The sequence below is a fragment of the Enterobacter sp. RHBSTW-00175 genome (assembly GCF_013927005.1).
Taxonomy (GTDB): Bacteria; Pseudomonadota; Gammaproteobacteria; order Enterobacterales; family Enterobacteriaceae; genus Enterobacter.
Map to the genome: position 1 here is coordinate 4,244,818 of NZ_CP055930.1, position 224,176 is coordinate 4,468,993.

A 224,176-nucleotide genomic window follows, 5' to 3' on the forward strand; every position below is an offset into this window, starting at 1 on the left:
CTGGCAACCGGTATTGATTACGGTGTGGTGTTTGGCGCTTTTGCTGGCGCGGTGTTCTACGTCGCTACGGCGGTTAATATCAGCCGTCTTAAGCTGGTGGGCTACTTCATTACCTCATTCATCTTCGGCGTTATCGGTGCACCTCTCCTTGGTTCTTACTTCTCCAAATGGACGGGGTATAGCGACAGGCCACTTGATGCTCTGGGGGCGGTAATCGTTGCGGCAGTGGCCATTAAGCTGCTGACGTTCGTTAACAGTCAGGATTTGGGTAGCCTGTTCGGAATTCTCTCTCGCTTACGTGGAGGAGGGACCAGCAATGGTAACAAGTGATCCAAGTGCAATGGTCAACGCCCTTATCTGTGCGGTGATCGTCCTTGTCCTGATGTTCTACCAGCGTGGCGGTGCGAGACATCGCCCACTGATATCGCTGATGGCTTATTTCACGGTGCTGGTATACGCCAGCGTCCCTTTCCGTTACCTGTCCGGCCTGTACCATGAATCGCACTGGTTTGTGGTGCTGGTGAACGTCCTGATCTGTGCCGCAGTTCTCTGGGCTCGGGGAAACGTAGCACGCCTTATTGATGCACTGAGGCACTAATGAACCAATCACAATTTCAAAAGGCGGCTGGTATTAGCGCCGGGCTCGCTGCGCGCTGGTTTTCGCGTATCGATGCAGCGATGAAAGAATTCGGCATCACAGCACCGCTCGATCAGGCCATGTTCATCGCACAGATGGGGCATGAGTCCGGCGGGTACACCCGGCTGGTGGAAAGCCTGAACTATGCGGCGGAAAACCTGGTCTCCAACTTCGGCAGCCACCGGATTACCAACCAGCAGGCCGCCGCACTCGGCAGAACGGCAACGCAACCGGCAAATCAGAAAGCGATAGCCAATCTGGTTTACGGCGGTGAGTGGGGCAAAAAGAACCTGGGCAACCAGATTGCGGGCGATGGCTGGAAATATCGCGGTCGCGGCCTGAAGCAAATCACCGGCCTGAGCAATTACCGCAGTTGTGGGCAGGCTCTGAAACTGGAACTTGTCACCCAGCCCGAGTTACTGGAGCGGGACGAGTACGCTGCACGCTCCGCTGCATGGTTCTATGTCTCTCATGGTTGCCTTCTTCATTCCGGCGATATTGAGCGCGTGACACTGCTTATCAATGGCGGTCTTAACGGGCTGGATAAACGCCGTGCGCTGTTTAACCTGGCAAAATCAGGGCTGGTGTGAGGTGAGCATGGGTATTGAAATGATTATCGGCATGGCTGTTGCTGTTCTTGGGTCCATCGCCGCAGCTTTCGGTTTTGGTCATGCCTCTGGAACGACTAAAACGGAAGCAAAATTCCAGAAGCAAAACACCGAAGAGAAAGCCGCTGCCACTGAAGCAGTAGCAGAACGCCGGGTAGAAGTAACGAAAGAGGCCAGCAATGTACAGCAGACTGTTAATCGTATGCCTGATGACGATGTTGATCGCGAGCTGCGGGACACGTGGAAGCGCGGCTCATAAGGGGTGAACATGAGGAAAACAATCGACTTAACCGGCGTTAAGTTCGGCAAGCTGACTGTGCAGTCCTACGCCAATAAGGATAAATCGGGCGTTTCAATGTGGTTGTGCGGTTGTGAGTGTGGAACAGAAAAAATAATCAGGTCAAACGCCTTACGCTCTGGCAGGACACAATCTTGCGGTTGCATGTCAGGTGTAAAACACGGGCATCGCAGACCGTCAGAAACTTCTCCCACTTATATCAGCTGGCTGTCAATGCAGCGGCGCTGCAATTATCCCGGCGATGCGTATTACGTAGATTATGGTGGACGCGGAATCTCAGTTTGTGAGCGTTGGGGCAATTTTGAAGCATTCCTGCAAGATATGGGCGAGCGTCCAGCAGGTCATACACTTGATCGGATTGATGTAGATAAGGCGTACTCACCAGAAAATTGCCGATGGGCGACACCCAAAGACCAGGCAAGAAACCGACGAAGTAACCATATGCTCGATACACCAGCTGGTCGAATGTGCATTACCAAAGCAGCCGAAACCTATGGTGTAAAAGTAAAGACAATCGCGCACCGATTGAGCAGGGGATGGAGTGTTGAAAAGGCGCTGCTAACTCAACCATGGCAGGGCAACAATGAATAAATATTTCATGTTTATCTCTATGCTTTCCGTGTCAGCATTGGCTACTGGCTGTGTTGGTGGTCCTCCAAAGCCCAGCTATGTATTCGTCCACGATTCCTGTGACTGGGTTAGGCCACTTTATCTCACCGATCACGACATCGACGTTATGGACCGCCAGACGAAGAAAGACATCCTGACCCATAACAAAGCGTGGCAGGCGAACTGCCAGAAAGAAACCAGAGCCTCGCAATAGCGGGGATTTTTAACAACTGAGGAATGAGCATGACAGTAGTTCTTACAGCAAAGCAGATTGAAGACCTGGCAGCCTTCGCGAAAGAAGACGGCGCACCTCAATACACTATCACTACTAGCACCATCCCGGAGTTCGAAGCTGATGATGGCGAGATTATCCCTGAATACACAGGGTTGATCGCATACTCAGATTCACTTGAGCATGGTGTGTTGCAACTCGACGACTGAGTGGCCATTACAAAGCTCATCTGCTGGTGGGCTTGATAATGGTTATCCCCTATAAGGGATAAAACACTAAATATCCCTTGAAGGGGATAAGGCATCAAATTTACCGACCAGAGGATAAACAATGTCTGAAATTACTGTTACACCTGCACAGCAGATTCGTTTAAACCTGCTGGCAACCGTGGGCTACGATACTGCCGCAGCAGAAGACGCTATTCACTTCGTTGATGATGATCAACTGAAGTATCAAATGTTCATTAACCAGTTCAGCCGGGTAACCTCTGAAAGTGGTGTGGTGGCCAGAACGGCTAAAGCCATCAAAGAGTCGGAGCAAGCGCTTTTGCTTTTTAGTGGTTCAGAAAGCTGATCAACAGTGATTTCCTGCTGGCCTCGCTAATGCGGGGCTTTTTTATGCGCATCGCACGCGCACCATGAAGAGAGTCTTTCAGTAGTGAGCCTGGGTAATGCCGTTAGGTTGCGTTTACCTCTCGGGCGGCATTGCCGTGCGGCAGGCTCACGTCTAAAAGGAAACGCACATGAGAATTACAGTTTTGGACGATGACCCCGGCAGAAGGATTAATCCACAACAAGAGCCATACACTGTCTATCTTGATGGCGTAGAGGTTAAACATGTCTTTACTGCTGATGACGAGAAAGGTGAAGTCGTCGCAGCTGTGCACGATGAACTCGGGCACATGGTAGCAGAGAACGGCGAGGTTAAGCGGCAAGTACTGTTAGGACATGTGAGGATAGAGCGATGCCAGCACTAATCCCTCGCGCCTGCCGTAAGCGCGGTTGTCCTGGTACGACTACAGATCGCTCAGGTTACTGTGAGAAGCACCGTAATGAAGGGTGGCAACAACACCAGCAGGGTAAGAGCCGCCATGAACGTGGGTATGGAAGCAAGTGGGATATCATCCGTGCACGAGTGCTGACGCGTGATAAACATATTTGCCAGAACTGCCTGCGCGGTGGGCGTGTAGTACCTGCAAAGACAGTTGACCACATTAAGGCAAAAGCACACGGCGGTACTGATGATGACTCAAACCTCGAAAGCCTCTGCTGGCCGTGTCACCGCACCAAAACAGGGCGTGAACGTATCAAATGAGACTGGTTACCATTACAGTGAAATGATTACAAATGCAACTATATGCATTCAAATGATATCAATTATCATTTAGGAGGGGGGGATCAAATCTCTGTAGCCTGCCGCCTAAAGGACCGCCGCCTCAGTCGTTTTTTTATACCCGCGAAAAATGAAATTTAACCAGGAGTGTCGCTTATGGCTGGAACGGCGGGGCGTTCCGGGCGTCGACCCAAGCCAACGGCGCGCAAGGAGCTGGCTGGCAACCCCGGAAAGCGAGCCCTGAATAAAGACGAACCGGTGTTTACCCCGATTAAGGGTGTGGCACCACCGGAGTGGTTTGAAGAGGATGATCTCCCTCTCGCAGCGATCATGTGGGAGCTGACAACAAAAGAGCTATGTGGTCAGGGGCTGCTCTGTGTTACAGACCTTGCTGTACTTGAACGCTGGTGTGTCGCTTACGAATTCTGGCGCAGGGCCGTTAAGAATATTGCCTCTGATGGACTTTCTATCTTCGGCGCTATGGGCGGGAAAATTAAAAACCCTGAACTGACAGCCAAGAAAGAACAGGAATCTGAAATGAGCTCTACCGGTTCAATGCTTGGTCTTGATCCAAGCAGTCGTCAACGCCTGATCGGGCTCGCTGGACAGAAGAAAACCTCTAACCCCTTCCTGAAGATGATTAACTCATGAGCCGGAAATCGTACCCAAACGTTAACGCCGCGAACCAGTACGCCCGCAACGTTGTGCGGAGGAAAATTCCGGCGTGTCAGTATGTCATTCATGCCTGTCAGCGTCATATTGACGACATGGCCAGGGAAAAAAGCCGAAAATTCAGATACCGCTTTGACAAGGATATGGCGGAGAAAGCTGCGAAGTTTATTCAACTCTTGCCTCATACAAAGGGTGAATGGGCATTCAAACGGATGCCGATCACCCTGGAGCCGTGGCAATTGTTCATAGTGTGTTGTGCATTTGGTTGGGTACAGAAAGGAACTAAGCTCCGCCGGTTCCGCGAGGTCTACACTGAGATTCCGCGTAAGAACGGTAAATCCGCAATTTCAGCTGGCGTGGCGCTGTTCTGCTTCACCTGTGATAACGAATTTGGGGCCGAGGTATATTCCGGTGCCACGACAGAGAAGCAGGCATGGGAAGTTTTCAGACCAGCACGCCTGATGTGCAAGCGCACACCTCTGCTGGTGGAAGCGTTCGGCATAGAAGTAAACGCCTCTAATCTTAACCGACCGGAAGATGGAGCGCGCTTTGAACCGCTGATTGGTAATCCTGGTGACGGGGCATCACCACACTGCGCCATTGTTGACGAATACCATGAACATCCTACGGATGCTTTATATACCACCATGCTGACAGGTATGGGAGCACGGCGTCAGCCCTTGATGTGGGCGATAACGACAGCGGGATATAACATTGAAGGGCCTTGTTATGACAAGCGCCGTGAAGTGATTGAAATGCTGAATGGCACAGTCCCGAATGAAGAGCTGTTTGGCGTGATTTATACAGTGGATGAGGGTGACGACTGGACGGACCCTAAGGTCCTGGAAAAGGCAAATCCGAATATGGGGGTGTCTGTCTATCGTGATTTTCTGCTCAGCCAGCAAATACGCGCTGTGAATAATGCCCGGCAGGCAGGTGTATTTAAAACGAAGCATCTGAATATCTGGGTTGCAGCCAGAGCGGCATTTTTCAACCTGGTATCCTGGCAAGGGTGCGAGGATGAAACCCTTACCCTTGAGCAATTTGAGGGGCAGCCATGTGTCCTGGCATTTGATATGGCACGAAAGCTGGATATGAACAGCATGGTGCGTTTGTTCGCCCGGGAGATAGACGGGAAAACTCACTATTACTGCGTTGCTCCTAAATTCTGGGTTCCCTATGACACTGTTTATAGTGTTGAGAAAAACGAAGACCGCCGTACCGCCGAGCGCTTTCAGAAATGGGTTGAGCTGGGAGTATTGACAGTAACGGATGGGGCAGAGGTTGATTACCGCTACATTCTTGAAGAAGCAAAGGCTGCGAACAAACTGAACCCGGTTAGCGAGTCACCTATAGATCCGTTTGGGGCGACAGGCCTTTCACATGATCTTGCTGACGAAAAGCTTAACCCAATCACGATAACCCAGAACTATACCAACATGTCCGACCCGATGAAGGAGCTTGAGGCTGCCATTGAGTCTGGCCGTTTTCATCATGATGGGAACCCTATCATGAGCTGGTGTATCAGTAATGTGGTCGGGAAATATCTGCCAGGTAACGATGATGTGGTCAGGCCCATCAAGGAGCAGAACGAAAACAAAATCGACGGCGCGGTCGCATTGATTATGGCAATTGGTCGTTCGATGCTCTTTGAGAAAGAGGACACACTCTCCGACCGCATTGAATCTCACGGCATACGCTCACTTTAATCGAGGCGATTATGATCCTTCAAATTCTCACTCCTCTGGTTGGAGTGATGGGTGCCTTTTTGCTTTCATTTGGTGCATGGATGATTTATCAGCCAGCAGGCTATATTGCTGGTGGCATGTTGTGCATCGTCTGGTCATGGCTAATGGCTAAGTTTCTTGCCTCTCCGGCGACGAACTCTACGGGAGGTGACTGATGTTTTTCCCCGGAATGTTTGCAAAAAGTAGCCAGCCAGTAACATCACCGGCAGAACTGGCTGAAGCGGTGGGAATGACTTACGACACTTATACCGGAAAGCGTGTCAGCAGCCAGAGAGCTATGCGTCTGACGGCAGTTTTTGGGTGTGTAAGGGTTCTTGCAGAATCGATGGGGATGCTGCCATGTAACCTTTTTAAATCCTCAGGCAACACAAAACAGAAAGCAACGGGAGAGCGGCTTTATAAGCTGCTCTCAATGAAGCCTAACGACTATATGACTCCGCAGGAGTTTTGGGAGCTCGTTATCGTTTGTCTTTGTCTGCGGGGAAACTTTTACGCTTACAAGGTAAAAGCTCTGGGGGAGGTAGTTGAACTACTTCCACTCGATCCGGGGTGCGTCCAACCAAAGCTAAACAGCCAGTGGCAACCAGTTTACATGGTGACTTTTCCGGATGGGTCTACAGACGTTCTTGGTCAGGATGATATCTGGCATGTAAGGACGCTGACCCTTGACGGCCTGGTCGGCCTTAATCCGGTAGCTTATGCCAGAGAGGCGATTTCTCTTGGGATGGCTACCGAAGAACACGGCGCGCGATTATTCAGTAATGGTGCGGTGACAACGGGTGTATTAAGAACCGAGCAAACTCTTAGCGATGCGGCTTATGGCCGCCTGAAAAAAGACTTTGAAGACCGCCATCTTGGATTAAGTAATGCCCACCGACCGATGATCCTTGAAATGGGGCTCGACTGGAAATCTATGGCTCTCAATGCTGAAGATAGTCAGTTCCTTGAAACAAGGAAATTCCAGCTTGAGGAGATTTGTCGCTTATTCCGCGTTCCTCTTCATCTGGTACAAAACACTGATCGCGCAACCTTCAGCAATATCGAAAACCTCGGTATTGGGTTTATCAACTATTCTCTAGTGCCTTACATGACCCGTATTGAGCAACGCATTAACGTTGGGTTGGTAAAGGAGTCAAAGCAGGGCACCTTCTACGCAAAATTCAATGCAGGCGCGCTGTTACGCGGGGATATGAAATCCCGATTCGAATCCTATGCAACCGGAATTAACTGGGGCATTTATTCGCCTAATGATTGTCGGGAACTGGAGGAACTCAACCCGAGGGCAGGGGGGGATGTTTACCTGACACCGATGAACATGACGACAAAGCCGTCTGACAGCAATAAGAGCAAAACAACCGAGGAACAACATGATGCCGATGACTAAACAGCGGCTGGATATTCCGCTGAAGCTAAAGTCTGTCAGTGACAGCGGGGAGTTTGAAGGCTATGGCTCTGTGTTTGGCGTTAAGGACAGTTACGACGATGTAGTTGTTCCCGGAGCGTTCAGTAAATCACTTCAGTCATGGCGGGAGAAAAACGCACTTCCTGCCATGCTCTGGCAGCACCAGATGGATGAACCCATCGGGGTGTATACAGAAATGAAAGAGGATGAGGTCGGATTATACGTCAAGGGGCGATTGCTGATTGATGACGATCCTCTGGCAAAGCGAGCACATGCCCATATGAAGGCCGGTTCTTTAACCGGCCTTTCTATTGGTTACATGCTGAAAGACTGGGAATACGACAGAACGAAAGAGGTTTTTCTCCTGAAGGAGATCGACCTCTGGGAAGTCAGCCCGGTGACGTTTCCATCAAACGATGAGGCGCGTATCAGCGATGTTAAAAGCGCTGTCGCCCGTGGTGAAACCCCATCACAGAAATGTATTGAACGAGTCCTGCGCGATGTTGGGCTCTCACGCACCCAGGCCAAAGCATTCATGGCCGGGGGCTATGGCTCACTATCCCAGCGTGATGCTGGTGATGTGGTGAGCGCACTGGATGCACTGAAAAACATCAAATTTTAATCAGGAGTTTAACTATGGCCGTTGAAATTAAAGACGTAGAGCAGGTCGCGCAGGATTTGCAGCAAAAATTCGATGATTTTAAAGCGAAAAATGATAAGCGCATTGACGCTATCGAATCTGAAAAAGGCAAGCTGGCCGGAGAAGTTGAAACACTTAACAGCAAGCTGACCGAGCTGGATCAGCTTAAAACCGCGCTGGAAGATGAGCTTAAACAGCTTAAACGTCCCGCTGGTGGCACTCAAAGCAAGGCCGCAAGCGAGCACAAAACCGCTTTCATCGACTTTATGCGCAAGGGTAAGGATGATGGACTTCGCGACCTGGAACGTAAAGCCTTGCAGGTAGGTGTTGATGAAGACGGCGGTTTCGCTGTTCCGGAAGAGCTTGACCGCGCCATTCTTGATCTTCTGAAAGACGAAGTGGTTATGCGCCAGGAAGCGACGACTATCACAGTCGGCGGCGCAAACTATAAAAAACTGGTTAACCTCGGTGGGTCTGCTTCAGGTTGGGTAGGCGAAACCGATCCCCGTCCTGCAACTGATGCCTCCAAACTCGGTCAGATTGAGCCTTTTATGGGGGAAATCTACGGCAACCCGCAAGCCACTCAAACGATGCTGGATGACGCATTCTTCAATGTTGAAGACTGGATCAACAGTGAACTGGCGATTGAGTTTGCAGAGCAGGAAGAGATCGCCTTCACCAGCGGTAACGGGACCAAGAAACCAAAAGGTTTTCTGGCCTATGCCTCATCACTGGATGATGATAAAACCCGCGCATTCGGCACTCTTCAGCACATTCTCTCAGGCGCTACTGCTGGTTTGACTGCTGATGCGATCATCAAGCTGGTTTACACCCTGCGAAAAGTACATCGTAACGGCGCTAAGTTCATGATGAACAATAGCAGTCTGTTCGCTGCTCGAATCCTGAAAGATTCTGAAGGCAACTATCTGTGGCGTCCTGGTCTTGAGCTTGGTCAGCCTTCGACTCTGGCTGGGTATGGTGTGGCTGAGAACGAACAAATGCCTGACATTGCGGCCGATGCTAAAGCAATTGCATTCGGTAACTTCAAACGTGGTTACACCATTGTTGATCGTATTGGCACACGCATTCTCCGTGACCCGTACACCAATAAGCCATTTGTCGGCTTTTACACTACCAAGCGCACTGGTGGGATGCTGGCTGATTCCCAGGCGATTAAATTGCTCCAGATTGGTGCCGGAGCTTAATTCATCACGGGGGCGACAGCCCCCATTTTTACAGGATTAAGTTATGTTAATACTTAAAAAGAATGTGAAGTGGTCCCCTGATGGCTGTCGCGTGGAAGTTGTTGCTGCTGGTTCTTATCAGGATGGTGAGTTGCCAGATCGCTTTTTAGTTATTGCGGAAGAGCTGGGGGCCATTGATACAGTTGAAGGTGGTGAAAAAAAACCTGATGCTGATCAGCAGCCAGAGCAGCCAGAGCAGCCAGAGCAGCCAGCTCCACAGAAATCAAAAAAATAACCCGCTGTCAGCGGGTTTTTTGTATGGAGCAAAGCATGTTTCCAACTGTTCCCGAACTCAGGCTTCAGTGTCGAATTGATAGCGATGATTCGACTGAAGATCAGATGCTATCCCTTTACCTCAAAGCCTCAGTGAAGCATTCCGAAATCATTGTTAATCGCCGCCTCTATGAGAATGAAGTGCCCGCAGAAGACCCTGATGGTTTGCTGGTATCTGATGATATCAAGTTGGCTTTAATGCTTCTGGTTTCGCATTGGTATGAAAACCGTGAGCCAGTAAATATCGGGAATATCACAACCACATTGCCATTCGGGATTGAGGCAATTCTCAAGCCATACCGGATAAGGCCTGGTACGTAGGAGGGGATATGCAGGCTGGAAGACTACGGCATCTCATTACCATCCAGAACTTCACGACAACGCGGGATTCTTCCGGGCAACCGGTAGAGGAATGGGTGGACGGAGCGAACACCCGAGCTGAAGTTAAAGGCATCAGTGGGCGTGAGCTGGTGGCCGCTGGTGCTGAAACAGCTGAGGCAACAGTACGGGTATGGATGCGGTATCGGCATGATGTTTCGGCAGCCTCCCGAATTAAGGTTACGACAGGGCCATTTAAAGGGAACACCCTGAATGTTGTTGGTCCCCCAATACCGGATGCAAAAGGGGTTCTGCTTGAGGTTCTCTGCAAGCTGGGGGTGGAGAAGTGATTGACATTAATCTCGATTTTTCAGGATTGAATGATATTGCCAGGGATTTAGAACTGCTAAGTAAGGCTGAAAACAACAAAGTTCTGCGTGATGCGACACGTGCCGGGGCAGAAGTGCTCAAGGAAGAAGTGATCGCTCGTGCACCTGAGCGAACAGGGAAGCTTAAGAAAAACGTTGTGGTGGTCACTCAGCGTAGCCGAAAGCGGGGAGAGATTTCCTCAGGGGTTCATATTCGTGGTGTTAATCTTCGAACCGGTAACATTGACAATACGATGAAGGCCAGTAATGCGCGTAACGCATTCTACTGGCGCTTCGTTGAGCTCGGCACTGCAAATATGCCAGCACATCCCTTTGTTCGTCCCGCTTATGACACCAGGGAAGAAGAAGTTGCCCAGGTGGCTCTGGCCAGAATGAACCAGGCTATTGATGAGGCATTGAGCAAATGACGGAAGACGATATCTACCTACAGCTGGCATCTCTGGCTGGTGGACAGGTTTATCCTTATGTCGCGCCGCTCGGCGAAGACGGCAAACCGTCCATCTCACCGCCCTGGATTATCTTTTCCATCGTTTCTGACGTTTCCACTGATGTGCTGTGCGGACAGGCAGAGAGCAGGGTTTCCGTCCAGGTCGATGTGTATTCCGCAACCATAACAGAATCGCGAGCTCTGAGAGATTTGGCGCTAACTTCGCTTAAGCCGCTAAATCCTACAGAGGTGGTAAAAATACCCGGATACGAGCCAGATTATCGGCTCTATCGTTCCAGCCTGGATTTTAAAGTTACCCCCTGATACATCATTCACTCAATGAACCCGCCAACTGGCGGGTTTTCTTTTTCCAGGAGACAACTATGTCTGCACTTTATGAAAAATCTCAGCTGACGAAAATCCTTATTTCGTCACTACCAACAACCAGAGAGGCAATGGATTCTGCCACCTACCTTGATCTGAGTTGCACCCTCAAAGAAGCTCAGTTTACAGGTGGACAGAAACAGGATATTGACACCACCACACTGTGTTCTACTGAGCAGGAGAACACCAACGGCCTCCCAGCGCCTTCAGAGATTTCTCTGTCTGGTAACTTCTTCCTGAATGCCGCGCAGAACGCATTGCGTGATGCTTATGACAACGACACCACTTACGGCTTCCAGATCATCTTCCCGTCAGGTAATGGTTTTAAGTTCCTGGCCGAAGTTCGCCAGCATACCTGGTCATCTGGTACCAATGGTGTTGTGGCAGCTACATTCTCACTGCGCCTTAAAGGCAAGCCTGTCCCGATTGACTCTGTACTCAAACTGACCACTGATCTTCCTTCCTAACTGTCTGTAGCGGTGGGGGCTGCGATCAGCATGGCTGTAGTAGCTGCCGGTGGTAAGCCTCCGTATGCCTACACCTGGAAGAAGGCAGGTAGCACCGTCAGCGGGCAGACATCCGATACCTTTAATAAAGCCACCGCAGTTTCAGGTGATGCAGGTGATTACACCTGTGTGGTTACGGATTCTTCTTCTCCGGTCAAAACGGTTAACTCAGCTGCCTGCACCCTTACTATCAGTTAATGGAGATGCCGGGTTGTCCCGGCATGGATAAGCGATGTCGCAAACTTTAAAACAATTAGCCATGGCGAAAATGGCTGGCTTTCGCCATAAGACGGTCGTCGTCCCTGAGTGGGAAGGCGTCAAAGTTGTCTTGCGTGAGCCATCCGGTGAAGCCTGGCTTCGCTGGCAGGAAGTGGTGAAAGCAGGCGCGGAAGATGAAAATGTGTCGGTGTCTGAGAAGGCACACCGTAATCTTTGCGCTGATGTTGTTCTGTTCATTGATGTTCTGTGTGATACCGATAAACACCCGGTATTCAGTGCTGAAGAAGAAGAACAGGTGCGTGAAATTTACGGCCCCATCCACTCCCGTTTACTGAAGCAGGCTCTTGACCTGATCAGCAACGCAGAAGAAGCGCGGGAAAAGTCGCAACCCCCGGCGTAAAGTTTCTGATGTCGCTTGCGCTCCGAATGGGGCGCACGCTTTCAGAACTACGGCAGAGCATGACTGCAAGCGAGCTTCTGATGTGGATTGAGTTCGACAGGCAAAGTCCCGTTGGCGATATTCGCGGAGATATTCAGGCTGCGCAGATTGTCTCTGCAATTTACGGTTCACAGGGGGCCAAAGTTCAGCTTGACGATGCGATCCTACGCTGGGGGGATGGCGAGCAGTCAGCACCGAAGGACCCATTTGCTGCTCTTGAGGCTGCACTTACTGTAGCGACTCAGTGACTTTTTACCCAGATAATATTAGGATTATCAAGCTAATAATTCTGGGGTGCAAAAATGGAAATTATACTAGTTTCAATTGTTATAGGCTTAATTCCAGCCTTAATTGCTCAAAGTAAAGGTAGATCCTTCTTCGCCTGGTGGGTTTACGGAGCCCTTCTTTTTATTATCGCCTTTGTTCACTCTCTGGTAATAAAAAAGGATGTTGCGGCAGAGGAAAAAGAGTTAATTGAAAATGACAGCATGAAGAAGTGCCCGTTTTGTGCAGAGTTAATCAAAACTGAAGCTATTAAATGTAAACACTGTGGTAGTGATTTAGCAGTCGACTCGCCTCCGATTAAGACTGATGAAGAATACCTCGAAGAGGCCAGGCAAAAGGTCTGGAAACAATAAAAATAAAACCGCTTCGGCGGTTTTTTTACGTCTGGAGTTAGGCTAAATGGCAACTTTACGTGAGTTAATAATTAAAATTTCCGCTAACTCGCAATCATTCCAGACGGAAATTTCGCGCGCCTCACGTATGGGGCAGGACTATTACCGCACCATGCAAAATGGTGGCCGACAAGCGGCCGCCGCCGCCCGTGAGAGCGAAAGGGCTCTATCCGATTTGACTGATGGATTTGCATCAGTAGGGAGAGCAGCAGCCGCTGCTACGGCTGCCTTTGCGACAGGTAAACTTGTTCAGATTGCCGATGAGTGGAATTCAGTAAACGCTCGTCTAAAGCAGGCCTCATCTTCTGCTGATGATTTTGCTGCCTCTCAGCGGCAGTTAATGGAAATAAGCCAAAGAACCGGTACTGCGTTTTCAGATAACGCAAACCTTTTTTCGCGTGCAGCTGCTTCAATGCGTGAATACGGTTATAGCTCAGGCGAAGTTCTGAAAATTACCGAAGCTGTTTCTACTGGCCTCAAACTTTCGGGGGCTAACACTCAGGAAGCGAGTTCTGTTATTACTCAATTCAGCCAGGCCTTGGCGCAGGGCGTTCTTCGCGGTGAAGAATTTAACGCAGTAAACGAAGCGGGTGATCGTGTAATCCGTGCGCTTGCTGCTGGAATGGGTGTCGCTCGAAAAGACCTGAAGAGCATGGCAGATCAAGGGCAGCTTACGATTGATAAGGTTGTACCTGCACTGATGAGTCAGTTGGGTTCCTTGCAGGGCGAGTTTGCCAGTATGCCGCAAACAGTTTCCGGTTCCCTGCAAAAAGTCACCAACTCATTCATGGCCTGGGTTGGAGGTGTCAACCAGGCTACTGGTGCTACCGATGCGCTGTCTGGCGGTTTAAATAGTGTTGCCCAGACGCTTGACTCATTTACCTCATCAGCAGTAAGCGGCGCACTGAGTGACGTTGCTGACAATATGTCTACGATAACAACAGTTGCCGGGTCGCTTGTTGGTGTTGGACTGGCTCGATATCTCAGCGGCGTGGTGACAAGTGCCACGAGTGCAACAGGTGCGCTAATTTCAGCTGCGAAATCAGAGGTTGCGCTTGCTGTCGCACAGGACAAAGCTGCTCAGTCTGCTGTTGCCGCTTCAAGGGCTGAAGTTTATCGGGCTCAGCAAGCTGTTCAGAGATCACGAAGCGCAGATGTTCAGGCTGCCCAGCAAGAGAAAATTGCGGCAGCAGAAGCAAAAGTTACAGCAGCTCAAGCCAGGCTAACTACTGCTCTTGCAACTGGCACCGCTACGGAAAAAGTCAGGGCCAGAACTGCGCTTGAGCGTGCACAGGCAGGGCTGGTGGCTGCAAAAAATGCCGATGCCCAAGCTATTGCTGAAAGAAGACTGGCTTCTGCGGAGGCAGCCAGAGACAGAAATCTGGCAAATCGAGTTTCCACTCAGAACAACCTCAACAGTGTAACATCCGTTGGTACTCGCCTTATGAGCGGCGCACTTGGCCTCATCGGCGGAGTTCCTGGCTTGGTAATGTTAGGGGCTGGTGCCTGGTATGCGATGTATCAAAACCAGGAGCAGGCCCGTCGATCCGCCCAGGAATACGCCAGCACAATAGATGAAGTCAGCAAAAAGTCGAAGGCGATGACTCTGCCTGAAGCTTCAGACAATGCAGAGAAAACTCGCACTGCATTGAATGAACAGAACCGGCTTATAGATGAACAAAAGAGCAAGATTGAAGGCCTGAAAGAACAGATAGCTGGTTATCAGTCAGTGATCAGTAATCCCGGCCCAACGACCAGCGGTGGTTTCATGATTAATCACCTGACATCGTTGGACACCGTTACGCGTGGTCTGGCTACAGCTACAGAGCAGTTATCTGTTGAGCAAGAAAGGCTTGCTCAGATGCAGGGAAAATCCGCGTCTATTCAGCAAGTTCTTGAAGGTCTTGAACATCGGCGGGTGACACTCATTCGAGAGGAGGCCGCTAACCAAAACAGGGCTTACCAATCTCTCCTGTTGATGAATGGGCAGCATGATGAATTAAACCGCCTGCTGGGGCTGGGCAATCAACTCCTTATGGCTCGTCAGGGCCTGGTTAACGTTCCGCTCAGACTTCCTCAGGCTGATCTCGATAAAAAGCAAACCGATGCTCTTGAAAAGAGCCGCCGTGACCTGGAGTTATCACGTCTTAAAGGAGAGGCTAAAGAGCGTTTACGGTTGAGTTATGCCGCCGACGATCTGGGACTAACCAGTGACCCACAATTCCAGACTGGCCGTCAGGAGTTGATTAATAACGGTCTGGCTGAATGGCGAAATAACGAGGCCAATAAGCCTCAGAAAAAAGGGCCAAAGACGGAAGGCGAGAAGACGGAAGATGTCTATAAGCGTCTGATCAAACAACAGAAGGAGCAGATTGCCCTGCAAGGGCAGAATACTGAGCTGGCAAAGGTAAAATATCAGGTAAGCCAGGGTGAGCTTTCTACGCTGAGTCAGGCCCAGAAAGCCGAAGTTATGCGAAATGCTGCTCTCATCGATCAGGTAAAACTTCGCGAGCAGCTGCGCAACTACGAAGCCAACCTTGCTGACAGCAATGCCAGCGCCCGCGCAGCTAATGAGGCTCAACTTCTTGGGTATGGGCAGGGGACTCGGTTCCGCGAAAGACTTCAGGAGCAGTTCAACTTGCGTAAGGAGTTTGAGCAGAAGAATACCGATCTTCTCCGGCAGCGGCAGGCTGGTGAAATTGATGAGGCATTCTATCAGCAGGGGCTGGCGCTTAATAAGCGCTATCTCGAAGAGCGCCTTCGCGACCAGGAAGGATATTACGCTGCTTCTGATGCTCAGCGCGATGACTGGATGACGGGCTTGTCTGAAGGTTATGCAAACTGGGTGGATGAAGCGACAGATTACTCCGCCATGGCAGCTGACGGTATGAAGCAGGCAATGGGTGGCGCTGTCACCACGATCACCGACATGCTCAATGGCAACGTTGACAGCTGGAAGGACTGGGGTGTCAGCGTACTGAAGATCATCCAGAATGTTCTGGTCAATATGGCTGTTGCTAACGGCGTCAGTTCAATTGGTTCTCTCTTCAGCTTTGGCGCATCTTCCGCCGCTGCCGCCAGTAGCGGTACTGCAATTCAGAACGCTGGCGCGAACTTCACCTTTAACGCGAAGGGTAATGTTTACGACTCTCCATCCCTGAGCGCATACAGCAATGGCGTGTTTCAGACCCCTCAGCTTTTTGCTTTTGCCAAAGGAGCGGGTGTGTTTGCAGAGGCTGGACCTGAAGCCATTATGCCGCTTACCCGTGCTGCTGATGGTTCGCTTGGCGTTCGGGCTGTTGGCACTCCTCAGGTCTCTGGTGGTGTGCCTTCAGTTAACTTCGGCGATATCAATATTCAGGGTGGGTCACCACAGGCGGCCAGTCAGGGAACAGCCGGTGCCGCTGGCAGGCAACTGAAGGATGCCATCACTGGCGTTATTAACGAGCAGGCCAGTATGCCTGGCTCACCATTGTGGCGTTTGATTAAGGGAGTTTAACCATGACAGTTGAAACCTTCACCTGGTGTCCGAAGGTTGCCTCTCAGGTTGATACCAGTTTTCGGACCAGAAAGGCGCAATTTGGAGATGGTTATGCGCAGGTGGCTGGTGATGGTATCAACCCGGTGACACCACAATGGAGCGTCAGTTTTACCGGTGATGAAGCATACATTCAGGCTATCAAAAACTTCCTGAACAGACATGCGGGGTATAAGTCATTTATCTGGAAACCGCCACTTGAGTCATCAGGACTCTGGCGCGCGGAGTCCTTCCAGATATCTACCCTCGGTAATAAGAAATACACCCTCAGTAGCACATTCATACAGGCATACCATCCATGAGTATTTCATCCGATGTCCAGAAACTGGAGCCGGGTAAGCGCGTCCGCCTTATCGAGGTGGACGGATCAGCTTTCGGTGCCGGTATTCTTCGTTTCCATAACGAGACGATCCCCCATACAGAGGCGGAAATTATCGCCTCCGGTGGCGATGAGTCGAAACTGGAACCGAAGTCAGTGTGGTGGCAAGGGCAGGAATATGGCGCGTGGCCATACGAACTTACCGGAATATCTGTCAGCAGTGACGGGCAAAGCTCTCGGCCAGCGCTTGCCGTGGCAAACATCAGCGGCACGATTGGGGCATTGTGCAGGCGCTTTCAGGGGATGGCTAAAGCAAAGGTGATCATCCATGACACCTTCGCTCATTACCTTGACGCCAGAAACTTTCCTGATGGTAACCCGACCGCCAATCCAAACGAGGAGCGCAAACAGGTTTACTACATCGACCGAAAATCAGGTTCTGATGATGAAACAGTGGAGTTTGAGCTTTCCAGTCCTGCTGATCTACGCGGGCAGTTAATTCCTACCCGGCAGATTCAGCCTATGTGCACGTGGTGTATGCGTGGCTGGTACAAAACCGGTAACGGCTGCACTTATGCGGGACAAAACGGCTGGTTCGATAAAGACGGTAACCGGGTGGATGATCCTTCACAGGATGTCTGCTCTGGCCTGATGTCTACTGGTTGCAAGCCACGCTTCGGTGAGAATGAGCAGCTGGATTATGGTGGCTTCCCCGGCGCTTCACTTCTGAGAGGATAACCATGCGCGAGAAAACAGTCAGCGCCATACTGGCGCACGCGGCCTCATCGTGTCCAGACGAATGCTGTGGCGTTGTCATTCAGAAAGGACGAGTAGAGAAATATATCCCTTGCAGAAATCAGGCTGAATCCCCGACTGAGCAGTTCGAACTGTCTCCTGAAGATTATGCGGCGGCTGAAGAGCAGGGCACTGTAGTTGCTATCGTGCATAGCCATCCTGGTGATGGTGCGACAACCCAGCCAAGCGAACTCGACATGCTGATGTGTGATGCTACTGAATTGCCCTGGGTAATTGCATCCTGGCCGGAAGGGGATATTCGTACTGTCATGCCTCGTGGTGATCGGCCGTTAACTGGTCGCCAGTTTGTGCTAGGTCACGCCGACTGCTGGTCTCTCATCATGGATTATTTCCGCACTGAGCACGGTATTAAGTTACCGAATTACAGCGTGGATCGTCACTGGTGGGAGCAGGGAGAAAACCTCTACATGGACAACTGGTATGAGTGTGGGTTCAGGGAGTTCAACGGTACTGCCCAGCCAGGTGACATGGTAATCATGCAGGTACAGTCCGCAGTCCCAAACCACGCGGGTATTTTGCTTGAGGGTAATGTACTCCTTCACCACATGTATGGCCAGCTAAGCCAGCGCATTCCATACGGGGGCTACTATCGTGACCGTACCATCAGAATTCTGCGTTATAAGGATTTGATGTAATGGAAAGAAAAACCGTCATTAAACTCAGTGGTTCAATGGCTCAGCGATTTGGCAGGACCCACCGCCGCGCGTTAACGTCTGCCAGTGAGGTATTCAGGGCGCTATCTAATACCATTGATGGATTTGATGCCTACCTGCGCGAGACCAGAGCGAAGGGGTTGGATTTTGTCATCTTCCGAAACCAAATAAACATAGGAAAGGAAGAGTTTGATCTTCTTGGTCCTGGCGATGAACTTCGCATTATCCCTGTCATACGCGGTAGTAAGAGGGCTGGCCTCTTTCAAATTATTACTGCCGCCGCAATTGCGGCCTTTACCTGGTGGAACCCAGTAGGATGGGCAGCAGGTACACAAATGGCGCTATATGCCGCAGCTGGTTCTATGGCTGTTGGCGGTGTGGTGCAAATGCTTTCCCCTCAGGTTGCTGGTCTGCGGATGCGACAGGACCCAGATAACAAACCTTCCTATGCGTTTGGTGGACCCGTTAATACAACAGCGTCCGGCAACCCCGTTCCTTTATTGTATGGTCAGCGGGAAATAGGGGGGGCGATTATCTCTGCCGGAATCTATGCGGAAGATCAGCAATAAAACACCAACGACAAGCCACCTCCTTGAAGTGAACCCCATATATTGGACACGTTCTTAACTGGCGGCTGACATGGCCTGGGTTCGGTATTGTACCGGACTCAGGCCGTTTAGTTTTAGCTTGATTCGTTCGTTGTTGTAGTAGTGGATATACTCTTCCACCGTTTTTCGTAGATGGTCTGTATTTTCAAACTCTTCGTGGTACCAACATTCTGTTTTCAGCAGACCAAAAAAATTTTCTATCACTGCATTGTCCAGACAGTTCCCTTTGCGCGACATGCTTTGTTCTATGCCTTTAGCTTTAAGTTTCTCCTGATACCGTGCCATCTGATACTGCCAACCCTGATCAGAGTGCAGTACCGGTCTGTCACCCGGTTTCAGCCTCTTGACGGCTTTGCTGAGCATGTTTTCGACCAGATTCATTCCCGGATGCGTCGTCATATTCCAGGCTATTATCTCGCTGTTATACAGATCAAGCACTGGTGACAGATACAGCTTTGTCCCTTTTACGTTGAACTCTGTCACATCCGTGACCCATTTCTGGTTTGGACTGCTGGCCTTAAAATCACGTGCAAGGGTATTTGGCGCTACTTTACCGTAGGTGCCTTTGTATGACTGATACTTTTTGCTTCTCAGGCATGAGGCCAGCCCCATCTTGCGCATCAGTTTCCGTACTGTTTTATGATTAATGCCATAGCCTTCATTACGCAACGCCAGGGTAATGCGCCGGTAACCATATCGTCCTTTATGATAGTGGAACAGTGCGGCTATTCTTTGCTGTTCGCCCTCATAGCGCTCTCCACGGCTATCTGCTTTGACATGCCAGTAGTACGTGCTGCGAGGTAATCCTGCTATATGAAGCAGCATTCTCAGGTTATGGTTTCGCCTCAATTCGGTAATTATTTTTGCTTTGTCTTCTGCTTTTCCCGAATCAAGGCCTGAAGCTTTTTTAGGTAGGCATTCTCAACACGCAGGTATTCAAGTTCTTCCTCAGCGTTCTGGAACGCTGGACGGGGATTATTAAGTTCTTTATCTGAAGTTTCGTTCTTCCCTGACTTCATCTGGCGTCCTCTGGGTTTATCCTGTAGGGCAATGATACCGCCAGTACGGTAAAGACGCTCCCATTTGCTGACAGTACAAGCGGCTGCAATACGAAACTCCGCCGCAGCTTTCCGGGATGATTTGTTGTGTTGCTGCATCCAGAGCACGACAGACTCTTTAAACTCGGCAGAGTAAGCCCTGGTAGGAATGGTAAAACTGTCCATCCCATTCACTTTCCAGTGCTCAGTCCAGCGTCTGACCGCTCCGTGATCAACGCCGAACAACCGCGCTGTTTTCTTTGCACCATCACTGCTGAACAGATAGTGGAGTACGACTTGCTGCTTGAATTCAGGTGAGTATTTTTTTCTGCCCATTGAAACGCAAAACCCCTAATCGTTGGATGTCCAACTTTCGGGGTTCACTTCATCCTGGTGGCTTTTTTTTTGGATGCGCTATGACAACGACGATCATCAAAGGGCGCGGTAAAGGTGGCAGCAACAAAACCCGAACGCCTGTTGAGGCACCGGACAGCATTCAGTCCATTGCCAGAGCAAAGGTACTTATTGCTCTTGGTGAGGGGGAGTTCGCAGGTGGGCTTGATGGAAAAAACATTTACCTCGGCGACTCATCATCGTACACACCTATTCAGAATGCAGACGGAAGTTACAACTTCAACAATGTAAAATATGAGTTCCGTTCCGGTACTCAGGATCAGGACTACATTCAGGGATTCCCAGGCGTTGAAAATGAACTTCAGGTTTCATATGAACTGAAACAGGCGGTTCCTTATGTAAGGGCCGTCTCCAACACCCAACTCTCTGCGCTGCGTATTCGCCTTGGATGGCCGACTCTTTTATTCCAGAAAAACAATGGAGATAAAGTCGGTACCCGAGTTGAATATGCTATCGATCTTTCAGTAGATGGCGGACCCTATGAAACCGTAATCAACGGTGCTGTGGATGACAAAACCACAACACTTTATGAGCGCAGTCATCGTGTAAACCTTCCGAAAGCTACGACAGGCTGGCAATTGCGGGTTCGAAGAATCACTCCTGATTCGACGAGCGTAAATGTTGTGGACATTATGCGCGTTGTGGCTGTTACTGAAATTATTGATGCCAAACTACGCTACGTTAACACGGCCCTGCTGTACGTTGAATTTGACGCAAAACAGTTCCCTAATGGCATTCCTCAGGTTGTATGCAATCCGAAAGGTCGAATCATCCGTGTACCTGATACCTATGATCCTGAGACACGGACTTACTCTGGTACCTGGGAGGGCGTATTTAAATGGGCATGGACGGATAACCCTGCCTGGATTTATTACGACATCATCCTGAACGAGCGTTTCGGGCTTGGTCAAAGAATTGACGCGACACAGATAGATAAATGGGAGCTTTATCGTATCGCTCAGTATTGCGATCAGCCAGTGCCTGACGGGAAGGGTGGCAGCGGGACGGAGCCTCGTTTTCGTTGTAACGTTTATATCCAGGACCGCAATGACGCCTGGACCGTACTTCGTGATCTGGCGGGTATTTTTCACGGTATGACTTACTGGGGCGATAACAAAATGTATGTTCTCGCCGACATGCCCCGTGATGTGTGGCACATCTATAACCACGCCAGTGTAGTTGAGGGTAAATTTACCTTTGCAGACCCGAGTGAAACCACCAGAAATACTGCCGCGTTAGTGAACTGGTCAGACCCGGCGAACCATTATAAGGATACTCCTGAGCCTGTTTACGATAACGATCTGGCCATGCGCTTCGATTATCGTCAGCTTGAAATGACCGCTATCGGCTGCACCAGACAGTCAGAGGCAAACCGGCGCGGGCGCTGGGCGCTTCTTACTAATGGCATCGGCGAGGTGGTGACCTTCAGCACGGGCATGGATGTGCCCCCTGTCGGAGAGGTGATCGGCGTGGCTGCCAACGAGCTGGCCGGAAGAACCATCGGTGGCAGGGTGAGCGCGGTGAACGGTCGCAACATAACACTTGATCGCGCTGCTGATGTGAAAGCTGGTAACCGGCTTTTTTTGAACCTGCCATCAGGCATAGCTCAGGCCAGAACCGTTCAGGCCGTTAACGGAAACATCGTAACTGTTACCACATCCTACAGCGAAACGCCGGAGACTGAATGTAACTGGGGTGTGGATTCTGATGATCTGTTTATAGCGCTTTTCCGTGTTACGGGAACTCGGGACAACAATGACGGCACTTTCGAAGTCACCGGGACGACTTACAACCCTGACATCTATTCTGCCGTTGATACCGGTGCAAGGCTGGACGAGCGTCCGATCAGTGTTATTCCTCCAGGGGTTCAGGCCCCTCCAGACAATATCGTCGTGGACAGTTACTCTACGGTTAACCAGAACATTGCGATCACCACTATGCGTGTTGCCTGGGATGCCGTTCAGGGTGCAGTTGCGTACGAGGCCGAATGGCGACGAGACAGTGGAAACTGGGTTAGCGTGCCGCGTACGTCATCACTCGGTTTCGAAGTGCAGGGGATCTACTCTGGTCGCTACCTGGTTCGGGTGAGAGCAGTAAACTCCAGTGATGTTTCATCCGTATGGGCGTCATCTGCTGAAGTAACTCTTACGGGTAAAGTTGGTAATCCACCTAAACCGGTTGGGTTTACTGCTTCTGAAAACGTTGTGTTTGGTATCGAGCTGAACTGGGGTTTCCCGGCGAACACCGAGGACACGCTGAAGACGGAAATTCAGTACAGCCTGACCGGTACCGAGGACGATGCCATACTGCTGACTGATGTACCTTACCCGCAGCGCAAATATCAGCAGATGGGCCTTAAAGCTGGGCAGGTTTTCTGGTACCGCGCGCAGCTGGTGGACCGAACCGGCAACGAATCCGGGTACACCGAATTTGTACGTGGCCAGGCCAGCGTTGATGTATCGGATATCACAGATGCAATTCTGGAGGACATTAAAACCTCAGAAGTCTTCAAGGACCTGATCGAGGATGCCGTGGCCAGCAGTGACAAAGTGGCTGAACTGACTGATGCGATTAAGGAGAACGCGGAGGGTCTGGCGGCAGCGGTTGGTTCGAACAAGCAGACTGCGGAAGCTATTATCGGCAACGCGCTGGCCATCGCTGATGTCGTTGTCCGTCAGACGGCGCAGCAGGGGGCCAATACTGCAACCTTTGAGCAACTCCGGGAAGTGATTGCCACGGAAACGGAAGCACGCGTTACTGACGTCACCCGGCTGGAGGCGGAGACAGCAGACAATGCCGCCGGCATTACTGAGGTCAGGCAGGCGCTGTCCGATGAAACGCAGGCCAGGGCCACCGCAGTTGACCAGCTCACTGCCGCCACCCAGGTGATTTCTGACAAGGCTGATGCTGCCGGGCAGGCCAGTTCACAGAACAGTGCTGACATCACCAGTTTGCAGCAGGTTGTAACGGACACAACTTCATCTATGGCATCCCGCCTGGATGAGCTGGGGGCCAGGACCGATACAGCAAACGGCGGCATCCAGAACAACGCGATTGCGCTTATCACCAGCACCCTTGCTCAGGTGAATCAGCGAATGACCCTGAGCGTGCAGTACGGTGACAACAAAGCCGGTATTGAGCGTGTCGATAATGTCATGGCTGATGCCAGTAAAGCCGTTGCCGAATCGCTCAAAACGCTGGACTCCAGCGCAGGTGGGAACACGGCGAACGTGACGGATTTTGCCAAAACCATGGCGGACTTCTCTCAGGCATCAGCCACGCAGATCAACTCGCTTAAGGTCACGGTAAACGGCCAAAGTGCTGCTATTGTCCAGAATGCGCAGGTGTCGGCTGATATCAATAACAACCTGAATGCGATGTACAGCATCAAGGTTGCTGTTGATGCTAATGGCAACCAGTATGCGGCAGGAATGGGGATTGGTGTTCAGAATACGCCAGCGGGAATGCAGTCGCAGGTTCTCTTCCTGGCTGACCGCTTTGCTGTGATGACTCAGGCGGGAGGGACCGTGACTCTGCCGTTTGTTATCCAGGGTGGACAGGCTTTCTTTAACGATGCGTTTTTCCGCAACGCTAGTATTGAGTTCGGGAAAATCACTGATTCACTGAAGTCGGATAATTTCGTTAGCGGTTCGGCTGGCACTGGCTGGAATCTGCCGAAAAGTGGCAACGCTGAGCTGAATAACGTCACGATCCGGGGAACGGTATACGCCACTAACGGCAGCTTTAAAGGTACAGTAGAGGCGACCACTTTTGTTGGTGATATTGCAAACGTGGGGATTGGCAGTGACGTCAGTGTTTCTGGCGGTGGGGTTGCGAAACGAACGATTACGTTTACGGATTCCTCATCATCAGCACTCAGTAAATCAGTACTGCTTGAGGCACTGATTTATATTGCTTCAGTGACTGGCACCACGACAGCCTCCATTACTCTCAATATCAACGGTAACACGCGCGATTTGGGCACAATTAATGTACCAGCCGGGAATAATGGGCTCTGGATGACCGTAAGACATGCAGTCAGGGGGATTACCTCAACCACTGTAACCGGAACCATAACGGTTGTCGGCACCGGTACGTCCGGCAAAGGCATTCTATCCCCGACATTAACCGTTACACGCGGTACCGGCTCTTTTGCCTGACCTTCCTGATATTCAACCTGATTTATAACCCGCTTCGGCGGGTTTTTTATTGCGTGGAGAAAATATGATTTACACAACAGGCACAATTGCTGTCAGTGGCAATACGCTTACCGGAACAGGTACGAACTTTACTGCTGCTGGCTCACTCATCCGCAACGGCTGTACTGTCATCGCGCTGACCAGCCCCGCCCAGGTATTCCAGATCACTGCTATCGGCGGGGCAACAAGTCTCACCGTGACTCCTGCGGCAAGCCCTGCAATCCCTGCCGGAACGAAGTATTCGATTTTGCTGAGCGACAGCCTGAGTGTGGATGGCCTGGCGCAGGACATTGCTGAAACCTTCACGATGTACCAGCGGTACATGAGCGGCTTCGCTGATGTGATGAACGGTACTACAGACGTCACCATCACGATTAACGGTGTGGCCGTCACGGTACCGGGTCAGAAATCGCTGGCGAAGAAAGGGGCAAACAGCGACATCACCAGCCTTTCCGGGCTGACTACAGCGCTCAGCATTGACCAGGGCGGTACTGGTGCGAAAACTGCCGCAGATGCGCGTACAAAGCTTGGTTTAGGAAGTACTGACACGCCGACCTTTTCTTCCATCGAATTGTCGGCCGCATCTCCATTCCTCGATTTTCATTACGGTTCTACCACTAATGACTACTCTGCGCGATTGTGGGCCTCAGGAACCACAAGCCTGGAATTGAAAGGCGGCACAGGCGGCGGAACAGGCATACTTCAGGTTGAAGGCGGTTATCAGTGTCGTTCCGGGACAAAAGGCAGTTACAGCGCAAGCGCGTTTAACTTGCTCTGGACCAGTGGGGCTATGCGTCTTTATGTCGACACCAGTGACGTTGGCGCCATCACCGTTACTTCATCGGACCGGGAGCTGAAAGAGAATATCGTCTATCAGACCGACCGGGAAAAGGCAGCGGATGAAGTGAGCAGATGGCAGGTTGCTCTCTTCGATATGAAAGCCAGGGGCGTTCTCGATAAGAAACCGGGTCAGCTCGGCTTCATCGCTAACGACATGAAGGAGGTCTCCCCAGAGGTTGTTAAAGGTACTGGCCTGCCAGCAGGGGTTGACCTAGAAAACGATGATCTCTCAGGCATGTACTATCTTGACCCAATGGCAGCTATCGCAAAACTAACTCTGACTATCCAGCATATGCAGGGGGAGCTGGCAGAACTGAAAGAACTTCTTAATACGCAAAAATCATAAAAGTGCTCACCAGGCAGTCATATCATCAACTGGCTGCCCGGTGGTACGAGTAACGACTAAACATCAAGCCACATATCAGCTTCTTCGAACATCTCCTGCACGACCCTGCTGATCTGCTCTTTCTCATGTTTGCTGGCATCAGTATTGATTGCCGGCAGCGTCATCATCGGTTTAACGCGAACTTCTGCATCCGGGAAAACGCGGCCAATCCTCTTTGTTAACTCATCCAGAATGATGTTCTTTGCACCTGGCAGGCCTTCGAAATTGCGTTTGTCATAAACGAGTTCTACGAACATAACCTTTCCTTAGAATGTGAAAATAACCTTGGCTTGATCTGTGACCTCAAAAATACTACTGTATATACATACAGTCAATAACTGAATGAGAGTGCAACTCATGCCACGTAAATATGAGATACGGGCCGCATTCATTGAGGCCATACAGCTAAATCCCAAGGGTTACCGCTATCTCAGAACAGACAGTTTCATCGCGAAGTTGCGCGAAAAGAATTGGCACTTTACCCAGACCGATGCAAACCAGTGGATTGAGAGTTATCAGCCAGACTTCGCTGATAAGACTACTGACGAAAGTGAAAACCGTTACTGGATCTTACGCAACATGGGGAGGGTCTTCTGATGGGGTTTGTTTCGCCAGCTACTGACTATGTTGAAGAACGACTGACTATCGATTCTGTGTGTGGCATTGACGGCAACTGCCGGGTGATCGAAACATCATGTGGATGGGCTGTCATTAACGTAGCCATCAGAGCTAACAATGGTGACACATTGCTGGTGTCTATGGATGGCAGGAATCAGTTTGTAAAACGGCATGGCGCTGCGCTGATAACTGAAGAGGGTGAAGCGATAGAAGGTGATGCGCTGGATGATGTAACGGTGCACGGCGTTCTGACGCACACGCTGAACAGGGTGAGCAGTGATCACTTACCTGTCATTTGACTGGGAGCTGGCTATAAAAATCCTTCCCCAAAATAAAATGCAACACCATGAAAAAACAGAAGAAAAAACCATGCCATAAAATGAAAAAATCAGCCAGAAAATAGCAATTAACTGGCTGATTTATAAGGGTTAACTTGCTGTTGTTGAGCTTTGTTTGTGGAACAGCTCCCTGAACACCGGGTAGATATCATCCTGATCGCGGATGTGCTGCATGGCAAAATTATCAAACATCGACTGTAAGTGTTCATATTCACGCCACAGCGTCTGGTGGGCGCGACGGGTAATTTCGATATAGCTGTAGTACCGCACTACAGGCAGAATTTTCTTCGCCAGAATTTCATGACACAGCGGTGAGTCATCTGCCCAGTTATCGCCATCGGACGCCTGCGCCGCATAAATGTTCCACTGCGCCGGGTCATAGCGTTCTTTCACGACTTCATCCATCAGTTTCAGGGCGCTTGATACAATTGTGCCCCCGGTTTCCTGCGAGTAGAAGAACTCGTGCTCATCCACCTCTTTTGCCTGCGTATGGTGGCGAATATAAACCACTTCCACGTTCTTATAGGTTCTGCTCAGGAACAGATAGAGCAGGATATAAAAACGTTTAGCCATGTCCTTCGTGGCTTGATCCATTGAACCTGAAACGTCCATCAGACAGAACATCACCGCCTGGCTGGACGGCTCGGGGCGCTTCTCATAGTTCTTGTAACGCAGGTCAAAGGTGTCGATAAACGGCACCCGGTCGATCTTCGCACGTAACTCAGCAATCTCTTTACGCAGGCGTTCCTCTTCCAGAAGTTGCGCGGGCTCTGTGTTCTCAACCACTTTCAGGCTGGTTTCCAGTTCGCGCAGTTCACGACGTTTCCCTGCAGTCATCGCCGTACGCCGCGCCAGTGAGTTCTGCAATGAACGCACGACGCTGATATTGGCAGGCACACCGTTGGCGGTGTATCCCGCACGATGGGTTTTATACTCGTTCAATTGACGGTGCTGGTTCTTTTTCAGGTTCGGCAACGCCAAATCTTCAAAGAGCAGATCGAGATACTCATCTTTCGAAATCTGGAAAACAAATTCATCCTGTCCTTCACCGTCCTGGCTGGCCTGTCCCTGACCGCTTCCCGAACCACCACCACCTTGTGGGCGTTCGATTCTGTCGTTCTGAACGAAGTGGTCATTACCTGGATGGACACGATGGCGCAGGCCGCCGCGTCCCTGATGGAACATCGGTTCGCTAATGTCATCCGTCGGGATAGAAACGGATTCACCGCTATCGACGTCAGTCACCGAACGCTTGTTGATGGCTTCGGAGATCGACTGTTTAATTTGCGCTTTATAACGGCGCAAGAACCGCTGGCGATTCACCGTGCTCTTGTTTTTGCCGTTAAGACGCCGGTCAATAAACCAGGTCATATACCCCCCGTACTGCATTTGCCAACTTGCAGTGTCCTGAAATGCCGGACATTTTTTGTAGGCCCGGTAGGCGCAGGCGCCACCGGGCACTTGTGTTAAGACGATTTGCGTACGCGCAGATACCATTCACACAGCAGGCGAACCTGTTTGCGGGTATAGCCTTTCTCCATCATACGGTCGACAAAGTCGTCGTGTTTTTTCTGCTCATCGGTTGAGGTTTTGGCGTTAAACGAAATGACCGGCAACAGCTCTTCGGTATTAGAGAACATTTTCTTCTCGATAACCGTGCGCAGTTTTTCATAGCTGGTCCAGTTCGGATTCCGCCCGCTGTTGTGCGCTCTTGCACGCAGCACGAAGTTGACTATCTCATTACGGAAATCTTTCGGGTTGCTGATCCCCGCCGGCTTCTCGATTTTTTCCAGTTCAGCATTCAGGGATTCACGGTCAAACAGCTGGCCGGTATCCGGGTCGCGATACTCCTGATCCTGGATCCAGAAGTCAGCATAGGTCACATATCGGTCGAAAATGTTCTGACCGTATTCCGAGTAAGATTCCAGATAAGCCGTCTGGATCTCTTTGCCAATGAACTCGGCGTATTTCGGGATCAGATAGCCTTTAAGGAACTCAAGGTAACGTTCGGCTTGCTCTTGCGGGAACTGTTCACGTTCAATCTGCTGTTCCAGCACATAGAACAGATGAACCGGGTTCGCTGCCACTTCAGCATGGTCGAAGTTAAACACGCGGGAGAGGATCTTAAACGCGAAACGCGTGGACAGACCGTTCATCCCTTCGTCGACCCCGGCGTAGTCCCGGTATTCCTGGTACGACTTCGCTTTTGGGTCGGTGTCTTTCAGGCTTTCGCCATCATAGACACGCATTTTCGAGTAAATGCTGGAGTTTTCCGGTTCTTTCAGGCGCGACAGGATAGAGAAGCGCGACAGCGTTTCCAGCGTACCCGGGGCGCAAGGTGCATGAACCAGCTCACTGTGGTTGAGCAGTTTTTCGTAAATTTTGATCTCTTCAGAGATCCGCAGGCAATAAGGCACTTTGACGATGTACACACGGTCAAGGAACGCCTCATTGTTTTTGTTATTACGGAAAGTGACCCATTCGGATTCGTTCGAGTGAGCCAGGATAATCCCGTTGAACGGCAGGGCGGAGATACCTTCTGTCCCGTTGTAGTTCCCTTCCTGAGTTGCGGTCAGCAGCGGATGCAGCACTTTGATCGGTGCTTTAAACATCTCGACGAATTCCATAATCCCCTGGTTCGAACGGCACAGCGCACCAGAATAGCCATAGGCATCCGGGTCGTTTTGCGCGTGATGTTCCAGCTTACGGATATCGACTTTACCCACCAGAGCTGAAATATCCTGGTTATTCTCATCGCCCGGTTCCGTTTTGGCGATGGCAATCTGTTCCAGAATGGACGGCCATACTTTGACGACGCGGAATTTGGTGATATCCCCACCAAACTCATGCAGACGTTTTGCGGCCCACGGCGACATGATGGTGCCGAGATAGCGGTGTGGGATGCCAAACTCTTTATCCAGAATCTGCGCATCTTCCTGCGGGTTGAACAGGCACAGCGGATGGTCGTTAACCGGGCTGCGTTCACCGTTGGCGCTCAGCACATAAATAGGTACGCGTTGCATCAGCGCTTTAAGACGTTCGGCAAGCGATGATTTACCGCCACCCACAGGGCCTAATAAATAGAGGATCTGTTTCTTCTCTTCCAGACCCTGAGCCGCATGTTTCAGATAGGAGACGATTTGTTCAATGGCATCTTCCATACCATAGAACTCTTCAAACGCCGGGTATCGGGCGACAACCCGATTCGAAAATAGACGGGAAAGCCGTGGCTCCAGTGCAGTATCAACCATGTTTGGCTCACCAATAGCCATCAATAGCCGTTCTGCCGCATTGGCATAGGCACTGCGATCTTGCCGACAGATGGTAAGAAACTCCTGCAGTGTGAACTCTTCGTCCTTGGCAGCTTCATAGCGCTGGCGATAGTGATCGAATATATTCATGGCATGCCGTCCTTTCGTTTTTTAGCACATGATAAGAGCCGTTCGTATGAGTAGTGGAGGCTCCCGGAAGAGAATTTCTCGCACCGTAATGCCAGAGCAGCAACCTGTGTGCCAGGTCGGTCGCCAGGGATCACAGGGCGCTCAGGAATTTCTCCTCTTAAATTAAAGCGTAGATGGCATTTGCAAAACTTGCATGTTGGGAAAATCTAATTTCAATGACATATCAATAACTCATCCAAAAATTTCCGCCTTTGTTCTAAGGCATTTTTGCGCTTTTCATCTTGTCGTCACATAAATGAAAGCGGGAGGTCATTTGAAAAATGGAAAATACTGGGTTTATCAAACTCATTAGCAGGCAAAAAACTTTGGGTTGTAGGGGAAGGGCGGTTACACTTCACCCGCTGATTATTTGACTACAGGAAAGAATGGATTGTGACCAAACTCAAACTTCTGGCATTAGGCGTACTTGCCGCCACTTCAGTTAGCGCCGCACAGGCAGAGGATCAGTGGACTGTTGGCGCTGGCGTAGGCGTGATTAACAGCCCATACAAACAGTATGACCGCGAGATTTATCCGGTTCCGGTTGTGACCTATGAAGGCGATAACTTCTGGTTCCGCGGCCTGGGCGGCGGCTACTATTTGTGGAACGATAATGCCGACAAACTCTCTGTCATGGCGTACTACGATCCGAAGCACTTCAAACCAGGCGATAGCGATAACAACCAACTGCGCCGCCTCGACAAACGTAAAAGCTCCATGATGGCCGGGCTTTCTTACGTGCATAACACCCAGTATGGTTTCCTGCGTACAGCGCTGGCAGGCGATACGCTGGATAATAGCAACGGCTTTATCTGGGATCTGGCCTGGCTGTACCGCTATACCAACGGTGGGCTGACCCTGACGCCAGGTATCGGCGTGCAATACAGCAGTGAGAACTACAACGACTACTATTATGGCGTGTCCAAAAACGAGTCTCGTCGTAGCGGCCTGAAAACCTACGGTGCTGATGACGGCTGGGATCCGTACCTGGAACTCACCGCAAGCTATAACTTCCTCGGCGACTGGAGCGTATTCGGCACTGGCCGCTATGTGCGCCTGAGCGATGAAGTTAAAGATAGCCCAATGGTCGACAAATCCTGGTCCGGTATTTTCTCAGTCGGTGTGAGCTACAAATTCTGATTGTGCATTTTCACAGTGCAATCTATGCATCATAACGGGGCGCTTGCGCCCCGTTTGCTTTACGGTGGTGCAGATAACAGGAGAGTGATATGAGCGCAAAAACGGTGACATTTTCCGGTGCACGTACCCTTCCGGCAATCGGGCAGGGCACCTGGTATATGGGCGAAAAGGCAAGCCTGCGTAAAACCGAAGCGGATGCGCTGCGAGCGGGCATCGACCTTGGACTCACGTTGATTGATACCGCAGAGATGTATGCTGAAGGCGGGGCTGAAGAGGTTGTCGGCGAAGCAATCAAAGGCCTGCGCGATAACGTGTATCTGGTGTCTAAAGTCTATCCGTGGAATGCCGGAGGGCAGAAGGGGATGGCGGCATGTGAAGCCAGCCTGCAACGACTTGGCACCGATCACATCGACCTGTATCTGCTGCACTGGCGAGGCGGATTTAGCCTGGAAGACACGATTGAACTGATGGAGAAACTCCAGCGGCAGGGAAAGATAGGCCGCTGGGGCGTGTCGAATCTGGATTATGACGACATGCAGGAGTTGTGGCGCGAAGAGGGCGGCACTGCCTGCGCCACTAATCAGGTGCTGTATCACCTTGCTTCACGCGGAATTGAATATGATTTACTGCCCTGGTGTCAGCAACAGGCAATGCCGGTGATGGCTTACTGCCCGTTAGCCCAGGCCGGACGCTTACGCAGCGGGTTAATGAATCATCCGGTGGTTAATGAGATTGCCCGCGACCATCACGCCACCGTCGCACAAATTCTGCTGGCATGGGTGATTAGCCATCAGGGCGTGATTGCGATACCGAAAGCGGCATCAGCGGAGCATGTAAAAGAAAATGCAGAGGCGTTAGACATTACGCTTACCGCGCAGGATCTGCTCAAACTGGAGCGTGCATTCCCGGCACCCGCTCATAAAATGCCATTAGATGTGGTTTAACGGTGTGGGGTTTCCTCTCCCCCCAATGGGGAGAGAGGCTGCTCGAGACCATTAGCCTTTAACAATGCTAATGGTCTGCGCCAGACGAGAAGGCTTCTCGGCACTGGCTTTTTGCAGAGGTGAAACGCAGGCGGTTTCGACACACACAAAGGTTTTATAGCCGTCATCCGGCACGTCACCCATGCTCACAGAGAGCGCAGGGCCCGGGTTCCAGCCCACAACGTTGCTGTTGTGGTGATGAATAACCTCAATCCGGCGATTGAGGTTTGCATCGTGGATCACGCTGCACGCTTCCGGGTGCAGATAAACACGGTCTGTACGATCCGGGAATGTCTGTACGCCATCGCTCAGTTTCCCTTCTCTCGCGTTGTCGACTTTGTCGATAAAGGTATCGCCAAGTCCGCTGACTTTTACTGCGCTGATGTCACCCACGTTGAAATAGGTGTGCAGGGCAGAAGATGTTTCGAACTCACCGTGGGCTTCCAGCTCAATTTCACAGGTTTTACCCAGTTTGAAGCGCGCATACAGCGTGAAGTCGTGTGGCCAGAGTTTGCGGGTGTCATCGTTGCTGTGCAGCTCAAAGGTCAATACCGCACCGTTGTCATCTACATTGTGCGCTTTCAGCGTCCACTGTTGATTACGGGCAAAACCGTGAGCAGGCAGGCCTTGTTCAGCGGCAGGGCCAAACCACGGCCAGCAGATCGGTACGCCACCACGGATCGCAGCGCCTTTTTTAAACGAGGTAATATCGCTCAGCCACAGACCTTCTGCTTCACCTTCTGGTTTCCAGGAGAGCAGATGAGCACCGTTGAGTGCAACTGACGCTTTAACGCGTGGGTGATCAACAACGATAATATCGGCATCATCGATTTTGCGGTGGGAGAGCACAGGGGTAAGTTGTTCGACTACCGGAAGTGCAAAAATTTTATTAATCATTACGCAATCCTCTGTCTTTAAAGCAATAAAAAAGGCGACCGAAGTCGCCTTTTTGGATCAGTTTCTCATCTCAACTTATTTGGAGATGTGAGCGATCAGGTCCAGTACTTTGTTAGAGTAGCCGGTTTCGTTGTCGTACCAGGATACCAGTTTAACGAAGTTGTCGTTCAGTGCGATACCAGCTTTAGCATCGAACACAGAGGTGCAGATTTCGCCGTTGAAATCGGTAGAAACAACGTCGTCTTCGGTGTAACCCAGAACGCCTTTCATTGCGCCTTCGGAAGCAGCTTTGATTGCTTTCTTAATTTCTTCATAAGAAGCAGCTTTTTCCAGACGAACGGTCAGGTCAACTACGGAAACGTTAGGAGTTGGAACGCGGAACGCCATACCAGTCAGTTTACCGTTCAGCTCTGGCAGTACAACGCCTACAGCTTTAGCAGCACCGGTAGAAGATGGGATGATGTTCTGAGCTGCGCCACGGCCGCCGCGCCAGTCTTTGTGAGACGGGCCATCAACGGTTTTCTGAGTAGCGGTAGTTGCGTGAACGGTGGTCATCAGGCCTTCAACGATACCGAAGTTGTCGTTGATAACTTTAGCCAGTGGAGCCAGACAGTTGGTGGTGCAGGATGCGTTAGAAACGATGTCCTGGCCAGCATATTTTTCGAAGTTAGCACCACGTACGAACATTGGGGTGTTGTCTTTGGATGGACCAGTCAGAACAACTTTTTTCGCACCAGCGGTGATGTGTTTACGCGCGGTTTCGTCGGTCAGGAAGATACCGGTAGCTTCAGCTACAACGTCAACACCGATTTCGTTCCATTTCAGGTTAGCTGGGTCTTTCTCAGCAGTAACGCGGATGGTTTTGCCGTTAACAACCAGGTGGCCGTCTTTCACTTCAACGGTGCCGTCGAAACGACCGTGAGTTGAGTCGTACTTCAGCATGTACGCCATGTATTCAGCGTCCAGGAGATCGTTGATACCAACGATTTCGATGTCAGAACGTTTCTGAGCAGCACGGAAAACAATACGGCCGATACGGCCAAAACCGTTGATACCTACTTTGATAGTCATATATTCCACCAGCTATTTGTTAGTGAATAAAAGGTTGCGTGTAAAATTACAAAAACCTTACGCAGCGTCAAGCGGAATCGTGTCAATCATTGCGACAAATCAATCCTGTGACTAACGTTTGTGCGACTGACTCGCCTCACTTTCCCTTTGAGCTAGCAACCACATGGGGGCTGCGCCCGGAATTTTAAAGGCCTGCCTGTATAAAAATGTGAAATTGATCACATTTGGCCGACCACCTTTTTGCGACACATAAGTTTAGAACAAAAGTGCACGCGTGGGTGTTAATGTTTTGTTAGAATCCGGGGTAAAGATGCCTGTTTCTACAGCGAGATGTAAGCATATGTCGAATCAACGTAACCCTGATGAACTGAAAAATAACCTGACAGAAATGCAGTTTTACGTGACCCAGAATCACGGGACTGAGCCCCCATTTACCGGGCGCTTGCTGCACAATAAGCGAGACGGTGTCTATCACTGCCTGGTGTGCGATGCGCCACTGTTCAACTCCCAGACTAAATACGATTCTGGCTGTGGTTGGCCGAGCTTTTACGAGCCGGTCAGCGATGACGCGATCCGCTATATTGATGACTCATCACATGGGATGCAACGTATTGAAATTCGTTGCGGCAAATGTGATGCCCACCTGGGGCATGTTTTCCCGGACGGCCCTCAGCCAACGGGCGAACGCTTCTGCGTCAATTCAGCGTCATTAAGCTTCACTGATGACGAAAATGGCGACCAGACTAAAGGCTGAAAAAACGATTCAGCAAATTATTCCTTTGAAAGGGAGACATCATGAATATTGATGACATGATAAGTGGCATGACACCGGAAGTTTATCAGCGTCTGGTGACGGCGGTTGAACTGGGAAAATGGCCTGATGGTGTAGCCCTTACCCCGGATCAAAAAGAGAACAGTTTGCAGCTGGTGATGTTGTGGCAGGCACGTAACAACACTGACGCCCAGCACATGACCATCGACACCCAGGGTCAGATGGTGATGAAGAGCAAGCGCGAGCTAAAAGAAGATTTTGGCATCACGCCAAAACCGATTGCGACCTTGAAAATGCAATAACGGTGCGGGTTGATGCCCTCACCCAACCCTCTCCCTGTGGGTTGAGGAATCCCCACAAAAATACGAGCACGGACGGCTCCCTCTCCTTTTTGGGGAGAGGGCTGGGGTGAGGGGGAACATACGGCTGTGGTGGTCATTCCGTTCACTTTACGTTCCTTGCTACTTGTCACCACAATACCGGTGAACGTGCCAGGGTAGCTCACCGCCGCTACCCTGGCGACCCGGGCTCCCGGCAAGAAAATCGTCGCTTCGCGATGCCCTCAGCGTTTGCTCCAGGCTAATCGGGGACGGGCGGATGAAACGTCCTTGTAAAGCCGCCCTCGCCGCGCATCCATGCGCGTCGCCCCGGCCTTCCGTAAACGCTTCGGCGATTTTCAGCCGGACCATGACACCGCTGTAAGTCCCTTAATTCAATGGCGTAATATCATCGCTGAATTAAAGACAAAAATTACTGGGGAACCCTCAGCCCTGTGGGAGAGGGCTTGATGTCTTACTACTTATGTGGGATCCCCAGCGACTCCGCCAGTTGTTTTGCTAGCAGGTTTTCGTCATCTGCGCCGTATTCCCAGAACATCGCCCCGGCAAGCCCTTTTTCCTTGATGTAGTCCGCTTTGATGGCAACTGAACGCGGGTTCTCGTAAGAGATGGCAAACAGCGCTTTGCCGTCGGCAGAATTCACTGAAAGCCACGGCACTTTTGCCTGATCGTCCCAATGTTCGGTAAAGCGTTTCTGCGGGTCGTTCAGCAGTTTTTTCACGATGTCGTTGTACTTCACGTAGGTATCTTTGGTCAGGTCGTAACCCAGTGACTTGAACAAACCTATCTCCTGAGGCCCGAAGTAGGGCTGCGTTACCGGATTTTTTTGCGCATCCGGTTTCGTCCAGTCAATGCCTGGCTCAACCGCACGTTTCGGTACGCGCCCGTAGAAACCAATCCCGAGGTTCATCTGTTTGGGTTTTAACCCTGCCGCAAGATAGTTGTTCACCACGAAATCCACGCTGTATTTATCGGCGGCGGCAACGGTTGGCCAGGCGCTGGAGTCATACAGGTTGGCGTTGAAGTACTGCGTGCCGTACGCCATGTCGTAGGTCATCAGGTTGATGTAATCGAGCAGCGGGGCAATGGCTTTCACATCCACCCAGCTTTTCGGACTTTCCGCATTAGCACCTACCGCAATGGTGACCAGCTTTTTCTGCCCGAAGGCCGCGCGCATCTCTTTTAGCAGCGCGGTGAAATTATCCCGGTCAGCGGGCGTGCTTGCGACCAGTCCCCACGCGCCGTTCACCGGATACTCCCAGTCGAGATCGATCCCGTCCAGGCCGTATTTATCAACAATCTCCTGTGCGGAGCGGATAAACACGGCGCGAGTCTCTTTGGTGGCCGCCGCGCCAGAAAAACCGCGCGCCCCCCAGCCACCGACGGAAAGCAACACTTTCAGATTGGGGTTCTGTTTACGCAGGACAGGGATTAGCGCCAGATCAGAGGCCACTTTTGGCGATAACCAGATTTGATGAAGTTTTGCCGGATCTCTGAGTGCAGCGTTGGTTTCATCTTTCTCATCGTTATAGACCAGGCCAAACGAGTAGTTCAGGTGTGTTATCTGACGGACGTCGAGTTTATTGATATCCCCGCCCGGGCCGGCGGTAACATCGCCACCTCCGTTAAAGTAGCCCACGGACATCAGGGTATTGGCGGAGGCAACTGACGCGCAAAGCAAGGGTAATGCTGCCAGCAATGGCAAACGTTTCATATAAGTTCCTCTTTGACCTAATAAAAATATCCCCGTCATACTTCAAGCTGCAGGTGCGTTGGCTGCACTCGTTCACCCCAGTCACTTACTTATGTAAGCTCCTGGGCTTCACTCCTTTGCCGCCTTCCTGCAACTCGAATTATTTAGGGGATAACCACGCCACGGAAAGGCGTGGCGAAAAAACAACCTGAAGAGAATAGCATTGCCGCTGCGCTGAGGATGCGAGGGAGTTCACTTTATGGGAGATCGGAGAAGGGGTTGCCGGGTGGCGGCTTCGCCTTACCCGGCTAAAAAGGCTTACGCCTGCGTCTCGAGCCAGTCTTCCAGCGTATACAACGTTGCACCGGCGGTGGACATCTCCATAAACGCCAGCGCGCTGTCATGCTGCTGGATATTCACGCCGCGACACCCGTCGGTGATCACGTTGACGGTGTAGCCCAGGTCCAGCGCATCCAGTACGGTAAATTTCACGCAATAATCCGTCGCCAGCCCCAGCACAATCAGTTCGGCGATATCGTGATGGCGCAACCACTCATCCAGCGCCGTTTTCTGACGATGACCGTTATCAAAAAACGCGCTGTAGCTGTCGATGGCCGGGTTTTCCCCTTTGTGGAAAACGGCATCAATGGCTTTCTGATTCAGTAACGGATGCAGTTCCGCGCCTTCAGTCTGCTGAGCGCAGTGATCGGGCCAGAAGGTTTGCGCCAGCCCGTCGAGTTGGCCCTGGCTGTAGGGCGCAACGTTATGCTGGCTGGCGAAGCTACCGTGGTTGGCTGGATGCCAGTCCTGGCTTGCCACAACGGCGTCACCACGCGTTTTACACCAGGCGATCAGCGAATTAGCCACATCAATGGTGCTATCGCCTTCCGCCACGGCCAGCGCGCCGCCCGCACAGAAATCATTTTGTAGATCAACCAGTAACAGAGCACGTTGGGCCATACTCACTCCTTATTCGTCTGGTGTCAGTTCACCGCGCAGGTTTTGCGTCATCGCGGTACGAATGGCCTGAACATCCAGATCCTGACTCAGTAAATAGTGAAGTTTAGTCAGCGTGGCCTCGACGGTCATGTCGGCACCGCTGATAACACCGGCATGAGCCAGGGCGTTACCGGTGGCATAACCACCCATATTCACCTTACCGGACATGCACTGGGTCAGGTTAACCACCACAATCCCACGTTCGCTCGCTTCCTGTAACTCTTTCAGGAACTCGCCGTTCTGTGGGGCATTGCCTACACCGTAGGAGCGCAGGATCAACGCTTTAACGGGCTGGCGCAGGAAGTTACGTACTACATCCGCAGAAATCCCTGGATAAATGGTGACCACGCCAATTGGCTGCGGGGTGATTGGGTGAACAACCAGTTCACCCGCCGTATGCGGTGCAGGCGGGGTTCCCAGGCGACGAATATGGATGCCTGCTTCCAGCAGTGGTTGCAGGTTTGGCGAAGCAAAAGCATCAAAGCCATCCGCGTGGGCTTTGGTCGTACGGTTGCCACGGTACAGACGGTTGTTGAAGAACAGCGACACTTCATTGATCGGGTAATTAGCCGCCACGTACAGAGAGTTAAGCAGGTTGATTTGCCCGTCAGAGCGCAGTTCCGCGAGCGGGATCTGCGAGCCGGTCACGATAACCGGTTTACTCAGGTTTTCCAGCATGAAGGAGAGCGCCGATGCGGTAAACGCCATGGTGTCGGTGCCATGCAGGATCACAAAGCCATCGTATTCGTCGTAATGCGCTTTGATATCGTCTGCAATATGCTGCCAGTCTTCCGGCGTCATATCGGAGGAGTCCATCAGCGGCTCATACTCGTGGATCGTGAAGTCAGGCATTTCAGGGCGATGGAATTCTGGCATTAATGCCAGCTGACGTTGCAGGTGGCCGGACACAGGGATATAGCCATTTTCAGAGCGCTGCATCCCGATGGTACCGCCAGTGTAGGCTACATAAATTGATTTCTTCTGCATGATAGTGAGTTCTTTTGCTTCAAAGAAAAATCCCCTCTTCACGAGAAGAGGGGACAGGTTTTAACGGACGTTAGCGCAGGTCAGGCAAAATGCGTAACGGCTTTGTGGATCGTTAAAGGCGGCAAGCTTATCGCCCTCGGCTTTCATCGCTTTAGCTGCGGTGGCGACGGGCGCAGGTAAGTATGCCTGAATGGCTTCTGGCAGCATGGCGCGCACGGAGCCAGACATACTATTCATCACCAAATCGAGGAACGATGGCTCGTCCTGGTAATACTCAACATGCCATTGCTTGAGTTTTGCCAGTTCAGCTGCTTTCGCGACGGCGTCATCAAAATCACCCAGGCTGTCCACCAGACCGTTGTTTTTGGCATCTTGGCCGGTCCAGACGTGGCCCTGAGCAATCTGGTCAATCTGCTCTGGCGTCTTCTTACGCGAGTCGGCAACCAGAGTGATAAAGCGCTTATAACCGCTTTCGATGCTGAGCTGCATCATATCTGACACTTCCGGCGGCAGGGATTTGGTCACGGACACATCCGCCAGCGGTGATGTTGATACCCCATCGGTATGAACACCCAGATAATCAAGGCTGTTCTCCACCGTGTTGATGACCCCGAAAATACCAATTGAGCCCGTCAACGTGCTTGGGTTGGCAACGATGTAGTTAGCCGGCGTTGAGATCCAGTAACCACCGGAGGCCGCCATACCGCCCATCGAGACAACCACAGGTTTGCCCGCAGCACGTGCGGCAACCAGTTCAGCGCGGATCACTTCAGAGGCGCTGACGCTGCCGCCAGGGCTGTTGACGCGCAGAACAATGGCTTTCACTTTCGGATCAAGACGCGCATCACGGATCTGCGAAGCCGTGGTATCACCGCCCACATTCCCTGGCGTTTCCTGACCGTCCATGATTGCACCGTTAGCAAAGACCACCGCCACGCTATCACCGTTTTCACTCGGTTTTTTCGTCGTGTAGTCATACATGCTAATAGCGCTGTAGTTTTTGTCCTCTTTGCTCCAGCCGAACTGTTTGGTCAGGGCTTTTTCGATCTCTGCACTGCTACCCAGCGAATCAACCAGTTTGTTCTCAAGGGCATATTTGGCGGTGTCGCCGTCAACCTTGCGCAGGCCGTCGAGCATCCCCTGAGCGCCAGGGAAGACCTGTTCAGCGGTAATCTGGCGGTTGGCCGCGATCGTGCCCAGATAGTTTTGCCACAGCTCGCCAATCCAGCGGCTGTCAGCTTCCCGGGCAGCCGGGGACATATCGTCGCGGATAAATGGCTCAACGGCGGATTTATACGTGCCCACGCGGAAGACATGGGTGGTGACTTTCAGCTTGTCGAGCAGCGACTTGTAGTACAACCCATTGGTTGCAAAGCCGTGCAAATCCACCGTGCCCTGCGGCGAAAGCCAGATTTTATTGGCAAAGCTCGCCAGATAGTACTGGCCCTGGGAATAGCTGTCGCCTACGGCAATAACAGGTTTTCCGCTGTCGCGGAATTCGCGCAGGGCTTTACCAATGTATTGCATAGAAGGCTGGTCGCCACCGGCAAAATCTTTCAGATCAAGCACGATCCCGGTGATGTTGCGATCGTCTTTTGCCTGGCGGATGGTTTCAACGATATCAAACAGGGAGTTTTCCTGTAGGCGATCGGATGTCGCGCCGAACAGCTGGCGGCCAATCACGCCCAGACGATTGCTGGTGGAGGGTTTATCGACGACGACCCCGGTGATATCCAGCAACAATGCCCCGCGCGTGGAATGCTGCGCCTGGCTTGTACTGCTTATGTGCATCCAGATGCCTGCGCAAACCAGGATCAGGAAGATGAAGAACACATTCATCACCAGTTCGCGGACAAAGTTGAGCAGTCGCCACGTCCATTTAAAGAAACCGGCAAAGATTCGCCAAAGGGTTCGCATGTATACTCCCTAACCAGAAAATGACTGTATCCGTCGCCAGTGGACGGCAATGTGGGGTTATCGTAATGACCCGACCGCCACTTGTCAGCAGGAATCGCCCATCACGCTGTAACAAAATCTGCCGCCGTGTTAATTTTGTTAGGAAAATTCAAGACAGGAGTTAACCAATGGACGCACTTGAACTGCTTGTTAACCGTCGTAGTGCTTCGCGCCTGGCCGAACCGGCGCCAGCGGGCGAGCAGCTGGAAAACATTCTGCGTGCCGGGATGCGCGCACCAGATCATGGCACATTACAGCCATGGCACTTCTTTATTATTGAAGGCGAAGGCCGCGATCGCTTCAGCGCGTTGCTGGAGCAGGGTGCGGTAGCCGCGGGTCTGGACGAGAAGGGTATCGAGAAAGCCCGTACCGGCCCGTTCCGTGCGCCGATGATCATCGCGGTGGTCGCAAAATGTCAGGCTGAGCATAAAGTGCCGGTCTGGGAACAGGAAATGTCTGCGGGCTGTGCCGTAATGGCGATGCAAATGGCCGCTGTCGCACAGGGCTTTAACGGCATCTGGCGTACTGGCGCACTCACCGAAAGCCCGGTCGTTCGCGAAGGTTTGTCCTGTGGCGAGCACGACAAAATTGTTGGCTTCCTCTATCTCGGCACCCCACAGCTTAAAGCATCCAGCACGATAAATGTGCCGGACACTACGCCATTCGTCAGCCGTTTCTGATAACGCGCGCTAAACTGTCTGGATTCTGAGCATCTGCCGCAGAATTCAGACAGTCATACTTACCTCTTTATGGAATGAGCGCTACCATAGCGCGATTGCAATGACAGGAGATGTCCATGAGCGAGCAAACCATTCGTTTAACGCAATACAGCCACGGAGCCGGTTGCGGTTGTAAAATTTCCCCAAAAGTGCTGGAAACCATCCTGCACAGTGAACAGGCGAAGTTTGTCGACCCGAACCTGCTTGTCGGTAATGAAACGCGTGACGATGCAGCGGTTTATGACTTAGGTAACGGCACCAGCATTATCAGCACCACCGACTTCTTTATGCCGATTGTCGACAATCCGTTCGACTTCGGACGCATTGCGGCCACCAATGCCATCAGCGATATTTTTGCGATGGGGGGTAAGCCGATTATGGCGATTGCCATTCTGGGCTGGCCAATTAACACCCTGGCCCCGGAAATCGCCCGAGAAGTGATTGAAGGCGGTCGCTTTGCCTGTCAGCAAGCGGGAATTGCGCTGGCTGGTGGTCACTCTATCGATGCCCCGGAGCCTATTTTCGGCCTGGCCGTAACGGGCGTGGTACCAACCGAGCGCGTTAAACGCAACAGTACGGCGCAGGCAGGCTGCAAACTGTTCCTCACCAAGCCGCTGGGCATTGGCGTGCTCACCACCGCCGAGAAAAAATCCCTGCTTAAACCTGAACACGTTGGTCTGGCAACGGAAGTGATGTGCCAGATGAACCTCGCCGGTGCGGCGTTTACCAATATCGATGGTGTGAAGGCGATGACCGACGTTACCGGATTTGGTCTGCTTGGCCATCTGAGCGAAGTGTGCCAGGGCGCGGGCGTGCAGGCGAAGGTCTGGTATCAGGACGTGCCGAAGCTACCGGGCGTGGAAGACTACATTGCCCAGGGCGCGGTGCCAGGCGGCACTCAGCGTAACTTTGCCAGCTATGGGCATCTGATGGGCGACATGCCAGAAGCGTGGCGCGATCTGCTGTGCGATCCACAAACCTCTGGCGGCCTGCTGCTGGCGGTAACGCCGGATGCAGAAGCAGAAGTACAGGCAACGGCCGCGGAGTTTGGTATCACTCTGACGGCCATCGGCGAACTGGTGGACGCCCGCGGTGGCCGCCCGATGATCGAGATCCGTTAATTCGATGCGGTTGTTTATTGCCGAAAAGCCGAGCCTGGCCCGTGCCATCGCCGATGTGTTGCCTAAGCCGCACCGCAAGGGCGATGGTTTTATCGAGTGCGGTAACGGGCAGGTGGTCACCTGGTGTATTGGTCACCTGCTCGAGCAGGCGCAGCCGGATGTCTACGACAGCCGCTACGCCCGCTGGAATCTGAACGACCTGCCTATCGTGCCGGAAAAATGGCGTCTGCAACCACGTCCGTCCGTCACCAAACAGCTCAATGTCATTAAGCGCTTCCTGCATGAGGCCTCTGAAGTTATCCACGCGGGTGACCCGGACAGAGAAGGGCAACTGCTGGTGGACGAGGTGCTGGATTACCTGGAGCTGGCTCCGGCAAAGCGTCAGCAGGTGCAGCGCTGCCTGATTAACGACCTCAACCCGCAGGCCGTGGAGCGCGCGATTTCGCGTCTGCGCGCCAACAGTGAGTTTATCCCGCTGTGCGTTTCCGCACTGGCGCGCGCCCGTGCCGACTGGCTGTACGGGATCAACATGACCCGCGCCTATACCATTCTGGGGCGTAACGCCGGGTATCAGGGCGTGCTTTCGGTCGGACGCGTGCAGACCCCTGTGCTGGGGCTGGTGGTGCGTCGCGATGAAGAGATCGAAAACTTTGTCGCCAAAGACTTCTTTGAGGTCAAAGCGCACATCGTGACGCCAAAAGAGGAACGTTTTACGGCAATCTGGCAGCCAAGCGATGCCTGTGAGTCGTATCAGGATGAAGAAGGCCGCCTTTTGCATCGCCCGCTGGCGGAGCACGTGGTCAACCGCATTACCGGGCAGCCCGCTATCGTCACCAGCTATAACGATAAACGGGAATCAGAACCTGCGCCGCTGCCGTTCTCGCTTTCGGCGTTGCAGATTGAAGCCGCTAAACGCTTTGGTCTGAGCGCGCAAAACGTGCTCGATATCTGCCAGAAGCTTTACGAAACCCATAAGCTGATCACTTATCCGCGTTCGGATAGCCGCTATCTGCCGGAAGAACATTATGCCGGGCGCCATTCGGTGATGAACGCGATCGGAGTCCACGCGCCGGATCTGTTACCGCAGCCCGCCGTCAACCCGGACACGCGTAACCGCTGCTGGGACGATAAAAAGGTGGATGCTCACCACGCCATCATCCCCACGGCACGCACCAGCAATGTGAACCTGACGGAAAACGAATCTAAGGTATACAACCTGATTGCCCGTCAGTATCTGATGCAGTTCTGCCCGGATGCGGTGTTCCGCAAATGCGTCATCGAGCTGGAGATTGCCAAAGGCAAGTTCGTCGCCAAAGCCCGTTTCCTGGCGGAAGCGGGCTGGCGCACACTGCTTGGCAATAAAGAGCGCGATGAAGAGAACGACGGCACGCCGCTGCCGGTTGTGGCTAAAGATGACGAACTGCTGTGTGAAAAGGGCGAGGTGATTGAACGTCAGACTCAGCCGCCACGCCATTTCACCGATGCAACGCTACTGTCAGCCATGACGGGGATCGCCCGGTTTGTGCAGGATAAAGACCTGAAGAAGATCCTCCGCGCAACCGACGGACTGGGTACGGAAGCGACCCGCGCAGGGATCATCGAACTGCTGTTTAAGCGTGGTTTCCTGGAGAAGAAAGGGCGTTATATCCATTCGACGGAACCTGGACGGGCGCTGATCCACTCGCTGCCTGAGCTTGCAGCAAGGCCGGACATGACGGCGCACTGGGAATCCATCCTGACGCAAATCAGCGAGAAGCAGTGTCGTTACCAGGACTTTATGCAGCCGCTGGTGGGGACGCTTTATCAGCTGATAGATCAGGCGCGCAGTACGCCGGTGAAGACGTTCAGAGGAATGGTTGCACCGGGCGGCGGTGCGAAGAAGCCGTTCAAAAAGAAAAAGAGCGCAGCCTGATACCTCCGGTTTTCTCCCTCTCCCACCGGGTGTACGGTCCGGGGACATGGTAGACAGGTGTTCGGGGACATGGTGAACACTTTTTAACATCCTTTACCCATGGTGATCGACTTTTTCTTCAGGTCGATCACCCCCACTTTCGTGCTGTACCACCACACCTCGTAGCTGCCGTCTTCCTGCATCTCCTTCAGCCCGACCCGTTCTCCCCTGAACGCCTTGCCTGCGCTCAGACTTACCCCTTTCACGCTCAGCTTTCCGCTGATATCCACTTTCCTGACCATCACGCCCTCGTCGTATTCCGGGGGCGTGGTGTTGCCGCTGTACTGCCGCTCTGACGGCTTATACCGCGACCCCGGTACCGCCATATCCAGCGCCTCATGCGGGCGTTCAAGGTTATAGACTGTCCGCCAGTGGTCGAAGGCGCGCTGCAGTTCGCCCCCGCTCGCGAACCACTTCCCCTGCAGCACTTCTGCCTTCAGGCTCCGGTGAAAACGCTCCAGCTTACCCTGCGTCTGCGGATGATACGGCCGGGAGTGCCCCACCCGGATACCCAGACGCATCAGCCACAGCTCCAGCGCCGTCCAGGTGCCGGTGGTGTCTCCCCACGGAGAACCGTTGTCCATCGTCATCCGGTCCGGCAGGCCGTAGCGCTCAAACACGCTGACCAGCTGCTGCTGCACGGTCTCGCGCCGTTCATCGGTACAGTGCGCCAGGCACAGGGAAAATCGGGAGTGGTCGTCCAGCAGGGTGAGCGGATGGCAGCGGCCGCCTCCAAAGGGAAAGTGGCCCTTAAAATCCATCTGCCAGAGGCGGTTCGGCGCGTCATGTTCGAACCGTCCCGTGGCGGGAATGCCCGGTGAAGTGCCCGGCAGCAGACCGTGACGGGCCATGAGGTTATGGACGGTGCTGAAGGCGGGCATGGTGTGCCCCTGGTCTTCCAGCCAGCGCTTTATCTTGCGTGCGCCCCAGCGTTCATGGCGGTCATGCGCCATACGCAGCAGGGCAGTGATGTCGTCAGATGAGCGGTTCGGGGAATGGTGCGGTATGCGCGGGCGGTCCTGAAGGCCGGAGGCCCCTTCCTCCGCCCAGCGGCGAAGCCACTTATAGCCAGTGGCAGGTGAAATGCCGAAGCGACGGCAGAGGGAACGGATGTTCGCCCCGTCCTGCGAGGCGAACAAAACAAACTCGGTACGTAATGACATGGTATCTCTCGCATCCCAGGACATAAGCGACTCCATAAACGGGTTCTTATGCCTTAGTTGTAAGTGTCTACCATGTCCCCGAACAAGTGTTCACTATGTCCCCGGACCGTACACCGGGAGAGGGCCGGGGTGAGGGCACCCGGCCGCACGATTAATACCTTAGATCACACCTTGCCCAATCATCGCATCCGCCACCTTCACGAACCCGGCGATATTCGCGCCACGCACGTAGTTGGTTTGTGATGCTTCGCCACCAAACTCCACGCAGGAGTGGTGAATATCCAGCATGATGTGGTGCAGACGTGCATCCACTTTTTCCGCTTTCCAGCCCAGACGCGCGGCGTTTTGAGCCATCTCCAGCCCCGAGGTTGCCACCCCGCCTGCATTCGCGGCTTTGCCTGGTGCAAACAGCACGCCTGCTTCCAGGAACAGGTCGGTTGCGGCGATAGTGGTGGGCATGTTCGCCCCCTCGGCAACGGCTTTCACACCGTTGGCGATAAGGGTGCGCGCGGCGTCTACGTCCAGTTCATTCTGGGTCGCACACGGCAGCGCGATATCCACCGGCACAGCCCAGGGTTGCTTGCCTTCGAGGTAGGTCAGGCCAAACTCGCGGGCATAATCCGCTACGCGACCGTCGCGGCTGGCTTTGATTTCGCAAAGACGCGCCAGTTTTTCAGCCGTAAAGCCTGCTTCGTCGACGACGGTCCCGCTGGAATCTGAGGCAGTCACAACCCGTGCGCCAAACTGCATCGCTTTTTCGATAGCGTACTGCGCCACGTTACCGGAGCCCGACACCGCGACACGCATCCCTTCAAAGCCCAGACCATGGCGTTTCAGCATGGCTTCGGTGAAATAGACCAGACCGTAACCTGTGGCCTCCGGGCGGATCAGGCTGCCGCCGAAGGAGAGGCCTTTACCGGTAAACACGCAGGCGCTGTTATTGGAGAGTTTTTTCATCATCCCGGCCATAAAGCCCACTTCACGGCCACCCACGCCGATATCACCTGCCGGGACATCGGTGTCCGGGCCCAGATGACGATACAGCTCAGTGATTAATGCCTGGCAAAAACGCATCACTTCACCTTCGCTTTTGCCTTTAGGATCGAAATCGCTGCCGCCTTTTCCGCCACCCATAGGCAGCGTGGTCAGGGCGTTTTTGAAGGTCTGCTCGAAGCCGAGGAATTTCAGAATGGATAAGTTAACGGACGGGTGGAAACGCATCCCGCCCTTAAACGGACCAATTGCCGAGTTAAACTGCACGCGCCACGCGCGGTTAACCTGCACCTGATTGCGATCGTCAACCCAGGTCACGCGGAACTGAATCACGCGCTCCGGCTCGACCAGGCGCTCAAGCAGTGACATCTGGCGATAGCGCGGGTTTTCTTCAAGGAATGGCCACAGGGTAGTCATGACTTCACGAACGGCCTGAGCAAACTCGCTCTGGTGCGGATCGCGCTGTTGAACGTGGGCAAGAAAAGTTTCCAGAGAGCGTGTCTGATCCATAGATATAAGAACCTCTTATTTTAATTTATGTGTGTTGCGTAGACGTTTTATGACGTTTTTTTGACTATATCACCCGCACCGCTTTGTGAGGCAAGCAGAAATTTCCCCCTGAAGGGAAATTCATCATTGTGCCGTGGTCATAACAAAAAACGATGACGAGAGAAATTAAAGGTTCTGCCGGGTTTACCGTTATAGTCATTATCAGGAGACAACAGGAAGAGACTTCTATGAACCGTTATGTGATGACCGCTTTGTTTGCCCTTTTATCTGCCGGCGCGCAGGCCGACCGAATTCGCCCGGATGTGCAGGTGAATGTCCCGCCGGAGGTTTTCAGCTCCAGCGGTCAAAGTTCGCAGCCCTGCAACCAGTGTTGTATCTATCAGGATCAGAACTATTCAGAAGGGGCCGTGGTGAAGGCCGACGGCGTGCTGTTGCAGTGTCAGCGTGATGAACGGGTCGTCAGCACAAATCCGCTGGTCTGGCGTCGCGTAAAAGGATAAAGGCGTTAAGCAGCGGGATATCCGCAGGCGCCAGGGCATAGGTTAACGCCTCCTGCGGCGTACACCACACCAGCGCGCTGTGGTAATGCGCCGTCAGCTCGCCGCTGAACGAAGGGACATGCCAGGCATGAAGGTGGATAAGCCGCCCGGAGACTTCCCGCTGGTGGCTTGCCACATAGCGTGCAGGCTCGGCATTAATGCCTAACTCTTCGCGTAATTCGCGGACAAGCGCCTCAGACTGCGTTTCTCCGGCTTCCACTTTCCCGCCGGCAAATTCCCACATACCGGGCTGATCGGCATGGGGTGGGCGTTGCGCCAGCAAAATTTTGCCCTCTTTTTCAAGAATGGCTGCGACTACATCGATGGTTTTCAGCATGGTCGTCAATAATTGATAACGAAAAACGACATATTATCGTGCCCTTTCAAAGAGTCCAGCCATCAGGAGAGTCAGGTGAAAGAGACACCCGCCTGGGTAGCCCCCTTAAAAAACCTTCCCGTCAGTTTAAAACCGATCGCAGCGATGCAGAAAAAACACTACGGCGCGGTGCTGAATCCCACCCGCTGGTGGGGACGAATGCCGCGCCTGTTCTGGCTGGTGGCCCTGTTTGTGGGGTTCCTGGAACGTCGTGATGCGCGCCTGAACCCTGTGCTGCGCTCCCTGCTGATGACGCGAGTCTCTCAGATTTGCCACTGTGATTTCTGCATTGATGCCAATAGCCTACGTCTGGCCGAGCGCTGCGGGGCGATGGATAAAGTACAGGCGGTGAGCCATTGGCACGATGCCGACATGTTCAGTGAAGAGGAGCGCGTGGCGCTGGCCTATGCCGAAGCAGTCACTGCCACGCCGCCGCAGGTGGATGAGGCCATAAAAATGCAGCTCAAACGCCATTACACCGATGAGGCGATCGCCGAGATGACAGCGTTGATTGCGTTTCAGAACTTATCCGCGCGTTTTAATGCCGCGCTGGATATCCCGGCGCAGGGGCTTTGCGCTACGTTCAAAGGGAAACCTGATGCTTGACCGACACCTGCATCCGCGCGTGAAACCGGCGCTGAACCAGCTTGCGGCGGTGCTCGACAGGTCGTTTATCTCCCCGGACGGGTTAACGCTGGCGGGGTTTGCCATTGGGGTGCTGGCGCTGCCTTTTCTGGCGCTGAACAGCTATCTGGCGGCGCTGGTCGCGATTGCGCTCAATCGCCTGCTGGACGGGCTTGACGGTGCGCTGGCACGACGTCGCGGGTTGAGTGACGCAGGCGGGTTTCTGGATATTGCACTCGATTTTCTTTTCTACGCGCTAGTGCCGTTTGGCTTTGCGCTGGCGGCACCTGCGGAAAATGCGCTGGCTGCGGCCTGGCTGTTGTTTGCTTTTATGGGGACGGGCAGCAGTTTTCTGGCGTTTGCGGCGCTTGCAGCAAAACACAATATTGATAACCCCGGCTATGCGCACAAGTCGTTTTACTACATTGGTGGCTTAACGGAAGGGACGGAGACTATCGCGCTGTTCGTGCTTTGCTGTCTGTTTCCGGCGCACTTTTCACTCTTCGCCTGGGTATTTGGCGCGTTGTGCTGGCTTACCACCACAACGCGCATCTGGAGCGGTTATGTAACGTTAAAATCGCTCACCCGTTAGCGCGAACTTTCCGGCCCGCGCTCCCCGGTGGAAACCGGGTTTTGCGGATGGCTGCTCCATTCGTACCAGCCGCCATCGTAAACGGAGACGTTTTTCCAGCCCATCGCCCGCGCGTACATAAAGGCCTCTGACGCGCGCCAGCCGGTACCGCAATAGAATGCAACATGCTGTTCTGGCTGGATATTCCACGTTTTCCACATGGCGGTAATATCATCGGCACTGCGCATGGTGCCGTCCGGGTTATGGAAGTCTTCCATGTGTGTTGCATCGCTACCGGCATGGCCCCAGCGCGCACCGGCGATTTCACCTTTTGGCTTAATATAACTGTAACCGCTGGTGATGCCGGTGAACTCAGGCCAGGAACGGATACTGACCAGCGAAGCATCCTGACGATGCAACATTCCGCGGGCTTGTAACATATCAACCATCAACTGCGGCTGGCCGGGTAGCGGTGCACCAAAGTCGGGGGTGGGTTTCACGTCGGCTGGCGTACCCCGTTCAACAGGCAGACCGGCATCTGACCAGGTTTTCCAGCCGCCATCCAGAATGCGCACATCTTTCACCCCCGCGTAGAGCATGATCTGCGCGACGCGGGCGGCAGCATAGACGCCACGACCATAGAGGATCACCGTGGTGTCGTGGCGGATCCCGTGTTTGGCCAGCATCGCTTTGAGTTTATCATCAGAAACTTTATTCCACAGCGGCTCGCTTTCAATCTCATTGGTATCAAGGTAGCCGGCACCTGGAATATGACTCAGCAGGTAATATTTCGGTGCTCCCCAGCCCGCTTCAAGCACTTTCCAGTCTCCCGCCGGGGCGGCAACAACCGGTTTTTTCTGCTGCAACTGATGTAACCACTGCGGATAAACCAACTGCTCAAAATGCGGTAAACGTTGCAGGCGGTCAGCGGTTTGCAGCGCATCGCTTAACAGTGAGATACGGCTATATCCGGCTTTATTCAGGCGTGCTTTTATTGCCAGGTTATCGGCATCGCTGCCGTACAGTGCAATAGCCGTTTCAGACGTGAGCTGGTGCTGTTTCGCCCAGCTTGCAAGCTGCTCGTCACTCATTGCGCTGAGCCAGGAGGCAGAGAGGTTGAGCGCCGCAGGTTCATGCCCGGATGTGCCGGTCAGGGTTTGCGGCCAGCCGTTGTAGAAGGCACTGGCGCGCGTATCAATCACCGCGCCATGCTGTTGCTGGATCTGTTCCAGTGTAAGGGAATGGGGCATCTCAGCCGCCAGAGAGGACATTGAAGCGAGGCCGCAAAGCAGGGCCAGCGCAGTCAGTTGAGAAACACGTTTCATCGAAAAGCCTGACGTCAGTAAAAGAGGGGCTCATTGTTATCTCACCTGAAACAGAAAACCTTGCGTTAGCACAGGGCCGGGGCGTTTATTGCCAGCGAGAGAGCTGGATAACATCACCCCCGGGCGGAATATCCTCTTCATCATGGGTGACCAGCACCACCGGAATATTGCGCGCACGAACGGCAGCGAAAACCCATGCCCGAAACGATGCGCGTAACGTTTTATCAAGACGGCTGAAGGGTTCGTCAAGCAGCAGGGCCTGCGGTTGTGCAAGCAAAGCGCGCAGCAGGCTCACCCTGGCACGTTCCCCGCCAGAAAGCGTTGCAGGATCGCTGGTGTAATGTCCGGCAAGCCCCGCGGAGTGCAGCGCATGTTGTACGTCGTCCTTGCGCTGTTGCCCGGTAATATGCGCAGGCAGGGCCAGCATCAGGTTTTGCCCCACGCTAAAACTGTCAAACAGCAGGGCGTCCTGAAATAAAATTCCCAGCCCGCGCTTTTCGACCGGGAGTGTGTCGCAGCGTTTTTCGTCGAGCCACAGCTCGCCCTGAGCCTTAAAATCCGGGGATAGTGCGCCAATCATCCACGAAAAAAGCGTGGATTTTCCGCTGCCGGATGGCCCCATCAGCGTCACGATTTCTCCGCGCGGCACACTGAAGTTAACCTCGTGAAAGAGTGGCTCTATGGTGAGATGGTTCACGCTCAGCATTAACGTAGTCCTTGTCGGTAGCGGCCCGCAAGCCGGGATAAGAGCGCGGCAATACCAAATATCGTGCCTGTCAGCAAAAGCAGGCCAAGCGCGCGGTTAGCGAGAAGTGATGGGCTGCCTCCGCTGCTGAGTGCCACAGCTTCAGTCGTGAGTGTGGCAAAGCGTCCGGCACCCACCCAAAGGGTGGGCATGTACTGCGCCATGCTGACGGAAAACCCCGTCGCGATGGCAAGCAGCGCCGGGCGAACCAGCAGCGGGCATTTGGCTAACCAGAAGATTTTAGCGCGTGACCAGCCCAGCGTCCTGGCAATCAGTATCAGTCGCGGGTCAATCCTGCGCCAGGCGGGCTGAAGCACCAGCAACATCCAGGGGGTCACCCACAGTAAATGACTCCACAGCACTGCGGCATATTGCCCGTCGATCCCGAGTTGCAGTGCAACAAGGTATTGCCCAAACACCAGCGGTAATGCCGGAAGTGCCAGGGGAAGCCAGACCCAAAAGGCCCCACGTTGCGGCCCCCATTCCAGCCAGAACAGGAGAATGATCAGCGCCAGCAGGCTGGATACCATACCCAATGAGAAACTGGTGGCGTAAGGGGCAATGGCGGTATCACTGCCCCTGGCGAGTAAAACGAGCACCAGCGCGCAAAATAGCCCGCAGCCGGGCACTAACCAGCCGAGCGTTTTTACCGGCAAAGCGTGATGGCTGCTATGACGAACACCGCTTACATCCGGCAGCGTTCGCCGCCACATTTTCCAGAGGCACAGCCCCGCCGTGGCCAGGATCGCCAGCAGCGGCAGTAACAGCAGACATAATAACGTCCCTTTGATTTGCTGTTCAGCGTCACCCTGATTCAGCCACTGCCAGGCCAGCACTGCAAGCGTCGGAGGATTTCCAGGCCCGAGAACGATGGCCACATCAACAACCGATAGCGACCAGGCCAGCACGGCAAGCATCACGGCTCCCAGCGCGGGAGCAATGGCCGGAAGAACCAGCCAGCACAGTCGCTGAATACGCCCGTAGCCAAAGCTCTGTAATACCACGTTTTGTTGTGCCAGTTGTTTTTCTGGCAACACGGCGTAAATGGCCCACAGGACGAACGCACTCTCCTTGATGGCGAGCGTCAGTCCCAATCCGATACCCGCGCTGTCCTGCTGCGGCGATAAAAAGGTAACGTACTGATAAAACAGGCCACCTTCTGCAAAAACAAGTAAGGCGCTGGTGGCGAAGGCAACGTGAGGAATGGCCAGCATCCACGGCAGCCGCGTGCTTAGCTGTTGCCAGCGCTTGCCGGGCCAGAGTGCGGTAACCAGACCCAGGGCGATAAACAGTGAGCCTGCCGTGGCTATCAGGGTCGATACCAGGGTGGCGATAAATGCCTGGGGCAACTGAGGGTCATTCAGCAGGGATTGCCAGCTGGCAACAGAAAACGCTGGCGTTATCAGCACAACGCCAGCCGGGATCAGCGGCACATAAATGACCGCCATTGTCAGCCAGACACAGCCGCTCAGCGCGTACCGTAGCGGCGCAGCCATTCCTGCTCCAGCGCATTAACCCAGGCAGCGTGCGGCTCTGCAAGCATATTCGGTAGCCCGTCAGTGGTGTGGGCGTTCAGTTGCGCAGCATCCGCAGGCGGTAATTTCCGGGCATCCAGTACGCTCGGGTCGCCCCAGATGGCGGGATCGGCTTTACGCGCCTGCGCGGCGGGGGAAAGCAGGAAGTTCGCCACCACTTTCGCGCCCGCACTGGCTGCGGAGTTTGCCGGAATCGCAACAAAATGGACGTTGCCAATCATCCCATGCTCAAAGCCAAAGCTGTAGCTGTCGGCAGGCAGCTCACCGCTGGCCACTTTTTGCCGGGCATGGGCGGGGTTAAACGTCAGCGACAGATTCAGGTTGCCGCTGGCCAGCAGCGCATCCATGCGTGCCGGTGAGGGCGGAAAATCTTTTCCCTCACGCCACAGCAGTGGGTGCAGTGTATCGAGATAGTCCCACAGCGGAGCGGTTACTGCTGCAAAGGTGCGGTTATCCGGCGCGGTTTTTAACGCATCGGGTTGGGTGGTGAGCGTCAGCAGAAGCTGTTCAAGAAAGGCGGTGCCGGTAAAATCGGGCGGGCGCGGATAGGTGACTTTGCCAGGATGGTTTTTTGCATATTCCAGCAACGCCTGAGGATCGCGCAGCGGTGCCGGGGTGCTTGCATGACGGGCGATAAAGGTCAGCTGTGCGCCACCCCAGGGGGATTCCGCGCCGTCTGTGGCAATGGAGAAATCTTCCGTCACCGGCTTGCGGGTATCAACGAATCGCCACGCAGGGAGCGTTTGCGCCCACTGGGTTTGCAGTAAACCGGCCTCTTTTAAGGTGCGGAAATTTTCACCGTTCACCCACAGAAGATCGACCGACCCGTTGGTTTTCCGTCCGGCAGCGTGTTCGGTCTGGATACGTTTAACCGCATCGGCCGCATCTGCCAGGTGGACGATTTTCAGGGTGATGGCGTAGTGCGATTTCATCTCGCCGCTGACCCAGTCGAGGTAGCGGTTTACCGCCGGGTCGCCGCCCCAGGCATTAAACCAGACAGTTTGTCCTCTGGCCTGGTGTTGGGTGTCTTGCCAGCTATCCGCGGCAAAGGATGAGCTTGCCAGCAGCAGGCCTGTCAGAAACGCGCAAAAACGCACACGGCGCATAATGCCTCCCTGTTTAATGCAAAGAGTGAAAGTAGCGGGAAAATAGCCAGCGAGTGACCAACGGTAATAACCCCAGTAGTGTAAAGGCGATTACCATTCCCGGCGACAGAATATCGCGCAGGGAGGTCAGTTTTCCCAGCTCGCGTCCGGCATTAAGAAAAATAGCCGTTGCGGGCAGCATGGCAAGCTGGCTTACCCACCAGTAACGCCACACGCCAAGACTGGTCAACCCGGCGAGCAAGTTGACCAGGAAAAAGGGGAATAGCGGCATCAGGCGAAGCGCAAAAAGGTAATAAGCGCCATCGCGGTTCATACCGGCGTTAACGGTGTTCATTTGCTGGGCGAAGCGCTGCTGCACCCAGTCACGAAGCAGGTAACGGCTCACGAGCATCGCCAGTGTTGCGCCAAGTGTGGATGCAAACGAAACCAGCACAATCCCTTGCCATAAGCTGAACAGCGCGCCACCCAGTAACGTCAGAATGGCCGCCCCGGGAATAGACAGAGCAGACACCACCACGTACACCGCGAAATAGAGTGCTGCGCTTTGCGCCGGGGAGTGCGCAACCGTTGCCTGCAACGCCTGGTGATGGGTTCGGACCGAATCGAGGGAAAGCACTCCCGGCGGCAGAAAGGAAAATGCCAAAACAAAGGCGCCCAGAAGGGCGCACAGGAAGATGATTTTTCTAATTTTCACATGCAGTTACAGTTTGAATTTAGCCCACACCGGCGCGTGGTCAGACGGTTTGTCCATACTGCGGATGTCATAATCGATACCGGTTTCAATGCAGCGCTCGGCCAGCGGAGGGCTTGCCAGCAGCAGGTCTATACGCAGACCACGGTTGTCATCGAAACCTTTCGAGCGGTAGTCAAACCACGAGAAGCGATCCTGCGTTTCCGGGTTAGCTGCACGGAAGGTATCCACCAGGCCCCAATCCATCAGGCGCTGCATCCACTCGCGCTCTTCCGGCAGGAAAGAACATTTGCCGGCGCGTAGCCAGCGTTTACGGCTGTCTTCACCGATGCCGATATCCAGATCCGTTGGGCTGATGTTCACATCGCCCATAATCAGCACCGGGTTTGTTTTGTTTAACTCGGTGTTCAGATAGTCCTGTAAGTCCTGATAAAATTTCGCTTTTGCCGGGAACTTGGTTGGGTGGTCACGGCTTTCTCCCTGCGGGAAATAACCATTGATCACTGTGATGTTTCCCTGCGGCGAAGGGATCTCCGCCATGATAATCCGGCGCTGGGCTTCTTCATCATCACCCGGGAAGCCGCGACGCACGGATACCGGCGTTTCTTTGGTCAGCAGCGCGACGCCATAGTGGCCTTTTTGCCCGTGATAGAAGACGTTGTAACCCAGTTTTGCTACCTCTTCGAGAGGGAACATATCGTCGTGAACTTTTGTCTCCTGTAGGCCAATCACATCCGGTTGATGTTGCTCAACGATGGCTTCCAGTTGGTGAGGGCGGGCACGCAGGCCGTTGATATTAAAAGAGACAAATTTCATAGTCGCTGCCAATGCAAGGTGAATAGTGCATGGATGGTAGCAGAATTTGGCGCATCTGTTACCGGGTATGACCAATAACTGCGACAGATAATGCCAACGGTGCAAAATTTGCACCATTCCAACGCGGCACGCCCTCAAACGGTGCGTAAATGGCCAATAAATTTCGCTGGCGATCACAATTCCAGAATTATATTTGGCCTGTGAATAGTCTTTCATGTTTTCGTTCGGCAAACCGCCGCGTATCGTAAAAATATTCACTTTTTATGCAATAACAGTGAATAACTCCATATCGTAACTTATTGATATTCTGTTCTCTCACCCCTTTTATGCATTTTTATCGCTGGCTGGCACGAAGTCTGCAATCTACATTCACAGTGCAAACACTCAATTATTTAACATTTAAACAACCTTTTATTTACCGGATGAGGTCGCTATGTCTCTGTCAATTACGCGTGAAAATTTCGATGAATGGATGATGCCGGTTTACGCTCCGGCGGCTTTTATTCCGGTTCGTGGGGAAGGCTCGCGCCTGTGGGATCAGCAGGGCAAAGAGTATATCGACTTTGCGGGTGGGATTGCGGTAAACGCGCTGGGCCATGCGCACCCGGCGCTGCGTCAGGCGTTGAACGATCAGGCTGCGAAGTTCTGGCACACCGGTAACGGCTATACCAACGAGCCTGCGCTGCGTCTGGCGAAAAAACTGATTGATGCCACTTTTGCCGAAAAAGTCTTTTTCTGTAACTCCGGGGCAGAAGCCAACGAAGCGGCGCTGAAGCTGGCACGTAAATATGCCCACGATAAATTTGGTGCGCATAAGAGTGGTATTGTTGCCTTTAAGAACGCCTTCCATGGCCGTACGCTCTTCACAGTGAGCGCAGGCGGTCAGCCGTTGTATTCGCAAGACTTTGCGCCACTGCCACCGGATATCCGCCACGCCGTTTACAACGATCTGCAATCGGCCGCAGAGCTGATTGACGATACCACCTGCGCGGTGATTGTTGAACCTATGCAGGGCGAAGGCGGCGTGCTTCCGGCGCAAAAAGCGTTCCTGCAAGGTTTGCGTGAACTGTGCGACCGCCACAACGCGCTGCTGATTTTCGATGAAGTGCAGACCGGGGTTGGCCGTACCGGTGAACTGTATGCTTATATGCACTACGGTGTGACGCCGGATGTACTCTCTACCGCTAAAGCGCTGGGCGGCGGTTTCCCGGTCGGGGCGATGCTGACCACCAATAAATGTGCGAGCGTGATGACGGTCGGCACCCACGGAACCACCTACGGCGGTAACCCGCTGGCTTCTGCTGTGGCCGGCCAGGTACTGGATATCATCAATACGCCAGAAGTGCTTAATGGCGTGAAGCAGCGTCATAACTGGTTTGTTGAGCGTCTGAACGCCATCAACAGCAAGACGGGATTGTTTAAAGAGATCCGCGGTCTGGGGCTGTTAATTGGCTGCGAACTCACGCCTGAATTTGCCGGAAAAGCTAAACTTATTTCACAGGAAGCCGCAAAAATGGGCGTGATGGTGCTGATTGCCGGTGCCAATGTGGTGCGGTTTGCCCCTGCGCTTATCGTTAGCGATGAAGAGGTTAAAACCGGTTTAGACCGTTTTGCGCTGGCCTGTGAACACGTGAAATCCGGGGTGTCATCATGATGGTCATCCGTCCCGTTGAGCGCGGCGACCTTGCCGGGCTCATGCTGCTTGCCGGAAAGACGGGAGGCGGGCTGACCTCGCTTCCTGCTGATGAAAAAACGCTGTCGGCGCGCATTGAGCGCGCCCTGCATACCTGGCAGGGGACGTTGCCAAAAAGCGAACAGGGCTATGTGTTCGTGCTGGAAGATACTGAAACGGGAACCGTTGCCGGGATTTGTGCCATTGAGGTGGCGGTTGGGCTAAACGACCCGTGGTACAACTACCGCGTTGGCACGATGGTTCATGCATCGAAAGAGCTGAACGTTTATAACGCGCTGCCAACGCTTTTTCTCTGCAATGACCACACCGGGGCAAGCGAACTCTGCACATTGTTCCTGGATCCGGCCTGGCGCAAAGAGGGCAACGGGTATCTGCTCTCGAAGTCGCGCTTTATGTTTATGGCCGCTTTTCGCGATCGTTTTAATGAAAAAGTGGTTGCCGAGATGCGTGGTGTTATCGATGACAAAGGGTATTCCCCATTCTGGGAAAGCCTGGGCGAGCGCTTTTTCTCGATGGCGTTCAGCCGTGCGGATTATCTGTGCGGCACCGGGCAGAAAGCCTTTATTGCCGAACTGATGCCAAAACATCCTATCTATACCCATTTCTTAAGCCCCGAAGCGCAGGCGGTGATTGGCCAGGTGCATCCGCAAACTGCGCCTGCCCGCGCGGTGCTTGAGAAAGAGGGTTTCCGCTACCGTAACTATGTGGACATCTTCGACGGTGGGCCAACGCTTGAGTGCGATATCGACCGGGTTCGCGCAATCCGCAAAAGCCGCCTGGTAGAAGTGTCTGAAGGCCAGCCCGCTCCGGGTGAGTGGCCTGCCTGCCTGGTTGCCAACGAGCACTATGACAATTTCCGCGCCATGCTGGTACATACCAACCCGAAATGTGAACGTCTGGTGCTGACGCCTGCGCAGCTGGATGCCCTGAAATGTAATGCTGGCGACACGGTTCGCCTGGTGAGACTCTGCCCTGAGGAGAAAACAGCATGAGTTTATGGATTAATGGTGACTGGGTAACGGGCGAAGGCGAACAACGCATTAAAACCAACCCGGTGGGCAAAGAGGTGCTGTGGCAGGGGAACGATGCCAGTGCCGCGCAGGTGGAACAGGCCTGTAGAGCGGCAAGACGCTCGTTCCCGGCCTGGGCCAAACAGCCCTTTACCATGCGCCAGGCGGTGGTTGAGAAATTTGCCGCACTGCTCGACGCCAACAAAGCTGAGCTGACGCGCATTATTGCGTCAGAAACCAGTAAACCTCGCTGGGAAGCAGCCACTGAAGTCACAGCGATGATCAATAAAATCGCTATTTCAGTGAAGGCTTACCATACCCGTACCGGTGAGCAACAGACAGAGATGCCGGATGGTGCGGCCACCCTGCGCCACCGTCCACACGGCGTGCTGGCGGTGTTTGGGCCGTACAACTTCCCGGGTCATCTGCCGAATGGACACATCGTGCCTGCGCTGCTGGCGGGCAATAGCGTGATTTTTAAACCCAGCGAGTTAACGCCGCTGAGCGGTGAAGCCGTGGTCAAACTCTGGGAGCAGGCTGGCCTGCCGCCAGGGGTGCTGAACCTGGTGCAGGGCGGACGTGAAACCGGCCAGGCGCTGAGTTCGCTTAGCGATATCGACGGCTTGCTGTTTACCGGCAGCGCCGGAACCGGGTATCAGCTGCATCGCCAGCTGGCGGGGCAGCCGGAAAAAATTCTTGCGCTGGAGATGGGCGGCAATAACCCGTTGATTGTTGAAGATCCTGATGATATCGATGCTGCAGTGCATCTCACCATTCAGTCCGCCTTTATTACCGCCGGGCAGCGCTGCACCTGTGCGCGTCGCTTGCTGGTAAAACGTGGCGCGCAAGGTGATGCGTTCCTGAAACGTCTGGTTGAAGTCACTGCGCGTCTGGTGCCCGCAAAATGGGATGCCGATCCGCAGCCGTTTATCGGCGGGTTGATCTCTGAACACGCGGCGCTGAACGTGCTGAAAGCCTGGCAGGATCATGTGGCGCGTGGGGCGAAAACGCTGCTGGAGCCCAGGCAGGTGCAGGCGGGGACTTCGTTGTTAACGCCGGGCATTATTGAGATGAGCGGCGCGAGCAACGTACCGGATGAAGAGGTCTTTGGCCCGCTGCTGTGCGTCTGGCGTTACGATGACTTTGACAGCGCCATTGTGATGGCGAATAACACCCGTTATGGCCTGTCGAGCGGGCTTATTTCGCCGCAGCGTGAAAAATTCGACCAGCTGCTGCTGGAAGCGCGAGCCGGGATTGTTAACTGGAACAAACCGCTTACCGGTGCGGCAAGCACCGCGCCGTTTGGTGGCGTGGGGGCGTCGGGGAACCACCGTGCGAGCGCGTGGTATGCCGCAGATTATTGCGCATGGCCGATGGCTAGCCTCGAAACGCCAGCGCTGACGCTGCCGGAAACATTGAACCCGGGTCTGGATTTTACGCAGGGGAATGGCCATGAAAGCGCGTGAAGTGAACTTTGACGGACTTGTGGGGCTTACGCACCACTACGCCGGACTGTCGTTTGGTAATGAGGCCTCTACAAAGCACCGTTATCAGATGTCTAATCCGAAGCTGGCGGCGAAGCAGGGGCTTCTGAAAATGAAAGTGCTGGCGGATGCCGGGTTTCCGCAGGCGGTTATTCCGCCGCAGGAACGCCCGAATGTGCCGGTTTTACGCCAACTGGGGTTCAGCGGCAGTGATGAGCAGGTTGTCGAGAAAGCCGGAACTCAGGCACCTTATCTGCTCTCCGCCGCCAGTTCCGCGTCTTCGATGTGGGTGGCGAATGCCGCAACCGTCGCGCCTTCAGCGGATACGCTGGATGGTAAAGTGCATCTCACCGTTGCAAACCTGAATAACAAATTCCATCGCGCCACTGAAGCGGAAACCACCGAGCGTGTCCTGCGCGCCATTTTCAGCCATGATGCGCATTTTAGTGTGCATCCGGCGCTGCCGCAGGTGGCGATGTTTGGCGATGAAGGTGCCGCTAACCACAATCGTCTGGGTGGGGATTACGGGGAACCGGGTCTGCAACTCTTTATTTACGGGCGTGACGAGGGCGGCAGTACGGCGCCATCCCGCTATCCGGCGCGTCAGACGCTGGCGGCAAGCCAGGCGGTAGCTCGTCTGAACCAGGTTAACCCGCAGCAGGTGATTTTTGCCCAGCAAAACCCGCACGTTATCGATCAGGGCGTGTTCCATAACGACGTGATTGCCGTCTCTAACCGCCAGGTGTTGTTCTGCCATGAACAGGCATTTGCGCATCAGGACAAACTTCTGGCCACGCTGCATGAACGCGTGCCAGGCTTTATGCCGGTGCAGGTGCCAACAGACGCGGTAAGCGTGCAGGATGCAGTAGAAACCTACCTCTTTAATAGCCAGCTTTTGAGCCGGGATGACGGCAGTATGGTGCTGGTACTGCCGCAAGAATCGCGCAATCACGCTGGCGTGTGGCGCTATCTGAGCGAACTGGTGAAGGCGGATAACCCCATCGATGAATTGCGGGTGTTTGACTTGCGCGAAAGCATGGCAAATGGCGGTGGGCCAGCATGTCTGCGCCTGCGCGTGGTGTTAACCCAGCAGGAGATGCAGGCGGTTAATCCCGCGGTGATGATGAATGAAAATCTGTTTAACACGCTGAATAACTGGGTGGATCGCTACTACCGCGACAGGTTAACCCAGGCCGATCTGGTCGACCCGCAACTGTTGCGCGAAGGACGTGAGGCGCTGGATGACCTCACCACCATTCTGCAACTGGGCTCTGTTTACCCGTTCCAGCGTTAAAGGAGCAGTTATGGAGAATTTACTGGCGCTGACGCTGGCGGATGAAACACCCGAGCAGCAAGAAGGTGACGGCCCCTCGTTCCGCTGGCGGTGGCTGGGGCGGGGCGTTCTTGAACTGACGCCACGGGAGACAAGCGAGCGGTCATTGGTGCTCTCTTGCGGTATTCATGGCAACGAAACCGCGCCGGTTGAGATTGTCGATTTGCTGTTACACGCGCTGTATGGCGGTGATATCGCCCTGCATTGTCGGCTGCTGGTGGTATTAGGAAACCCGCTGGCGCTGGCGCAAAACAAACGTTATGTCGTCAGCGACATTAACCGGATGTTTGGTGGCCGCTGGTCGCATTTCCCGCAAAGTGATGAAACCGACCGCGCGCAGTGGCTGGAAAATGTGGTGACAGACTTTTTCGCCACTGGCGGGGAAAACCGCTGGCATCTCGATTTGCATACGGCGATCCGCGCCTCATACCATGTGCGATTTGGCGTTTTACCGCAGCGTAATCAGCCGTGGGATGAGGAATTCCTGGCCTGGCTGGGCGATGCGGGCCTTGAGGCACTGGTGTTCCATCAGTCGCCTGGCGGGACCTTTACCCACTTCACCTGCGATAAATTTGGCGCGCTGGCCTGCACGCTGGAGCTGGGCAAGGCGCTGCCGTTCGGGCAGAACGATCTCTCGCGTTTTGCCCCTACGCATCTGGCGCTGCGGGCGTTGCTGGGTGGCACTTCGCCAGAACATTGCCAGGAACATGTTGAGCGCTATCGGGTGGTACAGCAGATCACGCGGCGCAGCGATGCGTTCCAGTTGCACATGGCCGCGCATACGCTGAACTTCACGCCGTTTCGTCAGGGGGTTTTACTGGCAGAGGATGGTGATGAACGTTATGAAGTGCATGAAACAACAGAGTATGTGCTGTTTCCAAACCCTTCTGTGGCATTTGGCCTGCGAGCAGGGCTGATGCTGGAAAAAATGCGTTAATACTGTTGTGGCCCTCAGCAGCAGGCTGTGGGCCGCAGTCCCGAATAGTTATTTTCACTGACACTGACAAACTTATTTTCTTAGCTATTATTGCGGAATGCTGTTTTTTGCAGATTATTCCTGGTTATTTGCTTTTAAAATAATCATCGATTCTATATACTCCTTCATAATCTCTTTAAAATCACCATGTTGTATATTTTTGTTTCAACTCTCCACGTTTTATCCTTAATTTCTCCACATTTGGCGATAATTTGTTTTTTACACTTTCATTGTTTTACCGTTGCTCTGACTTATTGACGATAAACCCCGTAAAGTTAATCTCGTCAACACGGCATAGCGCCGAAGAATAACTGAAAGTAAGGAAATAAATTATGCGTAAGTTAACTGCACTGTTTGTTGCTTCTACCCTGGCTCTGGGCGCTACCAGCATGGCGTTCGCCGCAGATACCGCGACCACCACGACTGCCGCGCCAACTGAAGGCAAAATGATGATGCATCATAAAGGCAAGCCGGGGATGCACCACGACATGATGATGTTCAATGATCTGAACCTGACCGATGCACAGAAACTGCAGGTTCGCGACATCATGAAAAGCCAGCGTGATCAGATGAAACGTCCGCCGCTGGAAGAACGCCGCGCGATGCATGACATCATCGCCAGCGACAGCTTCGATAAAGCGAAAGCCGAAGCGCAGATCGACAAAATGGCTGAACAGCACAAAGCAGGAATGCTGGCTCGCATGGAAACCCAGAACAAGATCTACAACATTCTGACCCCGGAACAGAAAAAACAATTTAATGCCAATTTTGAGAAGCGTCTGACAGAACGCCCGGCGCCGGAAGGTAAAATGCCTGCACCAACCGAATAATCGGTTCAACATCTTAAGACCGCCGGGATCCTGTCCACAAAAGCGCAAACGCTGTGGACAGGACCGGCGGTTTTTTCTTTTACACCCTCTTGTCTGCCGCCAGAAGCGCGGTATCCTCCTGTAGTCGCTCCAGAGAATGTTCAGCAGAGTCATGGCGTTTTTTTCTTTCCGCCCGACTAAGGCCTGCGCGTTCTGCTGCCGATAATACGTCTGTGAGTTCCCAACGATAACAACCAAGAATGCAGTGATAGCGATATTGCTGCCCTGGCACATGTTGTGCCTTTCAGGAGTGGTGATGGAGTTCTTTGATATCCGTAAAATGCCGGTCAGTCTCTGGCGCAATGGTGCCGGCGAGACACGTGAAATTTGCTGTTTTCCTCCCGCGACGCGCGATTTTTCCTGGCGCGCCAGTATTGCGACTATCGCCAGCAACGGCGAATTCTCTTCTTTCCCGGGGGTCGACCGGGTTATTACCCTGCTGGAAGGGGGAGAAGTGACGCTGGATGCCGGTCAGGCATTTTGCCATACCCTGAAGCACCACCAGCCCTTTAGCTTCACAGGCGATCTGCCGGTGAAGGCTCTGCTCAGTGATGGCCAGATGTCGATGGACTTCAACGTCATGACCCGTCGCGATCGCTGTAAAGCGAAAGTACGCGTGGCCGACCGTACCTTCACCACGTTTGCTTCACGCGGCGGTGTGGCGTTTGTGCTCAGCGGCGCATGGCAGCTTGGCGATAAACTGCTGACGGCGGATCAGGGTGCCAGCTGGGATGACGGGACGCATACCCTGCGTCTGCTTGAATCCGAAGGCACGCTGCTGTTTGGTGAGATCATCTGGCTGGCAGGTCATTGAGTGAAATAACCTCATACTCGCCGGTGAATAATGGCTTACAGAGAATTTTGTAGCCATCGTGATCGAATCCGGCGGGTATGCGCAGTAATGCTGTCGCATCGTCTACGCTGTCGACCGTCCCCAACCATAGCCAGTTGCGGATGATGTGATATTGCGTCATTTCATCCCCGGTTTCTTTTAGCGCAATGGCGCCTTTCCACGGCCAGCAGGTAATGCTGATGGCCGCAAGCCCGGCAAGCAAACGTGCCTGGTGATCCGCAATACTCTCTTTTCCACAGCAGGCTCCGGCACAGCGCTTTAGCGCGGAGCGAAAACAGGCGCGACCTCTGGTTGTGGCTTCAAGCCCCAACAGGCTGTAACAGAGCTGGAGTTCGTCAGCCAGCGTCTGCAATGTTTGCTGCGCGGCACGTTTACTGGCAAACAGGCCATACAGGTTGGGCGTATGAGCGAAATCGACTTCACGCGCGTAAACCACCTGCGGCTTGCCGTTGAGTATCTGTAAAGAGCAGAGCTGGCGATTGCGGCGCAGGCGTTTATTAAAAAGCGGTTGTTGTTCTTTAATCAGGCGTGCCTCAAGCAACAGCGCACCCAGCTCGCCAGCCGTCCGGATAAAGGTGACTCGCCGGGACTGGCGAAGCATTGCCGCCTCATCCGGCGTGCGGAAATGGGACATAACCCGGCTGCGAATATTGACGCTTTTGCCGATATACAGCGGCAGAGTGTCGCTTTCGCCGTGAAAGAGATACACGCCCGGCTGTTTCGGTAATGCTTCAAGCCAGGGGCGAAGATGTTCGGGATATTCATATATAGCCGCCGCTTCAAACTCAAGACGCGGGGCAGATTGACGCCTGCTCACATAGCACTCCGGATACTGTTTATGCATACAGTCTAGCAGGTGTGGGGTGGTTAAAAAAGAGGCTGTGGCGCAGGGGGAATTGCCGGGAGGCACTTTGCTTACCCGACCTATATAGTAGGACCGTGCAAGCGAAGCGCCACCGGGAAAAGGAGACTATCTCTTCCAGAAATTGTCGAACACCGTGATCGGCGTGTGACGCTTGTGCTCGGTTTTCAGGTACCAGCCTTCGATAATCTTCGCGGTACCTGCATCCAGCGTTTTACCTTCCAGGTAATCATCAATATTTTCATAGGTCACACCCAGCGCAGCTTCATCCGGCAGGGAAGGGCGATCGTCTTCCAGGTCGGCCGTAGGTGCTTTCTTATATAAATGTTCCGGGCAACCCAGAGCGGCAAGTAACTGCTTACCCTGACGCTTGTTGAGACGGAAGATAGGGTTAATGTCGGTACCACCGTCACCATATTTGGTGAAGAAGCCGGTAACGGCCTCTGCTGCATGGTCAGTCCCTACCACGACTCCTTTGGTCATACCTGCAATGCTGTATTGTGCTTTCATACGCTCGCGCGCTTTCTCGTTACCACGGACAAAATCGCTCAGCTCAATGCCTGCCTCGCGCAGCGCCTGTTCACTCGCCAGCACTGACCCTTTGATGTTCACGGTAAGCACACGATCGGGCTGAATGAAGGTAATGGCGTCCTGACAATCCTGTTCATCGGTCTGCACACCATACGGAAGGCGCACAGCAATAAATTGCAGCGCAATATCTCCGGTCTCTTCCCGCAGTTCTGAAATGGCCTGTTGGCACAGTTTGCCGGTCAGCGTGGAATCCTGACCTCCACTGATGCCCAGTACTAGTGACTTCAGGAAAGGGTTTGTTTTTAAATAGGATTTTAAAAAATCGACGCTACGGCGGATCTCTTCGTGTGCATCGACCGCTGGCTTGACGCCAAGCGCCTGAATAATCTCTTGTTGCAGAGCCATTACGCCCTCCATATGCAGAACTAAACAGAATGTATGATCCGTTAAAATTAACCCTTTGGGCGTAAAACGACAAGGATCACAGTTTTGAGTGCGGCAATTTACGGCGATTTAGCAGGTTATCTTTGTTTTAGATGAATTATCCGAAATTCGTCTGGCGTAAATCACAAAGTTGAACAATAGTACTTTTTATTCCATGCTTAGATAACACGCTGATATACAAGAGGACGGAATATGAACAAGAATGTAGCAGGAATTCTAAGTGCAGCGGCGGTTCTGACTATGCTGGCAGGGTGTACGGCTTACGATCGCACCAAAGATCAGTTCACACAGCCCGTAGTTAAAGATGTCAAAAAAGGTATGACGCGTTCGCAGGTGGCAGCGATTGCCGGTACACCTTCTTCTGAAATTACCATGATTCATGCAAAAGGGACCTGCCAGACCTATATCCTGGGTCAACGTGATGGTAAGGCTGAAACCTACTTTGTTGCTCTGGATGACACGGGACACGTGATCAATTCCGGTTATCAGACCTGTGCCGAATACGATACCGATCCGCAGGCAACTAAGGCGCAGTAACCCTGCTTGCCTGAGTATGTAAAAAAACCGGCCAGATGGCCGGTTTTTTTATGTATTGGAAAATCTTATTTCTTTGCGCGAATTATTTGCCCGAAATGTGAAGGTAGTCAACAAGCCAGGTCAATGAGAGACAATTTGTGTCTGTTCAGAATTATCCCCTCTCTGTACCATTGCGTATACTCACTCCAACGACAAACAATGGTAAGCGAACCATCCGTCAGCCGGGATAGCGAGTCGAGTGAGAGTGCGACGTCGGGTGGTTAAAAAGAGGGAAGTTACTATGGAAAAGAAACATATCTACCTGTTTTGCTCTGCAGGCATGTCAACCTCACTGCTGGTTTCCAAGATGCGTGCGCAGGCTGAAAAATATGAAGTCCCTGTGGTGATTGAAGCGTTTCCTGAAACGCTGGCGGGTGAAAAGGGTCAGAGTGCCGATGTTGTGCTCTTAGGGCCGCAAATCGCTTACATGTTGCCAGAAATTCAACGTCTGTTACCGAATAAACCGGTCGAAGTTATCGACTCGGGGCTGTACGGCAAGATCGATGGTTTAGGTGTATTGAAAGCTGCTGTTGCAGCAATTAAAAAAGCTGCTAATTAATTTTTTATTTTTCCCGTCAAAGAGTTATTTCACACACAATACGCCGTAACATGAGTTACGGCATTTAAGGGTATTTTCCTATGAGTAAAGTCATCGCTTCACTTGAAAAGGTACTCCTTCCTTTTGCTGTTAAAATAGGAAAGCAGCCTCACGTTAATGCCATCAAAAACGGTTTTATTAAATTAATGCCGTTGACGCTGGCCGGGGCAATGTTCGTTTTAATTAACAACGTTTTTCTGAGCTTTGGTGAAGGTTCCTTCTTTTATTCATTAGGAATTCGGTTAGACGCTTCTACAATTGAAACCCTTAATGGTTTTAAAGCCATCGGCGGCAACGTATACAACGGTACGTTGGGTATTATGTCGCTGATGGCGCCATTCTTTATCGGGATGGCGCTTGCAGAAGAGCGTAAAGTGGATCCGCTGGCAGCGGGCTTATTATCCGTTGCTGCCTTTATGACCGTTACCCCTTACAGCGTGGGTGAAGCGTATGCTGTAGGCGCTAACTGGTTAGGTGGTGCAAACATTATTTCCGGTATTGTGATCGGTCTGGTGGTTGCCGAGATGTTCACCTTTATTGTCCGCCGCAACTGGGTTATTCGCTTGCCGGACAGTGTTCCTGAATCTGTTTCTCGTTCATTTTCCGCGTTGATTCCAGGCTTCATTATTCTCTCCATCATGGGGATTATTGCCTGGGCGCTTTCTCACTGGGGTACAAACTTCCACCAGATAATCATGGACTCTATCTCTACGCCACTGGCGTCGATGGGTGGCGTGGTTGGTTGGGCGTACGTGATTTTCACCTCTCTGCTGTGGTTCTTCGGCGTGCATGGTTCACTGGCACTGGCAGCGCTGGACAGCGGCATCATGACCCCGTGGGCACTGGAAAACGTTGCGCTTTACCAGCAGTACGGTTCCGTTGATGCGGCACTGGCAGCCGGTAAAACCTTCCATGTGTGGGCGAAGCCGATGCTTGACTCCTATATCTTCCTGGGTGGTACAGGGGCAACGCTGGGTCTTATCATCGCGGTCTTTATTGTCTCTCGTCGCGCTGACTACCGTCAGGTTGCGAAACTGGCGCTGCCATCTGGCATCTTCCAGATTAACGAGCCGATTCTGTTTGGTCTGCCAATCATCATGAACCCGGTAATGTTCATTCCGTTCATTCTGATTCAGCCGCTGCTGGCCGCCATTACCCTGACGGCGTATTACCTGGGTATTATCCCGCCAATCACCAACATTGCACCGTGGACAATGCCGGCAGGTCTGGGCGCGTTCTTCAACACCAACGGTAGCATCGCGGCCTTCCTGCTGGCGATATTCAACCTCGGGATTGCAACACTGCTTTATATGCCGTTCGTGGCGATTGCGAACAAAGCCGCAACCATCATCGATGAAGAAGAGAGCGAAGAAGATATTGCCCTCTCACTGAAATTCTAAGTTTGACCGGCGCGGGGCAACCCGCGCCAGCGAAAAGGAGCTAAAAGATGTTAGATTTGGATAGTATCGTTGCTGAAGAAACCGAAGAAAACGACCTGGAAGAAGTGGTGATGGGCCTTATCATCAATTCAGGACAAGCACGCAGCCTGGCTTATGCCGCACTCAAGCAGGCTAAGCAGGGTGATTTCGCCGCAGCGAAAACCATGATGGATCAGTCCCGTACCGCACTGAATGAAGCGCATCTGGTACAGACGAAGCTCATCGAAGGCGACCAGGGCGAAGGGAAAATGAAAGTGAGTCTGGTGCTGGTTCATGCACAGGATCACCTGATGACTTCGATGCTGGCGCGCGAGCTGGTGGCGGAGTTAATCGAGCTTCACGAAAAAATGCACTAAGTCAGATTGAGTAGCAGGAGGTCAGCACGATGGAAATTAAAACCGCACTTGAGCAGCAACTGTTTAATGGCAAGAATTTTCACGTGGTTATTTACAACAAGACGGAGAGCGCCAGTGGCCTGCACCAGCATGACTACTACGAGTTCACGATTGTTCTGACCGGACGTTACTACCAGGAGATCAACGGTAAGCGTGTTCTGCTGGAACGTGGTGATTTTGTCTTCCTGCCGATGGGCTCCTACCACCAGAGCTTTTACGAATTTGGCGCGACGCGTATTCTCAATGTCGGCGTCAGCAAACGCTTCTTTGAGAAACACTATCTGCCGCTGGTGCCGTTCTGCTTTGTGGCGTCACAGGTGTATCGCGTTAAAAACGAGTTTATGACCTGGATAGAAACGGTCATTGCTTCACTTAACTTCCGCGACAATGAGTTCGACGAGTTTATTGAAACGGTAACCTTCTACGTGATGAACCGCCTGCGTCACCATCGTGAAGAGCAGCAGGTGATTGACGATATCCCACAGTGGTTACGTGGCACCGTCGAGCTTATGCACGATAAAGGCCAGTTCAGCGACAACGCGCTGGAGAATATGGTGACCCTGTCAGGTAAATCTCAGGAATATTTAACCCGGGCAACGCAGCGTTACTATCGCAAGACGCCGGTGCAAATTATTAATGAGATCCGCATCAACTTTGCAAAAAAACAACTGGAAATTACCAACTACTCTGTAACCGATATTGCGTATGAGTCCGGCTACAGTAGTCCCAGCCTGTTTATTAAAACATTTAAAAAATTCACCTCATTCACGCCAAACAGTTACCGGAAAAACTTAACGGTAATTAATTGACTATCGGCGGTATTATCCGCCAGAAATATTGACGTAATTGCTTGCCCAAAATAGCGGGACGAGAGCGCTATACTTTGCAGGCGGTTAACCTGATACGTTAAGGGAGATATTATGCAACAGAAATTAAAAGTCGTAACCATTGGCGGCGGCAGCAGTTATACCCCGGAATTACTCGAAGGTTTTCTGAAGCGTTATCATGAGTTGCCGGTCAGCGAATTATGGCTGGTGGACGTTGAAGAAGGGCAAGAGAAGCTGAATATTATTTTCGAACTGTGCAAGCGTATGGTCGAAAAAGCGGGCGTACCGTTAACCGTGCATAAAACACTGGATCGCCGTCTGGCGCTGAAAGATGCCGACTTCGTGACAACTCAGCTGCGAGTAGGCCAGTTGAAAGCACGTGAACTGGACGAGCGCATCCCGCTGAGCCACGGTTATCTGGGCCAGGAAACCAACGGCGCGGGTGGTCTGTTTAAAGGTCTGCGTACCATTCCGGTTATTTTCGACATCATCAAAGATGTGGAAGAAATTTGCCCGAATGCGTGGGTAATTAACTTTACCAACCCGGCTGGCATGGTGACCGAAGCCGTCTATCGTCATACCGGTTTTAAACGCTTTATCGGTGTGTGTAACATTCCGATCGGCATGAAAATGTTTATCAGCGACGTGCTGGAACTGAGCGACAGCGACGACCTCTCCATCGATCTGTTCGGCCTGAACCACATGGTCTTTATCAAAGATGTGATTGTTAACGGTAAATCGCGCTTTGCTGCACTGCTGGACGGCGTGGCTTCGGGTCGCCTGACCGCGGCATCAGTTAAAAATATCTTCGATCTGCCGTTCAGCGAAGGGCTGATCCGCTCCCTGAACCTGCTGCCATGTTCGTATCTGCTTTACTACTTCAAGCAGAAAGAGATGCTGGCCATCGAAATGGGCGAGTACTATAAAGGCGGCGCGCGTGCGCAGGTAGTGCAGAAAGTTGAAAAACAACTGTTTGATTTGTACAAAGATCCAAACCTGAACGTGAAACCAAAAGAGCTGGAACAGCGCGGCGGGGCGTACTATTCAGACGCAGCCTGTGAAGTGATCAACGCTATCTACAACGACAAGCAGGCAGAGCACTACGTCAACGTGCCGCACCATGGACACATCGACAACATTCCGGCTGACTGGGCAGTTGAGATGACTTGCATCCTGGGTCGCGATGGCGCGAAACCACATCCGCGTATCACTCACTTTGATGACAAAGTCATGGGGCTCATCCACACAATCAAAGGGTTTGAAGTGGCTGCAAGCAACGCGGCGCTGAGCGGCGAGCTGAATGATGTGCTTCTGGCGCTGAACCTGAGCCCGCTGGTGCATTCCGATCGTGACGCAGAACAGCTGGCGAGCGAGATGATCCTGGCGCATGAAAAATGGCTGCCAAACTTTGCTGCAACGGTTGAGAAACTGAAGTTCAACCACCGTTAAGAGGGAGAGCGATGGAAAACCTGCTGATCGTAAACGCCGACGATTTTGGCCTGTCGAAAGGGCAGAACTACGGCATCATTGAAGCCTGTCGCCGGGGTGTGGTGACCTCGACCACTGCGCTTGTCAACGGCGAGGCGGTTGACCATGCGGCATCCCTGAGCCGTGAAGTCCCGGAGCTGGGGGTGGGGATGCACTTTGTCCTCACACTCGGGATGCCGATTTCACCGATGCCAGGGCTGACACGCGATGGACAGTTGGGTAAATGGATCTGGGAAATGGCCGAGCAGAATACGTTGCCACTTGAGGAAATTACCCGTGAGCTGGATTGTCAGTTCAACCGGTTTGTCGATCTCTTCGGTTGTGAGCCGACGCATATTGATAGCCATCATCACGTGCATATGATCCCGGCGATATTCCCGATTGTTGCTGATTTTGCACGCCGTAAAGGGGTGGCGATGCGTGTGGATCGTGAAGTACAGGCGCTGCACGGGCTGTTGTTATCGTCTGCGGCAACGACCGAAGGTTTCAGTAGCGCATTTTACGGTGATGAGATAAGCGAAGCACTGTTTCTGAGCGTGCTGGATGATTCCGCTGCTCGCGGTGAACGATCGCTGGAGGTGATGGCGCACCCGGCGTTTGTCGACAACACCGTGCGCAAAAGCGCCTACTGCTGGCCACGCCTGGCGGAGCTGGATGTGTTGACATCGGCATCACTGAAATATGCGATTGCCGAGCGCGGGTATCGTCTGGGGACGTTCAAGGATCTGTAAGCAGTGCCGGGTACGAGGTAAAAGCAAAACGGTAACAGGCGTTACCGTTTTTTTTGTTTTCTCTTTCTCCCGTGGGGAGATTGGGTGAGGGCATCAGGTCGTACGGTTTTTAGGTCGATACGAGCAAAAGAAAGGACATACAGCATGGAAGGCGCGACGCGTGGGGGAAGGATCGGCTATCATAGAATTTTCCTGTTTCCAGAATTTGCTTTAGTGAACCAGTCTCTTATGAAACCTCTTCGTCAACAAAACCGCCAGGTTATTAGCTATGTGCCCCGCGTTGAACCCGCTCCGCCTGACCATGCTCTGAAAGTGGATGGTTTTCGCGATGTCTGGCAGCTACGGGGAAAATACGTGGCCTTTGTGCTGATAGGCGAACACTTCCGTCGTTCCCCTGTGTTTACGGTGCCGGAATCGGCGCAGCGCTGGGCGGTACAGACCCGCCAGGATGAAGATGTTGAAGAATAACAACTATAAAAAAACCGCCATCATGAAGTGAACCCCATATATTGGACACGTTCTTAACTGGCGGCTGACATGGCCTGGGTTCGGTATTGTACCGGACTCAGGCCGTTTAGTTTTAGCTTGATTCGTTCGTTGTTGTAGTAGTGGATATACTCTTCCACCGTTTTTCGTAGATGGTCTGTATTTTCAAACTCTTCGTGGTACCAACATTCTGTTTTCAGCAGACCAAAAAAATTTTCTATCACTGCATTGTCCAGACAGTTCCCTTTGCGCGACATGCTTTGTTCTATGCCTTTAGCTTTAAGTTTCTCCTGATACCGTGCCATCTGATACTGCCAACCCTGATCAGAGTGCAGTACCGGTCTGTCACCCGGTTTCAGCCTCTTGACGGCTTTGCTGAGCATGTTTTCGACCAGATTCATTCCCGGATGCGTCGTCATATTCCAGGCTATTATCTCGCTGTTATACAGATCAAGCACTGGTGACAGATACAGCTTTGTCCCTTTTACGTTGAACTCTGTCACATCCGTGACCCATTTCTGGTTTGGACTGCTGGCCTTAAAATCACGTGCAAGGGTATTTGGCGCTACTTTACCGTAGGTGCCTTTGTATGACTGATACTTTTTGCTTCTCAGGCATGAGGCCAGCCCCATCTTGCGCATCAGTTTCCGTACTGTTTTATGATTAATGCCATAGCCTTCATTACGCAACGCCAGGGTAATGCGCCGGTAACCATATCGTCCTTTATGATAGTGGAACAGTGCGGCTATTCTTTGCTGTTCGCCCTCATAGCGCTCTCCACGGCTATCTGCTTTGACATGCCAGTAGTACGTGCTGCGAGGTAATCCTGCTATATGAAGCAGCATTCTCAGGTTATGGTTTCGCCTCAATTCGGTAATTATTTTTGCTTTGTCTTCTGCTTTTCCCGAATCAAGGCCTGAAGCTTTTTTAGGTAGGCATTCTCAACACGCAGGTATTCAAGTTCTTCCTCAGCGTTCTGGAACGCTGGACGGGGATTATTAAGTTCTTTATCTGAAGTTTCGTTCTTCCCTGACTTCATCTGGCGTCCTCTGGGTTTATCCTGTAGGGCAATGATACCGCCAGTACGGTAAAGACGCTCCCATTTGCTGACAGTACAAGCGGCTGCAATACGAAACTCCGCCGCAGCTTTCCGGGATGATTTGTTGTGTTGCTGCATCCAGAGCACGACAGACTCTTTAAACTCGGCAGAGTAAGCCCTGGTAGGAATGGTAAAACTGTCCATCCCATTCACTTTCCAGTGCTCAGTCCAGCGTCTGACCGCTCCGTGATCAACGCCGAACAACCGCGCTGTTTTCTTTGCACCATCACTGCTGAACAGATAGTGGAGTACGACTTGCTGCTTGAATTCAGGTGAGTATTTTTTTCTGCCCATTGAAACGCAAAACCCCTAATCGTTGGATGTCCAACTTTCGGGGTTCACTTCAATCAGGCGGTTTTTTTAATTCACCAGTGATTAACGGTGCGCCAGTTCGACGTCGTCTTCACTTTCCAGAACAGCTTTGTCAGTCTGTTTTAACCACTGGCTTGTCAGTGTACCCGCGGTCATGGAGCCGCTCACGTTCAGTGCGGTACGGCCCATATCAATCAGCGGCTCTACGGAAATCAGCAGCGCAACCAGAGTGACCGGCAGACCCAGCGCAGGCAATACGATCAGCGCTGCAAAGGTCGCACCGCCGCCCACACCAGCAACACCTGCGGAGCTCACGGTGACAATGCCCACAAGCGTTGCAATCCACACCGGGTCGAGCGGGTTAATACCCACAGTAGGAGCAACCATCACTGCCAGCATTGCCGGGTAAAGACCCGCACAACCATTCTGACCGATGGTAGCGCCAAAGGAAGCAGAGAAGCTGGCGATAGATTCAGGCACACCCAGACGACGGGTTTGCGCTTCAACGTTCAGCGGAATGGATGCTGCGCTGGAACGGCTGGTGAAGGCAAATGTCAGTACCGGCCACACTTTGCGGAAGTATTTCAGCGGGCTAACGCCGTTCACACCCAGCAGGATGCCATGCACCACGAACATGATGCCCAGACCCAGGTAAGAGGCAACCACAAAGCTACCCAGCTTAATGATGTCCTGCAAGTTAGATCCTGCGACGACTTTGGTCATCAGGGCCAGTACGCCGTATGGTGTTAACTGCATCACCAGACGCACCAGCTTCATTACCCAGCTTTGCAGGGTATCGATAGCCGTCAGAACGCGTTCACCTTTCGGAGCATCGTCTTTCAGCAGTTTCAGTGCTGCCACACCCAGGAAGGCTGCGAAGATAACCACACTGATAATGGAGGTTGGGTTCGCACCGGTCAGGTCAGCAAACGGGTTCTTCGGAATGAAGGAGAGCACCATTTGCGGAACGGTCAGGTCGGCGACTTTGCCCACGTAGTTAGACTGAATGGCAGCCAGACGCGCGGTTTCAGCAGAGCCTTGCACCAGACCTTCTGCGGTCAGACCAAACAGGTTGGTCACCAGAACACCCACCAGTGCGGCAATCAGCGTGGTGAACAGCAGCGTGCCGATGGTCAGAAAACTGATTTTACCTAACTGAGTGGCGTTATGCAGACGTGCAACGGCACTCAGAATAGAAGCAAACACCAGCGGCATAACGATCATCTGTAGCAGCTGTACGTAGCCGTTACCCACGATGTTGAACCACTGAATAGAATCTTTCAGTACCGGATTATCTGAGCCGTAAATAGCCTGTAATGCCAGACCAAACACGACACCCATACCCAGACCGATCAGTACTTTCTTTGCCAGGCTCCACTGTTTGTGGCGCGCCTGAGCCAGAAGCAATAGCAAAATAGCGAACACAACCACGTTCGCGATGAGTGGAAAGTTCATCCCCGTTCTCCTGATTTATTATGTGGTCGGTATTCCCGAACCTGTTGGCGCAAGGTTAGCAGAAGTGTGATGTAGCGCTTATATCCAAATGGAATGGGTTATGACAAATGCGTTGAATTTGCGGGTTTAATGTTCAATTTGATTATTAATAAATCGATTGAACTGAAATTGCAGCGAATTGATCATCTGAGAAGACCAGCGAACTGCACCATTTTCGGGCAAGGTTTGCGGCATCCACACGGCATAGGCAAAAAGCGCCATGCATAAAAAGCGCTCCAGCTGATTACCTTTCTGCGGGGCAAGAATCGGCAGGCGGAACCGCCAGCGGCACGGCCACAGCAGCGGTACACCCGCAGGGGTCAGCATATCGGCGAGAATATGGCTCAGATAGCCGAGTACCATGCCCTGAATAGCATCTGCGGGCACAATCCAGCTTTCAGGAACCTTTAAATAGAAGAGGGTCAACAGACCAAATACGGCCAGCAGGCTGTGAGTGAACCCCCGGTGACCAAACGCCCGGGCGATGGGTTTGGAAACCCACTTCAACCGCTGCCCAAGAAATGACTTAGGGTGATCGATATCGGGTAGCAGGCAGGTCAGCACCGCTGAAGGCACAATATGCCACCAGTCACCCTGGGCCAGCACGGGCGTTAGCTCAGCGTTTTTGGCAAACACTGCACAAGCAATAGAAAAAAGCAGGTGGCCTTCCGCCGTCATGATAAAACCCAGGAAACTGTCAATTCATACAGTATAGGGTTTTTATACAGTGGACGGAAGAGGTGACGGTGTAACTCTTTGTCACAAACTGCGCTAGCGTGCGAGCCAACCGCCATCAACGGCTAAGGTGTGACCATTAATGTAGTCTGATGCCGGTGACGCCAGGAATACTACCGGGCCTTGCAGATCCTCGGGTAACCCCCATCGCCCCGCAGGAATACGGTCAAGGATCGCCTGGCTGCGTTGCTCATCATCACGTAACTGCTGTGTATTGTTGGTTGCCATGTAGCCCGGCGCAATCGCATTGACGTTAATCCCCTGAGCCGCCCACTCATTTGCCAGAAGGCGGGTGATACCAAGGACGCCACTTTTCGAGGCCGTATAAGAGGGAACGCGGATACCGCCCTGGAACGAGAGCATAGAGGCAATGTTGATGATTTTACCGCCCTGGCCCTGGACAATAAACTGCCGGGCGACTGCCTGAGAAAGGAAAAAGACAGATTTCAGATTCAGGTCAACGACCTCGTCCCAGTCTTTTTCACTGAAGGAAAGTGCGTCTTCACGGCGGATGGTGCCTGCATTATTCACCAGAATATCGACGTGCCCCATCTCTGCAACCGCTTTAGTGACGACGTCATGAATACTTTCCTGCTGGCCGAGGTCGGCCCTAATCGCCAGAAAACGTCTGCCGAGGGCGGTGACCCGGGCGGCCGTTTCTTCAGGGATTTTCCGGTTTACCCCCACGATATCACACCCGGCCTGAGCCAGCGCAACGGCCATTCCTTGTCCAAGCCCGGTATCACACCCGGTGACGATGGCCACTTTTCCAGAAAGAGTGAAGGTATCCTGTATCATATGCGCCTCAGAAGTAGGGTTATTGTCGTTCTGACCCAAGAATAGGAGGCAATAAGCAGAAAAGCAAATAAAATGAAACGATGTTTTATTTTTGTGATTTGCAGATTCAGGCAGCGAGTGCTGCCTGAGAGAATGGGTTATTCACCGCGCAGGTGTTGCACTGTAAGGTCGTTCAGCGAGGCAAGTTTAACGTCAGCAAGCGCAAAGCGCGGATCGTGCCGGCCTTCTTCGGCAGGGACGACAATTGAGCGCATCCGCGCAGACTTCGATGCCACCATGCCGTTAACGGAATCTTCCAGCGCAACACAGCTGAGAGGATCAAGCCCAAGCTTCGTGGCGCAGTCCATGTAGACCTGTGGATGCGGCTTGCTGTAGGGGAGCTTTTCTGCCGATGCCAGTGCATCAAAGCTGTCACGCAGCTCGAACATCGTCAGCACTTTTTCCAGCATATGCAGCGGTGAAGCAGAAGCCAGCCCAACCTTAAGGCCTTGCGCTTTGCACAGGGCGATTGCGTCACGCACGCCGGGTAACAACGGGCGGTTCTCTTCAACCAGGGCAATCGCGCGATTGATAATGCGCGCAGTCACTTCGTCGCGGTCGGGCCCAATCCACGGCTGGTGGGCGTACCAAAGTTCAACCACCATGTCGATACGTAACCCGAGCGTATCGGGAAGTTCGTTACGGCGACGAATGTCCACGCCAAGGCTGGCCATGACATCCAGTTCTGCACGATCCCACAGCGGCTCGGAATCAATAAGTAATCCATCCATGTCAAAAATAGCGGCAAGAATTTGGCGCGGTGTCGACATCACAACTTCTCCTTAATTCAGGGTGTACGACAGACGATAAGTGCTAAGTGCAGTCTGCAATTTAGCATATTGCCTTTAAAGAGCGGGCGAAAATGATGGGCAGCAGGTAGACTTAGGCACAAATAACGCGTCTTTTGGAAGGGGAACTGATGACGTATCAACAAGCTGGACGCATTGCTGTCTTAAAACGTATTGCCGGGTGGGTGATCTTTATTCCGGCCGTGATTTCCACGCTGATTTCTGTGCTTAAGTTTATGTACGATCACAGCGAAAAACAGCCGGGTATCAATGCGGTAATGCTTGATTTTGCGCATGTTATGATTGAGATGATGCGCTTTAATACGCCTTTTTTAAACTTCTTCTGGTTCAACTCGCCAACACCCGATTTTCATCAGAAGCTCAATGTCGGATTCTGGATAATCTATGCCCTGATCTTTGTGGCGATGGCGCTCCAGGCATCGGGTGCCAGAATGAGCCGTCAGACACGCTTTTTGCGTGAAGGTGTGGAAGACCAGCTGATTCTGGAGCAGGCGAAAGGGACAGAAGGAATGAGCCGCGAGCAAATTGAGTCCCGCATTGTGGTCCCGCGTCACACCATTTTCCTGCAAATTTTCCCGCTCTACATCCTGCCGGTGATAATTATCGTGGCCGGATATTTCTTCTTCTCGTTACTCGGTTTTTTATAAGAATTAACGGGTGGCATCTGGCCCACCCGTTCCTGTCTTATGCCGCCAGTACGCGCTCCAGCGCACGCTGGGCATTCACGAGGTGCTCGCCGCCAAACAAAATCGCACGGTTAATCAGGGTGTAAAGCTGGTAAACCGGCTGGCGCTGTAGGAAGTCTGCCGGGAGTGGCGAAACTGACTGATACCCGTCGTAGATTTGCGCAGGCTGTTCAGGATGGAGAGGCAGCATGGCAAGGTCGCACTCTCGGTCGCCCCAGTAGCAGGCCGGGTCGAAAATAAATGGCCCATCTGGACCCAGCGCGCAGTTTCCTGACCATAAATCGCCATGCAGCAGCGAAGGTTGCGGCTGATGCGAAGCAAGACGTTGCTGAACATGTTCAACAATGGCGTCGATATTGCCAAATTCCAGCCCTTTTTCCGCAGCCAACTCAAGCTGCCAGCCGATACGTTGTTCGGCAAAGAAGGTTGACCAGCGGCGTTGCCAGGTATTGGGTTGCGGAGTGGTGGAGAGATCGTTATCAAAATCTAGCCCAAACTGGGGCTGGTCGCTCCACTGGTGCAGACGCGCCAGCTGCTGCCCAAGAATAAAGGCATTATGGGCATCTAACGGACGGGCAGGGAGATAATCCATGACCAGAAAGCTGTAGTCACGATCGCTGCCTAACGCCCAGACCTGAGGGACTGTTACGGTCTTGCTGCGAGATAATAGCTCTAACTGGTCGGCTTCGGCAGTGAAGATAGGGAGAAGCTCCCGTTCATCACACTTCACGAAGAAATCACGTCCTGCGTAGCGTAAATGCCATGCGGCGTGGATCTCTCCGCCTGGCAGTTCGTTACGCAGTTCAATTTCACCTTCACCCAGTTGCTCACTTAAAAGATGACTGATAGCCTGCCACATGATGTCTCTCCCATGTTGTCTGCCAGATCATAAAGTTAGCGCAAAACCGCTGTAAAAAAATACGAACTAACGCACACCTGAGCTGTTTGGATCCATGCAGGGCACTTATTGTTCTTTTTTTTGCCAGTTTTCCCAGGTGTCTACGTCAATTTCGGCTGTTTTGTGGGTGGCACTTTCAATCAGGCTGTTTGCCAGCGAGCTTACCTCATCGATGGTTAACGCGCTTATCAGCCCAAACGTCAGCGTGCCGAGCTCATGAATATTGCCTTCTTCATCCGTCAGCGTGAGTAAAAAGTTTGCGCGAGTGAAGGCATTATTGATTTCATTGAGTTCGGTCAGTGATGCATCATGAAAACTAACGGTTATGACGTAGCGAGTGATGTCCCCACTGCTCATATTTCACCTCATTGTTATCATGAAAGTTTTCTTAGCATAGTCGATAGTACGCGTTTGGCGAATTCGGAGCGCATTTCCCCTCCATAAAGAAGGGGTAAATGCCTTAACTTCTGGAGAGGTAATCCACAATTTTTTGCGTATCGGTAAGGGAACACAACCGCGTACCATGGTTGATGGTTGCCGCGCTACCCGCCGCCACACCGTAACGTGTCATCTCAAGTAGCGAGGCCCCTTGAGCGAGTTTGAGCACCATTGCTCCCACCATGCTGTCGCCAGCACCCACGGTGCTCTGGCTTTTCATTGGCGGCGGGACGACCTGCACAAAACTGGAACCATCAACGGCTAATGCTCCTTGTGGGCCAAGAGACACGACCACGCGTAGGGCTTTGCCGCTGCGAACCAGTTCTAGCGCTGCGGTACGAACATCGTCAGGCTGGGTGAGCTCGCGATTGACCAGCGCACTTAACTCTTTCTGGTTGGGTTTGACCAGCTCAAGTTGCCCTGGCGCTAAAGCGGCCTGAAGCGCCTCACCCGAGCTATCAACAATACAGCGGATCCCCCGCAACTGCGCTGCCCGAATCAGTTGCGTCAGTCTTTCCGCTTTGACGCCAGGCGGCAGACTGCCGCTAATGACCAGCAATGCGCCACTCTCAATAGCCAGGACTTTTTCCTCGAGTTGGCGAAACTCATCTTCGCTGAGCTTCGCGCCAGGCATAACAAAACGGTACTGTTCGTCGCTGGACGTCACGTGAACGTGCAGGTTCTGTCGCGTCCAGTCCTGGGCATTAACGGTTGAAACCGCGACCTTTTCGTCTGCCAGCAGTGCGACCAGATGCTCCCCGGTAGCGCCGCCCGCGGGGAATATTGCCGTTGCCTTTCCGCCGAGGTGCGTAATGGCCCGCGCCACGTTGATCCCGCCACCGCCTGGTTCAAACACAGGGGCGCTACAGCGCAGTTTACCTTCCGGGTAAATCTGCGGCGTCAGGGTGGCGGAGTCGAGGGAAGGGGAGAGCGTCAGTGTATAAATAGAAACCATCATTACCTCCTTTTAGTATGGGTATCAGTAATCCTGGCACCAATTCACCAGAAGGCAAAGTAATTAACATCATGATTTTCAATATGAATAATGAGAAAAGTAACCAAATTGTTTTATAAAATAAAACTTGTTTTGGGATCGTTCTTATTCAAAAAATGAAATAAGAAAACGTTGCTATGTTATTTGAGCCTTTTTATAATTTATTACCTTTCTCTGGACGCCTTGTCATTGATCCTCAAGAAAGTTTCCGGGACCGAGATGGTCTCTTTTTTTGTTGTACGGACTCCTTAATAAAATGAAGCTTTTGAAGACAGTACCCGCTGCACTGATGCTGGCGGGTGGCGTGTTTGCGTCAATGAATGCGACCGCCGATGATACCGTTTTTACTGTCATGGACGATCCCACCACGGCGCAAAAGCCCTTTGAAGGTAACCTGAACGCCGGATATTTGGCGCAATCCGGTAACACGAAAAGTTCTTCGCTGACGGCGGACAGCACGCTGACCTGGTACGGCAGCAACACGGCCTGGTCCTTGTGGGGTAACGCCAGCAACACCTCCGCTAACGACGAACGCTCTTCCGAAAAATACGCAGTAGGTGGACGTAGCCGTTACAATATGACCGATTTCGACTACCTGTTTGGCCAGGCAAGCTGGTTAACCGACCGTTACAACGGCTATCGCCAGCGTGATATATTCACCGCAGGTTATGGTCGCCAGTTCCTGAACGGGCCTGTTCACAGCTTCCGTTTTGAATTCGGTCCAGGCGTACGTTATGACGAGTACACTGACGGCGATACCAAAACCCAACCGTTAGGCTACGCGTCTGGTACTTATGCCTGGCAGATGACCGACAACACCAAATTTACTCAGGGTGTTTCTGTATTCGGTGCCGATGATACAACGCTAAACTCCGAAACGGCGCTGAATGTCGCAATCAATGAACACTTTGGTTTAAAAGTGGCTTACAACGTGACCTGGAACTCTTCGCCTCCAGATACTGCACCGGATCATACCGACCGCAGAACCACGATTTCTCTGGGCTACAAAATGTAATTTCCACGGGCCGAAATATTATCGGCCCGTTTTTTTATTTTTGCGAACTGTGCTATTTTATATTGAACAGTGTTTTAAAATATTTATTCGGCTGATATCTCCATAATTTCTCCATAATGACTCCCTTCGTATTACATTCATTTTATTTGACACGAATTGATAAATAAATCGACTAGGCAAAAGTGTGATCCAGATCTACACTAATAAGACAGGCAAAATTCCGCCTTAAGTCGTTTTGAATTAATTCAGTAAGAGAACAATGATTATGAAAAAAATCAAAACTGCCGCAGCAGCAATGGTGCTTTCTGCACTTTCCTTTGGCGTATTCGCTGCTGATGAAGTTACTCCACCTGCCAGTAACACCAATACCCAGGTCGGCATTGCTAAAGCTTCTGACGTTGAGGCTGGCTCTAACATTGCCCCAGGCTCACAATCTACTGGTCAATCAATGAATGACGCTTTTGATGTGCATAAACTGGTTGCAGGTGAGTGGTCCTGATACGTTCCTTGTCGCGTTGTTATTGAAAGTAAACCAATAAATCAACCCGTCAAAAACCGGATTGTGTTGTACCGGTTTTTTTACGGTTCAGAATGATGTAAAGATAATTAAAATTTATTCATTACCTGTATTTCGTATTCGCAAAAAAACCTTCACCGAAATGTATTATTCGGTAAAGGCATTTCGCTTATCTAATTCCATGACGATCGTTTTAGCCCCAGATCATTGCCGCCCAGCGCAACAGTAACATCGCACCGCAGATAGCAATTAACACCAGCACCATTTTCCAGTGTTTCACGGCAAATCGTTTTGTTGGCATAACCTAATCCTTGTCTGTTGATAATGCCAGTGTACCAAAGAGAGCGGTGAAATGCGCATTATCCAGGGGATGAGGTTATGCCGCATCATACTGGTACGGTTCAGAACCAGTGGAATCTTTCGGCGAGAATCAACAATAAACCGGTGGCTGAAAGTATATTCAATATAACTACGGTTCTACTGGATACGTTCATGTTGTGCCCCTTAAGGTTTAAGGACCTGTTCAAGAATAGCTCAGCACGACTGTAATGCGAGCGCCAGGAAGCGACCCCGTGCAAACTCATGCGAAAGTACCAGGTACTTCTGTCTGCCACAGAGGGTGCATTCTCCCTTTTGTTAGTGTTAACATTGCAAGGCCTGCCGTAAATCCGCATTTGTCTGATTTCGTCAGGTGCATGATGACGAACCAATTTGACGATTGTTGGTCAGATGGTTTCGTAATCTACTGTTAAATAACGATTATTTTCTTTGTATATGCTCTTATGTGTGGGGCATCACTGCAAATAAGGATATAAAATGCCTGTAATTACTCTTCCTGATGGCAGCCAACGCCAATACGACCACGCTGTAAGCCCAATGGATGTGGCCCTGGACATCGGTCCTGGACTCGCGAAAGCGACCATTGCTGGCCGTGTAAATGGTGAGCTGGTTGATGCGTCTGATCTGATTGAACACGATGCGAAACTGTCAATCATCACTGCGAAAGACGAAGAAGGTCTGGAGATCATTCGTCACTCCTGTGCGCACCTGTTAGGTCATGCGATCAAGCAACTTTGGCCAAACACCAAAATGGCGATTGGCCCGGTTATCGACAACGGCTTCTACTATGACGTTGACCTTGACCACACCCTGACCCAGGAAGATATCGACGCGCTCGAAAAACGTATGCACGAGCTCGCTGAATCCAACTATGACGTCATTAAGAAGAAAGTCAGCTGGCACGAAGCGCGTGAAACCTTCGTGAAACGCGGCGAGAACTATAAAGTCTCTATTCTTGATGAAAACATCTCTCATGATGACAAGCCTGGCTTGTACCATCACGAAGAATACATCGACATGTGCCGTGGGCCGCACGTGCCGAACATGCGTTTCTGTCATCACTTCAAACTGATGAAGACAGCAGGCGCTTACTGGCGTGGCGACAGCAACAACAAGATGTTGCAGCGCATCTATGGTACCGCATGGGCAGATAAAAAAGCCCTGAGCGCCTACCTGCAACGCCTGGAAGAAGCCGCAAAACGCGACCACCGTAAAATCGGTAAGCAGCTTGACCTGTATCACATGCAGGAAGAAGCGCCGGGTATGGTGTTCTGGCATAACGATGGCTGGACTATTTTCCGTGAACTGGAAACTTTCGTGCGTTCCAAGCTGAAAGAATACCAGTACCAGGAAGTGAAAGGCCCGTTCATGATGGACCGTGTGCTGTGGGAAAAAACCGGCCACTGGGACAACTACAAAGATGCGATGTTCACCACCTCGTCTGAGAACCGTGAATACTGCATTAAGCCAATGAACTGTCCGGGTCACGTTCAGATCTTTAACCAGGGTCTGAAATCCTACCGCGATCTGCCGCTGCGTATGGCGGAATTCGGTAGCTGCCACCGTAACGAGCCATCAGGTGCGCTGCACGGTCTGATGCGTGTTCGTGGTTTTACTCAGGATGATGCGCATATCTTCTGTACGGAAGATCAGGTACGTGACGAAGTTAACGCCTGTATTCGTATGGTCTACGATATGTATAGCACCTTTGGCTTCGAGAAAATCGTCGTCAAACTCTCTACGCGTCCGGAAAAACGTATCGGTAGCGATGAGACATGGGATCGTGCAGAAGCGGACCTGGCCGTGGCGCTGGAAGAGAACGGTATTCCGTTCGAATATCAGCTTGGCGAAGGTGCCTTCTACGGCCCGAAAATTGAATTTACCCTGTATGACTGCCTCGATCGCGCATGGCAGTGCGGTACTGTACAGCTGGACTTCTCCCTGCCGCAGCGTTTAAGCGCCTCTTATGTTGGCGAAGACAACGAGCGTCAGGTACCGGTCATGATTCACCGTGCAATCCTCGGTTCTCTGGAGCGCTTCATCGGCATCCTTACCGAAGAGTTTGCTGGCTTCTTCCCAACCTGGCTTGCGCCAGTGCAGGTCGTAGTGATGAATATTACCGATTCTCAGGCTGATTACGTTAAAGAATTGACGCAGAAACTACAAAATGCGGGCATTCGCGTAAAAGCAGACTTGAGAAATGAGAAGATTGGCTTTAAAATCCGCGAGCACACTTTACGTCGTGTCCCGTATATGTTGGTCTGTGGTGATAAAGAGGTGGAAGCAGGCAAAGTTGCCGTTCGCACCCGCCGTGGTAAAGACCTGGGGAGCCTGGACGTAAGTGAAGTGATTGAGAAGCTGCAACAAGAGATTCGCAGCCGCAGTCTTCAACAACTGGAGGAATAAGGTATTAAAGGCGGAAAACGAGTTCAAACGGCACGTCCGAATCGTATCAATGGCGAGATTCGCGCCCAGGAAGTTCGCTTAACAGATCTGGAAGGTGAGCCACTGGGGATTGTGAGTCTGAGAGAAGCGATCGAAAAAGCTGAAGAAGCTGGAGTAGATTTAGTTGAAATCAGCCCTAACGCCGAACCGCCAGTTTGTCGTATTATGGACTACGGCAAGTTCCTTTATGAAAAGAGTAAGTCTTCTAAGGAACAGAAGAAAAAGCAAAAAGTTATCCAGGTTAAGGAAATTAAATTCCGTCCTGGTACCGACGATGGCGATTATCAGGTAAAACTCCGCAGCCTGATTCGCTTTCTGGAAGATGGCGATAAGGCCAAAATCACACTGCGTTTCCGCGGTCGTGAGATGGCCCACCAACAGATTGGTATGGAAGTGCTTAACCGCGTCCGTGACGATCTGAGTGAACTGGCAGTAGTCGAATCCTTCCCTACGAAGATCGAAGGCCGCCAGATGATCATGGTGCTCGCTCCTAAGAAGAAACAGTAAGGCCTTCAAGCAGCAAAATCTGTGGAGCCTTCGGGCCTCATAGGTTTTGCTCGCCTATGTTTCGTTTATTTAACAATGCGAAGTGGAAGTTATTAAGATGCCAAAAATTAAGACCGTACGCGGTGCTGCTAAGCGCTTCAAAAAAACCGGTGGTGGTGGATTTAAGCGTAAGCACGCAAACCTGCGTCATATTCTGACCAAAAAATCTACTAAACGTAAACGTCACCTGCGTCCAAAAGGCCTCGTGTCTAAAGGCGATCTGGGTCTGGTTATCGCGTGCCTGCCGTACGCATAAGCCGTTAACGTTTAATTTTTTTTACTAAGAATATAGATACAGGAGAGCTCACATGGCTCGCGTAAAACGTGGTGTAATTGCTCGTGCACGTCACAAAAAAATTCTGAAACAAGCTAAAGGCTACTACGGTGCGCGTTCACGCGTATACCGCGTTGCCTTCCAGGCTGTTATCAAGGCTGGTCAGTACGCTTACCGTGACCGTCGTCAACGTAAGCGTCAGTTCCGTCAACTGTGGATTGCGCGTATCAACGCAGCAGCACGTCAGAACGGTATTTCTTACAGCAAATTCATCAACGGCCTGAAAAAAGCCTCTGTTGAAATCGACCGTAAGATCCTGGCTGACATCGCAGTATTCGACAAAGTAGCGTTCACCGCTCTGGTCGAAAAAGCGAAAGCAGCACTGGCGTAAGCCAGTTGAGAGAGGGGGCTTTGCTCCCTCTTTTGTTTTAACCTTATCAGAACATTGACTTTTACCCGTCCAGGCTTTTCAATAAGGTCTTAACGGCTCTAAACCTATAAGGTAACGCAAGCATGAATGCTGCTATTTTCCGCTTCTTCTTTTACTTTAGCACCTGATATCAGGAGGCTAGCGCGTGAAAGATGAAACGAAAAACAGCGCCGAATAAGCCTCCTGATGGAGGCTTTTTTTGTGTCTAAATTCGAGAGATTAAGTCCACCAAATCGGTGTCTGCACCGACATAATGAGGAAAACCATGTCACATCTCGCAGAGCTGGTTGCCAGTGCAACGGCCGCCATTAACCAGGCCTCAGATGTTGCCGCGTTAGACAACGTCCGCGTCGAATATCTGGGTAAGAAAGGGCACCTGACCCTTCAAATGACTACCCTGCGTGAATTGCCAGCAGAAGAGCGTCCGGCAGCGGGTGCGGTGATTAACGAAGCTAAAGAGCAGGTACAGCAGGCACTGAATGCGCGTAAATCCGCGCTGGAAAATGCGGCACTGAACGCGCGTCTGGCTGAAGAAACCATCGATGTTTCACTGCCTGGTCGTCGTATTGAGAACGGCGGTCTGCACCCGGTTACCCGTACCATTGACCGTATTGAAAGTTTCTTCGGTGAGCTCGGCTTTACCGTGGCGACTGGCCCGGAAATCGAAGATGACTATCACAACTTCGATGCGCTGAACATTCCTGGCCATCATCCGGCACGCGCTGACCACGACACTTTCTGGTTCGATGCTACGCGTCTGTTGCGTACCCAGACTTCAGGCGTTCAGATCCGCACCATGAAAGATCAAGAGCCGCCAATTCGCATCATCGCGCCAGGCCGTGTTTATCGTAACGATTACGACCAGACGCACACCCCAATGTTCCACCAGATGGAAGGCCTGATCGTTGATAAAAACATCAGCTTTACCAACCTGAAAGGGACGCTGCACGACTTCCTGAATAACTTCTTTGAAGAAGATTTGCAGGTACGTTTCCGTCCGTCCTACTTCCCGTTCACCGAACCTTCTGCGGAAGTTGACGTGATGGGTAAAAACGGCAAATGGCTGGAAGTGCTGGGCTGCGGTATGGTGCACCCAAATGTTCTGCGTAATGTCGGCATTGATCCTGAAGTCTACTCTGGCTTTGCCTTCGGTATGGGCATGGAGCGTCTGACCATGCTGCGCTATGGCGTAACCGATTTGCGCGCATTTTTCGAAAACGATCTGCGTTTCCTCAAACAGTTTAAATAAGGGCAGGACAGAATAATGAAATTCAGTGAACTGTGGTTACGCGAATGGGTGAACACCTCTCTCGATAGCGAAGCGCTTTCCAACCAAATCACCATGGCAGGCCTGGAAGTTGACGGCGTTGAGCCAGTGTCAGGTGCCTTTAACGGTGTGGTTGTAGGGGAAGTGGTCGAATGTGGTCAGCATCCTAATGCAGACAAACTGCGCGTAACAAAAGTGAACGTGGGCGGCGAACGCCTGCTGGATATCGTCTGTGGCGCGCCAAACTGCCGTCAGGGGCTGAAGGTTGCTGTGGCAACTGTTGGTGCGGTACTGCCAGGTGATTTCAAAATCAAAGCCGCAAAACTGCGCGGTGAGCCGTCAGAAGGGATGCTGTGTTCTTTCTCTGAGCTGGGTATTTCCGACGATCACAACGGCATTATTGAGCTGCCGCTGGATGCGCCAATCGGTACTGATATTCGCGAATACCTGAAACTCGATGACAACACCATCGAAATCAGCGTGACTCCGAACCGTGCAGATTGCCTGGGTATTATCGGCGTAGCGCGCGATGTTGCTGTGCTGAACCAGACCGAACTGAATGCGCCAGAAATTGCCCCGGTTGCTGCCACCATCACCGACACTCTGCCGATTCAGGTTGAAGCCGCCGATGCGTGCCCGCGTTATCTGGGTCGTGTCGTGAAAGGCATTAATGTTAAAGCGCCAACCCCACTGTGGATGAAAGAGAAGCTGCGTCGTTGCGGCATTCGCTCCATTGATGCGGTTGTAGACGTAACTAACTACGTTCTGCTGGAGCTGGGCCAGCCAATGCACGCGTTCGATAAAGATCGTATCGAAGGCGGTATCGTTGTGCGTATGGCGAAAGAGGGCGAAACTCTGGTTCTGCTGGACGGCAGCGAAGCAAAACTGAACGCTGACACCCTGGTGATTGCGGATCATGGTAAAGCGCTGGCGATGGGCGGCATCTTCGGTGGCGAACATTCCGGTGTGAATGACGAAACGCAGAACGTGCTGCTGGAATGCGCCTTCTTCAGCCCGCTGTCTATCACGGGCCGTGCACGTCGCCATGGCCTGCATACCGACGCCTCTCACCGTTATGAGCGTGGTGTTGATCCGGCACTGCAATACAAGGCAATGGAGCGTGCAACGCGCCTGTTGATCGATATCTGTGGCGGCGATGCTGGCCCGGTTATTGATGTCACAAACGAAGCCACTCTGCCGAAACGCGCAACCATCACCCTGCGCCGCAGCAAGCTGGATCGTCTGATTGGCCACCATGTGGAAGATGCGCAGGTTAGCGAGATTCTTAAACGTCTGGGCTGCGACGTCACCGAAGGTCAGGACGAGTGGAAGGCTGTTGCGCCATCATGGCGTTTCGATATGGAAATCGAAGAAGACCTGGTGGAAGAAGTGGCGCGTGTTTACGGCTACAACAACATCCCAGACGCGCCGGTACAGGCTGGTCTGGTGATGGGCTCTCACCGTGAAGCCGACCTGTCCCTGAAGCGTGTGAAAACCATGCTCAACGACAAAGGTTACCAGGAAGTGATCACCTATAGCTTCGTTGATCCGAAGGTACAGCAGTGGATCCACCCGGCTCAGGAAGCGCTCATCCTGCCAAGCCCAATTTCAAGCGAAATGTCAGCGATGCGTCTGTCCTTGTGGACGGGTCTGCTCGGGACTATCGTTTATAACCAGAATCGTCAGCAAAACCGCGTGCGCATTTTCGAGAGTGGATTGCGCTTTGTACCAGATAATCAGGCAAATTTAGGCATCCGTCAGGATCTCATGCTGGCTGGCGCCATTAGCGGCAACCGCTATGAAGAACACTGGGACCTGGCAAAAGGGACGGTTGATTTCTACGATATGAAGGGCGATCTGGAAGCGATTCTCGATCTGACCGGTAAATTATCTGAAATTGAATTCCGTGCGGAATCCATCCCGGCCCTGCATCCAGGCCAGAGTGCTGCCATTTATTTAGATGGCAAACGCGTTGGTTTCATTGGTGTTGTTCACCCTGAGCTGGAGCGCAAACTGGATCTGAATGGCCGTACCATCGTGTTCGAGCTGGAGTGGAACCCGGTTGCAGACCGCGTCATTCCTCAGGCGCAGGATGTTTCACGCTTCCCGGCGAACCGCCGTGATATCGCGGTTGTGGTCGCTGAAAACGTTCCCGCAGCAGATATTTTGGTCGAATGTAAGAAAGTTGGCGTAAATCAGGTAGTTGGCGTAAACTTATTTGACGTGTACCGCGGCAAGGGCGTAGCAGAAGGTTTCAAGAGCCTCGCTATCAGCCTTATCCTTCAGGATACCAGCCGTACACTCGAAGAAGAGGAGATTGCCGCTACCGTCGCCAAATGTGTAGAGGCATTAAAAGAGCGATTCCAGGCCTCATTGAGGGATTGAACCTATGGCGCTTACAAAAGCTGAAATGTCAGAATATCTGTTTGATAAGCTTGGGCTTAGCAAACGGGATGCCAAAGAGTTGGTAGAGTTGTTTTTCGAAGAGATCCGTCGCGCTCTGGAAAACGGCGAGCAGGTAAAACTCTCCGGTTTTGGCAATTTTGATTTGCGAGACAAAAACCAACGTCCGGGCCGCAACCCGAAGACGGGGGAAGATATTCCCATTACAGCCCGCCGCGTGGTGACCTTCAGACCCGGCCAGAAGTTAAAAAGCCGTGTCGAAAACGCAACGCCCAAAGCAGAGTAATATGAACTAACTAAAAAGGCCGCATTCGCGGCCTTTTTTCTTTGCTCTCCTGTAAACCCACCGTAAAATCAATTACATCTCATCCTGATAAAATCATGTCTATGCCTGACTTCGCTCATCGCCAGCGCCAATACGACCTGCGCCGCTTGCTTGTTCTTGTGCTGCTGCTCCTTGTTGCCGCAGCCGTCAGCCTGTGCGCGGGCGACCGGTGGCTGGGGCCGGAAAGCTGGTTTGGCGCAGACGGGCAGCTATTTGTCTGGCAAATCCGTCTGCCGCGTACCCTGGCGGTGATCCTCGTTGGTGCGGCGCTGGCGCTCTGTGGCACCATGATGCAGGCTCTGTTTGAAAACCCGCTGGCGGAGCCGGGACTGCTGGGGGTATCGAATGGGGCCGGTGTTGGGCTGATTGCGGCGGTTATGCTGGGGGGCGGCGAGCTTTCTGCCTGGAGCGTTAGCCTGAGCGCCATTATCGGTGCGCTAATCATTACCGTGATACTCCTGCGCTTCGCAAGACGTCATCTATCGACCAGCCGTCTGTTGCTGGCAGGGGTTGCGCTGGGGATCATTTGCAGCGCGCTGATGACCTGGGCGGTCTACTTTTCCACCTCATTTGATTTACGCCAGCTAATGTACTGGATGATGGGCGGGTTTGGCGGTGTTGACTGGCGTCAGGGATGGCTGATGGTATTGCTTATCCCGGTGATAACCTGGGCGTGCTGCCAGGCGCAACCACTGAACATCCTTGCACTGGGCGAAACCTCTGCCCGTCAGCTCGGCATGTCGATGAACTTATGGCGCAATGTGCTGGTCATTGCCATTGGCTGGATGGTAGGGGTGAGTGTGGCGCTGGCCGGCGCGATTGGTTTTATTGGCCTTGTCATCCCGCACATGCTACGACTTTGTGGAGTCACGGACCATCGCACGTTACTCCCAAGCGCGGCCATAGCCGGTGCGGCGACGCTGCTGGTAGCTGACATTATCGCCAGGCTTGCACTGACTGCCGCTGAATTGCCAATTGGTGTGGTAACCGCCACGCTAGGCGCGCCAGTATTTATCTGGCTACTATTAAAGGCTGGTCGCTGAACTCATTGAAATATTTGAATATTATCCCGAATTGCAATGTGTCAGGGGCACTGTGGGGGCATTTCACTAAATTTTCTCGTTTAACATGCCTATTTGGTCATCGTTCATCTTTACGATCCATTTTGAATATACGGTGTAAACCATACGCGCATTTTTATGCCCCAACTGACTTGCAATGAACGATGGGTTTGCTCCAGCCGATAGTAACCAGCAGGCATAAGTATGGCGGGTGTGATAGGGGGTTCTATACCTTACTCCTGATTTTCGCATAGCCCCTGGCCATGTCTGGTTAATCGTGCTCTGAGAATAATGTCTGCTCAATTTCCCTTCTTCATAGTTGGGAACGAAGCAGAATCTAAGGCTTTGCTTTTCAACCTTTCCGCGCTCTCGGTGGTAGAAGTCGATTTCAGTGGGCAACTTGTCGCCTGTAAGCTCGTATTGCCTTGTTAACGCCTCCAGCGCCGGCTTAAGCAATTTCACCGTCCTGATCCCCGCCTTCGTTTTAGGTGGTCCAAATTTCTTCGTGAGAGTCATGGTACGCTTAACATGAACTTCACCAGTCGATAAATCGACATCCTCCCAGGCTAAACCTGTCAACTCGCCATGGCGTAAACCGGAATAAACGGCAAACGTCCAGAGGTTCAAATGCTGACCTTCCCAGTGCTTTGATAATTCCTGAAATTCTTCTTTCAGCAATGGATCCGGATCCAGTTCAGATGTCTTCAGACTTTTGATGTTCTCGAAAGGCTTGTGCTGGATGTAGTTGCTCTGTTGCGCGAAGCTGAGCATCCGGCATAGCTGCCCCATAAATGCGTTAACAGTTCTGACTGTACGTTGCCCATCAGCCCTTGCCTTAAATTCCCCCTCAAGCAATTTTTTTCGGTACAACAACATATCGTTCAGCTGTATATCCTCAAGAGAAGTATCCTCTCCGATAATCTTCGTGAAGAGGGTACTGACCGACCGGGTAATCATCATTGTTGCCGGACTAATCTCCACCTCTTTCACTGCGTGATATGCATCGCACAGCTCTTGAAAGGTTAAGACACTCTTGCTGGGCGTCGAAAACTTCTTAAGTGCTTTGCTCTCAGGAAAGCGTTCTTCGTATTTGAATGTTCCCAGCTGAATTTCGGCGCAGATTAATGCCCTAAGATTTCCTGCTTTCTTGATATTGGAGTTATTTACAGTCCAACCCTGCAAAACTTCCCGGCAGCGAATATTCTTGAACTTGAACGAAATCCTCAATTTACCGTTGTGTATTTCAACGCCGGTAGGAAAGCCTGCCATTACGCATCCTTAATGAAATGGTTTATTTTGGGGTAGTTATACCAGGCAAGGCCTTTTTCAGACTCGGTTCTGCCATCGGCTGTGACGTATTTAAAGTGAATGCCGTTAACCCAGGACTTGAGCCTGTAGCTCTTTATTTGCCCACTGGAGAGACCGGTTCTTTCGATGAGCTTGGCCTCAACAATCCACTCTTCATTAAAAATTACCTGTGCCATCGTTCACCTCAGGTAACCGACATCAGTATAAAGATGCCGGTTAATGACATTTGAAATATCGATATCAGGAAACCTGTCCTGGCAGGGATCTGAGTCGGCGCATTCCGGTCATTGCAGTGGCCACGTAGCTGGCTTTGCGGTTTACCACCTCCACCCAGACCTTCACGCCTTCCACCCTCACCGTATAAGTCTCTTTCATCTTGCTGCGCCCGTAGTCGCCGTAACGTTCCGCATGGGCTGCCAGCGCGATGTCACACGCCTGACGAGCGAGAGGGGACTGCTGATTGCCACGGTTAATCAGTCGCATGGCCATCTCCTTCGATACGCTTAAACTTGATCACCCAGACCCAAGGATTTCTATCCCATTCACCAAAGCCGTAAATGGAATCCCAGAGCGTAGCGAAAGCCCCTCTGGCGCTTAGCTGGTGCTGCGTCCAGCCCGGTTGGTAGTGTTTCCAAAACCCTTCCCGTAGTTGGACAACCCCCTCTGATCGCGCTTCTTCGTCGCTGATACTTTTTAACCGCTCGACCCGAACGCAGGTAATCTCCAACGTGATACGGCTGGCCCAGCGCGGCATATGGATGCTGGGTGTCCAGCGGACTTCATCAGCCGGCGGCACGTTCTCGTAATGTGGTGGTACATGCTCCGGATAGTTAGCCCGGTAAAGCAGCAATTCCGATGCGCTGGCACCAGCTTCTGCCCACGTTTCCCTTACCCAGATATGTTCGCCTGGCTTACCAAACGGACTATTCCAGTGGTTCCCAGCCGCCAATTCCCCGGCAAGCTCGTTACCTGCTAATTCACAGCCCATATTCTTGTCGATTAAGGGGAACTTAACTGGCCGCCGTGTCTCCGTCTTCCGGCCGTCGAGAATGGCTCGAACCATTTCGCTGTTGAAAATCATTCCGCGTTCGATAATTTTCGTCATATCGTTACCGGGAGGGCGAACCCTCCCGCCTCCCTTAGGCCACATATTCCGGTTTCATATCTGCCATGGTGATGCTGAACTGATCGTGCAGTTCGTCGCCCAGGTGACGCTTTGAAGATGCAAGCACGCGCTCGGCTTCCGCGAACCGTTCTGCTGCATTCGGCTCGTCTGGTTGGGGCAGGGAGTTAATCGCCGCCTCAACCTTGTTGCGTGCATCCACCAGGTAATATCGCTTAACGGCTTTGTTTTTCAGCTCGGTGAACAGGGCGGAACCCAGTGTTGCTTTGGTACTCTCGATGTCGGCACGCACCGCTTTGGCGTTATCTACATCCTGGGCACCCTCAATGCGATCCCGGAATTCTTCGGCCAGGCCATCGATATTTGCTGCCGACTCCTGCACGCTGTGAGTGGTTGTTACGGCGTCACCTTTCATATCAGCCAGGCTCACGCGTTGGGCTGGTGCTGGGTTAATTTCCTTCTCTGTGCGCTGCTCAACTTCATCTGGGGTATACACCCCCAGAACTACTGCCGGGCAGTACAGGCGCGCCCAGTACTTCAGGGCCAGGTACGCGATTTGCTGCTTCGGATTCGATACCCACAGTGGGGAGTTGCGAGTAATCACGCTGGAAAGGAATACCGGCTCGCCCCAGGTAATTTCACTTTCGCCGCGAATGACTGCGCCTACGCGAACCGACAGGCCCTGTTCATCAGCACTGGTCCAGCCGCGCACAATCTCTTTCTTGTCGTACGTACCGCCGCCTTTCGCTGGCTTCTTAACGATCTCCTCACGGCTGGTGGCACATTTCGACCAGTCGCCTTCGTACTCATAATGGAAGCGGCCTACGATGGCGTTGGAGCTGGAGATCACCGCGTTTACCAGCTGCGCTTCGTAGCCCAGCACGCCGTTGACCAGGTGCGTTTTTTGCGCCACCGCGTACGGGTTCATCCCCCACTGCATTGCCTGCATGATGATGGCCATGCAGTCGGCAGGGTTGCCGCGAAGATGTTCAGGAACTGTAACTGCTGCCTGGGCCATCAATCCGGCAACGGCTTGTAGCTGTGTTAACGCCTGCACATTGAAGATGGCATTGCTGGCAGAGATAGTGTTCGGAGCCTGCTGCTCCGCAGTTACGATATTCATGTTTTCCATCGTCATTCCCCTTATGCCTGAGTACGCAGCGCTTCTAGGCGGCGCAGGTCGAAGTCGTTCAGTTCGTCGGTGTAATCGGCGGTGATAGGCGCTGGCCATTCGCCAGTGTCGAATCCGGTAGCGATGGCGCGCATGGATTTGCGATACTCGAGCATTCCCAGCTCCAGCAGCTCAGCTGATGCCTCGATGATGGCGATCCAGTGGTAGTTCTCGTCTTTGTTGACGAAAATCCAGAAGAACTGATCCAGCGCTGCGGTTTCGCAGTACATGGCCGCGCTCAGGTGGTAATCGCGTTCAATGATTTCCCGGTGAAGCTTGGCGCGCAGGCTTTCCTGTTTAACGTTCCACATGCTGATGGTTTTCAGGTCAGCGCCAATGCGCACACCGTCCAGGTCGATTTCGAGGTCAGGGCGCACACGCACTTCAAGCCCGGTCTCTTCGTCAAAGCCGAAATAACTAACCTCAACAGCACGGCTAGGATGCTGGAGCAACATCCCGGCAGTCGGGTGCGCCAGAAGGGCCGACTGAATAGCCTGGGCGGTCGCGAGCTGCTGGCGCGTAACCAGAATCTTTTCGCCCGGGTTCTCGCGCCACGCATCCAGCAGTTCGTCAGCGAATACAGCATCCGGGTTAACAGACTTCACCGCCTGGATCATGTCGGCTTTGGTACCGGAGACTTTCAGCGGTACCGGTTTCTGTGCTTCCTGCGCTACCAGGTCGGGATTGATGATTGCCAGCTGCTCGAGCAGCGCGTCACGGCTACCGCTCGTTTTCACCTGCGGCGGCAGGGTGGCGTTGTATTCTTTGATGCAAGCCTTCATCGCGGCAGCAGTCTGCTTCTGGTCTGCCTCGATACGCTGGAACTCAGCTGGCAGCGTCATGTAGCTCTGAGCTGTTTCTTCCAGCGATGCACCGAGCGGCACCTGCGGCGGCAGGGTGGCGTTGTATTCTTCTAGCAGCGCTTTGATGTCGTCGGCGGACAGAAGCGCCGGAAGACTGGCGTTATGGGTGTCGATGAACTCCCTCAGGGTTGCAGCGGTGGTGAATGCACCTTCAGGGATAACCGGCTCTACGCTGAACTCCTCGTCGAGGTTTTCCGGCTGGAGCGCCAGACCATGCACCAGGTTGCCCATATCCAGCACTTTGGATCCTTCACGCGGGATCGTCTTCTCCACATGCCGCGCGTTGAAGTACATCAGGCTCACCCGGGCGTCTTTCACCTGCGTGCTGCTGATGCCGTTGGCGGCGTGATAGACGTTATTTGGCAGACCCTCATAACGGCCAGGCTCGAAGTACGCTGGGTATTCGGGTACTGGTTCGTTCAGCTTTACTTCTGGCTCGTTTTGTACCGGTTCTGGCGCATTCAGTTTTACAGAATCGCTGTTTTGGCTGACAGAATCCGTTTTCTGGTTAACATCCACCTGTTCCTGGTTAGCGAGACTTGGCGCCGCTGCGGCCAGAATATCTGCCGGCGCTACGGTAACTGTTTGCGGAGTAGCTGCATCAGCGCTTTCGCCTGTTGGTATCGCATCAATAACTTCGACTTTCTCTGACTGAGCCGTTTCCATCTGCACATCGCTGGTGGTCTCCTCTCGTTCTGGTGAACGGTCATCATTTTTTGATTGGTTTTCGTTCATCAGGCCATCAATGGAGAACATGCCGCCACCGAGATTTTCAACCTGCGGTTGGTTGGCTGCACCCTGGGTGCTGACGTCATCGGCTACTTCCGTTTTTTCGGAAGCGATTTGTTGGTTAATTTCATTTTCCCAACTGACTTCTGGTGCGTGCCGTGCCGCGACAAGAGTCTCTTCTGTCGGATTTTCATGGTTACTTTCTGTAAGGTTCGAATTTATGTATCCGCTGAGACGTGCGGCATTGAGGTAATACGAAGGATGAGCATTCCGGATGAGCGCGAAGATAGCGGCGCGTGAATAGTCCAGAATGCCGGGGACGTTACGTAGGGCCGCAGACCACTCTTTAAACGGACTATCTTTAGCGGATACGATGTCTTTCGCAAGACGATACGGGGCTCCGGGAATATCGTAGATATTAAAATCACCTGAAAGGGTAGCCAGGGCTATTTCCAAATCCAGAGCGTCGAGATCATGTTTCAGTTCTGGGTTGCGATCTGTCTTATTTCCGCCGCCTGCATTGGTACCGGAATCAGTGCGCTGAACATTGCTAATGCGATTGCCGGCAGCCCACTCGCGAACCAGGATGCCGCGATCGATGTGCTCTGTGTTAAACCAGATCCGGATGAACCGCATGACAAGAGACAGCTCAGTCCGTTTCCCTTCAACCGGGAAGACGGTTTTCAGAGCGGCTACAACCCGTGAGATGTCTATCTCAGAAGCATTCTTGAAGAATTCCACGTTCTCAGCAGCCAGCAGCAGGTTCTGCACATAGCTGTTATCAACATCCAGCTCGAGTTCCTGGATGGTTTTCTTCTGTTCTGCATCGATGTGATATGCATATTCATCAGAAATAAACTGGGCAAGAATGCGCTGGCGCAGGGGGAGGGTTGCCACGGTAACAAGCACAGGCGTGATTGTGGATGGGGCGCTTTCACCCTTAACAACAACTTCTGGCTCTTTATCAAAAAGCCATTTGTGAGTGGTGAGGGTTCTGTGTTCAGGCGCGCTGGCCCATTCGGTCATAAACTCTTCGAATGAACTGACGGTATAAACCTGGTCACGCTGGAACACTTGTTTAATTGCACTCACAAGGTTCCACTCAACATGGGCGGAAAGCTCCTTGATATCAGGAACGTTAGATGCTGCCAGTAACAGATTCTGCAAGTACTGGTTGCTATCATCGCTTTCCATCTGTCCGATCTGGATATGCTGCTCTTCGCTGATTTCCTTTTCTTCAGTGTCATTAATCAGGTGCGCGATGAGGCGTTGCGGGAGACGCAGGCGCGATACCGGGCGGAGTAATGCCGGTTTTTCTTCCACGATGGTGCCGTCTTTACCAGTCACAACATCAGAATTGGCGGTTTCATCATGCTGCGCGTCATCCGCCAGCAGTTTAATTTTCCAGGTACGCTGGTCTTCGTCCAGCTCGTAGCGTTTGCACCATGAATAATCAACGGTGCTTTCATCAGGAAGGTCGTTATATACCGGGAAATCGGTACGAATCGGCTTCTGATAGTCCTTGCCACGGCCAGTTTCAATGCCGCCATCTTCCAGCTCTACATCGAGCTGTAAGTTCGCGCGGGCTTCAGATTTAGCAGTGAACCAGATTACGGCATCATCTTTGCCGGATTTCTGCGTGGCTTTGACTACATAGAAAAATTCCATGTGAGATCCTCTTTTTTGGATGTAAGATCCCCGGGCCAGAGATAGCGCCCATTGGGTGAACTTTGGTTTTTTAAGTAGTTTTCCGGTGTAACTTTGGTCGGGAGCACCGGACGTACGGGCCGCCTTGCGCGGCTTTTACGTTAGCTTTCGTGGGCCATCTGGTCGTACGAAGCACAACGTTCAGAGCAGTATTCTTTTTCTTTGCGCGCCAGCTGTGAGCCGTTGCGATAGAGAAGGGTACTGTTGACTACTTCCTCCGGTTCAACCGGTTTGCCGCAGTACCCGCATTTCGTCGAGTTACACATCTGGATTCCCCTTTTGCGCCAGCAGGTAGCACAAGCGGCGAAGAATCACCTCAAAGAAGTTCAATTTAACGGCCTGCTGCCGTCCTGGTTTGCGTGCGAAATCAATCATTCTCACCCTCGTTTGCCTTATCGCCGGCCAGCGGAACGTTTACACCTGATGCGCGTTATTCTCTCCACCTCATCCCGGTCTTCGTATGCGCCGGGCCGCTACTTCGTGGGCTCCATGCCTGGGTGGTTCGTGGTGCGTCTTGGTGATAATGATTAAACACAATGTTTAAACCGGTGTCAACATTATGAGTATATTTTATTAAACAAAAAGTTTATTCCTGGGTTTATGGGAGGGCGTTACATGATAGGAGACAAAAAAATCCCGACGCAAAGGTCGGGATTGGGGAGTTCGTGGTAGGAATTGGGCGCGGAGCTGGTGGTAAGGATATAAAAAACCCGGCGCAGTGGCCGGGTCTAAATTACAAGTAATTTTTAAAGGCTTTATAGATGCCTGTGCCAATTGCAATAATTGCAGGTACGCCCAACAAAATTGCAAGCTTCGCTTCAGTGATTTTTCTATCAATGGCATCTGAAGAAGGCTTCTTATCAAGAGAATCCTTGATTGATGAGAGCTTTTCAAGCACCACGGCCATGTTTTTGTCTAAGGAGTTAACAGTTGTGTCAATTTTAGAGACAGTAGTTTTTATCTCAGTTACATCTTTTTTGATGTGGGCAACTTCAATTTCAAGAATCGATATTCTTTTTTCCATGTCGTCACCTCCATCTTCAGTTGATGTTTGAATGATCTTAGTATCATCCATTCCAACTGATGTGACAATCCGTTTTTGTTTATCCGAAGCGGCAAAACTGCAAGCCCCCATCAGTAATGTTGCCTGACTTGAAGCTACCGCTGAAAACTCTAAACCTACAGTAGACCCACTCTGATCTGAGTAAGCAATCAGTAATTTCCCTTCGTTAACAGCAGATTGAGCCACATCCATAATAGGCTATTCCTCAAACATACTTTTCAACGATTCGTAAAAATCATGAGCTTTTTGTTTGCTTAATGTAATAGATACAACCTTGGTCCTCTGCATACCCTTTACAACAATCTCTCCGGCTTCTGTGCCGATTACTGGACTGCTATTCAAAAAAACAAAGTTGAACACATCAAATCCGTTGTTTTGGGTACCGATCGTAACAACACCATCAGCATTGGTTTCAATGAAGTTCTTTGATTCAATAACATCATGTAAATGTGGAAGCTCGAGCGTAAGATCTTTGGACATTACAATCTCCAGATGGATAACTTAGTGAAATTTAATTTGCTGATATTTAATGTTTTTTTAAAGTAAAAACTACGGAAAACCTAATGCTAGATCAGAACCTAAACCACTCTTCGGTCTCATCCGTCTAAACAATTTTTCCATCTCATTCAGACGAAGCTCGAAGTACCGGCAGCGGTGATAAAACTCAAAAAACTTACTTTTCCGCTTCACAACAAAACCATCGTAGTAACCACTACGAATGCTATCAACAGCACTGCCATAACTACGATCGCAAAAGTTGTTGTGTCCTTAAAGTAAGTCTTTTCCTGCCCATTCACAGGACCAATGAGCACGATCCAGATGAAAAGGAAGGTGAAGCAAAGAACGGCGATAGAAATTAAAAACAGGCCAGTTTTCAATCGTGTCCCTCGTCGTTTGCACCAGATGCCTACTACTCAGCGTCGCCCTTGATTCGTCTACTCATGTATTTTTCATACAACTCATCCAGTTCCTTCAGGCGAAGTGCGAAGATGCGGAGCATGTTTTGCTGCTCTTCTTCCGGCAGTTGGCGATAAAGCTCCAGCAGGCGCTGTTCGTCAGTTTTAAGTCCACCTACCTCATCTACTTCTTGCCCTAAAAGCCAGGCAAGACTAACTCCAAGCGCATCCGCCAGCTTAATCGCAGAGCTTTTACCTATCGTCCCGCGCACGAACCAGTTGTTTACAGACTGGGAACTGACACCGCAAATACGCGCCATGTCAGCTTTAGAAATACCTTTTTGCTCAATGATTTCATTGAGTCTGCGCACTTGAGGGTGATCTGTCTGATGAGTTTTCTCTTTCATAACAAGATTCTAAACCAAATGTTTATTTGCTCAACGCTCAAAAAGTTGACATTAATATAAACATAATGTTTAACTTCTATCACATCACCATTGGAGCTCAGATATGAATGCATTAGACAAAGCCATTGCCACCGCGGGCAGTGCGACAAAATTGGCTGAACTTTTATCGACTAGTGCCATGAATGTTAGTCACTGGAGAAATCGGAATGCGGGTCAGGTTCCTCAGGCTCGAGTACTTCCGATTTTTCATGTCACTGGTGTAACTCCCCATGAGCTGCGTCCTGATCTCTACCCAAATCCCAGCGATGGTTTACCAAAACAGGAGCCTTAACCATGCAAACACTTTCTTTTTATCAGAGTAACAGAGCACCCACAGAACGCCTGATATTCAACTGTCACCAGGAAGCTAATGCAAAACAATCCGTCGATCACCGCGCAATCTGTTCGGCTGTTCGCGCATGGGCGGCTGCAGAAGGGCGTTTGGTTGCTGCTCTGCAAATCCTGGAGTCGGCTGAAGAGTTGCATCTTAAAGGTGTCGACCTTACCGGCCAACCTGAAGTCTGGAACGTGAAGCTGTTTCGCTGGCTGGACAACAAAGAGGACTCAGCTGTTTACCGGGAGAACGTAAAGCAGCTGGAGCCGGCAATCATGGCTGCATTGCCTTTGGCGTACCGGGATCGACTGATTAAGCATGACGATATCACTGTCCGCATTGCTCGATCGGTGAAAGAGGATGCAGAAGCCCTTCAGGCTGTTGTTCTGAATGCGCCGAAGCAGGTGCGACTGAAGGAAATCAGCGAAAAAATCGTTGCCAGTTTCTACCTGGACGGGCCGGACTCTGTGGCGCCGTTAATGGCCATGGTTACAACGATGCTGGGGGCAATGTGAAGGCCTCAGGAAAGGCGAAAGCCGCGGTGCTCGAACACCAACGGCTTTCAGGTGCAAAAACGGAGTGTAATTGCGGAGCTAAGTATGTCAAACACAGCTGAAATTATCAATTTCCCCCACAGAACCGAACAACCGGGAGGTCGTATGGCCGACCTGTCGAACGGGTATACCAAGGTCGCTAACGAGATCCAACAGCTCAAGCCTCGTCTGAGAATGTCAGGCCGGGAGTGGCAGTGTTTTGAGGCGGTGATCTGGCTTACCTACGGCTGGAACAAGAAGCAGGATCGCGTGACGAACACGGTGATTGCCGAGCTTACAGGGCTGAGTGATTCGCATGTTTCTGATGCGCTCAAATCGCTCGCAGAACGTAAAATCATCTTCAGTCAAAAGCAGGGCGTAATGAAAACGGTCGGTATAAATACTGATCTTTTTGCCTGGATTTTAGACAAACCGAAAACGGGAAAAGTCTTCCCGAAATCGGGAAAAGTGTTACCGAAAACGGGAAAAACCTTCCCGGAAACGGTAGACACCCAAGACTATAACAAGAACAATATTAAAAGATCCTCGTCTCGGAATTCTGACGAATCCCGAACCCAGAAAACTGAAAAGTTTCTCTCACGCCATCCAGAAGCTGCCGCCGGGATATACACCCCGGCAGGTAAATCATGGGGCTCCGCTGACGACCTCAAGGCCGCACGCTGGATTTACGACAGGCTTCTCACCGTCAACGCATCTCTATCCGAACCCAACTGGGCTGAATGGGCAAATACCATCAGGCTGATGCGTGTCCAGGACAAGCGCACGCACTACGAAATTTGTGACCTGTTCCAGTGGGCTAACCGGGACGAGTTCTGGAAAGACAACATCCTGAGCCCTTCAAGTTTGCGCAAGCAGTGGGATCAGCTCACCACCAAACGGCTGCGCGCAACCGGAGCGGTAAAACCTTCCCGGGGCGGTATCGACCTGCATAACACCGACTGGATTGACGGGGTGCTGGAATGAAAAATCTTGCAGAGAGCATTCGCAGTTTTGACCGGGAACAGGCACACCGTGTAGCGCACAACCTGCCTGAGCAGTACACCGAGCGTGAGCAAACTGAACAGGTAGCCAAGATTATCAACGGGCTATTCGTACAGCTGGCGGCTGCGTTTCCGGCAAGCCTGGTTAATCGCAGCCAAGAAGACGTGAACGAGATTCGCCGTCAGTGGGTGCTGGCCTTCAAAGAAAACGGGATCACCAATCTGGAGCAGGTTGAAGCCGGTATGCGCATGGTACGCCGTCAGGAGCGACCATTCCTGCCTTCGCCAGGCCAGTTCATCAAGTGGTGCAGGGAAGGGGGCTGCGTGCTGGGGATCACCGTCGCTGATGTGATGGCCGAATACTGGAAGTGGCGCAAGCTTGTGTTTCGGTACCCGAGCAGTGAGCAGTATCCCTGGCCGAAGCCGGTTTTTTACCACATTTGCCTCGAGCTGCGTCGCCGCGGAACTGATGGCCAACTGAGCCACAAAGAGCTTGAGCGTGAAGCCAGTGACATTCTCGATATGTGGGAAAAGCGCGTTATATCCGGCAAGCCAGTTCCCCCAATCCGCCGCGCTATTGCGGCACCGTCAAAAGCGAGTGGCCCCACACCAGCAGAGATGCTGATGGCTAAATATAAACAACGCAAAGACTCTGGTCTGATTTAACAGGAGAACTCATGGAAACCGTAATTCAAGTACTGGCGCAAATGGGCCGGGCAACTTATCGCGAAGTGGCTGAGCGTCTGGATATTGAGCCTGTTGAAGCGCTGAACATGTTGCGTGAACAGCGTGAACAGGGGTTGTGTGATTTTGCTGATGGCGGCTGGTTCCTTGGGTCCGTAACGGATGCGAAGCGTGTAGCTTTCGTTCCTCCGGCAAATCGTGCTCTGCATGGTGAAGCGCGAGAGCCTGTTGACCCGGCTGTGATTCGTAGCCTCCTGGCGAAGAATGGTGCCATGAATACGGCTTCACTGGCAAAAGCAGTGAACCGCAACGGGCGCGGCATGACCTCAGCAATGCGCGCGCTGGAGCGCCAAGGCATGGTGGTGAAGAACGGGCAGGGCAAGGGCGTTACCTGGTCGCTACCGATGGCGCCAACGGAAACCGCTGAAGAACCAGCAGCGTCAGCTACACCAGCAGTAACCGCAGCACCAGAATTGGCCGAACCAGTTCAGCCGAAGGACATCGCGAAGATTGTCAGTGAGATCCCGTCTTTCACTGAAAGGCGCGTAACCGCCCAGGTTGTGCCGACTGTCCGTGTTATCTCCCGCGAAATCCGCCGCGCTAAGAGCAAGCTGGCTAACCTGGAGAGATTGCGCGATGCCGTGCGCGTAGTTGGCCGTCATAAACATCTCATGCAACAGCTGGTAAATGCGGAGGTCGAGAATGGCAAGGCCTAAGACCAACCAGGAACGCAGCTTGCTCATCGCCTGGATTATCGAGATGGTGAAAAAACATGGCCGCGCAACAACCAAAGATATCGCGGAAATGTTTGGCCTACATCGCTCCACTGCCGAGAAGTACATCCGGGTAGCCATCAAACAGGGTGAACTTATCCGGCATGGCCGTTGCGGCATTTTCCGCGACCAGCGCGCAGTTATCGACTTTGACATGGAGCGTTTCACGCACCGGGGAGCAGCAGAATGACCGATTCACTGAACAACAAAGAGCTGATCGCAGTAGGGCATGAGTTCGCGCGCACGCTGAGCAGCGACACGCCAATCATCGACATGGCGATGATGTTCACGCGCCTGGCTGAACGGCTGGACTGCACCACTGCGGCGCTTCGCTATGGAGAAGTACGCGTGAAAGATAATTACTGAGAGATTCGAGAATAAAATTGCTTGGGAAAGCGATAAGGAAACCCGGCCCTTAGGCCGGATTAAAAGATACATTTACAGAGAGAAACGATCACGCTTCAGGTTGTTGTCCATCAGGTTGTTGAACTGGTAGGGCTCCAGCTGTCGCTTTATCTCGTTTAGGTCTTGTTCCGCTTTTCTTGCCAGATCTTGGCTTTCCTGGATCTGGCTTTCCAACATTCTGTTGAGTATCTCCATCTCCGGTTGCAGATTCTTTGGCATCAGTATCTTCCTCGTTTTCATCTGGGTCATGGGTGAAATCTACTACTTTCGGCTTCCCGTAAGTGGCTATATCACCATCATGAATTTTATCGCAAAATAAAGCATAGAGCGCTTCGGTTAAACCGCTTGGACTCTGTACACATTTGAAAAGTTCCTTTGCTTCCTTACGGTCTATCACAAAACCATGTGATGGATATGAAGCAATCAATTTGCCCAAAGCACCTTCTTTGAGAATATTGGACTTGGCCGTTAGCCGTTGACCATAGGTGAAGGCAATGCTCATTGCTCTCTGGTGCTCACCTAGTTTAATTGGATCAATTTGAGCTGCCATAGGAGAAACGAGAGCTTCAGTAAGTCTAGTCGCTATATCAGCAGACATCTTAGTACTTATCTGATTTTCGTATCTTATCTTAACTAGATGGGAGTTAAACGCTGAAATAGAGCGATCTTTTAACGCATCTAGAGCTGTCATGATGGCTAAACCAGAGCTCATCTCACCTATTTCATCATTTTTTTTCAGTTGTATATCTAATGGACCTAACTCGCCCATGTCCCCGATAACCAACTTATCAGCAGCAATAGCAATCAATGTTCCTGCGCTTTTACATGGGCCTACTACTAACAAAGTAACTTTGTCATAGTTGTGTTGTAAGGCCCTGCCGATACGATATCCAGCATTTGGATCCCCACCATAAGTAGCAACGCAAAAGATAACATCTTTTCTTAGGCCGTGTTGAGCTTTTCGTTCCTTTATAGCATTAGTGAGATCTTGGTAACCATCCCGATGAATGTCACCTGTATAAATATAAACGTCATGATTTTCCATTGCTTTTCCTTACGGATTCTCAGGGGGAGCCTGGGAAAACACCCTTGATATAGTTGGCATTAAAGAATGATATCGGAATTGTCCCTAAAAACTTAAATATTTTCAGGCTGGATTTCCTAACCTGGACACAGATCACCAGCATGGAGCTAGTAGTTATAGCTAAACGAGTCCCACACAATGATAGATTTCACACGGTAATTCATTGAAAAACAGATAGATATAAATTTCACTGGGGTTTTTGGGTAATTTATTTACCCATAACTAAATTAAACTCATAGTAATGGTTAATCATTTTAACCAAAATGGTTGAATTTGTTTGTGGTTCTGGTATCTTTACATCATAGAAGCGAAGCAACCCGCAGGTAACAACCTGTCATCCACAAGACTGAGGAATCAACTATGGCACTCACTGAATTCGGTAAGGCCGTCAGAAAAGCGAGGATAGATACTGACAGCACATTGTTAACTATGTCCCAAGAGCTGGAAACCACTCCTGCTTTTTTGAGTGGCTTAGAAACAGGAAGCAAAAAGATCCCCCAAAAGTGGGTCAAAAAAATTGACTCTTACTTTAGCTCTAAAGGCGTTCATTTAGAAAAGCTTGAAGAATTGGCCGCTGTTGCTAATGAAACTGTTCCAATCGATGGCCTTTCTCAGCAGCAACAAATGCTTGTCGCTGGTTTTGCGAAGTCGCAATTTACACCTGAACAGCTGAAGAGTTTTGCTGAGTTATTACAGAAAATTAACAACAAAGAGGTGTGATTATGTATCAAATGAGAGGTAACCGAGTTTCACCTATGCAAGAAGAAGAAATAGCTTTTAAAGCAATTAACTTCTGCAATGCATTCGGTATGTCATCGTCAAAACGCAAACGAAAACGATACGATGTTTTGTTCGAAAAATTATCTAGTTATGGGATCACTCTGAATGTCATGGATGACAAAGAGTGGGAATCGTTAACTTACGATCTCACCATCGGTCACTGTGACCCAGCATCTCTTACCATCACAATACCAAACAAGATTTATGTAAATGCCTGCTTGGGCGAAGAACATGCCTTAGCAGTAATTTTCCATGAACTAGGCCATCTTCTTCTTGGACATAAGCCCGTTCTGCACTTTTCTAATTCGAATCCTATACGCTCAGAAGATGCTGAATGGCAGGCTGATACTTTCGCCGAGATCGTTCTCGAAACAATTGGAGTTCGGACAAGCCAGATGTCTTTGGATTTTTATATGTGAAAAGCCCTGCGCTAACAGGGCTTTAAGGGCGGAAAGTGCGCTAACACATTCCGTAGTGTATGGAGACAATCCAATAACTACTTTCATTCTTGACGGACGAAGTGTAGTTGTTCTCCTGGCCTATTGCAATCTGTATGGATTTACAGATCTGCAGGGGACTGCTGAATTATGGCAATGGGAACCTGTAGCAAGTGTGGTAAAACATGCGAAATCATCTTTCGTTACTCAGTTTGTATCGATGGTGTAATTCGTCATGCAAGAAAAGGACATCCTTTTCCAATTCCACTTTGCTCATGCTCTACCAAAAGCGCTGCTTAAATAGCAGTGTATGCAAAACCCGCTCCGGCGGGTTTTTTTTATCCGGTGTTTAGTATATTCCAGACTGGTAAATCATTGTTCGTGATAATCGCGGAGAGAAATAAACTGGCCACTGTGGTGATGCAGTACCACCGCCGTTCGCCGAGGCGTTAGTGAGAGCAAACCTACCTGAAATGTGTTCGATGAAAGAGAATGCGGCTTGATATAATAACCATTCAACATGTGGAGGTTCTATGATTATCAGATTGACGGCGCAAGACATTAACAGTGGTACGAGCAGTTCTCGTACTCCCCAGGGACATGTTGTTTATGTTAACTCTGAACATATTATTTGGTTTCATAAAGAGGGGAAAGCTACCGTCGTTCATTTATCAGATGGTATTTCGATGACAGTTAAGGAAGACGAAAAAGATATTTTACTTACCCTTACCAAGCTCTAGCTCTCCTCGTAATATGAATATCATTCATACAGGCCGCTTACCCAGCGGCTTTTTACTTCCCACCATGATCGTTAGTGTCAGTAGCAGAAAATAATCTATGTCGATATCGACACCTTTGCCGCTTTACTGACGAACGCTTACTGAACAGGTATTTACAGTCGACACTTCTGACGGGGGTGGCTGTTAAAAGTAACGATCATTTTTTACGCGTAAGTAACTGAAATATTTATTTAAATCAATCAGATGAATGCTATTGCAGAAAGATACCTTTCATGTCCATACTTAACCAAAATGCACGATTACTGTTTATCCATACAGTAATTTGATGTATGGTTTAAACGCTACAGTAAAAAAATGAATTTTTCTTCCGGCTAACCTATTAGGAAAATTGCGGCATTTGTTATTTTTGTTGTGCCGAGGGGACTTCTCCCCACCGGAAGAGTGTATTTGTGGATAGCAAAGAAGGGGTATGTTTGTGAACGAAAGTCAGGAACAAGAAGACTGGTACGATATTATTCGACGCTCGGACGGAAGGCTTATGGGATCTATGCCTCTTGAGCGCCGATACCTCGTTTACTGTCAAAACGGAATGGTGTCATGCCGCCCGTTAATGGAGGATGAAGGTATTTTTAATTTGTCTTCTGGAACCAGATCTCTTCGTCGCCTTGGCTACCGTATAACGCAACCCTCTGATATCATGATTTCAACGGACTGAACACCCGTTAACCTGATGCGCCACGGAGAACACCATGGCGCAGTTACAACTCATCAAGCAATCATCAGGAATCCTGATCCCCGCTACGCCGGAGACCAGCGAATTTTTACAATCAAAAATCAAGCTCGGCGCTGTGCTGGTGGCCGACTTCAAACAGGTCCGTAACCCGGCATTTCATCGCCGTTTCTTCGCACTGCTGAATCTCGGTTTCGAATACTGGGAACCAACCGGCGGCGCTATCTCATCCAATGAACGAAAGCTGGTTACCGGCTACGCCAAATTCCTCGCTTCATACGGCGGGAACGAGGGAGCACTGCTGGACGCCGCTGAGCAATACCTCGACCGCATCGCCGACAAACGCACAGGTAGCATCAGCGCCTGTAAGTCCTTCGACGCATATCGCGCCTGGGTAACTATCGAATCCGGCTACTACGACGCCATACAGCTACCTGATGGCACTCTTCGCAAACATCCCCGCAGTATTGCCTTCGCCAATATGGACGAAACCGAGTTCCAGCAACTCTACAAAGCGGCACTTGATGTCCTTTGGCGCTGGATATTGTCCAGGGCATTCAGGGACCAGCGAGAAGCAGAGAACGCAGCCGCGCAACTGATGAGCTTTGTGGGGTGATGGTGATGAAAGAAACTTGGTTCCAGTACCCAGAGTGCACCACACAGCAAGCTGAAGAGCTCATGGCTAAATATCGGTCGCGTGGGATTGCTGTTGAGCGCAGTCTTAACGCCGATTTTGTTACATGGACGGTCAGCGCCAGGCTGCCGGAAGGTAAAAATCCGCCGCGCGCCAGCCGCCAGTGGCAAAGCCGGATGTGGGGGTGAGCATGGCTAACTTACGCAAAGCTGCTCGCGGACGTGAGTGCCAGGTCCGCATCCCGGGAGTTTGCAACGGTAACCCGGAGACATCGGTGCTGGCGCATATCCGCATTGTTGGCCTCTGTGGTACCGGAATTAAACCCCCAGACCTGATCTCCGCTATCGCTTGCAGTAGCTGTCACGATGAAATTGATCGCCGCACTCAGTTGGTCGATGCGGGGTATGCGAAAGAGTGCGCGCTGGAAGGCATGGCACGAACACAGGTTATCTGGCTGAAAGAGGGGCTCGTGAAAGTATGAAGATTTACGATATCACGCCCGTCAGCAAACCTCGCATGACTCAGCGCGACCGATGGGCTAAACGTCCGGCAACCGCAGCATATTGGGCTTTCAAAGATGAAGTACGCCTGCTTGGGATCAGCCTGCCGGAATCCGGCTATCACGTCACTTTTGTTATTCCCATGCCAAAGAGCTGGAGCCAGAAGAAGCGCGCGCAACTGAACGGCCAGGCTCATCAGAAGAAACCGGACAAAGACAACCTGGAAAAGGCGTTACTCGATGCCATCTTCGACGACGACAGCCGCGTATGGGATGGCCGGGTAACAAAAGTCTGGGGTGAAAAAGGGCAGATCATCATCGGGGAATGCGCGAAGTGAACAGAGAACATATTGAGCGTTACCAGGCAGAAAGCGTTAAGCGTGCAAATATGCCGCCGATTGCAAAACACGGGCAGAACAAGCAGACCAAACAGCCAGAGAGGGCAGCAGCATGAATCTTGAAAATACTCTTCGATATCACTTCGCCAAATCAACTCTGATTAGCGATTCCCCTCGCGCCACTGCATCAGATTCGCTGACCGGAACAGATATCATGGCTGCCATGGGCATGACACAGGAGCGAGCTGCAATGGGATATAGCGCGTTCCTCGGAAAAATGGGCATTAGCCAGAATGACCGGGAGAGGGCGATCGAGCTTCTGGCTGAATATGCCCTGACCAAATGCGATGAGGTGGCTGCGCTCCGCAAATTAGACCCCGCTGTTAAACCGCTGGTGATGCACCAGCTGGCTGCATTCGCTTTTGAGGATTACTCGCGCAGCGCGGCCAGCACGAGAAAGTGTGATTGCTGCGATGGTGAGGGGTTCATTGAAGCTGATGTGTTCACAATGAAATCTCACTACACCATGAGACTCCCGCAGTGGGCAAAAGACCTTAAGCAGTCACCAGGTGATTTCGAGGTTAAACGCCAGGTGAAAGAGGTGGTGAGGGTGTTGTGCACGGCCTGCAAAGGAAAGAAGGTTGTCAGTTGCGCCTGCAATGACTGCCACGGGCGCGGGAAAGCGGTGAATCAGGAGCTCACTGAAAAGCAGGGTGTACCGGTTCTGTCCGATTGCAAGCGCTGCGGTGGTCGCGGGTATGAACGCATTCCATCAACAGAAGCCTATGCAGCTGTTTGCCAGATAACAGATGCGATAAGTGTTGCCACCTGGGAGAAGTCTGTTAAGCGCTTCTACGATCAGTTGATCACGAAATTCGATATTGAAGAGGCATGGGCTGAATCACAACTTAATGCGATAACGCGATAGCGCATGAATTAATTGAGCGATATTTTATCGTGAGCTATTTACATATCCGGAATCTGTGTTAATTTCTCTCTAACGATGGGTTACTGCCTTCGTTTCAAGCCCTGCGGATAACACCGCGGGGCTTTTGCGTTTCTGGAGGATAAGAAAATGCCAAGTCATTAGGCGGATAGACCGCACCTACAAGCAGCAGTCATGATGCTGCCCCGAGTCTCCGAGTAGAGAGCCAGCTTTGCATCTGGTGAGGGTTAATAAGAAAAGAAGCACCGGTGTCGCCGCGTAAGAGCCAATTACGCACTGGTTAGAGCCAACGGGGAGCAGAGACGAACCGGGGTGATGAACTCAAGGGCATGAGCGTGGCCACTCCGGGAAGTGGCAAAGAATTCTAGAGGCTCGCATGTGCGGGCCTTTTCTATTTCAGGCTCCGTGAAACCTTCACTTCGTGCTGTCGTTAAATCAACCCGAGAGCCTGATCCCTTTAGAGCCCACAGCACCCGCACATAGCGAGGTGAGAGACGATGAAAATGCATAACGATCCCCACTCCTGGACGGAGTTTATCGAACTGCTCCACAGCTGGTGGCGCGGTGAAACGCCGATGGGTGCCGTATTGCTATCGGTAGTCATGGCTGCCATGAGGATCGCCTACGGCGGTGGCGGCTGGAAAAAAATGATTCTGGAGGGCTCAATTTGCGGCGCGCTAACTCTTACAGCTGTATCAGCTCTTGATTACTTTAACCTTCCGCAATCTCTGTCAATTGCTATCGGAGGAGCGCTGGGCTTTGTTGGTGTTGAACAGGTTAAAGCTGTAGCTGGCAGGGTGTTTAGTTCTCGATTCGGAGGTGGCGATGCAAACCAGTGATAAAGGCATTGCGCTGATCAAAGAGTTCGAAGGTTGCAAACTCACCGCCTACCAGGACAGTGTAGGCGTCTAGACGATCGGCTATGGCTGGACTCAGCCTGTAGATGGGAAACAAATCCGCGCCGGAATGACCATGAAGCAGGAGACGGCAGAGCGCCTGCTGAAGACCGGCCTGGTAAGCTATGAAAGTGATGTTTCTCGCCTGGTTAAAGCCGGGCTGACTCAGGAGCAATTCGATGCCCTGGTGTCGTTCACGTATAACCTCGGCTCTCGCTCATTGTCGACTTCGACACTGTTGCGGAAACTCAACGCCGGTGATTACGCTGGTGCTGCTGAAGAGTTCCTGCGCTGGAATAAAGCTGGTGGCAAAGTCCTGAATGGGCTGACGCGGCGGCGTGAGGCGGAGCGTGCTCTGTTCCTGTCGTGATTACCCTTGCTGATATCAAAGCTGCATGGCGTTCAATAGCGCTGTTGGTTGTGATTATCGTCGTTGCCGTGCTGTGTGTCCTGCTGGCAAATAGCCGAACCGATGTAGCTACGTTGAAGAGTGATAATGACGTTCTGCGAAATGATAACACTTTGCAGGGGACGGTTATCGCAACACAGGCTCTTAACTTTAACCGTTTTAACCAGGTAGCCGAAAACGCCAGCCGCAACAATTCACTGATTGATGCCAGCACCGATAACACCGTTATCGAATACCGGGAGATTCTCCGCCGTGAAAAAACCTGTGATCTGCCTGTTCCTGCTGATGTTGCTGGTGGGTTGCTCGCATACGCGCACCGTTTACGTGCCAGCGCAATGTACCCCGATACCGGCAACACTGACACAGCCAATGATAGTGCCACTTCCCCCGGCTCAATAACCTACTGTCAGGCTGCTCTCTGGATTAAGCCGCTGCTGGCCGTGATTGAAAAGGGCAACAATAACCTGGCTGGCATACGGCAGATTGAAAAAGAGCGCCAGTGAGCTTTAAAAAAGCGTGGCAGGCGAACTGCCAGAAAGAAACCAGAGCCTCGCAATAGCGGGGCTTTTTGCTAACCGAGGAATCCAAATGACTGTACGTGCAAAATTTCAATGTAACAGCATCAATAAATCGCCAGATAATTCTTCTGCTGTCGTCAACCTGATGGCGATAACGACCGGCAGTACGGAGAACGAAGCCTGGTCGAAGTATACCCCCAGCGGTCAACTGCAGATGGTCATCTCTAACCCAGCAGCTTTCGAACAGTTCGAGCAGGGCAAAGAATACTTCATCGATATTCAGCCGGCGCAGTAACCATTACAAAGCTCATCTGCTGGTGGGCTTGATAATGGTTATCCCCTATAGCTGATAAGACATTCAATATACCAACAAAGACATTGGGTGGCGGCAACCAACAGAGGTCGAAAAGTAGCAATTTGATGTCAGAAATGTTGTAAAGTTAAAATGAACGAAACCTATAAATGCTGCATAAACCTAAGAAAAGAGCTAAAAGCTTATGTTTATCTCAAGTGAAGACCTCAACGGCTACTTTATGATTTTTAGCCTGATATCAGCGATAGTCTTCTTAAGCCTAACGCTAATTTCATATGGGCTTCAGATGAAAAAGCTGATGATCCTATTCCTTGTGTTTTTACTGATTTCAAGCGCAGCTGCTGTAGTGCAGTTTTAAATCATTTACCCACGTCAAAAGGATAGGTTCGGTGGTATCAGTTCTTAATGCCTCACCATTGACAACTTTTTTTCTTGGTCTATCACCGATTCTCTGTCTGATCCTTCTTGCTTAGTCGTTCTACATGTATAGGCTGGGTTACAGGAGGCTGGCTGACCTGCTCCCCGTTGATTAGTACACCCCGATGTTAGTAATGTCTTCATAAGCCACATGAGGACATCCCCATGAAGAAGCGTTTTTCCGACGAACAGATCATCAGTATTCTCCGCGAAGCCGAAGCTGGGGTACCCGCCCGTGAACTCTGCCGCAAGCATGCCATTTCCGATGCCACGTTTTACACCTGGCGTAAGAAGTATGGCGGTATGGAGGTGCCTGAAGTTAAGCGCCTGAAGTCGCTTGAGGAAGAGAACGCCAGACTCAAGAAGCTGCTTGCCGAAGCCATGCTGGATAAAGAGGCGCTTCAGGTGGCTCTTGGGCGAAAGTACTGACGACAGACCAGAAGCGGGAAGCCGTGATGTTGATGTGTGATGCGACCGGTCTGTCGCAACGTCGTGCCTGCAGGCTTACAGGTTTATCCCTGTCGACCTGCCGCTATGAGGCTCACCGTCCGGCTGCTGATGCGCATTTATCAGGGCGCATCACTGAGCTGGCACTGGAGCGCAGGCGTTTTGGCTACCGTCGTATTTGGCAGTTGCTGCGCCGTGAAGGGCTTCATGTTAATCATAAGCGCGTGTACCGGCTTTATCACCTCAGTGGCCTGGGCGTAAAACGCAGAAGACGTCGTAAAGGGCTGGCAACAGAACGTCTGCCGCTGCTCCGTCCGGCGGCGCCCAATCTGACCTGGTCGATGGATTTCGTCATGGACGCACTTTCCACCGGTCGCAGGATCAAGTGTCTTACCTGCGTCGATGATTTCACAAAGGAATGCCTGACGGTCACTGTTGCCTTTGGGATTTCAGGCGTTCAGGTCACGCGTATTCTGGACAGCATTGCACTGTTTCGAGGCTATCCGGCGACGATAAGAACTGACCAGGGGCCGGAGTTCACTTGCCGTGCACTGGATCAATGGGCCTTTGAGCATGGTGTTGAGTTGCGCTTAATCCAGCCGGGCAAGCCAACGCAGAACGGATTTATTGAGAGCTTTAACGGACGATTTCGCGATGAATGTTTGAATGAGCACTGGTTCAGCGATATCGTTCATGCCAGGAAAATTATTAATGACTGGCGGCAGGATTATAACGAATGCCGCCCGCACTCCACGCTGAATTATCAGACACCGTCTGAATTTGCAGCGGGCTGGAGAAAGGGTCATTCTGAGAATGAAGATTCCGACGTTACTAACTGAGCGTTGTATCTAATCGTGGGGGCAGGTCATGGCTACTGCATTCATGATTTTAACTGTATTGATAGGGATACCAGCCTTGATATTAACGTATGTATTGTCGAGGTAGCAGATTGTTGGCCTTACAACAGGCATTCATGCAGTACCTTTGCGAATGACATACAAGCTGATTTGCGAATCGGTAAGGGAGTCAAACAACGCGAACCGATTTTTAAGTCATAATTAAAACTCCCCAATTCATGAGGAGTTGCTTATGCTTGAGGGACGGTCAGAAACATTACATTGCGGATCAATGTGTTTTGCGGTCTATGGCCCAGATGAAGTTATCAGCAACTTCGTCGATTACCTTAAAACCTCTGCTGGTGGCTTACTCGATATACGTGTTATAGCTGGTCGAGACGAGAAGGGTAGGATAAAAGTGGCTATTACAGGAAACACTGTAGAGCCGCAATCCATTGAGGCTTTCATGCATCAGTTCATTGATAGCTACAACAGCTGATAGAAAATCAGACCGCCTTCGTGAAGTGAACCCCGAAAGTTGGACATCCAACGATTAGGGGTTTTGCGTTTCAATGGGCAGAAAAAAATACTCACCTGAATTCAAGCAGCAAGTCGTACTCCACTATCTGTTCAGCAGTGATGGTGCAAAGAAAACAGCGCGGTTGTTCGGCGTTGATCACGGAGCGGTCAGACGCTGGACTGAGCACTGGAAAGTGAATGGGATGGACAGTTTTACCATTCCTACCAGGGCTTACTCTGCCGAGTTTAAAGAGTCTGTCGTGCTCTGGATGCAGCAACACAACAAATCATCCCGGAAAGCTGCGGCGGAGTTTCGTATTGCAGCCGCTTGTACTGTCAGCAAATGGGAGCGTCTTTACCGTACTGGCGGTATCATTGCCCTACAGGATAAACCCAGAGGACGCCAGATGAAGTCAGGGAAGAACGAAACTTCAGATAAAGAACTTAATAATCCCCGTCCAGCGTTCCAGAACGCTGAGGAAGAACTTGAATACCTGCGTGTTGAGAATGCCTACCTAAAAAAGCTTCAGGCCTTGATTCGGGAAAAGCAGAAGACAAAGCAAAAATAATTACCGAATTGAGGCGAAACCATAACCTGAGAATGCTGCTTCATATAGCAGGATTACCTCGCAGCACGTACTACTGGCATGTCAAAGCAGATAGCCGTGGAGAGCGCTATGAGGGCGAACAGCAAAGAATAGCCGCACTGTTCCACTATCATAAAGGACGATATGGTTACCGGCGCATTACCCTGGCGTTGCGTAATGAAGGCTATGGCATTAATCATAAAACAGTACGGAAACTGATGCGCAAGATGGGGCTGGCCTCATGCCTGAGAAGCAAAAAGTATCAGTCATACAAAGGCACCTACGGTAAAGTAGCGCCAAATACCCTTGCACGTGATTTTAAGGCCAGCAGTCCAAACCAGAAATGGGTCACGGATGTGACAGAGTTCAACGTAAAAGGGACAAAGCTGTATCTGTCACCAGTGCTTGATCTGTATAACAGCGAGATAATAGCCTGGAATATGACGACGCATCCGGGAATGAATCTGGTCGAAAACATGCTCAGCAAAGCCGTCAAGAGGCTGAAACCGGGTGACAGACCGGTACTGCACTCTGATCAGGGTTGGCAGTATCAGATGGCACGGTATCAGGAGAAACTTAAAGCTAAAGGCATAGAACAAAGCATGTCGCGCAAAGGGAACTGTCTGGACAATGCAGTGATAGAAAATTTTTTTGGTCTGCTGAAAACAGAATGTTGGTACCACGAAGAGTTTGAAAATACAGACCATCTACGAAAAACGGTGGAAGAGTATATCCACTACTACAACAACGAACGAATCAAGCTAAAACTAAACGGCCTGAGTCCGGTACAATACCGAACCCAGGCCATGTCAGCCGCCAGTTAAGAACGTGTCCAATATATGGGGTTCACTTCATTCGGGCGGTTTTTTGTTGGTATCACTTTGCTGTACTGCAGACCTTTTTGAAGAAAGGTTGTGCACTCCAAATGATGGTGCCAGCAAGTGCGATACCAATGAACCATGGAATAAGAGAGCCATTAAAAAAATGATCTCCGATATCTCGCCCTGTCCATAAACAGGTAAAAACGGTTGCTGCGGAGTACCATCCGCGAATGAAATTTGGCTTACTGAACATGTGTATCATCCTTAACTTTTTTATTTTAATGACAATGTCGCTTTAGCATGAACAAAAAGCAATTGCCATCACAATGGGCAGACCCATCGTAATGGCGGTATGGTTACACTCTTTTCCCGTCAACCGTAACACTGGCATCAGCTGAGCTGTTAGGGATGTAAATTCTGACTTTGGAGCCGCTTTCGGTAATCACCTCAATCGTCACAGATGTTGGCGGCGCGCCAGTATCGTCGCCTGTGAAAGCGGTAACGATCTCTTCTGAGGTTCTGTCTTCAATGATTGGCATAAGCGCGCCGTTAACCAATCCAGCGTAGATCTTCACGTTGCCCATAGGCATCTCCCAAAGGTATTTAAATGGCACTCACCGACAAACAAGATATGTTCTGTCGCGAGTACCTCATCGATTTAAACGCCACTCAGGCAGCGATTCGTGTGGGGTACAGCGCTAAAACTGCTAATCGTACCGCTACAAAATTGCTGTCAAAAGCTGTCATTCAAAACAGGATTGCTGAACTCAAAGCCAAGCGCAACGAGGATGTGGGCATTGATGCCGATTATGTGCTCCGGCGCTTGGTTGAAATCGACCAGATGGACGTTCTGGACATCCTCAATGACGACGGCAGCCTTAAAGCAATCAGCCTCTGGCCCAAGTCCTGGCGAACGACGCTCACCGGGCTGGATATCAGCACCACAATTCAGAACTTCGACGAGGAGACGGCGGAGACCATCCTCAAAAAGATTAAATGGCCTGACAAGGTGAAGAACCTTGAGTTGCTCGGTAAGCACGTTCGCGTACAAGCCTTCAAAGAGCAGGTTGAGCAGAAAGTCGTAGCGACCCACAACGTCATGCTGGTACCGACCAGCGACAACGTGGATAGCTGGGAAGCGGCAGCACAGAAGCAGCAGAGCGAGGTTCTTGGTGGATGAATTACAAAGCCGTCTGGAAACCCTTGCCGGGATCGCAATCGCTCTCCCTGAGCTGCCCATGTAACGAAATCCTCTACGAGGGAACGCGCGGCCCGGGTAAAACCGCCGCGCAGCTGGCGCGCTTCCGTCGTTTGGTCGGTCTGGGCTATGGCTCGTTCTGGCGTGGTGTCATCTTCGATACCGAGTATAAGAACCTCACTGACATCATCACCCAGTCAAAGCGTATGTACCGCCTGTTTAACGACGGGGCGCGCTATCTGGCATCGGCCAGTGAATTGCGTTGGGTGTGGCCTACTGGCGAGGAGCTGCTGTTCCGATTCGGGAAAGAAGAGGGTGATTACTGGGACTATCACGGGCAGGAGTTCCCGTTTATCGGGTTCAACGAACTGACAAAGCAGCAGTCTGCTGAGTTCTACGAAATGATGTTCTCCTGCCGGCGATCGTCGTTCCGGCCAGAGAACTACCCACTTGATAATGGTTTGTTGCTTAAGCCGATCCCCCTCGAAACGTTCAGTACAACGAATCCATTCGGCATCGGGCATTCCTGGGTGAAAAAACGCTTTATCGAACCAGCACCACGCGGAACCATCATCCGCGAAACGCAGAAAGTGTTTAACCCGCAGACTGAACGCGAAGAAGATGTGACGCTGACGCGCGTTGCGATTCACGGCTCATTCAAAGAAAACCCGTACCTCGATCCACAGTACATCGCGACCCTGATGGCTATCAAAGACCCTAACCGGCGCAAAGCGTGGGTGGAGGGTTCCTGGGATGTCACCAGCGGAGGGCGCTTTGACCATCTATGGAATGCATCGCTGCACGTCATTAAGCCGTTCCGCATACCGGATAGCTGGACCGTTGACCGCTCCCATGACTGGGGCGAGTCGAAGCCGTTCTCTAACCTCTGGTGGGCGCGCGCGGATGGCACCGCCGCAGAGCTGCCAGACGGTCGCCAGTTCTGCCCGCCCGCCGGGTCACTGATCCTGATTGGCGAGTGGTACGGCTGCCCTCCTGACGAGCTGAATAAAGGACTCAATATGTCCTCGACGAACGTTGCCAAGGGAGTTGCGTGGGTTGATAAGCGGTTGGTGGGGGAGGAACTGGCTGAACCTGAAGAGATAAAGCTCAACGGGATCACGCAGGGGCAATTGAATATCATGCCCGGCATCTGCAAGAAAATTGTTCCTGGCCCTGCTGACGGTGCGATCTATAACACCGGCGATGATGAGTTATCTATTGCGCAGAAAATGGAATCACAGGGTGTTAAATGGGTTCCATCGAATAAAAAACCGGGATCACGTGTGAACGGCGCGGCACTGTTTGCGGACATGCTGGAGGCTGTCATTGAAGGCAAGACGCTGGAATCGGGCGTGCCTGAGAAACCAGCCTTCTACGTGTTCGATTATTGCCGGGGCTGGATAAGCCGCGTGCCAGTTCTCGTTCGAGACAGCAAAAATCCTGATGACGTAGACACCCAGCAGGAAGATCACGACTGGGATGGTACGCGTTACGCCGTGCTGCACTCACCGCCGAAGAAAGTCGGCAAAGTCACTAAACTACGGATGTAAAACCATGCCTGATATTTCAACACCCAATCTGGACTATGGGAACATGGTACAGGCGTGGGACATCAACGACGCCCTGATGGGTGGCACGCTGTATATGCGCCAGCTTGGTGAGGCTTATATGCCGCGCTGGCCAAAAGAAGACAAAGATGACTATAAAAAGCGTCTCGACGTGGCCACGCTATTGCCGGCCTACGAAGAGACGATTAACCAAAATGTTGGGCGTGTTTTTGCTGAGCCTATCCAGCTTGGTGAGAACGTGCCGGATGCGCTGCGAGAATTTGCAAAGGATGTGGATCTGGAAGGGACGCGCCTTGATGTCTGGGCGCAGGCCTTCTTCAGCCTGGCGATGCAGTATGGCCTTTCTCATGCGCTGGTGGATTTTCCGCGTGTAGACGCCGAACAGGTGAAGACCAAGGCAGATGAAAAAGCCACCGGCGCGCGACCCTACGTAACCATGCTCAATCCCCGCCAGGTGATTGGCTGGAAGTCGAAGATGGTCGGCGGTAAGGTTCAGCTCACAGCACTGCGCATCAAAGAGGTTGTGGTTGAAGATGGTGACGACTTCGGGCAGAAGAAAGTCGAGCAGATCCGCTATCTGACTCCAGGGAAAGTTGAGATTTACCGCAAGTCTACTGGCGCTGAGGGCTCGGCAACCTGGGCACTGCATGAGGCATGGGAAACTTCCCGCAAGGACATCACGCTGGTCACGCTTTACACCAAGCGCACCGGTTTTATGTGCGGCTCTCCGCCGCTGCTCAACATGGCGTTGCTTAACATCAAGCACTGGCAGAGCCAGAGTGAGCAGGACAACATCCTCCACGTCTCCAGGGTGCCAATACTGACAGTTTTCGGTCTCGAAGAGGGGCAGGAGCTGACGATCGGATCATCATCAGCAGCTTCATTCACCGATCGGCAGAAGCAGGGGCTCGAATACGTCGAGCACACAGGTTCCTCCATTGGCGCTGGCAAAGAGTCGCTGGCTGAGTTGGTAGAGCAAATGCGCCAGGCTGGCGCGAAGTTGCTACGCACCGATAACACCTCGACCAAGTCAGTAGACCAGACCTCAGAAGAGAAGATGCAGGAGCAGTCGCCGCTCTACACCATGGCAACGAGCCTGGAAGACGCGATCGACAACATCCTGCAAATCATGGCTGAGTACATAGGCGAGAAGGAAGGCGGCAACGTAGACGTTCGCACCGAACTGGACGTTGAGTCGAAAGAATTCAATCCTCCAGCGGCGATGGCCATTCAGTCGCTGCGCCAGGGCGGCGACCTTCGCCGCATCGATGCCATCAAGGCCCTGCAAAAACTCAATCTGATTGATGCTGATGCGGATCCGGAGAAGGTTCTGGATGAGTTGCTGGCCGAGTCTGCGTCGTTGACTGAACCACCGCCGGGGGTGTGATATGGCCCGAACGGTCAATGACCGCCTACAGGACGAGACGATAGCGCACGGACTGTATGTGAACCGCTACGGTACTGGCGTCGCCCGGCGCATGGTTGCGCTGCTCAGCAAGCTTGATTCCGACCTGGCCGCCAAGTTGATGGTGTTGCTGGATGGTAAGCGTGCGGACACCTATAGTGCCCGCCGCTTGGCATCGCTGTTGGCTGGTGTGCGGGACCTCAACCAGCAGGCCTACGAACCGGTTAATGCCGCGCTTGCCCGCGAGCTGACGCGTTACGTTGAGTATGAAGCCGGGTATCAGATGGACCTGTTCAGCAGCGTAATCCCTCAGCAAATACTGAAACATGTCCCGCTTCAGAGCATCGCGCCAGAGCAGGTTTATGCCAGCGCTGTAGCGCAGCCGTTCCAGGGACGTTTGCTGAAAGAGTGGGGGAAGAAACTCGAATCGGATCGGCTGGACAAGATTACCAATGCCGTTCGCTCCGGGTTCCTCCAGGGCGAAACGGTAGAGCAAATTGTTAAACGTGTCGCCGGCACGCCGCAGCGCAACCGTGAAGATGGGGTGATCAACACTGCCCGTCGTGACCTGGCGGTGGTATCGCGTACCGCGGTGAACCACATGGCCGCCACAGCACGCCAGGAGTTCGCCCAGGTCAACAGCGATATCGTGAAGGCAAAACAGTGGTCCTCAACACTCGACACGCATACCAGCCAGTGGTGCATTATCCGCGACCGCAAACTCTACACGCTCGACGGCAAGCCGCTGGGGCATGTAGTTCCTTATCTGCGCGGACCTGGCAAAATCCACTTCTGCTGTCGTTCCGGCGAAATCCTGATCACGAAATCGTGGGAAGAGTTGCAGATATCCTCTGGCGAACTGAGCAGCGCCACACGCGCTTCTATGGACGGGCAGGTACCAGCGCATACCAGCTATGCCGAATGGCTTACCCGACAGCCGTACGCGCGACAGGAACAGGTGCTGGGCGTTACCCGCGCGATGATGCTACGTGATGGCAAAATCACTGTGCCGGAGATGTTCAACGATGCCGGGGAGTTTCTTACCCTGGATGAACTGCGCCGCGTGGATGCGTCGGCGTTTGGTTAATAAATAAGCGATATGGGAATTCCCATATCGGTCAGATCACAGGCTGCCTCCGGGCAGCTTTTTTTATGCCTGCCGCTGAGCGGATGCGACGCGGTGACCGGGTCGGATGACCCACCATCAATGGCCGGAAGGCTGGAGCAAAACAATGAAACTCAAACTCGATGCTAACGGCAATGTGGTCGTTGAAAACGGTATGCCTGTGTACGTCCATGATGACGGCAAAGAAATCCCGTTCGATGCGGTTGCGGCGATGACAAAAATCACTTCCCTGAACGGTGAGGCTAAAACACACCGCGAGGCGAAGGAATCGGCGGAAGCCAGTCTCGCAAAATTCGCTGGCATCACCGACCCGACCAAGGCGCTCGAGGCCCTGGAGATGATGACCAAAATCGACCAGAAAAAACTGATCGACGCTGGCGCCGTTGACCAGGTGAAGGCCGAGATCACCAAGGTTTTCCAGCAGCAGCTGGACGAAGCGAACGGAAAAAACCAGGCGCTGGAAACCCAGCTCTACGACGAGATGATTGGCGGCCGCTTCGGTGGCTCTAAATTCATTACCGAAAAGATGGCGATCCCGGCTGAGTTTGTGCGTTCCCACTTCGGCCAGAACTTCAAAATCGAAGACGGCAAGGTCGTGGCCTACGACGGGCAGGGCAACAAAGTGTTCTCCCGTACCAAGCCCGGTGAACTGGCTGGTTTCGATGAAGCGCTGGAATCTCTGGTCGAGTTGCATCCGCAGAAAGACTACATCCTCAAAGCGTCCGGCAACAGCGGTGGCGGTTCCCACCAGTCGCAGCATCAGGCCGGGCAAAAAACCATGAAACGCGGTGCGTTTGATTCCCTGGATAACGCTGGCAAGCAAGCAGCGCTGAAAGATGGCGTCAGCATCGTCGATTAAATCGAAAGGAGCCATAAATGGCAGGCAATACCCTAACTGGTCTGATCCCGACCATCTATACCGCACTGGACGTAGTGTCTCGTGAGCAAACTGGCTTCATCCCTGCTGTAGCGCGAGACGCTAAGGCAGATGCAGCTGCGAAAGACCAGACCGTGCGTGCACCAGTCGCCCCTGCGGCCACCACTGAAGATATTGTCCCGGGGCCGTCAGCGCCTAATACCGGTGACCAGAATATCGGCGGTGTGGATGTCAAAATCACCAAGTCCAAAATGGCCCCGGTCAAATGGAACGGTGAAGAGCAACTGGCGCTGGGCCCAGCTGGTACCTACAATACCATCCTGGCCGATCAGTTCAAACAGGCTTTCCGCGCGCTGGCGAACGAAGTGGATGCTGACCTTGCTGCATTGTTCCTCAACTCATCCCGTGCGGTTGGCGTGCCTAAGGATACCCCGTTCAGCATCAAAGACGATCTGACCGATGCTGCGCTGGCGCGTCAAATCCTGACTGATAACGGCGCGCCAACCACAGACATGCGTATGGTGCTGGGCGGTGAAGCGATGGCCTCCATTCGTGGCAAACAATCTGTGCTGTTCAAAGCGAACGAAGCGGGCACCGACCAGCTGCTGCGTGAAGGCGTCATCGGACGCATCATGGGCTTCAATCTCCACGAATCCTTCAACATTAAGCGTACCGCGAAAAGCACTGCGGCTGGCTACAAGGTCAACGGTGCGAAAAAAGAGGGAGATATCATCGTTGCCATCTCGGCGGGCACCGGCGGCATTGCTGCGGGCACTGCGGTGAAGTTCGACGGTGACGACAATCAGTACATGGTTGTAGCGGCTACATCTTCCACTATCACCATTAGTGCGCCTGGCCTCCGGCAGGATTTGGCTGACCAGGCTGCTGTCACCGTGCTGAGCGAATTCGTGCCGAACATGGCGTTTGACCGTGGCGCATTCCTGCTGGCCAGCCGTACCCCGGCAATGCCTGAAGGTGGCGATACTGCTGATGATGTCATGAACGTGACCGACCCGGTATCTGGCATCACCTTCCAGGTGGCGCTGTACCGTCAGTACCGTCAGGTGCGTTACGAAGTTGGTCTGGCATGGGGTGTGGCTGCTGTGGCGCCACGTCATTCCGCCATCATCATGGGTTAACCACAGGGGCTTCGGCCCCTTTGTTTTTCAGGAGGCCCAATGGCCGGATTAACTAAAGAGCAGCGCGCGCAGCGTGAGGCTGAAAAGAATGCAGCGCAGAACGGTGCTGAACAAACTCCTGCTAATCAGGAACAGCAGAGTATCGAGCTGGTGGTCATGGTGCGTGAGATCCCGGAGTTCCCCGGCGGCCCGCTGAGCGCGGAAGTTCACCCTGACGAAGTTGATAACTGGCTGGCGCTGGACTGGCGCCTGGAGGAGTAACCATGCTGGTTGCCTATCCCCATTCGCCAGACTTCAACACCTACGCCAGCGTTGTTGACCTGCGAGCGTTTGCGGCAGGACGCGGGTATACCGTTCCTGCCGATGATGGTGAGTGCGGACAGATGCTGATGCAGGCGATGGATTATCTGGAGGGTAAGTCATGGCGCGGGCAGCGCAGCGATGCTTCACAGCCGCTGTCCTGGCCTCGCTCTGGCGTTCGCTTCGATGGCGTTGACCTGCCGGATGACGCCATCCCGCAGCGCCTGGTTGATGCGCAGTGCCGCCTGGCCATCGAATCGCAGGAGATTGACCTGACGCCTTCGGTTGCTGGTGGAGGGGCGGTGACGATGGAGCGCGTCGAGGGTGCGGTAACCGTCCAGTACGAGCCCGGCACCAACAAAGCCTCACCATCATTCCCCTGGTTCTATTCATCGATGCGCGGGCTGGTGGTGGGCGGCAATCAGATCCGCATCGAAAGGGGTTGATATGGCAATTAACTACCTCCGTATGCGTGCGACTGCGACGCGACTGCTGACCGAGAACGGAAGGACCTACCCGCTGACCCGCGGCGGCAGCACTACTCGCGATCAGTTCGGTAAGGAAGTTACCACACCGGTGACCACTGCGACGGTCACCGGCGTTATCACCGAATACTCATCCCGAGAAATTGATGGTTCGCTGATCGCCACTGGCGATAAGAAGCTGGCAGCCACATTCGAAACGGAAGTGCGTATCGATGACCGCATTGAAATTGACGGCAAAAAATGGCGCGTGGTGCAGCCGAACCCGGTTAAGCCTGCTGACGTGCTTATCTCGTACAACATCCAGTTGAGGGCGTGATAATGGCCAGCACTGCAAATCAGCCCTTTTTGGCTGCCATTCAGTTGTTCATGGATAGCTCAAAAGAGGAGATGGATGAGGTGGTACGGAGGACAGGCATTAAAATCCTTGGTCGCCTTATTGAAATGTCTCCGGTTGGCCAACCAGAAACATGGGAGGTGAATCAGACGGCATCTGCCTACAACACCGCCGTTCGTGAGCACAATGCAGCTCTGCGCGATGACCCGGCCAACCTGACCAAATCAGGGCGGCTTAAGCGCGGTCTGCGTGTCAACGACTCGATGGATATCAAAAAGCCTGAGGGGTATGTCGGCGGGCGCTTCAAAAACAACTGGTATGTCGGTTTTGATAACAAACCTACAGAATCGAACGATACTCCTGATGCATCCGGTCAAGGATCTAACTCTCGCGGGCTGGCAGTGCTCGAGGTTTTCCGGGTTGGGCAGGTAAGCACGATTTATTTCACCAACAATTTGCCATATGCGCTGGCGCTGGAGAATGGGCATTCGAACCAGGCACCAGGGGGAATGGTTGGCCTGACAGCGATTGATGCTGCCCAGTATTTCCGTGAGGCAATGAGCGAGGTTCGCAATGGCCAGTGATCAGTCAATGCGAATAGCTGAGTTGCTGGAGGGGCGTATTGCTGTTATCTGCACTTCGCTCGGTCTGCCAGTGGCCTGGCCGAACATCACGTTCACTCCTCCCGATAATGCGCCTTACGGGCGTGTTTATGTTTTACCGGCGCAAACCGTAGGACAGGATCTTGAAGGCCAATTGCGCACGTACCACGGCATTCTCCAGCTGAACATCATTGCGCCAGCAGGTAGCGGGGTGACGCAGGCCAGAGGGCTGGCAAAGTCTGTCGCTGATGCTTTTCCCGAAGGACTGCCGCTGGTGGATGGGGACCTGACCGTCTACATCAACGGGCCGCCTCAGGTCCGTCAGCCAATACAGGATCGTCCTACCTCCGCACCCAACGGTAGTAGTGGCTCCATCACCTATACCACCCCCATCAGTATGCAGTATCGCGCTGATTACTGACCCGCTGCATGGCGGGTTTTTTTATTCCCTAAATTCAGGAGAATGCAATGGCATTCGCAATCCCTAACGGGTCACGTGTGAACGTGGCCAAGGCCTATCAGGCCGCAATTACCTTCACTGCTGCATCCAATGCGACGGAATGCGAGCTGACCGTTGCATCCGCTGCTGGCATCCTGGCTGGCGATGTTGTCCAGGTGAGTTCTGGCTGGCTTAAGCTCGACAATATGGTATTGCGCGTTAAGTCCGTTACCGGCACTAAAATCGTGCTGGAAGCGTTCGATACCACCGACACCACGAAATTTCCTGCGGGTACCGGAGCAGGCACGCTACGTAAAATCGATTCGTGGATCACCATGCCTCAGGTCATGACTTTGTCTACCGAAGGCGGCGACCAGCAGACCATCAGCGTGCAGTTCCTGGAAGATGATAAGGCTCGAACCATCCCGACGTTTAAAAACGCCGTAGTTCAGGTCTACACCTTCGCACATGACCCACTTTTGGCTATCTACAAACGACTCATTGAACTGGATGAGTCGAGCGATTCAACCGCAATCTGGTTCCACAACCAGCGCGGCAAGGCTGACCGTTACTATTCTGCGAAAGTATCGTTCCAGAAGGTTCCAAAGACCGAAATCAACACCGTGGAAAGCAACGAAGCGCGCATGAACTTTGAATCGGATATGCAGATTTACCCGATCGCTGACGCCTCTGCGGTGCCGCTGGCGTTCCTGACAGACCTGTCCCCAACCAAATCTGTTGCCACTGGTGCAGCTTTGGATCTGGCGGTGGTAATGCAGGGCGGTTCCGCGCCCTACACCTACGTCTGGAAGAAAGCGGGTACAGCCATTCCGGGCAAAACGGCCTCGACGTTCAACATCCCATCTGCGGAATCCGGCGATGCTGGCTCTTACACCTGTGAGGTCAGCGACGCCGCAGGCAAGACCATCACGTCTGCTGCGTGCGCCGTTACGGTGAGCTAACCAACGAAGCCCGGTTCGCCGGGTTAAAAATACGCCCAGAACAGTTCCCTTTTAAATGTGTATTCCCTCGCACGGGAGCAACATCAATCGTGTTTACGTTGGGTGTTGGATGAGCTAGCCCAAAGTAAACCCCTAAAATTTTGGCTAAAGATAATTACTCATCCTGTCGATAACAAATGAAATTTTTAAGTAAAAACTAAAGTCGATTGATGCATGGGGAGATGTTTATGAACTTTTTTATTTTTGTTCTGGCTATTATTGTTGCGGTTTTCGTGTATAGAAAATCCAAAAGCAGATCATTGGCAAAAGGTCGAAGCAAGGTAAGAGCAGCTGTAACTGCATTTGCATTATCATTTTTTTCTTTCATCATTCTTATCTCGTTTGGAAGCAAGGAACAGTCTTCAGATCAAGAGAAAACAGTCTCTACTCTTAGGGATTCAGGCGGAGAAAAAGTTGATTTTGACCTTGCGGACAATTTTCAGAAGTCAGTCTTTGATGAAATTAAGGCCATGCCAAACGGCACCAGTGATTCTAAGGAAGCATTTGATAGAGATAGAGCTTTATCCATCTTCAAGGACTATGGTGTTCGCATGAAGGACTTTGACTCAAGTGTCAAAGATATTTGCAGTGTTGGTTATAATAAATGGCAGTCCTTCTATAAGTATGAAACAAGTACATGGTTACCATTAAACTCTGAAAATTACATTGTTCAGGCTGAAACTGAGCGAAGGGAAGCCTTTAACAAAAAAAATATGGAAATGCTAAAGATTGAAACGAAAAAAATGATGGATTGTTTCTACGAGGAGTCGCAGAAATTACCTCAACACATTACTCGTTCAAAACGTAGCGAATGAGATATTGAGAGGTCCTTTAATTATGTTGAATGAGTAATAAATAATTACTCAAATAATTCCATGCCTCAGTTGTGCGAGGTTTTCAGGAATTTAAAATTTAATGTTTGACTCACCTTAATAACCCGCTACGGCGGGTTTTTCTGTTTTCTAAGGAACCGAAATGTCCAAATTCTCTCTGATCCCTAATCCTACCTTTTCCGTTACCGCCAGCATCCCACGCGCCGGCGCTGAAGACGGCAAACTGACCTTCACTTTCCGCCATAAAACGCTGGAGGAACTGCGTGCTATGGACGAGAAACTGCACAAAGCAGCCGAAGGGAAAAAAGCCCCTACTGAGCCACAGGCCGACTACCTTATGGAAATTGTTGAAGGTTGGGCGCTCCCTGACGAATTCACCCGCGATAACGTGATCACATTGCTGAAGAACTACCCGCGGGCCTTTGACAGCATCGGCCTGGCCTACACCAAAGAGCTGATGGGTATCCGCGAAAAAAACTGAGGCAGGTCGCCGCAGCGATGTATACGCCAGGACCGACGCTCGCGGAGCTGAGCGCTTTTGGTTTGACGCCTGAAGATGTTGAGGAAGAGGTGGGGATCCTGCCATCGACATGGAAAGTATTCACCATCTTCTCCACGCTGGCGACCCAATGGCGCGTAGGTGCGAGCGGTGCGACCGGTCTTGATTACAACGTTCTCCCCTGGGTGTTTCAGTTGCATGGGGTTGAGGATGCGGCGGCCTGCATGGCTGATCTTCAGATTATGGAAAGTGAGGCTCTCAAGGTAATGCATAAGGAGACGAGCAAATGACAGACCAGATCGCCTCGATTACTTTGAAGGCTGATGTTGCTGACCTGAAAACAGCCAGCAACGAACTGGATAAACTCGGTGAAGCGGCGGCCGGCGCCGTCGAGAAAGCGGATGACCTTAACAGTGTATTCCGGGCTGGTGCAGAGTCAGCAAAACAGGGTAGTGCAGGTATCAAAGAGCAACAGGTCGCGCTGAAAGGCCTGCTGGAGAATATCGACCCGGTAAACAAGGCACTGAACCGGCTGGATGAGCAACAGGCAGCGCTGCGTAACTTCCAGAACAAAGGCTTTCTGGATACTGAGGATTTTCAGCATTACAACAAAATCCTCGATGATACACGCTTAAAACTGACGGACACCGGGGAAGCCGCAGTGAAGGCTCAGGCAGAACTGGCAGCTACCCAGGCAGCAGAAAAACAATCCGCCGTACTGAAGAATCTGCTGGGCTCCATCGATCCGACCATTCGCGCATTCTCTTCGCTTGATGAACAACATGCGCAGCTGGTGGCACATTTCGAAGCTGGGCGTATTAACAGCACTCAGTTCGAACACTTTAACAACATCCTCAACCAGACGCGTGAGCGGCTCTCTGGCGTGGCTGACGTGCTGCCGGATGCGCTATCACGGCAGGAGTTGGCCGCACGCCGTGCTGGTATCTCAGTGGGTCAGTACAGCGCTGCATTGCGAACACTTCCGGCTCAGTTCACGGATATCGCCACGCAGTTGGCTGGTGGTCAGTCGCCTTTTCTGATCCTGCTCCAGCAGGGTGGGCAGATTAAAGACCAATTCGGATCAGTTAAAGGTGCGTTAACTGGCGTAGGTTCATACGTCATGGGATTGGCAAGTCCATTCACCATTTCGGCGGCTGCTGTAGCACTGCTGACTTATGCTATCTACCAGAACCGAAAAGAAATTGATGAAGCCTCAAAGCTTACTACCTCATCTCTAGGTGCCAGTGGTGATGCTGCTGAGCGGCTCGCTCTTAACATGGTCGCCATATCTGACAAAACAGGTAAGACGATTGATGAAGTTAGCAAGATGTTCATTACCACCAATGATGGTGCCAGTGAATCAATTCAAAAACTGATTGATGTTGGCTATAGCTATGACGAGGCGAGAAAAGAGGTTGAGAAATACAAAAGCACGGGAAATTTCACCGCACTGAATGCCGAGATTGACGCACATCGACGAGAGATTCTTAAGATCGGTGACGCATGGTCAGACGCCGCTATAAAAGAGAAGAACAAGTATACCGGCTCAAACCTCGGTAAGCAGAACGTCGCGCTTGGCGGTGGTATTGATTATGGGCTGAAATTCATCGAGCAGGGTATTGACCTGCAAAAAACGATGAACCAACTGACAATTGACGGCAACAAAGCAGTTGCAGAGTCTGTCGACTGGATCAATAAAGCGTGGGAATCAACCGATCGCGTTGCAGGAGCAGAGGCAAGGCTTAAAGAAGCTCGAGAGCAGTCGCGAAAAATTGCCTTCTCTGGAGATAAAGAAGCAATTGCAAATGCGCAGCAGCTCATCGCATTGCGCCAGCGTGAGGTTGAGGAAGCAAAAAAACAACGGGACAAAAAAGACTCGCCAAAAGCGACTGCTGTTAAAGTTGACGCAGGTGATCGTACCATCGAGAACTATCAGACGCAGTCCAGGGCGCTGACTCAAACCCTCGAAACACTTCGCCAAACGGGTGAAGCGCAGGTCAGAAGTACTGAACTCAGCAAACAGCAATCACGGTTCGCTGAGTTGGAGGAGGCCTCCAAGACCCGCGCACTGACCGCTCAGGAGAAATCCCTGCTATCAAGCCGGGAAGCGATCCTCAACGCAGCTAAAGTGGTGGATCAGAAGAACAAGGAAGTCGAAGCCCAGAAGAAAATTAACGGGCTGGCTCAGCAGGCGAATAAGTACGTCACGCAGATGTCTGAAAAAACGGATGCTCTGCTAGATAGCGCCGGGCTGAGCGGCCGCCAAACCCAGCGAATGATGGAAGAGGCTCAACTCCGCCAGGGATGGCTGAATGGTGGCGGCAAGCTTGAAGATGCAGGCTATACGAAAGAGCTGGCAGCGCTTAGGAATTATTATGCTGAAGAAGACAAGCTGCGCGGCGACTGGAAGGCTGGCGCAGTAAGCGGCTGGAATGAATATCTGGACGCCGCCACGAACACCTATGACGCTGTTAAGAATGTAGCCAGTTCTACGCTAACCGGATTATCGGACATGCTTACCGAGCTTATGACAACCGGCACCGCTTCGGTTAAAGAGTTCGGCAAGTCCATGCTCAAGATGATCCTTGAGGTGACAAATCGACTTCTGGTGGCCTATGCAGTGCAAGCTGCGATGGGTTGGATAAGTGGGGGAAGTAGCGGTGGCAGTACTCCTGGTGGGGCATATGCTAACGCTGCTGCTGGCGTAACGTTCAATGCCAAAGGCGGCGTGTATGAGTCATCCGGGTTAAGTAAGTATGTGAATGGCGTCTACGATTCTCCTCAATACTTCACGTTCCAGGGGGCGTCGAAGTTTGCCAAAGGTGGCGTCTTTGCTGAGGCAGGTGCAGAGGCAATCATGCCACTGACGCGGGATTCCGCTGGGCGACTGGGTGTTCGTGCTCAGGGCGGTGGCGGTATGGCCCCAGTTATTAATACCACCGTTAATGTCGATGCTGGTGGTTCGGTAACAACCCAAACATCCAGTTCTGGTGATGCCATGGGGCGCGCACTTGCTGATGAAATGCAATCCGCTGCGTTGCAAGTGATACAAAAACATATCAAACCAGGCGGGATAATCTATAACTTCACAAAAGGTAGATAGTTTTTGCGTCAGTCCTTAGTTATTATTTCTAAAAACATAATGATTAAGGGGATTTAAATGAAAAAAGTGTTACTTGCTTGTTGTTTAACTTTATTGCTCTCTGGGTGTGACAAACCAAAAGTTGATGCATCAACAGATGAGACGATGAAAACATCTCTTCAGAAGGTAAAAGAATCTCTTCCAGAGGAGAAAAGACAGGAGTTTAGTGAAGCCACTTCAACCATAGTGATGAATAGCATTGACATGAAAGCTATGATGGCTGGCGCTTTTTCTGGCAACGGAGATACTATTGCCACACAGCAAGCTGAGAAAGCAAAGGCGGCATTAAATGGGAAGACAGGCGAAGAGATAATCAGCGAGGCAAAGGTAATTTTAGCTGAGAGAGCACAAAAAGAGCAGCAACAAGCTTTGCAAGAGATCGCTGAACTTAAAGATAAGAATGCTAAATCTCAGCAGGCAAAAGAAGCTTTAAAAAACTTTGTTGTTAATAAATCACGCTTTTATTTCCAGAAGCAGGAATTTGGCAACCCCCGCCCTGTGATTGAACTGAGCGTTGAAAACAAAACTGGCACTCCAATATCTAGAGCATATTTCAAAGGTACTATTGCCTCTCCCGGTCGCTCTATCCCTTGGCTAGTTGACACTTTCAACTATGCCATCCCTGGAGGGCTTGAACCGGGTGAAAAAGCTGATTGGCCTTTACTTCCTAACATGTTCTCAGATTGGGGCAAAGTCGAAGCCCCTGATGATGCTATTTTCACGGTTGAGGTGGTTAAATTGGATGGTCCTGACGGAAAGACCTTGTTTGACGCAGAAGGTTTTAGCGAAGACGACCAAAAGCGGTTAGATATGCTTGTTACCAAATACGCCACAAAATAGACCCGACAGACGAAAGTTAAGCCCCGCTCAAGTCTTCAATAATAGCCCACTTAGGTGGGCTATCTGGTGATACAAATTTGTATCATGAACTCAGTTTTTTTTATTGTCATCAGAGTCTTTGCGAAGGCCAGGATAATCAGCTTTTGTAATAACTTGCTGATAAACACCATGTAACGTCGTCTGGCTCTGAATGAGATCCACCTCAGCGTAAACAGCAGTAGCCAAAACAAATCCATCACCTTTGTTAATTACTAGGTCACCATAGTTTTTATTCAAAGCCTTAAGTGTCACCTGAAAGAGATCGGTGTAGTACTGCTTAAAGGTCATTTCCTCTTCATAACCATATAAAACAAAGCTGCCCTGTTGTGGTTCAACGCCAGGATCGAAAGTAACAATACATCCAGGAGGGAAACTGAATCCTCCGGATCCTCTCATTGACTCGCCAACAATTTTAAGGGCGAAAGCACTATCGCTCACAGCCACACCACATGGGTGAAATGCGGTCGCAGATTTTAACACTTCATCAAGTCTGTCAGCGAACGGTCCCATTGTTAAAAGCGGGATCTGGCGAACAGAAGTGTACGGGATGAAATTTCTCAGATTGGGTTCCTGTCCATCACCGGAAGCCAGCCAGCCTGGAGTAGTTCCAAGTGCTGATGCAAGCCTCAATAAAACAGGGTCGCGCGGCTTAGAATCACCACCTTCGTATGCGGCAATCTGACGCTGCACGATGCCTACTTGCTTAGCAAGTTCTGTCTGAGTTAGGCCCAGAGATTTTCTCAGCGTGGAGACCCGCTCATGAAACAGGGAGTCAAAGTTCACAATTTCACCATTAAAGAGATGTTGACATATGAATAATTCATATTAGTATCTCTACAAGTTCATATGAGTTTTTATGTAGAGAGAACTAGAGGAGTTCATAATGTCTGAAAACATTTCCACTATCAAGCCGCGCCAGGTCCGTTTTGTTGAGAAAGTGGATTCTCATATTCGTGAGTCCGCCAAGCGTTGTCACCGCTCCATTCAGGCAGAGATTGCATATCGCATGGAGTTGCTGATTAAGCTTGAGGAGAAGGGCGATGTTGTCATCCAGTAAAAACAGCGAAGCCCAGAAGTGCGCTAACACCCTGGGCCTCTTATCGAACAAATCCGGCAAAGGAAATATCGACATGAATATTGTAGCAAAATCAGATCTGAACTTCCAAGGTAAAGCAATTGTTCCAGTTGCTGGTATGAGCGGCATTTGGCTTACCTCTGCTGAAATCGCGGCAGCCCTGCAATATAAGAGCGCTAAGTCGGTAACGAACCTGTTCAACCAGAACGCAGACGAGTTTACTGGTGGTATGACTAAGGTCATTGAATCAGTGACCTCAGGAAATTACCGCAAAAAGGTACGCGTTTTCTCTCTTCGCGGCGCGCACTTAATCGCGATGTTTGCCCGCACCCCGGTTGCTAAAGAATTCCGTAAGTGGGTGTTGGATATTTTGGATAGAGGGATTGAAGCGACAAGTGTTGAAAATCTTCCTACTGAATTTCATCAACGGGTAATGCTTTACTTTGATAGCAAAGGTGGAGTTATCGGTACGCAACCACTAACAGAAGATCAGGTTGTTATGTCTTTTGATGGGTTTGTAAATTTGTTCAGAGGAAAAGGGTGGTTGGTTGCTCCGAAGGAGGAAGTTGCAAAAGGATTGATAGGAGCAATACAAAGTTTGCCATAGTGCAAAAAGAAAAACCGTCAGTTGGAGCTGACGGTTCACTGAAGTCTAACTACGTATAGGAGCGTATATGACTGGTTTAAATTTAGCAGCAAAAAGATCTAATGTCACCGAGAAAACCATTGACAGTCAGTATTTGTTGGAAATGGTGAATGCCGCACGAAAACAGTGCGGTGAGCCGATCGTCCGAAATAATAAGTTTATTGAGAAAGTTGTTGATGAGCTTGATGGGGAGACCTACACAAAAAGTGTAGGTCGTAAAAATGGTCAGGACATTGAAGTCATTACAATGTCCATCAAGCAGGCACTCCGAGTGGCCGCCCGCGAGTCCAAAGCAGTTCGCCGCTCCCTGGTTGATAAGCTGGAAGATATGCAAGTGCATCCGGAGATATCGAAAAACCAGTCAGGTATCACCGAATATAGACTGGCAAAAGCTGACCAACTGAAAGCTCAGGCCCTGGAAAAGAATATCGCCAGCGCCCGTGAGATTATGTCTCTGCTGCCGCGCCTCGACCCAATGGCGCAGCATACGCTTACGGCATCGCTAATAAACCCGTTGATCGGCTATGACGCTATACCGCTACCAGTCATTGAGGAGCATTACCGTACAGCTGGCGAGGTTGGCGAAATGCTTGGTGTGTCTGCTCAGAAGATCGGGCGCGTGGCGAATGCTAACAACTTGAAAACGACTGCACACGGCAAATTCTTCTTGGATAAGTCTGCGCACTCCAGCAAGCAGGTCGAGGCGTTTCGCTATAATGCAGAAGGTGTTAAGGCACTGCGTCACCTGATACACGGTGCTGATGTTGCATAGGTTTGAAACATCTTCACTGTAGGCCCCCTTTTTATGAACGGTATTGATAAGTTAATATGTTTAACAGTCAATGAATGGTCATACAGATGCTCAAATGTAGGGAGTTTAGGGTTTAATGGATAAATGTGAAAAATGTGGTTGGCAGCTATCATTTAGCGGTGTGGTGAATTGCCTTTGTGACAAAGATAACTGTTTTGGGCAACGCTGTGGCGCTAATGAGTTACATCGTCGTTATAAATGTAGCAACCCAGATTGTGATAATGAAGGAACTCCTAGTGAGACCCTAAGTTATATGAAACGACATTGTGAATAGACAATGTTTATAAACCCAGCTCCGGCTGGGTTTTTTTATGGAGCAAATATGGCAGTTGAAACATACAACTGGCGCTCGCAACTCGGTGCAGGCGCGATTGAATATAGTCAGACCGTAAGATCAGCGCAGTTCGGTGATGGGTATGAGCAAGTAGCCGAGAACGGTATTAACTCCACCGCTATTCAGGTGCCGATGAAGCACACCGGTGCAGAGATGGAAGTAAACGCCGTGCGAGACTTCCTGTTGGCCCATACAGTTAAGGCTTTCATCATTACACCTCCAGGGGAAGAGAAGGGGCTTTATCGCGTCGTTGCTGATTCTGTACGTAAAAACCAGATAAGCAGCCGGTTCGCGGAATTAACCTTCACTATCAAACGGGCTTATGGAGTCTACGCATAATGGCATTTGTCGATCAGGCGGCGATGCTGGCACCGGGTGGCAGAGTCCGCCTGGTTGAAGTAGACGCCTCAGAGTTCAGTGGCGGTATTCACCGCTTTCATTATTCACCTTTTCCTCATACGCCGGCTGAGATAGATGCTGCGAATGGTGACGAAAATAAGCTCGGACCCAAGCCAGTCGTATTCGCTGGAAATGTCTATGATTTCTGGCCTTTTCAGATAGCAGGCCTCGAGCTATCAACAGACCAGGCAGCTGAGCCAACACTCAGCGTTTCCAACCTCGACGGGCATATCACTGCATTGTGCCTTCAGTTCAAAGATATGGTGAATGCGAAGGTGAGTATTATTGACACCTACGTTGTTTACCTCGATGCAGTGAACTTTCCTGGAAGCACAAACCCGACAGCTGATTCGACAATGTTCACTCTTCAGACCTTCTGGCTTGATACCAAAACCTCTGAAGATGATGAAGTTGTTGCGTGGTCACTTAGCAGCCCGGCAGACCTGCAAAACCTGGTAATCCCCACCCGCCAAATAACGTCACTTTGTGAATGGGCGCTGCGCGGGCAATACCGAAGCGGCGACGGCTGCACCTACAACGGCACAGCTTATTTCGATGCTAAGGGAAATGCGGTCGCTGACCCGGCGCTGGATGTATGCGGGGGCTGTCTAAGTGATTGCCGTAAACGTTTTGGCAGCGGTCTGGCAGAGCCCACCGCAGCAATTCTCGATTTTGGCGGCTTCCCGGCTACCGTTCTTTTCTCCCGATAACCGGACATCTGAATGAACAAAACCATTATGGCGGCGATTCGCGCGCACGCGCTGGAAGAAGCTCCGCGCGAGTGCTGCGGCTTCGTTATCCAGTCTGGCCGTCGACAGCGCTACATCCCCATACCGAATACCCACGAAAATCCGACAGAGCACTTCCGTATCGATGGTGAGCACTGGGCGAATGCAGAGGATGAAGGAACCATTATCCGCGTTATCCATTCTCATCCTGGCGATGGTGCGCGGCCTATCCCGTCAGACCTCGATCGTCAGCAGTGCAATAACTCGGGAGTGGTCTGGGGCATCTACGCGCCGGACTGTGACGAGTACGCTGAGATAACGCCTGATTCCATCCCGCTTATTGGTCGCTCGTTCATTCTGGGCTCTCACGACTGCTGGGGGCTGATTATGGACTGGCACGCCACCCAGGGCGTGATGCTCAACGATTTCCGCGTCGATTATCCATGGTGGGAAAGCCAGTACCCGGACAACCTTTATTTCGATAATTGGGAGAGGGAAGGGTTCATCGAATGCGACCCGATGCCCGGCTGTATGGTCATCATGCAAGTTGAATCTGCCAAGTGGAATCACGCGGGAATTATCACCGAGCAGGGTGAGTTGCTCCATCACCTGTACGGCCAGCCATCCTGCACCACACCCTACGCACGCGGTTACTTCAAAGACCGGACGATGATCTGCGTTCGCCACAAAGACCTGCCAAAGGAGATAAAACTATGGCGCGTTTAACAACAATACGCCTCTATGGCGCTCTGGGGGCCCGGTTCGGGCGCGTACATAAAATGGCGGTACAAACATCAGCCGAGGCGGTAAAAGCTCTGTGCATCAATCTGGACGGGCTTGAAGACTATCTGATGAATGCCAAGAAAAACGGCATGACCTTCGCCGTGTTCCGTGGGAAACGCAACGTAGGCGTGCAGGATTTCCAGGACCTGGCAGGCGACAGTGATATCCGCATTGCGCCAGTGATGGAAGGGGCGAAGAAGGCTGGCATGTTCCAGACTATCCTCGGCGCTGTGATGGTGGTTGCAGGTATCGCCACGGGCATACTCGCTGGCTGGACCGGTATCGGGGCAACGTTTGCCGCAGGACTGATTATGTCCGGTGGCTCAATGATGGCTGGTGGCATTTACCAGATGCTTTCCCCGCAACCCAAAGGACTACAGGGGCGAGACGATCCTGACAATAAACCCTCTTATGCCTTCGGTGGCTCGGTGAATACCCTTGCAATGGGTAACCCGGTCGCGCTTCTTTATGGCGAGCGTGAGATTGGCGGGGCGATTATCAGTGCAGGTATTGTTGCTGAGGATATCTGATCCATTCCGCTGATTTACTCTCGGATGGATGTTAGGATTATTCTCTTCTTTTACTGATGGATATAGGGACATGAAGAATCTATTGGTTGTATTGGCATTAATAGGCCTCAGTGGCTGCGCTACGAAACCTGTATCAAATGAACAGGCAAAAGACGCACCCGCAAAACAAATCATCAATTCGGATCTCTTAACTAAAAAAGATGGTACTGGTGAAGTAATTATTAAGCGGGACTCTGGATTTATGGGGAGCGCTTGTATGAGCCGGGTTTACGTAGATGGCAAGGAAGTTGCTGATCTTGATACCGCGCAAAAGGTTACGGTTTATCCGTCCACTGGAGAGCATATTTTTAGTGCCTGGCCAAAAGGCATCTGCGGTGGTGGTATGAGTGAGCAGTCAGGGAAAGTTACTGGCGAAAAAACTCTGATGTACCGGATTGGGTACGGGACGAACGGTGACTTCGGCATTTATCCAACGGCATTTTAACCACCAGAGACTAACAACAACCCGCTTCGGCGGGTTTTTTTATGGATGCAATATGGCAACGATTACAGGTGCAAAGGGTGGCAGCCAGAAACAGCATACGCCCGTGGAGCAACCCGATTCGGCACAGTCCATGGCTCGCTGCCGCATACTGTTGGCCCTGGGAGAAGGTGAGTTTGCTGGCGGGCTGGACGCGTCGAGCATCTTCCTCGATGGCACGCCGTTAGGCAATGCTGACGGTTCAATGAACTTTGAAAACGTATCCTGGGATTTTCGGCCTGGCACACAGACCCAGACGCCAATCCCGGGCTTTCCTGCGGTAGAAAACGAAACCAGTATTGGGGTATCGCTGACGAAGGCAACTCCGTGGATCCGGGCGCTAAGCAATACCCAAATTGACGCTGTACTTGTGCGTGTAGGCATTACCGGATTGCAGTTGCAGGAGAATGACGGCGACATTGTTGGTACCTCCGTCACGTATCATATCGATGTTGCGGTGGATGGGGGCGCTTACTCTACGGTCATGACTAAAACCGTTACGGAGAAGCTCAGTTCTCTCTATGAGCTGACCCACCGCATTAACTTACCAAAAGCCAGTTCCGGTTGGCAGATACGTGTAGTGCGTGACACCGACGACAGCACCAGCCAGATGTTGCAGAACAAAACGCAGGTGCAGGCAATTACGGAGGTGATCGACGCTCGTCTGCGTTATCCACACACGGCTCTGCTGTACATATCGTTCAACGCGAAGTCATTCAACAACATCCCGAAGATTTCCTGTAAGCCGAAGGGGCGTATTATCCGTATCCCTTCGAATTACGATCCAATAGCGCGAACCTATGGCGGCACGTGGGACGGGACGTTTAAGTGGGGCTGGACGAACAACCCGGCATGGATTTGGTTCGATGTTCTGACAGAACCGCGTTTCGGCCTTGGTCGCCGCGTGACGCCTGAAATGCTCGATAAGTGGGAACTCTATCGCATCGCCCAGCGCTGCGACCAGAAGGTGCCCGACGGGAAAGGCGGAAGCGGTACCGAGCCGCGCTTTATGTTTGACGTTTACATCCAGTCGCAGGCTGATGCCTGGCAGGTGATTAAAGATATTGCTGCGGGCTTTAACGGAATGACCTTCTGGGGCAACAACATGTTCAACGTTGTCTCTGATATGCCAGCGGATACCTCTAAGCTACAGATCCTCACCCGCGCGTCGGTGGTTGGAAAACCGGTGTACTCGAGCGGGAGTGAAAAATATCGCTTCTCCAGCGCCTTGATTAACTTCAGCGACCCGGACAACCACTATCAGGACCGCACCACGGCAGTAATGTTCCCGGACCTGGTTAAGCAGTTCAAGTTTAAGCAGACGCAGATCACTGCGATTGGCTGCACACGTGAAAGCGAGGCACAACGGCGCGGCGGGTGGGCTGTATACTCCAACTCCCTGGATCGCATTATCACGCTTCAGACCGGGCTTGATGGCTTTTTGTATGTACCGGGTACGGTGTTTGCGTTCGCCGATGAACGTCTGTCCGGGCGGGTATACGGCGGGCGCATTACCGGCCACAACGCAGGGCTTAAGGCTGTTACCACCGATCGGGGTACCAGTGCTATCGCGGGTGATACGTTGATGATCCGCACACAGGGCGGTACCGTTGAGAGTCGGGTAATCCAGGCCGTAAACGGCACACAACTGGTGGTGGCCACGCCGTTCGCGGCTGAGCCGTTACCGAACGCCGTATTCGTTATTGATGCTGGCCAGCTTCGCCTCCAGTACTTCCGGGTAACGAACCTGAAATTCGATGATGAGGAAAACACCTTCACTATCACCGGCGCTGAATATAATGCGTCAAAATATGACGCCGTTGATAACAATGCGCGTCTGGATACACCGCCGATTAGCCTGATCCCGACCGGGCTTGTGAATCAGCCGACTAACATCGCGGTGTCGAGCTATGATTCGGTTCGACAAGGGCAGCGCGTGGCCACGCTAACCGCTATCTGGGATGCGCCACTGGATAAAAATGGCAAGCCTCAGGCAGATGTTATTGCCTACCGGGTGCAGTGGAAGCGCGGAGATAACGAATGGGTTAACGTGCCGGAGACTGGCCTGCGCAATATCGAAGTGCCCGGCATCTTTGAGGGTGATTACCTTGTCAGAGTCAGGGCAATTAACTCTGGCGGGGCCTCAAGTCTATGGGCAACTTCAGCTCTCACGCATCTGAAAGGACGCACTGGTGATGTGCCTAAGCCGGTTGGTCTTTCTGCAACGGATGATGTCGTTTTCGGCATCAACGTAACCTGGGGATTCCCTGCTGATTCCGGTGATACGCTTAATACAGAACTGCAATACAGCCTGACCTCTGACGGTGCGAGTCCGATGCTTCTGGCTGATGTTCCGTATCCTCAGAAACTCTATCAGCAGATGGGGCTGAAGGCGGGTCAGGAGTTCTGGTACCGGGCACGGCTTGTTGACCGTATCGGTAATCAGAGTGAATGGACAGACTTTGTTCGTGGGCAGGCAAGCATCGATGTTTCCGATATCACTGATGCAATCCTGGAGGACATCAAAAGTTCCGAAGTCTTCAAGGACCTGATCGAGGATGCAGTGGCCAGCAGTGACAAACTGGCTGAACTGTCTGATGCGATTAAGGAGAACGCGGATGGTCTGGCAGCTGCGGTAGGCTCGAATAAGCAGACTGCGGAAGCCATTATCGGCAATGCCCTGGCCATCGCTGATGTCGTTGTCCGCCAGACGGCGCAGCAGGGAGCCAACACTGCCACCTTCGAGCAGCTCCGGGAAGTGATTGCCACGGAAACGGAAGCGCGCGTTACTGACGTCACCCGGCTGGAGGCGGAGACAGCAGACAACGCGGCCGGCATTACGGAGGTCAGGCAGGCGCTGTCCGATGAAACGCAGGCCCGGGCCACCGCGGTAGACCAGCTCACGGCCACCACCCAGGTGATTTCTGACAAGGCTGATGCTGCGGGGCAGGCCAGCTCGCAGAACAGCGCTGATATCACCAGTTTGCAGCAGGTTGTAACTGACGCCACTTCATCTATGGCATCCCGTCTGGATGAGCTGGGAGCCAGGACCGATACGGCAAATGGTGGCATCCAGAACAACGCGATAGCGCTTATCACCAGTACCCTTGCTCAGGTGAATCAGCGAATGACCCAGAGCGTGCAGTACGGTGACAACAAAGCCAGTATTGAACGCGTTGATAATGTCATGGCGGATGCCAGTAAGGCCGTTGCCGAATCGCTGAAAACGCTGGACTCAAGTGCTGGCGGGAACACTGCGAACGTGACGGATTTTGCCAAAACCATGGCGGACTTCTCTCAGGCATCAGCCACGCAGATCAACTCGCTTAAGGTCACGGTAAACGGCCAAAGTGCTGCTATTGTCCAGAACGCGCAGGTGTCGGCAGATATCAATAACAACCTGAATGCGATGTACAGTATCAAGGTCGCTGTTGATTCTAATGGTAACCAGTACGCGGCAGGGATGGGGATTGGTGTTCAGAATACGCCAGCGGGTATGCAGTCGCAGGTTCTCTTCCTTGCTGACCGCTTCGCGGTGATGACTCAAGCCGGTGGGGACGTGACTCTGCCGTTTGTTATCCAGAACGGACAAACCATCATCCGGGACACCGTAATTGGTGACGGGACGATCGGTAACGCCAAAATCGGCAGCTATATTCAGTCTTCAACCTGGGACGGAACGGGAAATGTTGGCTGGCATATCAATAAGTCTGGGTTTGCGACATTCAATAATGTCACGATCCGGGGAACTGTTTATGCATCTGCCGGGGAATTTACCGGGAAAATAACAGCAACCAGCGGCACGTTTAAAGGGACTGTTCAGGCTGAATCATTCATCGGTGATGTGGCTGTGGGTCAGACATTTGGTGATATGGAAGGGGATAGCATCACCAGAAACATGACATACACAGATTCAGGGGACCCGTCAGGGCAAAAACATGTGACTGTAACGGCACTGGTCAAGGTGCAGATTTCTGCTAATGAGGCGAGTGCTGGTGTAACACAGACGTTTGCAACTGCCACGATAACTATTGGTGGAAGCTCCAGGGTGATCACCATTAACACCCCTGCAAACACAGACAGGACTAGGCCAACGTATGTGACGGTTATGCACAGCGCCAGGGTTACAGGGAAAGTGGTGAATTGCTCGATTAAGATGCAAAGCGCCAATACTACCAACCATGCTGATGTGGGCATCTATTCGCCAACTATGCAGGTGTCCCGAGGTTCTGGCTCATTCACGCAGTCGTAATTACAACCCGCTTCGGCGGGTTTTTTTATTCCAGGAGAAAATATGATTTACACAACAGGCACAATTGCGATCAGCGGCAATACACTTACCGGAACGGGTACAGCCTTTAATGCCGCGGGCTCGCTTATCCGCAACGGATGCACAGTTATCGCGCTGACCAGTCCTGCCCAGGTATTCCAGATTACCGCTATCGGCGGGGCAACCAGTCTCACCGTGACACCTGCGGCAAGCCCTGCCATCCCTGCGGGGACGAAGTATTCGATTTTGCTTAGCGACAGCCTGAGTGTGGATGGCCTGGCGCAGGATATTGCTGAAACGTTCACGATGTACCAGCGTTACATGAGCGGTTTCGCTGATGTAATGAACGGTACTACAGACGTCACCATCACGATTAACGGCGTAGCTGTCACGGTACCGGGTCAGAAATCACTGGCGAAGAAAGGGGCAAACAGCGACATCACCAGCCTTTCCGGGCTGACTACCGCGCTCAGCGTTGGCCAGGGTGGTACTGGTGCGAAAACCGCCGCAGATGCCCGCACAAACCTTGGTTTAGGAAGTGCTGCAACTGCTGATGTCCAGACAAGTGCATCAGACAGCACGACCGGAAGGGTTATGTTGAATGGTGCATTCGGGTTGGGAGGTGATAGCCTTGCTTATCCCATTGATGACACAGCAAGTCATTCAAGACCAAGTGGACTCTATAACATTGTTAGTGGCTACATGCCGCAGATCGGCCTCACCGCAGATTTTACCTATCTCATTATTCAGCGAGGGCTTCGGGCAACAAGGATATTGCAGTCTTATATCAACCGAAGAACGTTCTTCAGTTACAGCAACGGAGCATCCTGGACCTACCATGAAGCGTATACAACGGGTAATACCACAAAGGCCAGTGACGGCACGCTCAAGGCCGCATCACCAGTCGCGCGTATCGTGAAGTCGCAGGAAGAAAATCAGCGTGATGATGTAGCCGAAGACGGCTTCTCCTGGTGTGGTTGCGCCACGGCGAACGAGGAGGCTGAAGGAGTTCACGTAAGCCGCCTCGATGTCGGCGTTTATGTGCTGGCAGGCTCTACCGGTCTGGCATCCTCTGGCTGGCAACTTCTGCCGCCGATGGATCCGGGCGGAATGGGTGAGCTCGGTATTGTAGAGGCTGAGCAAGGCGATAACGGGGAGCTGACAATCCGCCTGTTCAAGCGCAAATATATCTTAAGCGACGATGGGGAAATGGTGAAAACGAAGGGGGCTCCAATCGACGTGCCGCTGAACAGCTGGATCGATGTGCGTCTTGATATGCCTGAAGACAGCATCTGGAAAATGAAAGTGAATGCTGCCGCGCAGGATGCATCCGGGGATTAAAGACTCAAATGCCAGGCAGAGCGATCTGCCTGGTGAGCAATTTTAGGGTTTCTGTGTATTAAGCAGTTCTTTCAACTCTGCCAGCTCACCCTGCATATGCTGGATAGTCAGGGTCAGTTTTGCGATAGCTGCCATTGGGTCAAGGTAGTACATGCCAGAGAGATCATCACTTTCGAGGTCAATCCCGGCAGGCAGGCCCGTACCTTTCACAACCTCGGGGGAGATCTCCTTCATGTCGTTAGCGATGAAGCCGAGCTGCCCCGGTTTCTTATCGAGAACGCCCCTGGCTTTCATATCGAAGAGAGCAACCTGCCATCTGCTCACTTCATCTGCTGCCTTTTCCCGGTCGGTCTGATAGACGATATTCTCTTTCAGCTCCCGGTCCGATGAAGTAACGGTGATCGCACCAACGTCACTGGTGTCGACATAAAGACGCATAGCCCCACTGGTCCAGAGCATGTTAAACGCGCTCGCACTGTAACTGCCTTTTGTCCCGGAACGACACTGATAACCGCCTTCAACCTGAAGTATGCCCGTTCCGCCACCTGTGCCGCCTTTCAGTTCCAGGCTTGTGGTTCCTGATGCCCATAGTCGTGCGGAATAATCATTACTGGTAGAGCCGTAATGAAAATCGAGGAATGGCGATGCGGCCGATAATTCGATGGAAGAGAAGGTCGGCGAATCAGTACTTCCTAAACCAACGTTTTTGATAATGCCTTTTGAAGTTGCATCCGATAACGTCACCGGGATTGTTTGAATAAAAAGGTGACTGGAAACATGCAAATAGGATATGTCAGGGTGTCAACAAATGACCAGAACACGGATCTTCAGCGACAGGCGCTTGAACGCACAGGATGTGAACAGATTTTCGAAGAAAAAATGAGTGGAACAGTGGCGAACAGACCAGCACTGAGAAAGCTCCTCAAAGCTCTTAATGAGGGGGACACGCTGGTGGTCTGGAAACTCGACCGTCTCGGCCGCAGTATGCGCAATCTGGTATTGCTCGTGGATGAACTGCGCCTGCGTGGGATCCACTTCAAGAGCCTCACAGACAGCATTGATACCTCAAGCCCGATGGGGCGTTTCATTTTTCATATTATGTCAGCTCTCGCAGAAATGGAGAGGGAGCTGATAGTGGAACGCACCCGGGCAGGTTTGGCGGCTGCGAGGGAAAAAGGGCGGGTCGGCGGTAGACGTCCGAAGTTAACAGCTGAGCAATGGGCTCAGGCCGGGAGGCTCATCGCAAATGGTACAGACAGAAAGCAGGTTGCGATCATCTACGATGTTGCAGTGTGCACGCTGTATAAAAAATTCCCAGTAGGTACATCACTTCTAAATGAGTTCGGTTAAGAATGTATTTGGGGGCAAATTTGGGGGCAAAATTTGGTTCAGGGGCATGGAAAGGGGCAGGGTAATTTCCGTTATTCTCTAATATTCTCCGATAGAGAATGAGCTAATCCATTGGATTACATGTAAAATTATGATTAACAAAAGATAACTTGAGATGAGCTCTTATCTGGCTACTATTAAAAGCCGGACGTTAAATCTACCCAACCACGGGATAAACTGAGGGGATGCTATGCAGTACGATATTCTGAATACCGAAGTGACCACCATTGACGGCGAAAAGACAACGCTTGAGGGCTACAAGGGCAAAGTTTTGCTGCTGGTGAATGTGGCCTCTAAATGTGGCCTGACGCCGCAGTACGAGCAGCTTGAAGCGCTGCAAAAAAACTGGGAGAACGAAGGCTTTACCGTGCTTGGGTTCCCTTGCAATCAGTTCTTGGGGCAGGAGCCGGGCAGCGAAGAAGAGATCAAAACATTTTGCAGTACCACCTATGGTGTGACCTTCCCGCTGTTCAGCAAGATTGATGTCAATGGCGAGCACCGTCATCCTCTGTATGAAAAACTGGTTTCTGCTGCACCGACCGCAGTTGCCCCGCAGGGCAGTGGTTTCTACGAGCGTATGGCCAGTAAAGGACGTGCGCCGCTCTACCCGGACGATATCCTGTGGAACTTTGAAAAATTCCTGATAGGCCGTGATGGAGAGGTTGTACAGCGTTTCTCACCGGATATGACGCCGGAAGACGCCGTAGTGACTGACGCGATTAAAAAGGCGCTGGCTCACTAATGACCTTGCTGATGCAGCTTACGGATGTGGCTGAAAAAGGACGTCTTGAGCCGATGAGCGCTGCAATCAATGCAGGAGAGATCCTGCATCTTGTGGGGCCGAATGGCGCAGGAAAGAGCACGCTGCTGGCGCGCATCGCGGGGCTGACCAGCGGACAAGGCGAGATAACCCTGCTGGGGCACTCTCTTGCCGAATGGTCACCTGTGTCACTGGCGCACCGGCGGGGTTATTTAGTGCAACAGCAGGTCCCGCCGTTTGCGATGCCGGTCTGGCACTATCTTACGCTGCATCTGCATGATAAAAGCCACACAGCGCTTCTCGAAGAGGTGGCGGCGGCATTGGGCTTAGAGGACAAACTGTCGCGAAATGCCAGCCAGCTTTCTGGCGGCGAGTGGCAACGTGTGCGTCTGGCGGCCGTTATTCTTCAAATCCATCCGGCAGGCAATCCTCATGGATGTTTGCTGTTGCTGGACGAGCCAATGAGCGGCCTGGATGTCGCTCAACAGGCTGCGCTCGACAACATCCTGAGCTCACTTTCCCGTGCGGGTATCGCTGTGATCATGAGCAGCCACGACCTGAACCATACGCTACGCCATGCCCACCGTGTATGGCTGCTGGCTCGGGGGAAAATGATTGCCAGCGGCGCGCGGGATAGCGTACTGACGCCTCCTCATCTGGCCAGCGCCTATAACATGCATTTTCGCAGACTGGATATCGAAGGACATAAGATGCTGATTTCCACGACTCAGGAGTAACCGTTTCTTGCGCGGTTGCACAATTGCACGCTAAATTACGAAAAGAACAATAAAAGCAGAGGATTCGTCTGAAATGCGATTCTGGTTTCTCCTTGCAGCGGCGTTATTTCTTGCGGGATGCAGTAGCCATCGAGCACCGCCACCAAATGCGCGATTGTCTGATTCCATTACGGTCATTGCCAGCCTTAACGATCAGCTGAGCAACTGGCGCGGTACGCCGTATCGTTACGGTGGGATGAGCCGTGGTGGTGTGGATTGCTCGGGTTTTGTGCTCATGACGTTTCGCGATAAGTTTGATTTACAGCTGCCACGTGAAACGCGTAAACAGGCTGAAATCGGCACTGAAATTGATAAGGACGATTTACTGCCTGGCGACCTCGTATTTTTCAAAACAGGCTCGGGTGAAAGCGGCCTTCATGTTGGCATTTATGATACGGATAACCAGTTCATTCATGCCTCAACCAGTCGCGGGGTGATGCGTTCATCTCTCGATAATGTTTACTGGCGCAAAAATTTCTGGCAAGCCAGGCGTATTTAGCAACGTTGAACATGTCAGTTTCCTGGCGCGCACTGGCTAAAAAAACGCGCCTGAGTTTCAGATATATGTTGATTAAAGTTAAATTCATGCCGAATTAATTATGTCTGTATGTGTCTGTTTTATCTAAAACTGGCTATTAACGAGTAACCAGGATAAGATTATTTTAGATTCAGGGATAAATCTGAAAATTAATACGGAACTAATGAAATTAATCTTATTAAAATCAATACAGTGGAATTGTGTCAGCAATTGCTCCAGGATGTCCTCTATCATCTTTAAAGCGGGGCGAGCGCAATGATTATCACGTTAGATAATGCTTACCAGTCTGATTTTTTACTTTGCCCTGCACGTAATAGTGCCGGGGAACTTAAAGCTTTAGAAATTATGGTTAACTTTGTTGGCGTGGATACAAACGTACGAATCCCCACTGAACTTGTTATCCCACATCTTTCACCTACGGAAGAGCTCGCGCTGTTTCAGGAAAAACTGCAACTGCTCGCGACATGCAAACTGTTCTTTATTCAGCATCAACTTATTGCATGGATTAATATTACACCTGCAATTGTTGAGTTTTTATTAACAAATGAAAACGCTGTTTCAATAATCGAACGTTTCCCATTTCTGGAGTTTACCGTTAATGAGAATTATCCGGGTTTAAATAACGGGAAGGACGATCTGGAGATGGCAAGGATGGCGATCCGTTATCCGCTGGCGCTGGCCAATTTTGGTGCCGGGGCCGCTTCGCTGAAGCCTGTTTATGACGGTTTGTTTAAACGTGTGATCATCGACAGAAGCTTTATTCAACAGCGTGTAACCGAGTTGTCATTTGAGCCATTTATGCGTGCGATCCTCTGGCAAATAACACCACACTGCAAGTCGGTGATTGTGGCAGGTATCGATGACCACGGAACATTGCAGCGCGTGATGCCATTTGAGTTCGGCGCAATGCTGGGCGCACTCTGGCCTGCAGTCACGGCGGAACAAGTCACCCAGCTTGTTCAGTGATAACCCTTGTTTTCGCCCGTGTTTAAGTCCAGGTAAACCCTCTACACTAAAAGCAGGAGGACTTATGACCCTGTCTTTTACTGCACACTGGCATGACGAGTTGCCCGGCTTTTATACCGCGCTCAATCCAACCCCATTACAAAATGCCCGATTGATCTGGCATAACGACCTGCTTGCCGATACGTTGGGCGTTCCGGCTGCGTTATTCCAGCCTTCCGAAAGTGCTGGCGTCTGGGGCGGCGAAACGCTGCTCCCAGGCATGAAACCCCTGGCCCAGGTTTACAGCGGACACCAGTTTGGCGTCTGGGCGGGTCAGTTGGGTGATGGCAGAGGCATTTTGCTGGGTGAACAACAACTTCCCGACGGACAATCATTCGACTGGCATCTGAAAGGTGCGGGTCTTACCCCGTATTCCCGGATGGGCGATGGCCGCGCGGTGCTGCGCTCAACCATTCGCGAGTGTCTGGCGTCGGAAGCGATGCACGCGTTGGGGATCCCCACCACACGGGCATTATCAATCGTGACTAGCGACACGCCTGTCGCGCGAGAAACGATGGAGCAGGGGGCGATGCTGATGCGCGTTGCGCAAAGCCACCTGCGTTTTGGCCATTTCGAACATTTCTATTATCGTCGTGAGCCGGACAAGGTCCGCCAGCTTGCTGATTACGCCATTCGCCGCCACTGGCCCGCATTGCAGGACGAGGAGGATAAATACCGCCTCTGGTTCTGTGATGTGGTGGCGCGCACCGCGTCGATGATCGCCCGCTGGCAAAGCGTGGGGTTTGCGCATGGCGTGATGAATACCGATAACATGTCCATCCTGGGGCTGACCTTTGACTATGGCCCGTACGGCTTCCTTGATGATTATCAGCCGGGTTATATCTGTAACCACTCCGATTACCAGGGGCGATACAGCTTCGACAACCAGCCGGCGGTAGGGCTGTGGAATTTGCAGCGCCTTGCGCAATCCTTATCACCGTTTATCGATGTTGATGCCCTCAACGATGCGCTCGATACCTATCAGGAGGTTCTGCTGCGCGAATACGGGGTATTAATGCGCGGGAAACTGGGGCTGGTAACACAAGAGAAGGGCGACAACGACATCCTGAACGGGCTTTTCTCGCTGATGGCGCATGAGGGCAGTGATTACACCCGTACCTTCCGGATGCTGGGCCAGACGGAGCAGCACAGCAGCGCTTCTGTGCTGCGCGATGAGTTCATCGACCGCCTGGCCTTTGATGACTGGTACCGGCAGTATCGTGAGCGTTTGCAGCGCGATAATGTGGATGATGCAACCCGTCAGGCGCAAATGAATGCGGCTAACCCGGCGATGGTCTTGCGCAACTGGCTGGCGCAGCGGGCGATTGAACAGGCAGAGCAGGGCGAATACGCGGAGCTGCATCGGTTGCACTCGGCGTTGCGTACACCTTTTGCCGACAGGGATGATGATTATGTCAGCCGCCCACCTGACTGGGGCAAGCGGCTGGAAGTCAGTTGCTCAAGCTAAGGGGCGAGAAAAACCTGCGGTGCGTGGTGAGCCGGATGCTTGCCGACGTGAACCTGCGCGCCATACCAGCGCGCCAGCGTGTCGGCCTGCAAGACCAGTTCCGGCGTGCCGTGGGAAACTATCTGCCCGTTATGTAATAACACGACCCGATCCGCCCACAGCGCGGCGAGATTCAGGTCGTGCAGAACAACACAAACGTGTAATTTTCCCCGGCCGGTTAAGGTTTTCAACAGACGCAGCAGGTGCTGCTGGTGGTAAAGATCCAGCGCCGAGGTTGGCTCATCCAGAAACAGCCAGCCGCCTGGCTCGTCGTCACACCACAACTGCGCCAGCGCGCGGGCAAGCTGCACGCGCTGCTGTTCTCCCCCTGACAACGCTGCGAACTGCCGCCCGGTGAGCGGTAAACAACCCGTTATCTGCATCACCTCACGCACCAGCGCTGCTTCAGGATGACGTGTCCAGGGCGCGCGCCCCATTCCCACTACGGCTTCTACAGGCCAGTCAAAGCCAAGCTGTGTCTGCTGTCGCATCACTGCCCGGCGACGCGATAATGTTTCCGGGTGCCATGCGTGAAGGGGTTTTCCGGCCAGTAAGCATTGCCCGCTTGTAGGTTTGAGATAACCCGTGAGCAGGCGCAATAACGTCGATTTCCCTGCACCGTTAGGGCCAATCAGCGCCACCAGCTCACCCCGGGGTAACGAAAGGGATACGTCATTAATCAGGGTGCGGTGAGGCACGCTGAAGGTGAGATTTTCAGCGCTAAAACAATCAGCCATGCTGGCCTCCCCGACGGAAAATAAGCCACAGGAACCAGGGCGCGCCAAGAATGCTGGTCAGTAGCCCAACCGGCATTTCCGCCGGAGCAACCAGGGTTCGCGCAACCGTATCGGCAATCAACAGTAAAAATGCCCCTGCCAGCACGGAACCGGGGATCACCGCCCGGTGATCGGCGCCGAGCCACATTCGAATCAGATGCGGCACCACCAGCCCGACAAAGCCGATAACGCCACTGATGGCAACGGCCGCAGCCACCAGCAACGCGCTGCACAGCAGTAAAACGCGCTGAACGACCTTCACATCGACCCCGAGATAATGCGCCTCTTCTTCACCCAGTTGCAGCAGATTGAGCGCAGTCGCAAGGCGCCAGATAATCCATACCGTGGGTACCATCAGCGAGGTCACGGCCAGAAGCGTTGACCACTGGGCCTGCCCAAGGCTGCCCATTCCCCACAACGACAGCTGGCGAAGCTGGGCATCGTTACTGATCCAGGAAAGTACCCCCACCGCCGCGCCGCACAGCGCGTTGATGGCAATGCCCACCAGCAGCAGCCGCGACAGTGAGCTTTCCCGCTGCTGACTGAGCAGGAAAATCACCACGGTTGCCGCCAGCGCACCGAGAAATGCCGCGAGCATGGGCGCGTATAACATCACCAGGGCCGGCAGTGAAAGCGGGATAACCACCCACAGCGCAACGGCCAGCGCAGCACCACTGCTGATCCCAAGCAGGCCCGGGTCAGCAAGTGGATTGCGAAAAAGCCCCTGCATCACACAGCCCGCCAGCGCCAGCGAACCACCAATCACCAGTGCCAGCAGCACGCGGGGCAGACGGATGGTAAGCCAGATCTGACGAAGCGCGTCATCGCTGTTATTCCACAGCAGGCTTACCGGCAGACGCAACGCGCCAAAACCGGTTGCCAGAAGCGTCATCACCAGCAGCGCCATGGCCAGCATACACAGTGCGAGTGTGATACGCCGGGTCATCAGGGCAGTAGCTCTGCTTTAGTGCGCAACTGCTGAATGGCCTGTGGCGTGCGCACGCTGAAGCCCAGCAGCGCCATATCATCAATAGCCAGCACCTGCTTGTTACGCCCTGCCGGTGTTTGCGCCAGACCTGGCAGCTTCCACAGATTCTCTTCACCGCCGAGCGCTTTCACGCCGTCTTGCGAAATAACAACCAGATCGGGCTGGCTTGCGATAACCCCTTCCTGAGAGAGTGGCTGATAGCGGGTGAAGCCCTGCATGGCATTCTGCAACCCTGCGGCGCGAATGGCGGCATCGGCCCCGGTCTGTTGTCCTGCCGCCATTGCGGTCATGCCGCCATGGTTGAGGATAAACAGCACACGCGTGTTAAGCGGTGTCGTGGGCAGTGCCGCTAACGCCTGACGCAGCTTGCCGCGCAGGATCTCGCCCTGCGCCTGCTGGTGAGTGGCTTGCGCAATCACCCGGACTTTTTCATCAATCACGCTCAGGTCATTGCTGCCGGGTACGGTGACGACTTTCACATGGCTTTGTTCGACCTGCTCTAAGGCAAGAGAAGGCTGTGCCTGCGCGCTTGCCAGCACCAGCGTCGGGCGCATGGATAAAATCCCTTCGGCATTAAGCTGGCGCAAATACCCCACATCCGGCAGGTCGTTTGCCGCCTGCGGCCACTGGCTGGTGCTGTCGCGTGCGACCAGCGACGATTGCGCACCCAGCGCATAGACAATCTCCGTGACATCGCCGCCGAGCGTGACCACTCTCTCAGGCGTGGCGGCAAACGCTACCAGCGGTAAGGCGCTGAGCAGGGCGAACCATTTTTTCATGCGGCCAGTCCTTTTGGTGTCAGGGCATCAATCTGGCTGCGCCACTGGCTTTGTTCAGGTTCACCTTCGGTACGCTGACCATACAGCTGTGCGATTTGTGTACCGTCGGCGGCAAACAGCTCCAGGCTGGTCACATGGCCGTCAGCGGTGGGTTTGCGGGTCACCCAGGTTTCGGCGATGGTCTCTTCCAGCAGATGCAGGGTAAAGGCTGGATTAAAGATGTTCAGCCAGCCTTTCATCGGCACCCATTTTTCCACTACGCCGGTGAAGATCTGCACGCAGCCGCGGTTGCCGACAAATACCATAATTTCGTTGCCGTCCTGGTGAGCAGTATCCAGTAGTTGCGCCAGCGCGCGGTTATCGACCTTGCACGCCAGATCGTCACCCACCAGGCGGAAGGCCTGCTGGCGGGACAGATTATGGCGTTTCAGCAGGGTAAAGAACTGATGGACGTCGGTCATGGCGCGCCACTCTTTGTCCACGAGAGCACCGTCGGCGTTTTCAGCATGAACAGGCAGTTCAGCGGCTTTCAGTGCCAGAGGTGGGTTATCGGCAAAGATAAAGCGTGTGAGCACATCCCCCCATGCAGAGACGTCAGTATTATCAGTGGTGTACACCTTCAGCAGCGCGTCGCCCTGATGGTCGAAGAACTGGATGCTCTGACGTTCACCACGGGCAGTGGTTTCGCTGATATGGAACACGCTCGCCCACTGGTTCAGGAACAGACGTAAATCCAGCGCACGCGGATTCAGCACCAGCCCGGCGTGGCCGTTGAGGTGCTGGTTGGTGAAGGCGCCAACCTGCTCGTGAACGGCATATTCGTTGCGGCAGATGCACTTGGTTTCACCCACGGTTTCCAGTGCGCCTAAGATCTCACGAATTTCTCCGTGTAGCTGCCATGCATCATGTCCCACGCGTGCAAAGGTCAGCTCGGCTTCACTGATATTCATCAGGCCTGCGATGTCACGCGCGTACTTACCCGGGTTTTCTTTTTTTAGCTCAAGCCAGCGTGTGTAGTGATTCATTGTCTCTTCCTTTCTTAATATTTGCCCCGGCGAGCCGGGGCGAGGGGATTACCACTGATAACTCACGAAAATCTTACCGTTACGGCCATCCTGCGGGATACCCTGCGGCGACCAGTACTCTTTATCAAAGGCGTTACCCAGCACCAGCGTGGTGGTTACCCCTTTCAGCTGCTCCTGGCCCTTATAGCTCACGTAGAAATCGTTGACCGCGTAGCCGGGTTGTTCGCTGTAGCTGCTGCTGATATGCGTTGAACGATCGGCAAATGTGCCGATCCAGCCCACAGAGAATCCGCTTTGCGCCACCGGGATGTCCAGCTTGCTGGTGACGGTATCCGGGTTGATGCTGGAGATGTATTCGCCGGTGTCGGTGTCTTTACCGCGTGTACGGTTATAAGCCATATCCAGGCTGAACAGGTCAGCGGAGTATTTCGCCATCACGTCCCAGCCCCAGATTTTGGCGTTTGGCACGTTATAGGACATGGTCGTCGCGGCAGCAAAATCGACGGTGGTTGAGATGTAGTCTTTGGCTTTGGTGTCGAAGTAGCTGGCTTTGAATTCCAGCGCATCGCTCGCCAGCATCAGGTTGTCAAAGCGCAGGCCAAATCCGTACTCCTGGGTTTCGTTGGTTTCCGGGCGCAGGTTCGGGTTTGGCACCCAGTAGTTAGTGTAGAAACTGCCGATGGAGAAGTGCTTCGCATCGTTGTACATCTCACCCATTGTCGGGGCACGGAATGCCTGGGCGTAAGAACCGAACAGCATCAGCCAGTCTGCTGGGCTTACTGTTAACCCCGCGCGGGATGACCACTGGTCGGCATCCACATCGTCATAACCATCACTGCTGCCGCGATAGTTGTCATAACGCGTTCCGCCGAGGATCGTCACAGGCAGGTCACGCAGGGTGATTTCGTCCTGTAGCCAGCCGGAGCTGAAGTCAATTTTTGCGTCCGGGAAACCGGTGGCTACGCCACCCGGGTTCTGCTCCTGGCGGTAGTATTCGCCGCCGTAGGTGAGCAGGTGCGATGCGAAAGTATCAGAGAACAGACGAGTGCGGTTTTCAACCTTCCCGCCTTTGGTGGTCTGCTTGCGAAATTCGCCCGAGCCACCAACGTTCTGAGCATTAATGCGCGCTTCCGACCAGTAGACTTTTGCATCGGCATTGAGCCAGTCGTTGCCTTCCGGGGCAATATTGTAGCCGAGCTGGGCATCCCGCTGGATGGTGGAACGGTCAGTCATTGGGTTGCTGGAATCGCTGGCTTCAGAAGTTTGCGGATTTTTTGGCTCCTGCGCCGCATTGTTGTAGTAGCGCAGCGAGCCGCTCAGTGTCTGGGCGGTGTCGATTTTCCAGCTGCCTTTCGCCAGCATATTGCTGATGGATTCATCGTTTGGTGCGGTCGTGCCGTCGCTCTGGCGAATATCCCCGCGATCGCGGCTTGACCAGGCGACTAAGCCGTCCAGGGTATCGGTGCGGCCATAGGCGCTCGCCCCCATCCCGATACTGTGATCGCCTGTCGCCCCTGTCCCGAATACGCGATAACCGCTGTTTTTGCCCTGCTCCAGCAGGTCTTTGGCATCGGCGGTGTCATAGGAAATCACGCCACCCAGCGCACCACTGCCGTACAGCAGGGCAGACGGGCCGCGAACCACTTCAATGCGCTTAATCAACGCCGGATCCAGGAAAGTGCTGTTGAGGTGACCGGTGTCGGTGCCCTGGCGTACACCATCAACCAGCACTAACACACCGCGACGATCGTAACCGCGCAGGTTGACATCCTGGCCGTTAGTACGTCCGGTGCCGTCGAGCGTCAGCCCCGGGACTTTGCGCAGCAGGTCTGCGGCGGAGCTGGCGGTTTGATTTTCCGGGGCGGTAGCGTCAATCACGCTCACCATCATCGGGGCTTCAAAGGCACTGCGGGCATTACCGGTCGCGGTAACGGTAATATCATCTGCGGCAGCAAACGCGGCACCCGGCAGGGTGCTGACAATGGCCAGCGCCAGAAGTGATGGACGCAAAGACGCGGAATGCAGGTGTGGCATAGCAACTCTCCATTAAGAATCGAAAGCGCTGGCTGCCTGGGGATCACCTGGGTGGCTGGCGTATTTTTTTGAGTAATTTATTTAGTCAGGATCAGTTTTCCGGCATGGGTCTGGCGCAGCAGGTAGTGCTGGCCGTCATGCTCGATAATGACCCGCCCCTCATCACCCAGCAGACTTTTGCTGTCAATACGGCGGTCGTCAGGAGAGGGGGAAGGCGCTGTGTGTGTTTTTACAGGCGTAGCCGGGGTGTTATCCATACGTGACATAATGTTTACAAATAATAATCAATGTAACAATGATAATCATTATCAACAAAGTCAAAATTCACAGCAAGCCTTTTTGTGAAAAATTTGTGACGGGATCAAATTTGAGGGGAGAAGGGGGCGGTCTGGTGTCCTCACTCCGGCCCTCTCCCTGTGGGAGAGGGGGAAGGGCTATAACATCAAAAACGTGAGTCCACCGCAGCCGCCAGTTTCTCCAGCAGTAGCTCGCTGTCTTCCCAGCTCAGACACGGGTCGGTAATCGACTGGCCGTAAACGATCGGCTGGCCAGCCACCACTTTCTGCGTCCCTTCTTTCAGGAAGCTTTCAGCCATGATCCCGGCCACGGCCGTTGAGCCACTGCGGATCTGCTGACAAACCTCATCGCACACGTCCAGCTGGCGGCGATGCTGTTTCTGGCAATTGCCGTGGCTGAAGTCCACCACCAGGTGTTCTGGCAGATCAAACTCGGCCAGCGTTTCACAGGCGGCAGCGATATCTTCTGCGTGGTAATTCGGTTTTTTGCCACCGCGCATAATGATATGGCCGTACGGATTACCGCTGGTCTGGTAAATGGTCATATGGCCGTTTTTATCCGGCGAGAGGAACATATGGCTGGCGCGGGCCGCGCGGATTGCATCAACCGCGATGCGGGTATTGCCGTCGGTGCCGTTTTTAAACCCAACCGGGCAGGAGAGGGCAGACGCCATTTCGCGGTGGATTTGGCTTTCAGTGGTCCGCGCGCCGATCGCGCCCCAGCTGATAAGGTCGGCAATAAATTGCCCGGTCACCATATCGAGGAATTCGGTCGCGGTAGGGACACCCAGTTCATTGACCTGCAACAGCAGCTTACGCGCCAGCTCAATACCGTGATTCACGCGATAACTGCCGTTCAGGTCAGGGTCTGAAATCAGCCCTTTCCAGCCGACAACGGTGCGTGGTTTTTCAAAGTAGGTACGCATCACGATTTCCAGGCGATGCTGGTGCTTATCACGTAGAACCTGAAGTCGTTTGGCATAATCCATCGCGGCATCCAGGTCGTGAATGGAGCAAGGGCCGATGATCACCAGAAGACGGCGGTCTTCACCATTCAGGATTTTTTCAATACGACGGCGGGAGGCCGTGACATGTTCCGCAACGCCTGCGGAAACAGGGTGTCGCACCGCCAGCTCAGCCGGGGTAATCAGGCTATCAATACGCGCAGTGCGGAGTTCGTCGGTTTTATTCATGGAATATCTCAGAAAATTTTTGCTTCATCGGCAGACTACCGGGAAGTGATGGGCATCACCTTAAACCAATCCCTGCTGATTTCAAGTTCGGGGCGAAGCCGCCCCGATGATGTGCAGAATGATACCTTAATCTGGATTAATGTACTAGCATATTAGTACATGCGACGACTCAGTCCCATGATATCGAGGATTTTGGTAGCGATTTCTTCTACCGAATAGTTGGTGCTGTTAAGCCACGGGATCTGGTTTTTCCGGTACAGCGCTTCAACTTCTGAGACTTCCATACGGCACTGGCGCATTGAGGCGTAGCGGCTGTTCTCGCGGCGTTCCTCACGGATAGCGGCCAGGCGTTCCGGGTTTATTGTCAGGCCAAACAGCTTATGTTGCAGTGGCTTAAGCGCAGCGGGTAAAACCAGGTTATCCATATCGTCGGCAATAAAGGGGTAGTTTGCCGCACGGATCCCAAACTGCATGGCCAGGTACAGGCTGGTCGGGGTTTTACCGCAGCGTGATACGCCAAGCAGGATCACCTGCGCCTGATCGAGATTACGCAGGGAGATGCCGTCATCGTGAGCCAGGGTGTAATCAATGGCCGCGATACGGGCATCGTACTTGATCAGGTTTCCAGGGTTAAGGCCGTGGGTGCGGTGGGCAATCGGCGTGGGATCAAGCTTCAGTTCACCCTGCAGCGGGGCTACCAGGGCCTGCACGATGTCCTGACAAAACCCTTCACTTTGCAGAATGATCTGACGAATTTCCGGGATCACAATGGAATAGAAGACCAGCGGACGCACGCCCGATTGCTGGTAGATGGCGTCAATCTGGTCTTTCACGGCTTTTGCGCGACTTTCATTTTCCACAAACGGCAGCGTGATGCTGTTGATGGAAACCGGGAACTGCGACATGACCGCATGTCCCAGCACTTCGGCGGTAATCGCCGTACCATCAGAAATATAAAAAACGTGGCGATCGACAGCATTATCCATTTTTCTCACCCTGAATATCGGACCTAATTGACTGAAAGCATAAATTAAAAAAGTAAAATACAACAGAGAGGGAATCGTCTTAATTATAAATGAAACGGTATTTTTAATTTTAATGAAAAGTGGATTTCATTTTTTGAAAAACCGATATAAACCGAACATTTTTGTGGGAATCCATTGGAATCATTGAGTTAGAGGTTGATGGGAAAGTATCCGAAAAAATAAAAAATAAAGTTGCTTACACGATTCACCGTTTTTTTCACGACAACAAATATGCGAGGATAAATACGCATTAAGGTGTTTCTTAATCCCGTTCAAATATCACAAAAGGATTGTTTCGATGTCCAACAATGGCTCGTCACCGCTGGTGCTTTGGTATAACCAACTCGGCATGAATGATGTAGACAGAGTTGGGGGCAAAAATGCCTCCCTTGGTGAAATGATTACTAACCTGTCCGGTATGGGTGTCTCCGTACCGAATGGGTTTGCCACTACCGCCGAAGCGTTTGACCTGTTTCTTGATCAAAGCGGTGTAAACCAGCGCATTTACGAACTGCTGGATAAAACGGATATCGATGATGTTGCTGAGCTTGCGAAAGCCGGCGCACAGATCCGCCAGTGGGTCATCGACACACCTTTCCAGCCGGAACTGGAAAAAGCGATTCACGACGCGTACGACCAGCTTTCCTCTGACGATGCGCAGGCCTCGTTTGCGGTACGCTCTTCTGCCACTGCAGAAGATATGCCGGATGCCTCCTTCGCCGGTCAGCAGGAAACCTTCCTCAACGTGCAGGGCTACGATGCCGTGCTGGTGGCGGTGAAGCACGTGTTTGCTTCCCTGTTCAACGACCGCGCCATTTCGTATCGCGTGCATCAGGGCTATGACCACCGTGGCGTGGCGCTCTCGGCAGGCATTCAGCGCATGGTGCGCTCTGATGTCGGCTCATCCGGCGTGATGTTCTCCATTGATACCGAATCCGGCTTCGACCAGGTGGTATTTATCACCTCTGCGTGGGGTCTGGGTGAAATGGTGGTGCAGGGTGCGGTTAACCCCGACGAATTCTACGTGCACAAACCAACGCTTGCGGCAAACCGTCCGTCTATCGTGCGCCGGACCATGGGGTCGAAAAAGATCCGCATGATTTACGCCCCGACTCAGGAGCACGGCAAGCAGGTTAAAATTGAAGACGTGCCGCAGGAACAGCGCGACCGCTTCTCTCTGACCGATGCCGAAGTGCAGGAACTGGCGAAGCAGGCAGTGCAGATTGAGAAACACTATGGCCGTCCGATGGATATCGAGTGGGCCAAAGACGGCAACACCGGCAAGCTATTTATCGTGCAGGCGCGACCGGAAACCGTCCGCTCTCGTGGTCAGGTGATGGAGCGCTATACGCTTCATGCGCAGGGCAAAGTGATTGCTGAAGGTCGTGCCATCGGTCACCGTATTGGTGCAGGCCCGGTGAAAGTTATCCAGGATATCAGCGAGATGAACCGCATTCAGCCGGGTGATGTCCTCGTCACCGACATGACCGACCCGGACTGGGAACCGATCATGAAGAAGGCTGCGGCGATTGTTACCAACCGTGGTGGCCGTACCTGCCATGCGGCGATCATCGCCCGTGAACTGGGTATCCCGGCGGTTGTTGGCTGTGGTGATGCGACCGAACGCATGAAGGATGGCGAGAACGTGACCGTCTCCTGTTCGGAAGGCGATACCGGTTATGTCTATGCCGAGCTGCTGGACTTCAGCGTGAAAAGCTCCAGCGTGGATACCATGCCGGATCTGCCGCTGAAGATCATGATGAACGTGGGTAACCCGGACAGGGCGTTTGACTTCGCCTGCCTGCCAAACGAAGGTGTTGGCCTGGCGCGTCTGGAATTCATCATCAACCGTATGATTGGCGTGCACCCGCGTGCACTGCTGGAGTTCGACGATCAGGACGCGAAACTGCAAAACGAAATTCGCGAAATGATGAAAGGCTACGACTCGCCGAAAGAGTTCTACGTTGGCCGCCTGACCGAAGGGATCGCGACGCTGGGGGCTGCGTTCTATCCGAAACGCGTCATCGTGCGTTTGTCTGACTTCAAATCTAACGAATACGCCAACCTGGTGGGCGGCGAGCGTTATGAGCCAGAAGAAGAGAACCCGATGCTGGGCTTCCGTGGTGCCGGACGTTATGTGTCTGACAGCTTCCGTGACTGCTTCGCGCTGGAGTGCGATGCGGTGAAACGCGTGCGCAACGATATGGGGCTGACCAACGTTGAGATCATGATTCCGTTCGTGCGTACCGTGGCGCAGGCCAAAGCGGTGGTGGAAGAGCTGGCGCGTCAGGGTCTGAAGCGTGGTGAAAACGGACTGAAGCTCATCATGATGTGCGAAATTCCGTCCAACGCCCTGCTGGCTGAGCAGTTCCTGGAGTACTTCGACGGTTTCTCTATCGGTTCAAACGATATGACGCAGCTGACTCTGGGTCTTGACCGCGATTCTGGCGTGGTTTCCGAGCTGTTCGATGAGCGTAATGACGCGGTAAAAGCGCTGCTGTCAATGTCCATCAAGGCGGCGAAGAAACAGGGCAAATACGTCGGGATTTGTGGTCAGGGTCCATCCGACCATGAAGACTTTGCTGCCTGGCTGATGGAAGAGGGGATCGACAGTCTTTCCCTGAACCCGGACACTGTGGTGCAAACCTGGCTGAGCCTGGCCGAACTGAAAAAGTAATGCCGTAATCCCTGTATGCTGAAAGGTGAGGATATTAATCCTCACCTTTTTTATTTCCCCGCTGACATGCTCCCCGTCACAAATAAAGCAAAAAACCAAATATCATAATTTGTCTGTTAATTTAGACAATTGTTAGCGCGCAAAGCGTTGCTAATACTTGAGCCTTAACTGCGCATTACCCTACATGGTGCGCAACTGGTTGAAATACGTTTTAACCTGATAAAAGGCCCATAAAAATGAACATCTCTCCTGTCTTACGTACGAAAGATAAAATAGGTTATGGTTTAGGTGATATGGCCAGCGCACTGGTCTGGCAAACCGCAACATTATTTCTTGCCTATTTTTATACGGATGTATTTGGTTTGCCGGCAGCAATAATGGGAACCATGTTTTTAGTGGTGCGCGTGGTTGATGCCTTTGTCGATCCCTGTATTGGCGCGCTGGTGGATCGCACGCAAACCCGTCATGGCCGCTTTCGCCCGTGGCTGTTGTGGTTTGCCATTCCTTTTGGCGTGAGTTGCCTGATTACGTTCTATGTTCCCGATGTAGGGGCCACGGCGAAAATCATTTATGCCTGCGTGACTTACACCATCCTGAGTCTTATCTATTCGGCCATTAATGTGCCCTATTGCGCGATGCCCGGAGCGCTAACCCTTGACCCGCGTGAACGCCATTCGCTGCAATCCTGGCGGTTTGGTTTGTCCTTTATCGGCGGTCTGATTGTCACGGTTATTGCCCTGCCGCTGGTGGCAAAACTGGGTGATGGCAATGTGCAGAAAGGCTATTTCTACGCCATGAGTTTAATGGGGTTATTAGGCATCATTTTATTTTTCTGCTGTTTTATGATGACCCGCGAGCGTTATTCTCCCCGCAGCGATACTTCCGGTTCGATGCTTACCGATTTAAAACGCCTGGCGGGAAATAGCCAGTGGCGGATAGTGTTTGTGTTTAATATTTTATTGCTGACCGCAGTGGTTACGCGCGGCTCGGCAACCCTGTATTACGTTAACTATGTATTGTTGCGCCCGGAACTGGTTTTCGCCTTTATTGTTTCCGGTATGGTGGCCTCTCTCAGTGGGGCATTATTGTCTGAACGGTTATTGGGTAAATTCGACCGGGTTCGGGCTTATCAGTGGACGATTATCACCTTCGTTGTATTCGGCGCACTTATTTTCTTCCTGCCGCCGTCACAGGTCTGGCTGATATTCGGCCTGAACATTATCTTCAGCTTTATTCAAAACCTGACCACGCCGCTGCAATGGACCATGTTCTCTGATGTGGTGGACTACGAAGAGCATCGTAGTGGCCGTCGACTGGATGGGCTGGTGTTTTCCACCGCGCTGTTTGCCATCAAATTTGGCCTGGCACTGGGTGGCGCTGTGGTGGGCTGGGTGCTGGGCATGGTGGACTATGTGCCGGGCCAGGCCATACAGGCTCCGCATGTGCTGAGCACCATCAACGCACTCTTTACCCTGATCCCCTGCGCGTTGTTCATTGGTATGGTCGCGCTGCTCACCGTTTACAAACTCAATAGCCGACTGGTTGACACTATTGCCCGCGAACTTGCCAGCAAGCGCCAGGCGCGCCCGGACGCGGAAGCACTCAACCCGGCACTTCATCATGTAATCAAGGAGTAAAATATGACTGCAATCTATAAGGATGCGGGGCGTCCCGTGCAGGAACGCGTGGCGGATTTACTGGCCCGTATGACGCCAGAAGAAAAATTTGCCCAGATGCACGCGTACTGGCTGATCCTCGACGAACACGGCAACCATCGCGAGCGGACGGATTTGAGTGATGAGTTTGCGGGCGTCAGCGAGCAGGCAGCGCTGGGCGAGAGGCTGAAGCTGGGTGTCGGGCAGATAACCCGGCCATTGGGTACGCATATTGTTGACGCCAGAACGGGCGTGCGGGCGGCAAACCGCTTGCAGCGAATGATGATGGAAGAGACGCGGCTTGGCATTCCGGCGCTGTTCCACGAGGAGTGCCTGGTCGGCTTGCTCTGTAAGGACGCCACTTTGTTCCCCTCATCGCTGAACTATGGTTCAAGCTGGGACCCGGCGCTCGTCAGGCGTGCCGCAGAGCACATTGGTGCCGAGGCCCGCTCAGTCGGCTGTCAGCAGGGGCTGGCACCGGTACTGGATGTCTCGCGCGATGTCCGCTGGGGGCGTACCGAAGAGACGTTTGGTGAAGACCCGTGGTTAGTAGGCGTGATGGCCAGCGCCTATGTGGAGGGATTACAGGGCGAAAAACGCGACCTGCTGGCCACCCTGAAACACTATGTTGGCCACTCGTTCAGCGAAGGAGCGCGTAACCATGCGCCTGTGCATCTGGGATTCAGCGAGCTGAATGATACCTTCCTGCTGCCATTCGAAATGGCGGTAAAGCTCGCTCACGCAGGGTCGGTGATGCCCGCTTATCACGATATCGACAACCAGCCAGGCCACAGCGACAGCTTCCTGCTGACAACGGTGCTGCGTGAGCAGTGGGGTTTTGACGGCATTATCGTTGCCGATTACGGTGGCGTGAGCCTTCTGCATCAGCACCACGGTATTTCGCATGATGCGGCTGAATCGGCAGCGCTGGCGTTTAATGCCGGGCTGGACGTTGAGCTACCAAAAGATGACTGCGCGCGCCATCTGGCACAGGCGGTTGAATGTGGGCTTATCACCATGGCGAAAGTGGATGAAATCGTAGGCCGCGTACTGACCGAGAAATTCCGTCTTGGGCTGTTTGAAAAACCTTATGCCGATGAAAATGCCATTGATCTGCAAAATGACGCCACCCGGCAGGTTGCGCGCGAGGTAGCGACCCGTTCGCTAACCTTGCTTGAGAATAACGGCATTCTGCCGCTCAGCGGAAAACCGCGTGTGGCGGTGGTGGGGCCAACGGCGGACGATCCGCTGGCATTGCTGAGCGGTTATAGCTTCCCGGTGCACTTAATCATCAGCGATATGGTGGAAGAAACCTCGCAGGTGACGACACCGCGCGCGGCGCTTGAGCACTACCTGGGGGCATCGCAGGTCCGTTATGCCAAAGGCTGTCACATCATCGAAAAACGCATGGCGGGCGCGCCAGTCTTCCCGGGCGACAGCGGCGGGAAACCGATGCAGCAATCCCCGGTTTCACACAGTACCGCCCTTATTCCCGAGGCCGTGCGCGCGGCACAAGAGAGTGATGTGGTGGTGGCCTGTGTCGGGGATCTTGCCGGATTGTTCCAGAGCGGTACCGTCGGGGAAGGTTCCGACACGGACTCCCTGAACCTGCCTGGGGTGCAACAGCAATTGCTGGAAGCGCTTGTCGCAACAGGTAAACCGGTAGTGGTGGTGATGACCGGGGGCCGGCCGTACAACCTGCAAGGCCTGGAGGACAAGGTCGCGGCATTTATGCTGGCCTGGGCACCCGGACAGGAAGGCGGCTGGGCGATTGCCGATGTGCTGACCGGCCGTGCAGAGCCGCAGGGCAGGCTGGTGGTCAGCGTGCCGAAAAGCGCGGGGGCAATGCCGTATTACTACAACCACAAACTCAAAAGCGGCGGCACGCCATTTGCGTTTCACTTTGGCTCGCGTTATCCCTTCGGATTTGGTCTGGGCTGGAGCGAATTTGGCTTAAGCAACCCGATGCTGGCATCAAATAAGATTGATATTACAGGGGAAGTGACCCTGAGTATTGATGTGACCAACAGCAGCGAACGCAGCGGCAGCGAAGTGGTGCAGATTTACGTACGCGATAAAGTGGCAAGCCAGGTGCGCCCGTTGCAGGAGCTGAAAGCCTTCCAGCGGGTGACGCTCTCACCCGGAGAGACAACCCGGCTGATCTTCACGTTGCCGGTCGATATGTTCAACTTCACCCGCCGCGATGGTAAGCGAATTGTCGAGCCGGGCGAGTTTGAGCTACAGATCGGCACGTCATCGGCAGATATTCGCGAGGTGGTCACGGTGAATGTCACGGGTGAGACGCGGGTGTTGCCTGCCGACTGGCGGATGCTAAGTCATTGTGAGGCGAAGAACGTCTGAGAAGGATAAAAAAAAGCCCATCGTGGGAGATGGGCAAAGACTACACACAGCAATTCGTTGTTTCACTCAGGGGATTTCCATGCTTATAAATCAAGGTGTTGATTTATAACCGTGAGCTAATAGTAGGCATTGAGGTTTTTTGCGTCGATCAGATTCGTCTCAATAGTTAAAGAGACGTAAAGATTTTTTGAGGTGAATGACAGAGTTACAGGCGATGTAGCCGGTCTGACCAGTGAAATGATTAATGATGTTTAAGTATTACGAGGAAATCAGGCCGGGTAAGCGCAGCGCCACCCGGCGATACCGTTATTACCTGTTTTTGTCTTCCCGCTCTTCCAGTTCGCTGAGGATCTCGTCGGGGTCGGTGCCTGGTGGTGGTACTTCATGCACCCAGGCAGAGAACAGTCGCCAGGTGACAGCCAGCAGCACCGGGCCAATAAACAGACCAATCATGCCGAATGCAATCAACCCGCCGATAACGCCAGACAGGATCAGAATCAGCGGCAGATCCGCACCCATACGAATAAGTATTGGGCGAATGACGTTATCCATCGTACCGACCACGCAACTCCAGACCAGCAGAACGGTACCCCAGGTGGTATCCCCGGTCCAGTAGAGCCAGACAATGCAGGGGATCAACACCAGCAATGGCCCCAGTTGCGCAAGGCAGGTCATTATCATGATGACGGTAAAGATAGTGGCGTATGGCACACCAGAAATCGCAAGACCGATACCACCCAGAACGGCCTGAACCAGCGCCGTCACCACCACACCCAGCGCAACGGCACGTACGGCCTGAGCCGCCAGCAGGATAGCTGCATCACCACGTTTACCGGCCAGACGGGTGGCAAAATGTCGCACACCCAGTGCAACCTGCTCACCACGCCAGTACAGCAGGGCGCTAAAGGCCAGCATCAGCGTACAGTGCATCATAAAGCGACCAATGTGCGCGGCCTGGCCGACAAACCAGGTCGTCGTGGTGCCAATATAGGGGCGTACTTTCGCCATCAATGCGCTGCCGCCCATCTCCAGCAGGCCGTGCCAGCCGCTGTAGAGTTTTGAACCCACCACCGGAATACTGTTCAGCCAGGCAAGGTCCGGCAGCGTCATGTCGCCAGTGCTGATGGCGCGAATAACCGGGCCGCTGGTATCAACCAGGCTATTGACCAGTAAGGCAATGGGAATAATAAACAGCAGGAACAACAGTAAGGTCATGACCAGTACGGCAAGCGCACGGCGGCCAAACAGCAGTTTCTGTAAACGCAACAGTAATGGCCAGGTGGCGACGACTACTGTACTGGCCCAGGCGAAGCCGAGCACAAAAGGCTGAACAATCCACAGACACGCAATAATCATGATTGCCAGAAACAGCACTGACAGCAGAATTTGCGCAACATCCCTCGGCTGACGAAGATTGACCATAAATGAAACTTTCCTTTGATAACACCAGCCAGGCTGGCGAGAACATGAAACCGCGTCACTCTAATCATTAGTGATTTCAGCGATTTTTGACAGGCAGATTCTGCATGTAATTCTGCTGAGCGTATAAGAAAAAAATGTGATAAAACTTTCCAGACACAACGCAAACGATTTCACACCTCTAATTAGGGTCGACCGTAATGATCCCACAGATTTCTCAGGCACCTGGCGTCGTTCAGCTGGTGCTTAATTTTTTGCAGGCACTGGAGCAACAGGGTTTTACAGGTGATACCGCCACAAATTATGCCGACAGGCTAACAATGGCGACCGATAACAGTATCTACCAGCTTCTTCCCGATGCAGTCGTCTTTCCCCGCTCGACGGCAGATGTGGCATTAATTTCCCGTCTGGCGGCGCAGGAGCGCTTTACTTCCCTGGTGTTCACCCCGCGTGGCGGCGGCACCGGCACAAACGGCCAGGCGCTTAATCAGGGCATCATCATTGATATGTCCCGCTATATGAACCGCATTATTGAAATCAACCCTGAAGAGGGCTGGGTGCGTGTTGAAGCGGGTGTTATCAAAGATCAGCTCAATCAGTATTTAAAACCCTATGGCTACTTTTTCGCACCGGAGCTGTCTACCAGTAACCGTGCGACCATTGGCGGGATGATCAACACTGATGCGTCCGGACAGGGGTCGCTGGTGTATGGCAAAACCTCCGATCATGTGATGGGCGTCCGCGCGGTACTGCTGGGTGGCGACATCCTTGATACTCAGCCAATGCCCGTTGCGCTGGCCGAAACGCTGGGCAAAGATAACACCGCCAGCGGGCGAATTTATCGCACCGTACTGGAACGCTGTCGCGACAACCGTCAGTTGATCCTCGATAAATTCCCCAAACTGAACCGCTTCCTGACGGGCTACGATCTGCGTCATGTGTTTAACGATGACCTGACCCAGTTCGATTTGACCCGCATTCTGACCGGTTCGGAAGGCACGCTGGCATTTATTACCGAGGCGCGTCTGGATATCACCCGGCTGCCGAAGGTCCGCCGTCTGGTCAATGTGAAATACAACTCTTTCGATTCTGCGCTGCGCAATGCGCCGTTTATGGTTGACGCGCGGGCGCTGTCGGTTGAAACCGTCGACTCAAAAGTGCTTAACCTGGCGCGGGAAGACATTGTCTGGCACTCCGTGAGCGAACTGATCACCGACGTGCCGGATAAAGAGATGCTTGGCCTGAACATCGTTGAATTTGCTGGCGATGACGCCGAATTGATTGAAAGCCAGGTGTCGACGCTCTGTCAGCGCCTGGACGAGCTTATCGCCAGAGGTGAGGGCGGGGTCATTGGCTGGCAGCTGTGTAACGACCTTTCCGGTATCGAGCGTATCTATGCGATGCGTAAAAAAGCGGTGGGGTTACTGGGCAATGCCAAAGGCGCCGCTAAACCTATCCCGTTTGCGGAAGACACCTGCGTACCGCCGGAGCATCTGGCTGATTATATTGTTGAGTTCCGCGCATTGCTGGATAGCCACGGGCTGAGCTACGGCATGTTTGGCCACGTAGACGCCGGGGTACTGCACGTGCGACCGGCTCTGGATATGTGCGACCCGCAGCAGGAGATCCTGATGAAACAGATCTCCGATGATGTCGTTGCGTTAACGGCAAAATATGGCGGTCTGCTGTGGGGCGAACACGGCAAAGGCTTCCGCGCCGAATACAGCCCGGCGTTTTTCGGTGAGCAACTGTTCGGGGAACTGCGCAAAGTCAAAGCGGCGTTTGACCCCGATAACCGCCTTAACCCGGGCAAGATTTGCCCGCCAGAAGGTGTGGATGCGCCGATGCTGCGCGTGGATGCGGTAAAACGCGGCACTTATGACCGGCAAATTCCTATCGCCGTACGCTCATCCTGGCGCGGTGCAATGGAGTGTAACGGTAACGGTCTGTGCTTTAACTTCGACGCGAAAAGCCCGATGTGTCCGTCGATGAAAATCACCAGTAACCGTATTCATTCGCCAAAAGGGCGTGCAACACTGGTGCGCGAATGGCTGCGTCTGCTGGCCGATCGCGGTGTCGATCCGCTGAAGCTGGAAAGTGAGCTACCGGAAAAAGCGGCCAGCCTGCGCACGCTTATCGAACGCACGCGGAACAGCTTGCACGCCCGGAAAGGCGAATATGATTTCTCTCATGAAGTCAAAGAAGCCATGTCCGGTTGCCTGGCCTGTAAGGCCTGTTCGACCCAGTGCCCGATTAAAATCGACGTCCCGGAATTCCGTTCGCGTTTCCTGCAACTTTACCACACGCGCTATCTGCGCCCGGTGCGCGATCACCTGGTCGCCACGGTGGAAAGCTATGCACCACTGATGGCGCGAGCGCCCAAGACGTTCAACTTCTTTATCAATCAACCGCTGGTACGTAAGCTCTCCGAAAAACATATCGGCATGGTGGATCTGCCGTTGCTGTCGACGCCATCGTTACAGCGTCAGCTGGTGGGGCATCGTTCTGCAAACATGACCCTGGAGCAGCTTGAAGCGCTAAGCGCAGAGCAAAAAGCCAACGTGGTACTGGTGGTGCAGGACCCGTTCACCAGCTACTACGATGCGCAGGTCGTGGCAGATTTTGTCCGTCTGGCTGAAAAAATCGGTTATCAGCCGGTGGTGCTGCCATTCTCGCCAAACGGTAAGGCGCAGCACATTAAAGGCTTCCTGAACCGCTTTGCGAAAACCGCACAGAAAACGTCGGACTTCCTTAACCGTGTTGCGACGCTGGGGATCCCGATGGTCGGCGTCGATCCGGCGCTGGTGCTCTGTTATCGCGATGAGTACAAGCAGACGCTTGGCGAAAAACGCGGGGATTTCCACGTTATGCTGGTGCATGAATGGCTGCCTGCGGCGTTGCAAAAAACAGCGACCAAAGAGGTCAGCGGCGAGTCATGGTATCTGTTTGGACACTGTACCGAGGTGACGGCATTGCCGGGGGCACCTGGACAATGGGCCTCTATTTTCGCCCGCTTCGGTGCGAAGCTCGAGAGCGTCAGCGTTGGGTGTTGCGGCATGGCGGGAACCTACGGGCATGAAGTAAAAAATCATGAAAACTCACTTGGGATCTACGAGTTGTCATGGCATCAGGCCATGCAGCGTTTACCGCGCAACCGTTGCCTGGCGACGGGTTACTCCTGTCGCAGCCAGGTGAAACGCGTTGAAGGTAACGGTGTACGCCATCCATTGCAGGCTTTACTGGAGATTATGGGATGATCTGGAAACGAGCAGTGACGCTTCAGGCGCTCAATGCTATGGGTGAAGGGAATATGGTGGGCTTGCTGGATATCCAGTTTACCCGCATGGGTGAAGATTCGCTGGAAGCGACCATGCCTGTCGATAGCCGCACGCATCAGCCGTTTGGCCTGCTTCACGGTGGTGCCTCGGTGGTGCTGGCTGAAACGCTTGGCTCAGTCGCAGGCTATTTGTGTACCGAAGGGGAACACAAAGTGGTGGGGCTGGAAGTGAACGCCAACCATATTCGCTCTGTTCGCAGTGGACGCGTGCGCGGTGTCTGCCGTGCATTGCACGCAGGCAGCCGTCATCAGGTGTGGCAGATTGATATTTTGGACGAGCAGGAACGGCTGTGCTGCTCATCGCGTCTGACGACGGCGGTGGTGTAACGCATGTAAACATCCAGGATGTTTTGCCTTTGGTCAAAATCTGCGCAGTAAAACGTGTTATACTGCTCAGGTTTTGTACACAAGCGAGGACATCATGGATACCGAATTGAACCCAACCCAACTGGCAGTTGAATATTTACGTCGCGATAAGAGCAACCTGTCTCCGGCGCAGTACCTGAAAAAGCTGAAACAGCTTGAGCTGGAATTTGCAGATTTGCTGGCGCTCTCTTCCAGCGAGCTGAAAGAAGAGATCTATTTTGCCTGGCGGTTGGGCGTTCATGTCCATTAATTGCTGAAAAAGGGCCGCGCTTGCGGCCTTTTTTGTCTCTGGCATTCAGTACTTCGCCGGGAGTTTGTTAATTTTAATGAGCCTGCCTTCTTCCATCTCTACATACCCACCCGCTTTCAGGTCGGCCAGAATACGCATCACACCACTGCGGGAAAGCTGGGTTTTATCACGAATGTAGCGTTCAGCGGTAATACCCCTGCGATATGATTCTTCTTCACTCATTAACAGCATCAGCTGCTGGCGGATCATCTCATACGCCGTCGGGGCACCGTTAGGCATAATGGTATGATAGAGCCGGTTGTACATAAACATCAGATGGTTTGATACCAGCCCCCATAGCCCCTTTTCCTGAATGATGACGTTGAGCTGCGCCGTAGGCAGCGTACCAATCTTGCAGGGTGTGACCGTTTTTAGGTAGTCGTCAAAAAAGATGTCATTGAGGTTGGCCACGCCAAAAAAGGCCGGGCTCTTTGCCGTCGACAGCATCAGATTGTCGCTTCGCCGATAAATGGCAACGGTCCCTTCCAGAATCAAATAACTCATTCCCTGACCATTAACCACCAGAGCCAGCATCTCTCCACGACCTGCGCTACGAAGGGCAGAATAAGGTTGTAATTGAGTAATGAGCTCTTGTGCATAGGGAGAACCGCGATGCAGCTTTTCTGTGGCGGACATAATCTGAACCCGAAAGAATCCTCTTTCTGATTATAGCGATACTCCACTTCACCGACAGTCGCGGGGTCAGTATTTTCGTGGCAAATGATGGATATCAAGCAGGACACCGCGCGCCATGGTGATGTACTTCCCGGTGCGCAGTTCCGCCAGTATGCGCATGATCCCGCTGCGCGACAGCCACGTTCGGCTTTGTATATACCCTGCCGCCGTCATGTTCAGCCGTATTGCTTCAGGCTCCTGCATCAGCTCAAGCAGTTGAAAACGGATAATGTCATAGGCGGACATCTGCGAGATCCGCGAGCAGTGTTCGTAAACGCGGGACGCGGTATAGATCAGCAGATGCGAAAAGGGCTCCCATAAATTGCGTTGCGCAACCACACTGTTGAAGCATGCCAGCGAAATACCCGCTATCTCGGCGGTTTCCAGTGCCCTGACGTACAAGTGCTCTGAGGAGAATTGACTGCTCACGCCGAGCACAAACGGTGAGGATTCGGAATTGAGCACAATGCCATCTCCCCGACGGTGCAGCGCCACACTCCCCTGGAGTAGCAAAAAGCACTGACGAATATCGTTATTATAATATTGGATGACTTCGCCTCGCGACATTATGCGTCTTTCTGCAAAAGGGAGGAGGTTATCGATTATTTTCTCGATGTGTTTATAGGGTTTGGCGGTAAGCACGGGTGTTTTTTCAATATCGAGAATGGGGGACATTCGGGTGTTCATAAGATACCTCACTGACGGATGCGATCGTTTTTTGATCGGCATAGAGAATTATCTTAAAAAACAGCATGTCATGGAATATATAAGGCAGGTCTAAAAGTAGACCGCTGCAATTGATGTTCCTAATACTATGAATTTTAAGGTTGAACATTATGGGTCTAAAAGTAGACCGAAAATAAATCGACGTAAGATATTTCAAAAATAAAATTGTTTTAATTTTGTTAAACAGAAGTCTACAGCTAGACCGCAAAAAAGATTGTGTGCCGAAAAAGAGTTGTATAAATTTTATTCGTCAACAGGCATGACCCAACATGTTTAATCAGCGCTTTGAAGCGGTGTTATTTAATGGGCGCCTGAAAAATATAAAAGGCAAGAGATGATGGGTGAATATCCACGACTCTCTTTATCTGGATTTTAGTAATAAATAAAGTGATGCAGGAACAAGTTATGAAAAATAAGATGATGATAGCAATACTGGCAGTCAGTACCGCGTTGGCAACAACCCACGCTTTTTCCGCCGCGGGCACCGTTAATTTTAACGGAAATATTCTGGATTCTGCTTGCGACGTCGATGTGGCTTCTCAGAATCAGGTCGTGGTATTAGGGGATTATTATAAGACCGAGTTCTTAGCGACCGGAGCAAGAACCGCAGCAACGCAATTTAATATCGTGTTGAAAAACTGCCCGGTGACAGTCACGAACGCGAAGGTTCGTTTTGATGGTACCCCAGATACAACCAATGCCAGCCTGCTGGCGATTGATTCGTCTGCGGCAGGTGCCGCGACCGGTGTGGCGATCAACCTGATGAGCGCGGATAAGGCGGACTTGCCGCTCCATGGCAGCAACAGCTATAGCTATCCGCTTATCAGCACCGCGGATAATACGCTGAGTTTTTATGCACAGTATATTTCCACCGCCGCAACGGTTACCGCGGGTCCGGCGAACGCTGTAGCTAACTTCTCAGTGGTTTACAACTAATATTTTGCAGCAATCTGTAAGGGGCCAGCCCGGCCCCTTTGTAGTATGAGGTTTATCATGCGTTTTATCACCACAGCAGGACTCGCCCTGGCGCTGTCAGCACTGACGCTGGCCACGGCTAATGCCGGCGTTATTATTGGCGGTACCCGGCTCATATTTGAAGGGACTAAAAAAGAAGCGTCAATAAACATAAGTAATCCTGACGCGACGCCTTATTTAATTCAGTCATGGATAGAGATGCAGGAAGGGCATGCAGGTAAAGCGCCGTTTATTATTACACCGCCATTATATCGCCTTGATGGAGGGCAAAAAAATATTGAGCGTATTGTGATGACGGGCGCACTGCCTCAAGAGCGGGAAAGTCTGTTTTGGCTGAATGTCAAAGCGATCCCTTCGGCGTCAATGCAGACGAACGCTCTGCAAATTGCAGTGAAAACGCGGATCAAACTGATATACCGGCCGGAAGGCCTGCGGGCGTCAACACCAGAGGAACAAGCGAATAAATTAACCTGGCAACGAACCGGGAATGAAATTCAGGTCAACAACCCCACACAATATGTCATCAATTTTAATGAAATTACGCTGGGGGGTAAGAAACTGGATGAGGTGACCTATGTTTTACCCGGCTCCTCAACCCGGTTTGTATTACCGAACGAGGCCAGAGGGCATTCGCTCACGTTTAACATTATTAACGACTATGGCAGTCCCGGCGTATTACATCAAACCACGTTGTGATCTTTTTACATCCGGCATGCCTGCATTAACCCGGTAATTCGCAATGACAGAAAATAACAGGCTGAGACCCGCCCCTCTGGCGATAGTTATCGCTTTAGCGTTCGGTGAAGTGCCGCCGGCGCTTTACGCCAGTGTGGCATTTAACACAGAGCTGATTGAACTGGATAATCCCGGAATGGGTAAGGCCGATCTCTCCGCCTTTGAATCTGGAGCTCAGGCGCCGGGGATCTACCATGTTGATATTGTTGTTGACGACCAGTTTGTAGAGACGGCTGATATTCACTTTACTGCGGGTAAAACCGACAGCGGCAATGACGCCCTGCAGCCTTGTCTGAATATGGCGCAATTAAAAAGGTGGGGCGTTAAAACGGCGTTATTTCCGGCGCTCGATGCGGAGAACCGCGATTGCGTGAATCTCCTGGCGATTCCTCAGGCCACTGCGGATTTCCAGTTTGCCGCCCAGCGTCTGGTGTTAACTGTTCCTCAGGCCGCCATCGATCTTCCGGCGAGAGGCTATGTGCCGCCAGAGATGTGGGACGAGGGGATAACGGCCGCAATGCTCAATTACAGCCTGAGTGGGGCGAACAGCCGGGCGAGAACGGGCGCGGGGGGCAGCAGCGATAGCCAGTATGCGAACCTGCGTCCAGGGATCAATATTGGGCCGTGGCGTTTACGCAACTACACCACCTGGTCACGGGATACGTCCGGGAAGGATCGCTGGGACACGGTTTATAGCTATCTGCAGCGTGCCGTTATTCCGCTGAAAGCGCAGCTTACCGTCGGGGACAGCTCCGCCCCGGCTGATGTCTTTGACAGCGTGCCTTTTCGCGGTGCACAGCTGGCGTCGGACGATGACATGCTCCCGGACTCCATGAAGGGCTATGCGCCCGTGGTCCGCGGGATTGCGCGTACCCACGCCCAGGTCGTGATACGCCAGAATGGCTATCAGATCTACCAGAGCTATGTGGCACCGGGCGCGTTTGAAATTACGGATATGTATCCCACTGGCGGCGCGGGTGATTTAGACGTGACCATTAAAGAGGCAGATGGAAGCGAGCAGCATTTCACGTTGCCTTACGCTTCGGTACCGGTTTTACAGCGTGAAGGACGACTGAAATATGCCCTCTCCGGCGGACAGTATCGCGCTTATAACAGCAGCGTGGAGAAAACCCCATTCGGGCAAATCACCGCTATCTATGGTCTGCAGCATGGCATCACCCTCTATGGCGGTGGGCAGGGCTCCAGCAAGTACCAGTCGCTTGCGGTCGGGGCAGGTAAAAACATGGGGGAGTTCGGGGCGCTCTCCGCCGATGTCACTCAGGGCTGGTCATCACCGGCCCACACGGCGAAAACGCATGGGCAGTCTTTGCGCGCGCGCTACAGCAAGAACGTACTCAATACCGGCACCCAATTTTCGATTGCGGGATACCGCTATTCAACCCGGGGCTATTACGGCCTCCAGGACGTGCTGGACTCGTACGGCGACAGTAGCGCGCTTCAGGACCGACGGCGGCACCGCGTGGAGCTGACCATGAGCCAGACGCTAGGCGATGAGCGGGGGGCACTAACGCTCAGCGCCGCACGGGAAGAGTACTGGAACTCCGACAGAACGATGGCGTCATGGAGTGTCGGTTACAACAACGACTGGCACAGCATCAGCTATGGCGTGACCTGGACCTACAGTAAAAATGGCAGCACGGCGTCATCAGCGAGCGGCAGCGCAAAATCCTACGATCGCGACCAGCTTCTTGCATTCACCGTCAGCGTACCGCTGGATAAATTCCTGCCGCAGACGTGGGCCAACTATGGCCTGAACGCCAGTAAGAATAATGGCACGACACACAGTATCGGCATCAACGGGGTCGCGCTCGAAAACAGCGCGCTGAACTGGAATATTCAGCAGGGTTACGGCACGGATGGCGTCGGGTATACCGGCACGATGAACGGCGACTATAAAGGGACGTATGGCGAGGTCACGGCGGGATATGGCTACGACAAAAATAGCGAACGCCTGAATTACGGTTTGCAGGGAGGGATCCTCGCCCATGCTGACGGTATAACGCTGTCTCAACCGCTGGGGGAAACCAATGCGTTGATCAAAGCCTCTGGTGCCTACGGGGTGAATATCCGCAATCAGTCCGGCGTGCGGACCGATTACCGGGGCTTTACGGTGGCGAATAACCTCGCCGTATACCGAAAAAACGATCTCGCCCTCGATCCGGAAAATATGCCTGATGACGTGGAGCTGCAGATCAACACGCGTTCGGTAACCCCTACACGCGGGGCGGTGGTGAAAGCCGATTATCACGCCAAAGTGGGACGTCGGGCGCTGATGACCTTAACGGACGATAACCATGTCGTCCCGTTTGGGGCGGTGGTCACCCTTGCAGATGAGGATAACAGCAGTTTTATTGTCGGCGATCGCGGTCAGGTTTATTTAACGGGCCTGCGCGAGCAGGGCACCGTTCTGGCGACATGGGGGAATCAATCTCACCAGCAGTGTCGGGCGGATTTTAGCCTGCCGGAAAGAACCCAATACGGTGGCATTACTGACATGAGCGTCAGATGCCGCCAGGAAAAGTAATATGAAACGGTTTACTACGCTTTTACTGCTTTGCTGTCTTTTCGGATGGCATAGCGCCAGGGCAGGGACTTGCAACACTATGACTCCCCAGCTCTCGACGCTGTCGGTCGGGACGATTAACGTTCAGCGCGATGCGCCGGTCGGGACGGTGATTTTTTCCGGTGCGGGAGCGTATACCGGATCTTATCTTAGCGGGTGTAGCAATCCGCTCATGCTGGGTTTTAGCATGCGATATAACAATGCCACGCTGAGCAATTACGGAAATCATGTGTACAACACCAATGTCAGCGGCATCGGTATCCGACTGTCATCAAATGCCTATTTTGAGAATCCGAGCAATACCTTCTCTTACAATGCGCAAACCTCTTTCGTGGAGTGGTACGGCGGCTGGGTCGAGCTGGTGGTGACCGGCCCGGTATCGTCCGGGGCCTTAACGCCTGGGGCCATAGGCGTGGTGACGCTGCAGGGCAGCGACGGAGTTTACCGCGACGGGCTGACCGTGCAGCTTACCGGCGGAACCATTAATGCGCTGGCCTGTTCGATTACCACACCGCAGCTGACCTTCCCGATAGGGGATATTTCGGCTTCAGCGTTTGGCTCCGTGGTGGGCACCACGCCAACGGTCGCGCAGAATACGCAAAACCTGGGAGTAAACTGCAGTCCTGGAACCAATATTATGGTTTCCCTGAGCGGAATACAGAATCCGGACGGTGCGAATACCAGCGTGATGGCATTAACAGGGCAGGGAAATCCCGGCACGGCAAAAGGTATTGGTGTGCAGCTTCTTTATAACGGCACGCCGCTGGCATTGAATAGCCGCCTTTTATTAAAACAATCTTCCGGCGGGCAGGAGACGCTTCCGTTAACGGCTCGTTACTACCAGACCTTAACGTCCGTTGAGTCCGGCTCCGCAAATGCGTCGGCCACGCTAAATTTGACGTACCAGTAAGGATGGCATGATGAAATTAACACGCAGGTGCGCGCTTATTTTGCTTTTATGCTGCGGGCGGGTTTTCTCTGCTGACAGCGTTAACCTCGGCGTAACGGGAAATATCGTTGCCTCTCCCTGTATATTCAATGGGGGTAATGCAAACCTGGATGTTCATCTTGGCAATATTCAGGCTACCAATATGGTTACGCCCGGATCGTCATCCGATCCGGTGGACTTTAACCTGCTTTTTACCCAGTGCCCGGCGGGGACCCGCAGCGTCACGGTCTCCTTCACCGGCAATCCCGATCCGGCTGCCGGTGCGGATTACTACCGGAACAGCGGTTCGGCGACCCACGTGGCGATAGCCATGCGCGAGGCCGCAACGGGTACGCTGAAGGGAACAGGCTCCAGCATCACGCAAAATATTGCGGCCGACCGAACGGCGACGATCGCCATGCAGGCTTCGGTAACATCTGTCACCGGCGGCGCGACGCCGGGAAGTATAAGTGCCGTCGTTGTGATGACGATGCAATACAACTAAGATTCGGTACACGCTATGCTGAATATCCTGATTCAAGAGACAGACCAGTTTTTTCACCGTGGGCTGCAGTGTTTTTTTGTAGATTTCTTTACGCGTAATTTTAAGCAGCCGATCCATTTCGACGTCGAGCTTAGCCGTGATAACGTCAGCGCTGCCGATATTATCGTTCTCCCTTTCTGTATGGGGGAGACGCACATCTGTTATCCCGAATTGCAGGCGCGCCAAAAAGGTATCGTGATTGGGGTCGTGGATGACGCGCGTCGTTTTTCGGCATCACCCTCATGTTTTCAGGATATTACTTTTATTTCCCGCAGCGCGTCGCTTGATCGGATAAGCGAGGTGCTATTTCTCGCCTGGTACCGCACGCAAATACCCGGTTACCGCTGGAGGAAAAAAGAGTGCGCTGACTGTCAGCATAAAACATTCTCCCCGCAGCAAATGCGAATGATGGTGAATTTTTACCGGGGGTTGTCGGTGATGCAGATTGCCCGTTCGCTAAAAATGAGCAATAAAACCGTGTTTACGCATAAATATATGATGATGCAGAAATTTAACCTGCGAAGCGATGTTGAGCTGATTGCCCTGATTCGCAAAGTGATGGAGAGGAAGACATAGAACAGCATACGCGTCATGGTACTTATATGCTTTATATAATGACCCCTTTCTTTAAACTCGCCAAAATGCGCATTATCCCACTGCGGGAAAGGTGCGTTTTATCGCGAATATAACGCTCAGCGGTGATGTTCTCTCGCAATACGGGGGCTTCGCTAATTAGCTCATTAAGCTGGGCGCTTCAGTCCTGCGGTGCGGAGGTGTGGATTGACGATCTTTTACCGGAGTATATTCCTTATTTCCAGTGGTTTATGTGGCCAGAAGAGCGATATTCATTGCATTATATGTCGGTGGCAGATGATTAGAATACTTATCAAAGATAACGATTTGTTCTTTATGAATGGGATGGAATTTCTTTTCAAGGAGCTCTTCGAACACCGCTTTAATGAAACCGTAAAATACGTTAGCGAATATACGCCTGAGAATATCGCCCTTTCGGACGTTATTGTTCTCTCATTGTGTAAGGGGGAGCGTTATACCTGCTTCCCGGAGCTGCGGGCACGCACCAAAGGCATTATCATTGGGCTGGTAAATGAAGAAGACACACCCGAAATGTCACCCTCGTGTTTCTCAGATATTGTATACATCACGAGGAGCAGTTCACTCGACAGCATGACGAATAAAATCATTACGGTCTGGAATAAATGGCTAACGTCGAAAACGTTCGTGGCGGACACCTACTGCCTTTGGTGCAAGCATCGCCAAATGTCTGAATACCAGTTCCGTTTACTGGAGCATTTTCATAAAGGCAAAACAATCAATGAAATTGCCAGCGATCTGGGCGTCAGCAGTAAAACAATCTTTGCCCATAAATACCTGGTTATGCATAAATTTAACCTTCGTACAGATAGCGATTTAAAGGGGTTTCTCAACATGCTGGCGAAAAAAGTAAGCATAACGATGAATTTCAGGAAGAGAATAGTGCGTTGAAGATTGCCGGGTCAGGCATAAATACCACCCGGCAATGTTGTTAAATATTCACCGCATCTAGTAACCGCGTTTTCATGGTCTGATAGGCCGACGCCGCATAATCCTCCGCCCAGCGCTGGTCCTCAATGGCCTCAATCTGTACCGCGCAATATTTCGTTTCCGGCGTTTTGGATATTGGGTCGAGGTTATCCTGCGTCAGTTCGTTACAGGCGCCAATCCACCATTGATACGTCATGTAAACCGCACCGGTATTGATGCGCTCACTGATGCTGGCACGGGTAATCACTTTCCCCCTGCGCGAGCGCACCCAAACCAGTTGGCCGTCGCGGATGCCCAGCGTGTCGGCATCTGCCGGGTTTAACTGCACGCGACCAGGCTCGTCGGCCAGGCTTTGCAGTGCGGCACAGTTACCGGTCATTGAGCGACAGGAGTAGTGGCCAACTTCCCTTACCGTGCAGAGCACCAGAGGATATTCCGCATCAGGAATTTCGGCCGGTTGACGCCACGCGGTCGCAAAAAGCTGCCCCTTGCCGGTTGGTGTGTCGAACTGATTGTCTTTATACAGATAAGGCGTGCCGGGATGTTCCAGGGTTGGACACGGCCACTGGACATGACCCATCTCGCCCATTTTTTCGTACGTCACGCCATAGAACAGTGGGCACAGCTCGCGCATCTCATCCCAGATCTGCTGGTCAGACGTATAGTGCATCGGGAAGCCCATTTCGGTGGCAAGCAGGCTGATGATTTCCCAGTCGCGCTTCACGTTGCCGCGGGCTTCAATGGCTTTGCCGAATCGCTGGAAGCCACGGTCAGCGCAGGTAAATACGCCGCCGTGCTCGCCCCAGGAGGTCGCCGGAAGCAGCACGTCAGCCACTTCGGCGGTTTTGGTCATGAAAATGTCCTGTACCACCACAAAATCTAGCGCCTCAAACCCCTGACGCACCAGACCAAGATCGGCCTCCGTCTGGAGTGGATCTTCCCCCATGATGTAATAGGCCTTGATCTTGCCTTCCAGCGCAAGGTGCGGAACTTCCGTTATGCGTGTCCCCACGCGGTCATCCATCTGGTTGACATCGATGTGCCAGGCATCGGCAAATTTTTGCCGGACCGCAGTATCGGTGACATCCTGATAACCCGGGAACATGTTAGGCAGCACACCCATATCGCACGCACCCTGAACATTGTTCTGCCCGCGCACCGGGCCGACGCCGACCGCCGGGCGCCCCAGATTACCGGTCAGCAGGGCGAGGCTGGAAAGCCCTTTAACCACATCGACGGCCTGCCCAAACTGGGTGACGCCCATCCCCCACATAACGGTGGCAGACGGTGCTGCCGCGAAAGTACGCATTGCCTGGCGAACGTCGCTGGCGGCAATGCCGGTCAGATGTTCGACATTCTCTGGAGCGTAATCTTTTACCGCCTCGCGGTAGGCATCCAGCCCTTCGGTAAAACGCGCAACATAGTTTTTGTCGTACAACTCCTCTTCCAGAAGTACATAGCCGAAGGCGTTTACCAGCGCCATATTACTGCCGTTTTTCAGCTGTAGATGCTGATCGGCAATGCGCGCGGTTTCGATACGGCGCGGATCGCAGACAATAATTTTCGCGCCATTTTCACGCGCTTTAAGCACGCGTCTTGCCACAATCGGATGCGAGTCGGCGCAGTTATAGCCAAAGACCAGCAGGCATTTTGAGTTTTCAATATCGTTGATGGAGTTGCTCATGGCGCCATTGCCAAGCGTCTCCTGTAGGCCTGCAACGGAAGGGCCGTGGCAGACGCGCGCGCAGCAGTCTACGTTGTTGGTGTTAAGCACCGCCCGGGCAAATTTTTGCATCACGTAGTTCGTCTCATTGCCTGTCCCGCGAGAGGAACCGGTAGTCATGATCGACCGTGGGCCGAACTGTTCTTTAATGCTTTTCAGTTTGTTGGCGGTGTAGCGAATGGCTTCTTCCCAGGTAACGGGGGTGAACGCTTCTCCTTTATGGTAGCGGATCATCGGTTGCGTTAAGCGAGGAGTCAGCAGACGGGTGTCGTTAAGGAAATCCCAGCCGTAAAAGCCTTTCAGACACAGCGTGCCCTGGTTTGTTACGCCATCGGCGGCTTCGGCACGGATAATGCGGTTATTTTCAACGACAAGGTTTAATTTGCAGCCTGCACCACAGTAAGGGCAGACGCTTGCGATTTTTTTCATCAATAACAGACCTGTTAATAAATGAAGAGATGTTTAACTGGTTAGCCCAGTCCCGTTAGCGTGATTAGCAGGATCCGTGCCAAATCTGAAAAGGTTGTCATACGGGCATTTATTTCGATGTCGGGTCTGTCGTCGGCAGTGAATTCGTCAAATCTGACGATGATTCGTCAGCTAAATTCCAGGAGCTATTGGGTAAAAATCATTTCGGATATGATGAATAATCTGATGTGCAGAAAGGGTTCTGACCGGATAAGGCGTAAGGAAAACACGATGAAAACCTGGCTGTTCTATATGAATGATATTGCTGTCAATGTTTATGAGAAAAAGACACTCACCGCCGAACGCGCAAAAAGTCTTAAGGCCGAAGGATTTCATAGATTGCCGTTTGATACCGAGGCAAAGGATGAATCAGACGCGGTGGATAGGATGTTGCAGCATTTCCGGGAGAATACCGAGGCTCTGGCGGAGTACACCAAAGATATGACTATCCCGGCGATTATATTTAGCCTGCTTTGATTACAGGAGACGGAGCACCCCTCCGTCTATGGCGAAATGAGCGTGAACAATATCAACTGGGCTTTCTTTGGTCATGCGCAATAGTCCCCCCGGATATTCATAAAGATGCATTGCATCAGAGCCCCAGTCATATCGCGATCTAATTATTCAGAACAGCATTTTTAATCCCACAGCACTTTAATGGTTAACGTGATAATTCCGCTCTTACTTACTTAAAGGAACTAAGAATGAGTTGGAATAAAGAAGCCGCAGTTTCGTATCTCCGTTCACACGCTCTGGGGCGATCTCATAGTGAATGTGCTAAGTTTACCCGCCTGGCCATCCTGGCTGGAGGTGTTAAGGTACCGAACACAGATTATGCAAAAGATTATGGGGCGGAATTATTACGTGCTGGATTCAGTGAACTGCCGCCCGGTTCAACTTTAATTTCTGGCGATGTGGCTGTGATACAGCCTTATCCCGGCGGAAATGGCATAGGTCATATGACCATGTATGATGGCATGCAGTGGATTTCAGACTTTGTTCAAAAAAGCATGTATCCGGGGCCTGGGTACAGAAAAATGCAACCACCCATTAAAATTTACAGGATGCGTTGATGAAAAGGATATTTTTATCATTCGTTATTTTGCTGGTGGGATGCACTTCAGCTGCCAATCAAGATCAGGGCGCAAAAGACGCTACTGAATCATTTTATAAATCCTATCTTTCCGTATTCGGCAGCGATGAAACCAGGCTTTACCCTGCCGACGAACTACGTAAATATGTTTCTGCTGATACTATTGCTCGCATTGATGCCATTCAGGAAATCTCTGAACAGGAGTTAATAGAGTCTGACTATTTTACGTATACCCAGGATTACTCTCGTGAATGGGTAGCTGCGTTACGAGTAGAAAACGCAAGGCCATTTTTAAACGGTGAAGTGGTCCAGGTCATTGAGGGGGCGGGTGACGGGAGAAGCATACACCTTGAAGTTTTTCTTCGTCGTGAAAATGATGCATGGAAAATCTACCGCGTTCGTGACGTAACGAACAATCACGAGCACCCAATTTTCAATACCGGAGCTATTGCCCGGGAAAAGGCCGCAGCGGAAAGTGGGCTTTAAAAAGCGAACAATAACAAGCCTCGGTATCTGCCGAGGCTTGTTTATGGACAGAATAAAATGCCTCACCAACAAACTATCCTGTATTTTCTGTCGCGGCATGCCGGAATGACCGACCTGATGCTGCTTTCTGCTGTAGCTGTGGTCGCGCGAGCCTCCTACACCGGGCCGCCATGGTGGCAGGAACTGGAAGGAACTACGTGGGGGTAAATTGGGGAGCGATAAATTGTCCGATATTGTCCGCATCCCCAAAATCTTAAGTTGCTGATTTTAATGTAATCGACTGATTTAGTAGAAATTAAAAAATCTATCCTATAAATAGGTATTTTCGATACATATTTCTTCATTCCCACCTGTACGTCTATTTAGAATGTTAAATGCATTATTTATCAATGTATTGAACAATTAAATCCATCCCTCCGGCCTGTCGCAACAGGGTCTATGCTTAATAAAAGTAGCCAAAAAGGGCGATTTAGCGGAAAGCCCCTGCTGTCAGGGGGTTGAAGTGATAATCGTTATCACTAACATGATGTTATGCCCTGGTGGCTCAATACATGAGGTGGACCTATGGAATTGCATTCAGAAACCTTCAATCCTGCCGACTTTGCCTGGCGTGGTTTAACGCTAACGCCAGCGGCTGCGGCACATATTCACGAGCTGGTGGCTAAACAAACCGGGATCCTCGGCGTGCGCTTAGGCGTTAAGCAGACCGGTTGTGCAGGCTTCGGCTACGTGCTGGATACCGTCACGGAACCCGCAAAAGACGACCTGGTATTTGAAACCGATGGCGCGAAACTGTATGTCGCGCTACAGGCCATGCCCTTTATTGACGGAACTGAAGTCGACTACGTTCGCGAAGGGTTAAACCAGCTCTTTAAATTTCATAACCCGAAAGCCCAGAACGAATGCGGCTGCGGCGAAAGCTTTGGCGTATAGGCGGTACTATGTCTCGTAATACTGAAGCAACTGATGATGTCAACACCTGGAGCGGCGGGCACCTCAACTATAAAGAGGGGTTCTTCACCCACCTGCAAACAGATGAACTGGCAAAAGGCATCAATGAAGATGTCATCCGCGCGATTTCGGCCAAGCGTAATGAGCCGGAGTGGATGCTTGAGTTCCGTCTGAATGCTTTCCGTGCCTGGCTTGAAATGGAAGAGCCACACTGGCTAAAAGCGCACTATGACAAGCTGAACTATCAGGATTACAGCTACTACTCCGCGCCATCCTGCGGCAGTTGTGATGATACCTGCGCCTCGCAGCCGGGAGCCGTACAGCAAACCGGTGCCGAGAACAGCTTCCTGAGCAAAGAAGTCGAAGAGGCATTTAATCAGCTGGGCGTGCCGGTGCGGGAAGGTAAAGAGGTGGCGGTTGATGCCATTTTTGACTCCGTTTCAGTTGCCACCACCTACCGTGAAAAGCTGGCCGGGCAGGGCATTATTTTCTGCTCGTTTGGCGAAGCCATCCACGAACACCCCGATCTGGTGAAGAAGTACCTGGGGACGGTTGTACCGGGTAACGATAACTTTTTTGCCGCGCTCAACGCTGCGGTAGCGTCCGATGGTACCTTTATTTACGTGCCAAAAGGCGTGCGCTGCCCGATGGAGCTGTCGACCTATTTCCGCATCAACGCCGAAAAAACCGGCCAGTTCGAACGCACGATCCTGATTGCCGATGAGGGAAGCTACGTCAGCTACATCGAAGGCTGTTCTGCTCCGGTTCGTGACAGCTATCAGCTGCACGCGGCAGTGGTGGAAGTCATCATCCACAAAGACGCCGAAGTGAAATACTCCACCGTGCAAAACTGGTTCCCGGGCGATGGTAACACCGGCGGCATCCTGAACTTCGTCACCAAGCGCGCGCTGTGCGAAGGCGAAAACAGCAAAATGTCCTGGACCCAGTCGGAAACCGGCTCTGCGATCACCTGGAAGTACCCAAGCTGCATTCTGCGTGGGGATAACTCCATCGGTGAGTTTTATTCTGTGGCGCTCACCAGCGGACGCCAGCAGGCGGATACCGGCACCAAGATGATCCACATTGGTAAAAACACCAAATCAACGATTATCTCGAAAGGGATCTCCGCCGGGCACAGCCAGAACAGCTATCGCGGGCTGGTGAAAATCATGCCTACGGCCACCAACGCCCGTAACTTTACCCAGTGTGACTCAATGCTGATTGGCCCGGATAGCGGCGCACATACCTTCCCGTACGTGGAATGCCGTAACAACAGCGCCCAGCTGGAGCATGAAGCGACCACATCGCGTATTGGTGAAGATCAGCTCTTCTACTGCCTGCAACGCGGGATCAGTGAAGAAGATGCGATATCAATGATTGTTAACGGCTTCTGTAAGGATGTGTTCTCTGAACTGCCGCTGGAATTTGCCGTTGAAGCCCAAAAACTCCTCGCCATTAGTCTTGAACACAGCGTCGGTTAAGGAAAGCACATGTTAAGCATTAAAGATTTACAGGTAAGCGTTGAAGACAAAGAGATCCTGCGTGGCCTCAATTTTGACGTCAAACCGGGAGAAGTTCACGCCATCATGGGGCCAAACGGCTCCGGGAAAAGTACGCTTTCAGCGACGCTGGCAGGACGTGAAGATTACGAAGTCACCCGTGGTTCTGTCGAGTTTAACGGCAAAGATTTGCTCGAGATGTCACCGGAAGACCGCGCGGGAGAGGGCATCTTTATGGCCTTCCAGTACCCGGTAGAAATCCCTGGCGTCAGTAACCAGTTCTTCCTGCAAACGGCGCTCAATGCGGTGCGTAAATACCGTGGGCTGGAGGCGCTCGACCGATTTGACTTCCAGGATCTGATGGAAGAAAAAATCAAGCTGCTGAAAATGCCGGAAGATCTCCTGACCCGCTCTGTGAACGTCGGCTTCTCCGGCGGTGAGAAAAAGCGTAACGATATTCTGCAAATGGCGGTGCTGGAGCCGGAACTGTGCATTCTCGATGAAACCGATTCTGGTCTGGATATCGATGCCCTGAAGATTGTGGCTGACGGCGTAAACTCCCTGCGCGACGGTAAACGTTCGTTCATTATCGTCACGCACTACCAGCGAATTCTTGACTACATCAAACCGGATTACGTCCATGTGCTCTGGCAAGGGCGCATTGTGAAATCCGGCGATTTTACGCTGGTCAAACAACTGGAGGAGCAGGGCTATGGCTGGCTTACCGAACAGCAGTAACGCGCTACAGCAGTGGCATCGCCTGTTTGAAGCGCAGGGCGACTCGCGCTCTGAACATGCCCAACAGCACCTTCAACAGATGCTGCGCCTGGGATTGCCGACGCGTAAGCATGAAAACTGGAAATACACCCCGCTCGACGGATTGCTGAACGGCCAGTTCGTGACCCGTCTGGCGGATGTCAGCAAGGCTCAGTGCGATCTGCTGGCGCTGAGCGTGGCGGCAGTGCGTCTGGTATTTGTTGACGGGCGCTTCCACCCGGAACTGAGTGACGATACACAGAACAGCGGCTTTGAGATAACCGTGAATAACGACCGCCAGCCGCTCGCGGTGCCGGTACAGCCGGAGGTGTTCCTGCACCTTACCGAAAGCCTGGCGCAGAGTGTCACGCAGATCCGCGTAAAACGTAACCAGCGCCCGGCGAAGCCGTTGCTGTTGATGCATATCACTCAGGGGCTGCCGGGCGAAGAGATCAACACTGCGCATTATCGCCACCATCTTGAACTGGCCGAAGGGGCGGAGGCGACGATCATCGAACACTACGTTAGCCTGAATGACGCGCCGCACTTTACCGGCGCACGCCTGACGATGAACGTGGCGGCAAATGCGCAACTTCACCATATCAAGCTGGCGTTTGAAAACCCGGCCAGCCACCACTTTGCCCATAACGATATTCTGCTGGGAGCCGATGCGGCGGCATATAGCCACGGCTTCCTGTTGGGCGGCGCAGTACTGCGCCACAACACCAGCACGCAGCTGAATGGTGAAAACACTACGCTTCGCATTAATAGTCTGGCGATGCCGGTTAAATCGGAAGTGTGCGATACCCGCACCTGGCTTGAGCACAACAAAGGCTACTGCAACAGCCGCCAGCTGCATAAAACCATCGTCAGCGATAAAGGCCGCGCGGTATTTAACGGCTTGATTAACGTGGCGCAACACGCCATCAAAACTGACGGGCAGATGACCAACAACAACCTGCTGTTAGGGCGCCTGGCGGAAGTGGATACCAAACCGCAGCTTGAGATCTACGCCGACGATGTGAAGTGCAGCCACGGCGCCACGGTTGGCCGTATTGACGATGAACAGATGTTCTATCTGCGCTCGCGTGGGATCGACAAACAGGCGGCGCAGAAGATGATTATTTACGCGTTTGCGGCAGAACTGACGGAAGCGCTGCGTGATAACGCGTTAAAACAGCAGGTGCTGGAGCGTATTGGTCAGCGTCTGCCTGGAGGCGAAGCATGAGTTTTCCCGTAGAGAAAGTACGGGCGGATTTTCCGGTTCTGACCCGTGAAGTGAACGGTCTGCCGCTGGCCTATCTCGACAGTGCTGCCAGCGCTCAGAAACCGAATCAGGTGATTGACGCTGAAGCGGAGTTCTACCGCCACGGCTATGCCGCCGTGCATCGCGGTATTCATACGCTCAGCGCTGAGGCAACGCAGAGCATGGAAAACGTGCGCACCCAGGTGGCGGCGTTCCTCAATGCGCGCTCGCCGGAAGAGCTGGTATTTGTGCGCGGCACCACCGAAGGGATAAACCTGGTGGCGAACAGCTGGGGCAGCGCACAGGTCCACGCCGGGGATAACATCATCATTACCCAGATGGAACATCACGCGAATATCGTTCCCTGGCAGATGCTCTGCGAGCGCACAGGCGCACAGCTGCGCGTGATCCCGTTGAACAAGGATGGCACCCTACAGCTGGCGCAACTCGACGTGTTGCTTGATGAACGCACCCGGCTGGTGGCTGTCACGCAAGTATCTAACGTCCTGGGGACCGAAAACCCGGTGGCGGAGATTATCGAAAAAGCGCATCAGGTAGGTGCGAAAGTGCTGGTTGATGGCGCGCAGGCCGTGATGCACCACGCCATTGACGTGCAGGCGCTGGATTGCGATTTCTACGTTTTTTCCGGGCATAAGCTCTACGGGCCAACCGGCATCGGCGTGCTGTATGTCAAAGACGCGATTTTGCAGGCTATGCCACCCTGGGAAGGGGGCGGGTCAATGATTGCCACCGTCAGTCTGACGGAAGGTACCACTTACACACGTGCGCCGTGGCGCTTTGAGGCGGGCACGCCTAATACGGGCGGGATTATCGGCCTTGGGGCGGCGATTGCGTATATCTCCTCGATTGGTCTTGATGCCATTCAGGAGTACGAACAGGTGCTGATGCACTACGCCTTACAGGAGCTTTCCAGTGTACCGGATCTGGTCTTATACGGCCCGGCCGACAGGAAAGGGGTGATTGCCTTTAATCTGGGTAAACACCATGCCTACGATGTGGGCAGTTTCCTGGATAATTACGGCGTGGCCGTGCGTACCGGGCATCATTGTGCCATGCCGCTGATGGCATTTTACCAGGTGCCGGCGATGTGCCGGGCATCGCTGATGATGTATAACACAATGGAAGAGGTCGACAGACTGGTGGCGGGACTTAAACGTATCCACCAGCTGCTTGGATAACGGAGAGGCAAGAGATGGCCGATTTGCCGGACAGAGATAAACTGCTGCGTAACTTTGGGCGTTGTGCAAACTGGGAAGAGAAATATCTCTATATTATCGAGCTGGGGCAGCGTTTGCCCCCACTCGGTGAGGAAGAGCATAACCCACAAAACAGTATTCAGGGCTGCCAGAGCCAGGTGTGGATCGTCATGCGCCAGAACGATGCTGGCGTAATTGAATTGCAGGGCGACAGCGATGCGGCCATTGTGAAGGGGCTTATCGCGGTGGTGTTTATTCTTTATCACCAGATGTCAGCACAGGATATTGTCACTTTTGACGTGCGCCCGTGGTTTGAAAAAATGGCGCTGACACAACACCTCACCCCGTCCCGTTCTCAGGGACTCGAAGCGATGATTCGCGCAATTCGCTCCAAAGCGTCAATCATTAGCTAGACTTAACAGACAGCATTCATTCTGTTTCGCGAGGTGGTTCCCGCCTCGCTGGTTTTTCAGCTTTCTGGCTTTCTGCCAGTGAATAAGGAATCTCAGCATGAAGCGCGCGTCTATTATTACTCTATTACTCCTCGGTTCGCTCGGTGCGCTTAATTCGGCCTGGGCGGTTGATTATCCATTGCCGCCTGTCGGCAGTAGACTTATTGGTCAAAATCAAACCTACACCATTCAGGAAGGGGACAATAAACTTCAGGCCATTGCCCGACGATTTAATACGGCTGCACAGTTGATCCTCGAAACCAATAATACGATAGCCCCGGTTAATCCTGCGCCGGGAACCGTAATTACGATCCCCTCACAGATGCTACTGCCAGACACGCCGCGCGAAGGCATTGTCGTGAACCTGGCTGAGCTACGGCTTTACTACTTCCCTCCAGGTGAAAACATTGTTCAGGTTTTCCCGCTGGGCATTGGGCAACTGGGTCTGGAAACCCCGGTTACCACTACGCGCGTGAGTCAGAAAATCCCTAATCCAACCTGGACACCTACACCCGGCATCAGAGCGCGCTCACTGGCGCAGGGTATTAAACTGCCCCCGGTAGTCCCCGCAGGGCCAAATAACCCGTTAGGACGCTTTGCACTGCGTTTAGGTGTGGGGCATGGGGAATATCTCATTCACGGGACCAGTGCGCCCGACAGTGTAGGGTTGCGGGTCAGTTCCGGGTGTATGCGCATGAACGCGCCGGATATTAAGGCGTTGTTTGAACAGGCGCGCGTCGGTACGCGTGTGCAGATCATCAACGAGCCGGTGAAATACTCCGTTGAACCTGATGGCAGACGTTACGTCGAAGTCCACCGTCCTCTGGCGCAGCAAGAAGGGGAGAACCCACAGACAACGCCAATTAACCACTCAACAGACTTTGCCTCTTTTGTCACTCAGTCCGGGAGTGATAAAGGGCTCATCAACAAAGCGTTATCGCGCCGCGCGGGGATACCTGTGGTGGTGTCAGCTGGCAATGGTCCGTCAGCGAATAATGCGGTGTTATCGGTACAGAACAGCCGGGTGTCTGCGGCGGTATCAGAAGGCGAGGGTGAGAAGGTTACGCAGTAGGAATGTGAAGGCAAAAAAAATGGCGCACAATGTGCGCCATTTTATTAACAGGTACTATTACTTACGGTATTTAGTAGCCTGGTTATCCAGACGCTGGTTAGCGCGAGCTGCGTCGTCTTTAGCAGCCTGAACGTCGGAACGCATTGCGTTCACGTCGTTGCTCAGCTGGTCAACTTTAGCGTTCAGAGTCTGAACGTCAGAAGACAGCTGATCGATTTTAGCGTTGCTGGAGCAACCAGCCAGCAGAGTAGAACCCAGGATTACCGCGCCCAGTACCAGTTTAGTACGATTCATTATTAATACCCTCTAGATTGAGTTAATCTCCATGTAGCGTTACAAGTATTACACAAAGTTTTTTAGGTTGAGAATATTTTTTTGATGGGAATACGCCTATTTTTGATCGTTCGCTCAAAGAAGCAACGAATTCGGCATTTTTGTCGAAAAAGCTATGTTAAAAAAGGCATTTTTCATCGGATTCATCTTAGATAATTCGCTATTAAATAGAAAAACCCGATTTGCTTTTTGAATAAATCTGGCTAATGCCTGGAATAAAAAAAGCGCCCCGAAGGGCGCTTTTATCAAAAATTAATTCGTTCGAGAATTATTACAGTACGTGAACAGATGCAGTGTTGGTTGTACCAGCTGGTACCAGAGCACCAGAAACCATCACCACAACGTCGCCTTTCTGTGCCAGGCCGCGTTCAACGAGTTGCAGCGCCACTTCTTTACCCAGACGGTAGAAATCGTCTGTAGACGCGATCTCTTTCACCAGGTGAGGAACAACACCTTTGCTCAGTACCAGCTGACGAGCAGTGGTTTCGTTGGTGGTCAGGGCCAGAATGGTGGCATCCGGGAAGTATTTACGGATAGCACGGGCAGATTTACCGCCCTGGGTCGCAACCACAATCAGTGGTGCTTCCAGTTTCTCAGCAGTTTCTACCGCACCACGGCACACTGCTTCAGTGATGCGCAGTTTACGGCTGTCGTTGTTGTAATCCAGACGGCTGGTCATCACGCGGTCGGTACGTTCACAGATGGTGGCCATGATGCTCACGGCTTCCAGCGGATATTTACCTTTAGCGGATTCGCCAGACAGCATTACTGCGTCAGTACCGTCCAGGATGGCGTTCGCCACGTCGCCTGCTTCAGCGCGGGTTGGGCGTGGGTTTTTGATCATGGAGTCCAGCATCTGCGTTGCAGTGATAACCACTTTACGCGCGCGAACACACTTCTCGATCATCATCTTCTGCGCGAAGATAACTTCTTCAACCGGGATCTCAACACCCAGGTCACCACGAGCAACCATGATACCGTCAGACGCTTCGAGAATTTCGTCGAAGTTGTTCAGACCTTCCTGGTTTTCGATTTTGGAGATGATCTGGATCTTCTCGCCGCCGTGCGCTTTCAGGTGCTCACGGATTTCAACCACGTCGGAACGTTTACGGATAAAGGACGCTGCAACGAAATCAACGCCTTGTTCGCAACCGAAGATCAGGTCTTGCTTGTCTTTTTCAGCCAGTGCTGGCAGCGCGATGGAAACGCCTGGCAGGTTAACGCCTTTGTTTTCACCCAGGTCGCCGTTGTTCAGCACTTTACAGATAACCTTGTTACCTTCGATAGCGGTAACTTCCATACCGATCAGACCATCGTCCACCAGAACGGTGTTACCGACGGACAGATCGCTGGTGAAGCCTTCATAGGTCACAGCAACGATTTCGTTGTTGCCGACAACAGACTTGTCAGTGGTGAAGGTGAAGGTCTGGCCAGCTTTCAGAGAGACGTCGTTACCGCCTTCCAGTTTGATGGTACGGATTTCAGGACCTTTGGTATCGAGCAGGATAGCGGCTTTTTTACCGGTCTTGCTCATCACGTTGCGCAAGTTCTGGATACGCTGACCGTGTTCAGCATAGTCACCGTGGGAGAAGTTCAGACGCATAACGTTCATGCCGGCGTCCAGCATTTTGGTCAGCATCTCTTCAGATTCGGTTTTCGGGCCGATGGTGCAAACAATTTTCGTCTTTTTCATGACAGTCTTAGTCTTTAAGTTGGGAAGGATATGGAAATCTCGCTCCGGGGGCGCACCGCCGCGGAGCCAAACCTGTGTTGCAAAAGAGTATATGACACGCACTAAGGATAGGAGACATCAAATGAGCGTGCAGAAGAAAGTGTGCCTGAGTGTCAGCCCAACGGAGGAGAGGAAAAGTTGTACGTTGTTTTTTGTATTCCAAGCGCTGAAACCATTCACCAGGGATTAGGCGCGCATTATACGCTGATTTTCTGATAAAAGGAAAATGAAAACAGCGTTTCAAAAATAATCTGTGCAGATTCACATAAGATTGTTATCAAGGCGTTAAAGCATAATGACAACTTATGGCGGCAGGCTCGTCACCCGCCGCATTTAGCTCAAATTTTTAGCGCCTGATCCAGGTCGGCAATCAAATCCTGCACATCTTCAATACCCACAGAAAGACGGATCAGCTGCGGCACAATGCCGTTTGCCCGTCGTTGCTCGGGCGGAATAGAGGCATGGGTCATGCTGTAAGGCTGGCTGACCAGGCTTTCAACGCCGCCCAGGCTTTCCGCCAGGGTAAACAGTTTCAGCTTGCGGATGATCTCCGTCGCCCGTTGCGCATCTCCTTTTACCACCACCGAAATCATGCCACCGGGCAGGGCCATCTGCCGGCGCGCGAGCTGATACTGCGGATGGGACTCAAGCCAAGGGAACCACACTTTTTCCACCTGCGGGTGGTGCTCCAGCCATTGCGCAATCGCCAGGGCGTTGGCACTGTGCTTTTCCACGCGCAGTGAAAGGGTACGAATTCCTCGCAGCGTGAGGAAACTGCTGAACGGATCGAGTACACCGCCCACCGCATTTTGCAGATAGCCCAGTTTATCGGCCAGTTCCGGGTTGTCGCCCACAACGGCTACCCCGGCAACCACATCCGAATGGCCGTTCAGGTATTTGGTTGCGGAGTGCACCACGATATCAAACCCCGACTCCAGCGGGCGGTGGATCACCGGCGAAGCAAACGTGTTGTCGGCTACGCTGATAAGGTGATGGCGACGGGCGATATCCGCAATGGCGGCCAGATCGGCCAGCTTCAGCAAGGGATTCGTCGGCGTTTCGACCCACACCATACGCGTGTCGGGCCGGATTGCGGCTTCCAGCGCCACCACGTCGCCCGGCTTAACCCAGCTGACCTGCAACCCGGTGCTGCGTTTGCGCACATTTTCAAACAGGCGGTACGTCCCGCCATAGACATCATCAATAGCAACGATGTGACTGTCTTTATCCAGCAATTCCAGCACCGTGGCGATAGCCGCCAGACCGGATGCGAAGGCGTAACCGCGGGTGCCGCTTTCCAGCGTGGCAATGGCGGTTTCAAGGGCGTGACGGGTTGGATTGCCACTGCGGGAATATTCGTAGCCGGTATGTTCACCCGGTGACGGTTGCGCAAACGTCGAAGTAGCGTAAATCGGTGGCATCACTGCACCGTGCTGGTCGTTAAATTCACCGCTGTGAACGCTGAGGGTGGCTAAATTTGTCATTGTCTCTTCCTTTATTTTTGCAGACGGTTGCGCCAGGCGGTGAGAACGTCGCTGCGCGTAATCAGACCCAGAAAGCGATCGTTATCATTAATGACCGCCACCAGCCCACGATCGAAAATCGTGTTCAGTGCGCTTTCCGGGGCGCGTTTATCCAGAAACTCCACCTGACGCGTCATGGCATCGGTGACGGGGAGGGCGAAACGGTCGCCGTCACCGCCGATGTGGCGCAGCAGATCCCACTCATCGATGATGCCGACGACCTTGCCGTCATCCAGCACCGGGAGTTGTGAGATGTCGTACAGACGCATTCGTGCCAGCACGGTGGAGAGCGTGTCATCCGGCGCGGCGGTCACCGTGGCGCCTTCATCATGGCGCAGGGCGATGTAGTCAGAGAGATCGCCTGCCTGCGGGCGAGAGATAAGCCCCTGCTGGCGCATCCAGTCGTCGTTGAACATCTTCGACAGATACTTATTCCCGCTGTCGCAGGCGAACGTCACCACGCGTTTGGGGGTTGTTTGCGCCTGGCAATATTTCAGCGCCGCCGCCAGCAGAGTCCCGCTGGAAGAGCCCGCCAGAATGCCTTCTGTTTTCAGCAGCTCGCGGGCGGTAGCGAAAGCTTCGCGGTCAGTAATACGCCAGGCGCGATTAACGCCTTCGATATGGGCCAGCGGGGGAATAAAGTCTTCCCCAATTCCCTCGACCAGCCACGAGCCTGCATCATGATAACGCCCGGTTTCGACCTGATCGGCCAGAACTGAGCCAGCGGGATCGGCGAGTACAAATTCGGTATGGGGAGAATGTTCAGCAAACCACGCCTGAAGGCCGCCCAGCGTGCCGCCGGAGCCCACGCCAACTACAATGGCGTCGATATCGCCATCAAGTTGTTCATACAGCTCCGGGGCCGTGGTGGTGCGGTGAGCCAGCGGGTTGGCGTCATTATTAAACTGATCGATGTAAAACGCGCCGGGAAGTTCGTTCGCCAGGCGCTGCGCGTAATCCTGATAATAAGCCGGATGGCCTTTATTAACGTCTGAACGCGTCAGCACCACCTGTGCGCCCAACGCCCGCAGGTGGAAAATCTTCTCGCGGCTCATTTTGTCGGGAACCACGAGGATCAGCGAGTAGCCTTTTTGTGCGGCAATTAACGCAAGGCCAAGCCCGGTATTGCCAGCGGTGGCCTCAATAATCGTCCCGCCGGGCTGTAGCAGGCCGTTGCGCTCTGCTTCGTTAATCATCGATAACGCAACGCGATCTTTGATAGAGCCACCCGGGTTCTGGTTTTCCAGCTTCAGAAACAAGGCGCAAGGACCGGTATTGAGCTTGTGCAACTGAATAAGCGGAGTACGGCCTATCAGTTCAGTGACAGAGTGATAAATCGCCATGGTTTTTTCCTGTATGAAGGTCATGGCGAGATGATAGTGCGGCGAAAATTTACCGATAAAGAACGTTTAACTGCCTTTTAGAACGAAAAGTAATATTAATGACTATTTCGGCAGTATAGCTAGCAAGACGTAAAGTGGTCTGGAAGTGAGGATGGCTATACCGGCATAAAATGCTGTAAAAATGAGCAAATTATCTCTCTCAGGGCCGTGATATATGCATCTGGCAGATAATCATTGCTGAAATTGAGCTATTTGCTTCCCGCCCAGTAAATCCGCCTTTTATTTCTTTTGGTTATAACAAATTCTTTTTTGGTCATTTAAAAGCGGATAATCGCTGATTACTATCATTTGGACATCCATACTGCTAAACCGCTATATGCGTAACGGATAACGAAGAAGAATGATAGTTCTCAGGAATATTTCGAAGATTTTTGACAACGGGAAGGTGGCGCTCACTGCCGTTGATAACGTCAATTTGACGGTTGAACAGGGACAGATTTACGGAATCATTGGTTACAGCGGCGCAGGCAAAAGTACCCTGATCCGCCTGCTGAACGGCCTGGAAAAACCCAGCACCGGCAGCGTGACCATCAACGGGCAGGATATCTCGGCTGCAAAAGGTGAGGCGCTGCGCCAGGCTCGCCTGAAAATCAGTATGGTTTTCCAGCACTTCAACCTGCTGTGGTCGCGCACGGTGAACGAGAACATCGCCTTCTCAATGCAAATTGCGGGCGTGCCAAAAGCCAACATCAAAGCGCGAGTGGCTGAACTGGTAGAGCTGGTGGGGCTGAAAGGTCGTGAGAATGCCTATCCGTCACAGCTGAGCGGCGGGCAAAAACAGCGTGTAGGTATTGCGCGTGCGCTGGCAAACAACCCTGACGTATTGCTGTGCGACGAGGCAACGTCTGCACTCGACCCGCAGACCACCGATCAGATCCTCGATCTGCTGCTGGACATTAATCGCCGATTCAAACTGACCATCGTGTTGATCACCCACGAAATGCATGTGGTGCGCAAAATCTGTGACCGTGTGGCGGTGATGGAAAACGGCAACGTGGTGGAAGAAGGGGACGTGTTGAGTGTCTTTACCCATCCGCAGCAACCGATCACCCAACAGTTTGTGCGCCAGGTGAGCCAGTATGCGGAAGAAGAGACATTTAATACCGAGCTGGCAAGCGATCTGGAAGGGACGGTGATCCGACTGACGTTCACCGGGCACAGCACGCACAAGCCGGTGGTCGGTGAGCTGACGTTACGCTACGGCCTGCCGTTTAACATTCTGCACGGGAAAATGACGCAAACCGCCCACGGTGTTTTTGGCCAGTTATGGGTACACGTGGTGGCATCTGACGAACAACTGAACAATATCCTCGCCGACCTGAAGCAAAGCGATATTGAAGGCGAGGTAATTAAACATGGCTGAAAATCTGCACCCCCATCTGAAATGGGACCAGCTCTGGGCGGCAACGCAGGAAACGTTGTACATGACTGCGCTTTCGGGTGTTGCGACCTTTGTGCTGGGCATTGTGCTTGGCCTGGCGTTGTTCCTGACCGCACGCGGCGGGCTATTCCAGAACCGGACGGTCTACAGCGTGATTTCGATTGTGGTGAACGTGTTCCGCTCAATCCCGTTCATCATACTGATTGTTTTGTTGATCCCGTTCACCAAGACCATCGTCGGCACCATTCTTGGCGCGAACGCCGCGCTACCCGCCCTGATTGTGGGCGCGGCACCGTTTTACGCGCGTCTGGTAGAGATTGCCTTGCGTGAAGTGGACAAAGGGGTCATTGAGGCCACGCGCTCGATGGGCGCACGGCTGAGCACGTTAGTTTTTCGGGTTTTACTGCCGGAATCATCACCTGCACTGGTATCAGGTATTACGGTGACGCTGATTGCGCTGGTGAGTTACAGCGCAATGGCAGGGGTGATTGGCGCCGGTGGTTTGGGAAATCTGGCTTATCTGGAAGGATTCCAGCGCAACCACGGTGACGTCACGCTGGTGGCAACGGTGACCATTTTGATCATCGTTTTCATTATCCAGTTCTGCGGCGACATCCTTACATCACTTTTAGACAAACGCTAATAACAACACACAGGAACCATCATCATGAAAAAAACACTGACTCTGATCGCCGCAGCAACCCTGAGTGCCCTGAGCTTCGCCTCGTGGGCTGATACCCTGACCGTGGGCGCGTCCAACACCCCGCATGCCGAAATTCTGGAGCAGGCGAAGCCGATTCTGGCAAAGCAAGGTATCGACCTGGAGATTAAACCGTTCCAGGATTACATCCTGCCAAATACGGCGCTGGCAGGGCACGACATTGATGCGAACTACTTCCAGCACATTCCTTATCTGAACAGCGTGCTCAAAGATCATGCGGGCGACAAGGATTACGATTTTGTCAGCGCAGGTGCTATCCATATCGAGCCAATCGGTATTTACTCCAAAAAATACAAGTCCCTGAAAGATCTGCCGGAAGGTGGCAAAATCATCATGCGTGATGCAGTGTCTGAAGAAGGCCGTATTCTCTCCATCTTCGAAAAAGAGGGGGTGATTAAGCTCAAGCCAGGTATCGACAAAGTGACGGCACGCATCAGCGATATCGTTGAGAACCCGAAAAAACTGCAATTCACACCTAACGTAGAAGCGTCTCTGTTACCGCAGATGTACAACAACGACGAAGGTGCTGCGGTGGTTATCAACGCGAACTACGCCATTGACGCGGGTCTGGACCCGGTTCACGATCCAATCGCGGTAGAGAGCGGTGAAAATAACCCGTATGCCAATATCATTACGGTACACCGTGGTGACGAGAAGAAGAAAGATATCGTGGCGCTGGTGAACGTGCTGCATTCCAAAGAAATTCAGGACTGGATCCGCACCAAATACAAAGGCGCGGTTATTCCGGTAAACAACTAATTATTTGATTTCACAGATGAAGCCCGGCGAGTTTCTCGCCGGGCTTCTTTTTTGTATCCCGCCGACGAATCATTTAAGCTGAGCCTTTAGAGCAATGGAGTGAGAGCAATGGGCAATGTGACCAAAGACGACGCGCTTTATCAGGAAATGTGCCGGGTGGTAGGGAAGGTCGTGCTTGAGATGCGTGATTTAGGACAAGAGCCGAAACATATTGTTATTGCCGGGGTGCTGCGTACCGCGCTGGCGAACCAGCGCGTCAAGCGTAGCGAGTTGACCACTCAGGCAATGGAAACGGTGGTTAAAGCGCTGGCCGGGTAACGCGCCAGCGTTTTGCGAGCAGCTCAAGGGAGCAGCAGAGCAGGTAATAAACCACACCCGTAAAGATAAAAATGGCGGCCGGGTAAATCTGCACCCGGTTGTTCACTTGCCCCGCCACGGTGGTCAGTTCAGGCACGTTCACAATAAAGGCCAGGGACGTGTCTTTCAGCAGGCTGATAAAAATACCCAGCAGTGACGGCAGAATATTGCGTAAAACCTGCGGCAATAAAATCCGCCACAGCGTCTGCCCCGTGCTAAATCCCTGCGTCAGTGCCGCTTCATACTGCCCGGCGGGCAATGCGCTCAGCCCCGACAGCACCGAATGCATCACTGCCGCCGCGCTAAACCACGCCAGCGCCAGGGTGACGGTCATTGCGCCGGGTAAATCCGCACCGGTTATCAGCGGCAAGAGATACCACATCCAGAAAATAACAAAGATAAGCGGGATACCGCGGATAAGCTCTGCCCACAAAAAGAGCGTGTTGCGTACCACCCCCGGAAAACGCCAGGCGAGACACGCCAGCCCGATGCCACCCGGCAGCGCGAGTGCGGCGGCACCCAGCGCCATCAGCAGTGTCAGAAGCACTCCGCCGGGTTCACCAGCCGCCAGACGGCCCCACAGTAAATAATCCAGGTTATCAGTAATAACACTCAGCCCGGTAATCATGCGTTCTCACTCCCTGTGCTGGTGGTCGCAGCCCGCTGGCGGCGGGTGCGTTTTTTCATCGACGGGCCGGTTCTCGCGAGCAGCAACCCAATGGCGACCCCGGTCACCAGATAGAGCACGGTTCCCACGCTAAACGCCTCCAGCGCATGTGCGTTGTAACTCTCGATTTGCCGCACCTGGTACGTTAGCTCGGCGAAGCCAATCCCGCTGGCAAGCGATGACAGCTTCATCAGATTGAGATACTGCCCAACGATGGGCTGCCAGGCGTTAGCAAGCCCCTGCGGCAGGAGGATGTAACGAAAAAGCCGCCAGGTTGAGAATCCCTGAGCCAGCGCGGCTTCCCGCTGCCCGTCAGGGACGGAGCGTAACCCGGACTCCACCTCTTCAATCAAAAAGGCCGAGGTGAAAACCCCCAGTCCCCAGGCTGAACACAGGAATTCCGGCGTGAACCACCAGACGTTGCCGGGCAAAATCGACCAGCTGTGATCGGCATTTACCAGATCGCGAAACGCCTGCGGCAGCCCGTTCCAGGCGGCGAAATACCAGAACAGCAGTTGCACCAGCAAGGGCGTATTACGAAACAGAGAAACCCAACTGCTGACGATGGCATGTCCGGTGCGCCCACCGGAAAGACGTAGCAGCAGAAAAAGGAGTGCCAGAAGGCTTGCCAGGATCACACCGGCGAGCGTGACCCACAGTGTGGTAAGAAAACCGGAGACGATCCATTGCAGGGGTTGCCCGGTCAGCACCCCGTGCCAGTCGAGCGCAGGCATTACAGATGCTCCTGATGCAGCGGGTTAAGCACTTTTTGCAGGAAACGCTGCGCGCGCGGATGTGCCGGCTTAGTAAAGAACTGCTCCGGTGGCGCAGTTTCCAGAATTTGCCCCCCATCGATAAAGACAATCCGGTCGGCAATTTCACGGGCGAACTGCATTTCATGCGTTACTACAATCATGGTGATCCCGCTGTGGGCCAGCGCTTTCATCACAAAAAGCACCTCGCCAATCATCTCCGGATCCAACGCGGAGGTGGGTTCATCGAAGAGGATGATTTGGGGTGATGAGGCCAGTGCGCGCGCAATCGCTACGCGCTGTTGCTGGCCGCCGGAAAGCTCAGCAGGGAAGTGGTGCGCTTTTTCCAGCATCCCGACGTTGTTCAGCAACTCCAGGGCACGTTCTTCGGCGGGCTGCGGTTTCCAGCCATGAACATGCTCCAGCGCCAGGGTGATGTTCTGGCTGGCAGTAAGATGGGCGTAAAGATTGAATTGCTGGAAAACGAAGCCAACGCGGCTGCGCAGCTTACGCAGCGCCGCCCCTGTGAGGTGTCCGGTAGGTTTGTTATCAATAAGGATCTCACCGCCGTTCAGGGATTCAAGCTGGTTGATAAGACGGATAAGGGTGGATTTACCGGAACCGGAAGGGCCAAGTATGGCAACCACTTCACCAGGGGTAATGCTGAGGTCAATGCCTTTTAACACGTGGTGGTCGCCGTAGCTTTTTACCACGTCACGAAACTCAACGCTGGCCTGTTCCAGATGTGAAAAATCCGCGGCACTGGCCGCGGAGCGTGAAAATAAACCTGAGAGCATATTACTGAGCTTCTATTTTAAAGGCGCGAGGCTGTGGGGATTGGGTTTGTGGGCCAAACCATACATCATAAATGTTGGCGGCCTGGCCATTTTTCTCCAGAGCGACCAGCTCATCGTTAACCACTTTCAGCAGCGCGGTTTCCCCTTTTTTCACCCCGACGCCAATCTCTTCTTTGCTTATCAAATCAGGCAGGATTTTGAAATTTGCTTTATCCGGTGCCTGTGCCAGCAGCCCGGCCAGAATGGTGCTGTCCTGGGTGATCGCCTGGACGTTGCCATTACGCAGCGCCGTCAGTGCCAGCGGGATATCGTCATAAGAGAGCACGCGAGACTGCGGGAAACGCTGGTGTAATGTCTGCTCGCCGGTGGTGCCTTTCACCGCCCCAATACGCGCCCGGCTGTATTCGTCCAGCTTGTCGGCGGATTTTGCCGGTACAAGGAACTGCTGCCCGGTCACGAAATAGGGGGTCGAGAAATCAACAACCTGCGCGCGCTCTGGTGTGATGGTGATATCGGCCACGATCAGATCCGCTTTACCGGACTGCAGCAGCGGGATGCGGTTCGCCGGGTTAGTGGCAACCAGCTCGAGCTTTACGCCGAGCGTTTTTGCCAGGGCTTTGGCGAAATCAACGTCGTAGCCCACAATTTCATGGGTTTTAGCATCAATAGAGCCAAACGGCGGGTTGGCATCGAAGGTGGCCACTTTCACCACGCCTGCGGCCTTGATATCGGCCAGTTGATCGGCCAGAGCCTGTGTAGAAAGAATGCCGCCTGCCGCCAGTAAACCCAGAGCCAGTGCCAATTTTGTGTAAGCTGCCATAGTGTTATCTCATCGTTTTGTTTTGTCCTTCCACGCTCCCATAAGTGAACCCTATCGCCAAATAAGAAATCGTGCTTTGTAATTAACGAAAAAGCATTAGTGAACAAGGTGTTATCGTCAGGTAAATGAAAGGGCTCTATTTGCACTTACTGCACATCAACAGTCGATATTGATATTTCACTTGCGCGGGAAAGGGGTGTTTAACTTAAGGCAGGTTCAGCAACGAGGGGTAAAGACAATGAAAAAGTGGATAAGCACGTTACGGCGGTTTTTTGCGGGTTCATCAGCAAGTGCGGAGAACAGCGCGCAACGTGTTCTTGAGTCGATACTGCCTGTTGCCAGCCTGTATGGCGTGGATATCGCGAACATAGACCCGGAGTGGTTCCATGATCAAACGTCACGCTGAATTGCGCCTAAAGCGCGAAATGTACTGGAATGAGCTGTGCGAAGGGTGCTGAGGAAAAGAGGACGTTAACCCCCCCGGTTATTGGGTAACGGTACTGTTTTTTTGTTCTAATAAGGGTTAGCTGGTAATGTCGACTGTCTGAATGACGACACCCGTTACCACGATGAGTAATACTATCCTGATTAAACGCAGGATCGCGAGTTTTCGACGCTCTATTCCTCGAACGGTGCCGTGCTGACGCAAAACGAATCGGTGCTGCCGCTCCTCAGTGGCGATGAAGATATCACCGCGCCGCGTAAAAAATTCCCACATATTCTGGCACTTGAAAAGACAACCGATCGTGCGCCGGGCGGCCATCTTGATGAAGCGTGCGCTCAGCAGGCGATTGATAGCCTGAAGCTGTAACGGCTGACCCGCACGGGGTGTTGCATCCGGTGCGGGTCAATTGCGTAATTAGATTTTGCAGGCGTCGCCGCAGTCATCGTCAGCCACAATAGCCTGAGCCTTTTTATCTGCGTCATCCAGACGTTCAGCGTTGCGCTCTTCGGCTTCATCCAGTCCGTTAAACACCAGATTGTCGAGATCAATTTCCATCATTTACCTGCTTTGTTCAGTTTTTGCGGTCAGCACAGTATAGGGCAAAAACAGGGGGGGATGTATCCCACGGGCGGCAGAACAGCCCGAAGTGCAAAATGCCGGGTGGCGACAGGCGATGTGGTCGGGCCAACAATATAATTCTTGTATGATGTTAAGCGGGGTAGTTAAACTTTACGAACGTGATCACTGTCACGCCTAAACTAAAACAGATAAAGAGACATTGCTATGCAACATATCATTGAAGGTTTCCTGAGCTTTCAAAAAGAAGTTTTCCCGCAACGTAAAGAACTCTTCCGCAGTTTAGCGTCCAGCCAGAATCCCAAAGCGCTGTTCATTTCCTGCTCCGATAGTCGTCTGGTACCAGAGCTGGTGACTCAACAAGAACCTGGACAGCTCTTTGTCATTCGAAATGCTGGTAATATCGTTCCGCCGTTCGGGCCTGAACCAGGCGGTGTGTCTGCGACGATCGAATACGCGGTAGTAGCGCTGGGTGTGACCGATATTGTTATCTGTGGCCACTCCAACTGTGGCGCAATGAAAGCGATTGCCGACAACGCAAACCTGGATCCTATGCCAGCGGTATCCCACTGGTTGCGTTATTCCGATGCAGCAAAAGCGGTTGTGGAAAACAAAACCTGGACCGATGGCACGGAAAAAGTGAATGCGATGGTGCAGGAAAACGTGTTCGCGCAGCTGAGCAACATCAAAACGCATCCATCTGTGGCGGTCGGTCTGCGCAATAACTCTATTCGCCTGCATGGCTGGGTTTACGATATCGAAAGCGGTGATATTCGCGCTCTGGATAAAGAGACTAAAACCTTCGTGTCCCTGTCTGATAACCCGGAAGTGTTCTTCGAATAATCCGGCTAATCAGGGCAGGGACGCCCTGTTAATTCTCCGCAAAAAACACTTTTCTGCGTGGCCGGGACGCGGGTTTCTCTGCCGCTTTTGCCATCGCTTTTCCTCTCTCTGCGCATTCCGCCAGCCCCTGAACAAAAGGCTGATCGTGCATGAGCCAGGGGATTGCGCCAAAGGCTACCCGTCCGCACTGCGATTCGGGCGCCTGCAACGTATAGTCCTCTCCTACGTCCGGTATTTCATCTCCTGTAGTCAGAAGCTGCTTACGAAGTGTCGGGAAGGGCAGGTCTTTGGTTTTAAGTGGTTTTTGTCCGCGCGCATCGATAAATACATCGAATTGCCAGGTGTCGTCCTGGGTCGTGATAACCGTATGGTCATTGCCGATATTCAGTTCGTACTCATTCCCAAGTGTCAGAACGCTAATGATCCCCGCCTCTCGCAGTGCCAGTAACCGGCGAATGGACTGCGGCGGGATGGCGGCATAGTTATCAATAAATACCCGCGCCAGCCCCATTTTAAAACGCTCACTGTCTTTCTCGTTAAGGTGAGGGACAATTTCCCCCACCACGTCGTGTAACCGCAGGACGGTATAGCGCCAGGCGACGGTGCGTTTTTCATGTTTGTTCCGCACCACCTCCTGTAAGTTGTCTTCTGCCCATAAGAACGGATCGTGCTTTTTGCGATCGGCAAACCAGGCATCAAGGAGTGTGTCGGCATTCAGCCTGTGAAGCGCAATTGCGTCGCACCACTGCGGGTCGGCATTCCTGAGCTCTTTCACCATGAGAGCAAATATCCGGTCGAGCAGTCCGTTAGCGCCTTTTTTGATTTCAGCCTCTGCGACTGCGGGGGTCAATATGGCGAGCGGTTCATACGGGATCGGGCAATAAAAATCGGCCTCCGGCAGGATCCCGGTGCGCGACATTAATGTAATTTTCAGCCCCTGACTTTTTTCCGCCAGCCTGAACTGGTCGTCGACAAACGTTCCGTGCTGCATAACCACCGCCATGGCGGCATCCAGTCCGCTCAGGGAGGTGCCCATAATGCCGACGCGGCAGGGACGGATTTTCGCGTCCATCAGCCCGGACCATGGGCTTGGGAAGTAGGCGCGGGTGGCTTCATCATCGTCGGGCCAGACGTGGCCGGTGGCAACGATGGCAAGGTCCACGCTCTCCCTGAAGGGTTTATCGTTTACCGAAAGGGCGACTCCGTCTGCGTGGGCATCGATATCGGTCACACAGGTTGATTCGTATACCTGCACCTCAAAACCACGCTTTCTGGCCTCTGCGACAATGGCTAAAAATCGATCGCGGAAATACTCGCCCAGTAAAATACGCGGTAAAAACTGGCGGTCATGCAGTGAAGTTTTATCAACGCCATACCGGGCGAGATGGGTCTGACTCTGTGTCTTAAGCCAGTCGAGATAGGTGATGAAGATGGGGGGGATTTCAATACTCGCAATGTTCGCCAGCATCAGGCGCGAATTATCCTCAACGCTGTATGGCATCCCAACTCCGGCTTCCTTTTCCTGCTCAAAGACGGAGATCGAGAGGGGTGTTTTGTTATTCAGCAGAGCAAAAAAGGTATATATCCCGGTGGGACCCGAACCGATAATGGCGATTTTCTTCATCGACGGTATTCCTGCGTTTTTTCATGAGAAAAGCGTAGCAGGTGAAGAATTAATAAATCAGGAAATTGGGATTATTCAGAATACTAAGAGAGGATTTGCACCATTTCAGGACTGAAATGGTGCGTCCGAGTGGACTCGAACCACCGACCCCCACCATGTCAAGGTGGTGCTCTAACCAACTGAGCTACGGACGCAGAATGGTGCGTTCAATTGGACTCGAACCAACGACCCCCACCATGTCAAGGTGGTGCTCTAACCAACTGAGCTATGAACGCAACGTGTTGTCGGCGACAACGGGGACGAATATTAGCGGCACTGCCCGGATGAGGCAAGAGGGAAAATGCAATTTTCTCTCAGATTTCACGCAATTGCTTTATTCCCGCGCAAAATGAAGAGAAAGTAGCCGCTTGCCAGCGGCTACTGTGCATTTAACGTGCTGCACGTTGCAAAATGACGGCCGAAGACTGACGTTGCAGGAAGCGCATACGCAGCATCATCAGGATAGCCGCTGACGTTAAGCCGATGATAAAGCCCATCCAGAATCCGGCAGGCCCCATACGGTCAACCACCAGGTCGGTCAGCGCCAGGATATAGCCAGTAGGCAGCCCAAGAACCCAATACGCTGTAAAGGTAATAAAGAAGATAGAACGCGTATCTTTATACCCACGCAGGATCCCGCTGCCGATAACCTGAATCGAATCTGAAATCTGGTATACCGCCGCCAGCAGCATCAGGTGCGATGCCAGGAGAACCACTTCCGGGTTGTCGTTATAGAGCAGGGCAATCTGCTCACGCAGTGTGACGGTAAACAGTGCGGTACACACTGCCATACAAACGCCCACGCCTAACCCGGTACGCGCCGCCGTTTGCGCATCAATGGTTGAACCTTGCCCCAGACGGAAACCGACACGAATGGTGACCGCCGCAGCCAGTGACAACGGCATGACGAACATTAGCGAACTAAAGTTCAGCGCTATCTGGTGCCCGGCCACATTTATGATGCCCAGCGGAGACACCAGCAGCGCAACCACCGCGAACAGCGTCACTTCAAAGAACAGCGCCAGCGCAATCGGCAGACCGAGCTGCACAAGACGGGTCAGGATAGCCATATCAGGCTTACTGAAAGGCTCATCGTTACGGATATCACGCATTGAGCGCGCGCGTTTGACATAGGTCATCATGCTAAAGAACATGACCCAGAACACCGCCGCAGTCGCCACACCACAACCGACGCCACCCAGTTCAGGCATCCCGAAGTGCCCGTAAATAAAGATGTAGTTCACCGGAATATTCACCAGCAGGCCGATGAAACCCATCACCATGCCGGGCTTGGTTTTTGCCAGCCCTTCGCACTGGTTACGCGCCACCTGGAAGAAGAGATATCCCGGCGTGCCCCACAGTAATGCGCGCAGATAGCCCACGGCCTTATCCGCGAGGGCAGGGTCGATATTATGCATGGATCGGATAATGTGGCCTGCGTTCCAGAGCACGGCCATAATCAGCACAGAAACTGAACCCGCCAGCCAGAATCCCTGACGCACCTGGTGTGCGATACGCTCGCGACGCCCGGAGCCGTTCAACTGCGCGATAATCGGGGTCAGGGCCAGCAACAGACCATGGCCAAAGAGAATGGCCGGCAGCCAGATAGAGGTTCCGATTGCAACGGCGGCCATATCGGTGGCGCTATAGCCACCTGCCATCACCGTATCCACAAATCCCATTGCGGTTTGGGCAACCTGCGCGATGATCACTGGTATAGCCAGTGCCAACAACTGACGCGCTTCATTCATGTACTTCTGCACGTGAACACCTTTGTATTGTAGTTATTTGAGAGACTAAAAAAGCCGCCGTTACTGGCAGCAAGAAGAAAATGCAGGGGGATGGCAGCTATTGTAGCGGGCTTTAACTAATTATCTAGTGAAAAAATAGCCAGAAAATGCGCTCCACTGGCAACCTGTTTTTCCAACTGTTATTGTGGTGGGATTAAACGGTGTCAGTACCGTCCGAAGAAACAGGAGTTGTAAGCATGTTTACTGGTATTGTTCAGGGCACGGCTAAACTGGTGTCCATTGATGAGAAACCCAATTTCCGCACCCATGTTGTCGAGCTGCCAGAATATATGCTCGATGGCCTGGAAACCGGGGCGTCGGTTGCGCATAACGGCTGCTGCCTGACGGTCACTGAAATAAACGGCAACCACATCAGCTTTGATTTAATGAAAGAAACGCTGCGCATCACTAATCTGGGTGAACTGGTGGTTGGCGATAGCGTCAACGTCGAGCGTGCGGCGAAGTTCAGCGATGAGATCGGCGGGCATTTGATGTCTGGCCATATCATGACGACAGCTGAAGTTGCGAAAATCCTGACCTCTGAAAATAACCGCCAAATCTGGTTTAAAGTGCAGGATACGACATTAATGAAATACATCCTGTACAAAGGATATATTGGCATTGATGGTATTAGCCTGACGGTAGGCGAAGTGACGCCAACGCGTTTTTGCGTGCATTTAATTCCTGAAACATTACAGCGCACCACGCTGGGCGCTAAAAAACTGGGGCATCGCGTGAATATTGAAATAGATCCGCAAACGCAGGCGGTTGTGGATACCGTTGAGCGCGTGCTGGCGGCAAAAGAAGCCGCAGTAATAAAATCAGAAGAAGAATAAAAAATAACCCCGGCTATCCGTAATGCTTGTCAGTTAAGCTCGGTGCAGGGTTCCGTTCACCTTAATACCCGCAGAAAATAATTCGTTCAGAACACGTGAACGGGATAAGGGGGCCACCGCGGCCCCCTTATCAATCCCCGCGGCCCGCAAAGAAATCGGTGCTTCGCACTGCGCTCACCTCCCGACCGTTTGCCTGCGGTCGGCTCGACTCGACATCCTGTCTCATTTCGCCTCTGGCCGCCATCCCTGGCGTCCAGCCCTTGTCATCCGGCCTCCGGTTCGCCGATTTCTGCGGGACTCAACATCCGTGCCACTTTCAGGCCGCAGAGAAGGTTGAGGGAGCGTGAGTCCGGCTGAAAATCGCCGAAGCGGCGATTTTCTTTGCCGGGAGCCGGGATTGCTAAGGGGGCGGCGACCCCCTTAGCACGTTCACCACAGCGGATTAGGCAGGTAGCAGGAGAGTCTGAGTGAACGGAACGATGCCACTAAAATAACAGAGTGGCTTAATATCGCTTAACTGACTGGTATAACCCCGGCTATCCGGGGTTATTTTTTAGCGGGCGACCCGCAAACCATGTTCAACACCATGACTGAAAACCACCTGCCATAGCTGTATATCACGCGCCCTGAATGCACCCGCGCAGGCGTTCAGGTAATATATGAACATCCGTTTGAATCGTTCGGAATAGTTGTCGGCAATCTCTGGCCAGGCATCGAGAAAACGCGACTGCCATGCCATCAACGTGGTGTCGTAATCTGCGCCAAAGTTATGCCAGTCCTCCACAATAAAGTGGGGTTCGCTGGCGTTCGCTATCTGGCGAACCGACGGTAAACAGCCATTCGGAAAGATGTATTTATTGATCCATGGATCAACACTATGGTCGGTCTTTTTCGAACCAATGGTGTGAAGCAGGAAGATGCCATCCGGTTTCAGATTACGGTCTGCTACCGAAAAATAGGTTCTGTAGTTTTTAGGCCCAACGTGCTCGAACATCCCGACAGAGACAATGCGGTCGAACTGATCGTGTAGCTCGCGGTAATCCTGGAGCAGAATATTGACGTCCAGGTCGTGACACCGCTCCTGCGCCATTTTCTGCTGTTCTGCAGAGATGGTCACACCTACCACGCTGACACCGTAGTTTTTCGCCATATAGTATGCAAGACCACCCCAGCCGCAGCCGATATCCAGCACGCGCATCCCCGGCTGTAACTGCAATTTCTCGCAGATCAGACGCAGTTTCGCCTGCTGGGCCTCTTCAAGCGTCGAGGCCTCTTTCCAGTAGGCACAAGAGTATTGCATGTAGGGATCAAGCATCCGGCTAAAGAGGTCATTACCCAGATCGTAATGCTCTTTACCCACGATCCATGCCCGTTTTTTGCTTTGCAGGTTGAACAAGCGGGCAGCAGCGACACGCAGGGTATCCTTCACATTACGGGGAAGCTGACTCTCCAGCCCGGCGCGTAAAACGCTTGAGAAAAAGATATCCAGCCGCTCGCATTCCCACCAGCCATCCATATAACTTTCACCCAGTCCTAACGATCCCTCCTGCAATACACGCTTGAAAAAATCGGGATGTTTGATTTGGGGATCGGATGGGGAAGGCCCGTTGATAGTGATGCCTGCACGACCCAATAGTTCAGTGACGATCCGGGACCAGTTGTCGTCCGGAACGCTGACTTCTTCTATACACGATGAACTCATAGCTTCTCCATCACCTTGCTGTGATCAGAACCTTCAAACAGCGTAGACGCTTTTTTTGGTTTGTGAGAAATCTCACGGTATTACGCCCCGTGAGGCTAGTATCCGACGTAGAACAGAGGAAGGGAGATAACCCTTGCCGAAAGGCCTTCCATGGTAAAACGGGAGCACTCCGGCTCCCGTTAACACTTAATATTTATCGTATTTAATCGAACCAAATTTAGTATAGGCCTCAAAATTTGGTGATTCAATAGAAAATTCTTAGCAACCTAATCACTGAAATGTAACATAATTGCTGGTGCGATTATGCGTGCGATGTTTCAGCCTGGGCTGCCGTATTATCCTCACGGTGTGCCGATGACTGCATCTGATAGCCGATGCCAGCAAGTGCAACGGTAACCAGCATCACGCTGGTGGTGGTGAGCAGTGGTGTTGCAATCAGTGCCGATACCACCAGGCTTGCCAGGAAGCACAGCCCCAGTTGCAGTGTGTTCTGCAAGGCTGCCGCACGGCCCGTTGCCTGTGGGAACGGCCGTAAAGCCTGCGCCACCACAATCGGGTAAATGGCACCGTTAGCAATTGCCATCACACAGAATGGAATCAGGATTTCCGCCAGACCAGCACCCGGAATAAAGCCGACGGCCCAGGTACCAATAACGCTTAAAGCGTACAGCGCCAGCAGCCAGGGTAACATCTGCTGCCCCTGCCATTTTTGCAGCGCCGCACGGCAACCGTAACCGCCCACCAGGAAGGCGATAGTCTGTGGAACATAGCTCAGGCCGATGGCCGCCGGGCTGTACCCCATATCGTGCAGAATAAAGGGTGAGCCGGTCAGCCATGCAAAGAAGCTGGCTGAACAGGCGGCGTAGATAAGCACGTTGCCGCGGTACGCTTTGGTGCGCAGCAAAGAGGTAAAGGTAATTGGCTTCGCTTCCGGATGTGTCTCTTTTTTATGCGCAGGTTTCAGGGCGAATGCGGGCAGCATCAGCACCAGAGTGATGGCAAACAGGGTGGCGAAAATCGCCTGCCAGTCGAAATGCGCCAGGATCCAACTGCCCAGCAGTGGTGCAAGCGCGGGAGAGAGGCCTACCAGCGGCATAATAGTGGCAAAAATTCGATTGGTCCGTGAAGCCGGATAGTAATCCGTCACCAGCGCCTGCCAGGTGACCGCTGCGGCACAAACGCCGACGGCCTGAACAAAACGCAGCACCAGTAACCAGGTCGCATCGCGTACCCACAACATCCCAAGACAGCCTACGGCAAAAATTGCCAGACCCAGTAACAGCACTGGTTTACGACCAAAACGGTCGGAGAGCGGCCCCCACAGCAGTTGTGCAAAGGCAAAACCGGCGAGGAACAAACTCAGGCTGGCGCTAATGGCCGCGGCAGGCGTTTGCAAATCTTCCTGCATTGCAGCGAATGCGGGTAAGTACATATCGGTAGCTAAAAAGCCCAGCACGCTTAAGCCGCCGAGCCAGACTAGAAAACCTTTCCTGGGTTGCATTGTTTTATTCTCCTTAAGGAGGCAGGGTACGTTGGCGCAGAGTGTAGGGAGTGCAAAGCGGCTTGTGAAACGCTAATATTTGGCGGGTGCATTCAAATTTTTTGCAGGCAGAAAATGTGGTCAGATTATTCTCTTGAAGTTGTGGATGCTGTCGCCCGTAACGGCAGCTTCAGCGGAGCCGCGCAGGAACTACACCGCGTCCCCTCGGCCATTAGCTACACGGTGCGTCAGCTTGAGGAGTGGCTGGCCGTTCCGCTGTTTGAACGCCGCCATCGCGACGTGGAGTTAACGCCTGCCGGGGCGTGGTTTTTGAAAGAAGGGCGTTCTGTTATCAAAAAAATGCAGATCACTCGTGAACAGTGTCAGCAGATTGCTAATGGCTGGCGAGGTCATCTTTCTATTGCGGTGGATAACATCGTAAAACCCGAACGTACCCGGCAGATGATTGTCGATTTTTATCGCCACTTCTCCGATGTCGAGCTGCGGGTATCGCAGGAAGTCTTTAACGGTGTCTGGGATGCGCTGGCAGATGGCAGGGCAGAGATGGCGATCGGCGCAACACAGGCCATACCCGTTGGGGGACGTTACGCATTTCGCGATATGGGAATGTTAAGCTGGAAATGCGTGGTGGCAAGCGATCACCCGCTGGCGGCAATGGCAGGGCCGTTAAGCGATGATACCCTGCGTAACTGGCCATCGCTGGTACTGGAAGATACGTCACGCTCGTTACCCAAGCGTGTGACCTGGCTTCTGGATAACCAGCGACGGGTGATTGCGCCCGACTGGGAATCCTCCGCGACCTGCCTTTCTGCCGGGTTGTGTGTGGCAATGGTGCCGGTCCATTTTGCCAGACCACGAATCGATGCCGGGGAGTGGGTTGCCCTTGAGCTTGAAAACCCATTCCCGGACGCGGCCTGTTGTCTGACCTGGCAGCAAAGTGACGTATCGCCCGCGATGGCCTGGCTGCTGGATTACCTGGGGGACAGTGAAACGCTGAACAGGGAGTGGTTACGGGAGCCAGATTAACTGGCTCCGTACACGATTAACGGCGGTAGTCGCGGAAAGGACCGTCCGCCACGGAGCGACGTTCGATAAGACGCGGGTGGACTTCAATTGACTGCGACTCTTCACGTTTGTTAACGATCCTGTCCATCAGCATGTTGAAGGCTGTTTCACCCAGAGAATCTTTCGGTTGATGAATAGTGGTCAGCGCCGGGGTGAAGAAACGCGCGTTGCGCACGTTGTCATACCCGATCACAGAAATATCCTGCGGTACGCGCAGACCCAGCTCATCGGCAGCACAAAGCGCACCCATCGCCATAATATCGCCACCGCAGAAGACAGCAGTCGGACGATGCGGCTGGGAGACTATTTGCTGCATTGCGCGGTAACCGGATTCAGGCTCAAAGTCACCCTGAACAATCCAGTTTTCTGGAACGGTGATCAGTGCTTCTTCCATGGCTTTCATAAATCCGGCCAGGCGGCCTGCACCGGTGTTGCGCTCCAGTGGACCTGGAATCACGCCAATCTCGCGGTGACCCCGTTCTACCAGATAACGACCGGCCATGTAACCGCCTTCAAAGGCGTTATCGATTACTGAGTCAGTAAAATCGGCGTGCGCTTCACCCCAGTCCATCACCACCATTGGGATGTGACGGTACTCTTCCAGCATGGAGAGCACAGAATCCGGGTATTCGGAACACATGACCAGCAGGCCATCCACGCGTTTTTGCGCCATCATTGACAGATAAGCGCGCTGTTTCTCATGGTTGTTCCATGCGTTACCCAGGATCAGGGTATAGCCTTTCTGGAAGCAGTTTTTCTCGACCGCCTCGATTATCTCTGCGAAATATGCAGCTTCGCTGCTGGTGGCCAGCAAACCAATGGATTTGGTGTGATTAACTTTAAGGCTACGTGCGACCGCGCTTGGCGAATAGTGCAGTTCTTTGATCGCCGCCCAGACGGCATTACGCGTCTCTTCCGCTACAAAACGGGTTTTGTTAATTACATGTGATACGGTTGTAGTGGAAACGTTTGCGCGTTTTGCCACGTCTTTAATTGTTGCCATTAAATGTCACTCCAGACCATATCCTAAGCTCCTGAAAAACTTGAAGGTAAACGTTTGCCTTCTCTCACCCTTATCACGCAATCTGGAATTGCGACACGCCGGGAAAACGACACAGGACGTCAGGAGGGGGTCAATGGCCGGTACGCTAATAAATTTAGCGTGGAATTTTGTCCTATCTTGATGAAAAGGGGAAGAGCAAAAGTGGATATCAGTTTAAATCCAAGAAGATTTTTGACGTAAACTGTGTAAAAATGAGCAAGCTCACTTTTCGTAAGGTGATTAAAAGGAGAAAAATTGATGAGTACCGATCTTAAGTTTTCGCTGACGACCACCGTTATCGTGCTGGCACTGATTGTTGCAGCTGGTCTGACGGCTGTATTGCACTGATTTACGCGGGGGGAGAGTTCTCTCCCTCCACATTCCTCGCTGATTGTTACTTCTCCGGCAATAATCTTTTGCCAAATTGTTAACTTCTCATTTTTTGTGATTGGTGTCATGCTTTTTGCTTCTTTGTTCTGTGTCGCGGTACGACACGGCATCCGGAGTTGACTCATGAAAATCAATTATCCTCTGCTGGCCCTGGCGATTGGCGCTTTTGGGATTGGCACCACCGAATTTTCCCCGATGGGGTTATTGCCTGTTATCGCCCGGGGTGTAGACGTCTCTATCCCGGCGGCCGGTATGCTGATTAGCGCCTACGCGATTGGCGTGATGGTAGGGGCACCGTTAATGACGTTGCTGCTTTCACACCGTGCGCGCCGTAATGCGCTGATTTTCCTGATGGCTATTTTTACCCTGGGGAATGTGCTTTCCGCGCTTTCACCGGATTACACCACGCTGATGTTGTCACGTATCCTGACCAGCCTTAACCACGGTGCCTTCTTCGGACTGGGCTCGGTGGTTGCAGCAAGCGTTGTACCTAAACATAAGCAGGCCAGCGCCGTGGCAACCATGTTTATGGGTCTGACCATTGCCAACATCGGCGGTGTACCTGCGGCCACGTGGCTGGGTGAAGCGATCGGCTGGCGTATGTCGTTCCTGGCAACCGCTGCACTGGGCGTGATTGCTATGGTCGCACTGTTCTTCTCGTTGCCAAAAGGCAGCGCAGGCGAACGCCCTGATGTACGCAAAGAGCTGTCCGTGCTGGTTCGTCCTCAGGTATTGTCTGCACTGCTGACCACCGTGCTGGGGGCTGGGGCGATGTTCACGCTCTATACCTATATTTCGCCCGTGCTGCACGACATTACTCATGCCACGCCGGTCTTTATTACCGCGATGCTGGTGCTGATTGGCGTAGGGTTCTCTATCGGTAACTACCTGGGCGGTAAGCTGGCAGACCGTTCCGTGAGTGGCACGCTGAAAGGCTTCTTAACGCTGCTGATTGTCATCATGGTGGCCATTCCGTGGCTGGCGCGTAACGAAATTGGCGCAGCCATTGCGATGGTGGTATGGGGTGCGGCGACCTTTGCCGTGGTTCCGCCGTTGCAGATGCGGGTAATGCGTGTGGCGCATGAAGCGCCAGGACTCTCTTCATCCGTGAATATTGGTGCGTTTAACCTGGGTAATGCACTGGGCGCTGCGGCCGGCGGTGCGGTGATTTCGGGTGGCCTGGGGTACAGCTTTGTGCCGGTAATGGGGGCGATTATTGCGGCTCTGGGGTTACTGCTGGTACTGATGTCGGGTCGTAAACAGCCAGAAACGGCCTGCGCGGCTGAATAATCATAACGCAGAAGGGCGAACCCTTCTGCGTGTCTCTTACGCTGCGAGGTTCTTCGCAACAAATTCCCAGTTAACCAGCGCCCAGAAATGCTCCAGGTAGTTCGGGCGTGCGTTACGGTAATCGATGTAGTAAGCATGTTCCCACACATCGACGGTCATCAGCGGGGTTGCGCTGGTGGTCAGCGGTGTACCCGCGTTGGATGTTGATACGATAGCCAGTTTGCCATCGGCTTCTTTCACAAGCCAGGTCCAGCCAGATCCAAAGTTTTTAATTGCTGCGTCAGTGAATTTCGCTTTGAAATCAGCAAAGCTGCCGAACGAGGTATTGATGGCTGCGGCCAGTTCACTGGTGGGTTCTCCGCCTGCATTAGGTGCCAGGCAGTGCCAGTAAAACGTGTGGTTCCAGACCTGAGCGGCGTTGTTAAACACGCCACCTTCTGAGCTACGCACGATCTCTTCCAGCGTTTTGCCTTCAAAGTCAGTGCCTTTGATCAGGTTGTTCAGGTTGGTGACATACGTCTGGTGATGTTTGCCGTAGTGATATTCCAGGGTTTCCACGGAAATGTGTGGAGCCAGGGCGTCTTTTGCATACGGTAGTGCAGGTAATTCGAACGACATTGCTTCTCTCCTTATTATTTTTTACGTTGCCAATAACCATAAAGACAACAGGGATAGAGTAGCAAATTGAAAGGGTATGCAAAAGAGGAACTTACCCCGCCGCAGACGCGGCAGGGCAAGGATTAACGGATGGTTTTCGGGGTCATCACACGGCGTGCACCAACGTAGTGGCGTACCCAGTAATCTTCGCTCAGAGAGGTGATTTGAATGTCCTGGCCGCTACGTGGCGACTGGATGAATTTCCCGTTGCCAACGTAAACACCCACGTGGTCGGCCATGCCGCGACCCTGAGTGCGGAAGAAGACCAGATCGCCGCTTTCCAGTTCACCACGATCGACCGGTGAAGCATCGCGCAGGTGATACATTTCGTTCGCAGTACGCGGAATACGGAATTTCACCAGATCTTTGTAGGCGTAGTACACCAGACCGCTGCAATCGAAACCGGTACGGGGTGAGGTTCCGCCCCAGCGATAAGGCTTGCCAATTTGTCCCATCAGCTTGTTCATCGCGGTTTTTTGCGCTTTCTGGACGCGTACCTTATGGACTTCCGCTACTTTCGTGACTTTGACGCACTTCGCTTTGTGACCTTTGCGGGCAGTGCATTTTTCGGTAACGAGATTAGCGGCAGTTTGCTGGGCTTTGCGCGAAGTGGTGTGAGTGGTTTTAGCTTTGCTGGAGGCAGTACGTTTAGTCTGTGTGGTGGTTTTTTTCTTTTCGTTCTTACTGGTGGTTTTTTTCTTACGTTCTGTGACTTTAGCCAGGTGCGTTTTTTGTACAGCAGAATGCCGCGCCTGCTGGGAGGCGTTAGCCACTGGCGTGAAAGAGAGTGTTGTAAACAATAAAGCACAGAGCGTGATCGAGATTTTATTTATCCGCGCCACTGGCCAGTCCCCTGGTAAATGCAGGTCATCAATCATGCCTGCGTGTGATTTTCAAAACCTGTCGATTCTAATCTATAAAAACCCGAGAAGTTAATAGCATTTTTCAATCTAAAATTGTGTTTCGTTAGCAAGTGCAAAAAAAAACATCAATCTGTAGCACTATTGCTTACTCCTTAAGCAAAACCTTATCTGCAGTAGGGTTAAGCTACATTTGGAATGCAACTTATGCCGGTAACGTTTAAAATATATAGACGTGAAAAAAATGTTATTTTCCGATGCCGCTCTGAACCGCTACAATGTCAGACGAATGCCGTAACAGAAGTTAAAGGAAGCAAGACATGAGCACCACTATTGAAAAAATCCAGCACCAGATTGCTGAAAACCCAATTCTCCTGTACATGAAAGGTTCTCCGAAACTGCCAAGCTGCGGTTTCTCCGCACAAGCAGTTCAGGCGCTGTCTGCCTGTGGTGAGCGCTTTGCTTACGTTGATATCCTGCAAAACCCGGACATTCGCGCTGAGCTGCCAAAATACGCTAACTGGCCGACCTTCCCGCAGCTGTGGGTTGATGGCGAGCTGGTTGGCGGTTGTGACATCCTGATCGAAATGTATCAGCGTGGCGAACTGCAACAGCTGATCAAAGAAACCGCTGCTAAGTACAAAACTGAAGAACCAGACGCAGAGTAAGTTATCTGCGAAAATAAAAAAGCGACCTGTCGAGGTCGCTTTTTTTTTGTCGGGTGGCGCTGCGCTTACCCGACCTACGATTGAATATCTGCCTCATCGCCCATCGGTAGCGGCCAGCCGCCAAGACGTTTCCAGCGGTTCACAATTTCACAGAACAGTTCAGCCGTGCGTTCGGTGTCATATAACGCGGAATGTGCCTGAGTCCCGTCAAACGCAATTCCTGCCGTGATACAGGCTTTGGATAATACCGTTTGCCCCAGCGCCAGGCCGCTCAGTGCAGCGGTGTCGAAGGTAACAAACGGGTGGAAAGGGTTGCGCTTGAGCGAAGCGCGTTCGGCAGCCGCCATCATAAAGCTGTGATCGAAGGTGGCGTTATGCGCCACCATGATCGCGCGGCTGCAATCATTGTCCTTCATGCCTTTGCGCACCATTTTGAAAATGGCGTGCAGTGCATCGTATTCGCTTACGGCGCCACGCAGCGGATTATTTGGATCAATGCCGTTAAAGGCCAGCGCTTCTGGCTGTAAGTTGGCGCCCTCAAACGGGTCAACATGGAAATGCAGCGTGGTGTCCGGTGAAATCCAGCCCTGTTCATCCATCTTCAGCGTGATGGCGGCAATTTCAAGCAGCGCATCGGTTTTAGCGTTAAATCCGGCTGTTTCTACATCAATGACAACGGGATAAAAACCACGAAAACGGTCGCACAGACCGGTAAATTGAGCATTATCGGACATCAGGGTCTCTTACATGGGGAAAAAAGCAGTGCGCATTATGGCAAATTTTAAGAGGGGATGCAGTAAAACTACGGGCGCATATTGCGCCCTACGGGATCAGTTGCCCAGACCGCGACCAGCGTCTTTGGCTTCAATCAGCTCGATTTTGTAACCATCTGGATCTTCAACAAAAGCAATGACCGTGGTGCCGCCTTTGACCGGGCCCGCTTCACGGGTCACGTTACCGCCGTTGCTGCGGATGCGTTCACAGGCTTCAGCGGCATTTTCCACTTCCAGCGCGATATGGCCATATGCCGTGCCCAGCTCGTAGTTGTCTACGCCCCAGTTGTAGGTCAGCTCGATAACCGCTTCATCCGATTCCGGGCCGTAGCCAACGAACGCCAGTGAATATTTGTACTCCGGATTTTCGCTGGTGCGCAGCAGTGTCATTCCCAGGACGTTAGTGTAGAAATCGACAGAACGTTGCAGGTCGCCAACGCGCAGCATGGTGTGAAGTAGGCGCATAATTTCCTCATTAACTAATGGATTGGATTATGTTTTTGAACAGAAACGATGTTTTAGTATAGCGGCGAAATGTCGCCGCTATCAATGCACAAGGAGGAATTACAGGGAAGGGTAGTCGGTGTAACCTTCAGCGCCGCCGCCGTAGAAGCTTTCCGGGCGCTGCGGGTTCAGCGCGGTTTTACGTTCCAGACGGGCAACCAGATCCGGGTTAGCGATGTAATCGCGACCGAATGCGACCGCATCGATCAGCCCTTTGTTGATCAGGTCTTCTGCTTTCTCTGGTGTATATGCACCGGCACCGATAATCACGCCGTGGAAACGATCGCGCACTTTCTGACGGAAAGCCTCGGTGTATGGCTGACCGCCCGCCCAGTCTGGTTCAGACATATGCAGGTAAGCAATGCCGCGTTTTGCCAGCTCTTCAATCAGGTACAGGGCATCTGCTTCTTCATTCGCACCGTTATCAACGTTCTGGAAAGAACCAATCGGAGAGACACGGATACCGATACGGTCTGCGCTCCACTCCTTGCAAACGGCATCAACCACTTCCAGAACCAGACGCGCGCGGTTTTCAACGCTGCCGCCGTACTGGTCAGTACGATGGTTAGAGGACGGTGACAGGAACTGATGCAACAGGTAGCCGTGAGCTGAGTGCAGCTCAACCAGGTCGAAACCGGCATCACGCGCATTCGCAACGGCCTGACGGAAATCATTCACGATACCCGGGATCTCTTCCAGCTCCAGCGCACGCGGCATAGAGGTATCTACGCGGATCGCATGGCCGTTTTCATCGCGCAGCGAGGTACGGGTGTTGGCACTCAGCGCTGACGCGGATACAGGAGCCTGGCCGCCAGGCTGGATGCTGTTGTGAGAGATACGACCGGTATGCCACAGCTGTACGGCGATGCGGCCATCTTCAGCATGAACACCGGCGGTGATTTTTTTCCATGCCGCAATTTGTTCCGGGCTGTGCAGGCCAGGTGCGCCAGCATAACCTTTTGCCTGGGCAGAAATCTGCGTAGCCTCAGAGATGATTAGCCCTGAACTTGCGCGCTGACGGTAATATTCACCCATCAGTGGGGTTGGGATATCCCCCGGTTCAATGCTACGAAGACGGGTGAGAGGGGCCATAAATACGCGGTTTGGCGCGGTGACGGCACCCACTTTCAGTGGGGTAAATAATTTTTGAGCTGACATAGAGACTCCTGAGTAGACCAGTCGACTAGTAATTGAGTAAATAAAAACGCCTGCTAAACGCCAGGCGCTGTAATACTGATTTTCACATGCGCCAGTGCGCTTTCCAGCGGCACGGCACTGCGAGAAATTTTGGCTTGCAGGTTTGCACCTAACCAGAGTGCATAGAGTACCTGCGCCTGGGTCAGCGGCTCACCCGGGAAGGCCAGCGTCTTTTCATTGCGGCCTTTCTCAAGCGCCTGGGCCAGCAGGGCGATAACGCCGCTGGCACCTTTGTCCATTGCGGTACGCATATCTTCGGAAAGATCGCATACCTCAGCAGAGAGTTTTACCGTCAGGCATCCGCTGATAATGCCCTGCTGACAGAACTGGGTCAGCGTTTCCTGATAGTAGTTAAGAACACGATCCCGGTAGTTACCTTCGCCACTGGCAAAGTGGGTAGCAAGGCGCTGATGGTAACTGGCATAGTGCCGTTCCAGCATCGCCACGCCAAAGGCTTCTTTTGAGCGAAAGTAGTGGTAGAACGACCCTTTCGGCACCTCAGCGGTTTTTAACAGTTCGCTAAGCCCCATACCGGTAAACCCGCGATGCATACAAAGACGCTCGCCTGTAGCCAGTAAGTGTTCGCGCGTATCGTGTTCAGTATTTCTGCTCATGTCGGCACTCTAATAGACCAATCGGTCTATTGCAAGCAGGATTATTGACGACATGTGTTCAGGATATCCAGTTGTTGCTGATAAACCTTTGATTTTACGTTCATCATCCCAAGAACCGTTGAGAATAAATTATCCTGTGAAACCGCATCTTTTGCCGCATGGTCGCGCAGGCATTGCTCGTTAACGCCGTAGTTCTTTGCGTAGTCAGGAGAGAGCCAGAACATAAACGGAATATGCGTTTGCTGTTCAGGCGCCAGCATGTACGGCGTGCCGTGCAGGTAGATACCGCTTTCGCCCAGCGATTCACCGTGATCCGACAGGTAAATCAACGCCGTGTTCATGCTGCCCTGGCGGGCTTTCAGGGTATCGATAGTCTTGCTCACGATGCTATCGGTATAAAGGATTGTGTTGTCATAGGTGTTAATCAGCGCCTGATGATCGCAATCCTGAATCTCATTCGTATCGCAGGTTGGTGTGAATTTGCGGAAGTTATCCGGGTAGCGGCGATAGTACGCCGGGCCGTGACTGCCCATCAGGTGAATGACCAGAACTGTGTCCTGCTTCAGGCCGTCCAGCACGTTATCAAGGCGGTAGAAATTGACGTCATCAATACAGGATTTGTCTTTGCAGAACTGGTCCAGCTTCCACTGGGTCATGTCCGTATGCGGGATACGGTCACAAGCGCCTTTGCATCCGCCATCGTTATCACGCCATAGCAGGTTGATACCTGCATGTCCCAGCACGTCGAGCAACCCTTCCTGGTGGCGGGCGAGGTCAGCGTCGTATTTCTTACGTGTCATTCCAGAGAACATGCAAGGAACAGAGACCGCGGTTTCTGTCCCACAGGAGGATGCCTGAGGGAAGTTGATGATGTCTTGTTTTTTCAGTTCAGGGTTGGTTTCACGGTCGTAGCCGTTAAGCGAGTAGTTCGCTGCACGGGACGCTTCACCGACCAACAACACCAGCACCGTTTTTTTCTGCTGCCCGGCAATCACCGGGCCTTTGTGGGCGTCTTCGCCAATACGCACCAGGGTCTGATCGCCTGCAAACCAGCGGGTTTTGCTGTATTTCATGATCGCGCTGACGTAGTTAGCAGGGGTCACCATTTTGACGATGCTTTTGTTGTTACGGAACAGCGATGCGTAATCTTTATAGAAAACCGATGCGACCAGAATGATCACCAGCAGTGCGCCGAGCATTGCGGCAATACGCGTCAGCATCGCGTACCACCATTTACCGGTGCGTATACGCGTCAGGGCTAATACCACGGAAGGAATAAGACCGGCAACGACAATCCAGATGATCATCTGTGGTGTCACGAGGGCGGTCGCTTCCTGGGAGTTGGTTTCGAACACGTTAACAATCATGTTCTGATCGATAACCGCGCCGTAGGTATACATAAAATAGGTTGCTGCGGCGCATCCCATGGTTAACAGGATCAGCAGCGGCTTGCGGATAAAGGGAATATTGAGAATGCTAAAAACAATGACCCAGCCGCAAAACAGCACCAGCGGGACTGAGGCCGCAAAGAGCACATCATGCAACTGCGCAGGGGCGATGATGGCCCAGCTGCGCTGTATGAACAGGGCATTCAGCGCGGTAAAAAAGAGGGCACAACCCAGAGTAAATTTAATGTCGTTACATTGTAACTTTTTAAGAAACCACATCATTATCAAACCATTCTTTATAGTGATGTGGCGAGTATAGGGAGAGAAGATTAGTGAAACCTTAATGCCATATTTCTGTGGTAAAGCCCTTGCATGAGCGGCATTTAACGTCTTCACTGTAGGTGATAATCGTTTTCTGGAGGTGTGTGTGGCAGAGCAACTGGAGTTTTTCCCCATCCAGAGCCCGTGCCGGGGAATTTGTCAGGTAGATGATCGCGGATATTGCCGTGGGTGTATGCGTACCCGCGACGAGCGTTTTAACTGGCAAAATTTTAGCGATACGCAAAAACAGGACATCCTGCGCCTGTGTCGGCAGCGTTTGCTGCGCAAAATACGCGCAAACAAAGCGGGTGAAACCGAAGAACCCCAGCAACCTTCACTTTTTTAGCAGCGTAATTGCGTATACTCATGACATTACTTCCTTGAGGAAATTGTTATGGTTCAGCGTATTACACTTACCCCCCAGGGCCCGGAGTTTTCCCGTTTTGTGATGGGTTACTGGCGGCTGATGGACTGGAATATGTCCCCCCTTCAGCTCGCGAGCTTCATTGAAGAGCATCTCGATTTAGGCATTACTACCGTCGATCATGCGGACATCTATGGCGGCTACCTGTGTGAAGCCGCATTCGGTGAGGCACTTAAGCTGGTTCCGGCGCTTCGTTCTCGTATGGAGATTGTCACCAAATGCGGCATCGCCACTACCGCTAAACCGGAGCACGCGCTTGGCCACTACATCACCGACCGCGACCACATTGTAAAAAGCGCAGAGCAATCACTGGTTAATCTGGCGACAGACCATATCGATTTGCTGCTGATTCATCGCCCGGATCCGTTGATGGATGCAGACGAAGTGGCTGAGGCTTTCCTGAATCTTCACCAGAGCGGCAAAGTCCGTCATTTCGGCGTATCGAACTTTACCCCTGAGCAGTTCGCCTTACTTCAGTCGCGCCTGCCATTTACGCTGGCCACTAATCAGGTTGAGATTTCACCTGTTCACCAGCCGCTGCTGCTGGACGGTACGCTCGATCAGCTGCAACAGCTGCGCATTCGTCCGATGGCGTGGTCGTGCCTGGGGGGCGGGCGTCTGTTCAATGACGATGCCTTCCAGCCATTGCGTGATGAGCTGACCACTATTGCACAAGAGCTGAATGCGGAAAGCATTGAGCAGGTAGTGTACGCGTGGATCATGCGTCTGCCGTCAAAACCGCTGCCGATTATCGGTTCCGGTAAAATTGAACGTGTGCGTGCGGCAATTGCCGCTGAAGCGCTGGAAATGACGCGACAGCAGTGGTTCCGCATCCGTAAAGCGGCACTGGGTTACGACGTCCCGTAATCCGCCGCAACGTGACCTCCCGGTGAACATGCAGCCTCTGGTATAGACTTAAGGGGCAAAAAGAAACCCAGGAGGTCACATGAAGCGTTTTGCTCTGGCACTCGTGACACTGGCGGTATGCGCAGGGGCGCAGGCTGCCAGTGACGAAGTAGAAATGAACCTCGTTTCCCCACTTGGCGTAGGCCAGTCCATCGGAACAGTAAAAATTACTGAAACCGACAAAGGACTGGAGTTTGCTCCTCATCTCCACTCACTTCCACCCGGCGAGCATGGTTTTCATGTTCATACCAACGGTAGTTGTCAGCCAGCCCTGAAAGAGGGGAAAGCCTCGGCGGCTGAAGCCGCAGGTGGCCACCTTGATCCAGAACACTACGGTAAGCATGAGGGGCCGAACGGTATGGGGCATCTGGGTGACCTGCCCGTGCTGGTGGTGAATAAAGACGGCAACGCCACGACGCCGGTTATTGCGCCGCGGCTGAAAAAACTGGATGAAATCAAAGGCAGGGCGCTAATGATCCATGCAGGCGGCGATAACATGTCCGACAAGCCTAAACCTCTGGGCGGTGGCGGTGCACGTTATGCCTGCGGCGTTATCTGATCGCCTATCGTACCTGGTGGTGGGGCCTGCTCTAGCTGTGACAACGAACAGTGCAGTCGCCAGATTATCGAGGCCAAATCGCGCGCAGCCAGGAGATGGTGGCGCGCGAGGGTGTCGCAAATACGCTGGAGCTCAACGAGAGTGGCTTCCAGCGGACGTTGCTGAACACCGCGTTCACTCATCACATCGCGCAGTAACGCGATACAGATATCCCGAACCTGCGCCAGAGGGTCTGAACGGGTTTCCCAGGCACGCAGTTGCCACACCACATGTGAGCAGTTAAGCAATACCACGCCCCAGCGCAGCAGCCAGCGGCGCGCGAGAACATCCTGACTGTTATTCAACTGACTCACGTGATGATACACAAGGGATTCATACTCGCTTTCGCGCAGATGGGGCTTACGGCTGAGCTGATCGACAAATCCCCGGCGAAGCTCGCGGATATGACGCCGACTTTTGCGCGCATCAGAACCCGGGCGGAGAACCGCAAACGCCAGCCAGGTTAATGCCACACCAAGGATTTTTGCCAGGTTGTCGTTGAGGAAGTTAGCAAAATCATAAACGGGTGGGTTGGTGACCGCGATAAACGATCCCATGAAGACGATAAGCTGCCCCCAGAGCCCGGCGAGTTTTGGCATTTGTAGCTTCAGTAGCTGCATGGTAGTGAGCAAAGGGAAGAGAAACAGCAGAAACTGCCAAAGATCCGTGATTTGCACCATCAGGCCAAACATCACCACAAAACTGAACAGTGACAGCAGTATCAGCGTACGCAGTAACAGCGTCAGCGAGTTAAAGGGTGAGGGGGAAACAGAGTAAAGCACGCTGCTAATGGCGGCGAGGGTTAACGCGGCGGAGGTGCTGTCCCACTGGGTTGTAATGCCCCATGTCCCTACCAGAGTCAGCGCGCAGAACGTACGAAAACCGCTCCAGAGTGCCTCCATGTTGTCAGTATGCCGCGCCAGTGCAGGGCTTTGCGGAACAGAGAACTCCGTAATGGGCGTGGCATTTTCTACCGCGCGGATCCAGCGGCTGCTCAACAGGTAAAGCCGACAAAAATAGCGCAGCCGTTGCCAGAAGGCGCGATGGCGATAGTCATATTCATCCACCGGAGCCAGCGGCGCAATAATGCGCGCTACGCTATAGGAGTCTGCCGTTGGTCGCGCAAGCTCAACCAGCAGAGCTTCAATAATGTCGCGGGTGTTTTCCGGCGGATTGGGCCAGTTAAGCAACATTCGGCGCAGGCTGGAAATTGCACTTGTCATGCGCAGTTGCTGATGCAGCAGATAGTTAAGCAACGCGTTCTGCCTGCGGAAACGGTAGTGGCTCCAGAACGCCTGGATACGCAGTAAATTCATGGTCAGGATCTGGCCGATGACTTTTTCGTGCGCAAGGCGAATTTC

242 protein-coding genes, 2 tRNA genes, 1 other RNA gene, 4 pseudogenes and 1 other annotated feature (2 of these 250 running past the window's edge) are annotated in these 224,176 nt (G+C 52.5%); of the genes and pseudogenes, 163 read left to right on the plus strand and 86 right to left on the minus strand.

What is annotated here, in order from left to right:
* From HV107_RS20385 to HV107_RS20525, 29 genes and pseudogenes are all read left to right on the plus strand, one after another.
* Window positions 1-330, plus strand: the 3' portion of a protein-coding gene (locus HV107_RS20385) for a phage holin family protein (RefSeq protein ID WP_182060584.1). Its footprint begins 66 nt before the window's first position; only the last 330 of its 396 coding nucleotides appear in the window; its start codon lies beyond the left edge, outside the window; it ends in the stop codon at window positions 328-330.
* Window positions 317-598 (plus strand): phage holin family protein, encoded by a 282-nt coding sequence (locus HV107_RS20390; protein WP_182060585.1) that lies wholly within the window; start codon window positions 317-319, stop codon window positions 596-598. The genes HV107_RS20385 and HV107_RS20390 overlap by 14 nt, the downstream gene beginning before the upstream one ends.
* A complete protein-coding gene (locus HV107_RS20395) occupies window positions 598-1,227 on the plus strand; it encodes a glycoside hydrolase family 19 protein (protein WP_182060586.1) in 630 nt (209 codons plus the stop codon). The genes HV107_RS20390 and HV107_RS20395 overlap by 1 nt, the downstream gene beginning before the upstream one ends.
* Before the next feature lie 7 nt (window positions 1,228-1,234).
* On the plus strand, window positions 1,235-1,504 hold the full coding sequence (locus HV107_RS20400; RefSeq protein ID WP_182060587.1) for a hypothetical protein: 270 nt from the start codon (window positions 1,235-1,237) through the stop codon (window positions 1,502-1,504).
* Between the two features lie 9 nt (window positions 1,505-1,513).
* Window positions 1,514-2,134, plus strand: a complete 621-nt coding sequence (locus tag HV107_RS20405; RefSeq protein WP_182060588.1) for a hypothetical protein — start codon at window positions 1,514-1,516, stop codon at window positions 2,132-2,134.
* Between the two features lie 261 nt (window positions 2,135-2,395).
* Entirely contained in the window at window positions 2,396-2,593 is a 198-nt protein-coding gene (locus tag HV107_RS20410; RefSeq protein WP_182060589.1) for a hypothetical protein, read from the plus strand.
* 121 nt (window positions 2,594-2,714) lie between these two features.
* Window positions 2,715-2,957 carry a DUF2560 family protein gene (locus tag HV107_RS20415; protein ID WP_182060590.1) on the plus strand — a complete coding sequence of 81 codons (243 nt, stop codon included), beginning with the start codon at window positions 2,715-2,717 and terminating at the stop codon, window positions 2,955-2,957.
* A 169-nt stretch (window positions 2,958-3,126) separates the two neighbouring features.
* Window positions 3,127-3,360 (plus strand): hypothetical protein, encoded by a 234-nt coding sequence (locus tag HV107_RS20420; RefSeq protein WP_182060591.1) that lies wholly within the window; start codon window positions 3,127-3,129, stop codon window positions 3,358-3,360.
* Window positions 3,348-3,698, plus strand: a complete 351-nt coding sequence (locus tag HV107_RS20425; protein ID WP_075204638.1) for an HNH endonuclease — start codon at window positions 3,348-3,350, stop codon at window positions 3,696-3,698. The genes HV107_RS20420 and HV107_RS20425 overlap by 13 nt, the downstream gene beginning before the upstream one ends.
* A 174-nt stretch (window positions 3,699-3,872) precedes the next feature.
* Window positions 3,873-4,367, plus strand: a complete 495-nt coding sequence (locus HV107_RS20430; protein WP_014071184.1) for a phage terminase small subunit P27 family — start codon at window positions 3,873-3,875, stop codon at window positions 4,365-4,367.
* Complete coding sequence (locus tag HV107_RS20435; RefSeq protein ID WP_130104467.1) at window positions 4,364-6,097, plus strand: terminase large subunit; 1,734 nt, start codon at window positions 4,364-4,366, stop codon at window positions 6,095-6,097. Before HV107_RS20430 ends, HV107_RS20435 begins: the two co-directional genes overlap by 4 nt.
* An 11-nt stretch (window positions 6,098-6,108) precedes the next feature.
* Entirely contained in the window at window positions 6,109-6,291 is a 183-nt protein-coding gene (locus HV107_RS20440; protein WP_049005021.1) for a hypothetical protein, read from the plus strand.
* Window positions 6,291-7,520, plus strand: a complete 1,230-nt coding sequence (locus HV107_RS20445) for a phage portal protein (protein ID WP_182060592.1) — start codon at window positions 6,291-6,293, stop codon at window positions 7,518-7,520. Before HV107_RS20440 ends, HV107_RS20445 begins: the two co-directional genes overlap by 1 nt.
* A complete protein-coding gene (locus tag HV107_RS20450; RefSeq protein ID WP_182063559.1) occupies window positions 7,507-8,160 on the plus strand; it encodes an HK97 family phage prohead protease in 654 nt (217 codons plus the stop codon). Before HV107_RS20445 ends, HV107_RS20450 begins: the two co-directional genes overlap by 14 nt.
* A 14-nt stretch (window positions 8,161-8,174) precedes the next feature.
* Window positions 8,175-9,383, plus strand: coding sequence for a phage major capsid protein (locus HV107_RS20455; RefSeq protein WP_182060593.1), 1,209 nt, complete (start codon window positions 8,175-8,177; stop codon window positions 9,381-9,383).
* A 43-nt stretch (window positions 9,384-9,426) separates the two neighbouring features.
* On the plus strand, window positions 9,427-9,657 hold the full coding sequence (locus HV107_RS20460; protein ID WP_182060594.1) for a hypothetical protein: 231 nt from the start codon (window positions 9,427-9,429) through the stop codon (window positions 9,655-9,657).
* A 35-nt stretch (window positions 9,658-9,692) separates the two neighbouring features.
* On the plus strand, window positions 9,693-10,016 hold the full coding sequence (locus HV107_RS20465) for a head-tail connector protein (protein WP_182060595.1): 324 nt from the start codon (window positions 9,693-9,695) through the stop codon (window positions 10,014-10,016).
* 8 nt (window positions 10,017-10,024) lie between these two features.
* A complete protein-coding gene (locus HV107_RS20470; protein WP_049005121.1) occupies window positions 10,025-10,363 on the plus strand; it encodes a phage head closure protein in 339 nt (112 codons plus the stop codon).
* Window positions 10,360-10,809 (plus strand): HK97-gp10 family putative phage morphogenesis protein, encoded by a 450-nt coding sequence (locus HV107_RS20475; RefSeq protein ID WP_182060596.1) that lies wholly within the window; start codon window positions 10,360-10,362, stop codon window positions 10,807-10,809. Before HV107_RS20470 ends, HV107_RS20475 begins: the two co-directional genes overlap by 4 nt.
* Window positions 10,806-11,153: a DUF3168 domain-containing protein gene (locus tag HV107_RS20480; RefSeq protein WP_182060597.1), complete on the plus strand. Its 348-nt coding sequence runs from the start codon at window positions 10,806-10,808 to the stop codon at window positions 11,151-11,153. Before HV107_RS20475 ends, HV107_RS20480 begins: the two co-directional genes overlap by 4 nt.
* A gap of 59 nt (window positions 11,154-11,212) precedes the next feature.
* Window positions 11,213-11,917 (plus strand): annotated as a pseudogene (locus HV107_RS20485) (immunoglobulin domain-containing protein).
* 34 nt (window positions 11,918-11,951) lie between these two features.
* Window positions 11,952-12,338, plus strand: a complete 387-nt coding sequence (locus HV107_RS20490; protein ID WP_108090958.1) for a phage tail assembly chaperone — start codon at window positions 11,952-11,954, stop codon at window positions 12,336-12,338.
* 8 nt (window positions 12,339-12,346) lie between these two features.
* The gene (locus tag HV107_RS20495) at window positions 12,347-12,625 is read left to right on the plus strand and encodes a DUF4035 domain-containing protein (protein WP_049005126.1); all 279 of its coding nucleotides are present in this window, start codon (window positions 12,347-12,349) and stop codon (window positions 12,623-12,625) included.
* Between the two features lie 54 nt (window positions 12,626-12,679).
* Window positions 12,680-13,015 carry a zinc ribbon domain-containing protein gene (locus HV107_RS20500; protein WP_182060598.1) on the plus strand — a complete coding sequence of 112 codons (336 nt, stop codon included), beginning with the start codon at window positions 12,680-12,682 and terminating at the stop codon, window positions 13,013-13,015.
* A 46-nt stretch (window positions 13,016-13,061) separates the two neighbouring features.
* A complete protein-coding gene (locus HV107_RS20505; RefSeq protein WP_182060599.1) occupies window positions 13,062-16,553 on the plus strand; it encodes a phage tail tape measure protein in 3,492 nt (1,163 codons plus the stop codon).
* Window positions 16,554-16,555: 2 nt separating this feature from the next.
* Window positions 16,556-16,894, plus strand: a complete 339-nt coding sequence (locus tag HV107_RS20510) for a phage tail protein (RefSeq protein ID WP_182060600.1) — start codon at window positions 16,556-16,558, stop codon at window positions 16,892-16,894.
* Entirely contained in the window at window positions 16,891-17,649 is a 759-nt protein-coding gene (locus HV107_RS20515) for a phage minor tail protein L (RefSeq protein WP_049110961.1), read from the plus strand. Before HV107_RS20510 ends, HV107_RS20515 begins: the two co-directional genes overlap by 4 nt.
* Before the next feature lie 2 nt (window positions 17,650-17,651).
* Window positions 17,652-18,362 carry a C40 family peptidase gene (locus tag HV107_RS20520; protein ID WP_182060601.1) on the plus strand — a complete coding sequence of 237 codons (711 nt, stop codon included), beginning with the start codon at window positions 17,652-17,654 and terminating at the stop codon, window positions 18,360-18,362.
* Complete coding sequence (locus HV107_RS20525) at window positions 18,362-18,949, plus strand: tail assembly protein (RefSeq protein ID WP_182060602.1); 588 nt, start codon at window positions 18,362-18,364, stop codon at window positions 18,947-18,949. The genes HV107_RS20520 and HV107_RS20525 overlap by 1 nt, the downstream gene beginning before the upstream one ends.
* Before the next feature lie 54 nt (window positions 18,950-19,003).
* On the opposite strand, the gene HV107_RS20530 is transcribed toward HV107_RS20525, so the two are convergent.
* Window positions 19,004-20,361 (minus strand): IS3 family transposase gene (locus HV107_RS20530; RefSeq protein WP_105318584.1). Its coding sequence is split into 2 segments (ribosomal slippage): window positions 19,004-19,899 and window positions 19,899-20,361, totalling 1,359 coding nucleotides; the frame shifts between segments, so codons are not numbered across the junction.
* Window positions 20,362-20,441: 80 nt separating this feature from the next.
* On the opposite strand from HV107_RS20530, the gene HV107_RS20535 reads away from it, so the two are divergent.
* The gene (locus tag HV107_RS20535; RefSeq protein WP_259349647.1) at window positions 20,442-24,599 is read left to right on the plus strand and encodes a DUF1983 domain-containing protein; all 4,158 of its coding nucleotides are present in this window, start codon (window positions 20,442-20,444) and stop codon (window positions 24,597-24,599) included.
* A 64-nt stretch (window positions 24,600-24,663) separates the two neighbouring features.
* A complete protein-coding gene (locus HV107_RS20540) occupies window positions 24,664-25,824 on the plus strand; it encodes a tail fiber domain-containing protein (protein WP_182060603.1) in 1,161 nt (386 codons plus the stop codon).
* 56 nt (window positions 25,825-25,880) lie between these two features.
* Here the strand turns inward: HV107_RS20540 and HV107_RS20545 are convergent, their stop codons facing one another.
* A complete protein-coding gene (locus HV107_RS20545; protein ID WP_182060604.1) occupies window positions 25,881-26,120 on the minus strand; it encodes a DinI family protein in 240 nt (79 codons plus the stop codon).
* Window positions 26,121-26,220: 100 nt separating this feature from the next.
* On the opposite strand from HV107_RS20545, the gene HV107_RS27385 reads away from it, so the two are divergent.
* Complete coding sequence (locus tag HV107_RS27385; protein WP_182060605.1) at window positions 26,221-26,460, plus strand: hypothetical protein; 240 nt, start codon at window positions 26,221-26,223, stop codon at window positions 26,458-26,460.
* On the plus strand, window positions 26,460-26,780 hold the full coding sequence (locus tag HV107_RS20555) for a hypothetical protein (RefSeq protein ID WP_182060606.1): 321 nt from the start codon (window positions 26,460-26,462) through the stop codon (window positions 26,778-26,780). Before HV107_RS27385 ends, HV107_RS20555 begins: the two co-directional genes overlap by 1 nt.
* 129 nt (window positions 26,781-26,909) lie before the next feature.
* On the opposite strand, the gene HV107_RS20560 is transcribed toward HV107_RS20555, so the two are convergent.
* A complete protein-coding gene (locus HV107_RS20560; protein WP_182060607.1) occupies window positions 26,910-28,190 on the minus strand; it encodes a YeaH/YhbH family protein in 1,281 nt (426 codons plus the stop codon).
* A 95-nt stretch (window positions 28,191-28,285) separates the two neighbouring features.
* Entirely contained in the window at window positions 28,286-30,220 is a 1,935-nt protein-coding gene (gene yeaG, locus HV107_RS20565) for a protein kinase YeaG (protein ID WP_182060608.1), read from the minus strand.
* A gap of 432 nt (window positions 30,221-30,652) precedes the next feature.
* Here yeaG and HV107_RS20570 point away from each other — a divergent pair, with 432 nt between their 5' ends.
* Together HV107_RS20570 and HV107_RS20575 are read left to right on the plus strand one after the other, a co-directional pair.
* The gene (locus HV107_RS20570) at window positions 30,653-31,399 is read left to right on the plus strand and encodes a MipA/OmpV family protein (RefSeq protein WP_182060609.1); all 747 of its coding nucleotides are present in this window, start codon (window positions 30,653-30,655) and stop codon (window positions 31,397-31,399) included.
* An 89-nt stretch (window positions 31,400-31,488) separates the two neighbouring features.
* Window positions 31,489-32,343: an aldo/keto reductase gene (locus HV107_RS20575; protein WP_182060610.1), complete on the plus strand. Its 855-nt coding sequence runs from the start codon at window positions 31,489-31,491 to the stop codon at window positions 32,341-32,343.
* Between the two features lie 51 nt (window positions 32,344-32,394).
* On the opposite strand, the gene HV107_RS20580 is transcribed toward HV107_RS20575, so the two are convergent.
* Together HV107_RS20580 and gapA are read right to left on the minus strand one after the other, a co-directional pair.
* Entirely contained in the window at window positions 32,395-33,279 is an 885-nt protein-coding gene (locus tag HV107_RS20580) for a D-hexose-6-phosphate mutarotase (protein WP_182060611.1), read from the minus strand.
* A gap of 75 nt (window positions 33,280-33,354) precedes the next feature.
* Window positions 33,355-34,350 carry a glyceraldehyde-3-phosphate dehydrogenase gene (gene gapA, locus HV107_RS20585; protein WP_182060612.1) on the minus strand — a complete coding sequence of 332 codons (996 nt, stop codon included), beginning with the start codon at window positions 34,348-34,350 and terminating at the stop codon, window positions 33,355-33,357.
* Between the two features lie 340 nt (window positions 34,351-34,690).
* Here gapA and msrB point away from each other — a divergent pair, with 340 nt between their 5' ends.
* On the plus strand, window positions 34,691-35,104 hold the full coding sequence (gene msrB / locus HV107_RS20590) for a peptide-methionine (R)-S-oxide reductase MsrB (RefSeq protein WP_182060613.1): 414 nt from the start codon (window positions 34,691-34,693) through the stop codon (window positions 35,102-35,104).
* Between the two features lie 41 nt (window positions 35,105-35,145).
* Window positions 35,146-35,424, plus strand: a complete 279-nt coding sequence (locus HV107_RS20595; protein ID WP_014069852.1) for a YeaC family protein — start codon at window positions 35,146-35,148, stop codon at window positions 35,422-35,424.
* A gap of 159 nt (window positions 35,425-35,583) precedes the next feature.
* Here the strand turns inward: HV107_RS20595 and HV107_RS20600 are convergent, their stop codons facing one another.
* The 5 genes from HV107_RS20600 to sppA form a co-directional block, all read right to left on the minus strand.
* The gene (locus HV107_RS20600; protein WP_182060614.1) at window positions 35,584-35,811 is read right to left on the minus strand and encodes a hypothetical protein; all 228 of its coding nucleotides are present in this window, start codon (window positions 35,809-35,811) and stop codon (window positions 35,584-35,586) included.
* 106 nt (window positions 35,812-35,917) lie between these two features.
* On the minus strand, window positions 35,918-37,174 hold the full coding sequence (locus tag HV107_RS20605) for a glycoside hydrolase family 18 protein (RefSeq protein WP_182060615.1): 1,257 nt from the start codon (window positions 37,172-37,174) through the stop codon (window positions 35,918-35,920).
* 297 nt (window positions 37,175-37,471) lie between these two features.
* Window positions 37,472-38,113 carry a bifunctional nicotinamidase/pyrazinamidase gene (gene pncA, locus HV107_RS20610; protein ID WP_182060616.1) on the minus strand — a complete coding sequence of 214 codons (642 nt, stop codon included), beginning with the start codon at window positions 38,111-38,113 and terminating at the stop codon, window positions 37,472-37,474.
* 9 nt (window positions 38,114-38,122) lie between these two features.
* Window positions 38,123-39,139 (minus strand): asparaginase, encoded by a 1,017-nt coding sequence (ansA, locus tag HV107_RS20615; protein ID WP_182060617.1) that lies wholly within the window; start codon window positions 39,137-39,139, stop codon window positions 38,123-38,125.
* A gap of 60 nt (window positions 39,140-39,199) precedes the next feature.
* Window positions 39,200-41,056: a signal peptide peptidase SppA gene (sppA, locus tag HV107_RS20620; RefSeq protein WP_182060618.1), complete on the minus strand. Its 1,857-nt coding sequence runs from the start codon at window positions 41,054-41,056 to the stop codon at window positions 39,200-39,202.
* Between the two features lie 167 nt (window positions 41,057-41,223).
* On the opposite strand from sppA, the gene HV107_RS20625 reads away from it, so the two are divergent.
* The 3 genes from HV107_RS20625 (at window position 41,224) to HV107_RS20635 (ending at window position 44,847) form a co-directional block, all read left to right on the plus strand.
* Complete coding sequence (locus tag HV107_RS20625) at window positions 41,224-41,775, plus strand: NAD(P)H nitroreductase (RefSeq protein ID WP_182060619.1); 552 nt, start codon at window positions 41,224-41,226, stop codon at window positions 41,773-41,775.
* 116 nt (window positions 41,776-41,891) lie between these two features.
* On the plus strand, window positions 41,892-42,935 hold the full coding sequence (gene selD / locus HV107_RS20630; RefSeq protein WP_182060620.1) for a selenide, water dikinase SelD: 1,044 nt from the start codon (window positions 41,892-41,894) through the stop codon (window positions 42,933-42,935).
* A gap of 4 nt (window positions 42,936-42,939) precedes the next feature.
* Entirely contained in the window at window positions 42,940-44,847 is a 1,908-nt protein-coding gene (locus HV107_RS20635; RefSeq protein WP_182060621.1) for a DNA topoisomerase III, read from the plus strand.
* 83 nt (window positions 44,848-44,930) lie between these two features.
* Here HV107_RS20635 and HV107_RS20640 read toward each other — a convergent pair whose 3' ends face one another.
* Both HV107_RS20640 and gdhA read right to left on the minus strand, forming a co-directional pair.
* A complete protein-coding gene (locus HV107_RS20640) occupies window positions 44,931-46,085 on the minus strand; it encodes an IS481 family transposase (RefSeq protein WP_182059485.1) in 1,155 nt (384 codons plus the stop codon).
* Between the two features lie 123 nt (window positions 46,086-46,208).
* Window positions 46,209-47,552 (minus strand): NADP-specific glutamate dehydrogenase, encoded by a 1,344-nt coding sequence (gene gdhA / locus HV107_RS20645; RefSeq protein WP_182060622.1) that lies wholly within the window; start codon window positions 47,550-47,552, stop codon window positions 46,209-46,211.
* A 242-nt stretch (window positions 47,553-47,794) separates the two neighbouring features.
* On the opposite strand from gdhA, the gene HV107_RS20650 reads away from it, so the two are divergent.
* Window positions 47,795-48,052, plus strand: coding sequence for a YnjH family protein (locus HV107_RS20650; protein ID WP_373371577.1), 258 nt, complete (start codon window positions 47,795-47,797; stop codon window positions 48,050-48,052).
* On the opposite strand, the gene HV107_RS20655 is transcribed toward HV107_RS20650, so the two are convergent.
* Complete coding sequence (locus HV107_RS20655) at window positions 48,012-48,428, minus strand: pyrimidine (deoxy)nucleoside triphosphate diphosphatase (protein WP_310649362.1); 417 nt, start codon at window positions 48,426-48,428, stop codon at window positions 48,012-48,014. The genes HV107_RS20650 and HV107_RS20655 overlap by 41 nt on opposite strands.
* A gap of 75 nt (window positions 48,429-48,503) precedes the next feature.
* Here HV107_RS20655 and HV107_RS20660 point away from each other — a divergent pair, with 75 nt between their 5' ends.
* Together HV107_RS20660 and HV107_RS20665 are read left to right on the plus strand one after the other, a co-directional pair.
* Window positions 48,504-49,073: a carboxymuconolactone decarboxylase family protein gene (locus HV107_RS20660; protein ID WP_182060623.1), complete on the plus strand. Its 570-nt coding sequence runs from the start codon at window positions 48,504-48,506 to the stop codon at window positions 49,071-49,073.
* Window positions 49,066-49,683 carry a CDP-alcohol phosphatidyltransferase family protein gene (locus HV107_RS20665; protein WP_182060624.1) on the plus strand — a complete coding sequence of 206 codons (618 nt, stop codon included), beginning with the start codon at window positions 49,066-49,068 and terminating at the stop codon, window positions 49,681-49,683. Before HV107_RS20660 ends, HV107_RS20665 begins: the two co-directional genes overlap by 8 nt.
* On the opposite strand, the gene HV107_RS20670 is transcribed toward HV107_RS20665, so the two are convergent.
* The 6 genes from HV107_RS20670 to xthA form a co-directional block, all read right to left on the minus strand.
* A complete protein-coding gene (locus tag HV107_RS20670) occupies window positions 49,680-50,987 on the minus strand; it encodes a sulfurtransferase (protein WP_182060625.1) in 1,308 nt (435 codons plus the stop codon). The two genes, HV107_RS20665 and HV107_RS20670, sit on opposite strands and share 4 nt — an antisense overlap.
* Window positions 50,988-51,072: 85 nt before the next feature.
* Window positions 51,073-51,693 carry an ATP-binding cassette domain-containing protein gene (locus tag HV107_RS20675; RefSeq protein WP_182060626.1) on the minus strand — a complete coding sequence of 207 codons (621 nt, stop codon included), beginning with the start codon at window positions 51,691-51,693 and terminating at the stop codon, window positions 51,073-51,075.
* Window positions 51,693-53,228 carry a thiamine ABC transporter permease gene (locus tag HV107_RS20680; protein WP_182060627.1) on the minus strand — a complete coding sequence of 512 codons (1,536 nt, stop codon included), beginning with the start codon at window positions 53,226-53,228 and terminating at the stop codon, window positions 51,693-51,695. The genes HV107_RS20675 and HV107_RS20680 overlap by 1 nt, the downstream gene beginning before the upstream one ends.
* Window positions 53,201-54,364 carry an ABC transporter substrate-binding protein gene (locus HV107_RS20685; protein ID WP_182063562.1) on the minus strand — a complete coding sequence of 388 codons (1,164 nt, stop codon included), beginning with the start codon at window positions 54,362-54,364 and terminating at the stop codon, window positions 53,201-53,203. Before HV107_RS20685 ends, HV107_RS20680 begins: the two co-directional genes overlap by 28 nt.
* Window positions 54,365-54,386: 22 nt before the next feature.
* Window positions 54,387-55,067 (minus strand): TVP38/TMEM64 family protein, encoded by a 681-nt coding sequence (locus HV107_RS20690; protein ID WP_182060628.1) that lies wholly within the window; start codon window positions 55,065-55,067, stop codon window positions 54,387-54,389.
* A gap of 6 nt (window positions 55,068-55,073) precedes the next feature.
* Complete coding sequence (xthA, locus tag HV107_RS20695; RefSeq protein WP_182060629.1) at window positions 55,074-55,880, minus strand: exodeoxyribonuclease III; 807 nt, start codon at window positions 55,878-55,880, stop codon at window positions 55,074-55,076.
* A 433-nt stretch (window positions 55,881-56,313) separates the two neighbouring features.
* Between xthA and HV107_RS20700 the strand changes: the two genes are divergently transcribed.
* The 7 genes from HV107_RS20700 (at window position 56,314) to ves (ending at window position 64,059) form a co-directional block, all read left to right on the plus strand.
* Window positions 56,314-57,534, plus strand: a complete 1,221-nt coding sequence (locus HV107_RS20700) for an aspartate aminotransferase family protein (protein ID WP_182060630.1) — start codon at window positions 56,314-56,316, stop codon at window positions 57,532-57,534.
* Entirely contained in the window at window positions 57,531-58,565 is a 1,035-nt protein-coding gene (gene astA / locus HV107_RS20705; protein WP_182060631.1) for an arginine N-succinyltransferase, read from the plus strand. The genes HV107_RS20700 and astA overlap by 4 nt, the downstream gene beginning before the upstream one ends.
* The gene (gene astD, locus HV107_RS20710) at window positions 58,562-60,049 is read left to right on the plus strand and encodes a succinylglutamate-semialdehyde dehydrogenase (protein WP_182060632.1); all 1,488 of its coding nucleotides are present in this window, start codon (window positions 58,562-58,564) and stop codon (window positions 60,047-60,049) included. The genes astA and astD overlap by 4 nt, the downstream gene beginning before the upstream one ends.
* On the plus strand, window positions 60,036-61,361 hold the full coding sequence (gene astB / locus HV107_RS20715; RefSeq protein ID WP_182060633.1) for an N-succinylarginine dihydrolase: 1,326 nt from the start codon (window positions 60,036-60,038) through the stop codon (window positions 61,359-61,361). The genes astD and astB overlap by 14 nt, the downstream gene beginning before the upstream one ends.
* Window positions 61,362-61,371: 10 nt before the next feature.
* Window positions 61,372-62,337: a succinylglutamate desuccinylase gene (astE, locus tag HV107_RS20720; protein ID WP_182060634.1), complete on the plus strand. Its 966-nt coding sequence runs from the start codon at window positions 61,372-61,374 to the stop codon at window positions 62,335-62,337.
* 371 nt (window positions 62,338-62,708) lie between these two features.
* Complete coding sequence (spy, locus tag HV107_RS20725) at window positions 62,709-63,206, plus strand: ATP-independent periplasmic protein-refolding chaperone Spy (RefSeq protein WP_182060635.1); 498 nt, start codon at window positions 62,709-62,711, stop codon at window positions 63,204-63,206.
* 295 nt (window positions 63,207-63,501) lie between these two features.
* Window positions 63,502-64,059, plus strand: coding sequence for an environmental stress-induced protein Ves (gene ves / locus HV107_RS20730; RefSeq protein WP_014069878.1), 558 nt, complete (start codon window positions 63,502-63,504; stop codon window positions 64,057-64,059).
* Here the strand turns inward: ves and cho are convergent.
* Both cho and nadE read right to left on the minus strand, forming a co-directional pair.
* Entirely contained in the window at window positions 64,037-64,915 is an 879-nt protein-coding gene (cho, locus tag HV107_RS20735) for an excinuclease Cho (RefSeq protein ID WP_220458415.1), read from the minus strand. The two genes, ves and cho, sit on opposite strands and share 23 nt — an antisense overlap.
* Window positions 64,916-65,068: 153 nt before the next feature.
* Window positions 65,069-65,896, minus strand: a complete 828-nt coding sequence (gene nadE / locus HV107_RS20740; protein WP_182060637.1) for an ammonia-dependent NAD(+) synthetase — start codon at window positions 65,894-65,896, stop codon at window positions 65,069-65,071.
* Between the two features lie 231 nt (window positions 65,897-66,127).
* On the opposite strand from nadE, the gene osmE reads away from it, so the two are divergent.
* The 8 genes from osmE to cedA all read left to right on the plus strand — a co-directional run bounded on the left by osmE (window position 66,128) and on the right by cedA (window position 72,457).
* The gene (gene osmE / locus HV107_RS20745) at window positions 66,128-66,472 is read left to right on the plus strand and encodes an osmotically-inducible lipoprotein OsmE (protein WP_182060638.1); all 345 of its coding nucleotides are present in this window, start codon (window positions 66,128-66,130) and stop codon (window positions 66,470-66,472) included.
* A 256-nt stretch (window positions 66,473-66,728) separates the two neighbouring features.
* Window positions 66,729-67,070, plus strand: coding sequence for a PTS N,N'-diacetylchitobiose transporter subunit IIB (gene chbB / locus HV107_RS20750; RefSeq protein WP_259349714.1), 342 nt, complete (start codon window positions 66,729-66,731; stop codon window positions 67,068-67,070).
* Window positions 67,071-67,150: 80 nt separating this feature from the next.
* On the plus strand, window positions 67,151-68,509 hold the full coding sequence (gene chbC / locus HV107_RS20755) for a PTS N,N'-diacetylchitobiose transporter subunit IIC (protein WP_014069883.1): 1,359 nt from the start codon (window positions 67,151-67,153) through the stop codon (window positions 68,507-68,509).
* A 47-nt stretch (window positions 68,510-68,556) separates the two neighbouring features.
* Window positions 68,557-68,904, plus strand: coding sequence for a PTS N,N'-diacetylchitobiose transporter subunit IIA (gene chbA / locus HV107_RS20760; RefSeq protein ID WP_014069884.1), 348 nt, complete (start codon window positions 68,557-68,559; stop codon window positions 68,902-68,904).
* A gap of 29 nt (window positions 68,905-68,933) precedes the next feature.
* Window positions 68,934-69,752 carry a transcriptional regulator ChbR gene (gene chbR / locus HV107_RS20765; RefSeq protein ID WP_182060639.1) on the plus strand — a complete coding sequence of 273 codons (819 nt, stop codon included), beginning with the start codon at window positions 68,934-68,936 and terminating at the stop codon, window positions 69,750-69,752.
* Between the two features lie 111 nt (window positions 69,753-69,863).
* A complete protein-coding gene (locus HV107_RS20770) occupies window positions 69,864-71,219 on the plus strand; it encodes a 6-phospho-beta-glucosidase (protein ID WP_182060640.1) in 1,356 nt (451 codons plus the stop codon).
* A gap of 11 nt (window positions 71,220-71,230) precedes the next feature.
* Entirely contained in the window at window positions 71,231-71,989 is a 759-nt protein-coding gene (gene chbG, locus HV107_RS20775) for a chitin disaccharide deacetylase (protein WP_182060641.1), read from the plus strand.
* 213 nt (window positions 71,990-72,202) lie between these two features.
* Window positions 72,203-72,457: a cell division activator CedA gene (gene cedA, locus HV107_RS20780; RefSeq protein ID WP_220458416.1), complete on the plus strand. Its 255-nt coding sequence runs from the start codon at window positions 72,203-72,205 to the stop codon at window positions 72,455-72,457.
* 53 nt (window positions 72,458-72,510) lie between these two features.
* On the opposite strand, the gene HV107_RS20785 is transcribed toward cedA, so the two are convergent.
* The 5 genes from HV107_RS20785 to hxpB all read right to left on the minus strand — a co-directional run bounded on the left by HV107_RS20785 (window position 72,511) and on the right by hxpB (window position 77,722).
* A protein-coding gene (locus tag HV107_RS20785; RefSeq protein ID WP_105318584.1) for an IS3 family transposase occupies window positions 72,511-73,868 on the minus strand; the annotation gives its coding sequence in 2 pieces (ribosomal slippage) (window positions 72,511-73,406 and window positions 73,406-73,868; 1,359 coding nt in all).
* 81 nt (window positions 73,869-73,949) lie between these two features.
* The gene (locus HV107_RS20790; RefSeq protein ID WP_182060643.1) at window positions 73,950-75,341 is read right to left on the minus strand and encodes an L-cystine transporter; all 1,392 of its coding nucleotides are present in this window, start codon (window positions 75,339-75,341) and stop codon (window positions 73,950-73,952) included.
* A 126-nt stretch (window positions 75,342-75,467) separates the two neighbouring features.
* Window positions 75,468-76,058 (minus strand): metal-dependent hydrolase, encoded by a 591-nt coding sequence (locus tag HV107_RS20795; RefSeq protein ID WP_182060644.1) that lies wholly within the window; start codon window positions 76,056-76,058, stop codon window positions 75,468-75,470.
* A gap of 93 nt (window positions 76,059-76,151) precedes the next feature.
* Complete coding sequence (kduD, locus tag HV107_RS20800; RefSeq protein WP_182060645.1) at window positions 76,152-76,913, minus strand: 2-dehydro-3-deoxy-D-gluconate 5-dehydrogenase KduD; 762 nt, start codon at window positions 76,911-76,913, stop codon at window positions 76,152-76,154.
* A gap of 137 nt (window positions 76,914-77,050) precedes the next feature.
* Window positions 77,051-77,722, minus strand: coding sequence for a hexitol phosphatase HxpB (gene hxpB / locus HV107_RS20805; protein ID WP_182060646.1), 672 nt, complete (start codon window positions 77,720-77,722; stop codon window positions 77,051-77,053).
* A 149-nt stretch (window positions 77,723-77,871) separates the two neighbouring features.
* Between hxpB and HV107_RS20810 the strand changes: the two genes are divergently transcribed.
* Window positions 77,872-78,408: a YniB family protein gene (locus HV107_RS20810; RefSeq protein ID WP_182060647.1), complete on the plus strand. Its 537-nt coding sequence runs from the start codon at window positions 77,872-77,874 to the stop codon at window positions 78,406-78,408.
* A gap of 37 nt (window positions 78,409-78,445) precedes the next feature.
* On the opposite strand, the gene HV107_RS20815 is transcribed toward HV107_RS20810, so the two are convergent.
* The 3 genes from HV107_RS20815 to pfkB all read right to left on the minus strand — a co-directional run bounded on the left by HV107_RS20815 (window position 78,446) and on the right by pfkB (window position 80,738).
* Window positions 78,446-79,306, minus strand: coding sequence for a fructosamine kinase family protein (locus HV107_RS20815; protein WP_182060648.1), 861 nt, complete (start codon window positions 79,304-79,306; stop codon window positions 78,446-78,448).
* Between the two features lie 105 nt (window positions 79,307-79,411).
* A complete protein-coding gene (ghoS, locus tag HV107_RS20820; protein ID WP_182060649.1) occupies window positions 79,412-79,702 on the minus strand; it encodes a type V toxin-antitoxin system endoribonuclease antitoxin GhoS in 291 nt (96 codons plus the stop codon).
* Window positions 79,703-79,805: 103 nt separating this feature from the next.
* Window positions 79,806-80,738 carry a 6-phosphofructokinase II gene (gene pfkB / locus HV107_RS20825; protein ID WP_182063563.1) on the minus strand — a complete coding sequence of 311 codons (933 nt, stop codon included), beginning with the start codon at window positions 80,736-80,738 and terminating at the stop codon, window positions 79,806-79,808.
* 295 nt (window positions 80,739-81,033) lie between these two features.
* On the opposite strand from pfkB, the gene HV107_RS20830 reads away from it, so the two are divergent.
* Entirely contained in the window at window positions 81,034-81,792 is a 759-nt protein-coding gene (locus HV107_RS20830; protein WP_182060650.1) for a YdiY family protein, read from the plus strand.
* A gap of 265 nt (window positions 81,793-82,057) precedes the next feature.
* Complete coding sequence (locus HV107_RS20835) at window positions 82,058-82,291, plus strand: hypothetical protein (RefSeq protein ID WP_166716884.1); 234 nt, start codon at window positions 82,058-82,060, stop codon at window positions 82,289-82,291.
* Window positions 82,292-82,502: 211 nt separating this feature from the next.
* Here the strand turns inward: HV107_RS20835 and yniD are convergent, their stop codons facing one another.
* Both yniD and yncL read right to left on the minus strand, forming a co-directional pair.
* Window positions 82,503-82,610: a small membrane protein YniD gene (gene yniD, locus HV107_RS20840; protein WP_008500658.1), complete on the minus strand. Its 108-nt coding sequence runs from the start codon at window positions 82,608-82,610 to the stop codon at window positions 82,503-82,505.
* Window positions 82,611-82,710: 100 nt separating this feature from the next.
* Entirely contained in the window at window positions 82,711-82,983 is a 273-nt protein-coding gene (yncL, locus tag HV107_RS27485; RefSeq protein ID WP_310649363.1) for a stress response membrane protein YncL, read from the minus strand.
* A gap of 142 nt (window positions 82,984-83,125) precedes the next feature.
* Here yncL and thrS point away from each other — a divergent pair, with 142 nt between their 5' ends.
* From thrS to btuC, 9 genes are all read left to right on the plus strand, one after another.
* On the plus strand, window positions 83,126-85,054 hold the full coding sequence (gene thrS, locus HV107_RS20850; RefSeq protein WP_182060651.1) for a threonine--tRNA ligase: 1,929 nt from the start codon (window positions 83,126-83,128) through the stop codon (window positions 85,052-85,054).
* Window positions 85,055-85,057: 3 nt separating this feature from the next.
* The gene (gene infC / locus HV107_RS20855; RefSeq protein WP_014069901.1) at window positions 85,058-85,600 is read left to right on the plus strand and encodes a translation initiation factor IF-3; all 543 of its coding nucleotides are present in this window, start codon (window positions 85,058-85,060) and stop codon (window positions 85,598-85,600) included.
* 97 nt (window positions 85,601-85,697) lie between these two features.
* Window positions 85,698-85,895 carry a 50S ribosomal protein L35 gene (rpmI, locus tag HV107_RS20860; RefSeq protein WP_003030583.1) on the plus strand — a complete coding sequence of 66 codons (198 nt, stop codon included), beginning with the start codon at window positions 85,698-85,700 and terminating at the stop codon, window positions 85,893-85,895.
* Window positions 85,896-85,947: 52 nt separating this feature from the next.
* Window positions 85,948-86,304: a 50S ribosomal protein L20 gene (gene rplT, locus HV107_RS20865; RefSeq protein ID WP_000124850.1), complete on the plus strand. Its 357-nt coding sequence runs from the start codon at window positions 85,948-85,950 to the stop codon at window positions 86,302-86,304.
* A gap of 117 nt (window positions 86,305-86,421) precedes the next feature.
* Window positions 86,422-86,546: a sequence feature (Phe leader region), on the plus strand.
* Window positions 86,427-86,471 (plus strand): pheST operon leader peptide PheM, encoded by a 45-nt coding sequence (pheM, locus tag HV107_RS20870; RefSeq protein WP_001386830.1) that lies wholly within the window; start codon window positions 86,427-86,429, stop codon window positions 86,469-86,471. It overlaps the preceding feature by 45 nt.
* 62 nt (window positions 86,547-86,608) lie before the next feature.
* On the plus strand, window positions 86,609-87,592 hold the full coding sequence (pheS, locus tag HV107_RS20875) for a phenylalanine--tRNA ligase subunit alpha (protein WP_014069902.1): 984 nt from the start codon (window positions 86,609-86,611) through the stop codon (window positions 87,590-87,592).
* Between the two features lie 15 nt (window positions 87,593-87,607).
* Window positions 87,608-89,995 (plus strand): phenylalanine--tRNA ligase subunit beta, encoded by a 2,388-nt coding sequence (gene pheT / locus HV107_RS20880; protein WP_182060652.1) that lies wholly within the window; start codon window positions 87,608-87,610, stop codon window positions 89,993-89,995.
* A gap of 4 nt (window positions 89,996-89,999) precedes the next feature.
* The gene (gene ihfA / locus HV107_RS20885; protein WP_003857805.1) at window positions 90,000-90,299 is read left to right on the plus strand and encodes an integration host factor subunit alpha; all 300 of its coding nucleotides are present in this window, start codon (window positions 90,000-90,002) and stop codon (window positions 90,297-90,299) included.
* A gap of 101 nt (window positions 90,300-90,400) precedes the next feature.
* Complete coding sequence (gene btuC, locus HV107_RS20890) at window positions 90,401-91,381, plus strand: vitamin B12 ABC transporter permease BtuC (RefSeq protein WP_182063564.1); 981 nt, start codon at window positions 90,401-90,403, stop codon at window positions 91,379-91,381.
* A gap of 66 nt (window positions 91,382-91,447) precedes the next feature.
* Here the strand turns inward: btuC and HV107_RS20895 are convergent, their stop codons facing one another.
* From HV107_RS20895 to HV107_RS20940, 11 genes and pseudogenes are all read right to left on the minus strand, one after another.
* Entirely contained in the window at window positions 91,448-92,668 is a 1,221-nt protein-coding gene (locus HV107_RS20895) for a site-specific integrase (protein WP_182060653.1), read from the minus strand.
* On the minus strand, window positions 92,668-92,883 hold the full coding sequence (gene xisR, locus HV107_RS20900) for an excisionase family protein (protein WP_182060654.1): 216 nt from the start codon (window positions 92,881-92,883) through the stop codon (window positions 92,668-92,670). The genes HV107_RS20895 and xisR overlap by 1 nt, the downstream gene beginning before the upstream one ends.
* A gap of 64 nt (window positions 92,884-92,947) precedes the next feature.
* The gene (locus HV107_RS20905) at window positions 92,948-93,190 is read right to left on the minus strand and encodes a DUF4060 family protein (protein WP_182060655.1); all 243 of its coding nucleotides are present in this window, start codon (window positions 93,188-93,190) and stop codon (window positions 92,948-92,950) included.
* The gene (locus tag HV107_RS20910; protein ID WP_182060656.1) at window positions 93,177-93,812 is read right to left on the minus strand and encodes a hypothetical protein; all 636 of its coding nucleotides are present in this window, start codon (window positions 93,810-93,812) and stop codon (window positions 93,177-93,179) included. Before HV107_RS20910 ends, HV107_RS20905 begins: the two co-directional genes overlap by 14 nt.
* Before the next feature lie 34 nt (window positions 93,813-93,846).
* A complete protein-coding gene (locus HV107_RS20915) occupies window positions 93,847-94,962 on the minus strand; it encodes a RecT family recombinase (RefSeq protein ID WP_182060657.1) in 1,116 nt (371 codons plus the stop codon).
* 11 nt (window positions 94,963-94,973) lie between these two features.
* The gene (locus tag HV107_RS20920) at window positions 94,974-98,261 is read right to left on the minus strand and encodes a RecE family exodeoxyribonuclease (protein ID WP_182060658.1); all 3,288 of its coding nucleotides are present in this window, start codon (window positions 98,259-98,261) and stop codon (window positions 94,974-94,976) included.
* Between the two features lie 140 nt (window positions 98,262-98,401).
* Window positions 98,402-98,566 (minus strand): YdaE family protein, encoded by a 165-nt coding sequence (locus tag HV107_RS27390; protein WP_259349648.1) that lies wholly within the window; start codon window positions 98,564-98,566, stop codon window positions 98,402-98,404.
* Window positions 98,559-98,714, minus strand: a pseudogene (locus tag HV107_RS27395) (hypothetical protein); the annotation flags it as partial. The pseudogene HV107_RS27395 and the gene HV107_RS27390, both read right to left, overlap by 8 nt.
* Window positions 98,715-99,033: 319 nt before the next feature.
* Window positions 99,034-99,555 (minus strand): hypothetical protein, encoded by a 522-nt coding sequence (locus HV107_RS20930; RefSeq protein ID WP_259349649.1) that lies wholly within the window; start codon window positions 99,553-99,555, stop codon window positions 99,034-99,036.
* Between the two features lie 6 nt (window positions 99,556-99,561).
* Window positions 99,562-99,843: a hypothetical protein gene (locus tag HV107_RS20935; RefSeq protein ID WP_182060659.1), complete on the minus strand. Its 282-nt coding sequence runs from the start codon at window positions 99,841-99,843 to the stop codon at window positions 99,562-99,564.
* Between the two features lie 430 nt (window positions 99,844-100,273).
* Entirely contained in the window at window positions 100,274-100,666 is a 393-nt protein-coding gene (locus tag HV107_RS20940; protein ID WP_182060660.1) for a helix-turn-helix domain-containing protein, read from the minus strand.
* A gap of 103 nt (window positions 100,667-100,769) precedes the next feature.
* Between HV107_RS20940 and HV107_RS20945 the strand changes: the two genes are divergently transcribed.
* The 7 genes from HV107_RS20945 to HV107_RS20975 all read left to right on the plus strand — a co-directional run bounded on the left by HV107_RS20945 (window position 100,770) and on the right by HV107_RS20975 (window position 104,396).
* A complete protein-coding gene (locus HV107_RS20945) occupies window positions 100,770-100,997 on the plus strand; it encodes a YdaS family helix-turn-helix protein (RefSeq protein ID WP_182060661.1) in 228 nt (75 codons plus the stop codon).
* Between the two features lie 2 nt (window positions 100,998-100,999).
* Entirely contained in the window at window positions 101,000-101,554 is a 555-nt protein-coding gene (locus HV107_RS20950) for a toxin YdaT family protein (RefSeq protein WP_182060662.1), read from the plus strand.
* An 84-nt stretch (window positions 101,555-101,638) separates the two neighbouring features.
* Window positions 101,639-102,556, plus strand: a complete 918-nt coding sequence (locus HV107_RS20955; protein ID WP_182060663.1) for a replication protein — start codon at window positions 101,639-101,641, stop codon at window positions 102,554-102,556.
* Window positions 102,553-103,239, plus strand: a complete 687-nt coding sequence (locus HV107_RS20960; protein ID WP_182060664.1) for a replication protein P — start codon at window positions 102,553-102,555, stop codon at window positions 103,237-103,239. Before HV107_RS20955 ends, HV107_RS20960 begins: the two co-directional genes overlap by 4 nt.
* A gap of 11 nt (window positions 103,240-103,250) precedes the next feature.
* On the plus strand, window positions 103,251-103,973 hold the full coding sequence (locus tag HV107_RS20965) for a DUF1627 domain-containing protein (RefSeq protein ID WP_182060665.1): 723 nt from the start codon (window positions 103,251-103,253) through the stop codon (window positions 103,971-103,973).
* Window positions 103,960-104,220 carry a DUF977 family protein gene (locus HV107_RS20970; RefSeq protein ID WP_182060666.1) on the plus strand — a complete coding sequence of 87 codons (261 nt, stop codon included), beginning with the start codon at window positions 103,960-103,962 and terminating at the stop codon, window positions 104,218-104,220. The genes HV107_RS20965 and HV107_RS20970 overlap by 14 nt, the downstream gene beginning before the upstream one ends.
* Window positions 104,217-104,396, plus strand: a complete 180-nt coding sequence (locus HV107_RS20975; RefSeq protein WP_182060667.1) for a hypothetical protein — start codon at window positions 104,217-104,219, stop codon at window positions 104,394-104,396. Before HV107_RS20970 ends, HV107_RS20975 begins: the two co-directional genes overlap by 4 nt.
* An 88-nt stretch (window positions 104,397-104,484) precedes the next feature.
* Here HV107_RS20975 and HV107_RS20980 read toward each other — a convergent pair whose 3' ends face one another.
* The gene (locus tag HV107_RS20980; protein WP_182060668.1) at window positions 104,485-105,480 is read right to left on the minus strand and encodes an SDH family Clp fold serine proteinase; all 996 of its coding nucleotides are present in this window, start codon (window positions 105,478-105,480) and stop codon (window positions 104,485-104,487) included.
* A 399-nt stretch (window positions 105,481-105,879) separates the two neighbouring features.
* Between HV107_RS20980 and HV107_RS20985 the strand changes: the two genes are divergently transcribed.
* The 14 genes and pseudogenes from HV107_RS20985 to HV107_RS21055 all read left to right on the plus strand — a co-directional run bounded on the left by HV107_RS20985 (window position 105,880) and on the right by HV107_RS21055 (window position 116,389).
* On the plus strand, window positions 105,880-106,239 hold the full coding sequence (locus HV107_RS20985; RefSeq protein WP_182060669.1) for a helix-turn-helix transcriptional regulator: 360 nt from the start codon (window positions 105,880-105,882) through the stop codon (window positions 106,237-106,239).
* Window positions 106,240-106,241: 2 nt separating this feature from the next.
* Complete coding sequence (locus HV107_RS20990; protein WP_182060670.1) at window positions 106,242-106,718, plus strand: ImmA/IrrE family metallo-endopeptidase; 477 nt, start codon at window positions 106,242-106,244, stop codon at window positions 106,716-106,718.
* Between the two features lie 551 nt (window positions 106,719-107,269).
* Entirely contained in the window at window positions 107,270-107,476 is a 207-nt protein-coding gene (locus HV107_RS20995; protein ID WP_182060671.1) for a hypothetical protein, read from the plus strand.
* Between the two features lie 749 nt (window positions 107,477-108,225).
* Window positions 108,226-108,822, plus strand: coding sequence for a DUF1367 family protein (locus HV107_RS21000; protein ID WP_182060672.1), 597 nt, complete (start codon window positions 108,226-108,228; stop codon window positions 108,820-108,822).
* Between the two features lie 62 nt (window positions 108,823-108,884).
* Window positions 108,885-109,028, plus strand: a complete 144-nt coding sequence (locus tag HV107_RS21005) for a hypothetical protein (protein ID WP_409050233.1) — start codon at window positions 108,885-108,887, stop codon at window positions 109,026-109,028.
* 2 nt (window positions 109,029-109,030) lie between these two features.
* On the plus strand, window positions 109,031-109,321 hold the full coding sequence (locus HV107_RS21010; protein ID WP_182060674.1) for a DUF1364 domain-containing protein: 291 nt from the start codon (window positions 109,031-109,033) through the stop codon (window positions 109,319-109,321).
* Window positions 109,318-109,677 (plus strand): RusA family crossover junction endodeoxyribonuclease, encoded by a 360-nt coding sequence (locus HV107_RS21015; RefSeq protein ID WP_182060675.1) that lies wholly within the window; start codon window positions 109,318-109,320, stop codon window positions 109,675-109,677. Before HV107_RS21010 ends, HV107_RS21015 begins: the two co-directional genes overlap by 4 nt.
* Before the next feature lie 112 nt (window positions 109,678-109,789).
* Window positions 109,790-110,605 carry an antitermination protein gene (locus HV107_RS21020; protein WP_182060676.1) on the plus strand — a complete coding sequence of 272 codons (816 nt, stop codon included), beginning with the start codon at window positions 109,790-109,792 and terminating at the stop codon, window positions 110,603-110,605.
* A 515-nt stretch (window positions 110,606-111,120) separates the two neighbouring features.
* Window positions 111,121-111,462 (plus strand): phage holin, lambda family, encoded by a 342-nt coding sequence (locus HV107_RS21025; RefSeq protein WP_014071190.1) that lies wholly within the window; start codon window positions 111,121-111,123, stop codon window positions 111,460-111,462.
* Window positions 111,449-111,889, plus strand: a pseudogene (locus HV107_RS21030) (lysozyme). Before HV107_RS21025 ends, HV107_RS21030 begins: the two are co-directional and overlap by 14 nt.
* On the plus strand, window positions 111,886-112,431 hold the full coding sequence (locus HV107_RS21035) for a hypothetical protein (RefSeq protein WP_182060677.1): 546 nt from the start codon (window positions 111,886-111,888) through the stop codon (window positions 112,429-112,431). The pseudogene HV107_RS21030 and the gene HV107_RS21035 overlap by 4 nt, the downstream one beginning before the upstream one ends.
* Before the next feature lie 85 nt (window positions 112,432-112,516).
* Entirely contained in the window at window positions 112,517-112,741 is a 225-nt protein-coding gene (locus HV107_RS21040) for a hypothetical protein (RefSeq protein WP_182060678.1), read from the plus strand.
* Window positions 112,742-113,341: 600 nt separating this feature from the next.
* A protein-coding gene (locus tag HV107_RS21045; protein ID WP_087451024.1) for an IS3-like element ISSen4 family transposase occupies window positions 113,342-114,462 on the plus strand; the annotation gives its coding sequence in 2 pieces (ribosomal slippage) (window positions 113,342-113,600 and window positions 113,600-114,462; 1,122 coding nt in all).
* Window positions 114,463-115,031: 569 nt separating this feature from the next.
* Window positions 115,032-116,389 (plus strand): IS3 family transposase gene (locus HV107_RS21055; protein ID WP_105318584.1). Its coding sequence is split into 2 segments (ribosomal slippage): window positions 115,032-115,494 and window positions 115,494-116,389, totalling 1,359 coding nucleotides; the frame shifts between segments, so codons are not numbered across the junction.
* A 52-nt stretch (window positions 116,390-116,441) separates the two neighbouring features.
* On the opposite strand, the gene HV107_RS21060 is transcribed toward HV107_RS21055, so the two are convergent.
* Together HV107_RS21060 and HV107_RS21065 are read right to left on the minus strand one after the other, a co-directional pair.
* Window positions 116,442-116,639 carry a hypothetical protein gene (locus tag HV107_RS21060; RefSeq protein WP_182060680.1) on the minus strand — a complete coding sequence of 66 codons (198 nt, stop codon included), beginning with the start codon at window positions 116,637-116,639 and terminating at the stop codon, window positions 116,442-116,444.
* A 103-nt stretch (window positions 116,640-116,742) separates the two neighbouring features.
* Window positions 116,743-116,970, minus strand: coding sequence for a hypothetical protein (locus HV107_RS21065; protein WP_182060681.1), 228 nt, complete (start codon window positions 116,968-116,970; stop codon window positions 116,743-116,745).
* 23 nt (window positions 116,971-116,993) lie between these two features.
* Here HV107_RS21065 and HV107_RS21070 point away from each other — a divergent pair, with 23 nt between their 5' ends.
* The 17 genes from HV107_RS21070 to HV107_RS21150 all read left to right on the plus strand — a co-directional run bounded on the left by HV107_RS21070 (window position 116,994) and on the right by HV107_RS21150 (window position 132,174).
* Complete coding sequence (locus tag HV107_RS21070; RefSeq protein WP_182060682.1) at window positions 116,994-117,566, plus strand: terminase small subunit; 573 nt, start codon at window positions 116,994-116,996, stop codon at window positions 117,564-117,566.
* Window positions 117,563-119,134: a terminase gene (locus HV107_RS21075; RefSeq protein WP_182060683.1), complete on the plus strand. Its 1,572-nt coding sequence runs from the start codon at window positions 117,563-117,565 to the stop codon at window positions 119,132-119,134. Before HV107_RS21070 ends, HV107_RS21075 begins: the two co-directional genes overlap by 4 nt.
* 4 nt (window positions 119,135-119,138) lie before the next feature.
* Window positions 119,139-120,539 carry a DUF4055 domain-containing protein gene (locus tag HV107_RS21080; RefSeq protein ID WP_182060684.1) on the plus strand — a complete coding sequence of 467 codons (1,401 nt, stop codon included), beginning with the start codon at window positions 119,139-119,141 and terminating at the stop codon, window positions 120,537-120,539.
* A 1-nt stretch (window position 120,540) separates the two neighbouring features.
* Window positions 120,541-121,644, plus strand: coding sequence for a hypothetical protein (locus HV107_RS21085; RefSeq protein ID WP_182060685.1), 1,104 nt, complete (start codon window positions 120,541-120,543; stop codon window positions 121,642-121,644).
* A gap of 145 nt (window positions 121,645-121,789) precedes the next feature.
* Window positions 121,790-122,542 carry a DUF6651 domain-containing protein gene (locus HV107_RS21090; protein ID WP_182060686.1) on the plus strand — a complete coding sequence of 251 codons (753 nt, stop codon included), beginning with the start codon at window positions 121,790-121,792 and terminating at the stop codon, window positions 122,540-122,542.
* Between the two features lie 17 nt (window positions 122,543-122,559).
* Window positions 122,560-123,699, plus strand: coding sequence for a P22 phage major capsid protein family protein (locus tag HV107_RS21095; protein WP_182060687.1), 1,140 nt, complete (start codon window positions 122,560-122,562; stop codon window positions 123,697-123,699).
* Between the two features lie 39 nt (window positions 123,700-123,738).
* Window positions 123,739-123,960, plus strand: a complete 222-nt coding sequence (locus tag HV107_RS21100; RefSeq protein ID WP_182060688.1) for a hypothetical protein — start codon at window positions 123,739-123,741, stop codon at window positions 123,958-123,960.
* Window positions 123,961-123,962: 2 nt separating this feature from the next.
* The gene (locus HV107_RS21105) at window positions 123,963-124,445 is read left to right on the plus strand and encodes a DnaT-like ssDNA-binding protein (protein WP_182060689.1); all 483 of its coding nucleotides are present in this window, start codon (window positions 123,963-123,965) and stop codon (window positions 124,443-124,445) included.
* Window position 124,446: 1 nt separating this feature from the next.
* Window positions 124,447-124,800 carry a hypothetical protein gene (locus HV107_RS21110; protein WP_182060690.1) on the plus strand — a complete coding sequence of 118 codons (354 nt, stop codon included), beginning with the start codon at window positions 124,447-124,449 and terminating at the stop codon, window positions 124,798-124,800.
* 2 nt (window positions 124,801-124,802) lie between these two features.
* Window positions 124,803-125,402 (plus strand): hypothetical protein, encoded by a 600-nt coding sequence (locus HV107_RS21115; RefSeq protein ID WP_182060691.1) that lies wholly within the window; start codon window positions 124,803-124,805, stop codon window positions 125,400-125,402.
* On the plus strand, window positions 125,392-125,841 hold the full coding sequence (locus HV107_RS21120; RefSeq protein ID WP_182060692.1) for a DUF4128 domain-containing protein: 450 nt from the start codon (window positions 125,392-125,394) through the stop codon (window positions 125,839-125,841). The genes HV107_RS21115 and HV107_RS21120 overlap by 11 nt, the downstream gene beginning before the upstream one ends.
* Window positions 125,842-125,888: 47 nt before the next feature.
* A complete protein-coding gene (locus HV107_RS21125) occupies window positions 125,889-126,821 on the plus strand; it encodes a phage tail tube protein (protein WP_182060693.1) in 933 nt (310 codons plus the stop codon).
* Window positions 126,822-127,048: 227 nt separating this feature from the next.
* The gene (locus tag HV107_RS21130) at window positions 127,049-127,675 is read left to right on the plus strand and encodes a hypothetical protein (RefSeq protein ID WP_182060694.1); all 627 of its coding nucleotides are present in this window, start codon (window positions 127,049-127,051) and stop codon (window positions 127,673-127,675) included.
* A gap of 160 nt (window positions 127,676-127,835) precedes the next feature.
* The gene (locus HV107_RS21135; protein ID WP_182060695.1) at window positions 127,836-128,174 is read left to right on the plus strand and encodes a phage tail assembly chaperone; all 339 of its coding nucleotides are present in this window, start codon (window positions 127,836-127,838) and stop codon (window positions 128,172-128,174) included.
* A gap of 17 nt (window positions 128,175-128,191) precedes the next feature.
* A complete protein-coding gene (locus HV107_RS21140; RefSeq protein ID WP_182060696.1) occupies window positions 128,192-128,482 on the plus strand; it encodes a DUF1799 domain-containing protein in 291 nt (96 codons plus the stop codon).
* Complete coding sequence (locus HV107_RS21145) at window positions 128,479-131,295, plus strand: phage tail tape measure protein (RefSeq protein ID WP_182060697.1); 2,817 nt, start codon at window positions 128,479-128,481, stop codon at window positions 131,293-131,295. Before HV107_RS21140 ends, HV107_RS21145 begins: the two co-directional genes overlap by 4 nt.
* Window positions 131,296-131,352: 57 nt before the next feature.
* Window positions 131,353-132,174: a DUF6694 family lipoprotein gene (locus HV107_RS21150; protein WP_182060698.1), complete on the plus strand. Its 822-nt coding sequence runs from the start codon at window positions 131,353-131,355 to the stop codon at window positions 132,172-132,174.
* Between the two features lie 90 nt (window positions 132,175-132,264).
* Here HV107_RS21150 and HV107_RS21155 read toward each other — a convergent pair whose 3' ends face one another.
* Window positions 132,265-132,996 (minus strand): LexA family transcriptional regulator, encoded by a 732-nt coding sequence (locus HV107_RS21155; protein WP_182060699.1) that lies wholly within the window; start codon window positions 132,994-132,996, stop codon window positions 132,265-132,267.
* 100 nt (window positions 132,997-133,096) lie between these two features.
* Between HV107_RS21155 and HV107_RS21160 the strand changes: the two genes are divergently transcribed.
* The 10 genes from HV107_RS21160 (at window position 133,097) to HV107_RS21205 (ending at window position 143,650) form a co-directional block, all read left to right on the plus strand.
* The gene (locus tag HV107_RS21160; protein WP_168194485.1) at window positions 133,097-133,270 is read left to right on the plus strand and encodes a hypothetical protein; all 174 of its coding nucleotides are present in this window, start codon (window positions 133,097-133,099) and stop codon (window positions 133,268-133,270) included.
* A gap of 73 nt (window positions 133,271-133,343) precedes the next feature.
* Window positions 133,344-133,895: a Bro-N domain-containing protein gene (locus HV107_RS21165; RefSeq protein ID WP_182060700.1), complete on the plus strand. Its 552-nt coding sequence runs from the start codon at window positions 133,344-133,346 to the stop codon at window positions 133,893-133,895.
* Between the two features lie 67 nt (window positions 133,896-133,962).
* Complete coding sequence (locus tag HV107_RS21170) at window positions 133,963-134,706, plus strand: hypothetical protein (protein ID WP_182060701.1); 744 nt, start codon at window positions 133,963-133,965, stop codon at window positions 134,704-134,706.
* 361 nt (window positions 134,707-135,067) lie between these two features.
* Window positions 135,068-135,418, plus strand: coding sequence for a phage tail protein (locus HV107_RS21175; RefSeq protein WP_182060702.1), 351 nt, complete (start codon window positions 135,068-135,070; stop codon window positions 135,416-135,418).
* Complete coding sequence (locus tag HV107_RS21180) at window positions 135,418-136,188, plus strand: phage minor tail protein L (protein WP_182060703.1); 771 nt, start codon at window positions 135,418-135,420, stop codon at window positions 136,186-136,188. The genes HV107_RS21175 and HV107_RS21180 overlap by 1 nt, the downstream gene beginning before the upstream one ends.
* A 12-nt stretch (window positions 136,189-136,200) precedes the next feature.
* Entirely contained in the window at window positions 136,201-136,932 is a 732-nt protein-coding gene (locus HV107_RS21185) for a C40 family peptidase (RefSeq protein WP_182060704.1), read from the plus strand.
* Window positions 136,920-137,519 carry a tail assembly protein gene (locus tag HV107_RS21190; protein ID WP_182060705.1) on the plus strand — a complete coding sequence of 200 codons (600 nt, stop codon included), beginning with the start codon at window positions 136,920-136,922 and terminating at the stop codon, window positions 137,517-137,519. Before HV107_RS21185 ends, HV107_RS21190 begins: the two co-directional genes overlap by 13 nt.
* Window positions 137,520-137,589: 70 nt before the next feature.
* A complete protein-coding gene (locus HV107_RS21195) occupies window positions 137,590-138,003 on the plus strand; it encodes a hypothetical protein (RefSeq protein WP_182060706.1) in 414 nt (137 codons plus the stop codon).
* 52 nt (window positions 138,004-138,055) lie between these two features.
* Window positions 138,056-142,291 (plus strand): DUF1983 domain-containing protein, encoded by a 4,236-nt coding sequence (locus HV107_RS21200; RefSeq protein WP_182060707.1) that lies wholly within the window; start codon window positions 138,056-138,058, stop codon window positions 142,289-142,291.
* Window positions 142,292-142,333: 42 nt separating this feature from the next.
* Window positions 142,334-143,650 (plus strand): phage tail protein, encoded by a 1,317-nt coding sequence (locus HV107_RS21205; RefSeq protein ID WP_182060708.1) that lies wholly within the window; start codon window positions 142,334-142,336, stop codon window positions 143,648-143,650.
* A gap of 42 nt (window positions 143,651-143,692) precedes the next feature.
* On the opposite strand, the gene HV107_RS21210 is transcribed toward HV107_RS21205, so the two are convergent.
* Complete coding sequence (locus HV107_RS21210) at window positions 143,693-144,394, minus strand: tail fiber domain-containing protein (RefSeq protein WP_182060709.1); 702 nt, start codon at window positions 144,392-144,394, stop codon at window positions 143,693-143,695.
* Between the two features lie 33 nt (window positions 144,395-144,427).
* Here HV107_RS21210 and HV107_RS21215 point away from each other — a divergent pair, with 33 nt between their 5' ends.
* The 6 genes from HV107_RS21215 (at window position 144,428) to selO (ending at window position 149,586) form a co-directional block, all read left to right on the plus strand.
* Window positions 144,428-145,000 carry a recombinase family protein gene (locus tag HV107_RS21215; RefSeq protein WP_182060710.1) on the plus strand — a complete coding sequence of 191 codons (573 nt, stop codon included), beginning with the start codon at window positions 144,428-144,430 and terminating at the stop codon, window positions 144,998-145,000.
* A gap of 229 nt (window positions 145,001-145,229) precedes the next feature.
* Window positions 145,230-145,781: a glutathione peroxidase gene (locus HV107_RS21220; protein WP_182060711.1), complete on the plus strand. Its 552-nt coding sequence runs from the start codon at window positions 145,230-145,232 to the stop codon at window positions 145,779-145,781.
* On the plus strand, window positions 145,781-146,536 hold the full coding sequence (btuD, locus tag HV107_RS21225) for a vitamin B12 ABC transporter ATP-binding protein BtuD (protein ID WP_182060712.1): 756 nt from the start codon (window positions 145,781-145,783) through the stop codon (window positions 146,534-146,536). Before HV107_RS21220 ends, btuD begins: the two co-directional genes overlap by 1 nt.
* Window positions 146,537-146,609: 73 nt before the next feature.
* Entirely contained in the window at window positions 146,610-147,074 is a 465-nt protein-coding gene (locus tag HV107_RS21230) for a C40 family peptidase (RefSeq protein ID WP_014069907.1), read from the plus strand.
* Window positions 147,075-147,368: 294 nt separating this feature from the next.
* The gene (locus HV107_RS21235) at window positions 147,369-148,079 is read left to right on the plus strand and encodes an EAL domain-containing protein (protein WP_182060713.1); all 711 of its coding nucleotides are present in this window, start codon (window positions 147,369-147,371) and stop codon (window positions 148,077-148,079) included.
* Between the two features lie 64 nt (window positions 148,080-148,143).
* On the plus strand, window positions 148,144-149,586 hold the full coding sequence (gene selO / locus HV107_RS21240; RefSeq protein ID WP_182060714.1) for a protein adenylyltransferase SelO: 1,443 nt from the start codon (window positions 148,144-148,146) through the stop codon (window positions 149,584-149,586).
* Here the strand turns inward: selO and HV107_RS21245 are convergent.
* From HV107_RS21245 to ppsR, 8 genes are all read right to left on the minus strand, one after another.
* The gene (locus HV107_RS21245; protein WP_182060715.1) at window positions 149,583-150,362 is read right to left on the minus strand and encodes a heme ABC transporter ATP-binding protein; all 780 of its coding nucleotides are present in this window, start codon (window positions 150,360-150,362) and stop codon (window positions 149,583-149,585) included. The two genes, selO and HV107_RS21245, sit on opposite strands and share 4 nt — an antisense overlap.
* Entirely contained in the window at window positions 150,355-151,347 is a 993-nt protein-coding gene (locus HV107_RS21250) for an iron ABC transporter permease (protein WP_182060716.1), read from the minus strand. Before HV107_RS21250 ends, HV107_RS21245 begins: the two co-directional genes overlap by 8 nt.
* Complete coding sequence (locus tag HV107_RS21255; protein ID WP_182060717.1) at window positions 151,347-152,168, minus strand: hemin ABC transporter substrate-binding protein; 822 nt, start codon at window positions 152,166-152,168, stop codon at window positions 151,347-151,349. The genes HV107_RS21250 and HV107_RS21255 overlap by 1 nt, the downstream gene beginning before the upstream one ends.
* Window positions 152,165-153,193 (minus strand): hematinate-forming heme oxygenase ChuS, encoded by a 1,029-nt coding sequence (gene chuS / locus HV107_RS21260; protein ID WP_182060718.1) that lies wholly within the window; start codon window positions 153,191-153,193, stop codon window positions 152,165-152,167. Before chuS ends, HV107_RS21255 begins: the two co-directional genes overlap by 4 nt.
* Window positions 153,194-153,241: 48 nt before the next feature.
* Entirely contained in the window at window positions 153,242-155,227 is a 1,986-nt protein-coding gene (locus tag HV107_RS21265; protein ID WP_182060719.1) for a TonB-dependent hemoglobin/transferrin/lactoferrin family receptor, read from the minus strand.
* A gap of 77 nt (window positions 155,228-155,304) precedes the next feature.
* On the minus strand, window positions 155,305-155,493 hold the full coding sequence (hemP, locus tag HV107_RS21270; protein WP_182060720.1) for a hemin uptake protein HemP: 189 nt from the start codon (window positions 155,491-155,493) through the stop codon (window positions 155,305-155,307).
* A 176-nt stretch (window positions 155,494-155,669) separates the two neighbouring features.
* Window positions 155,670-156,716 (minus strand): 3-deoxy-7-phosphoheptulonate synthase AroH, encoded by a 1,047-nt coding sequence (aroH, locus tag HV107_RS21275; RefSeq protein ID WP_182060721.1) that lies wholly within the window; start codon window positions 156,714-156,716, stop codon window positions 155,670-155,672.
* Between the two features lie 152 nt (window positions 156,717-156,868).
* Window positions 156,869-157,702 (minus strand): posphoenolpyruvate synthetase regulatory kinase/phosphorylase PpsR, encoded by an 834-nt coding sequence (ppsR, locus tag HV107_RS21280; protein WP_182060722.1) that lies wholly within the window; start codon window positions 157,700-157,702, stop codon window positions 156,869-156,871.
* A gap of 337 nt (window positions 157,703-158,039) precedes the next feature.
* Between ppsR and ppsA the strand changes: the two genes are divergently transcribed.
* The 3 genes from ppsA to HV107_RS21295 all read left to right on the plus strand — a co-directional run bounded on the left by ppsA (window position 158,040) and on the right by HV107_RS21295 (window position 164,434).
* The gene (gene ppsA / locus HV107_RS21285; RefSeq protein WP_182060723.1) at window positions 158,040-160,418 is read left to right on the plus strand and encodes a phosphoenolpyruvate synthase; all 2,379 of its coding nucleotides are present in this window, start codon (window positions 158,040-158,042) and stop codon (window positions 160,416-160,418) included.
* 236 nt (window positions 160,419-160,654) lie between these two features.
* Window positions 160,655-162,055, plus strand: a complete 1,401-nt coding sequence (locus HV107_RS21290; protein ID WP_182060724.1) for an MFS transporter — start codon at window positions 160,655-160,657, stop codon at window positions 162,053-162,055.
* 3 nt (window positions 162,056-162,058) lie between these two features.
* Window positions 162,059-164,434 carry a glycoside hydrolase family 3 N-terminal domain-containing protein gene (locus HV107_RS21295; protein ID WP_182060725.1) on the plus strand — a complete coding sequence of 792 codons (2,376 nt, stop codon included), beginning with the start codon at window positions 162,059-162,061 and terminating at the stop codon, window positions 164,432-164,434.
* A gap of 5 nt (window positions 164,435-164,439) precedes the next feature.
* Here HV107_RS21295 and rprA read toward each other — a convergent pair.
* An RNA gene (gene rprA, locus HV107_RS21300) (antisense sRNA RprA) lies at window positions 164,440-164,547 on the minus strand.
* 196 nt (window positions 164,548-164,743) lie between these two features.
* Window positions 164,744-165,856 carry an AI-2E family transporter YdiK gene (gene ydiK / locus HV107_RS21305; protein ID WP_182060726.1) on the minus strand — a complete coding sequence of 371 codons (1,113 nt, stop codon included), beginning with the start codon at window positions 165,854-165,856 and terminating at the stop codon, window positions 164,744-164,746.
* A gap of 197 nt (window positions 165,857-166,053) precedes the next feature.
* Between ydiK and HV107_RS21310 the strand changes: the two genes are divergently transcribed.
* The 3 genes from HV107_RS21310 to HV107_RS21320 all read left to right on the plus strand — a co-directional run bounded on the left by HV107_RS21310 (window position 166,054) and on the right by HV107_RS21320 (window position 169,806).
* On the plus strand, window positions 166,054-169,110 hold the full coding sequence (locus HV107_RS21310) for an FAD-binding and (Fe-S)-binding domain-containing protein (RefSeq protein ID WP_182060727.1): 3,057 nt from the start codon (window positions 166,054-166,056) through the stop codon (window positions 169,108-169,110).
* Window positions 169,107-169,517, plus strand: coding sequence for a 1,4-dihydroxy-2-naphthoyl-CoA hydrolase (gene menI, locus HV107_RS21315; RefSeq protein WP_182060728.1), 411 nt, complete (start codon window positions 169,107-169,109; stop codon window positions 169,515-169,517). Before HV107_RS21310 ends, menI begins: the two co-directional genes overlap by 4 nt.
* A gap of 94 nt (window positions 169,518-169,611) precedes the next feature.
* Window positions 169,612-169,806: a YdiH family protein gene (locus tag HV107_RS21320; RefSeq protein WP_014069924.1), complete on the plus strand. Its 195-nt coding sequence runs from the start codon at window positions 169,612-169,614 to the stop codon at window positions 169,804-169,806.
* A 45-nt stretch (window positions 169,807-169,851) separates the two neighbouring features.
* On the opposite strand, the gene HV107_RS21325 is transcribed toward HV107_RS21320, so the two are convergent.
* Complete coding sequence (locus tag HV107_RS21325) at window positions 169,852-170,481, minus strand: helix-turn-helix domain-containing protein (RefSeq protein ID WP_182060729.1); 630 nt, start codon at window positions 170,479-170,481, stop codon at window positions 169,852-169,854.
* A 66-nt stretch (window positions 170,482-170,547) separates the two neighbouring features.
* Window positions 170,548-171,207: a winged helix-turn-helix transcriptional regulator gene (locus tag HV107_RS21330; protein ID WP_182063566.1), complete on the minus strand. Its 660-nt coding sequence runs from the start codon at window positions 171,205-171,207 to the stop codon at window positions 170,548-170,550.
* A gap of 444 nt (window positions 171,208-171,651) precedes the next feature.
* Between HV107_RS21330 and HV107_RS21335 the strand changes: the two genes are divergently transcribed.
* Genes HV107_RS21335 through HV107_RS21360 form a run of 6 tightly spaced genes read left to right on the plus strand, consistent with a single transcriptional unit; the run spans window position 171,652 to window position 177,588 of the window.
* Window positions 171,652-172,182, plus strand: a complete 531-nt coding sequence (locus HV107_RS21335) for a fimbrial protein (RefSeq protein WP_182060730.1) — start codon at window positions 171,652-171,654, stop codon at window positions 172,180-172,182.
* Between the two features lie 57 nt (window positions 172,183-172,239).
* Window positions 172,240-172,917: a molecular chaperone gene (locus HV107_RS21340; protein ID WP_182060731.1), complete on the plus strand. Its 678-nt coding sequence runs from the start codon at window positions 172,240-172,242 to the stop codon at window positions 172,915-172,917.
* A 43-nt stretch (window positions 172,918-172,960) separates the two neighbouring features.
* A complete protein-coding gene (locus HV107_RS21345; RefSeq protein WP_182060732.1) occupies window positions 172,961-175,501 on the plus strand; it encodes a fimbria/pilus outer membrane usher protein in 2,541 nt (846 codons plus the stop codon).
* A gap of 1 nt (window position 175,502) precedes the next feature.
* On the plus strand, window positions 175,503-176,450 hold the full coding sequence (locus HV107_RS21350) for a fimbrial protein (RefSeq protein ID WP_182060733.1): 948 nt from the start codon (window positions 175,503-175,505) through the stop codon (window positions 176,448-176,450).
* A 7-nt stretch (window positions 176,451-176,457) separates the two neighbouring features.
* Entirely contained in the window at window positions 176,458-176,973 is a 516-nt protein-coding gene (locus HV107_RS21355; protein WP_409050234.1) for a fimbrial protein, read from the plus strand.
* Between the two features lie 15 nt (window positions 176,974-176,988).
* A complete protein-coding gene (locus tag HV107_RS21360; RefSeq protein ID WP_182060734.1) occupies window positions 176,989-177,588 on the plus strand; it encodes a LuxR C-terminal-related transcriptional regulator in 600 nt (199 codons plus the stop codon).
* 31 nt (window positions 177,589-177,619) lie between these two features.
* On the opposite strand, the pseudogene HV107_RS21365 reads toward HV107_RS21360, so the two are convergent.
* Window positions 177,620-177,760, minus strand: a pseudogene (locus tag HV107_RS21365) (helix-turn-helix domain-containing protein); the annotation flags it as partial.
* Window positions 177,761-177,882: 122 nt separating this feature from the next.
* Here HV107_RS21365 and HV107_RS21370 point away from each other — a divergent pair.
* The gene (locus HV107_RS21370; protein ID WP_182060735.1) at window positions 177,883-178,515 is read left to right on the plus strand and encodes a LuxR C-terminal-related transcriptional regulator; all 633 of its coding nucleotides are present in this window, start codon (window positions 177,883-177,885) and stop codon (window positions 178,513-178,515) included.
* A 40-nt stretch (window positions 178,516-178,555) separates the two neighbouring features.
* Here HV107_RS21370 and fdhF read toward each other — a convergent pair whose 3' ends face one another.
* Window positions 178,556-180,706 (minus strand): formate dehydrogenase subunit alpha, encoded by a 2,151-nt coding sequence (fdhF, locus tag HV107_RS21375; protein WP_182060736.1) that lies wholly within the window; start codon window positions 180,704-180,706, stop codon window positions 178,556-178,558.
* 270 nt (window positions 180,707-180,976) lie between these two features.
* On the opposite strand from fdhF, the gene HV107_RS21380 reads away from it, so the two are divergent.
* The 11 genes from HV107_RS21380 (at window position 180,977) to HV107_RS21430 (ending at window position 189,517) form a co-directional block, all read left to right on the plus strand.
* Window positions 180,977-181,222, plus strand: coding sequence for a hypothetical protein (locus HV107_RS21380; RefSeq protein WP_182060737.1), 246 nt, complete (start codon window positions 180,977-180,979; stop codon window positions 181,220-181,222).
* A gap of 227 nt (window positions 181,223-181,449) precedes the next feature.
* Window positions 181,450-181,818 carry a hypothetical protein gene (locus tag HV107_RS21385; RefSeq protein WP_182060738.1) on the plus strand — a complete coding sequence of 123 codons (369 nt, stop codon included), beginning with the start codon at window positions 181,450-181,452 and terminating at the stop codon, window positions 181,816-181,818.
* Complete coding sequence (locus tag HV107_RS21390) at window positions 181,818-182,324, plus strand: YbjP/YqhG family protein (RefSeq protein WP_182060739.1); 507 nt, start codon at window positions 181,818-181,820, stop codon at window positions 182,322-182,324. Before HV107_RS21385 ends, HV107_RS21390 begins: the two co-directional genes overlap by 1 nt.
* Window positions 182,325-182,381: 57 nt before the next feature.
* Window positions 182,382-182,531: a hypothetical protein gene (locus HV107_RS21395; RefSeq protein ID WP_182060740.1), complete on the plus strand. Its 150-nt coding sequence runs from the start codon at window positions 182,382-182,384 to the stop codon at window positions 182,529-182,531.
* A gap of 357 nt (window positions 182,532-182,888) precedes the next feature.
* The gene (sufA, locus tag HV107_RS21400) at window positions 182,889-183,257 is read left to right on the plus strand and encodes a Fe-S cluster assembly scaffold SufA (RefSeq protein WP_182060741.1); all 369 of its coding nucleotides are present in this window, start codon (window positions 182,889-182,891) and stop codon (window positions 183,255-183,257) included.
* 8 nt (window positions 183,258-183,265) lie between these two features.
* Window positions 183,266-184,756, plus strand: a complete 1,491-nt coding sequence (gene sufB / locus HV107_RS21405) for a Fe-S cluster assembly protein SufB (protein WP_182060742.1) — start codon at window positions 183,266-183,268, stop codon at window positions 184,754-184,756.
* Between the two features lie 9 nt (window positions 184,757-184,765).
* Complete coding sequence (gene sufC, locus HV107_RS21410) at window positions 184,766-185,512, plus strand: Fe-S cluster assembly ATPase SufC (protein ID WP_182060743.1); 747 nt, start codon at window positions 184,766-184,768, stop codon at window positions 185,510-185,512.
* A complete protein-coding gene (sufD, locus tag HV107_RS21415) occupies window positions 185,487-186,758 on the plus strand; it encodes a Fe-S cluster assembly protein SufD (RefSeq protein WP_182060744.1) in 1,272 nt (423 codons plus the stop codon). Before sufC ends, sufD begins: the two co-directional genes overlap by 26 nt.
* Entirely contained in the window at window positions 186,755-187,975 is a 1,221-nt protein-coding gene (gene sufS, locus HV107_RS21420) for a cysteine desulfurase SufS (protein WP_182060745.1), read from the plus strand. Before sufD ends, sufS begins: the two co-directional genes overlap by 4 nt.
* 14 nt (window positions 187,976-187,989) lie before the next feature.
* Window positions 187,990-188,406, plus strand: coding sequence for a cysteine desulfuration protein SufE (gene sufE, locus HV107_RS21425; RefSeq protein WP_182060746.1), 417 nt, complete (start codon window positions 187,990-187,992; stop codon window positions 188,404-188,406).
* A 97-nt stretch (window positions 188,407-188,503) separates the two neighbouring features.
* On the plus strand, window positions 188,504-189,517 hold the full coding sequence (locus HV107_RS21430) for a L,D-transpeptidase family protein (RefSeq protein WP_182060747.1): 1,014 nt from the start codon (window positions 188,504-188,506) through the stop codon (window positions 189,515-189,517).
* Between the two features lie 57 nt (window positions 189,518-189,574).
* Here HV107_RS21430 and lpp read toward each other — a convergent pair whose 3' ends face one another.
* From lpp to HV107_RS21450, 4 genes are all read right to left on the minus strand, one after another.
* Window positions 189,575-189,811, minus strand: a complete 237-nt coding sequence (gene lpp / locus HV107_RS21435) for a murein lipoprotein Lpp (protein WP_001082307.1) — start codon at window positions 189,809-189,811, stop codon at window positions 189,575-189,577.
* A gap of 310 nt (window positions 189,812-190,121) precedes the next feature.
* A complete protein-coding gene (gene pykF, locus HV107_RS21440) occupies window positions 190,122-191,543 on the minus strand; it encodes a pyruvate kinase PykF (RefSeq protein WP_182060748.1) in 1,422 nt (473 codons plus the stop codon).
* A gap of 377 nt (window positions 191,544-191,920) precedes the next feature.
* Window positions 191,921-193,066: a PLP-dependent aspartate aminotransferase family protein gene (locus HV107_RS21445; protein WP_182060749.1), complete on the minus strand. Its 1,146-nt coding sequence runs from the start codon at window positions 193,064-193,066 to the stop codon at window positions 191,921-191,923.
* 11 nt (window positions 193,067-193,077) lie between these two features.
* Entirely contained in the window at window positions 193,078-194,448 is a 1,371-nt protein-coding gene (locus HV107_RS21450; RefSeq protein WP_182060750.1) for a cystathionine beta-synthase, read from the minus strand.
* Window positions 194,449-194,848: 400 nt separating this feature from the next.
* Between HV107_RS21450 and HV107_RS21455 the strand changes: the two genes are divergently transcribed.
* The 4 genes from HV107_RS21455 (at window position 194,849) to fumD (ending at window position 197,687) form a co-directional block, all read left to right on the plus strand.
* Window positions 194,849-195,871, plus strand: coding sequence for a methionine ABC transporter ATP-binding protein (locus HV107_RS21455; protein WP_182060751.1), 1,023 nt, complete (start codon window positions 194,849-194,851; stop codon window positions 195,869-195,871).
* A complete protein-coding gene (locus HV107_RS21460; protein WP_182060752.1) occupies window positions 195,864-196,532 on the plus strand; it encodes a methionine ABC transporter permease in 669 nt (222 codons plus the stop codon). Before HV107_RS21455 ends, HV107_RS21460 begins: the two co-directional genes overlap by 8 nt.
* A 24-nt stretch (window positions 196,533-196,556) precedes the next feature.
* Window positions 196,557-197,369: a MetQ/NlpA family ABC transporter substrate-binding protein gene (locus tag HV107_RS21465; protein WP_003857677.1), complete on the plus strand. Its 813-nt coding sequence runs from the start codon at window positions 196,557-196,559 to the stop codon at window positions 197,367-197,369.
* Window positions 197,370-197,477: 108 nt separating this feature from the next.
* The gene (gene fumD, locus HV107_RS21470) at window positions 197,478-197,687 is read left to right on the plus strand and encodes a fumarate hydratase FumD (RefSeq protein ID WP_014069945.1); all 210 of its coding nucleotides are present in this window, start codon (window positions 197,478-197,480) and stop codon (window positions 197,685-197,687) included.
* On the opposite strand, the gene HV107_RS21475 is transcribed toward fumD, so the two are convergent.
* Genes HV107_RS21475 through HV107_RS21490 form a run of 4 tightly spaced genes read right to left on the minus strand, consistent with a single transcriptional unit; the run spans window position 197,668 to window position 200,762 of the window.
* Entirely contained in the window at window positions 197,668-198,354 is a 687-nt protein-coding gene (locus HV107_RS21475) for an amino acid ABC transporter permease (protein ID WP_182060753.1), read from the minus strand. The two genes, fumD and HV107_RS21475, sit on opposite strands and share 20 nt — an antisense overlap.
* Window positions 198,351-199,127, minus strand: coding sequence for an amino acid ABC transporter permease (locus tag HV107_RS21480; protein ID WP_182060754.1), 777 nt, complete (start codon window positions 199,125-199,127; stop codon window positions 198,351-198,353). The genes HV107_RS21475 and HV107_RS21480 overlap by 4 nt, the downstream gene beginning before the upstream one ends.
* Window positions 199,127-199,942 (minus strand): amino acid ABC transporter ATP-binding protein, encoded by an 816-nt coding sequence (locus tag HV107_RS21485; protein WP_182060755.1) that lies wholly within the window; start codon window positions 199,940-199,942, stop codon window positions 199,127-199,129. The genes HV107_RS21480 and HV107_RS21485 overlap by 1 nt, the downstream gene beginning before the upstream one ends.
* A gap of 1 nt (window position 199,943) precedes the next feature.
* Complete coding sequence (locus HV107_RS21490) at window positions 199,944-200,762, minus strand: ABC transporter substrate-binding protein (RefSeq protein WP_182060756.1); 819 nt, start codon at window positions 200,760-200,762, stop codon at window positions 199,944-199,946.
* A gap of 238 nt (window positions 200,763-201,000) precedes the next feature.
* Here HV107_RS21490 and HV107_RS21495 point away from each other — a divergent pair, with 238 nt between their 5' ends.
* The gene (locus HV107_RS21495) at window positions 201,001-201,168 is read left to right on the plus strand and encodes a hypothetical protein (protein ID WP_182060757.1); all 168 of its coding nucleotides are present in this window, start codon (window positions 201,001-201,003) and stop codon (window positions 201,166-201,168) included.
* Between the two features lie 231 nt (window positions 201,169-201,399).
* Window positions 201,400-201,573, plus strand: a complete 174-nt coding sequence (locus HV107_RS27405; RefSeq protein ID WP_259349651.1) for a hypothetical protein — start codon at window positions 201,400-201,402, stop codon at window positions 201,571-201,573.
* 48 nt (window positions 201,574-201,621) lie between these two features.
* Here HV107_RS27405 and HV107_RS21510 read toward each other — a convergent pair whose 3' ends face one another.
* Window positions 201,622-201,762, minus strand: a complete 141-nt coding sequence (locus tag HV107_RS21510; RefSeq protein ID WP_003857665.1) for a hypothetical protein — start codon at window positions 201,760-201,762, stop codon at window positions 201,622-201,624.
* A 228-nt stretch (window positions 201,763-201,990) separates the two neighbouring features.
* On the opposite strand from HV107_RS21510, the gene HV107_RS21515 reads away from it, so the two are divergent.
* On the plus strand, window positions 201,991-202,626 hold the full coding sequence (locus HV107_RS21515) for a carbonic anhydrase (RefSeq protein WP_182060758.1): 636 nt from the start codon (window positions 201,991-201,993) through the stop codon (window positions 202,624-202,626).
* A gap of 28 nt (window positions 202,627-202,654) precedes the next feature.
* Here the strand turns inward: HV107_RS21515 and HV107_RS21520 are convergent, their stop codons facing one another.
* The 4 genes from HV107_RS21520 to mdtK form a co-directional block, all read right to left on the minus strand.
* On the minus strand, window positions 202,655-204,250 hold the full coding sequence (locus HV107_RS21520; RefSeq protein WP_182060759.1) for an FAD-NAD(P)-binding protein: 1,596 nt from the start codon (window positions 204,248-204,250) through the stop codon (window positions 202,655-202,657).
* A gap of 117 nt (window positions 204,251-204,367) precedes the next feature.
* A tRNA-Val gene (locus HV107_RS21525) sits at window positions 204,368-204,444 on the minus strand.
* Between the two features lie 4 nt (window positions 204,445-204,448).
* Window positions 204,449-204,525 (minus strand) — tRNA-Val (locus HV107_RS21530).
* 153 nt (window positions 204,526-204,678) lie between these two features.
* Window positions 204,679-206,052: an MdtK family multidrug efflux MATE transporter gene (gene mdtK, locus HV107_RS21535; RefSeq protein ID WP_182060760.1), complete on the minus strand. Its 1,374-nt coding sequence runs from the start codon at window positions 206,050-206,052 to the stop codon at window positions 204,679-204,681.
* 224 nt (window positions 206,053-206,276) lie between these two features.
* Between mdtK and HV107_RS21540 the strand changes: the two genes are divergently transcribed.
* Window positions 206,277-206,915, plus strand: a complete 639-nt coding sequence (locus tag HV107_RS21540; protein ID WP_182060761.1) for a riboflavin synthase subunit alpha — start codon at window positions 206,277-206,279, stop codon at window positions 206,913-206,915.
* A 553-nt stretch (window positions 206,916-207,468) separates the two neighbouring features.
* On the opposite strand, the gene cfa is transcribed toward HV107_RS21540, so the two are convergent.
* Window positions 207,469-208,617 carry a cyclopropane fatty acyl phospholipid synthase gene (gene cfa, locus HV107_RS21545; protein ID WP_182060762.1) on the minus strand — a complete coding sequence of 383 codons (1,149 nt, stop codon included), beginning with the start codon at window positions 208,615-208,617 and terminating at the stop codon, window positions 207,469-207,471.
* A 301-nt stretch (window positions 208,618-208,918) separates the two neighbouring features.
* Window positions 208,919-210,118 carry a purine nucleoside transporter PunC gene (punC, locus tag HV107_RS21550; protein ID WP_182060763.1) on the minus strand — a complete coding sequence of 400 codons (1,200 nt, stop codon included), beginning with the start codon at window positions 210,116-210,118 and terminating at the stop codon, window positions 208,919-208,921.
* Between the two features lie 114 nt (window positions 210,119-210,232).
* On the opposite strand from punC, the gene punR reads away from it, so the two are divergent.
* Window positions 210,233-211,144, plus strand: coding sequence for a DNA-binding transcriptional activator PunR (punR, locus tag HV107_RS21555; RefSeq protein ID WP_182060764.1), 912 nt, complete (start codon window positions 210,233-210,235; stop codon window positions 211,142-211,144).
* A gap of 16 nt (window positions 211,145-211,160) precedes the next feature.
* Here punR and purR read toward each other — a convergent pair whose 3' ends face one another.
* Window positions 211,161-212,186 (minus strand): HTH-type transcriptional repressor PurR, encoded by a 1,026-nt coding sequence (gene purR / locus HV107_RS21560; RefSeq protein WP_182060765.1) that lies wholly within the window; start codon window positions 212,184-212,186, stop codon window positions 211,161-211,163.
* A 297-nt stretch (window positions 212,187-212,483) separates the two neighbouring features.
* Here purR and HV107_RS21565 point away from each other — a divergent pair, with 297 nt between their 5' ends.
* Together HV107_RS21565 and HV107_RS21570 are read left to right on the plus strand one after the other, a co-directional pair.
* Window positions 212,484-212,573 (plus strand): YnhF family membrane protein, encoded by a 90-nt coding sequence (locus tag HV107_RS21565; protein WP_041162048.1) that lies wholly within the window; start codon window positions 212,484-212,486, stop codon window positions 212,571-212,573.
* 165 nt (window positions 212,574-212,738) lie between these two features.
* Complete coding sequence (locus HV107_RS21570; protein WP_182060766.1) at window positions 212,739-213,905, plus strand: MFS transporter; 1,167 nt, start codon at window positions 212,739-212,741, stop codon at window positions 213,903-213,905.
* A 36-nt stretch (window positions 213,906-213,941) separates the two neighbouring features.
* Here HV107_RS21570 and sodB read toward each other — a convergent pair whose 3' ends face one another.
* Both sodB and HV107_RS21580 read right to left on the minus strand, forming a co-directional pair.
* Complete coding sequence (sodB, locus tag HV107_RS21575; RefSeq protein ID WP_182060767.1) at window positions 213,942-214,523, minus strand: superoxide dismutase [Fe]; 582 nt, start codon at window positions 214,521-214,523, stop codon at window positions 213,942-213,944.
* A gap of 122 nt (window positions 214,524-214,645) precedes the next feature.
* The gene (locus tag HV107_RS21580) at window positions 214,646-215,404 is read right to left on the minus strand and encodes a C40 family peptidase (RefSeq protein ID WP_182060768.1); all 759 of its coding nucleotides are present in this window, start codon (window positions 215,402-215,404) and stop codon (window positions 214,646-214,648) included.
* Window positions 215,405-215,742: 338 nt separating this feature from the next.
* Between HV107_RS21580 and grxD the strand changes: the two genes are divergently transcribed.
* Window positions 215,743-216,090: a monothiol glutaredoxin 4 gene (gene grxD / locus HV107_RS21585; RefSeq protein WP_014069964.1), complete on the plus strand. Its 348-nt coding sequence runs from the start codon at window positions 215,743-215,745 to the stop codon at window positions 216,088-216,090.
* A 74-nt stretch (window positions 216,091-216,164) separates the two neighbouring features.
* Here grxD and rnt read toward each other — a convergent pair whose 3' ends face one another.
* From rnt to eptA, 5 genes are all read right to left on the minus strand, one after another.
* The gene (gene rnt, locus HV107_RS21590) at window positions 216,165-216,824 is read right to left on the minus strand and encodes a ribonuclease T (RefSeq protein ID WP_182060769.1); all 660 of its coding nucleotides are present in this window, start codon (window positions 216,822-216,824) and stop codon (window positions 216,165-216,167) included.
* 96 nt (window positions 216,825-216,920) lie between these two features.
* Window positions 216,921-217,328 carry a lactoylglutathione lyase gene (gloA, locus tag HV107_RS21595; protein ID WP_182060770.1) on the minus strand — a complete coding sequence of 136 codons (408 nt, stop codon included), beginning with the start codon at window positions 217,326-217,328 and terminating at the stop codon, window positions 216,921-216,923.
* A 99-nt stretch (window positions 217,329-217,427) separates the two neighbouring features.
* Complete coding sequence (locus HV107_RS21600) at window positions 217,428-218,525, minus strand: alkene reductase (protein WP_182060771.1); 1,098 nt, start codon at window positions 218,523-218,525, stop codon at window positions 217,428-217,430.
* Between the two features lie 53 nt (window positions 218,526-218,578).
* The gene (locus tag HV107_RS21605) at window positions 218,579-219,178 is read right to left on the minus strand and encodes a TetR/AcrR family transcriptional regulator (RefSeq protein ID WP_182060772.1); all 600 of its coding nucleotides are present in this window, start codon (window positions 219,176-219,178) and stop codon (window positions 218,579-218,581) included.
* 41 nt (window positions 219,179-219,219) lie between these two features.
* Complete coding sequence (gene eptA, locus HV107_RS21610; RefSeq protein WP_182063568.1) at window positions 219,220-220,845, minus strand: phosphoethanolamine transferase EptA; 1,626 nt, start codon at window positions 220,843-220,845, stop codon at window positions 219,220-219,222.
* Window positions 220,846-220,993: 148 nt separating this feature from the next.
* Between eptA and HV107_RS21615 the strand changes: the two genes are divergently transcribed.
* The 3 genes from HV107_RS21615 (at window position 220,994) to sodC (ending at window position 222,776) form a co-directional block, all read left to right on the plus strand.
* Window positions 220,994-221,233 carry a DUF1289 domain-containing protein gene (locus tag HV107_RS21615; RefSeq protein ID WP_182060773.1) on the plus strand — a complete coding sequence of 80 codons (240 nt, stop codon included), beginning with the start codon at window positions 220,994-220,996 and terminating at the stop codon, window positions 221,231-221,233.
* A 48-nt stretch (window positions 221,234-221,281) separates the two neighbouring features.
* Window positions 221,282-222,178, plus strand: a complete 897-nt coding sequence (locus HV107_RS21620) for an aldo/keto reductase family oxidoreductase (RefSeq protein ID WP_182060774.1) — start codon at window positions 221,282-221,284, stop codon at window positions 222,176-222,178.
* A gap of 79 nt (window positions 222,179-222,257) precedes the next feature.
* On the plus strand, window positions 222,258-222,776 hold the full coding sequence (sodC, locus tag HV107_RS21625) for a superoxide dismutase [Cu-Zn] SodC (protein WP_182060775.1): 519 nt from the start codon (window positions 222,258-222,260) through the stop codon (window positions 222,774-222,776).
* On the opposite strand, the gene HV107_RS21630 is transcribed toward sodC, so the two are convergent.
* A protein-coding gene (locus HV107_RS21630; protein ID WP_182060776.1) for an FUSC family protein crosses the window boundary here: on the minus strand, window positions 222,755-224,176 show its 3' portion. The gene runs 612 nt beyond the window's last position; the window shows 1,422 of its 2,034 coding nt (coding positions 613-2,034); the start codon falls outside the window, past its right edge; its stop codon occupies window positions 222,755-222,757. The genes sodC and HV107_RS21630 overlap by 22 nt on opposite strands.

What these genes read in the sequence shown, in the direction of transcription:
- HV107_RS20390 (WP_182060585.1), top strand. Translation starts at nt 317, where the DNA reads ATGGTAACAAGTGATCCAAGTGCAATGGTCAACGCCCTTATCTGTGCG.
- HV107_RS20395 (WP_182060586.1), top strand. Translation starts at nt 598, where the DNA reads ATGAACCAATCACAATTTCAAAAGGCGGCTGGTATTAGCGCCGGGCTC.
- HV107_RS20400 (WP_182060587.1), top strand. Translation starts at nt 1,235, where the DNA reads ATGGGTATTGAAATGATTATCGGCATGGCTGTTGCTGTTCTTGGGTCC.
- HV107_RS20405 (WP_182060588.1), top strand. Translation starts at nt 1,514, where the DNA reads ATGAGGAAAACAATCGACTTAACCGGCGTTAAGTTCGGCAAGCTGACT.
- HV107_RS20410 (WP_182060589.1), top strand. Translation starts at nt 2,396, where the DNA reads ATGACAGTAGTTCTTACAGCAAAGCAGATTGAAGACCTGGCAGCCTTC.
- HV107_RS20415 (WP_182060590.1), top strand. Translation starts at nt 2,715, where the DNA reads ATGTCTGAAATTACTGTTACACCTGCACAGCAGATTCGTTTAAACCTG.
- HV107_RS20420 (WP_182060591.1), top strand. Translation starts at nt 3,127, where the DNA reads ATGAGAATTACAGTTTTGGACGATGACCCCGGCAGAAGGATTAATCCA.
- HV107_RS20425 (WP_075204638.1), top strand. Translation starts at nt 3,348, where the DNA reads ATGCCAGCACTAATCCCTCGCGCCTGCCGTAAGCGCGGTTGTCCTGGT.
- HV107_RS20430 (WP_014071184.1), top strand. Translation starts at nt 3,873, where the DNA reads ATGGCTGGAACGGCGGGGCGTTCCGGGCGTCGACCCAAGCCAACGGCG.
- HV107_RS20435 (WP_130104467.1), top strand. Translation starts at nt 4,364, where the DNA reads ATGAGCCGGAAATCGTACCCAAACGTTAACGCCGCGAACCAGTACGCC.
- HV107_RS20440 (WP_049005021.1), top strand. Translation starts at nt 6,109, where the DNA reads ATGATCCTTCAAATTCTCACTCCTCTGGTTGGAGTGATGGGTGCCTTT.
- HV107_RS20445 (WP_182060592.1), top strand. Translation starts at nt 6,291, where the DNA reads ATGTTTTTCCCCGGAATGTTTGCAAAAAGTAGCCAGCCAGTAACATCA.
- HV107_RS20450 (WP_182063559.1), top strand. Translation starts at nt 7,507, where the DNA reads ATGCCGATGACTAAACAGCGGCTGGATATTCCGCTGAAGCTAAAGTCT.
- HV107_RS20455 (WP_182060593.1), top strand. Translation starts at nt 8,175, where the DNA reads ATGGCCGTTGAAATTAAAGACGTAGAGCAGGTCGCGCAGGATTTGCAG.
- HV107_RS20460 (WP_182060594.1), top strand. Translation starts at nt 9,427, where the DNA reads ATGTTAATACTTAAAAAGAATGTGAAGTGGTCCCCTGATGGCTGTCGC.
- HV107_RS20465 (WP_182060595.1), top strand. Translation starts at nt 9,693, where the DNA reads ATGTTTCCAACTGTTCCCGAACTCAGGCTTCAGTGTCGAATTGATAGC.
- HV107_RS20470 (WP_049005121.1), top strand. Translation starts at nt 10,025, where the DNA reads ATGCAGGCTGGAAGACTACGGCATCTCATTACCATCCAGAACTTCACG.
- HV107_RS20480 (WP_182060597.1), top strand. Translation starts at nt 10,806, where the DNA reads ATGACGGAAGACGATATCTACCTACAGCTGGCATCTCTGGCTGGTGGA.
- HV107_RS20490 (WP_108090958.1), top strand. Translation starts at nt 11,952, where the DNA reads ATGTCGCAAACTTTAAAACAATTAGCCATGGCGAAAATGGCTGGCTTT.
- HV107_RS20495 (WP_049005126.1), top strand. Translation starts at nt 12,347, where the DNA reads ATGTCGCTTGCGCTCCGAATGGGGCGCACGCTTTCAGAACTACGGCAG.
- HV107_RS20500 (WP_182060598.1), top strand. Translation starts at nt 12,680, where the DNA reads ATGGAAATTATACTAGTTTCAATTGTTATAGGCTTAATTCCAGCCTTA.
- HV107_RS20505 (WP_182060599.1), top strand. Translation starts at nt 13,062, where the DNA reads ATGGCAACTTTACGTGAGTTAATAATTAAAATTTCCGCTAACTCGCAA.
- HV107_RS20510 (WP_182060600.1), top strand. Translation starts at nt 16,556, where the DNA reads ATGACAGTTGAAACCTTCACCTGGTGTCCGAAGGTTGCCTCTCAGGTT.
- HV107_RS20515 (WP_049110961.1), top strand. Translation starts at nt 16,891, where the DNA reads ATGAGTATTTCATCCGATGTCCAGAAACTGGAGCCGGGTAAGCGCGTC.
- HV107_RS20520 (WP_182060601.1), top strand. Translation starts at nt 17,652, where the DNA reads ATGCGCGAGAAAACAGTCAGCGCCATACTGGCGCACGCGGCCTCATCG.
- HV107_RS20525 (WP_182060602.1), top strand. Translation starts at nt 18,362, where the DNA reads ATGGAAAGAAAAACCGTCATTAAACTCAGTGGTTCAATGGCTCAGCGA.
- HV107_RS20535 (WP_259349647.1), top strand. Translation starts at nt 20,442, where the DNA reads ATGACAACGACGATCATCAAAGGGCGCGGTAAAGGTGGCAGCAACAAA.
- HV107_RS20540 (WP_182060603.1), top strand. Translation starts at nt 24,664, where the DNA reads ATGATTTACACAACAGGCACAATTGCTGTCAGTGGCAATACGCTTACC.
- HV107_RS20545 (WP_182060604.1), bottom strand. Translation starts at nt 26,120, where the DNA reads ATGTTCGTAGAACTCGTTTATGACAAACGCAATTTCGAAGGCCTGCCA.
- HV107_RS27385 (WP_182060605.1), top strand. Translation starts at nt 26,221, where the DNA reads ATGCCACGTAAATATGAGATACGGGCCGCATTCATTGAGGCCATACAG.
- HV107_RS20555 (WP_182060606.1), top strand. Translation starts at nt 26,460, where the DNA reads ATGGGGTTTGTTTCGCCAGCTACTGACTATGTTGAAGAACGACTGACT.
- HV107_RS20560 (WP_182060607.1), bottom strand. Translation starts at nt 28,190, where the DNA reads ATGACCTGGTTTATTGACCGGCGTCTTAACGGCAAAAACAAGAGCACG.
- yeaG (WP_182060608.1), bottom strand. Translation starts at nt 30,220, where the DNA reads ATGAATATATTCGATCACTATCGCCAGCGCTATGAAGCTGCCAAGGAC.
- HV107_RS20575 (WP_182060610.1), top strand. Translation starts at nt 31,489, where the DNA reads ATGAGCGCAAAAACGGTGACATTTTCCGGTGCACGTACCCTTCCGGCA.
- HV107_RS20580 (WP_182060611.1), bottom strand. Translation starts at nt 33,279, where the DNA reads ATGATTAATAAAATTTTTGCACTTCCGGTAGTCGAACAACTTACCCCT.
- gapA (WP_182060612.1), bottom strand. Translation starts at nt 34,350, where the DNA reads ATGACTATCAAAGTAGGTATCAACGGTTTTGGCCGTATCGGCCGTATT.
- msrB (WP_182060613.1), top strand. Translation starts at nt 34,691, where the DNA reads ATGTCGAATCAACGTAACCCTGATGAACTGAAAAATAACCTGACAGAA.
- HV107_RS20595 (WP_014069852.1), top strand. Translation starts at nt 35,146, where the DNA reads ATGAATATTGATGACATGATAAGTGGCATGACACCGGAAGTTTATCAG.
- HV107_RS20600 (WP_182060614.1), bottom strand. Translation starts at nt 35,811, where the DNA reads ATGGTCCGGCTGAAAATCGCCGAAGCGTTTACGGAAGGCCGGGGCGAC.
- HV107_RS20605 (WP_182060615.1), bottom strand. Translation starts at nt 37,174, where the DNA reads ATGAAACGTTTGCCATTGCTGGCAGCATTACCCTTGCTTTGCGCGTCA.
- pncA (WP_182060616.1), bottom strand. Translation starts at nt 38,113, where the DNA reads ATGGCCCAACGTGCTCTGTTACTGGTTGATCTACAAAATGATTTCTGT.
- ansA (WP_182060617.1), bottom strand. Translation starts at nt 39,139, where the DNA reads ATGCAGAAGAAATCAATTTATGTAGCCTACACTGGCGGTACCATCGGG.
- sppA (WP_182060618.1), bottom strand. Translation starts at nt 41,056, where the DNA reads ATGCGAACCCTTTGGCGAATCTTTGCCGGTTTCTTTAAATGGACGTGG.
- HV107_RS20625 (WP_182060619.1), top strand. Translation starts at nt 41,224, where the DNA reads ATGGACGCACTTGAACTGCTTGTTAACCGTCGTAGTGCTTCGCGCCTG.
- selD (WP_182060620.1), top strand. Translation starts at nt 41,892, where the DNA reads ATGAGCGAGCAAACCATTCGTTTAACGCAATACAGCCACGGAGCCGGT.
- HV107_RS20635 (WP_182060621.1), top strand. Translation starts at nt 42,940, where the DNA reads ATGCGGTTGTTTATTGCCGAAAAGCCGAGCCTGGCCCGTGCCATCGCC.
- HV107_RS20640 (WP_182059485.1), bottom strand. Translation starts at nt 46,085, where the DNA reads ATGGAGTCGCTTATGTCCTGGGATGCGAGAGATACCATGTCATTACGT.
- gdhA (WP_182060622.1), bottom strand. Translation starts at nt 47,552, where the DNA reads ATGGATCAGACACGCTCTCTGGAAACTTTTCTTGCCCACGTTCAACAG.
- HV107_RS20650 (WP_373371577.1), top strand. Translation starts at nt 47,795, where the DNA reads ATGACCGCTTTGTTTGCCCTTTTATCTGCCGGCGCGCAGGCCGACCGA.
- HV107_RS20655 (WP_310649362.1), bottom strand. Translation starts at nt 48,428, where the DNA reads ATGCTGAAAACCATCGATGTAGTCGCAGCCATTCTTGAAAAAGAGGGC.
- HV107_RS20665 (WP_182060624.1), top strand. Translation starts at nt 49,066, where the DNA reads ATGCTTGACCGACACCTGCATCCGCGCGTGAAACCGGCGCTGAACCAG.
- HV107_RS20670 (WP_182060625.1), bottom strand. Translation starts at nt 50,987, where the DNA reads ATGAAACGTGTTTCTCAACTGACTGCGCTGGCCCTGCTTTGCGGCCTC.
- HV107_RS20675 (WP_182060626.1), bottom strand. Translation starts at nt 51,693, where the DNA reads ATGCTGAGCGTGAACCATCTCACCATAGAGCCACTCTTTCACGAGGTT.
- HV107_RS20680 (WP_182060627.1), bottom strand. Translation starts at nt 53,228, where the DNA reads ATGGCTGCGCCGCTACGGTACGCGCTGAGCGGCTGTGTCTGGCTGACA.
- xthA (WP_182060629.1), bottom strand. Translation starts at nt 55,880, where the DNA reads ATGAAATTTGTCTCTTTTAATATCAACGGCCTGCGTGCCCGCCCTCAC.
- HV107_RS20700 (WP_182060630.1), top strand. Translation starts at nt 56,314, where the DNA reads ATGTCTCTGTCAATTACGCGTGAAAATTTCGATGAATGGATGATGCCG.
- astA (WP_182060631.1), top strand. Translation starts at nt 57,531, where the DNA reads ATGATGGTCATCCGTCCCGTTGAGCGCGGCGACCTTGCCGGGCTCATG.
- astD (WP_182060632.1), top strand. Translation starts at nt 58,562, where the DNA reads ATGAGTTTATGGATTAATGGTGACTGGGTAACGGGCGAAGGCGAACAA.
- astB (WP_182060633.1), top strand. Translation starts at nt 60,036, where the DNA reads ATGAAAGCGCGTGAAGTGAACTTTGACGGACTTGTGGGGCTTACGCAC.
- astE (WP_182060634.1), top strand. Translation starts at nt 61,372, where the DNA reads ATGGAGAATTTACTGGCGCTGACGCTGGCGGATGAAACACCCGAGCAG.
- spy (WP_182060635.1), top strand. Translation starts at nt 62,709, where the DNA reads ATGCGTAAGTTAACTGCACTGTTTGTTGCTTCTACCCTGGCTCTGGGC.
- ves (WP_014069878.1), top strand. Translation starts at nt 63,502, where the DNA reads ATGGAGTTCTTTGATATCCGTAAAATGCCGGTCAGTCTCTGGCGCAAT.
- nadE (WP_182060637.1), bottom strand. Translation starts at nt 65,896, where the DNA reads ATGGCTCTGCAACAAGAGATTATTCAGGCGCTTGGCGTCAAGCCAGCG.
- osmE (WP_182060638.1), top strand. Translation starts at nt 66,128, where the DNA reads ATGAACAAGAATGTAGCAGGAATTCTAAGTGCAGCGGCGGTTCTGACT.
- chbC (WP_014069883.1), top strand. Translation starts at nt 67,151, where the DNA reads ATGAGTAAAGTCATCGCTTCACTTGAAAAGGTACTCCTTCCTTTTGCT.
- chbA (WP_014069884.1), top strand. Translation starts at nt 68,557, where the DNA reads ATGTTAGATTTGGATAGTATCGTTGCTGAAGAAACCGAAGAAAACGAC.
- chbR (WP_182060639.1), top strand. Translation starts at nt 68,934, where the DNA reads ATGGAAATTAAAACCGCACTTGAGCAGCAACTGTTTAATGGCAAGAAT.
- HV107_RS20770 (WP_182060640.1), top strand. Translation starts at nt 69,864, where the DNA reads ATGCAACAGAAATTAAAAGTCGTAACCATTGGCGGCGGCAGCAGTTAT.
- chbG (WP_182060641.1), top strand. Translation starts at nt 71,231, where the DNA reads ATGGAAAACCTGCTGATCGTAAACGCCGACGATTTTGGCCTGTCGAAA.
- HV107_RS20790 (WP_182060643.1), bottom strand. Translation starts at nt 75,341, where the DNA reads ATGAACTTTCCACTCATCGCGAACGTGGTTGTGTTCGCTATTTTGCTA.
- HV107_RS20795 (WP_182060644.1), bottom strand. Translation starts at nt 76,058, where the DNA reads ATGACGGCGGAAGGCCACCTGCTTTTTTCTATTGCTTGTGCAGTGTTT.
- kduD (WP_182060645.1), bottom strand. Translation starts at nt 76,913, where the DNA reads ATGATACAGGATACCTTCACTCTTTCTGGAAAAGTGGCCATCGTCACC.
- hxpB (WP_182060646.1), bottom strand. Translation starts at nt 77,722, where the DNA reads ATGTCGACACCGCGCCAAATTCTTGCCGCTATTTTTGACATGGATGGA.
- HV107_RS20810 (WP_182060647.1), top strand. Translation starts at nt 77,872, where the DNA reads ATGACGTATCAACAAGCTGGACGCATTGCTGTCTTAAAACGTATTGCC.
- HV107_RS20815 (WP_182060648.1), bottom strand. Translation starts at nt 79,306, where the DNA reads ATGTGGCAGGCTATCAGTCATCTTTTAAGTGAGCAACTGGGTGAAGGT.
- ghoS (WP_182060649.1), bottom strand. Translation starts at nt 79,702, where the DNA reads ATGAGCAGTGGGGACATCACTCGCTACGTCATAACCGTTAGTTTTCAT.
- pfkB (WP_182063563.1), bottom strand. Translation starts at nt 80,738, where the DNA reads ATGGTTTCTATTTATACACTGACGCTCTCCCCTTCCCTCGACTCCGCC.
- HV107_RS20830 (WP_182060650.1), top strand. Translation starts at nt 81,034, where the DNA reads ATGAAGCTTTTGAAGACAGTACCCGCTGCACTGATGCTGGCGGGTGGC.
- HV107_RS20835 (WP_166716884.1), top strand. Translation starts at nt 82,058, where the DNA reads ATGAAAAAAATCAAAACTGCCGCAGCAGCAATGGTGCTTTCTGCACTT.
- yniD (WP_008500658.1), bottom strand. Translation starts at nt 82,610, where the DNA reads ATGCCAACAAAACGATTTGCCGTGAAACACTGGAAAATGGTGCTGGTG.
- yncL (WP_310649363.1), bottom strand. Translation starts at nt 82,983, where the DNA reads ATGCGGATTTACGGCAGGCCTTGCAATGTTAACACTAACAAAAGGGAG.
- thrS (WP_182060651.1), top strand. Translation starts at nt 83,126, where the DNA reads ATGCCTGTAATTACTCTTCCTGATGGCAGCCAACGCCAATACGACCAC.
- rpmI (WP_003030583.1), top strand. Translation starts at nt 85,698, where the DNA reads ATGCCAAAAATTAAGACCGTACGCGGTGCTGCTAAGCGCTTCAAAAAA.
- rplT (WP_000124850.1), top strand. Translation starts at nt 85,948, where the DNA reads ATGGCTCGCGTAAAACGTGGTGTAATTGCTCGTGCACGTCACAAAAAA.
- pheS (WP_014069902.1), top strand. Translation starts at nt 86,609, where the DNA reads ATGTCACATCTCGCAGAGCTGGTTGCCAGTGCAACGGCCGCCATTAAC.
- pheT (WP_182060652.1), top strand. Translation starts at nt 87,608, where the DNA reads ATGAAATTCAGTGAACTGTGGTTACGCGAATGGGTGAACACCTCTCTC.
- ihfA (WP_003857805.1), top strand. Translation starts at nt 90,000, where the DNA reads ATGGCGCTTACAAAAGCTGAAATGTCAGAATATCTGTTTGATAAGCTT.
- btuC (WP_182063564.1), top strand. Translation starts at nt 90,401, where the DNA reads ATGCCTGACTTCGCTCATCGCCAGCGCCAATACGACCTGCGCCGCTTG.
- HV107_RS20895 (WP_182060653.1), bottom strand. Translation starts at nt 92,668, where the DNA reads ATGGCAGGCTTTCCTACCGGCGTTGAAATACACAACGGTAAATTGAGG.
- xisR (WP_182060654.1), bottom strand. Translation starts at nt 92,883, where the DNA reads ATGGCACAGGTAATTTTTAATGAAGAGTGGATTGTTGAGGCCAAGCTC.
- HV107_RS20905 (WP_182060655.1), bottom strand. Translation starts at nt 93,190, where the DNA reads ATGCGACTGATTAACCGTGGCAATCAGCAGTCCCCTCTCGCTCGTCAG.
- HV107_RS20910 (WP_182060656.1), bottom strand. Translation starts at nt 93,812, where the DNA reads ATGACGAAAATTATCGAACGCGGAATGATTTTCAACAGCGAAATGGTT.
- HV107_RS20915 (WP_182060657.1), bottom strand. Translation starts at nt 94,962, where the DNA reads ATGGAAAACATGAATATCGTAACTGCGGAGCAGCAGGCTCCGAACACT.
- HV107_RS20920 (WP_182060658.1), bottom strand. Translation starts at nt 98,261, where the DNA reads ATGGAATTTTTCTATGTAGTCAAAGCCACGCAGAAATCCGGCAAAGAT.
- HV107_RS27390 (WP_259349648.1), bottom strand. Translation starts at nt 98,566, where the DNA reads ATGTGTAACTCGACGAAATGCGGGTACTGCGGCAAACCGGTTGAACCG.
- HV107_RS20930 (WP_259349649.1), bottom strand. Translation starts at nt 99,555, where the DNA reads ATGGATGTGGCTCAATCTGCTGTTAACGAAGGGAAATTACTGATTGCT.
- HV107_RS20935 (WP_182060659.1), bottom strand. Translation starts at nt 99,843, where the DNA reads ATGTCCAAAGATCTTACGCTCGAGCTTCCACATTTACATGATGTTATT.
- HV107_RS20940 (WP_182060660.1), bottom strand. Translation starts at nt 100,666, where the DNA reads ATGAAAGAGAAAACTCATCAGACAGATCACCCTCAAGTGCGCAGACTC.
- HV107_RS20945 (WP_182060661.1), top strand. Translation starts at nt 100,770, where the DNA reads ATGAATGCATTAGACAAAGCCATTGCCACCGCGGGCAGTGCGACAAAA.
- HV107_RS20950 (WP_182060662.1), top strand. Translation starts at nt 101,000, where the DNA reads ATGCAAACACTTTCTTTTTATCAGAGTAACAGAGCACCCACAGAACGC.
- HV107_RS20955 (WP_182060663.1), top strand. Translation starts at nt 101,639, where the DNA reads ATGTCAAACACAGCTGAAATTATCAATTTCCCCCACAGAACCGAACAA.
- HV107_RS20960 (WP_182060664.1), top strand. Translation starts at nt 102,553, where the DNA reads ATGAAAAATCTTGCAGAGAGCATTCGCAGTTTTGACCGGGAACAGGCA.
- HV107_RS20965 (WP_182060665.1), top strand. Translation starts at nt 103,251, where the DNA reads ATGGAAACCGTAATTCAAGTACTGGCGCAAATGGGCCGGGCAACTTAT.
- HV107_RS20970 (WP_182060666.1), top strand. Translation starts at nt 103,960, where the DNA reads ATGGCAAGGCCTAAGACCAACCAGGAACGCAGCTTGCTCATCGCCTGG.
- HV107_RS20975 (WP_182060667.1), top strand. Translation starts at nt 104,217, where the DNA reads ATGACCGATTCACTGAACAACAAAGAGCTGATCGCAGTAGGGCATGAG.
- HV107_RS20980 (WP_182060668.1), bottom strand. Translation starts at nt 105,480, where the DNA reads ATGGAAAATCATGACGTTTATATTTATACAGGTGACATTCATCGGGAT.
- HV107_RS20985 (WP_182060669.1), top strand. Translation starts at nt 105,880, where the DNA reads ATGGCACTCACTGAATTCGGTAAGGCCGTCAGAAAAGCGAGGATAGAT.
- HV107_RS20990 (WP_182060670.1), top strand. Translation starts at nt 106,242, where the DNA reads ATGTATCAAATGAGAGGTAACCGAGTTTCACCTATGCAAGAAGAAGAA.
- HV107_RS20995 (WP_182060671.1), top strand. Translation starts at nt 107,270, where the DNA reads ATGATTATCAGATTGACGGCGCAAGACATTAACAGTGGTACGAGCAGT.
- HV107_RS21000 (WP_182060672.1), top strand. Translation starts at nt 108,226, where the DNA reads ATGGCGCAGTTACAACTCATCAAGCAATCATCAGGAATCCTGATCCCC.
- HV107_RS21005 (WP_409050233.1), top strand. Translation starts at nt 108,885, where the DNA reads ATGGCTAAATATCGGTCGCGTGGGATTGCTGTTGAGCGCAGTCTTAAC.
- HV107_RS21010 (WP_182060674.1), top strand. Translation starts at nt 109,031, where the DNA reads ATGGCTAACTTACGCAAAGCTGCTCGCGGACGTGAGTGCCAGGTCCGC.
- HV107_RS21015 (WP_182060675.1), top strand. Translation starts at nt 109,318, where the DNA reads ATGAAGATTTACGATATCACGCCCGTCAGCAAACCTCGCATGACTCAG.
- HV107_RS21020 (WP_182060676.1), top strand. Translation starts at nt 109,790, where the DNA reads ATGAATCTTGAAAATACTCTTCGATATCACTTCGCCAAATCAACTCTG.
- HV107_RS21025 (WP_014071190.1), top strand. Translation starts at nt 111,121, where the DNA reads ATGAAAATGCATAACGATCCCCACTCCTGGACGGAGTTTATCGAACTG.
- HV107_RS21040 (WP_182060678.1), top strand. Translation starts at nt 112,517, where the DNA reads ATGACTGTACGTGCAAAATTTCAATGTAACAGCATCAATAAATCGCCA.
- HV107_RS21060 (WP_182060680.1), bottom strand. Translation starts at nt 116,639, where the DNA reads ATGTTCAGTAAGCCAAATTTCATTCGCGGATGGTACTCCGCAGCAACC.
- HV107_RS21065 (WP_182060681.1), bottom strand. Translation starts at nt 116,970, where the DNA reads ATGGGCAACGTGAAGATCTACGCTGGATTGGTTAACGGCGCGCTTATG.
- HV107_RS21070 (WP_182060682.1), top strand. Translation starts at nt 116,994, where the DNA reads ATGGCACTCACCGACAAACAAGATATGTTCTGTCGCGAGTACCTCATC.
- HV107_RS21075 (WP_182060683.1), top strand. Translation starts at nt 117,563, where the DNA reads ATGAATTACAAAGCCGTCTGGAAACCCTTGCCGGGATCGCAATCGCTC.
- HV107_RS21080 (WP_182060684.1), top strand. Translation starts at nt 119,139, where the DNA reads ATGCCTGATATTTCAACACCCAATCTGGACTATGGGAACATGGTACAG.
- HV107_RS21085 (WP_182060685.1), top strand. Translation starts at nt 120,541, where the DNA reads ATGGCCCGAACGGTCAATGACCGCCTACAGGACGAGACGATAGCGCAC.
- HV107_RS21090 (WP_182060686.1), top strand. Translation starts at nt 121,790, where the DNA reads ATGAAACTCAAACTCGATGCTAACGGCAATGTGGTCGTTGAAAACGGT.
- HV107_RS21095 (WP_182060687.1), top strand. Translation starts at nt 122,560, where the DNA reads ATGGCAGGCAATACCCTAACTGGTCTGATCCCGACCATCTATACCGCA.
- HV107_RS21100 (WP_182060688.1), top strand. Translation starts at nt 123,739, where the DNA reads ATGGCCGGATTAACTAAAGAGCAGCGCGCGCAGCGTGAGGCTGAAAAG.
- HV107_RS21105 (WP_182060689.1), top strand. Translation starts at nt 123,963, where the DNA reads ATGCTGGTTGCCTATCCCCATTCGCCAGACTTCAACACCTACGCCAGC.
- HV107_RS21110 (WP_182060690.1), top strand. Translation starts at nt 124,447, where the DNA reads ATGGCAATTAACTACCTCCGTATGCGTGCGACTGCGACGCGACTGCTG.
- HV107_RS21115 (WP_182060691.1), top strand. Translation starts at nt 124,803, where the DNA reads ATGGCCAGCACTGCAAATCAGCCCTTTTTGGCTGCCATTCAGTTGTTC.
- HV107_RS21120 (WP_182060692.1), top strand. Translation starts at nt 125,392, where the DNA reads ATGGCCAGTGATCAGTCAATGCGAATAGCTGAGTTGCTGGAGGGGCGT.
- HV107_RS21125 (WP_182060693.1), top strand. Translation starts at nt 125,889, where the DNA reads ATGGCATTCGCAATCCCTAACGGGTCACGTGTGAACGTGGCCAAGGCC.
- HV107_RS21130 (WP_182060694.1), top strand. Translation starts at nt 127,049, where the DNA reads ATGAACTTTTTTATTTTTGTTCTGGCTATTATTGTTGCGGTTTTCGTG.
- HV107_RS21135 (WP_182060695.1), top strand. Translation starts at nt 127,836, where the DNA reads ATGTCCAAATTCTCTCTGATCCCTAATCCTACCTTTTCCGTTACCGCC.
- HV107_RS21140 (WP_182060696.1), top strand. Translation starts at nt 128,192, where the DNA reads ATGTATACGCCAGGACCGACGCTCGCGGAGCTGAGCGCTTTTGGTTTG.
- HV107_RS21145 (WP_182060697.1), top strand. Translation starts at nt 128,479, where the DNA reads ATGACAGACCAGATCGCCTCGATTACTTTGAAGGCTGATGTTGCTGAC.
- HV107_RS21150 (WP_182060698.1), top strand. Translation starts at nt 131,353, where the DNA reads ATGAAAAAAGTGTTACTTGCTTGTTGTTTAACTTTATTGCTCTCTGGG.
- HV107_RS21160 (WP_168194485.1), top strand. Translation starts at nt 133,097, where the DNA reads ATGTCTGAAAACATTTCCACTATCAAGCCGCGCCAGGTCCGTTTTGTT.
- HV107_RS21165 (WP_182060700.1), top strand. Translation starts at nt 133,344, where the DNA reads ATGAATATTGTAGCAAAATCAGATCTGAACTTCCAAGGTAAAGCAATT.
- HV107_RS21170 (WP_182060701.1), top strand. Translation starts at nt 133,963, where the DNA reads ATGACTGGTTTAAATTTAGCAGCAAAAAGATCTAATGTCACCGAGAAA.
- HV107_RS21175 (WP_182060702.1), top strand. Translation starts at nt 135,068, where the DNA reads ATGGCAGTTGAAACATACAACTGGCGCTCGCAACTCGGTGCAGGCGCG.
- HV107_RS21180 (WP_182060703.1), top strand. Translation starts at nt 135,418, where the DNA reads ATGGCATTTGTCGATCAGGCGGCGATGCTGGCACCGGGTGGCAGAGTC.
- HV107_RS21185 (WP_182060704.1), top strand. Translation starts at nt 136,201, where the DNA reads ATGAACAAAACCATTATGGCGGCGATTCGCGCGCACGCGCTGGAAGAA.
- HV107_RS21190 (WP_182060705.1), top strand. Translation starts at nt 136,920, where the DNA reads ATGGCGCGTTTAACAACAATACGCCTCTATGGCGCTCTGGGGGCCCGG.
- HV107_RS21195 (WP_182060706.1), top strand. Translation starts at nt 137,590, where the DNA reads ATGAAGAATCTATTGGTTGTATTGGCATTAATAGGCCTCAGTGGCTGC.
- HV107_RS21200 (WP_182060707.1), top strand. Translation starts at nt 138,056, where the DNA reads ATGGCAACGATTACAGGTGCAAAGGGTGGCAGCCAGAAACAGCATACG.
- HV107_RS21205 (WP_182060708.1), top strand. Translation starts at nt 142,334, where the DNA reads ATGATTTACACAACAGGCACAATTGCGATCAGCGGCAATACACTTACC.
- HV107_RS21215 (WP_182060710.1), top strand. Translation starts at nt 144,428, where the DNA reads ATGCAAATAGGATATGTCAGGGTGTCAACAAATGACCAGAACACGGAT.
- HV107_RS21220 (WP_182060711.1), top strand. Translation starts at nt 145,230, where the DNA reads ATGCAGTACGATATTCTGAATACCGAAGTGACCACCATTGACGGCGAA.
- btuD (WP_182060712.1), top strand. Translation starts at nt 145,781, where the DNA reads ATGACCTTGCTGATGCAGCTTACGGATGTGGCTGAAAAAGGACGTCTT.
- HV107_RS21230 (WP_014069907.1), top strand. Translation starts at nt 146,610, where the DNA reads ATGCGATTCTGGTTTCTCCTTGCAGCGGCGTTATTTCTTGCGGGATGC.
- HV107_RS21235 (WP_182060713.1), top strand. Translation starts at nt 147,369, where the DNA reads ATGATTATCACGTTAGATAATGCTTACCAGTCTGATTTTTTACTTTGC.
- selO (WP_182060714.1), top strand. Translation starts at nt 148,144, where the DNA reads ATGACCCTGTCTTTTACTGCACACTGGCATGACGAGTTGCCCGGCTTT.
- HV107_RS21245 (WP_182060715.1), bottom strand. Translation starts at nt 150,362, where the DNA reads ATGGCTGATTGTTTTAGCGCTGAAAATCTCACCTTCAGCGTGCCTCAC.
- HV107_RS21250 (WP_182060716.1), bottom strand. Translation starts at nt 151,347, where the DNA reads ATGACCCGGCGTATCACACTCGCACTGTGTATGCTGGCCATGGCGCTG.
- HV107_RS21255 (WP_182060717.1), bottom strand. Translation starts at nt 152,168, where the DNA reads ATGAAAAAATGGTTCGCCCTGCTCAGCGCCTTACCGCTGGTAGCGTTT.
- chuS (WP_182060718.1), bottom strand. Translation starts at nt 153,193, where the DNA reads ATGAATCACTACACACGCTGGCTTGAGCTAAAAAAAGAAAACCCGGGT.
- HV107_RS21265 (WP_182060719.1), bottom strand. Translation starts at nt 155,227, where the DNA reads ATGCCACACCTGCATTCCGCGTCTTTGCGTCCATCACTTCTGGCGCTG.
- hemP (WP_182060720.1), bottom strand. Translation starts at nt 155,493, where the DNA reads ATGTCACGTATGGATAACACCCCGGCTACGCCTGTAAAAACACACACA.
- aroH (WP_182060721.1), bottom strand. Translation starts at nt 156,716, where the DNA reads ATGAATAAAACCGACGAACTCCGCACTGCGCGTATTGATAGCCTGATT.
- ppsR (WP_182060722.1), bottom strand. Translation starts at nt 157,702, where the DNA reads ATGGATAATGCTGTCGATCGCCACGTTTTTTATATTTCTGATGGTACG.
- ppsA (WP_182060723.1), top strand. Translation starts at nt 158,040, where the DNA reads ATGTCCAACAATGGCTCGTCACCGCTGGTGCTTTGGTATAACCAACTC.
- HV107_RS21290 (WP_182060724.1), top strand. Translation starts at nt 160,655, where the DNA reads ATGAACATCTCTCCTGTCTTACGTACGAAAGATAAAATAGGTTATGGT.
- HV107_RS21295 (WP_182060725.1), top strand. Translation starts at nt 162,059, where the DNA reads ATGACTGCAATCTATAAGGATGCGGGGCGTCCCGTGCAGGAACGCGTG.
- ydiK (WP_182060726.1), bottom strand. Translation starts at nt 165,856, where the DNA reads ATGGTCAATCTTCGTCAGCCGAGGGATGTTGCGCAAATTCTGCTGTCA.
- HV107_RS21310 (WP_182060727.1), top strand. Translation starts at nt 166,054, where the DNA reads ATGATCCCACAGATTTCTCAGGCACCTGGCGTCGTTCAGCTGGTGCTT.
- menI (WP_182060728.1), top strand. Translation starts at nt 169,107, where the DNA reads ATGATCTGGAAACGAGCAGTGACGCTTCAGGCGCTCAATGCTATGGGT.
- HV107_RS21320 (WP_014069924.1), top strand. Translation starts at nt 169,612, where the DNA reads ATGGATACCGAATTGAACCCAACCCAACTGGCAGTTGAATATTTACGT.
- HV107_RS21325 (WP_182060729.1), bottom strand. Translation starts at nt 170,481, where the DNA reads ATGTCCGCCACAGAAAAGCTGCATCGCGGTTCTCCCTATGCACAAGAG.
- HV107_RS21330 (WP_182063566.1), bottom strand. Translation starts at nt 171,207, where the DNA reads ATGAACACCCGAATGTCCCCCATTCTCGATATTGAAAAAACACCCGTG.
- HV107_RS21335 (WP_182060730.1), top strand. Translation starts at nt 171,652, where the DNA reads ATGAAAAATAAGATGATGATAGCAATACTGGCAGTCAGTACCGCGTTG.
- HV107_RS21340 (WP_182060731.1), top strand. Translation starts at nt 172,240, where the DNA reads ATGCGTTTTATCACCACAGCAGGACTCGCCCTGGCGCTGTCAGCACTG.
- HV107_RS21345 (WP_182060732.1), top strand. Translation starts at nt 172,961, where the DNA reads ATGACAGAAAATAACAGGCTGAGACCCGCCCCTCTGGCGATAGTTATC.
- HV107_RS21350 (WP_182060733.1), top strand. Translation starts at nt 175,503, where the DNA reads ATGAAACGGTTTACTACGCTTTTACTGCTTTGCTGTCTTTTCGGATGG.
- HV107_RS21355 (WP_409050234.1), top strand. Translation starts at nt 176,458, where the DNA reads ATGATGAAATTAACACGCAGGTGCGCGCTTATTTTGCTTTTATGCTGC.
- HV107_RS21360 (WP_182060734.1), top strand. Translation starts at nt 176,989, where the DNA reads ATGCTGAATATCCTGATTCAAGAGACAGACCAGTTTTTTCACCGTGGG.
- HV107_RS21370 (WP_182060735.1), top strand. Translation starts at nt 177,883, where the DNA reads ATGATTAGAATACTTATCAAAGATAACGATTTGTTCTTTATGAATGGG.
- fdhF (WP_182060736.1), bottom strand. Translation starts at nt 180,706, where the DNA reads ATGAAAAAAATCGCAAGCGTCTGCCCTTACTGTGGTGCAGGCTGCAAA.
- HV107_RS21380 (WP_182060737.1), top strand. Translation starts at nt 180,977, where the DNA reads ATGAAAACCTGGCTGTTCTATATGAATGATATTGCTGTCAATGTTTAT.
- HV107_RS21385 (WP_182060738.1), top strand. Translation starts at nt 181,450, where the DNA reads ATGAGTTGGAATAAAGAAGCCGCAGTTTCGTATCTCCGTTCACACGCT.
- HV107_RS21390 (WP_182060739.1), top strand. Translation starts at nt 181,818, where the DNA reads ATGAAAAGGATATTTTTATCATTCGTTATTTTGCTGGTGGGATGCACT.
- HV107_RS21395 (WP_182060740.1), top strand. Translation starts at nt 182,382, where the DNA reads ATGCCTCACCAACAAACTATCCTGTATTTTCTGTCGCGGCATGCCGGA.
- sufA (WP_182060741.1), top strand. Translation starts at nt 182,889, where the DNA reads ATGGAATTGCATTCAGAAACCTTCAATCCTGCCGACTTTGCCTGGCGT.
- sufB (WP_182060742.1), top strand. Translation starts at nt 183,266, where the DNA reads ATGTCTCGTAATACTGAAGCAACTGATGATGTCAACACCTGGAGCGGC.
- sufC (WP_182060743.1), top strand. Translation starts at nt 184,766, where the DNA reads ATGTTAAGCATTAAAGATTTACAGGTAAGCGTTGAAGACAAAGAGATC.
- sufD (WP_182060744.1), top strand. Translation starts at nt 185,487, where the DNA reads ATGGCTGGCTTACCGAACAGCAGTAACGCGCTACAGCAGTGGCATCGC.
- sufS (WP_182060745.1), top strand. Translation starts at nt 186,755, where the DNA reads ATGAGTTTTCCCGTAGAGAAAGTACGGGCGGATTTTCCGGTTCTGACC.
- sufE (WP_182060746.1), top strand. Translation starts at nt 187,990, where the DNA reads ATGGCCGATTTGCCGGACAGAGATAAACTGCTGCGTAACTTTGGGCGT.
- HV107_RS21430 (WP_182060747.1), top strand. Translation starts at nt 188,504, where the DNA reads ATGAAGCGCGCGTCTATTATTACTCTATTACTCCTCGGTTCGCTCGGT.
- lpp (WP_001082307.1), bottom strand. Translation starts at nt 189,811, where the DNA reads ATGAATCGTACTAAACTGGTACTGGGCGCGGTAATCCTGGGTTCTACT.
- pykF (WP_182060748.1), bottom strand. Translation starts at nt 191,543, where the DNA reads ATGAAAAAGACGAAAATTGTTTGCACCATCGGCCCGAAAACCGAATCT.
- HV107_RS21445 (WP_182060749.1), bottom strand. Translation starts at nt 193,066, where the DNA reads ATGACAAATTTAGCCACCCTCAGCGTTCACAGCGGTGAATTTAACGAC.
- HV107_RS21450 (WP_182060750.1), bottom strand. Translation starts at nt 194,448, where the DNA reads ATGGCGATTTATCACTCTGTCACTGAACTGATAGGCCGTACTCCGCTT.
- HV107_RS21455 (WP_182060751.1), top strand. Translation starts at nt 194,849, where the DNA reads ATGATAGTTCTCAGGAATATTTCGAAGATTTTTGACAACGGGAAGGTG.
- HV107_RS21460 (WP_182060752.1), top strand. Translation starts at nt 195,864, where the DNA reads ATGGCTGAAAATCTGCACCCCCATCTGAAATGGGACCAGCTCTGGGCG.
- HV107_RS21465 (WP_003857677.1), top strand. Translation starts at nt 196,557, where the DNA reads ATGAAAAAAACACTGACTCTGATCGCCGCAGCAACCCTGAGTGCCCTG.
- fumD (WP_014069945.1), top strand. Translation starts at nt 197,478, where the DNA reads ATGGGCAATGTGACCAAAGACGACGCGCTTTATCAGGAAATGTGCCGG.
- HV107_RS21475 (WP_182060753.1), bottom strand. Translation starts at nt 198,354, where the DNA reads ATGATTACCGGGCTGAGTGTTATTACTGATAACCTGGATTATTTACTG.
- HV107_RS21480 (WP_182060754.1), bottom strand. Translation starts at nt 199,127, where the DNA reads ATGCCTGCGCTCGACTGGCACGGGGTGCTGACCGGGCAACCCCTGCAA.
- HV107_RS21485 (WP_182060755.1), bottom strand. Translation starts at nt 199,942, where the DNA reads ATGCTCTCAGGTTTATTTTCACGCTCCGCGGCCAGTGCCGCGGATTTT.
- HV107_RS21490 (WP_182060756.1), bottom strand. Translation starts at nt 200,762, where the DNA reads ATGGCAGCTTACACAAAATTGGCACTGGCTCTGGGTTTACTGGCGGCA.
- HV107_RS21495 (WP_182060757.1), top strand. Translation starts at nt 201,001, where the DNA reads ATGAAAAAGTGGATAAGCACGTTACGGCGGTTTTTTGCGGGTTCATCA.
- HV107_RS21510 (WP_003857665.1), bottom strand. Translation starts at nt 201,762, where the DNA reads ATGGAAATTGATCTCGACAATCTGGTGTTTAACGGACTGGATGAAGCC.
- HV107_RS21515 (WP_182060758.1), top strand. Translation starts at nt 201,991, where the DNA reads ATGCAACATATCATTGAAGGTTTCCTGAGCTTTCAAAAAGAAGTTTTC.
- HV107_RS21520 (WP_182060759.1), bottom strand. Translation starts at nt 204,250, where the DNA reads ATGAAGAAAATCGCCATTATCGGTTCGGGTCCCACCGGGATATATACC.
- HV107_RS21540 (WP_182060761.1), top strand. Translation starts at nt 206,277, where the DNA reads ATGTTTACTGGTATTGTTCAGGGCACGGCTAAACTGGTGTCCATTGAT.
- cfa (WP_182060762.1), bottom strand. Translation starts at nt 208,617, where the DNA reads ATGAGTTCATCGTGTATAGAAGAAGTCAGCGTTCCGGACGACAACTGG.
- punC (WP_182060763.1), bottom strand. Translation starts at nt 210,118, where the DNA reads ATGCAACCCAGGAAAGGTTTTCTAGTCTGGCTCGGCGGCTTAAGCGTG.
- punR (WP_182060764.1), top strand. Translation starts at nt 210,233, where the DNA reads ATGTGGTCAGATTATTCTCTTGAAGTTGTGGATGCTGTCGCCCGTAAC.
- purR (WP_182060765.1), bottom strand. Translation starts at nt 212,186, where the DNA reads ATGGCAACAATTAAAGACGTGGCAAAACGCGCAAACGTTTCCACTACA.
- HV107_RS21565 (WP_041162048.1), top strand. Translation starts at nt 212,484, where the DNA reads ATGAGTACCGATCTTAAGTTTTCGCTGACGACCACCGTTATCGTGCTG.
- HV107_RS21570 (WP_182060766.1), top strand. Translation starts at nt 212,739, where the DNA reads ATGAAAATCAATTATCCTCTGCTGGCCCTGGCGATTGGCGCTTTTGGG.
- sodB (WP_182060767.1), bottom strand. Translation starts at nt 214,523, where the DNA reads ATGTCGTTCGAATTACCTGCACTACCGTATGCAAAAGACGCCCTGGCT.
- grxD (WP_014069964.1), top strand. Translation starts at nt 215,743, where the DNA reads ATGAGCACCACTATTGAAAAAATCCAGCACCAGATTGCTGAAAACCCA.
- rnt (WP_182060769.1), bottom strand. Translation starts at nt 216,824, where the DNA reads ATGTCCGATAATGCTCAATTTACCGGTCTGTGCGACCGTTTTCGTGGT.
- gloA (WP_182060770.1), bottom strand. Translation starts at nt 217,328, where the DNA reads ATGCGCCTACTTCACACCATGCTGCGCGTTGGCGACCTGCAACGTTCT.
- HV107_RS21600 (WP_182060771.1), bottom strand. Translation starts at nt 218,525, where the DNA reads ATGTCAGCTCAAAAATTATTTACCCCACTGAAAGTGGGTGCCGTCACC.
- HV107_RS21605 (WP_182060772.1), bottom strand. Translation starts at nt 219,178, where the DNA reads ATGAGCAGAAATACTGAACACGATACGCGCGAACACTTACTGGCTACA.
- eptA (WP_182063568.1), bottom strand. Translation starts at nt 220,845, where the DNA reads ATGTGGTTTCTTAAAAAGTTACAATGTAACGACATTAAATTTACTCTG.
- HV107_RS21620 (WP_182060774.1), top strand. Translation starts at nt 221,282, where the DNA reads ATGGTTCAGCGTATTACACTTACCCCCCAGGGCCCGGAGTTTTCCCGT.
- sodC (WP_182060775.1), top strand. Translation starts at nt 222,258, where the DNA reads ATGAAGCGTTTTGCTCTGGCACTCGTGACACTGGCGGTATGCGCAGGG.